The sequence below is a fragment of the Pseudomonas sp. USTB-Z genome (assembly GCF_019691255.1).
GTDB lineage: Bacteria > Pseudomonadota > Gammaproteobacteria > Pseudomonadales > Pseudomonadaceae > Aquipseudomonas > Aquipseudomonas alloputida.
The window spans coordinates 53,673-269,733 of the sequence record NZ_JAECZP010000006.1 but is presented as its reverse complement, the minus strand read 5'-3'; the positions used below and the strand labels follow the sequence as shown (position 1 = coordinate 269,733).

Below are 216,061 nucleotides of genomic sequence, written 5' to 3'. Positions count from 1 at the left end.
GGCAGAAGCCTGGCGCCACTATGCCCCCTGGCGAACCGGCGAGCCCGGTGAAATGCAGGGCAAAAAGAACTGGCAATTGCCGTTCTGGGCCGTGCTGTTTCCCTACAACCTGACCGTCGCCCTCTGTTGGTACTGTGTCTGCAAGCTTTTCAATGTCCGTGCAGCGCCACCACCGGCGGAGGCTTTCGAAGGGGGGCCTGCTAAGCCCGAATAGTCACCACCTGAAGTGGATAGGAAGAGAACGCTAAGCGCCTGGATGGCAACGCGGCAAGACAGAATGAGGATGGCGCCCAGATCAAAGGGCTGTAGGACGGCGCCTGACTTATCGCAGGCAAGCCAGCGTCCACAGGTTCGGCACAAATCTCAAGAGCGGTGCAATACCTGTGGCGCTGGCTTGCCGGCGTCCACAGGTTCGGCACAAATCTCAAGAGCGGTGCAATACCTGTGGCGCTGGCTTGCCGGCGATGATTGGGCGCAGCGCCTGTCAGGCGAACTTGGCCCGGGCCGCGTGCAGCTTCTTGTAGCTGTCGATCAGGCGCAGGTGGCGATCAAGGCCTTCGAGCTTCATGCTGGTCGGGGTCAGGCCATGGAAGCGCACACTGCCGTCCACCGAGCCCAATACCGCATCCATGCGCGCATTGCCGAACATACGGCGGAAGTTGGCTTCGTAGTCATCCATCTCCAGTTCGTCATCCAACTGCACTTCCAGCACCACGTTCAGCGCCTGGTAGAACAGGCCGCGGTCTACGGTGTTGTCGTTGAACTGCAAGAATGCCTCGACCAGTTCCTTGGCATCCTCGAAACGCTGCACCGCGAGGCAGATCAGCAGCTTCAGTTCGAGAATGGTCAGTTGGCCCCACACTGTGTTTTCGTCGAACTCCACACCGATCAGCGTGGTGATGGTGGTGTAGTCATCCACATCGCAGTTGTCCAGGCGCTTGAGCAGCAGCTTCAGCGAGCGGCTGTCGAGGCTGTGCAGGTTGAGGATGTCGGCACGGAACGACAAGGCGCGGTTGGTGTTGTCCCAGATCAGGTCCTCGACCGGGTAGATTTCCGAGTAGCCTGGCACCAGGATACGGCACGCGGTGGCACCAAGATTGTCGTACACCGCCATGTACACTTCCTTGCCCAGGTCCTCGAGGATGCCGAACAGCGTCGCGGCCTCCTGCTGGTTGGAGTCCTCGCCGTGCCCGGAGAAGTCCCACTCGACGAATTCGAAGTCGGCCTTGGCGCTGAAGAAGCGCCACGACACCACGCCGCTGGAGTCGATGAAATGCTCGACGAAGTTGTTCGGCTCGGTCAGTGCATGGCTTTCGAAGGTGGGTTGCGGCAGGTCGTTCAGGCCTTCGAAGCTGCGGCCCTGCAGCAGCTCGGTGAGGCTGCGCTCCAGCGCCACTTCCAGGCTCGGGTGGGCACCGAACGAGGCAAACACGCCACCCGTGCGCGGGTTCATCAAGGTCACGCACATGACCGGGAACTCGCCCCCCAGCGACGCATCCTTGACCAGCACCGGGAAGCCCTGCTCTTCCAGGCCCTGGATGCCGGCGACGATCGCCGGGTATTTGGCCAGCACCTCTTGCGGCACGTCCGGCAGGCACAACTCGCCCTCAAGGATTTCGCGCTTCACTGCCCGCTCGAAGATTTCCGACAGGCACTGCACCTGCGCCTCGGCCAAGGTGTTGCCCGCGCTCATGCCATTGCTGAGGAACAGGTTTTCGATCAGGTTGGACGGGAAGTACACCACCTGCTGGTCGGACTGGCGCACGAACGGCAGCGAACAGATGCCCCGCGCCGTGTTACCCGAGTTGGTGTCATACAGGTGCGAACCACGCAGCTCCCCGTCAGGGTTGTAGATCGCCAGGCAGTGCTCATCGAGGATCTCGGCCGGCAACGCGTCGCGCGGGCCCGGCTTGAACCACTGCTCGTTCGGGTAGTGCACGAACGGGGCGTTGGCCAGGTCTTCGCCCCAGAACTGGTCGTTGTAGAAGAAGTTGCAGTTGAGGCGCTCGATGAACTCGCCCAGCGCCGAGGCCAGCGCAGCCTCCTTGGTGGCGCCTTTACCGTTGGTAAAGCACATGGGTGACTGCGCATCGCGTACGTGCAGCGACCAGACGTTGGGCACAATGTTGCGCCACGAGGCGATCTCGATCTTCATCCCCAGCCCGGCGAGGATGCCCGACATGTTGGCAATGGTCTGCTCCAGCGGCAGGTCCTTGCCGGGGATATAGGTGCTGGTGTCCGACACCGGCATCAGCAGCCCCTGGGCATCGGCATCGAGGTTGTCGACCACCTCGATCACGAACTCAGGGCCGGTCTGCACCACCTTTTTTACCGTGCAGCGGTCGATGGAGCGCAGGATGCCTTGACGGTCCTTGTCGGAGATGTCCTCGGGCAGTTCGACCTGGATCTTGAAAATCTGGTTGTAGCGGTTTTCCGGGTCGACGATGTTGTTCTGCGACAGGCGGATATTTTCGGTGGGGATATCGCGGGTCTGGCAGTACAGCTTGACGAAGTAAGCCGCGCACAAGGCCGAAGACGCCAGGAAATAGTCGAACGGGCCGGGGGCCGAACCATCGCCTTTGTAGCGGATAGGTTGGTCGGCGATCACCGTGAAGTCATCGAATTTGGCTTCGAGACGGAGATTGTCGAGAAAATTGACCTTGATTTCCATGCGGGATTACCGTGATTTAAGCGTGCAAAACGAAATTGGCCGGCATTATCCGGGTTTTCGTTGCGCAAGTCCTGTTCAACGCCGACTGCAGGCTTGATTTTTCGAAGCTGGCTTGCGTATTCCGCCGGATTACTTGCCTGATCCTCTGAAGCCACCCCGCCACCAGACCAGCGGTCATCCTGCTGTGCTAGCGTTTCTGCACCGGGGGACAACGTATTCCCCATGCAGATAAAACATAGCGACAACAACCGTGACGGGCAGGTGAAACCATGGAACTACGCATCAACCAGAAGACCTATCAGGTCGAGGCGGACGCCGACACGCCCCTGCTGTGGGTAATCCGCGATGACCTGGGGCTGACCGGCACCAAGTATGGCTGCGGCTTGGCCCAGTGCGGCGCCTGTTCGGTGCTGGTGGACGGCAATGTGGTGCGCGCCTGCGTTACCCCGGTGGCCGGTGTGGTGGGGCGTGAGGTCACCACCATCGAGGCGATCGAAGCCGACCCCGTCGGCAAACGGGTGGTCGCCGCCTGGGTCGAGCACCAGGTGGCTCAATGCGGCTATTGCCAGTCTGGCCAGGTCATGGCAGCCACGGCGCTGCTCAAGCACACGCCCAAACCCAGCGATGCGCAGATCGATGCAGCCATGGTCAACCTGTGCCGCTGCGGCACCTACAACGCCATCCATGCCGCCGTGCATGACCTGGCCCAGGGGGAACAGGCCTGATGAACACGCCAGTCGATACACCCGCCGAACTGCTCAGGCTGCAGCGGGGCGAAACGGTCAACCTGTCACGTCGGCGCTTTCTTGCCGGCACCGCAGTCGGTGCCCTGGTGCTAGGTTTCGGCCTGCCCATGGGCTCGGCCCGCGTGCAGGCAGCAGCCGCCGCTGCGGCAACCGCGGAACGCGGCACCCAGGTGCCTGCATTTCTGGAGATTCGCCCGGACGGCACGGTGCGCCTGCTGAGCCCCTTCATGGAAGGCGGACAAGGCCCTTTCACCGCCATGGCGCAGATTGTGGGTGAAGAGCTGGATGTCGACCCGGCCCATTTCGTGGTCGATAGCGCACCACCGGGCGAAGCCTACGTGGTGATGGAGAACGGCATGCGCATCACCGGTGGCAGCATGTCGGTACGCATGAGCTACCCGACCATGCGCCGCCTGGGCGCGCTCGCCCGGGGCATGCTGCTGCAGGCGGGCGCCGAACACCTGGGTGTACCGGTCGATGAGCTTTCAACCACGCCGGGTAACGTAGTACATACCACGACCGGACGTTCCGTACCCTACGGTGAGCTGGCCAGTCGCGCCATGGACCTGCCGGTGCCCGACCCGGCCAGCGTCAAGCTGCGCGACCCCAGCCAGTTTCGCTGGATTGGAAAGCCCGTACGCCGCCTGGATGCCTACGACAAGTCCACCGGCAAGGCCCAGTACTGCATCGACATCAAAGTCGACGGCATGCTCCACGCGGCCGTGCAACATGCGCCGCGCCTGGGCATGACGGTTGGCAGCCTGCGCAACGAAGACCAGGTCAAGGCCATGAAAGGCGTACATTCTGTGCATCAGCTGCCAGGCGCCGTGGCCGTGGTCGCCGAGCGCTGGTGGCACGCCAAGCGTGCAGTGGAGGCGATGCAGGTGGACTGGAAAGAACCGGCCGCCGACAGCAAAGTGCGACCGATGCCGGCCGATTTTTCCAGCGACGCCTGGCGCGAACACCTCGCGACGGTGCAAGGGCCATCCCGTGATGAAGAGAACGAAGGGGATATTGCCGGCGCCTTGGCCAACGCCAAGACCCAGGTCGAGGCCAGCTACCACAACCAGTACCTGAACCATGCCCAGCTGGAGCCACCGTCCGCCCTCGCCCGCTTCAACCCGGACGGCAGCCTCGACGTCTGGCTGCCCAACCAGGCCCCGGACATGTTCCGTGACGACATTGCCAGACGCACCGGCCTGGAGCCTGCACAAATCAACCTGCACTCGCCGCTGCTGGGCGGCTTCTTTGGCCGCCACTTCCTGTACGACTCTGCCAACCCCTACCCGCAGGCCATTGCCCTGGCCAAAGCGGTTGGCCGGCCGGTGAAGCTTATCTGGAGCCGCGAGGAGGAGTTTTTGCGCGATGTCCTGCGCCCCGTCGCAGTGGTGAAGTTCCGCGCCGGGCTGGACGCAGACGGTATGCCAGTGGCGCTCGAAGCGGTAAGCGCCACCGAGGGCCCAACCGAGGCCCTTGCTGGAAAACAAGGGGAGAAGATCGACCCGACCGCGCTTGAGGGGCTGTCAGGCAAGTCCTACGCCATCGCCAACAAGCGCATCGCCCAGATCTATGTCAAAGGCCCGGCCATGCTCGGTTACTGGCGCTCGGTAGGTAACTCGCTGAACGACTTCTTCTACGAATCATTCCTGGACGAACTGGCCGACAAAGGTGGCAAGGACCCGTTTGAACTGCGCCTGCACCTGCTGCGCGACAACCCGAGACTGACCAACCTGCTGAACGCAGTGGCCGACTTGTCCGGCGGCTGGAAGCGCGGACCGTTCACCGCCGAGGACGGCAGCAAGCGCGCACGCGGCGTGGCCATGGCCTCACCGTTCGGCTCGGAGGCTGCGGTCATTGCCGAGGTTTCCATCGACAACGGCCAGGTCAGGGTGCACGACATCTGGCAAGCCATCGACCCAGGCAGCATCGTCAACCCGGCGATCATCGAGCATCAGGTCAACGGCGCCGTCGCCCTGGGCCTGTCGCAGACGCTGGTGGAAGAAGCGGTGTACGTGGATGGCAAGCCGCGCGCGCGCAATTATGACCTGTACCCGATCCTGCCGCCTTCGCGCATGGCCCGGGTGCATGTGCGCATCATCGAAAGCGGGGCGAAAATGGGCGGCATCGGCGAACCCCCGCTGCCCGCCGTGGCCCCCGCGGTGGCCAATGCGGTCGCGCAGCTTACTGGCCAGCGCGTGCGCAGTTTGCCATTGAGCCGCCACACCTTCAGCTGATCGCACAAGGGACGCCTCATGACCCATCGTTTCGCAAGAACCGCTGGCTGGCTGGCGCTGCCGTGCCTGGTCGCGGCGGGCCTGCTGGCCTGGTATGTCACCCGTGAACCCGCATCGCCGTTTGCCGACGCACAGGCCACTGCTGCCGACCCGGCGCTGGTCAGCCGCGGCGAATACGTAGCCCGGCTCAGTGATTGCGTGGCCTGCCATAGCCTGCCGGATGGCAAACCGTTCGCCGGCGGGCTGGAAATGGCCACCCCGCTGGGGGCAATCCACGCCACCAACATCACCCCCGACCGCGACAGCGGTATCGGGAACTATACCCTGGCTGACTTCGACCGCGCCGTGCGCCAGGGTGTCGCGCCGGGTGGCCGACGCCTGTACCCGGCTATGCCGTACCCGTCCTACGCCAAGCTCAGCGATGATGATGTCAAGGCGCTGTATGCATTCTTCATGCACGGCGTGCAACCGGCGCGGCAGGCCAACCTGGGCAGCGACATCCCCTGGCCGCTGAACCTGCGCTGGCCCATCGCCTTGTGGAACGGCCTGTTCGCCGCCACCACGCCTTACACCGCCCAGGCCGGGCAGGATGCACAGTGGAACCGTGGCGCCTATATCGTCCAGGGCCCCGGACACTGCGGCAGTTGCCATACGCCACGCGGCCTGGCCTTCAATGAAAAGGCGCTGGATGACAACGGCAAGCCGTTCCTGTCCGGCGCACTGCTCGACGGCTGGTATGCACCCAGCCTGCGTGCCGACCACAACACCGGGCTGGGGCGCTGGAGCGAGGCCGAGATCGCGCAGTTCCTGAAGACCGGTCGCAACCGGCATGCAGTGGTATATGGTTCGATGACCGAGGCGTTCAACAACTCCACGCAATTCATGCGTGACGACGACCTGGCCGCCATCGCCCACTACCTGAAGTCGCTGCCCGGCGACCCTCAACGTGACGGCGCGCCATGGCAATACCAGGCCGAATCGCTAGCCACACGGCTGGACAGCCCAGGAGCGCGCACCTACGTGACACGCTGTGCGTCATGCCACGGCCTGGACGGCAAGGGCCAGGCCGAATGGATGCCGCCCTTGGCCGGGGCAATCTCGGCACTGGCCAAGGAGAGCGCCTCGGCAATCAATATCACACTCAATGGTTCGCAGCGGGTGGTGGCTGCAGGGGTGCCGGACGCCTATCGCATGCCGGCTTTGCGCGAACAGCTGAGTGATCAGGAGATTGCCGACGTGCTCAGCTTTGTGCGTACGGCCTGGGGCAACCAGGGTGGTGCGGTGGATGCGCAGGCGGTAGGCAAGCTGCGTGGGCATACCGACCCGGCCAGCAGCAGCCCCATCATCTTGCATATGCGTTGAATTGGAGTGGCACATGTACCGACGCGAGGCTGCCCCCAACAAAGACCGCGCAGCACATGAGCCACTCTGTCACTGCCACCGCTCCAGATTCTGTTTCAACCACTGTTCGGGCAAGGCCCCGCCAACGATCTTCGCCATCTCCCGCGCCAGCGCCTCACGCAGCGGTGGCCGGTTGCAAGGCGACTCACGTGAGATTGCCAGGTACAACCCTTCGCTGGACACCGGTGGCTGCAACACCTGCACAGTGGCTGCGATGCCCAATGTGCGTGCCAGCGCCATGCCAGGATACTGCTCGTACACGACATAATCGCTGCGCTTGTGCATCAGCTTCTCGAACGCTTGCCTGGCACTGGGCACCGCTTCGAGGGTGAGATTGGCCTGGGCGTATTCATCGAACTGCTGGCCGTGGCTGTTGTTGACCAGAGTGCCACCCTTGCGGCCTTTGAGGTCGGCCCATTGCTGGTAGGCAAAAGCATTGTCCTGACGCACCCAGATGACGCTGGGGGTGCGCAAAAATGGCGGGGCGATGAAGTCCACATGCTGCCGGCGCGCCTCGGTCAGGAAATACCCGGCCATCAAGTCGATCCGCCCAGTGCGCACGGCTTCCTGGGCTCGCGACCACGGCCCGGCGTAAACCACCTCTATGTCCAGCCCCAACTGCTTGCCCACGTATTTGAGCAGGTCGGCATTGGCACCGATCAATCGTTGAGGGTCTAGCGGGTCGCGCCACAGGTAGGGGGGGTATTCCGGGTTACCTGTGGCGGTCAGCCGTAAGCATGCATCATCCGCCACCGCAGCCAGGGGCAGCAGTGACAGGCACACCAGGAGCAAGACGTGGCGAAAGCAACGCTCGATCATCTACGACCCTCGGCACATGAAACACCCGGCGACCCGGCGTGATAGCCAAAGGCTGCCACCCACTGTGGCCGCCTGCAGCTATCGTCTGCGCGCTGTGGACAGTCTGGACCATCAGCAACCCGCAGACGAGCCTTTCATCGTTCAGTTGAAAAATCTGCCGAAGGACAGACAGTAAGGGCCTGCACAGCAGGCGACAACGTGGGCTTTTCAGGCACCCTGCCGTCGCATCGCCAGGATCGCCGCGCCGAAACCGATAAAGGTGGTGCCCACCACCCGGTTCACCCAGCGCGACAGCGACGGCCGGGTCAGCACCCCTTTGGCCCGCGCAGCCAAGGCGGCATACGCGCTCAGCGAAGTGAGCGACAAGGCCACGAAAATCCCGGTCAAGGTCAGGAACTGCGGCAACAGCGCAGCGCCCTGGTCGATGAACTGCGGGAACAGCGCAGTAAAGAACATGGTCGCCTTGGGGTTGGTGACTGCAGTGAGGAAGGCCGATTTGAACAGTTTCAGCGGCGTGGGTCGCACCTTGGCCGCACGCTCTGCGGCCCCCTGCTCCAGCATCGGGCTCTTCTTCAGCAGTTGTCGCACGCCCAGGTAGAACAGGTAGCCCGCCCCCAGGATCTTCACGGCGTTGAACAGTACTTCAGAACTGGCCAGCAGTGCGCCTAGCCCCAACATGGCCGCAGCCGACAAACAGAACAGGCCTGTGCCATTGCCCAGCGACGACCAGATCGCGCTGCGCTGGCCATGGGCAAGGCTGTTGTTGATAGCCATCAAGGTGGCAGGGCCGGGGCTGGCGATCGCGATGGCGGCGACCAAGGTGAACGCGAACAGCGAGTGAGAATCCATTTCAGGCTCGGCAGACAATCAGGAAAGGCTGCGTGAATTGCATGCAGGTTCAGCTGGCATTCTGCCGCTTGGCCGCCTTCTTGGCGATAGCCTTCATTCGCGTCGCCGCCCGCTGCACAGTGGCCATTTTCTCGGGCCGCTTCATGCCCCGCCACTTGCGGATTTCGTCACGGGTACGGCCGCAGCTCACGCACAGTTCGCTGTTGAGCTGGCATAACGAGACGCAGGGGTTGTCGATGTCTTTGGCCATGCCACTGCTCAGCCAGGCAGCTCTGCTCGCGCACGTTCGCCTGCGCTGTGGAACACCTGGCGCACTTCCTCGGCCTTGACCTTGGTTACCGACCTGGCTGCCAGCAACTCTTCGACTACGCGCAAGCCCTGCTCGAGGGCTGTGGCCAGTTGCTCGGCGTCGGAGGCGTCAGCGATATCACCCAGATAGGGAGCAATGAGATACACGTAACGGTCCTGCAGCTTGAGCGCTTCCAGCGCGTCGAGGGCTTTCTGGAACCGATCGGCAGCGGCAGGGCTCATGCTCAATTTATCGAAATGAATCAGGCTCACACGGTCAGTGGCCATTATGACGAATCTCCGTTTCCTGGTGCGGCCAGGCCCACAAGCAGCAGCGCTTCTACGATGCTCGTATGTGCGGGCCCGGGTTATGCCCATCAGGGTACCAGAAGCCGAGGCAGAAAGGGCCACTGCTCCCAGAACTAAAAGTATTTGCCAAGTCGCGTAATGGACGCCCCAGGACGTTATGGGGACATGAGCCGCCATTTGCTGCGCAGGATAATCCCGCCAGCAATCCACCCCGCCGAGGCTGTCATCGCGCTCGGCAGCCCACACAACAACAAGCCTGCGCGCTCAGGCAGACACAATGGGGCCTCATCATACATGGCAAAGGAACACATCCCCGAAACACTCGATCTTGGCGTCACAGACCCCTCGAAAACCGCAGAAGCCCGCCAGGACCGGCATTTCGAGGGCAAGCTTGACTGGATTGTCTTTGGTTTCACCAGCCTTCTGGCCATCGCCTTCGTGCTCTGGGGCTTCCTCAACCAGGTCAGCCTGGCCAGCAGCGCCTCCAGCGCGCAATCCTGGGTCATTCTCAATTTCGGCTGGTTCTTCGTGCTCACCTCCTCCCTGTTCGTGGTGTTCGTGCTGTGGCTGGCCGCCAGCCGTTACGGGCGAGTGCCGCTGGGCCGTGATGGCGAACAGCCAGAATTTCGCACGGTGTCCTGGGTAGCAATGATGTTCAGCGCCGGTATGGGCATCGGCCTGATGTTCTTCGGCGTGGCCGAGCCGCTGTCGCACTACATTTCGCCGCCGCCCGGCTCGGCCAGCGGGCAGACCAGCGAAGCGATGCAGGTGGCAATGGCCACCACCTTGTTCCACTGGACCCTGCACCCTTGGGCCATGTACGCCATCGTCGGCCTGGTAATCGCCTACGGCACCTTCCGCCGTGGCCGCTCGCAGCTGATTTCCGCCGCCTTCCGGCCACTGATCGGCAAGCACGCAAACGGCCCTCTCGGCCGCCTGATCGACATGATGGCAATCTTCGCCACGCTGTTCGGCTCGGCCGCCTCGCTGGGCCTTGGGGCGCTGCAGATTGCCGGCGGCCTGGAGTACAACGGCTGGATCGAAAGCCCCGGTAAACTGTTCTACATCTCGATCATCACCCTGCTGACCATTGCCTTCGTAACCTCGGCGGTGTCGGGCATCGGCAAGGGTATCCAGTGGTTGTCCAACACCAACATGGTGCTGGCACTGGTGCTGGCGGTGTTCGTGTTCATGGTCGGGCCGACGCTGCTGATGCTCAACCTGCTGCCGACCTCGCTCGGCATCTACATCAAGATGCTGCCGGAAATGATGGCCCGCACCAACGCCAGCGGCGGCGAGCAGATGAACAGCTGGCTGGCCGGCTGGACCGTGTTTTACTGGGCCTGGTGGATCTCCTGGACGCCTTTCGTGGGCATGTTCATCGCCCGCATCAGCCGCGGGCGCACCATTCGCCAGTTCGTTACCGGGGTGCTGCTGGTGCCAAGCCTGGTCAGCCTGGTGTGGTTCACCATCTTCGGTGGCGCCGCCATCGAGGCCGTGCGCGAGGGCGCCTTCCAGCTGGCCAACGGGGCGGTCAACAGTAACCACGCGCTGTACCAGTTGCTGGACAGCTACCCGCTGGCCTCGGCAACCTCGGTGCTGGTGATGATCCTGGTGGGCATCTTTTTTGTTTCGGGCGCCGACGCCGCTTCGCTGGTGATGGGCACGCTGTCGGAACACGGCACCACCGCGCCATCGCGACGCACAGTGATTTTCTGGGGGACGCTGACCGGTACGGTGGCGGCGATCATGCTGGCGATCGGCGACCCAGGTAACCCTGGCGAGGCGCTGACCGGGTTGCAGAACCTGACCATCGTCGTGGCCTTGCCATTCGTGGTGGTGATGGTGCTGCTATGCTTGGCGTTGTACCGCGACCTGCGCAAGGACCCGATGATGCTGCGCCACCTGCGCGGCAACGAGCTGATCGAGAAAGCCGTACTGTATGGGGCTGTGAAGCATGGGGAGGAGTTCTACATTGTGGTGCAGGAGAAGAAGGCATCGGCCAAGACAGCGGCAGAGGCCGAAGTAACCAGCAACTGACGGCGTCACCCCGAAAACCACGGGCTGCCACGCAGCCCGTTCGCGATTCGAGGCCGCGCCTGCTGAAACACAGACCCGCTTCAACCTTTCAACGCCGCCGCTATCTTCGCCACATCGATCTTGCCCATCTGCATCATGGCCTCGAACGCACGCTTGGCCGCCGCACGGTCGGGGTGGCCGATGGCTTCGATGAGGATGCGTGGAGTGATCTGCCACGAAATCCCCCATTTGTCCTTGCACCAGCCGCAAACGCTGGCCTCGCCGTCGTTGCCGACAATGGCCTCCCACAAGCGGTCGGTCTCTGCCTGGTCCACGGTACTGACCTGGAACGAAAATGCCTCACAGTGCTTGAAGGCCGATCCACCATTGAGCCCCACGCACGGGATACCCATTACCGTGAATTCCACGGTGATCACATCGCCCTGCTTGCCTGAAGGGTAATCGGCGGGTGCCTGGTGCACAGCGACCACCCGGCTATCGGGGAAAGTTCGGGCATAGAAGTTCGCCGCCTCTTCGGCAGCGTGGTCATACCACAGGCAGACGGTGTTCTTGGCAGTCATGGTCTTGCTCCAAGATCGAAGGTGAGCCTTGAGTCTAGCCCCATAGCCCCGGCGTACCGGTAGCACCTGACCACCTGATGCAAATGCAGGTTTGATAGGCGATCAAGCCGATAAAAAAAGCGCCCCAAGCGGAGCGCCAGAAAATCCACCCAAACCAAAGGAGCAACAAGGTTGCCAAGGTGGAATCACAGAATCGACAACGGGTACTCCACGATCAGCCGCACTTCGTCCAGGTCCGACTCGAACGCCGTGGCCCGGGTAGTGGCCTGGCGAACCCGCAACGACAGGTCCTTGGCCGCGCCCGTCTGCACCACATACTTCACCTCGATGTCACGCTCCCAGCGTTTCTGGTCGGTCAGCGGGTTGCCCGCAACGTCACGGCGCATGTAGGTGGCGTTGGCATTGGAGTAGTCAGCATCGGTACCCTTGCCGTAGCGTGTCATGAACGACAACCCGGGTACGCCGTAGGCAGCCATGTTCAGGTCATAACGCAGCATCCACGAACGCTCCTTGGGCGCGTTGAAGTCGCTGTACTGGATGGAGTTGTCGAGGAAGATCGAGTCGGACTGACGCAGGTAGTCGAAGTCGTCGTCGCCGTTGTTGCGCTGGTGGGTCAGGGCCAGGGTGTGAGCACCAAAGCGCACACCCAGCTTGGCGCTCCAGATGTCGTTGTCAAAGGCGCCCAGGCGCTGCTGCCCTTCATCCACAGCCTTGTAATAGTTGAAACCGCCAATCAGCGCCAGCGCCTCGCTCAGTGGCCAGCTCAGGCTGGTGCCGGCGTAGTACTGGTTCCACGCGTCCTTGAGCCGGCTACTGAACAGGCTGACGCTGACATGCTCATTGAGCCTGTAATCCCCCCCACCATAGGCGATCCAGGGCGAATCGACCGGGCCGCCATAGAAGGTCACGAAGTTCTCCCGCAGGTCGCTGGACATCGGCTGGCTCATGGCATGCAGACGCCCGGCTTGCAGGGTAAGGTCCTTGATGCTGGTGTTCTCCAGGGTCACCCCACGGAAGCTTTCCGGCAGCAGCCGCGAGTCGCCAGCCGCCACCACCGGGTTGGCCGGGAACACATCACCCACCTTCAGTACCGTGTCGAACAGTCGTAGCTTGGCCGCGCCCCCCACCTTGGTGTATTCGTCACGCGCCTGGCCGTCGCGGTCAACCGGCAATACGTCGAAAGAACTGCGCCCGCCGTTGCGGCCGCCGCCCGTGTCGAGCTTGAGGCCAAGCATGGCAAACGCATCCAGGCCAACACCTACGGTGCCCTGGGTGAAGCCCGACTCGAATCGGGTAATCACGGCATGCCCCCAGGCCTCGGAGTAGCCGTTGTCAGGTTGTTTGCTCGGGTTGTGTGTGGGGGCCACAGAATCGCGATTATCGCGGTTGAAGTAGAAATTGCGGTTAAGCACGCTGAGGGTGCTGCCCTCCATGAAGCCATCCGCACTTTTTTCTGCAGCAACAACCTGGCTGCCAACGCCGGCCAGCGCCAGGCAAGCAGCCAATGTCAGGGGTGATCTGCACGTCATCCGATGCTCCTTGAACGTCGCATTTGTTGTTATGTCGGCGGGCCAAGATTGACGGCCGGCAGATAACGCCAAGGTGATCGGCGCATTACAATTGCGTCATCGGCAACGCAGCGCTCTGGGGCGGGCACTGCAACATTCTGCAGACATTTCCGACACCAGGCAGTGAACCTGCTGACAAAAAAACGGTCTTTCGCTGACGGTCAACTCACCGACCGGTTCATCGGCCCAGTCACCGGGCCTACTTTTTGTCCTGTTTCAGCGAAGACCCAACATGCCCGATTCCCGCCCAAATGCTTCCGCCCTCCCTGCCCTGCGCATCGGCCTGATTGCCGCCCTGGTGGGCCTTGCCGCCCCCGTGCACGCCGAAGAGCCTGCCAGCGACGCACGCTGGGTCAGTGACAGCCTGAGCACCTACGTGCGCAGCGGCCCGACCGACGGGCACCGCATTGTCGGCACGCTCAAGTCCGGGCAGAAGCTGACCCTGCTCGGCAGCCAGGGCAATTACAGCCAGGTGCGCGGGCAGAACGGCGATGTGGTGTGGATCCTCAGCAACGACCTGCAGGCAGTGCCCGGGCAGAACGAGCGCCTGCCGTTGCTCGATGCCCAGGTCACCGAACTGACCGGGCAGTTGAAGACCATCGACGACAGCTGGAAGAACCGCGTACAGGGCATGCAGGAAACGCTTGATTCGCGCAAGCAACTGATTGACGAGTTGGAGGCACGCAACAAGGCACTGAACGAGCAGCTCGATCAGAGCCAGTCGGACCTGCGCGATACCCAGGCCCGCCTGGGGGATGAGAACAAGCAGGTGATGATGCGCTACATGGTGTATGGCGGCAGCATTGCCGGTGCAGGCTTGCTGGCGGGGCTGATCCTGCCGGCACTGACCCGTGGGCGCAAAAAGAACGATCGCTGGTTCTGAGTTTGGCAAGGCGTCGGGGCTGGAACGTGCGTACCTGCTACAGGTCTTGCCGCAGCGCAATCTCCCCTACAGCAACCGTTCCAGCGCCTCCAGCACATACCCCGTAGCTCGCTCCACCTGCCCTTCCCGACAAGCAATACCCAACTGCCGCCACAACCCCGGCCGCAGCGGTCGGCGGGCAATGCGCCGGTCCAGTTCGGTCGCCTCCCCCTCCTGCGGCAACAAGGTCGCTCCATACCCGGCGCCGACCAGGCTTTTGATCGCATCGTTGTAGTTCAGCTCGATCCGCGGTTCGGGGTACAACCCCGCCGCTGCAAACCACTCGCCGGTAACCCGCGACAGCTGGGTGGTGCTGTCGTTGAGAATCAACGCCCGTTGCGCCAGCCAGGCCGGGGTGATCCTGGCCGGTGGCTGCCAGTCGGCCGGCACATACGCCAGGATCGGGTCGCGCCGCCAGGGGGTAACCGTCAGCCCTTTGCCGGCCACCTGCGGCAAGGCCACAAGGCCGATATCCAGTGTGCCCTCACGCAAGCGCGCGAGCGACGCCTGGGAGGTCAGCACCTGGACCTGCACATCGATCCCCGGGTGCTCCACACGCAGGCGCGCCAGCGCCTGCGGCAGCAAATGGGCGATGGCACCGGTGGAGGCGCCCAGCCGCACACGCCCGGTCAACCCTTCGACCTGCCGGCGCACTTCGTCCAGCGCCAAGTCAGCGTCCGCCAGCAGGCGTCGGGCACGCCCCAGCAGTGTTTCACCGATGACGGTAGGCCGCACCTGGCCGCGAGTGCGGGTGAGCAACGGGGCGCCGATACGCGCCTCCAGCTCGGCCACGTGCAAGCTGATGGTGGGCGGCGCCAGGTTAAGCTGGCGGGCGGCCTCGGCAAAGGAGCCCAGGTCGGTGATGACCACCAATGTGCGGAGGCGGTCGAGGCTGATTTCGCGCATTGTTCAGAGCCGGCCCTTTTGCGGGTAAACCCACAGGTTCACCACGCGTTTCAAAACTCATTCAGAAAAGCTGAATGTATCGATCATCATATTCAAATTTTCATTACCAACGCTACGGGCGAGCATAGGCTATCTTTCCCCAACCGGACACCGAGCATGCACACCCCTGTTGTTTTCATCGACGGCGACCAAGGCACCACAGGCCTGCAGATCCATGCCCGCCTGCAGGGCCGTAGCGATCTTCGCCTGTTGACCCTCCCCGAGGCCGAGCGCAAGGACCCGCAACGCCGCCGCGAAGCGATCAACAGCGCCGACATCGCCCTGCTGTGCCTGCCCGACGACGCCGCCCGCGAGGCCGTGACCGCAATCCACAACCCCCAGGTGCGGGTGATCGACGCCAGCTCGGCGCACCGCACCACACCAGGCTGGGTGTATGGCCTGCCGGAGCTTGACGAACAGCAAGCCGAGCGCATCGCGCAAAGCACGCGTGTCAGCAATCCCGGCTGCTATCCCACCGGTGCCATCGCGCTGCTGCACCCACTGGTCAAGGCTGGCTTGCTGCCTGCGGACTACCCCCTGAACATTCACGCCGTGTCTGGCTACTCCGGCGGTGGTCGCGCGGCGGTCGAGCGCCACGAACAGCCCGGCGCCACCAAAGCGCCGGCGCTACAGCTGTATGGCCTGGAGCTGGCGCACAAGCACGTACCGGAGATCCAGCAGCACGCGGGGTTGTCGGCGCGGCCGATGTTCATGCCCGGCTATGGCGCCTACCGCCAAGGCATCGTGCTGAGCATTCCGCTGCAGCTTCGCCTGCTGCCTGGACAGGTCAGCGCCGCGCAGCTGCAAGGCTGCCTGGAACAGCATTACCAGGGTGCCCGCCATGTTCAGGTGATGCCTCTGCATCAGGGCGGCGCTGCGGCAAACCTCGACCCCGAGGCATTGAACGGCAGCAATGACCTGCGCCTGGCGCTGTACGCCAACCCCGAGCATGGCCAGGTACTGCTCACCGCAGTGTTCGACAACCTGGGCAAAGGTGCCTCTGGTGCTGCCGTGCAAAACCTCGACCTGATGCTCGGTGCCTTACAGGCACACGGCTGATGCGGCAAAACCGGTTAGACTGTACACCCGCGCCAACACAGCGCGGGTCGTATTCTCATCCGCCGGAGCCCCCAGATGTTCATCCTGAGCCGCCTCGACAGCGTGCCACCCGAATCTTTCCAGAACCAGATCCGCGAGCTGGTCATTCACAATGTCGGCGAATTGAGCAGTGTTGCCATCGCTGTCGACAACCCGCTGTACCCGCTGTACCAGTACGGCGTCGGCATGGAAGTCCACCAGTATCTGCAAGCGCTGGACGGTGCCCGAGGTCTGGCCGTGGCACTTACCTTGGCGCTGGATGCCGAAGCACCGGACCAGTTGCTGGGCTTTGCGCTGTCGCTGCCAGCCCAGGACGATGGGCGGGCCTGTGCATTGGCCTTTCTGGCCGTGTGCGCCAGCCATCGCCGCCAGGGCATCGCCCGTGCTCTGCTGGGCGACCTGCGGTCGCGCCATGCCTGCGTGGAGCTGAACGCCTTTGCCAACCAGGTGCCGTGGTTCGAGGCGATGGGCATGCAAGTGGTGGCCGCCAATGGACCGCAGGTGCTGATGAGCAGTACCGGCCAGCCCAGTGGTGCGCTGATCGGGCGCCTGGACATTGCGCCGATTTATCAGACCGCTGAAGTGCTGCAGATTCACACCTATCTGCTTAACCAGCAGGGTGAGGATGCAATGATCGAAGCGGAGCAGATGCGCGATGAGCGGCTGGATGAGCTGACCGCTCAGGCCCAGGAATGTGTGCGCCAGCGCAAGACCGTGCATTGATCCAATGGCCTGTTCGCGGGCTTGCCCGCGCCCACAGGAATACCGTAAGGCCCAAGGCCGGTGATGTACCTGTGGGAGCGGGCGAGCCCGCGAAGAAGCCCCATTGGCCTTTCAGCCATGCACCCAGCGCCGATGCAGCCCACGCGCCAGGGCATCCAGCACAAACCCCAGCACGCCAATCAGCAGCACCATCGCCATCAGTTCGGAATACGCCAGCCGGTCGCGGGTATCAAGAATGAAATACCCAAGCCCCGCACTCACCCCAAGCATTTCGCACGGCACCAGCACAATCCACAGGATACCGATGGCCAGGCGCACGCCCGTCAGCACGTGACCGATTACCCCCGGCACGATCACCTTGCACAAGGTTTCCCAGCGCGTTGCACTCAAGCTGCGGCTAAGTTGCAGCCAGCGCGGGTCCAGTTGACGCACCCCTGCCGCCGTATTCAGCAAGATCGGCCACAACGCGGCAAACGCCAGCAGGAAGTAGATCGGCTGGTCACCCACGCCCATCAGCATCACCACCACAGGCATCCACGACAATGGCGATATCATGCGCAGAAACTGGAATGCTGGCGTGGTCGCCGCCTCCAGGTGCCGGTAGCTGCCTACCAGCAAGCCCAGCGGCACACCCATCAGCAGCGCCAGCAGCAGCCCAATCAGGATGCGCTTGAGGCTGACCCAGATATGCCCATAGACCTCGCCCTGCCCCAGCAGCTCGACCAGGCTGGCCAGGGTTGCCGCCGGCGAAAAGCGCGCCGACAGGCCGTCGGCCTGGCCGAACAGTGCTACACCGGCCCACCATAACAGCAACAAGGCCAGCAACCCGACCAGCCCAAGGCCGGCATGTACGACATGGGTGCGCATCAGACCGCAAACTCCTCGCTACGCTCGAAGTTGTCGGCAATGCCGAACACCGACGGGCCACCCACTGTCGCGATGGCATTACGCACGAAGCGATCGTCGACCAGGTCGCGGGCGGCATACGCCGGATCCAGCCCGGCAAGGAAGGCATTGTCGCCTTCGATCAGGGTGGTTTTCAGGCGCTTGACCAGCTCTTCGGTGTAACTCGGGAACGGGTATGGCTGGAAGTCGATGCGCTTTTCGTCCCACTGCTGATGGCGAATGGCACCACTGGCAATGTAGCCAGCACGGTCTTCGGCGGCGGGCGCCAGGACCTTGGTCAGCACCGCAGGCTCGTGCGGGGTGTACTTGTTGGGGCCCGCCCGGGACAGCAGTGCGGCGGCTTCGGTGCGATGGTCACGGGTCCATTGCTGGGCCTTGACGATGGCGTTGACCACTTTCTGCGACCATTCCGGGCGGTTATTCAGGTCATGCTCGTGCATGAACACCACGCAGCACGCATGGTTGCGCCATACATCGCCGGTAAAGCGCTGCACGCGGCCCACCTTGAGGTTCTCGGCCAGTGCGTTGAACGGCTCGGCAACGATGTAGCCGGCAATGCGCTTGCTGGCCAGAGCGGGTGGCATGTCGGACGGTGGCAGCACCAGCAGGTTGACCTCGTTGGCGGCCAGTTGCGCATTGGCCGGCTTCGACACTGGCGTCAGGCCATTGTCGTTGAGCAACTGTTGCAGTACCACATTGTGGATCGAGTACCAGAACGGAATGGCCACTGTCTTGCCACCGAGCTGTTTCACGTCGGATATATCCGGCGCTACAGTCAGGCCCGAACCGCCCACGTGGTTCCAGGCCACCACCTTGGCTGGCACCTTGCTGCCATAGCGCGCCCATACTGTCATCGGCGAAAGCAGGTGGATGACATTGACCTGGCCGGAAATGAAGGCCTCGATCACCTGCGCCCAGCTGCGCAGCAGCACCGGGCGCTCGGCCTTGATGCCTTCGGCCTCGAACAAGCCGTTGTTATGTGCCACCAGCAGCGGCGTGGCATCGGTGATCGGCAGGTAGCCGATGCGCACCGGCGCGTCCGGCTCGGCAGCGGCACGCGCCTGCAAGCTCGACAGCAACGGCAATGCACCGGCAGCAGTGAGCATGGCGCCGAGCTTGAGGAAGTCACGACGCGAAGAAGAAGAACAGCAGTCATCCATGCACATGGACAGCCTCCGAGGGCAAAGGGGTTGGGGTAGGTTCGACTGTGCGGCTTGCCCGCCGAAGGGTTTTGAGGATGTCTATGCGCAAGGCCCCCAGCTCTTCGACCCTCTGCGTGCGCGGTTGCGGCAGGTCGATGTGCCACTGGCCAAGGATGTGCGCTGGGTGGTTGCCCAGTAGCAGAACCCGGTCTGACAGCAGCAGGGCTTCGTCGATATCGTGAGTGATCAGCACGGCCGCGGTCTTGTGCGTGGCGATCAGTTGCAGCAGCAGCTGCTGCATGTCGGCGCGGGTCACCTCATCCAACGCACCGAAGGGTTCATCCAGCAGCAAGACTTCGGGCTGGCGTGCCAGGCAGCGGGCCAGCGCGGTGCGCTGGGCCATGCCGCCAGACAACTGCGCCGGGTACTGGCCACGCGCGTGGGCCAGGCCCACAGCCACAATCGCATGGTCGATGCGTGCACGGCGTTCGGCATCCGCCAGCTTGGGCTGACGGGCGAAGTCCAGGCCGAAGGCGACGTTTTTCTCCAGGCTCAGCCATGGCAGCAGGCTTGGGTCCTGAAAGGCCACCGCCAGACGCGGGTGCGGCCCCTGCAGCGGCTGGCCGTGCAAGCTCACGCTACCGCCGCCAGGCTGCTGCAGGCCTGCCAGCACCCGCAGCAAGCTTGACTTGCCCACACCACTGGGGCCAAGGATGCTCACGACTTCACCTGGCGCCAACTGCAGGTCGAACTGCGCCAGCACTTGTTGCCAACCCCCCTCACGCGGGTAGCCCAGGCGGATGTCACGGGCCTCCAGCAACACTGCGCTCATGCAACGCCCGCCTGGCGTTGCAGCTCGGCGCGCAATTGCACCAGGCTGGGCGTGACGATCGGCACGAAGGCCGACTCCCGCCAGCGGCGGGCAAACCCTTCGCCGTATTCGCTGAGGTATGCCTTGCCGCCACTGGCCTGCAATTCCAGTTGTACCGCGTCGGCAGCACTTTCAGCCAGGATGATGCGCAGCTTGAACAAGGCCGCCGGCTGCTGCTGGAAGCGACCTTCGAGCAAGCCCTGCTTGAGTTCGCTGACGGTGTTTTCCAGGCGTTCGTCAAGCACCTGACGGGCTTCGTCGAGGAACGAGGCTCGGCCATGCAGGTGCGCCTGAACCTCTTCCAGCGCCCGTCGCGCCAGGCCAATGGCCATGCCACATTGCAGCGCCAGGAAGGCCGGGCGTACCCGTGGCAGGAATTCGCGTGCATTTTCATGCAGCAGCCAGTCGCGTGCCAGCGATACCTGGTGAAAAGCCAGTGCTGCCGTGTTGCTCGACTGCAGGCCCATCAGTTGTAGATCATCAGAACGCTCCAGGCCTTGAGCGTCGGAAGGAATGGCCAGCACAAACGGCGCGCCGCCGGCTTCATCCTCGATGGCCGCCGCCACCACGAAGCCGCTTTTACGCAAGTTGGTCACCCAATGCAGTCGCCCTTCCAGGTGCCAGCCATCGGCTGCCGGGCGGCCACGCACCTGCAGCGCTTCGATACCGGACAGGAACTTCATGGCGTTGGACAGCCCGGTGGCACCGGCCAATTCACCGGTCAACAGGCGCGGCAGCAGGCGCTCACGCAGGGGCTGGTTGGGGCTGTGCAGCAGGTATTCGATGAAGGCACGCTGGCCCCAGCAGACGAAAGCCGCAGCCAATGAGCGGCTGGCAATGGCGGCGATGGCCTCGACCGCATCGGTCACCTGCCCGCCCGTACCGCCCAGCGCTGGGTCGACCCCCGTGCGCAACAGCTGCGATTCTGCGATCTGCGCCAGCACCTGCTGCGGTTCGCACAGGCCCCGGTCGATGGCCTCGGCATTGGCATCCAGCCAGTGTCGAAATGCACAATCTTGCATGGTCTTGCTCCTTTGATAACGCCGGGGCCGCTCTGCGGCCCGTTCGCGGCACAAGGCCGCTCCTACAACGGCCTGGTAAGGGCCATTATCACAGGTGGGCTACGCAGAAGGCTGCCAGCGGTATTTGCCAAGCTCTTCGTTGAGTGGCGTCTGGGCGAAAACATTAGCAAAGTTGCACAGGGTTGCGAGACTTACGCCCAGAATCACCTCCAAGGCGTTGCCTTCACTGAAGCCGGCCTCACAAAAGGCCTGGTAGGTGGCTTCGCTGACATTGCCACGGGTGGCGATCACTTCGCGGGCAAAGGCGGCCAGGGTTTCGTAGCGGGCGTTGGGGAGTTCGCCACGGGCACGCAGAGCATCGACCACCTCCTGCGGCAGCTTGGCCTTGTTCAGCGCGACGGCCGTATGGCCGGCCACGCAAAAGTCGCAGCCATGCTGGGTGGCCGCGATCAGTTGCACCACTTCACGCTCGGCCAGGCCAAGCTCAGACTTGCCATTGAGTGCCGATACGGTCACGTAGGTTTCAAGCGCCGCCGGGGCGTTGGCCAGCACGCCGAGCAGGTTGGGGATGAAGCCGGAATTCTTCTGCGCGTTCTCAAGGAACGGCCGTGCCGCTTCCGGGGCGCTCTGCAGCGTGTGTAAAGTGATGCGCGAGGACATGCAGTGATCTCCTTTGATGAGTGTCACTACAGTCTGTTGGTTATAAGAACTACCCTCCATATTCATCAGTCGCCTTTCCTTGTTCCTGAGTCTTTGTATTAGATGATTTCGTCCAGCCACCTTGTCGATTGGTTATTAGAGGGCCTGGAGCTCGATGCCAGCCTGTTTCATGTCGGGCGCTATTGCGGTGGCTGGCATGCCAGCACCCAGGGCATGGGCCGCGCCAGCTTTCACCTGGTGGTGCAAGGGCATTGCTGGCTGCACATTGACGGCCAGCCGCAACCGGTGCGCCTGGAGAAGGGAGATGCCGTATTCCTGTTGCGCGACCTTGCCTATCGCTTGTCCAGCGATCAGGACCCGGTCGACGCCTGTGCCCAACCGCGCCAGGCCATGCAGGCGCTGGATAGCGAAGCCAGCGACGGCGTCGGGCTGGTTTGCGGCTTCTTCCATTTCCAGTCCGGCCTGTCTTCACTGATTGTCGAAGGCCTGGCCGACTGGATCCTGCTGCGCGCCGAAGACCCCGCCGGCAGTGCGGCGCGGGCGCTGTTCGAGCTCATTCTGGAAGAATGCCGGCGGGCCGCCGGCCCGTCGCAGGCGTTGCTGGAGCGCCTGACGCACCTGTTGTTCCTGTACGTGCTGCGCCAGCAGGTCATTGCCGGGCAGTCACTGGGCGGGCTTGTCGCCCTCGCTCGCCAGCCAGCGTTTACCGGGCTGCTGGAGCAGTTGATCGAACAACCGGGGCAAGCCTGGACGCTGGAGAGCATGGCCGCCTGCACCGGCTTATCGCGGTCTGCGTTTTTCAAGCGCTTCAACGAACTGGCGGGGCAATCGCCAGGGCAGGTGCTGCTGGCACTGCGCATGCGCCATGCCAGCCAGTTGCTGCGGGCGGGTAATACCGTGGAGCAAGTGGGTGCGCAGGTGGGGTATCAGTCGGTGGCGGCGTTTACCCGGGCGTTTGCCAAGGCCATGGGGGTGCAGCCTGGGGCCTATCGGCGCCAACACGAAGGGCGCTGATCGGCGTACTTCCCTACTCGCGCAAAGGCCGGTTCGGGCAAGCCCTTCACACCTGGTCTACCGGAATATCCCCAGCCCCCTTGGCCTCCCGCCGCTCACCCATCCAGGCATCGACCTGCTGGCCAAATTCAGCCGGGGCCTTGCGCCCGAAGCGCATGGCCAGGTCCAGCACAGTCTGCTGTGCCAATGATTCTTCCATGCGCTTCTGCGCCCCCAGCATCACTGCGTGGATCGCACAGGTACCCTCGGTCGCCCAACGCGGCGGCGAGCCGTCGAACAAGGTGCAACGCTCGCGCACCTCGCGGCAATCGAAGATCTTCTTTGGTCCATCAATGGCATGGACGATATCCAGCACGCTGATCTGCGCCGCCGGCCGCGCCAGGCGGAAGCCGCCGCGCACGCCTTCGGTGGCCGCCACCAGCCCGGCACGGGCCAGCTTGGTGAAGACCTTGGCCAGGTATTCCTGCGGCACGCCTTGCAACTCGGCCAGGTCGCGCACGCTGGAATCACGAGTTTCACCGCGCTCGTCGACTAAAAACAACAGGCAATGGATACCGTATTCCACGCCAGCACTGTAAAGCGACATTCAAATCTCCGACCGATTTTGTCGTACATGTTACGCCGATGCCCCGGCACTGACAAAACAAGGTGTCAAAAGGTAGCTCCACCGCAAAGGGAAAAGCCCTTGCCGAAAAAAACTACGACCGATATAGTCGTAGTTACTCGAAGGCCATACAGCTGGCCCCCGATGCCCTCTTCGAACCTTGCGGAGCACCTTCATGAAATCCAACATCCTGATCATCGGTGCCGGCTTTGCCGGTGTCTGGAGCGCCCTGAGCGCTGCCCGCCTACTCGACCAGGCGCAACGTGCCGACCTCAGCATCAGCGTGCTGGCGCCACAGCCGGAACTGCGCATTCGTCCGCGCTTTTACGAGGCCGACGTGCATGGCATGAAGGCGCCTCTGGGTGAACTGTTCGAGGCCGTGGGCATTCACTTCTTCCCGGGCAACGCCGACAGCATCGACACCGAAGGTCGCAGCGTCAGCTATACCGACACCCACGGCCAGCCGCAGCGCATCGCCTACGACCGCCTGATCCTGGCCGCAGGCAGCCAAGTCGCCCGCCCGGCAGTACCAGGCCTGGCGGAGCATGCGTTCGATGTCGACCAGATGGAATCGGCCATGCGCCTGGAGCAGCATCTGGTCGATCTGGCCGCCCTGCCCGCTTCGCCAACTCGCAATACCGTGGTGGTGTGCGGCGGCGGCTTCACCGGCATCGAGACCGCAACCGAAATGCCTACTCGCCTGCGCTCGATCCTCGGGGCCGACGCGGCATTGCGGGTAGTGGTGGTCGACCGTGGTGCGCAAGTGGGGGCGGCATTGGGTGAAGGGATCACACCGTCGATTGTTGCCGCGTGTGAACAGGCCGGGGTCGAATGGCTGGCCGGCGCTTCGGTGGTGGCTGTCGATGCTGCGGGAGTCACCCTGGACAACGGCGAGCACATCGCCAGCAACACGGTAATCTGGACCGTTGGCGTCAAGGCCAGCCCGTTGACGGCGCACGTTGCCGGCGAGCGCGATACCTTCGGCCGGCTGAAAGTGGATGGCCATTTGAAAGTGCTGGGCCAGGAGCACGTTTATGCCACCGGCGACACCGCCTGGGCTGCGGTGGATGACCTGGGCAACCATGCCCTGATGACGTGCCAGCACGCCATCCCCATGGGCCGCCACGCCGGCAACAACGCCGCCGCCGACCTGCTCGGCCTGCAGCCGGTGCTGTATCGCCAGCCCAAATACGTCACCTGCCTGGACCTGGGCGACTGGGGCGCCGCCTTCAGCGAAGGCTGGGAGCGCGAACTGAAGCTGCACGGCCAGGAAGGCAAGGCCCTCAAGCGCCAGATCAACTCGGTATGGATTCATCCGCCAGCGGCTGACCGCGCCTTGGCGCTGGCTGCGGCGGACCCAATGATCGCCATCGTTTAACGGCATTTTTCTGACAAAACCGTCAACAATTGGCGGTTTTGTCAGTTTTGGCCGTTACATTGAATGGCTGTTCAATAATGATGGCCATATGGCATCATTGAAATCAAAAAAGTCACGAGGGTGAGACACACAAACAACTCCGCAGCGCATCAAGAGCCTGGCGCCATACCGGTGACCCGGCCATCCACCCAAGCTCCTGAGGCCTGCACGCCACCGTCAAGGAGCATTCCATGCAGTTACGGAATTTGAAGATCGGCATTCGCGCTGCAAGCGTGTTCGCCCTGTTGGGCATCCTGGTCCTGTTCATGGGCTTGATCGCACTTTACGAAACCCGGCAGATGGACAAAGCCACGGATGAAATCCGGGTGACCTGGATGCCGGCCGTAATAGCCCTCGGTGACATCAGCGCCAACCTCGGGCGTGCCCGCGCCGTCACCTTGCGTGCCGCGCTGGACGACAACCCCAGTGACCGCGAGCGCAACCTGCAGATGCTCAACGGCATCAATACCGAGCTGAATAATGCGCTGAAGGATTATGCCGACACGATCATCGCTGCCGATGACCGCGCCCTGTTCAATGCCTTCAGCGCGGCTTATCAGCACTATTTCGAATTACAGACCCGCGTGCTGCAAGACATTCAAGCTGGGCACATGGACGACGCCAAGCGGCAGATCAGCGGCCCGCTGACTCAGCACGCCGACAGCATGATGCAGGCCATGGCAGCGTTGATCGCCTATAACGGCACAGGTGCCGAACAAGCCTCGCAGCGCAGCAGCGACGTAGCGGACGAAGCGTTCACTGCGCTGGTTGCCTCACTGGTGGTGATCATGCTGGCCCTTGCAGCCATCGCTACCGTGCTCACCCGCAGTATCGTCGTGCCGCTGGCCGATGCACTGGCTGTGGCCGAGCGCGTGGCGACCGGCGACCTGACCCGGGAGATACGGGTAACCGGCCGCGATGAGCCGGCCATGCTATTGCGCGCCCTGAGCCGGATGCAGGGCAGCCTGCGCGATACCATTCGCCAGATCGCCGCGTTTTCCGACCAACTGGCCTCAGCCTCGGAAGAACTGCACACTGTCACTGAAGACACCAGCCGCGGCCTGCATCAGCAAAGTGCAGAAATCGACCAGGCCGCCACGGCGGTGAATCAGATGACTGCGGCAGTCGAGGAAGTGGCGAACAACGCGGTCAGCACTGCTGATGCATCCAAGGGCGCTGACCAGACCACCCGCGATGGCCGCGACCAGGTCAACCAGGCGTTGGCATCCATCCAGCATCTGGTAGCGGATGTGACCGGCACATCGGCCGAGATCGAACAACTGGCCAGCAACGCCAACGAGATCAGCCGGGTGCTGGACGTGATTGGTGCAATTGCCGGGCAGACCAACCTGCTGGCACTGAACGCCGCCATCGAGGCGGCACGGGCCGGAGAGGCAGGACGTGGGTTTGCCGTGGTGGCTGACGAGGTACGCGCCCTCGCCCACCGTACCCAGCAATCGACGGCAGAGATCGAGCAGATGATTGCCGGGATTCAGAACGGCACCGAGCGGGCAGTGACAGCAATGCACAGCAGCCAGGGTCGCGCCACGGGTACGCTGGAAGTGGCACAAAGCGCAGGGCAGGCGTTGGAGGTGATTGCCGAGGCCATTGCCTCGATCAACCAGCGCAACCTGGTGATTGCCAGTGCCTCGGAGGAGCAGGCGCAGGTCGCACGCGAGGTGGACCGGAACCTGGTGAATATTCGTGACCTGGCGATGCAAACGTCGGCGGGGGCGAATCAGACCAGTGCGGCGGCGCAGGAACTGTCGCGGTTGGCGGTGGACCTGAACGGGATGGTGGCGCAGTTCAAGGTTTGATCCAAAACAGCCGGGGCCGCATTGCAGCCCCGGCTACAGCAACAGCGGTCTATCAGTCGTTGACGCTTACCACCCGCCCCGCCTTCTCGACAGCCTTCCCCCGCGTCGCCAGGCAGTAGTAAAGCGGCACGGTCACCAGCAAGCCGAACAGCCACGACAGGTCAGCCCCTTCGACAATGTTCGAGTACGGCCCCACATACAGCGAAGTATTGGCAAACGGCAGCTGCACCAGGATGCCGCAGGCATAGGCAATGATCGCGTGGTGGTTGAAGCGGCCATAGATGCCGCCGTCCGCACTGAAGATCGAGGCGATGTCGTACTGGCCCTTCTTGATCAGGTAGAAATCGATCAGGTTGATCGAAGCCCACGGCACCAGCACCAGCAGCAGCGCCAGGATCAGGCCGATGAACTGGCCGATGAAGTCCGCCGAGGCATTCAGTGCCACCATCCCGCAGCCCACCAGAATGACCGAGGCCAGTATCACCCGTACCCTGATGCTCGGCGTCCACTCGGCCATGAAGGTCTGGATCGCGGTCACGATCGACAGCACGGCGCCGTAAAGGTTGAGGGCGTTGTGGCTGATGATGTTAAGCAGGAACAACACCATCAGGATCGGGCCCAGCCAGCCGGTGGCCTGCTTCACCGCATCCATTGCGTCGGTGCCTTCCGGCACGCACAGCACCGCCACCGTACCAAAGCTGAAGCACAGGATGGTGCCCAGGGTGGCGCCAAAGTAAGTGGCCCAGAACGGCTTGGCAATGCCCACCTCACGGGGCAGGTAGCGCGAGTAGTCAGAGGTGTACGGCGAGAAGCTGATCTGCCAGATCACACCCAGCGACACGGTGGCAATGAAGCCCGACAGGTTGAACGCGCCACGGCTGAAGAAGTCTGCCGGCAAGTCCTGGATGAACATCATGATGAAACCGGCCAGCAACGCCGAGCCCATCACCCAGGTACCGATGCGGTTGAGGATATGGATGAAGCGGTAGCCGATCACGCCAATGGCAGTCGCACTCAGGGCACCGATCACGATCGCGCCGGGCATCGGCACGCTCGGCGCGATGCCGTGAATGGTCTTGCCCGCCAGGACGATATTGGAAATGAAGAAGCCGACATAGATCAGCGCGGTGAAGAACACGATCAGCAAGGCACCGTAGCGGCCAAACTGGCCACGGCTCTGCACCATTTGCGGAATGCCCAGCTGCGGCCCCTGCGCAGAGGCCAGGGCGATGACCACGCCCCCGACCAGATGGCCCAGGACGATGGCTATCAACCCCCACAACAGGTTCAGGTGGAACACCTGGACCACCATGGCACCGGTGACGATGGGCAGTGGTGCAATGTTGGTACTGAACCAGAGGGTGAACAGGTCGCGCGCCTTCCCGTGGCGCTCGGCAGGTGGAACGTAATCGACCGTGTGATTCTCGACAAACTGGTGTTGCGACGACGGTTGGGACATGGTTTTCAGCTCGAAAGGTCGTTTTTATCTTTGTAAGGAAACCGCATCTAGGCGGCCTCTCAGCTGCGGACCATATTATGGTATTCCAAACTTTTGACAACACTGATCCGCATGAAAAAACGGCCACTGATCCGCTTGCGAAACCCCTGCGACAAACCGCCTCACCGCTAAAGGCCACGGTTTTCGTGGCATTGGGCCGTTCATCGCGAAAACCCAGGGTTGAAAATTCCGCTTGCAAAATAGGTATTACGGTATACCATCAGACACATCAACGATAAAAACCGCGGACCACCGCAGCCCTTCAGAGGTACTCCCGATGATCGACGCAACTGTCTACAAGAACGTTCTGGGCTCCTTCCCGTCCGGCGTTACCGTCATCACCACCCAGGACGACGACGGCTCGGTCGTCGGCCTGACCGCCAGCGCCTTCTCCTCCCTGTCGATGGACCCGCCGCTGGTGCTGTTCTGCCCCAACTACACCTCCGACTCCTACCCGGTACTGATCAAGCAGAAGCGCTTTGCCATTCATCTGCTCTCGGGTGAACAGCAGGCAGAAGCCTACGCGTTCGCCAGGAAGGGCAAGGACAAGGCCAGCGGTATCGAGTGGAGCCTGAGTGAACTGGGCAATCCGATCCTGGCCGGTGCCACCGCCGTCATCGAATGCGAACTGTGGCGTGAATACGAAGGTGGCGACCACGCCATCATGGTCGGCAAGGTGCACAACCTGATCGTCCCGGCAGAAGCACCACGGCCCATGGTGTACTGCCGCGGCAAGATGGCCAGCCTGCCGGCCTTTGCCTGAAGCCTGCAGTTGGACGCAGCCCGCTCCCACATTGAAGCCCGATTGACTGACGGGCAATAACAAGCGTTGAGGAAAAACCCATGAAATTTTCGTTGTTCGTGCACATGGAACGTTGGGATGAACAGGTCAGCCACCGCCAGCTGTTCGAAGACCTGACCGAACTGACCCTGATGGCCGAAGACGGCGGTTTCAGCACCGTGTGGATCGGTGAACACCACGCCATGGAATACACGATTTCGCCAAGCCCGATGCCGCTGCTGGCCTACCTGGCCGCGCGCACCGAGAAGATCCGCCTGGGCGCCGGCACCATCATTGCGCCATTCTGGAACCCGATCCGCGTCGCTGGCGAATGCGCCCTGCTGGACGTGATCAGCAACGGCCGCATGGAAGTGGGCCTGGCCCGCGGTGCCTACCAGTTCGAGTTCGACCGCATGGCAGGTGGCATGCCGGCCACCGACGGCGGCAAGGCGCTGCGCGAGATGGTGCCGGTGGTGCGCAAGCTGTGGGAAGGCGACTACGCCCACGACGGTGAAGTCTACAAGTTCCCGACCTCCACCAGCGTACCGAAGCCGTTCAACGCCACGCCGCCCATGTGGATCGCCGCCCGCGACCCGGACTCGCACAACTTCGCCGTTGCCAATGGTTGCAATGTCATGGTCACCCCGCTGATGAAGGGTGACGAAGAAGTGCTGGACCTGAAGAACAAGTTCCAGGCCGCCCTGGACAACAACCCGGACGTGCCGCGCCCGCAACTGATGGTGCTGCGCCACACCCACGTGCACAGCCCGTCCGACCCGGAAGGCTGGAAGGTCGGTGCCCAGGCGATCTCGCGCTTCTACCGCACCTTCGATGCCTGGTTCGGCAACAAGACGACCCCGGTGAATGGCTTCCTGGAGCCGAGCCCGGAGTCGAAGTTCGCCGAAGTGCCGGCGTTCCAGCTGGAGAACATCCGCAAGAACACCATGATCGGCACGCCGGAAGAGATCATCGCACGCATCAAGTACTACCAGGAACTGGGCGTCGACGAGTTCAGCTTCTGGTGCGACAACAGCTTGCCCCACGCCGAGAAGAAGAAGTCGCTCGAGCTGTTCATCAAGGAAGTGGTGCCGGCGTTCGCCTGAATTCCCATTGCCTGAATCATTGCGGGACGCGCCCGCTCCCGTGGGCCCCTTCGGCCTGCGTGAGCGGGCTTTTTTTTGAAACCTGTGCAGTCCCTGTGGGAGCGGGCAAGCCCGCGAAGAGGCCAGTACAGACAACAGAGAAATCAAGGCATCAGGCCACCTTTCGTCCCCCGGCAAGAGAAATTTCCTGACACCTCTTGCACAACAAATATTATGGTATACCATCAGACAACAAGAGCTGATAACCCTCACCAGGAGCCACCCATGAGTTTCGAAATCCGCAAGATCGTCACCTACTCCGAAGAGACCCGCATCGAAGGCGGCAAGGCCACTGACAAGCCGGTGACCATGGTCGGCCTGGCCGTCGTGATCAAGAACCCATGGGCCGGTCGCGGTTTCGTTGAAGATCTGAAGCCGGAAATTCGCGCCAACTGCTCGGAGCTGGGTGCCCTGATGGTCGAGCGCCTGACTGCTGCCATTGGCGGCGCCGACAAGATCGAGGCCTACGGTAAAGCCGCCGTCGTCGGCGCTGATGGCGAAATCGAGCACGCCTCGGCCGTGATCCATACCCTGCGCTTCGGCAACCACTACCGCGAGGCAGTTCAGGCCAAGAGCTACCTGAGCTTCACCAACAAGCGCGGCGGCCCAGGCACTTCGATCCAGATCCCGATGATGCAGAAGGACGACGAAGGCCTGCGTTCGCACTACATCACCCTGGAAATGCAGATCGAAGATGCCCCGCGTGCCGATGAAATCGTCGTGGTCCTGGGCGCAGCCGATGGCGGCCGCCTGCACCCGCGCATCGGCAACCGTTACATCGACCTGGAAGAACTGGCTGCCGAAAAAGCCAACGCTCAATAACAACAACCAAGACGGGCCGGGGCGTGGCGTGCTTACCCGCCGCGCCCGACCTTCAAGGAGCGCCCTCCATGATTCAGCCTGTCGCTGAACGCACACCTGCCGGCACCAGCTATCTGGATGTCGGCCAGGGCCAACCCGTGGTGCTGATCCACGGCGTAGGCCTGAACAAGGAAATGTGGGGCGGTCAGTTCGTTGGCCTGGCCAACGACTACCGCGTCATCGCCTACGACATGCTCGGCCACGGTCAAAGCCGCGTACCGGCCGCCGACACACCGCTGGAAGGCTATGCCGACCAGCTCGCCGAACTGCTTGACCACCTGCAAATTGCACAAGCCACCGTGATCGGCTTCTCCATGGGCGGCCTGGTTGCCCGTGCGTTCGCCCTCAATTACCCGCAGCGCCTGGCTGCACTGGTCGTGCTCAACAGCGTGTTCAACCGCACCCCCGAGCAAAGTGCCGGGGTGATCGCCCGCGCTGCCCAGGCGGCGGAGCTGGGCCCAGACGCCAACGTCGATGCTGCCCTGGACCGCTGGTTCAGCCGTGAATACAAGGCTGCCAACCCGGCGCAGGTCGCCGCCATTCGCCAGGTGCTGGCGAGCAACGACCCGCAGGGTTACCACACCACTTATTCGCTGTTCGCCACTCAGGACATGTACCGCGCCGACGACCTGGGCAGTATCCAGGTGCCGACGCTGATCGCCACCGGCGAACTCGACTCGGGCTCCACCCCGGCCATGACCCGCCAGCTCGCCGCCAGCATTCCTGGCGCACGCAGTGTGGTCCTCGCCGAGCAACGGCATATGATGCCAGTGGAAGCACCGCGTGAAGTCAACAAGATGCTGCTGGACTTCCTCACCCAAGCCCGCACCCTCACCGAATCCGCCAAGGGGATTGTTGCATGACCCTCGTTCGTTTCCAGATGTGCATCGACGGCCAATGGCGCGATGCCCAGAGCGGCAAGACCTTCGACAGCCTCAACCCGGCCACCGCCCAGGCCTGGGCGCAACTGCCCGACGCCGATGAAGCCGATGTGGAGCTGGCCGTTCAGGCCGCCCAGCGTGCCTTCGACAGCAAGGCGTGGCGCAGCATTACCGCCACCGCGCGCGGCAAGCTGTTGCGTCGTCTGGGTGACCTGATTGCCGAGAACAAGGAGCACCTGGCCCAGCTGGAAAGCCGTGACAACGGCAAGCTGATCCGCGAAACCCGCGGTCAGGTCGGCTATCTGCCGGAGTTCTTCCACTACACTGCGGGCCTGGCCGACAAGCTCGAAGGCGGCACCCTGCCGTTGGACAAACCCGACCTGTTCGCCTACACCGTGCACGAGCCAATCGGCGTGGTTGCCGGGATCATCCCGTGGAACAGCCCGCTGTACCTCACCGCGATCAAGCTGGCGCCGGCCTTGGCTGCCGGCAACACCATCGTGCTCAAACCGTCCGAGCACGCCTCGGCAACCATCCTCGAGCTGGCCCGACTGGCCCTTGAGGCCGGCTTCCCGGCCGGTGTGGTCAACGTGGTCACCGGCTACGGCCCCAGCACCGGCGCGGCGCTGACCCGCCACCCGCTGGTGCGCAAGATCGCCTTCACCGGCGGTGCCGCCACCGCCCGCCACGTGGTGCGCAGCAGTGCCGAAAACTTCGCCAAGCTGTCGCTGGAGCTGGGCGGCAAGTCGCCGAACATCATCTTCGCCGACGCCGACCTGGACAGCGCCATCAATGGCGCCGTGGCCGGCATCTACGCCGCGTCCGGGCAAAGCTGCGTGGCCGGTTCGCGCCTGCTGGTGCAGGATGAAATCTTCGACGTGTTCGTCGAGCGCCTGATTGCCCGCGCCAAGCGCATCCGCATCGGCAACCCGCAGGACGACGCCAGCGAAATGGGCCCGATGGCCACCGCGCAACAGCTGGCAGTCGTCGAAGGCCTGGTGGCAGCAGCCAAGGCCGAAGGCGCAAAACTGCACATGGGCGGAAAGCGTGCCGACGTTGAAGGTGACGGCTGGTTCTACGAGCCGACCCTGTTCGAGTGCGACAGCAACGCGATGACCATCATGCAGGAAGAAGTGTTCGGCCCGGTCGCCGCGGTGATCCGCTTCAAGACCGAAGAAGAAGCGCTGGCCATAGCCAACGACTCGCAATTCGGCCTGGCTGCCGGCATCTGGACGCGCGATCTGGGCCGTGCCCACCGCCTGGCCCGCGACGTGCGTTCGGGGATCATCTGGGTCAACACCTACCGTGCCGTGTCGGCCATGGCACCGATAGGTGGTTTCAAGAACAGCGGCTACGGCCGTGAGAGCGGCATCGATTCGGTGCTGGCCTATACCGAGCTGAAGACCGTGTGGATCAACTTGTCCACCGCGCCGATGCCCGACCCGTTCGTGATGCGCTAAGAGGAACACGAGATGATCGAACCCGGCATCTACAAAGACGTGATGGGCTCCTTCCCATCCGGCGTCACGGTAGTGACCACCCTGGACGCCGACGGCGGCATCGTCGGCATCACCGCCAGTGCATTCAGCGCGCTGTCGATCGACCCGGCGCTGGTGCTGTTCTGCCCCAACTACGCCTCCGACACCTACCCGATCCTGCGCGACAGCAAGCAGTTCGCCATCCACCTGCTGTCCGCCGACCAGACCGCCGAAGCCTATGCCTTCGCAGGCAAGGGCAAGGACAAGGCCAAGGGCGTGGAGTGGCACCTGAGCGAGCTGGGCAACCCCCTGCTGGCCAAGGCTACGGCGATCATCGAGTGCGAGTTGTGGCGCGAGTACGACGGCGGTGACCACGCGATCATTGTCGGCGCGGTGAAGAACCTGGTGTTGCCGGCCGAGCCGGTGACCCCGATGGTCTACCACAAAGGCAAGCTCGGCGCCCTGCCGCCGCTTGGCTGATACATCTTGAAGTCGGTGTTGGCCGCTTCGCGGGCTCGCCCGCTCCCACAGGTATCGCACAGATCCTGGAACCCGTGGGAGCGGGCAATCCCGCGAAAAAGCCAACACCGATGACCCTGTTTTCAGGGGTCGCGCTAATCGTCTCACCCTCGGTTGCGGCCCCTGTTTTATGCCGGAGTACTGCACATGAGCAATGAAAAGTACGAAAAGGGTCTGAAAATCCGCACCCAGGTGCTGGGCGAGGACTACGTCAACCGCTCGATCCAGAACGCAGATGAGTTCACCAAACCGTTGCAGGAGCTGGTCACCGAGTATTGCTGGGGTCACGTCTGGGGCCGTGAAGGCTTGTCGCTGAAAGAGCGCAGCATGATAAACTTGGCCATGATTTCCGCGCTCAACAGGCCCCACGAGCTCAAATTGCACATTCGCGGTGCCCTGCGCAATGGCCTGAGCCGTGAACAGATTCGCGAAATCCTGCTCCAGGTCGGCATTTATTGCGGCGTACCCGCGGCGGTGGACAGTTTCCGCCTGGCCCGTGAAGCCTTTGCCGAAGCCGATGCGGAGCAAACCCGTTAACAACGGGCTGTTCGAACCACTGCATGGAAAGCCTCGGTTCGAGGCATTCCGCGATGTTGGCGCAACAGCCTCATAAAGAGCGCACCTGATGAAACGCCAGCCACTCGACGACAGCTTCAAGGTCAACCGCAATCCCGTTACTCTGCGCGAAATCGTGCTCGACAAGCTGCGCGCCGCTATCATGAACTTTCACCTGCTGCCCGGCGACCGCCTGGTCGAACGCGACCTGTGCGACCGTCTCGGCGTCAGCCGCACTTCGGTACGTGAAGCGCTGCGTCACCTGGAGTCCGAAGGCCTGGTGGAGTTCGCCGACGCCAAAGGCCCACGCGTGGCCATCATCACCCTGGAAGACGCACGTGACATCTATGAGCTGCGCTGTGTGCTCGAAGGCCTGATCGTGCAACTGTTCACCCTCAACGCCAAGGCCAAGGACATCCGTGCGCTGGAACGCGCGCTGGAAGTGAACCGCGAGGCACTGGAAGAAGGTGAGCTGCAACAGGTACTGGATTCGGTACAAGGTTTCTACGATGTGCTGCTGGAAGGCTCCGGCAACCAGGTGGCGGCCCAGCAGTTGCGCCAGTTGCAAGCACGCATCAGCTACCTGCGCGCCACCTCGGTATCGCAGGAAAACCGCCGCGGCGCCAGCAACCGCGAAATGGAAAAGATCGTCGAGGCAATCAAGAGCGGTGACCCGCTGGTAGCCCACCAGGCCTCGGTCGACCACGTCCGCGCCGCCGCCAAGGTGGCCTTGGAATACCTGCGCCAGAAGCAGGATGACAACGCCAAGGTGCGCGACATTGTCGAACCCTTGGCCCTGAAGGAACCCCGCATAGGTCGCTGATCATGCCCAATGCCCCGCGCTACTGCCCGCACTGCACCACGGAACTGGCCCGGGGCGTTCCCACAGGCGATACCCACGAACGCCTGCATTGCGCCGGCTGCGGCTACATCCACTACATCAACCCAAAGATCATCGCCGGCTGCATCATCGAGCGCGATGGAAAGTACCTGCTGTGCCAGCGCGCCATTCCCCCTCGCCCCGGCACCTGGACCTTGCCTGCGGGGTTCATGGAGGCTGGCGAAACCACCGAACAGGCGGCGCTGCGCGAGGTATGGGAAGAAAGCGGCGTACGTGCAGACATCGTCTCGCCGTATTCGATCTTCAGCGTGCCAAAGATCAGCGAGGTGTACATCATCTTCCGTGCCATCGTCACCGAAGAAACCGGGCAGTACGGGCCTGAGACGCTGGCGTACAAGTTCTTCGAGCCGGATGAAATCCCCTGGGATGAGATCTACTACCCGGCCATCCGGCAAATTCTCGAACGCTACATCCTCGAGCGGCAGGCCGGGGTGTATGGCATTTACATGGGCAATGATGACACCGGCAAGGTGCACTTCATGCGCTAGCCGGTACGGCCTCTTCGCGGGTGAACCTGCACTCACCCGGATCGCGCAGTTACAGAGGCTCGTGCAGTGGCACAGCCCTCACAAAACCCTCGCCAACGGTCTATTCTCGGTGCACCCTAAGGGCCTTGAGAAAGAGGACCGGCAAAGCACATGGCTAGATGGCTAGATGGCGGCGGGCTAATGGCCGAACGCATCCGCAACCACGACTGGGCCACCACCCCACTGGGCCCGCTGGAACATTGGCCCGACGCCCTGAAAACCACGATAGCTCTGTGCCTGGCCTCGCGCTTTCCGCAAGCCGTGCTCTGGGGCCCGGACTTGATCACCCTGTACAACGATGCCTTCACCCCGATTCTCGGTCGCAAGCCCCTGGCCTTGGGCATCCCCTTTCGCGACGTGTGGCACGAAGCCTGGGATGAAATCAGCAGCATGGCAGCCCGCGCGTTGGCCGGCGAAGCGGTTTACATCGAAGACTTCCCGCTGATGATCGACCGCAACGGCGGCCTGGAGCGGGCCTATTTTACCTTCTGCTACAGCCCGATTCGCGGCCATGATGGCGAAATTCTGGGCATGCTCGACACGGTCACCGAAACCACCGCCAGTGTGCTCACCAACCAGCGCCTGAACTTTCTCGATACCCTCGGGCGAGCCGTGACCGAGGCGACCGACCCGGACCAGATCATGGCCATCACCACCCGCATGCTGGTCGAGCACCTTGGCTTGTCCAGCTGCGCCTATGCGGTGATGGACCCCGACGAGGACGGTTTCACCATTTGCGGCGATGCGGTGACACCCGGCTCACCACGCCTGGTCGGCCACTATCACCTGCATGACTTCGGCCGCCTGGCGGTCAGCCGCCTGCGCAGCGGCCTGGCTCTGGTGATCAACGACAACCTGCGCGAACTGGCCACTGACGAGGCGGCGACTTTTCAGGCCATCGGCATTACGGCCACCATTTGCATGCCACTGATCAAGGGTGGCAGGCTGACCGCGCTCATGGCGATTCACGACCGCGTATCCCGGGTATGGACTGACTACGAGCAAGCACTGATCAGCGAAGTGACCGAGCGATGCTGGGCGCACATACAGCGGGCCCAGGCCCATGCCGAAGTGCGCGAAGCGATGGCGGCCCTTGAAGCGCTCAACACGACCTTGGAACATCGCGTAGAAGAACGCACCACTCAGCTGCTGCACACCGAGGCCGTGCTGCGCCAAGCCCAGAAGCTGGAAGCCATTGGCCAGCTGACCGGCGGCGTAGCCCACGACTTCAATAACCTGCTGACCATCATCCGCTCGTCGCTGCACTTCCTGCAGCGCCCCAACCTGGCCGAAGAGCGCCGCGAGCGCTACCTCAAGACCATGTCCGACACGGTCGACCGTGGTGCCAAGCTGACCGGCCAGCTACTGGCCTTCGCCCGACGCCAGGCCCTCAGCCCACAGGTGTTCGAAGCCGGGCCACGGCTGGAAGCCATGGCCGACATGCTCGACACCGTCACTGGCGCGCGCATCCGGGTCGAGCTGCAGCTACCCCAAGCGCCCTGCCACATCCGCGCCGACCTCAGCCAGTTGGAAACTGCGGTAATCAACCTGATGCTCAACGGCCGCGATGCCATGGCTGGCGAAGGTGCCTTGCAGCTGCGCCTGCAGGCCGACCAGTGCCTGCCGGCCTTGCGCGGTCAGCCTTCACAGCCAGGCCCGTTCGCGGCGATATCGGTGAGCGACAACGGAGTCGGTATTGCCACCGAGTTGCTGGAGCGCATCTTCGACCCGTTCTTCACCACCAAGGCCCCAGGTGAAGGTACCGGGCTCGGGTTGTCGCAGGTGTTTGGTTTCGCCAAGCAATCCGGGGGCGATGTACAGGTGAACAGCATCCCCGGCCAGGGCACCACCTTTACCCTGTATCTGCCGCAGGAGGCCCCAACTGCGGCCTCGCCCGAAGACGCCTCGGCCGGCAGCCAGCCACAGGTACAGGGCGAGCGGCGACGAATACTGGTGGTAGAAGACAATCCCGACCTGGGCAGTTTCACAGCTCAGCTCCTCGAGGACCACGGCTACCAAATCAGCTATGCACGGTCGGCAGAAGAAGCGCTGGCGCAGTTGACTGGCCCGGCAGGTGATTTTGATGCGGTGTTTTCCGATGTGGTCATGCCCGGCATGGGTGGCTTGGCACTGGCCCGCGAACTTCGCCGCCAGCGCCCGCAGTTGCCGGTGATCCTGACTTCGGGCTATAGCGAGGCGATTGCCGAAGGCGGGCACCAAGGGTTCACCTTCCTGGCCAAACCCTACTCGGCAGAACAGGTGTGCCAGATACTCGGCAAAGTATTCGGCCACTGATACCTTGCATCGCAATAGGCGATCAACGGCGCCCTTCTGCCAGCATGCGCACCGCCAGCCCCGCCAGCACCGTACCCATCAACCAACGCTGAACCTGTTGCCACAGCGGCCTGCCAGCCAGGAACACGGCGATGGAACCGGCCATGATCGCAATCAGCGCGTTGACCGTAACGCTGATGGCGATCTGCGTCGAACCCAGCACCAGCGACTGCAACAGCACGCTGCCGTGGCCCGGTTCGATGAATTGCGGCATGAGCGACAGGTACATGACGGCAATCTTGGGGTTGAGCAGGCTGGTGGCAAACCCCATGGTGAATAGCCGCCGCGGGCTGTCGGCGGGCAGTTCACGGAGCTGGAACGGCGATTGGCCACCCGGCCGCAGCGCCTGCCAGGCCAGGTACAACAGGTACAGCGCGCCACCGATGCGCAGCGCGTCGTAGGCAAAGGGTACCGCCATCACCAGCGCCGTGATGCCCATTGCCGCGCAGAACATGTAGATGACGAAGCCCAGAGCCACACCGCCAAGCGAAATCAAGCCGGCTTGGCGGCCCTGGCAGATCGAGCGGGAAATCAGGTAGATCATGTTCGGCCCTGGGGTCAGGACCATGCCGAGGCAAATCAAGGCGAACGTGAGCAGTTGCGTGGTTTCGGGCACGGGGCACATCCTGGTTGTGCATTAGGTTGCAGCGAGTTTATCTGAAGTCATGCTGAACCGGTAAATTCAGGTCATTTGCCCGGCTATCAAGCCCAGGGCCACGGTAATCATCGCCATCCCCGACACCCGCCCGACCAGCTTTGCCGCACCCGGCCGAGTGCTCAGCACAGCTTTGGCGCCATAGCCGACCAGCGTGTAGATCACCAGCGAACTGCACAGGTGGACCAGCCCCAGCAACAAGATCTGCAAGGGCACAGGCCAGCTCGACTGCGGGTCGGTGAACTGCGGCAGCAGGGCCAGGAACAGCAGGAATACCTTGGGGTTCAGGCCGCTGACGCAAAAACCCTTCAACGCCCAGCGTGAGCCCGACTCCCCCGCTCCGCCCTGCCCGGCCGCCGGCAATGCCGGGCTGAGCAACAGGTTGCCGCCCAGCCACAGCAAGTAACTGCACCCCGCCAGGGTCAGCAAGGTCAGCGCCAACGGGTGACCTGCCAGCAAACTGCCGACCCCGGCCGCCACCACCAGCGTGGCCAGGAAATGCCCCGACAACATTCCCGCCACCGCTGGCATCACCCAGCGACCGCGCATGCCTGCAGAGATGGCATACGCCCAATCTGCACCCGGGGTAATCACGAACAGCATCGACACAGCCCAGAACGCCGTCAGCACACTGATAGCCACTTGAATCTTCCTTATCTACTGCATTGGGATGTCGAAAGATTACGGATTTCGCTCGGGGATATTCTTTCGTATATTTCCCCTTGGCATTCATGAATTGGAAGATTCTTCCCAATGGATAGAACTGATCGAAAGATCCTTGCCGAGCTGCAAAAAGACGGGCGCCTGTCGGTAACCGAGCTGGCCGACCGTGTGGGGCTCAGCCTGTCACCCTGTCATCGGCGCTTAAAGGCACTGGAAGAGTCCGGAGCCATTCTGGGCTATCACGCACGGCTGGCACCGAGCGCCCTTGGGCTGAACTTTGCCGCGCTGGTATTCGTGACGCTACGCGAGGTAACCCGCCAGCCGGTGGCGGACTTTGAAACGGCACTGGCGCAGATCCCGCAGATTGTCGAAGCGCAGCGGCTGTTCGGCGACCCGGATTACCTGCTGCATGTGGTAGCCAAGGACCTGCCGGCGTTTCAGAAGCTGTATGACGAGCACCTGACCAGTATTCCCAATGTGAAACGCTTGAGCTCGACCTTGGTGATGAAGGAAGTGCTTCAGGATCGGCTGCTACCCATGTAGCTGTTTCTTCGTGTGCCGGCCCCTTCGCGGGTAAACCCGCTCCTGCAAAGGTGACTTAGCCCGTTGTAGGAGCGGGTTTACCCGCGAAGAGGCCGGCCCAGGCAACCTTTCATCTGCCCTGAAAACGCGCACATCGCACCAACCCAGCCCACCGTGATCCGGTTGCCACCCCCGCCGCCCCTCTACCCTAAGGCCTTCAGCCAGCTGGCACTCTCCTTGCTACCGTCACCCGCTTAAGCTTTTGTCAGCCTTAGTTTTTTTAACGCTTATGGGCACATATTTACTAATTTCTCGTTACCCCCGCGCCCCTCATCATCGCTCCAACAAGAACGCGTCGCCCACCGCCGGCACGCCCCCGGGCAGTTCCCAATGCCCTACCTTGCCTTGGAGTCAGTCATGACCAGTGCAGCCAATTCGGCACCCCTGATAGAAAAACACACGATCGGCTACGTGCCCCCGCAAGACCGCCATGGAAAGGTAAGGGATCTGTTCACACTCTGGTTCGGCGGCAACATCGCGCCGTTGCCCATCGTCACCGGCGCGCTGGGTGTGCAGCTGTTCCACCTGAACCTGGTATGGGGCATCGTCGCCATCCTCGTCGGTCACCTGGTCGGCGGGGTGCTGATGGCCCTGCACTCGGCCCAGGGCCCGCAAATGGGCATTCCGCAGATGATCCAGAGCCGCGCCCAGTTCGGCACCCTCGGCGCGCTGCTGGTGGTGGTGATCGCCGGCGTCATGTACATCGGCTTCTTCGCATCCAACATCGTCCTTGCCGGCAAGTCACTGCATGGCGTGGTGGACGCCGTTCCGGTACCGGTGGGCATCGTCATCGGGGCGCTGGGTTCAGGCATCATCGGCATCATCGGCTACCGCTTCATCCACGTGCTCAATCGCATTGGCACCTGGGTACTGGGTATCGGTATCGTGGTCGGCTTCGGCTACATCTTCACCCATGTACAAAGCGACGATTTCCTCACCCGTGGCAGTTTCAACCTGGCCGGCTGGCTGGCCACCGTGTCGCTGGCGGCGTTGTGGCAAATCGCCTTTGCGCCCTATGTGTCGGACTACTCGCGCTACCTCCCGGCAGATGTCAAAGTCAGCTCGACCTTCTGGACCACCTACCTGGGTTCGGCCCTGGGCTCAAGCCTGTCGTTCATCTTCGGCGCCGTGGCCGTGCTGGCGATCCCGGCCGGCATGGACACCATGGACGCGGTCAAGCTGGCCACCGGCACGCTCGGCCCGATTATGCTGGTGCTGTTCCTGCTCAGTGTGATCAGCCATAACGCTCTCAACCTGTATGGCGCGGTGCTGTCGATCATCACCCTGGTGCAAACGTTCGCCTACCGCTGGATCCCCACCGCCAAAAGCCGGGCAGTGCTGTCGCTGATCGTGCTGTCGGCCTGCTGCGTGGTAGCGGTGTTCGCTTCGGCAGACTTCATCGGCCACTTCGTTGACATGGTGCTGGTACTGCTGGTGGTGCTGGTGCCGTGGACGGCGATCAACCTGATCGACTTCTACGCCATTCACAAAGGTGATTACGACATCCAGTCGATCTTCCAGGTCGATGGTGGGATCTATGGGCGCTACAACCCGCAGGCCCTGATCGCCTACGCTGTGGGTATCGTGGTGCAGATACCGTTCATGAACACCCCGCTGTACGTCGGGCCGATTTCCGAGCATATCAACGGGGCTGACCTGTCGTGGCTGGTAGGGTTGGCGATCACCTCGCCGCTGTACTGGTGGCTGGCGAGCCGTGACAGTGCCTACCGTCGTCGGCAGACCAGCGCCAAGCTGGCAGCGATGGCTTAATCGGTACTGGCCTTTCGTTGCAAAAGATGAAACGGCTGGGTGCAGGCGTCCGAACGCCTGGTGCAATTCAGGCGGAAAACAGCGAACCCTTCGATTGGGAATAAATGGCGAAAAATGGGCCGGCTTCAGAAGGCCGGCCCGTTTCGCTATTTAGAAGTTGAAGGTGTAGCGCATGATCAGGCGATTTTCATTAGCGCTGTCAGCGTAGGTCGAGCGGTTCGTGGAGTTACGCCACTGGAACGAAACACCCTTCGCCGGACCACTCTGAATAACATAAGAGATATCAGTGACCCGCTCCCATTCTTTGCCATCCTCCCCGTTGAGGCGGAGTGAAGCAGCTTGGCGGCTGGTCAGCAGATCAGGATTAACATCATCACCTTTCATGTACCGAGTGGTGAACAGCAAGCCCGGTACACCCAACGCGGCGAAATCAAAGTCGTACCTTGCGAACCACACTCGCTCCTCAGGGGCAGTGAATGTACTGACCAGCGATTCGCCGAACAGATAGGTATCCGTGCCGTTCACGAACGCAAACGAGGTGTCGCCCCAGGCCTTCTGGTAACCGCCACCGAGGGTGTGTCCCTTGATGCTGTAGGCGAAGTAGCTACTCAGCGTTCTGTTGTCCACCTCACCCAGTTTTTTGGAGCCCGTCTCGCTGGCATCGAACACGCGAACATCCGCGATCACATTGCCTTCCCACAACGGCTTGATGACTTTAATGCCGGCGAAGTAGGATTTATAAAGATCTTCAAGTTCGGCGGCGTGCAAACTGAAGGTCATGTCCTTCGCAGGCTTGAAGTCAAATGCCAGGTAGTTGTAGTGATCCGCCTCAACCGGGGCATAGCCAGTGGCTGTGAGTGATTCGAAATCGGTGGAATTACGCTGCTTCACTGCGTTGACTCTTGTAGCTGTTACCGTCAATTTATCGATATCGTTGACGGTCAGCGAACCACCGCGAAAGACCTGAGGCAGCAAGCGGCTGTTATTACTCCAGAGTAGAGGCATCAGAGGGTTTACCCCCCCTATCCTCAACTCCGTCTTACCCATCCTCGCTTTGGCGGTGGCCACGAACTTACCGTATTCATCCTCAACCTGCCTGTCGGAATCGTAGGCCAGCAGCCCTGATCCCGTTCTGTCCGGGCTGGAATCAAGCTTCACCCCCAGCAAGCCCATCGCATCAATACCGAAGCCCACTGGCCCTTCTGTAAAACCGGATTGCAGGTTCAAAATAAAACCTTGCGCCCACTCATCGCGCTTGGACTGAGTGGCGCCATCATTGCGAAAATCCCGATTATAGTAAAAGTTCCGGAGCTCAAGACTGCCTTTGAAGTCTTCCACGAACGCGGCAGAAGCATAAGGCGCGACTAGCAGTGTTGCTGAACAAGCCAACGTTTTTTTAAAAGCAATAGACATCACAGGCACCTTGTTCTTGTTGTGTGCTTGAGCATGGTCCGCCGCTAAGCGCCCCACGCAATGCCAGTTCTACAAATGGGTTAAGGCCCGCTTTAGCGGAATAATCGAAACAGCATCACCTGTCCGACGCCAAACTTGCACAGGGTGCACGCCAGTTTTTATTCTGAGTGAAAGGTAGTGAATGCACGCACGGGCTCACGGCCAGTAACCAACGTGTTCTCAATGCTGCCATCATCGGCATAACCCAAGCTCATCCCACAGACGAGCATTTGGCTCTTCGGTATTTCCAGCATTTCAGTGATGATGCTGTGATATTTAAGGAATGCTGCCTGTGGGCAGGTGTGCAAGCCTCTTCCCCGTGCGGCAATCATGAGGCTTTGCAGGAACATGCCATAATCCAGCAGGCTCCCTTCCTGAAGCACGCGGTCAATCGTGAAGAACAGGCCAACAGGCGCCCCGAAGAAGCGATAATTCCGGCCGTGTTGCTCGTGCATCCTTTGTTTATCGCTTCGACTGATGCCCAACAAGCTATAGAGCCCCCACCCTACCTCCCTGCGCCGTTCGATGTAGGGAGATGTCCACTCCCTGGGGTAATACGCGTAGGGATCAGAAAAGCGTTGGTCATCAGCCGGATGGTCATCAACCTCAGTCAGTGCTGCGGACAACCGTGCCTTCATATCGCCGGTAACAACATGCACGTTCCAGGGCTGCAGGTTGACGCCTGTTGCGCTATAGCGAGCAACGTTCAGAACCGCTTCAATTTCCTCCCGCGGAACTGGGGTTGGGAGGAACGACCTGATGCTCCGACGTGAGACGATTGCCCAGTCGATCAAACGGGCAGTTTCGTCCGAACCTACCGGTGATTTGCGCAAGCGATCAATAAGCATACCTGGCACCTTTCTCTCAGCATTATGGTCAGGTCAGCTCATGGGCAACCGTGGCCTTCTTCCTCACTACAGCCGAGTCCGAGCGAGATTGGTTGATCATGGTCACTGCAACAGCCCCTACCAGGCCGGCGAGCGCAATTGCCATGAAGTTCTGCTCCAGCGGCAACGCCATCGACACCAAGGCACCAATCAAAACAGGCGCGACAATCGCCCCGACGCGACCGACGCCCGAGGCAAAACCGACGCCAGTCGAGCGGATGGTGGAGGGATAGAAATCGCCGGCGTATGCATAGGCCAGAAGCTGGGTGCCAAGGGTCGAGGCACCCACGATGAACACGACGACAAAGAGCAGTTCGGTGGAGCGGGTATATCCCAGCAACGTGAGTGCAACCGCGCCCACGACATAGAACACCACCAAGACGTGTTTGATGCTGAATTTGTCGCTAAGCCATCCACCCAGAATTGCACCGAAGATCGAACCGAGGTTGAACACGATGACGAAATTCAGGGCTGAACCGAGGCTGAAACCCGCCATGGCCATCAACTTGGTGAGCCACGAATTGAGCGCATACACCATGAACAGCCCAGTCATGAATGCCATCCAGATCATGACCGTGCTGTATCCACGGCCTTCCAGGAAAAGGCTTCGTACTGGCTTATCTTGAGCAGAGATAATCTGAGGATTGCCGACGAGCTGCGTGTCATCCGTGATCACAAGGTCAGGACGAAGGCGACGCGCGATGATTTTCAACTCGTCTTGTCGACCCTGCTTCAACATAAAGCCGATAGAGTCGGGCATTGACTTGAGAATGAAAGGAATCAAAACCACTGGCAGGACGGCCACGTAAAACACGTATTGCCAACCGTAGCTTTCGATCAGTTGTTTACCCGTCAGGGCTACCAGAATTCCGCCCACCGAATAGCCTGCGAAAACGATGGTCACCAGCCGGGTGCGAACTTTCAAGGGCGAGAACTCACCCATCTGCGCCGTACAGATGGGCAACACACCGCCGATGCCCAAGCCGGCGATAAAGCGCATGATACTGAAGGTCAGCGGGCTGTCAGTGAACCCTGCCGCAGCGGTGAAAACGCTGAACAGCGCCACACAGATCGCGATCATTTTCGGCCGGCCAATTCGATCTGCCAATGTGCCTAGAAAAATGGCGCCCAGCATTGTCCCAAACAATGCTGAGCCAGCCATTACCCCGGCGCTGGTTGCGTCAATTTGCATATCGGCCATGATGGCCGGTAAGGCAGCCCCCACCACTGCCAAGTCGTAGCCATCGATAATCAGAATTAACACGCACCAGAACAGAATAATTCCATGAAAGCGGTTAAACTTCGACTCTTCGGTCAACGTGTAAATATTCAAAGCACTCATACCGTGTCTCCTTCAATCTTATTGTTGTGTTTTTGAAGTCCACATACGTATAGCGATCTGGCACAACTCGACCACACGCACAGGTACGCATGGTTCCGCGTGTGAGTCGGGAGAGTTGAGAGGCACCAACTAGACGGCGCCCGAGAAAAATCGTAGGCCTTATGGCAAGCGCCAACCATGCCCAATGGCATCATTCTGCTTGACCGGAACGGGCAGTTTTGGAAAACCAGATGGCTTCAATCAGCGGGTGATCGGCCCAAGCGCAGAGGACTAGTCCCCTCGAGGGCTACGCAACGAGCGTCGGTAAGCACCAGGGGTGATACCCGTCCATTTTTTGAATGCCCTGTGGAACGCACTGATTTCAATGAAGCCAACCTCTGACGCAACGCCATCCACCGTCATACCTGCCCGGCAGAGCAGACTGATGGAAATATCCCGCCTTAGATTATCTTTGAGCCGTTGGTAGGTGAAACCCTCAGCGTAGAGCCTTCGCTGTAGGGTGGAACTGGACATGCTCAAGTCGCGTGCGAGTTCATCGAGTTCAGGCCATGTGTGTGGAGAGAGCAGTTTTAGTCGCCGCCGGATCGTAATGCTCGTGCTGTCGTCGTTACGGTATTTCACAAGGAAGTTACTTGGCGTTCCCTTCAAAAACAAAGGCAGTGTGCTGAGCGTTTGGCAAACCTTGTACTCCAGAACATTCTTCTCGAAAACAGCGGAGGTTCTCTCGGCCCGCCACTCGATTTCCTCACAAAAACGCATTCGATAGTCGCTGTCGTCCTCTGGCTGAGGAGGACGCATCGATAACTTCAAAACAGGGATGCGCCTGTCGCACAGCCAACAAAGCAGACCGTGCACGAGGACCAGCCAGGCACCATAACAAAACGCCCTTCGCGACTCACCATGATCATGGATGACAATTGCAGCATACTCTCCATCGCACTCCACCGACCCATAGATGTCATCAAGGGCAGTCCTGAGAAACGCCAGAATCCGCTTGAGCGCCTGTCCAATGGTGTCGCAGCCGAGGGCCAACTGCGCCATCAGCTTGAAGCTACCTCTGCGAAGAGGGTGACTGTCTGCCGCAAAAAACTCATCGTCGAGCAAATCCGCTAACGCAATCCACAATCTGGAGAACGTACCAGCAGGTACCCTGGCATAGCGCTGGTCCAGCAGGCGTGGATCAATATGCGCGTGGCTGAGCACAGTAGCAACATCCAGGCCACGCAGTTCTGCTCCTTGAAGTGCGTCCCGCACGAGGCTGATCGACGTAGTGCCTTTGTGGGCAGAAAACTCCATCTGGGGCTCCGTTGCTAACTCGATACCAAAGGCTGCCTTGCAAAGCAGACACACCCGTAGAAGATCTACCGTACCAATATCACTGTGCCAGGTGTCAACGCCCCTTGTTTTTTATTGCAACACGTTTTGGATTACCGCCCAGAGAGGTCACAACACCTGAGGTAAGCGGGCATTGCTTCATTCTCGCCCCTGCATCCAGGATAGTCACCCCACCTGTTTAAGGCCCTTTCCATGAGTGCCAGCGAGATGTTCTGGGAGCAGTTTTCTGTCGGCCAGGCGTGGACACACCATCGAGATGAAGCGTTGGCGCAAGACGAAATCATCGCCTTCGCAAAGCAATACGATCCGCTATACATGCACACTGATCCCGTTCAGGCGCTTTCCAGCCCCCTGGGCGTACATTGTGCAAGCGGCGTGCATACCTTCGCACTGGCTCAGCGAATGCTGTGTGATGCGCTGTTTTCGGTGACGCATGTCGTGGCCGGGCACCGCATTGAAAACTTCATCATGCATCGACCTGTGAAGCCGAGAGATAGGCTCAGCCTGACGGCAAAGGTGATGAATGTCTCACAGCACGCTCGTCGAGACGATTGCGGCTGGGTCACGCTCGCGATTGCTGTGCAGGTAGCCGGCACCGGTTCGGTGTTGACCTACGACCTGACTGTGCTAATCGCACGAGCAAAATGACCCCGACGCCGATCCATTTGGCCAATCCTCATTGCTCAGAAGCCCCCAAACATCTCTCTCAAGTACCGCCGTCAGAGGGTCGCAATTGCGCGAAGCGGCTGAGCAAGCGCAGCGCGCAGGCTTTCAAATTTTGGCGGGCAGTCCAGGTACAGCGCAGTCTTCAACATCTGTGCTGTAACCTGTGGGACCGGGCACGCCCGCGAAGAGGCCAGCACAGTCAACCCACCTCTTGCATGGCAACACACAATTCAAGAAACCGCGAGGCAGCCCGCGAAGGCGTAGCCCCATGCGGCAACAGAATGGAAAAACGCCGCACCAGCGCCTGCGGCGCAACCTGCAGCCGGTGCAGCGCCCCATCTTCATGACGAATGGACATCGCCGACACAAAGCCAACCCCCATCCCGGCCCGGACCGCCTCTTTTACCCCTTCAACGCCAGCGATCTCCAGCGCCACTCGCATTGCCACGCCATCACGGGCAAACGCCCGCTCGACGATCTGCCGCACACCCGAGCCGCTTTCACGCAGTACCAAGGGGTAGGTGCCGAGCGCCGCCAGTGTCTGCTGGTCACTGCTTGCCAGGGGATGCCCACGGGGCACAATCGCCACGATCTCGTCCTCGCGCCACGGCGTCACTTGCGTACCCAACGGCAACTCCTGCCCGGGCGGCCCCTCGATCAGGGCAATATCAACACTGTCCAGGGCGGCGACGATCTCCGCCGTGTTGCCATGCGAGGTGCTGACCAGCACATCCGGATGACGCCCGTGAAAATCGGCGATCAGGTAAGGCAGCAGGTAACTGGCGGGCGTGGTACTGGCGCCGATGCGCAAGGTGCCGCGCTCCAGCCCGCGCATGGCCTCGCGCAATGCTTGGGCCTGGCGGAAGGTTTCGCGCAGGCGCTCGGCATGCGCCAGCAACTGCTGACCGGCCGCTGTCAGCCGCACGCCGCGGCCGGCACGTTGGTAAAGGGGTTCGCCAAACGCCTCTTGCAAGAGCTTGAGCTGGCCGGACACCGCCGGCTGCGACAGGTGCAGGGCTTGAGCGGCATGGCTGATGTTGCCGTGCTCGGCAACCGTGGCAAATGTTATCAGCTGTTCTGGGGTCATGATTCAAAAATATCAGCTAAACGGATATTTGCCATCCTAAATTACGATTTTTTATAAGCTTATAACCAGATTAACGTAGGCCTTGTCGAAACACCTTTTCCGGAGGACTCACATGGCCACGGTTCCGTCCAACCCTGCCTTTGCCCCTACCCTCTCCACCCGAGGGCGGCTCAATGGCATTCTTTTCGTCGCGCTGTTCGCGGTCGCAGTCACTCAACTGGCGGCCCTGCCCGCTATCGCCAACCTGGGCATCAGCCCGCTGATCGTGGGTATCGTCGCAGGTGCCTTGTATGGCAACGCGTTGCGTGACGGCGTACCGGCAAGCTGGGCGGCAGGCATCAATTTTTCCGCTCGCGGCCTGTTACGCATTGCTGTGGCATTTTTTGGCCTGCGGGTAAGCCTGCAGGAAATTGCCGAAGTCGGCTGGTCGGGGCTTATCGTGTCGGTGCTGGTAGTCACCAGTACCCTGCTGATCGGCCTGTGGTGTGGCATGAAAGTGTTCAAGCTCGACCGCGATACCGCCTTGCTCACCGCCGCCGGCAGCGCTATCTGCGGCGCTGCCGCCGTGCTGGCATTTGAATCGGCGCTGCGCAGCGCCCCCCATAAAAGCGCCATGGCAGTCGGAAGCGTGGTGCTGTTCGGTACCTTGTCGATGTTCCTTTACCCACTGGCGATCAATGCCGGCTGGCTGCATCTGGATACCATGGGCGCCGGGCTGTTGCTGGGCGGCACTGTCCACGAAGTGGCGCAGGTGGTAGGCGCGGCCAGCAATGTCAGCCCCGAAGCCACGCATGTCGCCACCATCGTCAAGATGACCCGGGTCATGCTGCTGGTGCCGGTACTGCTGGTGGTGGGCCTGTGGATCAGCCGTTCGCGCAAGGCTGGCCAGGCGCAGGGCAACGGGCGCATTGCCATGCCCTGGTTCGCTTTTGGCTTCCTGGCACTGGTACTGGTGAATTCGCTGCAAGTGCTGCCTGGCAGCGTGACCCAGGCCGTGAACAGCCTGGACACCTTTGCCTTGACCATGGCCATGACGGCGTTGGGCATGGAGACCCGCTTCAGCCAGATTCGCCAGGCCGGGCCACGGGCGCTGGCGACCGGGGCGATCCTCAACCTGTGGCTGGTTGGCGGGGGGTTGGCGATTACCCTGGGGGTGCAGAAGCTGTTGGGCTGACGGGAGACCGAGTCGGCTGCTTCGCGGGTAAACCCGCTCCGACACAGGTCCGCACCGCCATCAAGGCTTGCGCTGTACCTGTATAGGAGCGGGTTTACTCGCGAAGCAGGCCGCCCGGTCTCAAGGTTTTTCACAGCCCCCCTCGTTGCCGTCCACATTTCTCGGTATGGTGGTGTCAAAGAAGGATGTTTTACCCGCACAGGAAAGACTTAGATGCCTCAACGCCATGTCATCAATGCATCCGTCAGCCCCAAAGGCAGCCTGGAGACGCTGTCACAACGTGAAGTGCAGCAACTGAGTGAAGTCGGTACCGGTAGCCTTTACACACTGTTCCGCCAGTGCGCCCTGGCAATCCTCAACACTGGCGCCCATGTCGACAATGCCAAGACTATCCTTGAGGCCTACAAAGACTTCGAGGTGCGTATCCACCAACAGGACCGCGGCGTGCGCCTGGAGCTGCTGAACGCCCCGGCCGACGCCTTCGTCGATGGCGAAATGATCGCCAGCACCCGTGAAATGCTGTTCAGCGCCTTGCGCGACATCGTCTACACCGAAAGCGAGCTGGCCAGCCAGCGCATCGACCTGGAAAGCTCCCAGGGCATCACCGACTACGTTTTCCACCTGCTGCGCAACGCGCGTACCTTGCGCCCGGGCGTGGAGCCGAAGATGGTGGTGTGTTGGGGCGGCCACTCGATCAGCACCGAGGAATACCAGTACACCAAGAAGGTCGGCCACGAACTGGGCCTGCGCAAGCTGGATGTCTGCACCGGCTGCGGCCCGGGTGTGATGAAAGGCCCGATGAAGGGCGCCACCATCGCCCACGCCAAGCAACGCATGCATGGCAGCCGCTACCTGGGCCTGACCGAGCCTGGCATCATCGCCGCCGAGGCGCCCAACCCGATCGTCAACGAACTGGTGATCCTGCCAGACATCGAGAAGCGCCTGGAGGCCTTCGTGCGTGTCGGTCACGGCATCATCATCTTCCCGGGCGGTGCCGGCACGGCGGAGGAGTTCCTGTACCTGCTGGGCATCCTCATGCACCCGGACAACCACGACCTGCCGTTCCCGGTGGTGCTCACCGGCCCGCGCAGCGCCGAGCCTTATCTGCAACAGTTGCACGCTTTCGTCGGCGCCACGCTGGGTGAAGCGGCCCATCGCCTGTACGAAATCATCATTGATGACCCGGCGGAAGTCGCCCGGCACATGGTCGAAGGCCTCAAAGCGGTCAAGCAGTTCCGCCGCGAGCGCAACGATGCCTTCCACTTCAACTGGCTGCTGAAGATCGAGGAGAGCTTCCAGCGACCGTTCGACCCGACCCACCAGGCCATGGCCGACCTGGACTTGCGTCGCGAGCTGCCGCCCCATGAACTGGCGGCCAACCTGCGCCGGGCGTTTTCCGGGATTGTCGCAGGCAACGTCAAGGACAAAGGCATCCGCCTGATCGAGGAACATGGGCCGTATCAGATCCACGGTGACAGCGCCGTACTGGACCCGCTGGGCCGGCTGCTGCAGGCATTCGTCGACCAGCACCGGATGAAGCTGCCCGGCGGCGCGGCGTATGTACCGTGCTATCAGGTGGCAACCTGACCACGCTGCTTTACTGAGGACGGGCATGGATGCCCGTCAAACGCGGGGGCCGGGTGACGGGAGCGTCTGTACGGATCACCCACATGGGTTACATGAAAGCTCACCCATCTAGGTGACTCGCTCACTGCCGGAGTTCAACCACCGTCCGCTCGAAAAACCGAATGCTGTCGCGCCCCCCACGTTTGGACTGGTACAACGCCACATCCCCCTGCTCGATCAACGCCGCCAGGCTCGCCGGCGGCTGATCGAACACGTTGGCACCAATGCTCAAGGTAACCGCCTGGGGCGTAGGCACCGTCTTGTCGGCGTACTGCTGGAACTGCTCACGCAGCCCACTACCCAGTTCCATGACCCGTTCACTGCTGGCGCCACTGAGCAAGATGACGAATTCATCCCCGCCCAATCGCGCCGCCAGCGAGCGCTCGGGCAGCGCCGTCCGAATCATCTCGCTCAAGGCAATCAGCAAACGGTCGCCGGCGATATGCCCGTGCAGGTCGTTGACCAGTTTGAAGTTGTCGATGTCGATCAGTAGCAATGCCCCAGGTTGCGCCGGGCTCACGTCCTTGAAGAAATGCCCCGCCCGTACCTCCAGTGCACGCCGGTTGTACAGCGCAGTCAGCGGGTCACGGGCGGCCAGCCGGGCAATCCGCTCTTCACGCCGGTAACGTACGGTGCCGGTCATCGACAAGGCAATCAGCATGATCGCCATCGCGCCTTCCACCAGCGAAACCTGAATGATCAGCCCGCCAAAGGTCGCCAGGTCAATCAGCGTGCCTGGCGTGATCGCGATGGCCGCCTTGGCCACATAGAACAGCCCATGGATCAGCAACACATAGCGCAGCTGCACGGCCCCGACACTCAGGGATTTACCATGTGGCCGCAGCAGGAAACTGGCCTTGAGCGTCAGCGAGGCCACCAACAACGAGTTGACCATCAGCATCACCTTCGACCACTGCGGGCCCACGGGCAGCAGCAGCAAGGCGAACCAGACCAGCACGATCATCAACCAGGCACGTGACAAGCGCTCCTGGGTGAAGCGCAGCACGCCGATCAGGAAAAAAACGTGGGCCACCACCAGCAAGCCATTGGCGAACCAGATACCGATGAACAGCAAGCCGATCCCGCGCAACAATGCCAGAGTGCTACCAACCGTAATCGTGGCGAAACCCGCACTCCAGTAAAGCAACGAGGGTTCGCGCACACTCCGCCATTCAATCGCCAAATACAAGGCGGCCGCAGCGGCCAAAGCGACTGTAATAGTCAGCATCGTGGGTGGATCTAATGCCATATACGCATTGGCCTGTCTGGTTAACGGGAAAAGGCCCGACTGTCTGCGACCGTGATCACGTTTCAGAGGGGCCTTGCAGTGTTGCCTGCACATTGTAATCCAGCCCCTGACAAAGGGCCGTGGGCAGCAATATCATAATGACATCAATGCGCGGTGCGCACCACTCTGACCCTGTCGCTGGCTTGCTGGCGACAGGGCCCGTACAGGCGATGTCAGAGCACCCGCTTGATCAACGGTTCCAACCGGCTATAGCGCAACCGACGCAGAAACTTGCGCACTTGCTTGGGATGTTCGGCCTTCTCCCCCAGCGCCTCTGCCGAACCGATTCTCGGCGCAAAGCGCCGCAGTTCGCTCAACTCCGCTTCCCGTGGCGCCAGCCATTGCCCCTGCGGGTCGTCGATCAGCAGGCCGTTCTCAAGGTCCAGGTTGAACCCGCGCGGGTTCAGGTTGTTGCCGGTCAGCAGCGAATAACGCTGATCGATCCACACACCCTTGGCATGGAAGGTATGCCCCGGGTCGTTCCAGATGCGTACTTGCAGCTGGCCACTGGCAATCGCGGCGTGGCGGCGGCGGGCAAAGGCGCGCAGGTTGTCCTCATACAGATAGGGCAATGCACCACTGGCACTGAACGGCTCGCCAGGGGCGATGTAGAAGTCGTTGGCGGTGCGGTCACCGACAATCAGTTCCACCCCAACCCCCCGTGCCAGCGCATGGTCAAGTTCGCGCATCACGACCTGTGGCGGGTTGAAATACGGCGTACTGATGATGATCTGCGTGCGCGCCACTGCCAGCAAGGCGCACAGCGCCCGGTTCAGTGGATTGCCACGGCCCACACCCAGCAGCGGGATCACCTGCAAGCCCTGCCCCGTCATGCTGGCAGGTACCTCGTAGGCCATGCGTCGCAGCCGTGCGCGCAAACGCCGAATGTCGCCGCGCAGGCTGCGGGTGGAAGGTGGCGCCGGCAGGTCGAGGCGCGGTGTGGCGGTGTGGTGCAGCAAACGCTGCACCAGGCCGACCATGGCATCAGCCAGTGCCGGTGACTGGAACACGTGGTAGCGATCCAGGCGATAGCGGTCGAAACGATGCAGGTAGACGTTGTTCAGACTGGCGCCGGTGTAGATCACGCAATCGTCGATGATGCTGCCTTTAAGGTGCAACACCCCGAACAGTTCGCGGGTCTGCACTGGCACGCCATGGATCGCGATGTCCAGCCCGCGCAACTGACGCTGGGCCTGATACCAGGCGGCATTGCCCGGCTGACGCCCGGCCCCCAGCAGCCCGCGCCTGGCGCGGAACCAGTCGACCACGATGGTGATCTCCAGGCCTGGCCGCTCGGCCTTGGCCTGGTACAAGGCATCCAGGACTTCCTGGCCAGCCTCATCCTCCTGCAGGTACAGCGCGACAATAACGATGCGCCGAGTCGCCGTACGGATGCGCTCGAACAGGCAGGCGCGGTAAGCCCTGGCATCGGGCAGCACCTGGATCGCTTCGGGGGCCATGGCGTAGCCTGGCAAGCCCGCCAGCATGGTTTCGGGGTTCACTGACGCTCACCTTCTCTGTGCAATCACTGTCGGCCCAGCCAGCCGGCGAGGCCATTCCTGGCCGCTGCATCCGGGGTGTATGATCGACCCGGCAACGACCCATAACAACAAGAACCACGCGAGGCTCTGCTTTCTCACTGCCCCTGCCCAACCAGGCCTCAGCTTGCACAGGAACAGCGCAATGGTCCACCCCGCTTCTGCAAACCTATCGCCGTCTAGTGTAAAGAATTGTTCGGCAAAGACCTTTGGCTTCCTGATTTTGCCCAGTTTCACCACCATCGGCCTTGCGTCGGCGGTAGAGACCCTGCGCATGGCCAACCTGGCCGCGCGCAAGCCACTGTATCGCAGTGTGCTGATCGCCGCAGACGACGCGCCGGTGGTGGCCAGCAACGGCATGCGCGTACTGCCCGACTACAACATTACCAACGCCCCCGCGCTGGATGCCTTGTTGGTGGTCGGCGCCAACCCGATCGACCGAAGCCGTAGCAACCGCCCATTGATCGACTGGTTGCGCCAACTGGCCCGCCAGCGCTTGCCACTGGGCGGTATCTGCACCGGTAGCTACCTGCTGGCCAAGGCCGAATTGCTCAAGGGTTACCGCTGCACCATCCACTGGGAAGACCTGCCGACGTTGCAGGCACACTTCCCCGGTATCGTGATCTCCAGCCAGCTGTTCGAACTGGACCGCGACCGTTACACCTGCTCAGGCGGCGTGGCAGCCATGGACATGATGTTGCAACTGGTGGCCCGCGACACGGGCGGCCAGGACATCGCGGCCAAGGCCGCCGAGCTGTTGCTGTGCGACCGCGTACGCGGTGAGCGTGAGCGGCAGCGTGTGCCGCTGCGTACCCTGCTCGGCAGCGCCCAGCCCAAACTGAGCCAGGTGGTGGCGATCATGGAGGCCAATCTCGAGGAGCCGCTGGGGCTGGAGGAACTGGCCAGCCTCAACGACGTGACCGTGCGCCAATTGGAGCGGCTGTTCCACAAGTACCTGCAGCGCACGCCCAGCCAGTATTACCTGGAGCTGCGGCTATCACGGGCGCGGGAGTTACTGCTGCGCAGCGACGTGCAAGTGCGTGAGGTAGCGCTGGCCTGCGGCTTCAGTTCGCCTGCGCATTTTTCCAAGAGTTATAGCCGGTTCTTCGGGCTGTCGCCTTTAGGGGAGCGGCGGCAGGCCTCTCTCCACTGACGGGGGTCAGGTATTGGCATTGCTGGCCTCTTCGCGGGCAAGCCCGCGCCTACACGCACATCGGTGGTCCGCCACAGGCCGTTGTAGGAGCGGGCTTGCCCGCGAAGAGGTCAGTGCAGGTCAACTAATCTTCAAGGGCCGCGTGCGCCGTCTCCCGACACATCAGCATGGCCACCAGCGCCACCAGCGCTGCCGCCAGCAGGTATCCTGCCGGGGCCAGCTTGCTGCCCGTCACCTGAATCAGCCAGGTGGCAATGAACGGCGCAGTCCCGCCAAACAGCGAATTGGCCACATTGAAGCTCAGGGCAAACCCGCTGAAGCGCACCCGGGTCGGAAAGATTTCGGCCAGCAGGCACGGCAAGGTCCCATCGTTCATCGCCAGCATCGCACCGAAAAGGATCTGGATGGCCAGAATCACCAGCAGCGGCTGGCCGTCCAGCAGGCGAAACAACGGCACGGTCAACCCCAGGAACAACAACGAGGCCACCACCAGCATGGTCTTGCGACCAAACTGGTCGGACAGCCGCCCCATCAGGAAGATCAAGCCGATATAGGTGGCCAGCGACACCGTCGAGGCGATGAACGAATCCCGCTCGCTCATGCCCATTTCACTGGACAGGTAGGTCGGCATGTAACTGAGCAACAGGTAGAACGCAACCGCATTCAGGCAGGTGACACCCATGCCGATCGCCAGACTGCGCCGGTGCTGGCCCAGCAGTTCGCGCAGCGGCGTCGTGGCCATGCCGGCCTTGGTTTCCAGGCGCTGCTCCATCTCCAGGAACTTGGGCGTGTCCTGCAAGCTCATGCGGATATAGCGCCCTACCAGGCCGAACGGCGCCGCCAGCAGGAACGGCAGGCGCCAGCCCCATTCATGCAGGGCTTCACTGCTGAGCAGCTCATGCAGCACCGCAACGAACGCCGCACCGAACAACAACCCCGCCGCTGTGCTGGCCGGCACGATGCTGGTGTACAAGCCACGCCGCCCAGGCGGCGCGTACTCGGCCAGGAACGCAGCGGCCCCGGCGTACTCACCCGAGGCGGAAAACCCCTGTACCAGGCGGATCAGCAATAGCAAGGCCGGTGCCCACAGCCCGATCTGCGCATAGCCCGGCAACAAGCCGATGCAGAAGGTGGATACCGACATGATCAGGATCGACCACGACAACGCGTTGCGCCGACCGTGTCGGTCGCCGAAATGGCCCCAGACAATGCCGCCCAGCGGGCGTACCAGGAAAGACAACGCGAATACCGCGAAGGTAGCCAGCAGGCCGGTGGTCTTGTCAGTTTGCGGGAAGAAGGTGGCGGCGATGATGGTGGCCAGATAGCCGTAGGCGGCGTAGTCGAACCACTCGACGAAGTTGCCCATGAAGCTGGCCCGGGCGGCCTTGCGCAGCGCCTGGCGTTCGGCGTTGTGCGCGGGGCCGGCGATGGCGGATGGGTCTAGGGTGGTGCTGGACATGACGGGTACCCTCTGGTTCTTTTAATTGGAGGCAGGGTCTGGTGGTCATACGGGGATCTTGTTGTTGTCTGGGCCGGCCTTTTCGCGGGTGAACCCGCGCCTACGACAACGGTGAAATCTTTGTAGGAGCGGGCTTGCCCGCGAAGCAGCCGACGCCGATGCTTATTTGTGAATGATGTTGTGCTCCGGCCCATACGGGAACCTGGTGATGTTCTCGGCGCCGCTGTCGTTGACGATCAGGATGTCGTGCTCGCGATAACCGCCCGCCCCCGGCCGCCCTTCAGGCAGCATGATCATCGGCTCGATCGACACCACCATGCCCGGCTCCAGCACGGTATCGATGTCCTCGCGCAGCTCCAGCCCAGCCTCGCGGCCGTAGTAATGGCTGAGCGTGCCGAACGAATGGCCATACCCGAAGGTGCGGTACTGCAGCAGGTCGTGGCGCAGGAAGATCTCGTTCAGTTCGCGGGCGATATCGCTGCAGCGCATGCCCGGGCGCACCAGTTTCAGCCCGGCTTCGTGCACTTCGACGTTGGCCTGCCACAGGCGCAGGTACTCGTCCGGGCAGTGGTCAAGGAACAGGGTGCGCTCCAGCGCGGTGTAGTAGCCGGCGATCATGGGGAAACAGTTGAGGCTGAGGATCTCGCCCTTGCCCACACGGCGGCTGGTGACCGGATTGTGTGCGCCATCGGTGTTGAGCCCGGACTGGAACCAGGTCCAGGTGTCCATCAGCTCGGCGTCGGGGAAGCGTTTGGCAATTTCGCGCACCATCGCCTGGGTGGCATGCAGTGCCACCTCGTACTCGGGCACCTGCTCACGCAGGGCCTCGACCACTGCCGCCCCGCCGATGTCGGCCACCTGTGCACCGTGACGGATAAGTGCCTGCTCCTCGGCCGACTTGATCATGCGCATACGCATGCACGGCGCAGCGATGTCCACCAGCTCGGCCTTGGGGTAGCAGGCGGCGAGTTTGCCGTGGTTCTGCAGGTTCAGGTGGTCGTACTCCACGCCGATGCGCGAGGCCAGCGGCAACGCCTGCTGGATGGCGACGAAATAGTTGTCGCGCTGCCAGTCGGTGTAGACGATGTTGTCAGTACCGACAGTGCGCCGCCAAGGTTGCCCGCCGTCGATGTTGGCACTGATCGAGACCACCTTGTCCTGGGTGATCACCAGCGCATAGGGGCGGCCGAACGAGCAGTAGAGGAAATCGCTGTAGTAGTTGACGTTGTGGTACGAGGTGAAGATTGCCGCCTCAATGTCCTGCTCGGCCATATAGGCCCGCAGCCGGGCGTGGCGAGCAGCGTATTCCTGAGCGGAGAAGGTTGGTTGTACCTTGTCGCCATTGCGAATTTTCAGGGTCTTGGGCATTTGCATGGTCGGGGTTCCTTGTCGTTGTGAGCACGCTGTTCAGGCCGGCCGCCTGAGAAGCATTGCAACAGAACCGACGAGGACACTTTTGTATCTATCCGACCTGGAATTGGCGGGATAACCACTGGCCAAGGGGGCGCTGAGCGCGCCCCCCGCCAGGCAACGCTATTTCAAATCAAAGCGGTCCAGCTCCATGACCTTCTGCCAGGCGGCCACAAAGTCGCGGACAAACTTGTCACCCCCATCACTGCTGCCATACACCTCGCTCAACGCCCGCAACTGGGCATGCGAACCGAACACCAGATCGACCCGGCTACCGCTCCACTTCACCTGCCCGGTCTTGCGGTCGCGGCCTTCGAAGGTTTCGTTGTCCGCTGAGGTCGGTTTCCACTCCACGCTCATATCCAGCAAGTTGCGGAAGAAGTCGTTGCTCAGCGTCCCCGGCTTGTCGGTGAACACGCCGAGGTTGCTGCCACCATGGTTGGCACCGAGCACCCGCAGGCCACCGATCAGCACGGTCAGCTCCGGCGCGGTCAGGGTCAGCAACTGCGCCTTGTCCAGCAACAGTTTCTCGGCCTTGACGCTGTAGCGTGCCTTGGTGAAGTTGCGGAAGCCGTCGGCCAGCGGTTCCAGCACGGCGAACGACTCGACGTCGGTCTGCTCCTGGGACGCATCGACTCGGCCCGGGCGGAACCCTACGCTGCCGCTGTAACCCGCATCCTTGGCAGCTTTTTCGACTGCCGCGGTACCAGCCAGCACGATCAGGTCGGCCAGGGAAACCTTTTTGCCGCCGTTGTTGAACTCGCCCCGGATCTTCTCCAATGCCGCCAGCACCTTGTCCACGCCCTGGTTTGCAGCCCAGTCCTTCTGTGGCGCCAAGCGCAAACGTGCGCCGTTGGCACCACCGCGCTTGTCGGAGCCGCGGAAGGTCGACGCGGATGCCCAGGCGGTGGAGACCAGTTCGCCCACGCTCAAACCCGAGGCCAGGATCCTGGACTTGAGGGTCGCGATGTCTTGCTCGCTGATCGTGGATGGGTCAGCTTTGGGCAACGGGTCTTGCCACAGCAACTCTTCATTGGGCATTTCCGGGCCCAGATAGCGCGCCAGCGGGCCCATGTCGCGGTGGATCAGCTTGTACCATGCACGGGCAAAAGCATCCGCCAGCTGGTCAGGGTTTTCTTTGAAGCGGCGAGCGATTGGCTCGTAAATGGGGTCGAAACGCAATGCCAGGTCGGAGGTCAACATCGACGGTGCGTGCTTTTTACCGGGATCGTGTGCATCGGGCACCGTGCCTGCGCCTTTGCCGTCTTTCGGCCGCCACTGGTGCGCGCCGGCCGGGCTTTTGGTCAGCTCCCACTCAAAGTCGAACAGGTTATTCAGGTACTCGTTGCCCCACCGGGTCGGGGTGGAGGTCCAGGTCACTTCCAGGCCGCTGGTGATGGTATCCCCGCCTTTGCCGGAGCCAAACGTGTTGTGCCAGCCCAGGCCCTGCATCTCCAGGCCTGCCGCTTCCGGCTCGGGGCCGACGTTGTCGGCGGGGCCGGCACCATGGGTCTTGCCGAACGCGTGACCACCGGCGATCAAGGCCACGGTTTCTTCATCGTTCATGGCCATGCGGCCAAAGGTTTCACGGATGTCCTTGCCCGAGGCCACGGGGTCGGGGTTACCTTCCGGGCCTTCCGGGTTCACGTAGATCAGGCCCATCTGCACGGCGGCCAGCGGGTTTTCCAGGTTACGCTCGGCCGACAGGTCGCGATTCTGCTCTTCACCATGCTTGGCCGGCTCGGCCACCAGGTCACCCTGCCCCGGCGGCTGCGCCTTGACCTGTTCCTTGCCGTAACGGGTATCGCCGCCCAGCCAGACCTTTTCCGACCCCCAGTACACGTCTTCGTCCGGCTCCCACACATCGGCACGCCCGCCGGAGAAGCCGAAGGTCTTGAAGCCCATGGACTCGAGGGCAACATTACCGGTGAGTACGATCAGGTCGGCCCAGGAAATCTTGTTGCCGTACTTCTGCTTGATCGGCCACAGCAGGCGCCGAGCCTTGTCCAGGCTGACGTTGTCCGGCCAGCTGTTGAGCGGGGCGAAGCGTTGCTGGCCAGAGCCCGCACCACCGCGGCCATCACCAATGCGGTAGGTGCCCGCGCTGTGCCAGGCCATGCGGATGAACAGCGGGCCGTAGTGGCCAAAGTCGGCCGGCCACCAATCCTGCGAGTCGGTCATCAGGGCAGTCAGGTCTTTCTTCAGGGCCTGGAAGTCGAGGCTCTTGAACGCCTTGGCATAGTCGAAGTCCGGGTCGGGGCTGGACTTGGAGGAATGCTGGTGAAGAATTCTCAGGTTGAGCTGGTCAGGCCACCAGTCACGGTTGGTGGTGCCGCCACCTGCGGTTTGATGGAACGGGCATTTCGATTCGTTCGACATCTGCGGGTACCTTTGGGTCGGTTATCCAGATTTCCGGTCTATGCCAGTGTTCTTTCAGCCGAGCGGGTGGGCTCGTACTACCCCTCATCAGGTGTACACGGGGCTTGCGAAGCTGTCACGGCGGGGGGACACGGTCTTGCACGCAGGTGCTGACGCGCTGCCCTGTCGCGGAATTCGCGGGGCCACGTGAAAGACTAGCCGAGCTTGGGCAGAGTTCTAATAGAGTGGCTGTTGGAGCCTGATAGGCTGACTCTGTCAGGCGCAGGCCGGCACATCCATACAAGGCACAGGGCCCTGCACCCTGCTTCAATACACAGCCATACCCTTTGCCCAGGACGCCGAGCCCTCATGAACCGCAATGACCTGCGCCGCGTCGACATGAACCTGCTGGTACTGTTCGAAGCCCTGATGATCGAACGCAACCTGACCCGCGTGGGTGAAAAGCTGTTTATCACCCAATCCACCGTCAGCGCCGCCCTCGCCCGCCTGCGCGAGCTGTTCGACGACCCGCTGCTGATCCGCAGCGGCCGGGCCATGGAACCCACCCCACGGGCCATGCAGATCTTTGCTGAACTGGGCCCGGCCATGGACGTGATTTCCGCTGCCATCAGCCGCGCCCGCGAGTTTGACCCGGCCAACAGCTGCAACGTGTTCCGCCTGGGCCTTTCTGACGATGCTGAGTTCGGCCTGTTTCCGGCCCTGCTGCAGGCCCTGCGTGAAGAAGCCCCCGCCATTAGCGTGGTAGTGCGGCGAGCCAATTTCCTGCTGATGCCGGGCCTTCTTGCCAGCGGCGAGATCTCGGTAGGTGTGAGCTATACCACCGACCTGCCGGCCACCGCCAAACGCCGCAAGCTGCGCGACATCGGTGTACGGGTGCTGCGCGCCGACGACCGCCCGGGGCCGCTGACCCTCGACGAATACTGCGCCCGCCCGCACGTAATGGTGTCGTTTTCCGGTGACATGAGCGGCAACATCGACCTCGACCTGGCACGCATCGGTCGCTGCCGCAAGGTGGTGCTGGCGGTGCCGCAGTTCGGTAGCCTGCGCGCCCTGCTGCGCAACACCGAGCTGATCGCCACGGTGCCGGACTATGCCGCTTGTGCCCTCGCCGACGACGGCAGCCTGCGCGCCGACCCGGCGCCGTTCGACATCACCGAGGCCGAGCTGTCGATGGTCTGGAGCGGCGCCCAGGACAACGACCCCGCCGAGCGCTGGCTGCGCGACCGCATCCTGCAGTTCATGGCCACGCCGTGATGCCCGCTTCGCAGCACAACGCTGTTGCTACCGGCCGTAAAGCCTGAAGTACGCAACTGCTATTTGCTGCGCTGCATCCACGCTGCGCCAAGCCCACTGAGGCAGATCACCAAAATCCCCACCAGGCTCAGGGTATCCGGCACCTGGCTGTACACCACGAAGCCAAGCAACCCGGCAAACACGATCTGGCAATAGCTGAACGGGGCCAGCAACGCCGGCGCTGCATGGCGGAAGGCCTGGGTCAGCAGCAGGTGCGCAGTCATGCCAAAGCCGCCCAGTGCCAGCATCAACAGGGCATGGTCCCAGCGCGGCACTTCCCAGAAGAACGGCACCAGCGCACTCATTGCCAAGGTGTTGCACAGCCCCGCGTAGAAGTTGCTGGTGGTCGGGCTGTCATGCGCCGCCAGAATCCGCGTCAGCAACTGATAGAAGCAGAAGCCCAACGCCGAACCGAACGGATACAGAATGGCCGGGGTAAACATCGCCCCACCCGGGTGCACCACCACCAGCACGCCGATAAAGCCCATGACCACCGCCACCCACTGCCCCACTGTCACTCGCTCTTTGAGCAGCGGCGCCGACAGCGCGGTGACCAGCACCGGGGCAAGGAAGTTGACGGCCGTGGCCTCGGCCAGTGGCAGGTATTGCAAACCGGTCGTGAACAGCAGGCTGGTGCTCAGCAGGCTCAGGGCCCGCAGGGTCTGCAGTACCGGCCGACGTGTGCGCAATACATTGAGCCCAGACTTGGGCAGGAAGATACCGGCCATCAGCAGCGTGTGCACCACATAACGCGCCCACACCACCATGACTATCGGGTACAGGCCACCCAGGAATTTGGACAAGGCATCGTGGCTGGCAAACAGGAACGTCGCCACCACCACCAAAGCGATGCCACGCAGGGGTTGGTTGACGCCGGACAGCGGTGTGCTGGAACTCATGGCTCTCTCGATGACGGCGCGGCAACATGCCCCGCCCAAGGAAGACCGCGCAGGCATTGCCTGGCGGATGTAACAGCTGGGATTCTAGAAGAGATGCCGCAGCATAAGGAAGTTCATTTGCCGCTTGCCCCGGCCAAGTGCAATTTCTGTTCGGTGATCGACCACTTTTCACCTTGTAAGCATGGCCCGTGCACTGTCGATCGCCGACCATCGACCGACCCCTGCCCACCCTACAAGGAATTTACATGCAAAGGCTCAGCACCCGCACCGGCCTGGACCTGCCCGCCATCGGCCTGGGCACCTGGCCAATGACCGGCAGTGAATGCACCCAGGCCGTGCGCCAGGCACTGGACGTGGGTTACCGGCATATCGACACTGCCACCGCCTACGAAAACGAAGCAGCCGTTGGCCAGGCGCTGCGCGACAGCGACGTGCCACGCGAGCAGATCCACCTGACCACCAAGGTCTGGTGGGACCGCCTGGAGCCCAACGCCATGCGTCAGTCGCTGGAAGACAGCCTGCGTGCGCTGGGTACCGAACAGGTCGACCTGTTCCACATCCACTGGCCAGGCAAAGACTGGGACCTGGCCCGCAGCATCGACACCTTGGTAGCCCTGCGTGACGAAGGCAAGGCGCGCCACATTGGCGTGGCCAACTTCCCGTTGGGGTTACTGCACCAGGTGGTGGAAACCCTGGGCGCGCCGTTGTCGGCGATCCAGGTGGAATACCATGTTCTGCTCAGCCAGCAACCGCTACTCGACTTCGCTCGCCGCCATGACCTATTGCTCACCGCCTACACCCCGCTGGCGCGCGGCCAGGCAGCGGCGCAGCCAGTGATCCAGGCGATTGCCCGCAAGCATGGCGTACTGCCCAGCCAGGTCGCGCTGAAATGGCTGCTGGACCAGGACGGCGTGGCGGCGATCCCCAAAGCCAGCAGCCGCGAAAATCAGCTGGCCAACCTGGCTGCGTTGACCGTGCAGCTGGATGACGAAGACCGCGCAGCCATTGCCGGGCTGCCGAAAGACCAGCGCGTGGTTAGCCCGCCGTTTGCCCCGGACTGGAACAGCTGAGGCCGCGCCTGCCAGGGGCCGCGCAAACCATTATGCTTGCGTGATGACCTGCTTCAACCGCTCGCTCGCCGGTGCCGGCCGCCCGTAAAAGTAGCCCTGGAAGTGCGAACAGCCTTCCGCCGCGAGCCGGCGCATCTGCTCCTCCGACTCCACGCCTTCGGCCGTGGTCTTGATCATCAGGCTGTTGGACAGCTCGGTAATGGCGCGAATGATCGACATGGCCTCGCGGCTGTCGCACATGTCATGCACGAACGACTTGTCGATCTTGATCCGGTCGAACGGGAACGAACGCAGGTAACCCAACGATGAGTAGCCGGTACCAAAGTCATCCAGTGAAATGGACACGCCCAGGTCTTTCAGCGCGCGCAAGGTGCGCACGTTTTCCTCGCTGTTGCCCAGCAGTACCGACTCGGTAATTTCCAGCTCCAGCCGCTGCGGCGGCAGGCCCGAGTCGGCCAGCGCGAGGGCGACGGTATGCACCAGATCGCCGTTCTTGAACTGCACCGCCGACAGGTTGACCGACACCGTCTGCTCACTGTCCCAACTGGCCGCCTCCTGGCAAGCCAGATTCAGCGCACGGTTGCCCAGCTCGTGGATCAACCCGGTTTCTTCGGCAATGGGAATGAAGTCCATCGGCATGACCATGCCACGGGTCGGGTGTTCCCAGCGCAGCAGCGCCTCATAACCGGTAACGCTTCTGGTCTGATGATCGACTACCGGCTGGTAGTGCAGCTGCAACTGCCCCAGGTGCAGCGCTGTGCGCAGGTCGGTTTCCACCAGGCGGCGCTGGCGGGCGGCAACGTCCAGTTCGACATCAAAGCATTCATAACGATTACGGCCGTTACGCTTGGCTTGGTACAGGGCCATGTCGGCGTAACCCAACAGTTGCTCTGCCTGGTCATTGTCATCAGGCGCGATGGCGATGCCGATGCTCACCCCCACTACGAACTGATGCCCTTCGATCTGGAATGGCGGGCTGATGGCCTTGATCAGGCGCTGCGCGGTGTTACACGCGGCATCCCGCCCCTCCAGGCCCGTCAGCACCACGGCAAACTCGTCGCCCCCCAGGCGGGCCAAGGTGTCGTGCTCACGCAGTTCGCGGCGCAGACGCTTGCCCAACTCGCGTAGCAACTTGTCACCAAACGCATGGCCAAGGGAGTCGTTGATGTTCTTGAAGTTGTCCAGGTCCAGGCACAGGGCAGCCGTCAGCTTGGCGTTTTCGCTGCCGCGCAACAGGGCCTGGCGTAGCCGTTCGTGGAACAGCGTACGGTTGGGCAGCCCGGTGAGCGCGTCATGGTGCGCCATGTGATGGATCTGCGCATGGGCGGCCAGCTCTTCGGTGGCGTCTTCAGCCACGAACAACACGTAATCGGCCTGCCCCTCGCGGCTCTGGCTGAGCAGGGTACGGCTGCGCAGGGTGCGAGGGCCACGGGCGGTCTCGACGCGCGTTTCGGCGGCGTGTCCCTTGGTGCTGCGGGCACCCCGCACGAATTGCTGCTCCAGGTAGTCACCGGCAGCCGGCGCCAGGCATTCCTTGGGCAACTGGCCGATCATGCTGCGCTGCGGCCCGCCGAACAGGCGTTCGGCCTGCTGGTTGGCCAACAAGATGCGCTGGCTTTCCAGGTCCTGGACGATGACGCTCGCGGGAATGTTGGCAATCACCGAATCGAGAAACTGCGAAAGCTTGGCCATTTCCTGGCTGTACTGCTCGGCCAGCTCTTTGGCCTGCAGCAGTTCGAGCTCCTGGCGGTGGCGTTCGGAAATGTCGCGGGTGACCTTGGCGAAACCCACCAGTTGCCCGGTATCGTCGTACACCGCTTCGATGACCACATGGGCGTGGAAGACCGTCCCGTCCTTGCGCAGGCGTGCGCCCGTTTCTTCAAAGCGTCCGGTGCTGCGCGCCTGCTCCAGGTTTAGCGCCGGCAACCCGGCTACGCGCTCGGCATCGGTGTAGAACAACGAGTAATGCTGGCCGACGATTTCCTCGGCACGGTACCCCTTGGCGCGCTGGGCGCCGGGGTTCCAGTTGGCGACGATACCTTCAGGGGTGAGCAGGTAGATGGCATAATCCACCACGCTCTGGATCAACAGCCGGTACATGATGTCGGGGTTTGCTGCGAGCGACATGAACTTTACCTGAACCTTCGAAGCGCATGAAAAGGGACCCCGGCAAGCGGCGGCCGGGTCTTGGAAAGCAATGGTGGCATTATGCCGCTCGTGAGCATTTTGTGAAGCACATCACAAAAATGGCGCTATCCCTTATCCGCACCAACGAAAAGGCGCCCCCTCAATGGCGGGTGCCGGTCACCAGGAAATTGAGCAAGTCCGGCTCATCCCCCAAGGCGATAGCCTGCGCCGGCCGCGGCAGGCTCGCCAGCACGGCATTGCAGAAAGCCACGGCGGGCAGATCCTGTGCGTAGCAACGCAGCAGCCAGTCACCCTCGCCACTCAGCAACTGCAACGCCACCGCTTGGCCGATGCCCTGGCGACGGTACTTCTTCAAAATAAACAGGTCGGCAAGTTCCTGCGCATCGATGCCAGGCAGTTCGCTGCGCTCGACCAGGACGAAGCCGGCGATGAATCCGTCCACCAGCACCAGATACGCGCCCCAGCCGTCGTCCTGCCAGTAGCGTTGCAGGTGCTCCTCGTGGATGTAGAAACGGCCATCCGTCTCGACGTCTTCCTGCTCCCAGTCGGAGGACTCGTAGCAATAGAACTGGTAGAGATTGCGGATCAGCGAAGCCTGGTCGAGGGTGGTTGGCAGCAGCGCGATGGGGAGCATGGTGTGGGAGGCCTGAACAAAAAGACGATTCTAGATCACCCGCCCCTGGCGACAAAAAGCCCGGGACCTCCCCGCACGGAAAGCCCCAGGCAAAATCACAGTGACATAACCTTGAACTCAGCCCTCCTGCAACGCCCGCGGCCGATGGCTTCGCGCCTCGGCGTCAGGCGACTTGGCACCCTGTAAGCGGAAGTCGAATGACAACTCGGCAAAGCGCTCTGCTTGCACGCCGCGGTCGCGCGCCGCCGCCGCATCCTCGACAAAACGCAGTTCGCCGATCAGCCCGTCACGGGTGGCATAGGCAAAGTCGTCCCACAGGTACTTGTCGCCCGCAAAGTTGATCTGCGTAGTCAGGTGGCGGTGCCCCGGTGCCGAGATGAAGAAGTGCACGTGCGCCGGGCGCTGGCCATGGCGGCCGAGCAGGTCCAGGCATTCCTGGGTTGGCCCCTGCGGGTCGCAGCCATATCCCGACGGCACGATCGAGCGAGCGCGATAACGGCCCTCGGCATCGGTAATGATACGCCGACGCAGGTTGAACTCGGACTGTGTCGAATCGAAGTACGAATAGGTGCCCTGGGTGTTGGCGTGCCACAGGTCGACGGTGGCACCGGCCAACGGTTTGCCGTCGGCATCGAACACCCGGCCCTGAAGGAACATCACCACGCCTGGGTCAGTGCCGTCGTCCATGCGCACTTCGCCCTCTGCCAGCGGCGCCCCGGCAACGTACAACGGGCCTTCGATGGTGCGCGGGGTGCCGCCGCCAAGGCCGGCTTCGGCATCCTTGGCATCCTGCAGCAGGTCGAGGAAGTGCTCGATGCCCAGGCCAGCAGCCAGCAGGCCTGCCTCGTTACGGCCGCCCAGGCGGTTGAGGTAGTCCACGGCGTGCCAGAACTCGTCCTCGGTGATGTCCAGGTCTTCGACCAGGCGAGCGGTGTCTTGCAGCACACGCAGAATGATCTGCTTGAAGCGCGGGTTTCCTTCGGCATGGTCCAGGCCAGCCACCCGGTTGAAGAAGGCTTGAATGTCGGCAGTGTGGGAAATTTTCACGGTCATCGTGCTTACCTCGTATTGTTCTTGTCAGGCATACAGGTGCGAATCAGCGATCGTCGCTGTGAATAGACGAGGGATGCCGACACAGGCCGTCGACCTCAATGTCCATGTACGGGAACAGCGGCAGCTGCATCAGCGTGTCATGCAACGCCTCGACGCTGGGCACATCGAACACGCTGTAGTTGGCGTAATGCCCGGCAATGCGCCACAGGTGGCGCCAGGTGCCTTCGCGCTGCAGGCGCTGGGCCAGTTCCTTTTCATCGGCCTTGAGCTGGGCGGCCTTGGCCGGGTCCATGTCGACCGGTAGCTTCACGGTCATCTTCACGTGGAACAACATGGTTATCTCCTTGCTTGTCAGCGACGAGCGAAGCGCGCCAGGCGCTGTTCGTCCAATGTCAGGCCCAGGCCTGGGGTATGGGGGATGTGCAGCTGGAAGTCGCGGTATTGCGGCGGCTCGTTGACGATCTCCTCGGTCAGCAGCAGCGGCCCGAACAGCTCTGTACCCCAGGTGAGCTGGCGCAGGGTGAGGAATGCGTGGGCCGAAGCCAGGGTGCCGATCGAACCTTCGAGCATGGTGCCGCCGTACAAGGCAATGCCAGCGGCCTCGGCGATCTGTGCAGTGCGCAGCACCGCGCGCGGGCCACCATTCTTGGCGATTTTCAGGGCGAAGATGCTGGCGGCGCCGTCGGCGGCCAGGCTGAAGGCGTCCTCGACGCTTTCGATCGACTCATCGGCCATGATCGGTGCCGGGCTGCGCTGGTTCAGGCGCACCTGGCCACCGCGGTTGATGCGCGAGATCGGCTGCTCGATCAGGTCGATGCCGTTGTCGCCCAATACCTGGCAGGCGCGGAGGGCCTGGGACTCGTCCCAGTACTGATTGACGTCGACCCGCACGCTGGCGCTGTCACCCAGCTCGCGCTTGATCGCGACCACGTGCTTGAGGTCCTGCGCCACCGGGTTGGCGCCGATTTTCAGCTTGAACACGCGGTGCCGGCGAATGTCCAGCATGTGCTGGGCTTCGGCGATGTCGCGGGCGGTGTCGCCGCTGGCCAGGGTCCAGGCCACCTCCAGGCTGTCACGCACGCGGCCCCCCAGCAGTTCGCTGACCGGCAGGCCCAGGCGTTTGCCCTGGGCGTCGAGCAAGGCGCTTTCGATGCCGGACTTGGCGAAGGTGTTGCCCTTGGCCAGCTTGTCCAGCTTGAGCATGGCGGCATTGATGTTGTCTGCCGGTAGGCCGATCAGCGCCGGGGCGAGGTACGCGTCGATGTTCGCCTTGATGCCTTCGGGGCTTTCGTAGCCATACGCCAGGCCACCGATGGTGGTGGCTTCACCGATGCCTTCCACGCCATCACTGCAGCGCAGTCGCAATACCACCAGGGTCTGCTGCTGCATGGTGTGCATCGCCAGCTTGTGCGGGCGAATGGTCGGGAGATCGACGATAATTGCATCTATGTGTTCAATCAGCGCGCTTGTCATTGTTGCCAGGTCCCGTCAGGTCGGGCTTACAGTCGTAGGCCCGAGTGATGCGTTTACTTGATTGTTGAAGGATTGCGCGAGACCCTGACGACCGTCCAATATCAAATGAATCTCCCACCATACCCTGGAGGTCTGATGGAGCTGCGCCACCTGCGTTACTTCAAAGTCTTGGCCGAGACCCTGAACTTCACCCGCGCCGCCGAGCTGCTGCACATCGCCCAGCCACCCCTGAGCCGGCAGATCAGCCAGCTGGAGGACCAGCTCGGCACCCTGCTGGTGGTGCGCGAACGTCCGCTGCGGCTGACCGAGGCCGGCCGTTTCTTCTACGAACAGACCTGCACCGTGCTGCAGCAGTTGCAGAACATCAGCGACAACACCCGCCGCATCGGCCAGGGCCAGCGCCAGTGGCTGGGCATCGGTTTTGCGCCCTCTACCCTGTACACCGTGCTGCCGGAGCTGATCCGCGAACTTCGCCAGGACAGCGAGCTGGAACTGGGCCTGAACGAGATGACCACACTGCAACAGGTGGAGGCGCTGAAAAGCGGGCGTATCGACATTGGCTTCGGCCGCATTCGCATCGACGACCCGGTGATTCACCAGCAGGTGCTGTGCGAGGACCCGCTGGTGGCCGTGCTGCCCAAGGGCCACCCCCTGGCGGGCAGCCCGCTCAGTCTGGCCCAGCTGGCTGGCGAAGCGTTCATCCTCTACCCGGCCAATCCCCGGCCCAGCTATGCCGACCACGTGCTGGCGCTGTTCGCCCACCACGGCATGAGCATTCGTGTCAGCCAGTGGGCCAACGAACTGCAGACCGCCATCGGCCTGGTAGCGGTTGGCGTCGGTGTGACCCTGGTGCCAGCATCGGTACAGCAGCAGCACCGTCCCGATATCGAGTATGTCGGCCTGCTTGATAGCGGCGCCGTCAGCCCCATCATCCTCAGCCGGCGCAAGGGTGATGTAAGCCCGATCGTGAAGCGGTGCCTGGCGTTGATCGAGCAACAGGCACTCTGAACACACCATGCCCACAGGGGCTGTATAGCCCTGCCCTATTGCCTATACCTGCCCCGTATACCCATCGGTATAGGGATGTTCCCATTGAGCTGTTTCATGCTGCGACACGTGAATCGCCAGGGCTCAAGACAGTCAATCAGAAATCATCGGCAAATGATCACCGCGTAACCAGTCGATAAACCGTGCAAACAACTCCGATTGCGAGTTGATCCCGAGCTTCATGTACAGGTTCTTGCGGTGCATGCGCACGGTCTCCGGCGAGATACCCAGCTCCTGCGCAGTAGATTTCACCGAGTGCCCGCGCAGGATCATGTGCGCCACTTCCCGCTCGCGGTCGGTCAGCACCTGGCAGCCAAAGCTGTCGAACGCTGCCTGCAGGCTGCCGCGCTCGGTTGATGCAGCGCCCGGTTCCAGGTTGTGCCGGGCATAGCGCCCCAGCAGTTCGCGCACCATCGGCTCCAACGCACGCAACAGGTCGACCTGCCCGGCATTCAGGCGCGTGCCGCTGCAGCCCTGGAACAGGCTCAGCGACAGCTTGCGGCCTGCGCTGAGGTCGACGATGTAGTAGCTGTCTTCACTGCAACCTGTACCCAGGTAATAAGCCTTGTAGTAGTCGCTGTCGAAGAAGTTGTCGGGGGCGATTTCCTGCAGGTGGTAGAAGCCTTCGGCCAGGCCGCTTTGCACGGCAAGGCAGAAAGGGTCCAGCAGGTAGCCGGCGCTGAAATAGCGCTCCAGCACGGCAGCCCGGTGCAGTTCAGGAATGCCTTGCTGGTACAGCAACTGCGGTGCCCGCCCCTGGCACTCAAGGCTGATCATCATCGACTCCACCTGCACCAACTGGCCGATGGCAGCGGCCACATACTCCAGCGCCTCGGGGGTTTCGCCATGGGCCAGGGCGCGCTGCAATGCCACGTGCCACTGCTGCAGCGCGCCCATTGTGAGGGTAAGCGGGGTATCGGGGGAGGCTTGGGTCATGCCCGGCAGTCTAGCCTGCCAGGCACGCCCGCGCACAGCCCTTTGCGCCAGGTTCATCGGCCTTGGTACAGGCCAAGCGCCGTGAGTTCACGCGCGGTTTCGAGGATACACTGGCGCAGGGTCTCGACGATCTCGTCCACCTGCGCATGGGTGATGATCAACGGTGGCGACATCACGTTCAGGTGCATGATCGGGCGCACCAGCAACCCTTTTTCCTGCGCCTTGCTGTGGATGCGTTCGCCGATGTTCACCTCATCGGCGAACAGTGCCTTGCTGGCCTTGTTGGCGACGAACTCGACACAGGCCATCAGCTTCATGCAGCGCACATCCCCCACCAGCGGCAGATCGCGCAGGCTCTGCAAGCGTTGCTCAAGGTAACCCCCCACGTCGTTGACATGATCGAGCAGTTGCTCGCGCTCGATGATCTCGATGTTCTTCAGCGCCGCCGTGCAGCACACCGGGTGGCCGCTGTAGGTAAACCCGTGGGTAAAGCAACGGCCCTTGCCTGGCTCGGCAATCACTTGCCAGATGCGCTCGGAAAAAATACACGCGCCCAGCGGCAGGTACGCCGAGGTCAGGCCTTTGGCGGTGGTGATGATGTCTGGGGTGACGCCAAACAGTTCCTCGCTGGCGAAGAAGGTGCCCAGGCGCCCGAACGAGGTCACCACTTCGTCGGCGACGAACAGGATGTCGTAGGTCTGGCACAGCTGCCACATGCGCTGGAAGTAGCCCTCGGGCGGAATGATCACCCCGCCCGAGCCCATGATCGGCTCGGCGAAGAACGCCGCCACGTTGTCGGCACCCAGCGACAGGATCTTGTCCTCGAACTCGGCCACCAGGTAGTCGAGGAATTCGGCCTCGTCCATGTCGTGCGGGGCACGGTACGGGTTGGGGTTGGAGACGTGGTGGATCAGGTCGTGGTGATAGTCGAACTCCGGCACCCGGTCGGCGGCCTTGTTGCCGATCGACATGGTCAGGGTGGTGGAGCCGTGGTAGGCGTTGTAGCGGGCGATGATGTGCTTCTTGTGTGGCTTGCCGCGGCAGTTCTGGTAGTACTGGATCAGCCGGTAGGCGGTGTCGACAGCGGTCGAGCCGCCGGTAGTGAGGAACACATGGTTCAAGTCGCCCGGCGCCAGCTGCGCAAGCTTCTGGCACAGTTCGATGGCCACGTCGTTGGCCATGTCGGAGAACGGGTTGGAATACGCCAGCTGGCGCACCTGGTCTGCGATGGCCAGGGCCATTTCCTCGCGGCCCAGGCCGATGTTGGTGCACCACATGCCGCCGACGGCATCGAGGAAGCGGTTGCCGTGGGTGTCACGAATGTAGGCGCCCTCGCCGGCGACGATGTTCAGCGCGCCTTGCTCGCGGTGCTCGTCGAACACATGGTAGCCGTGCATGTAGTGGGCCTTGTCGGCCTCCACCAGCGGGTCGTGGGCGATAGCGAATGCTGTGCTTGGGGTGGCCATGGGCAGCTCCTTGGCGAGAATGTTTGGGCAGTGTTCAGAAACCGGTCTTGACCGTGCTCCAGACCCGGGTGATGGCGCGCATGTCCTTGGGGCTCTGGGTTTTCTGCGCGAACAGGCGCTCACGGGTTTGTGCGTCGGGGTAGATGGCCGGGTCCTGGCGGATGTCGTCACGCACCAGCGCGGTGGCGGCGGCGTTGCTGTTGGCGTAGTGGATGTAGTCAGTGACCTTGGCCATGGTCTGCGGCTGCAGCAGAAACTCGATGAAGCGGTGGGCGTTGGCCGCGTGCGGCGCATCCTTGGGGATGTACAGGTTGTCGAACCAGATCAGCGAACCTTCCTGGGGGATGAAGAACGACAGTTTGATGTCCTTCTTCGCTTCCACCGCGCGGGCCTGGGCGGTGGCATAGTCACCGGACCAGGTCAGCGCCAGACAGACATCACCATTGGGCAGGCTGGTGAGGTAATTCACCGAATCGAACTTGCGAATGTAGGGGCGGATGCCCAGCAGCAGTTGCTCGGCCGCCTTGAGGTCGGCAGGCGACGCGCTACGCGGGTCCTTGCCCAGGTACTGCAGGGCCAGCGGAATGACCTCGGTGGGCGCGTCCATCAGGGTGACGCCGCAGTCGGCGAAGCGCGAGACGATCTTGGGGTCGAACAGCATGGCCAGCGAACCGATCGGCGCGTCGGGCATGCGCGCGGTGATCTTGTCGACGTTGTAGGTGACCCCCGAGCTGCCCCAGGTATAGGGCGCCGAGTACTTCAGGCCAGGGTCGTAGCCCTGCAGGTTGTTGACCACCTGCTGATCGAGGTTTTGCCAGCTAGGCAATTGCTGCTTGTCCAGTGCCTGGAACACGCCGGCGCTGATCAGCGGGGGGACCAGCGAGGCGTTGAGCATGACCAGATCGTAGCCGGAACGGCCGGTGAGCAGCTTGGTCTGCACGGTTTCGTAGCCATCGAAGGTGTCGTAGATGACCTTGATGCCGGTGGCCTTCTCGAAGTCGGCCAGGGTGGTTTCACCGATGTAGTCGGTCCAGTTGTACAACCGTAACGTGTTACCACTGTCCACCTCTGCCGCCTGGGCCAGGCTGGCGCCAGACGCCAGCAGCAGACCGCCAATCACCTTCAGTACCTTGCGCATGGCAACTCCATCGTGTGAGTGCTCCGGATCGAGCCGATGGGTTCACTATCGGTGGATTCGTCCAGGGGTGACATACCCCGAATGTGTGGGTGGTCGTTTTTTGGCAGGTGGCGCTGGAAGGTTTGCAGACCATCGTATGCCGACAAAATGTTGGGGCTGCTTTGCAGCCCTTTCGCGACACAAGGCCGCTCCCACAAGGACGGCGCAGCCTTCGAAGCTGGCGGTAATCCTGTGGGAGGACAGCGCAGCCTTCGAAGCTGGCGATAATCCTGTGGGAGGACGGCGCAGCCTTCGAAGCTGGCGGTAATCCTGTGGGAGGACGGCGCAGCCTTCGAAGCTGGCGGTAATCCTGTGGGAGCGGCCTTGTGTCGCGAAAGGGCCGCAACGCGGCCCCAGTGTTCAGTACAGGAGAAAGGTCACGTCAGCGGGTACAACGCTTCATCGAACTGCGCCAGGCGCGGGAACACCAGTGGCTGGTCGTCCGAGAGCTGCTCCAGACGCTGCCGGTATTGCTGCAGAAAGTCCTGCCGCGCAGCAGCACTGATGTAAGGCACATGCCAAGCCACGAACGGCGGCAGCACTTCGAACCCGACATAGGCCAGCGTGCCCCGCAGGATCGGCCGCAGCATGTCTTCCAGCGGCCCGTGAATCGCGCCATCGCCAAACATGTGCTCGCGCCCGCCCAGGGTCACGGTCACCAGCGCCCTCTTGCCGGCCAAGCCGCCCTGGTCGTAGAAGCGCTTGCCGCCATAGCACACCCCCGACACCAGCACACGGTCGATCCAGCCCTTGAGCATGGCCGGGGCCGAGAACCAGAAGATCGGGAAGTTCAACACCAGCAGATCGGCCCACAACAGCTTGTCCAGCTCCTGCTGGATATCTGCGGCAATGGCACCGCGCTTGACGCCCTGACGCTGCTCCAGCGCATACACGAGGTACTCGGGGTTCTCGCGCTGGGTAAAGTCATCGGCACTGGCCACCGGGTTCCAGCCCATGGCGTACAAGTCACTGACCTGCACCTGATGACCTTGGGCACGGAAGGTTTCCACAGCCTGGTCACGCAGGGCTGCCGTGAACGATTGCGGTTCGGGGTGAGCGTGGACGATCAGTACATTCACAAGCATTCTCCTCACACAAAACAGGTTATCTTGCCGCAGTGGTTCAGCACTGCACCGCTTTGACCTCGACGAACTCCGCCAGGCCCTCCTCGCCCCACTCACGGCCGTTGCCCGACTGCTTGTAGCCCCCGAACGGTGCCTGGTAGTTGAACGCGCCACCGTTGATGAAGCACTGCCCGGCCCGTATCTCCCGCGCCAGAGCCAGGCCCTGCTCGCGGCTGCCGGCCCACACTGCACTGGACAAGCCGAATGGCGAGTCATTGGCCAGGGCCAGTGCCTGGGCTTCATCGGCATACGGGATCAGGCACAGGACCGGGCCAAAGATTTCCTCCTGAGCGATGCGCATGCGGTTGTCGACGTCGGCGAACAATGTCGGCGCCACGTAGAACCCGCGCTCGATGCCGCCGTGATCACCGCCGCACAACAACCGCGCGCCTTCCTCCTGGCCCAGGCGGATATAGTCATGCACCGTGCGCCGCTGGCCTGCAGAACACATCGGCCCAAGGAAGCTGGCCGGGTCACGCGGGTCGCCCATGACCAATGCACGGGTCTCGGCCTGGGCAATGTCCAGCGCCTCGGCATAGCGGCTGGCCGGCAGCAGCATGCGGGTCAGCGCCGTGCAGGTCTGCCCCGAGTTGATCATCACGTCCTGCACGCCATGGCGCACCGCAGCCTGCAGGTCAGCGTCGGCGGTAATCAGCAGCGGCGACTTGCCGCCCAGTTCCAGGCATACCCGCTTTACCGTCGGTGCTGCTGCCTGCGACACCCTGACCCCGGCGCCGGTGGAGCCGGTAAACGACACCATGTCCACCTGCGGGTGCCGGGCCAGCGCCTCGCCGACCTTGGCCCCCGGGCCGCTGACCAGGTTGAACACACCCGCCGGCAGGCCAATGGCCTCGATCATATCGGCCAGCAGGAACGCGTGCAGCGGTGTTTCCTGGCTGGGCTTGACCACCACCGTACAACCCGCGGCCAGGGCTGGCCCCAGCTTGCCGATCATCTGGTGCAGCGGGTAGTTCCACGGGTTGATGAATGCGCACACGCCAACAGCATCGCGGTACACCAACGAGTTGCCGACTTCGCGCACCTCGTCCATCAGCCCGGCCAGTTCGGCGTATTGCTCCAACCCGGCAATCGGGCCTTCGACTTGCACCGCCTGGCACCACTGCACCGGCATGCCCAACTCGTCGGTGATGACCGCTGCCATTTCCGCCACACGGTTTTTCAGCTGCGTGGCCAATGCCCGGATGTACCCTGCGCGTACGCTGGAAGGTGCGCGCGACCAGCTATGAAAGGCCCTGCGCGCCGCCATCACCGCCCGTTCGACATCGGCCTCGTCCCCCAGCGGCACACGGCCGATGACCTGCTCGCTGGCGGGGTCGATCACCTCGGCCATGCCCTGCCCGCTCGGCACCTGCCAGGCCCCGTCGATGTACAGCCGTGCATACTCACGCATCGGTCTGCCCCTGCATCAGCTCGCCGGCGCAGCGGGCGATGCGCTGGCAGGCATCGGCCAGCGCCTCATTGCCCAGCACCAGGCCCAGGCGGATATGCCCGGCAGCGCTCGGGCCGAATGCCTCGCCGGCGAGCACCGACACGCCTTGGCTGTCCAACAGGTAGTCGGCGAAAGCCTGGGCGCTAAGGCCGGTTTCACGGATGTCGACCATCACGAACATGCCACCATCGGGCTTCAATGCCTTGAGGCCCGGGCAGCCGGCCAACTGCTCGCACACCAGATCGCGCCGCTCGCGGTAGGCTTCGCGCATGGCGTCCAGCTCTGGCAACGGTTGCTCCAGCGCCACCACGGCGGCATCCTGGACGAAGTCCGGCAAGCCGTAGAGCATGCACAGGGCGAGGTTTTCCAGATGCGTGGCCAGTGCTGTCGAGCTGACCACCCACCCCATGCGCCAGCCGGTCATGGCATGCGACTTGGACAGGCTGTTCAACGTTGCAGTGCGCTCGGCCATGCCCGGCAGGCTGCCGGGGCTGACATGCTCGCCTTCATACAGCAGCTCGCTGTAGACCTCGTCAGAGATCAGCCACAGATCATGGGCAATGCACAGTTCGGCCAGCGCCTCCCAGGTGGCGCGCGGCAGGCTCGCCCCCGAAGGGTTGTGCGGGCTGTTCAGCGCCAAAGCGCGGGTGCGCGGGGTAATGCGCTCGGCGACGTCACGCGGGCACACGCGAAAGCCATTCTCGGGCTTGACCGGTACCGGCACCACCTTGGCGCCACAGGCGCCGAACACGGCCTCGTAAGTGACATACATCGGTTCGGCAACGATCACCTCATCGCCTGGGTCGAGTATGCACTGGGCCACGCAGAACAGCGCGCACTGGGCACCCGCCAGCACGGTCACCTGGTCGACGCTCACCGCCTGGCCACTGCGCTGCCGGTGACGGTTGGCGATGGCCTGGCGCAGCGCCAGCTTGCCGCGTACATCGGCGTAATGGGTATGGCCAGCGCGCAGGCTGTCGATGGCCGCCTCGACGATAGGCGCGGGGGTGTCGAAGTCCGGGTCACCCACCGACAGCAGCAGGATGTCCTTGCCCTCGGCCTGCAGCGCCAGGGCGCGGTAGTGGATGTCCCAGGCCGCAGCCCCGTCGCCGGCGATGCGTTGGGTAAGCTTGGCGTAGCGCATGGCAATCTCCCTTCTTTGGCGGTTTCAGTCGACGAGGATCTTCGGGTTGGAACTGCCCCACACGGTGTACAGGTCGGCCAGCAACGCGCCGTTGATTTCTTCCATCTCGGCCTGGGTGATTTCGCCCCCGGCCTGCTTGCCGAACAGCACCACTTCGTTGCCCCCCTTCACGTCCGGGAAGTCGGTGACATCGACCATCAGCGTGTTCATCGACACCTTGCCCACGACCGGCACACGGTGGCCGTTGATCAGCACATGGCCCTTGTTGGTGAATACCCGGCGGTAGCCATCGGAGTACCCGACCGTAATGTTGGCCAGCCGCGAATCACGGGCCAGGGTGAAGGTGCGGTCATAGCCCACGGTGTTGCCAGCCGGATAGCTGTGCACCGCAGCCACGTGCGATTTGAACTGCATCGCACGCTTGTACTCGGTGCGCGCCGGCACGGTGTCACCGAACAGCGCGCCCCCTGTTCGTACCATGTCCAGGCGCGCTTCCGGCACCTCCAGCGTAGCGAACGAGTTGGCGGCGTGCAGGGTGAGCTTGCTGCGGTCGAGCTTCGCGTGCTTGATCAACCAGTCAGTCTGCTCGTTGAAGGCCGCCAGGCCCTTGCGGACATCGTCCTTGTCTTCCACGGCGAAGTGGGTCATCAGCGCGACCAGCTTGAGGTGCTTCTGGTCGGTAATCTGCAGCGCTTCGCCACGGCCGGACCAGGTGGCCATCTCCACCCCGTTGCGGCTCATGCCGCTGGAGTTGAGCGCCATGTGAATGCGCAAGGTCTTGCCATGGCGCGCGGCGATGGCATCGGCCTGGCGGGCAAATTCCGCGCTGCCCACCAGCTCTTCCATGTCGTACTGCAAGCCATCTTCCAGCTCGCTGAGGCTGGCCAGGCGAACCCGCACCAGTTGCCCGGTGAAGCCACTGGCGCGAACCACGCGGGCCTCCTCGTTGCTGGCCACCGCCACGCAGGGCACGCCCTGGGCGATGATCGATGGCATTACCAGGCCGATACCGTGGCCATAGGCATCGGCCTTGAGCACGGCGCACAGCTTGGACTTGCCGGCCAGCTCGGCCTGCAGCGTGCGGATGTTGTGCTGCAGGGCGCTGGCGCTGACTTCGACCCAGGCATTGCTGTTTTGCACGGTCAGGGCATTGGTACCGTTGTCCATCGACAGCGGGGGGGCGGCATACAGTGGGGCTTGGCCGGTGATCAGCAGGGCCAGGGATGCGGCCAGAAGTGTACGGCGAAATGGCATGTGGGTTTCTCTTGTTCTTTTGGTTGTTCGCGGCTTAACAGACGCAGGTGTGTTTGAGTTCGATGAAGGTCACGCCGGGTGTGGCGAAACCGCTGGCCAGGTCGGCCTGCAGCGCGTCCAGATCACGCGGCTGGCGCACCGCGCAACCAAAGGCACGGGCCAGGCCGATGAAGTCCGGATTACGCGGCAGCACGCCGACCGGCTCGATGTTCAGGCCGAGCATGTCATCGCGGATCTGCCCGAGGGCGTCGTTGTTCCACAGCAGCACCACCAACGGCCGGTCCAGTTCCTCTACAGCCGTGGCCAGCTCCTGGGCGGTATAAAGGAAACCGCCGTCGCCCACCAGCACCAGGCCTGGGCGATGGTCGGTGGCAAGCATGCCGCCAATACCGGCCGGCAGGCCGTAGCCGAGTGTGCCGTAGCCGGTAGGATGCAGCCAGCTGCGCGGCGCCCGGCTGGCGAAGGCGTAGTTGCCGGTGTAGGCCAGTTGGGTCATGTCGCTGCTGATGAACGCATCGTCGGGCAGCACGGCGGCAATGCGGTCAAGAATCGCCTGATGGGTGGCCTGCAACGGTGCATGCCCATGACGAATGGCCTGGCGCAGGTCGCTCACCGCTTCGCTGGCCTGAGCAGGGTCTCGGTCGAGTGCTGGCAGGTGTTCGAGCAAGCCGGCCAGGGTTTGCCGGGCATCACCTTGCAAGGCAATGGCACAGGGGTAGAAGTCGTTGAACTTGCGCGGGTCGATGTCCACGCGCAGCAGCTCACCAGTGATCGGCAGGCGCTCGCGCCAGAAGTCGGTGTCGGCCATTTCGGTGCCCACGGCAAGCACCACATCAGCCTGGCTGATCAGCTGCCAGCCGGGTTCCACGCACAGGCTGGAACCGGCATTCAGGGGCGCCTGCGGCGGCAGCAGGCCCTTGCCGGCCACGCTGGTGAATACCGGTGCCGCCAGCCGGGCGCTCAACTGCGCAAGTTGTTCGGCCGCATGCAGCGCACCACCACCCGCGATGATCATCGGCCGCTCGGCCGCTGCCAGCTTCAGGGCAGCCTGGTCGAGGCTTTCGCGGCACGGCTGGCCACGCTCGGGGCGGCGCACCACCTCATCGCTCCAGTCACGGCTGACGGGTGCGGCCAGCACGTCCAGCGGCACCGAAATGTGCACCGGGCGCGGCCGTTCGCTGTCGAACACGGCCCAGGCGCGGGCGATCAGCTCGGGCAGGTCATCGCCACGCAACGCCACGGCCGAGAACGCGGTGATCGGCGCAGTCATGGCGCGCTGGTCCTGGGTTTCATGCAGGCAGCCCCAGCCCTTGCCCAGGCTGGCGGTGTTGTTGACGCTGGAAATCACCAGCATCGGCACCGAGTCGGCATAGGCTTGGCCGATGGGGGTGGCGACGTTGGTCACGCCTGGGCCGGTAATGACGAAGCACACCCCCGGCTTGCCACTGACCCGCGCATAGCCGTCGGCCATGAAGCCGGCGCCCTGCTCGTGGCGGGTCAGTACATGGCGAATGCCACTGCCCGGCAGGCCGCGGTAGAGCTCCAGGGTGTGTACCCCAGGGATGCCGAACACGGTCTCCACGCCGTAGTTGGCCAACAACCGCACCAGCGCCTGGCCGGCCGTCAGGGTAAGGTCATTCATGTCGTTCTCCTTGCACCTGGCCGAGGCGGATCAGCGCGTCGACCGCGGTGGTGCCATGGGCACCGACCATCAATGGGTTCACATCCAGCTCCAACAGCTGCCCGGCGTTTTCGCAGGCGTAGTCGGCCACCGCACGGATAGCTGCGACCAAGGCGTCGAGGTCGGCAGCCGGGCGGCCACGGAAGCCTTGAAACAGGCTGGCACTGCGCAGGTTCAGCAGTGCGGCGCGGATGGCGCTGTCGGTGGTGGGCAACAACAGGCTGACACTGTCCTTGAGCAGTTCGACCAGCACGCCGCCGGCACCGATCACCAAGGCCAGGGCAAAGTCGTGTTCACGTTTGATGCCCACTATCAGCTCGGTCAGCGGCGGCTCGGCCATGGGTTCGAGCAGTACCTGGTCGAACGCGACGTGCGGGGCGTAGGCAGCGATGCGCTGGCGCATCTGCAACAGTGCAGCTTCCAGGGCGGCGGCATCACGCAGGTTCAGCGCCACCGCACCGGCTTCGGTCTTGTGCGGCAGCTGTGCGCTGACCGCCTTCAGTACCAGCGGGTATCCCACGCGGGCGGCGTCTGCCACAGCGCGCTCGGGCGTACTCAGCACACCTGCCGGCACCGGCAGACCGAAGGCGCGCAGGGCCTGCTTGGATTGCCATTCGTCCAACAGTCGGCTTTCGCCCGTGAGGGCCTGGAGGCACAGCGGTACCCGCGCAGCCTCGCCCTGGTCCAGTAACCGCTGGCGGTTCCTTTGGTAAGCGACGATGCGCCCCCAGGCCGCCAGGCCGTCTTCCACGCCCTGCAGGGCAGCGATGCCCCGCGCATGCAGGCGCTCACGCGCACTGGCAGGCAACAGTTCCGGGAAAGCCGAAGTGACGAAGCCGATCTTGCCGTGGCGTTCAACGGCATCGCAGTATAGCCCCAGCAGCAGGTCACATTCCTTGCGCTCGCCGGTGAACGCCGCCGGGTAGTCCAGCACCAGCATCGCCGCGCCCGCGGCGCCGCTCAGGGTACTGTCGAGCATGCGTTGCAGGGCGGCCTCATCGCCCCAGATGGCAGTGGTGAAGTCCAGTGGGTTGACCAGGTTGGCATAGCCCGGCAACACCTCGGCCAGTGCCGCCACCTGCCCTTGCTCGAGCTTCGGCAGTTGCAGATGGTGGCGTTCGGCATAGTCGGCAATCAGGCCGGCATCGCCGCCTGAGCAGGCCAGCGCAATCAGCTCGCCATCTGCCGGCAAGCGTCCGCAGGCTGCGGCCTTGAGCGTTTCGACAAAGCTCACCGGGCCGCTGACGCGGATCACGCCCAGGCGCTGGAACAGGCTGTCGTACAACGCATCGGAGCCGGACAACGAGCTGGTGTGGCTGAGCGCCAGTTCAGCGCCGATCTGCGAAACGCCCGTCTTCAGGGCAATGATCGGCGTACCCTGCTGCAATGCCTTGTAGGCGGCGCGTGCAAAGCCCGGCACGTTCTTCAAGCCTTCCAGGTGCAACCCGATGGCGGTTACCCGTGGGTCGTCGAGCAGCACATCCATCAGCTCGGCCACACCCAGTTGCGCCTGGTTGCCGACCGAGGCCATGTAGGCCACCGGCAGCGAGCGGTCGCTCATGGACAGGTTGTAGGCAAAGTTGCCGCTCTGGGTGAGGATCGCCACGCCCTTCTCCACCTGCTGGCCGCCATGGGCCACCGGCCAAAGGGCTGCACCGTGCAGGTAGTCGAGCAGGCCATAGCAGTTGGGGCCGAGCAGGGCCATGTTGCCGGCCGCAGCGAGCAGGCGCTGCTGCAACTGGCAGCCCTCTTCGCCGCTTTCGGCAAAGCCGGAGGCATAGCAGATGGCACCCCCGGCGCCACGCGCGGCCAGCTCGGCAACGCACTGCAACGTCAGCTCACGGTTGGTGGCGATGAACACCGCGTCCGGGGCGTAAGGCAAGTCGGCCACGCGGGCCACGCAAGGGATGCCTTCCAGGCTTTCATGCTGCGGGTTGACCAGCCACAGCTCACCGCCAAAGCCGCCTTCGGCGCAGCGCTTGAGCGCCCGCGCCATGCTGCGCCCGCCAACGAAGGCCAGGTGCCGGGGCGCCAGCAGGCGCTTGAGGTTGTCACGAATCGATTGCGACATGGGTGTTCTCCTGGCGCTCAGCGCAGCAGCGGGCGCAGCAGTTCGCGGGCGATGATGTGCCGCTGGATTTCCGAAGTACCCTCCCAGATGCGCTCGATACGCGCGTTGCGCCAAATGCGCTCAACCGGCCCTTCATCCATCAGGCCCATGCCACCGAAGATCTGCACGGCTTCGTCGGCGACCTTGCCCAGCACTTCGCTGGCAAACAGCTTGGCCATGCCGGCTTCACCGTCGGTCATGTTGCCCTGGTCCATCTTCCAGGCGGTGTGCAGGGTGAGCATCTCCGCGGCGCGGATCTGCGTGGCCATATCGGCCAGCTTGAACGACACCCCCTGGTAGCTGCCGATGGCCTGGCCGAACTGCTTACGGTCGGCGGCCCATTGCAGTGACAGGTCGAGGGCGCGCTGGGCCTGGCCCACGCAGTTGGCGGCGACCATCACCCGGCCGGCGGTAAGCCAGGCATTGGCCACTTCCCAACCTTTGCCCACTTCGCCCAGCACCTTGCTGGCCGGCACCCGGCAGTCGTCGAAGAACAGCTCGTAGGTGTGATAACCACGGTTGCTCACGCACTTGGGACCACGGCGGATGGTCATGCCCGGCGTACCCCGGTCGACCAGCAAGGCGGTGACCGCATTGCGCTTGCGCCCGTTGTGCTCGTAGGTGTCGGTGACCGCGAAGACGATGGCAAAATCGGCGTGGCCGGCGTGGCTGATGAAGTGCTTGCTGCCGTTGATGACAAAGTCATCGCCCTGGCGCACGGCGCGGGTCTTGATGGCGTTGGCATCGGAACCGGCACCCGGTTCGGTGAGGGCGAAGCAGTCGATCTTCTCGCCCTGCACGCACGGCAGCAGGTAGTCGTTGATTTGCTCGTCCTTGCAGGCCATGAGGATTTTCGACGGCCGTGCAACGAAGACATGCAGCGCCCAGGACACCTTGGACAGCTCACGTTCGATCAGCGCCTGGGACAGGTAGTCCAGGCCACCACCGCCGACTTCTTCGGGCATGTTGAAGGCATAGAAGCCGGCAGCGATGGCTTTGCCACGGATCTGCGCGGCCAGTTCGGGTGACACAGCGTCGGCGCGGTCCACCGCTTCCTCATGGGGCAGCAGCTCCTTGGCAACAAAGCTGCGTACCGCTTCCACCAACATTTCTTGTTCTTGGGTCAGTTGGAAATTCATCTGCGAAGGTCCTGATGAGGGTCGGGTATCGGATTACTGGCCGGTAAAACGGGGGGCGCGACGTTCCACCGAGGCTTGCAGGGCCTCGGCGCCATCCTGGCTGCGGCCACACAACAGGCCGGCGTGGCGCTCGGCCTCCAGCTGCTCGGCGAGGGTGCGCCGGGCGCCGTCGCGGATCAGCTGCTTGGTCTGCGCATAGGCGAACGTCGGGCCATTGGCCAGGCGCCCGGCCAACTCGGCCACCACGGCGGGCAGTTGCTCGTCGGCGCAGACTTCGCTGACCAGCCCAGCCGCCAGGGCACGCTCGGCGCCCCACAGTTCATCGAGGAACAACAAGCGCTTGGCCTGCTCGCTGCCGATCAGCCGTGGCAGGTGCCAGCTGGCGCCGGCATCGGGGCTGTAGCCCATGCTGGTGTAGCCGGCCTTGAAGCGCGCCGAGGCGGCGGCGATGCGCAGGTCGCAGCACAGGCTAAGGTCCATGCCACCGCCCACGGCGGTGCCGTTGATGGCGGCGATGGTGGGTTTGTCGAGGCTGTGCAGGCGCAACATCAGGGCATGGGCAGTTTCGGTCCAGCCATAGCTTTCCAGGGTGCCGGCAGCTTCGGCGGCAGCCCATTCGGCCAGGTCGGCGCCAGCGCAGAAGCTGCGGCCGCTGCCGGTCAGCACCACCACGCGTACGGCGGGGTCGTCGGCATGGCTGTCGAGCAAGGCGTGCAGTTGCTTGAGGGTAGGAATGTCCAGCGCGTTGCGCTGCTCGGGGCGGTTGAGGGTGATCCAGGCAACGCCAGCTTCGACCTTGCTCAACAGTGACGACGACGGGGTAGTCATGGGGGCCTCGGTGTTGTTGTGATGGTTTTGGAGGGCTTGACGAGGAAGATACTAAACGAGTGTTCAACAAGACGGGATGGGCTGTTACAACTTCGCACAACTCGGTGTTTGGCGTTACACAAGGGCGTTCGTCGTGAGGTCTTCATGGGCTGTGAGATCGCACGCCGCGCGGGCGGTGCTCGATCTCACAGGTGCTGAACATGCAGCGATTGACACCCGCCGGCGACGAGCTGCGGCGTCAAACCCCTGGTGCGCTGGGTGCGAAGGCCCCCTGCCGGCGGCGGTTGACGAAGAAGTACGCCGCATAGCACAGGGCAATGAAGCCAAAGCCCCAGTACAGCGACGGTCGTTGGGTTTCATCCAGCGCCAGGAACACGAACAGCGAGCTGCACAGGGTGATGCACAGCAGCGGCACCAGCGGGTACAGCGGCGCCTTGTACTTCAGGTCCTGCAGTTGCCCGCCGTCGCGCAGCCAGGCCTTGCGGAAGCGGTACTGCGCCAGGGCGATGACGATCCAGGTCACGGTGCCGGACATACCGCTTACCGCCATCAGCACCATGAACAGCGTGTCAGCCGCAACGAAGCTGGTCATCAGCGAAATCAGCGCAAAGCACAGGGTGATGCTCAGCGCCCGCAGCGGCACGCCACGCTTGCTCAGCGGCGACAGGCTTTTCGGTGCCATGCCAGTCTTGGACATGGCCCAGAGGATGCGCGTGGAGGCATACAACCCAGAGTTACCCACCGAGAGGATGGCCGTAAGGATGACGAAGTTCATCAAGTCGGCGGCGTAAGGGATGCCGACCATGTCGAACACCTGCACGAACGGGCTTTCCATCAGCCCGGCCTGCTCGTGCGGCACAATGGCCGACAGCACGGCAATCGCCAGCACATAGAAGATCAGCACGCGGAACACCACATTGCGCACCGCCCGCGGGATGCTTTTTTCCGGGTGCTCGGTCTCACCAGCCGCCACCCCCATGATTTCGCAACCCTGGAAGGCATAGACCACGGTCATCATCACCGCGAACACTGCCGACAGGCCGTGGGGGAACAGCGACTCGCCCACCAGGTTGTTCAGCATCGGTGCGGGTGCCCCGCTGCTCAGGGGGATGGCACCGAAGATCACCAGCAGGCCAATGACGATGAAGCCGAGGATGGTTGCCACCTTGATGCCCGAGAACCAGTACTCGGCCTCGCCAAAGGCGCGCGTGGCCAGGGCGTTGAGGCCGAACAGCACCACCACGAACAGCGCCGACCAGTACCAGATCGGCACCTCCGGGAACCAGCGGGTCATCAACATGCCGGCAGCGGTGAACTCCAGGCCTACGGTGGTGGCCCAGCTCATCCAGTACACCCAGCCGATCATGAACCCGGTGGCCGGGCCAATGTACTTGGTGGCGTGGGCCTGGAACGAACCGGACACCGGCATCTGCACCGACAGCTCGCCCAGGCAGACCATCACCAGGTACATCAGCAAGCCCGCGACCAGGTAAGCCAGGATCGCGCCCACCGGCCCACCCTGATTGATGGTTACGCCCGAGCCCATGAACAGGCCGGTTCCAATAACCCCACCCAGCGACAGCATGAAGATGTGTCGGCTTTTCAGGGCGCGGGTGAGCTGGATCTTTTCAACGTTGTCAGTCATGGCGCACCTCACCATTGCGGCAGGTACGTTTGGCGATGCGAACGAGGGGCTGAGCGCTACGGCATGTCATTATTCTTGTCTCCAATAAGCCTCATGGACCGTGTGCAACACGGTTGCCATGGATTATTGGAAACGGATGTAAGGCGCCGTTGTACGAACGGATCGAAGATGTAAAAAGTCGTAAGCTTTTTGTACGTCAGCTCTGGATCAGCTGTTCCAGGGTCGCACGGGCCTGGCCGAGCTGGCTTGCCAGTGGCTCGGCCAGTGCGTTCAGCGCCTGCCCATCATGCTGGCGGGCTGCGTCTTCCAGGCGTCGCAACAGCGCAGCCAGGCCAGAAAAACCCAGGGAGTCGCAACTGCCGGCCAGGCGATGGGCCAGGTGCAGCACCTCGGTAAAGTCCTGGGCCGGCAGCGCCTCGGCCAACGCCGTGGCGTGCTGCTCCAGTGACTGGCGCAACACATTCAGCAGGCCCTGCAGCTTCTGCTCGCCCAGCAGCGAGCGGTGGGTGGCCAGCAGCGACCAGTCCATGTTCGCGTCAATACCGGCCTCTTCGGTCGGCGTTGCGTCGGCCAGCGCCTGGCGCAGGTTGGCCAGTCGCAGGGGCTTGGCCAGCACACCTTGCATGCCGGCTTCCAGGTAATCCGACAGTTGCCCCGGTTGCACGCCAGCGGTCAGCGCCACTATCCGGCTGTGGTGGTTAGGCCCGGGGGTGGCGCGAAGCTGCCGGCACAGTTCCACCCCGCTCATGCCGGGCAGGTGAACGTCCAGCAGGATCAGGTCGAAGCGCCGCTGTGCGCACAACTGCAGGGCCTGCCCGGCATCCTCGGCAAAGCTCACCCGGTGGCCATCGCGCACCAGCAGGCCGCTCGCCACCTCACGGTTCAGCGCGACGTCCTCGACCACCAGGATATCCAGGCTGGCGCTGACCGACTGGGCCGGGGTATTGGCCGCAACCGGCTGCCCAAGGGCGATGTCGAGTTCGAACCAGAAGCAGCTGCCCTGCCCTTGTACACTGTCCAGGCCAATGCAGCCCCCCAGCTTTTCCACCAGGTGCTTGCAGATCGCCAGTCCCAGACCGGTGCCGCCGTAGCGGCGTGCCACGGCCTCGCTGGCCTGGACGAAGCGGTCGAAGATTTTTGCCTGTACGGCCGGCTCGATGCCGATGCCATTGTCACTGACCGACACCCGCAGGCGCTGCGTGGTCGCCTCGCTGACCAGCACCTGCACCTTGAGCCGCACCTGGCCGTGCTCGGTGAATTTGATGGCATTGGCCAGCAGGTTGCTGAGCACCTGACGCAGGTACTGCTCGGCGCCGTGCTGGTAACCGGCTAATTGCTCATCAATCTCCAGATGCAGTGTGTCGCCGTTGTCCGCGGCCATGGGTTCGAGCAGCGCCAGCACTTCCTGGCACAACTGGCGCAGCGAAAAGCCGACCAGCTCGGCGCGGCTCTCACCTTCTTCGAGCCGGGCGAAATACAGCACTTCGTTGAGAATCGCCAACAGCCCCTCGCCGGCCTTGTACAAGGCTTCCAGGCGCTGACGGTCGGCCGCTTCCAGCCGGCCACCGCGTAGCAGCTCGGCCATGCCCAGGATACCGTTGAGCGGGGTGCGCAGTTCGTGGCTCATGGTCGCCAGGAAGCGTGACTTGGCCAGGTTGGCGGCCTCGGCGTCATCCTTGGCCCGGGCCAGGCTGGCGGTACGTCGTTCGACCATGGCCTGCAGTTCGTCGCGCTTGTCTTGCAACGCCAGGCGGTCGCGCTCGCGGCGTTCAATGTCGCTGAGGATGGCGCGGCGCATATCGTCCAGGGCATTGGCCACCGTGTCGATCTCGTCAGGGCGCGATGAACGGCGGCGCCCCAGGCGCAACGGTTCCTGCCATTGGCCGGCGCCAATACGCCGGGCGAACTCGGCCATCACTTGCAGATGGCGGGTGACCAGGCGATAGAACAGCCCCGACAGCGCCACTGCCAGGCCACACAGGAACACGCCCATCCACAGCAGGCTGGCAAGGCCGGTGGCATACAACCGATGGTGCACCGCACCCAAGTCGATACTCACTTCAAGCTCACCCAGGTGCCTGGCGGGGCCCGAGGGGGGCTGATAATCCAGGGGGAAGCGCTCGATGCGCAGCGGCCCCTTGGGTTCGGCCTCTCCTCGCAGCAGTTGAAAATCATCGCTAACCAAGCGCACCCGGGCCACGTCGGAAAAATCCACCAGGCCGCGCAATTGCGTATCCAGCTGCGCCTCGTCCAAGTCCCACAGGCTGCGCTCCAGGCTGGCGAGGTAGCCTGCGCGGATCAACGCCATGCGCGCCTCGATGTCGCGCATCTCGCGGCGGTATTCGAAATACAGCTGCACGCTACTGGCCAGTACGGTAAAGCACAGGCTGAACAACAGGATGAACCGCAGCAGGCGGCGCAGCAGGCCATCGGTGTGCAGGCGAATCATCGGGCATCTGCCGGCAGGTTGATCATGTCGCGGTAGGTGACCTCGCTCTGCTCCAGCCAGCGCGCGATCTCGCCAGCCTGGTTCATGCGCCGCAACTGCGCGTCGATTTCGTCCATGTGCTGGCTCAGGGGTGATTGCCGCGATACGGCTACCCGCAGGTAGTCCACGCTCAGCGCGCTGGGCAATACGCGGATGTCCTGCGCGCCGGGCAGGTGCTCGATGAACAGTTGGCCGGTGCGCCGCTCCTGGATTACGTAGTCGATGCGCCCGCGGATCAGCTTGCCGAAATTCTGCTGACTGGACGATACCCGCTCGATGTTCTGGTGGCGGGCGACGAAGCGGTCGAATTCGGCGCCGTAGCTTTCGCCGTACAACAGGCCGCCACGGTAACCCGCCAGGTCCTCCAGCTGCTGGAACTGCACCGGTCGCTTGCGGTTGTAGAACACGGCCACTTCCTCGCGCACCACCGGCTCCGTGGAAAAACGCATGCGCTGGTCACGCTGGTCGCTGTTGTAGGCCAGGACCACGTCCACCCGCCCGGCGGCGGCGTCCATCAGGCAGCGCTTCCAGTTGCCCAGCACCACGGTTTGCACCTCGTAGCCCATGCGCGCGAACAGTTCGCGCACCACGGTTGGGGCCAGGCCGCGCACCTGGTGGCCGTCGCTCCAGGAAATGGGCGGGTACACGGGGTAGTCACAGTAACGCACGGGTTCACCGGCACTGGCGTGCAGGGTGGGCCACGTCAAGGCCAGCGCCAATCGCCAGGCGCGAGGAATCATGCTGCCACGCTGGCGGTGAACAGGTAGCCGGTGCCGTGAATAGTGATGATCAACTGCGGTTCGGCCGGGTCGTCATGCAACTTGCGCCGCAGGCGGCCGACCAGCACGTCGATGGAGCGGTCGTTGGGCACCCACTCGCGGTTGCGAATCTGGTCCATCAACTGGTCGCGGCTGAGGGTGTGGCCGCTGTTGCGCAGGAACACGCTGAGCAACTGGAACTCGCCGTGGGTCAGCAGGGTTTGCCCGCCACGGGCGTCGATCAGCCGCCGGCGGTCGGTATCCAGCGCCCAGTCGGCGAACTGCTTCAGCGATTGCGCGCAGGCCGGGGCGGGGTGCGCCTCACGGGCATGGCGTACGCGGCGGATCAGGTTTTTCGCCCGGGACACCAGCTCGCGGGGGTTGAGTGGTTTGATCACGTAGTCATCTGCACCGCATTCCAGGCCAACGATGCGGTCTATGTCGTCATTGCGCCCGGTGACGAGGATGATGCCAACCTCCGAGCGCACCCGCAGTTCGCGGGTCAGGGTGAGGCCGTCCTTGCCGGGCAGGCGGATGTCCAGCAGCACCAGGTCGACATCCTGGCTGGCGAGCAGGGCTTCGGCCCTTTCCGCGGTGTCGGCGCAGTGTACGTCGTAGCCCTCCTGGGACAGGTAGGCCTGCAGCAAGTCACGAATAAGCGGATCGTCATCGACGATCAATACCCGAGGCGTCATTGCGTGTTGTCTCTTTTTTATTGGTGTTGTTCTACACACTCGCGACAGCAGCGTACTCGTTACTGAACAGGTGATCAACAGCCCTCGGGCAGGCTGAAGCGCCTCCGGCCGCCGGCCTGCAGGCCGTCGACCCAGGCCTCGCAGATGATCACGCCCTGCTCGGGGGTGAAGGTGCCGGGGTTCAGGCCCGACTCCAGCCACAGGCCGTCGAGCAAGGCGCTCAGGCTGATGGCCGCCAGGTCGGCATCGAAGCCCTGCCAGCCCTCCTCCTCGGCCAGTCTGGCCAGTAGCCGGCCAAGTTCGTTGCGGTACTCGCCGTAGGAGTGGTCGTGCACCTGGTTGATCGCGTCGGCGGTCTTCACCGCGCCCCAGAAGGCCAGCCAGGCATCGAGCAATTGCGGGTCGAGCAGCTCGGCGCAGAACGAGGCACGGAAGAACGCCGACAACCGCTCGCGGGCATTGGGCGCAGCTTGGGCCATGGCCTCGCGCAACAAACCCATCACCCGACCGGTGACGGCCATGTAAGCCTCTGCCACCAGTTCGTCCTTGCCCGCGTAATGGTGGCTGATCAGCCCGACCGAGACCCCGGCCTCGGCCGAGATCTTGCGGATTGAAGCCCCCTGGAAACCATGGCGTTTGAGGCACACCAGGGTCGCCTCGACCAGGTTGGCTTTGCGCAGTTCCGGCAGCATGCGGTGGTAGCGGGCTTCCTGAGTCATCGGTGGGTCTCTGGTTAGGGGCTGGACTGAACGACTGTACAACAAGCCGGACTGCGTGATAAACCCTAAGCGCCACTGCCCGGCAGGGCCCCCTCACAACAACAAAAGCGGCTGCCATGAACGACCTGATCACACGCGAGCTGGACCAAGGCCTGCTGACCCTGGCCTTCAACCGCCCCGACAAGCTCAATGCCCTGAACACTGCCATGTACCAGCTGCTGGGCGACCTGTTGCTGGCGGCAGGTGAAGACCCCGCTGTCGATGCCATCATCATAACCGGTGGGCCGCACTGCTTCAGCGCTGGCAACGACCTTCGCGACTTCCTCGACAACCCGCCCAGCGACCTGGACAGCCCGGTGTTCCGCCTGATGCGGGTGGTCATGGGCCTGGACAAGCCGCTGATCGCAGCGGTCAGTGGTGCGGCGATCGGCATCGGGGCCACCCTGTTGCTGCACTGCGACCAGGTGCTGGTCAGCCGCTCGACCAAGCTGCGCATGCCTTTCGCGCCGCTGGGTGTGTGCCCGGAGTTTGGTTCCAGCCTGCTGTTGCCGCGTGTGCTTGGCCAGGCCCGGGCGGCACGCTTGCTGCTGACCAATGCATTGCTGGATGGCGAACAGATGCTGGCCTGGGGGCTGGCCAATGAGCTGCATGAAAACGGCGAACAGTGCCTGGACGCTGCCCGCACGCTGGCGCGGCAGCTGCAAGGCTACCCGCAGGCTGCACTGCGGATCAGCAAGCGGCTGCTCAAGGACAGCCAGCGGGCGGAGCTGGAGGCCACGGTGGCGCGGGAAAGCCGACTGTTCATCGAGTGCTTGCGTACTGAAGAAGCGCGGGCAGTGCTGCGAGGGCTGATCAAGGGTTGAAGGGGCTGGCGCGATCTTCATGGGCGCAACTGTCTTGCGCAAACGTTGTTGCACTAGTACCCGGTCATCTCCAGATACCCGCGCCCGCCCGCACTCCCGTTCAAGCGTACCGGCCCTTCCCAATACGGGAACCGTGTCTGCATCCACGCCTGCGGCTCAACGGCATCGACCTGCACATCCACCCCATGCTCCGGCACTTGCACCCGCCAGCGCGTCGGTACCTGCTTGCCGTTTTTCTGCGCAGACCAGGCCAGCGCCTGCAGGCGGATCTGTGCGGCGTCCAGCGCCACCACCTCCCCCTGTGGCCCTACCCAGGTCCCGGCGCGATACGGTTCCCCGTGGGCCTCCCGTACCTGGAACAGCATCAGCTTGGCGCCACTGTCCAGGTGCAGGGAAAACCAGTCCCAGCCGGTCTGCCCGGGCGCCAGCGGCTGACTGCTCCATTCCCGGTCCAGCCAGGCCTGCCCGGTAACCGCGATGCACAGGCTGCCACGCTGGACCTGCCCCTGGACCTGGTAGAACGGCTGGCTGTAATAGTACGAAGCCTGGCCCTTGCCTGATTTTTCGCTGTAGCCCTGCTCACCATGCAGCACCAAGGGAAGATCGCTGTGCAACTGCAAGTCATAGCGAAAACCGTCGCCACTTGCGACCATCTGCAGGTGTTCAATGCCGCCCTGGCCCTGTAACACCCAGTCATTAATCCATGCACGAAACGGCTGGGCCTGCACGCCGGCCTGGCCGATACCCCCTCGCGCCAGGGTTTCAGCCGCCTGATGGCCACCCGGCCCGGTCAGTGCTGCATGCCCCATCCACAGGTTCGGGCTGTTCCAGCCGGTGGTCTCCGGGCCGGGGCGCAGGGCCGAGCGGAACAGTGTCCACTGGGCGCCCCAATCTCGGCCCTGGGCGTCCTTGAGATTGGCGGTGACATACCACCACTCGATACGAAAGCCGTCGTGGGGACCGTGGTCATGCGGGAAGACCAGACGATGATCGCGGGTCACCTGGCTGAATTCGCCAGCCTGCTGCCCGAGCCCGGCATAGCTTTGCGGTGCTGGCTGATCACAGCCGCACAACAACAACCCGCTCAGCAACAGCCACGCATTAAGCTTCATCGGCCAACGGCCTCAACAGTTCGCGCGGCTGGCGGCGCGCCAGCTGCCACAGCGGCCAGGCGCAGGCCAGCAGGCTGGTGAGCATGCCCAGCACGGTCAGCTGCAGCAGTTGCATGGGGAACACATACAGCGGTAAACGCCAGCCGAATGCCTGCACGTTCACCACCGCGACCAGGCACCAGGCCAGCAGCAACCCAAGCGGGATTGCCAGCAGCACGGTGAAGCTGCTTAGCATGAGTGTCTGCCCCAGGCTCAGCCAGACCAGTTGCATGCGCCGCACCCCCAGCGCCCACAGCGGTGCCAACTGGCCCAGCCGGGCCTGGCCCAGGGTCAGCAGGTTGATGAACAACGCCACACCAGCCACGCCAAGGGTAAGGCTGTTGAGGGCTGCGGTGGCGGCAAAGGTGCGGTTGAAGACGTCGGTTGACCAGCGTTTCAGGCGCGCCTGCTCGACCACCCGGCTGTCATCCAGGGCAAAGTGCTGTTGCAGCGCGGCCTTGAGCACCGGCACCCGTTCAGCGCTCAGGTCGACACTCAAGCCGGTCAGGGTTGCCTGTGGCCAGTGGGCGCGCAACCAGCCAGCATTGACCAGTACATGCCCCTTGGGGTTGCCGTAATCGGCGTAGATCCCGACCACGGGCAAGGCTGGCGTGTCTGCGGGCAGCTGCAGGCTGTCGCCCAGTTGCAGGTTCAGGCGCCTGGCCAACTGCTCACTGAGCATCACGGCTTGTCCACTGGCCAGTTGCTGCCAGGCGCGCGAATGCTGTTCCAGTAATGGCCAGCGCGCTCCATAGGCGGGGTGATCGACAATGCCCTGCACTTGCACCGGCCAACCTTGCAGCTGCATGTCTGCGCGCCAGCCAGGCAGGACCACGCTGGCCACAGGTTGCTGCTTGAGCCACTCGACTATCTGCAAGCCTTGGGCCGTATCACGTGGGGTGACATACAGGTCGGCGGAGAGGCGCAGGTCAAGCCAACCGACAAACGTCTTGCGAAAACCCTCGGTCATGCTGCCCACACCAACACTGGCAGCCAGCGCCAGCAAAAGGGCGACCAACGCCAGGCTCAAGGCTGGCAGCTGCTGGCGGCTGTCAGCCACGAACCATTGCGCCAATGGCCGGTGGCAACGACGCGCCAGCCAGGCCAGTACCCGATCGAGCAAGGACGGCAACAGCAGCGCCGCCGCCAGCAACAACCCTGCCAGCATGCCGAACGCGCTAAGCAGGCCAGCCCCGAAGACACCACAGCCCAAGGCCAGCAACAGCAGCAGGCCCGCTAGCAAAGCCTGCCGTTGCAACCATGGCCCCTGCGCCAGTCGCCAGGCCTGGGGTTGCGCCAGCGCCAGCAAAGGCAACCGGGCAGCACGCATTACACTCTCCAGCCCGGCCAGCAATGCCCCGAGTACACTTACCAGCACACCCAGCAGCCACCACCCCGCCGGCAGGCTCAACGTGCCGGCGACCTGGGCGCCATACAGACCACGCAGGCTGGCGGCCACGTCGGGCAACAGCCACGCGGCCAATGCGTAACCACTGGCCACCCCGGCCAGCCCACCCACTGCCGCGAACAGGCCCAGCTCCAGCACCAGGGCACCCAGCAGGGTCTTCAGGCTGATGCCGCACGCGCGCAGGTTGCGGATCAGCCCACGGCGCTGCTCCAGCGCCAGACCGATCGCGGCGTGGGCGATGAACAAGCCGACAACGAACGCCAGCAGGCCGAGGGCGGTCAGGTTGAGGTGGAAACTGTCGGTGAGGCGCTGCAAGCCGCCATCGTCCTGCCGCGGCTGCAGTTCAAGGTGGCGGGCAATATCCGCAGGCAACGGCCCGGGCGTATCAGCCAGCAGCAGACGAGACAACTGCCCCGGTGCGTTCAGCAACGCCTGCGCGTAGCCGATGTCCACCACGATGACCCCGGGTGCCAACGCAGGCTGCAAAACCATAGGCGGCAGCAACTGCCCTTCACTGTCGCGGGTCGGCTGCCCGGGGCTTGTGTTCAGTTGACGCAAGGTGTCTGGCCCAACCCAGGCTTGCCCGGGCGAGCCGATGAACGCTTGCAGGTCGAATGCCTGCACCTGCACCCCGGCAATGCTGCTGGCAGGCGGCAGGCTCAACGGCTCGATGCCGATCAGTCGCACACTGCGTGCGGGCTCGCCCGGCAAGCGCAAGCGCCCTTCCAGCACCGGCGAAACAGCCCAGCCCTGCCTGCGCAGTTGCACGTACAACGCATGATCGAAGCGCTCGCCATTGCGCGCGATCAGTTGCGCCTGCAGCGGCCCGGTCAATACCGCGCTGGCCCGGGCATAGTCGCTGCGTGCCTGGCTGTTCAATGCCTGCACACCGGTCCACAGCGCCGTGGCCAGCCACAGGCCAGTGAAGATGCTGAAGCACTGCACACGATGGCGCCGCCAGTGGCTGAGCAGCGCCAACAGGGCCAGCGACAAAAGCTTCATCAGCCCTGCTCGGGCCGCACACGGCCGGCCTGCAGGTAGCAACGGTGCTGCAAACGTGCCGCCAGCCGCGGACTGTGGGTCACCATCAGTACCCCGCTGCCGGCTTCAGCGACCAACTGCAGCAACAAACTCAGCACCTCGTCACTGCTGGCTTCATCGAGGCTGCCGGTCGGTTCGTCAGCCAACAGCCAGGCCGGGCGCCCGGCAAGCGCACGGCCGATGGCGACCCGCTGCTGCTGGCCGCCAGACAGTTGTTCCGGGTAACGCCCGAGCAGGTCCGCCAGGCCCAGGCGCTGCGCCAGGTAAGCCGCCCACTGCGGGTCATGCCGCCCGGCGAGACGGGCCTGGAACGTAAGGTTCAGGCCCACGTCCAGGCTGCTGATCAGGTTGTACTGCTGAAACACCAGGCCAATCCCCTCCCGCCGCCACTGCGCCAGCGACGCTTCCGAACGGCCATCGAGCGGCACATCGTCGATCAGAATACGGCCGCTGTCCGCTCGGTCCAGGCCAGCCACCAGGTGCAGCAAAGTGCTCTTGCCGCTGCCCGACTCGCCCATCAGCGCCAGGCTGCTGCCCCGCGCCAGGCGCATGTCCACCCCCTGCAATATGGGGAGCGGGCCTTGGGGGGTGGGGAATGATTTGTAGAGTTGTTCGATGGCTAGCATCGAGTGGCCTTGATGGGTGGGGTGTCCCTTTAGGCATAGCAGGTTCGGCCAAGCCTGCTCCTGCACTGGCCGCTTTGATCGATCTCGCCGGTGCCTTCCTGTTCAGACGACGTGCTGCTGCAGACGCCCCCTCGAATCGCAGGGGCGCCCCTTTTATGGATCCACTAAAAACCGATAATCGCACAGAATCCGCATTAACAAAGCAAAATCCATTGACCATGCCCGCCAGTCGCAGCCTTAATGGATCCATTAAATAAAAACAAAACCCCGGAGAGCCTCCCATGTACCCTAAAAACACCTGGTACGTCGCCTGCACCCCCGACGAAATCGCCACCAAACCCCTGGGCCGGCAGATCTGCGGGGAAAAAATCGTGTTCTACCGCGCCCGAGAGAACCAAGTCGCCGCCGTCGAGGACTTCTGCCCGCACCGCGGCGCACCGTTGTCGTTGGGCTATGTCGAGGACGGCAACCTGGTGTGCGGCTACCACGGCCTGGTGATGGGTTGCGACGGCAAGACCGTGTCGATGCCGGGCCAACGGGTGCGTGGCTTCCCCTGCAACAAGACCTTTGCGGCCGTCGAGCGCTATGGCTTCATCTGGGTCTGGCCCGGTGACCAGGCGCAGGCCGACCCGGCGCTGATTCCGCATCTGGAATGGGCGGTGAATGATGAGTGGGCCTACGGCGGCGGGCTGTTCCACATCGGTTGCGACTACCGCCTGATGATCGACAACCTCATGGACCTCACCCATGAAACCTATGTGCACGCGTCCAGCATCGGCCAGAAGGAGATCGACGAGGCGCCGCCGGTCACCACCGTCACCGGCGACGAAGTGGTCACCGCCCGGCACATGGAAAACATCATGGCGCCGCCGTTCTGGCGCATGGCCTTGCGTGGCAACGGCCTGGCCGACGATGTACCGGTGGACCGCTGGCAGATCTGCCGTTTCACCCCACCTAGCCATGTGCTGATCGAAGTGGGTGTAGCGCATGCCGGCAAGGGCGGCTACCACGCCGAGGCACAGCACAAGGCATCGAGCATCGTGGTCGACTTCATCACTCCGGAAAGCGATACCTCTATCTGGTACTTCTGGGGCATGGCGCGCAATTTCGCTGCGCACGACCAGACCCTGACCGACAACATTCGTGAGGGCCAGGGCAAGATTTTCAGCGAAGACCTGGAAATGCTCGAACGTCAGCAGCAAAACCTGCTGGCCTACCCCGAGCGCAACTTGCTGAAGCTGAACATCGATGCCGGCGGCGTGCAGTCACGCAAAGTGCTGGAGCGGATCATCGCCAAAGAGCGGGCGCCGCAGCCGCAACTGATCGCCACCAGCGCCACCCCTGCCTGAGGAACAGCCGACATGATCGATGCCGTAGTGGTATCCCGTAACGATGAAGCTCAGGGTATCTGCAGCTTCGAGCTGGCAGCGGCAGATGGCAGCCTGCTGCCGGCGTTCAGCGCCGGCGCCCATATCGACGTGCACCTGCCCGACGGGCTGGTGCGCCAGTATTCGCTGTGCAACCACCCCGAAGAACGCCATCGCTATCTGATAGGCGTGCTCAACGACCCTGCTTCGCGGGGCGGCTCACGTAGCCTGCACGAGCAGGTGCAGGCCGGTGCCCGGCTGCGTATCAGTGCGCCGCGCAACCTGTTCCCGCTGGCCGAGGGGGCGCAGCGCAGTGTGCTGTTTGCCGGCGGCATCGGCATTACCCCAATCCTGTGCATGGCCGAGCAGCTGTCCCACAGCGGCCAGGCCTTCGAGCTGCACTACTGTGCCCGCTCCAGCGAACGTGCGGCGTTTGTCGAGCGGATTCGCAGCGCGCCGTTCGCTGATCGGCTGTTCGTGCATTTTGACGAGCAGCCGGAAACGGCGCTGGACATCGCCCAGGTGCTGGGCAACCCGCAAGCTGATGTGCACCTGTATGTATGCGGGCCCGGCGGGTTCATGCAGCATGTGCTGGACAGCGCGAAGGGGTTGGGCTGGCAGGAGGCCAACCTGCACCGCGAGTACTTCGCCGCAGCACCGGTGGATGCCAGCAACGATGGCAGTTTCTCGGTGCAGGTGGGCAGCACGGGCCAGGTGTTCGAGGTGCCAGCCGACCGGACCGTGGTGCAGGTGCTGGAAGAGAACGGTATCGAGATCGCCCTGTCGTGCGAGCAGGGTATTTGCGGCACCTGCCTGACACGCGTGCTGCAGGGCACACCGGACCATCGCGATCTGTTTCTCACCGAAGAGGAACAGGCCCTGAACGATCAGTTCACGCCCTGCTGCTCACGCTCGAAGACGCCGCTGCTGGTGCTGGACATCTGACCCGGCTTACGACGAGGGCAGGATGACTTTCATGCCCGCGTCCGCCGCTGCCCCACCAAAGGTTTCGGCATAGCGCAAGGTGGCATTGGCGTGCTCGCGCATGATCGCTTCGGCGCGGGCACCCTGGCGGTTGACCAGGGCGTCGAACACGGCGTGGTGCTGCATGTGGGCGAAGTTGAAGCGCCGGTACTCGCGAGCCAGGTCATGGCGGTCCACCGCCAGTGCGGTGACCGAGGCGAATGGCAGGTGATCGTTGCGCGCCAAGGCAACGGCAATGGCCGGGTTGTGGCTGGCGTCGATGATCACCTGATGAAAGCGCATGTTCAGGTCGTGATAGACCTGCAAGTCGTCTTCGCTCACAAAGCCCTTGTCGAACAGTTGATCGCCGTCGACCAGGCACTGTTGCAGCGCAGCGCGTGCTTGCACCGACAAGCCACGTTCTGCAGCCTGACGCGCCGCCAACCCCTCCAGCACACCGCGCACCTCGACCGCACCCGCGATGTCATCGGCGCTGACCGAACGCACCTGAAACCCCCGGCCACCAAAGCGCACCAGCAGGCCTTCCTGTTCGAGGGTGCGAAATGCCATGCGCACCGGCATGCGTGAAACGCCGAACAGTTCAGCGGTTGGGACTTCCATCAAGCGCTCGCCGGCCGCCAGCTCGCCCGAAGCGATCATCTTGCGCAACGCAACCAGCACCATTTGACCGGGTTTGCTCATCCAGGCGACTTCCAAAGACATGAGCGGGCATCTTAGCGCAAGCCGTGGGGTTGCTGCTGACCTGTTGTAGGAGCGGGTTTACCCGCGAAGCAGGCGACGCGAGGCATGGCACCGGCGTTGCCGGTGTTCGCGGGTGAACCCGCTCCTACGGGCAGAGCGCGCGCCAAGAAACCAACCTGTCTCAAGATATGCGCCGTAAATGTAGGAGCGGGTTTACCCGCGAAGCAGGCAACGCGGAACATGGCACCGGTGTTGCCGGTGTTCGCGGGTGAACCCGCTCCTACGGGGGCGCGCGCCAAGAAAACAACCGGGCGCAAGACATGCGCCGTAGATGTAGGAGCGGGTTTACCCGCGAAGCAGGCAACACGGAACATGGCACCGGCTGCGCCGGTGTTCGCGGCTGAACCCGTTCCTACAAGGTCAGCGGGTAGCTGACGATCAGTCGCGTCTGGTCGAAATCGCTGTTGAAGCTGCGCCGGTTGGTCGCGTTGTTCAGCCGGATGTTGAGGTTCTTCAAAAACCCGCTCTGGAAGGTGTAGTTCACCTCGGTATCGCGCTCCCACTCCTTGCCATTGCTGCCCGCCGCCGTGGTGGCGTTCTCGCCATGCCCGTACCGCACCATGGCCAGCAGCCCTGGCACACCGAGCGCGGCAAAGTTGTAGTCATAACGCACTTGCCACGAACGCTCGTCAGCATTGCTGAAGTTGCCGTTGAACATGTCGTTGCCCAGGGTTCGCCCACTGCTGCCGTACACCGACATCCACTGGCTGTCACCACTGACCTTCTGCAACCCCAGGTACAGCGTGTGCCCACTGTACGAAGCTGACAGCAAGGCGTAGCCGGTGCGGCTCTGGATGTCGCCGATGCGCGCCTGTCCGTCATCCCGGTCGATGAAGTAGCCAAGGTTAGCCCCCAACGTCCACTCCCCTACCCGCTGACTGTGCAGCAGGTTGAAGTAGCTTTGCTGGTAGATGTCCTCCAATTGCGAGTGCCAGGCGCCGATCAGTGTTCGCTGCTGGTTGAAGCGGTACTCGGCGCCGGCGTAGTTGAAGCCGTCCGAGGTGACCCCGGGCGCGGCCCAGGCAGACAGGTCCTGCATGTCCGAAGAGTGGCGCAAGCTCACGTCGCGGTACTGGCCGGCCTGCAGGCTCAGGCCTTCGATTTCCCGCGAGTCGAGCATGGCACCACGGAAGGTCTGCGGCAGCAGGCGGCCATCGTCGTAACGCAGCAGTGGAATATCCGGCAACAACTCCCCCACCTTCAGCTCGGTCGCGGACATACGCAGCTTCGCCGCCAGCCCGGCCCGACCGTAGTCGTCGGCCGCCCGCCCGTCATCGTGCACCGGCAACAGTTCTGAGCCGCTGGTACCGCCGCCGCTGTCCAGCTTCACGCCGAACAGGGCGATACCGTCCAGGCCAAAACCGATCAGCCCCGGGGTGTAGCCCGAGCTGAACTTGAAGATGAAACCCTGGGCCCACTCTTCAACCTTGCCCTTGGCGGCCCCCGGGTCGCGGAAATCGCGGTTGAAGTAGTAGTTGCGCAGTGTCAGCCCACCCTTGGCATCTTCAAAGAAGCCCCCCTCTTGCGCCCAGGCCGGCAAACCAAGGCCAAACGCCAACGAAACTGCCAGGGCCGAACGGGCCAGCGTGCAAGTTGTGTCCATCATTATTATTGTTCTCCACGTTCAATAGGCGCAGCAGACCGCCCCAAGCCAGCATGACCCGGAGCAGCAAGTTGCATTCAGATACCCGGCCAGGCCGGGTTGCACTCAGTGGCTCAGTGCATCAGCAGACAAGGCAGACGCAGGCTTGGCCGTTGGGCGCAACAGCAGCAGGCAACCCGCGGCAAGCACGAACACGCTGGCGAACACGCCATACAGATGCAGGGGTTGCCAGCCACCATCGAGCAGCACGCCAGCCACGGTCGGCGACAGGATTGCGCCCATGCGGCCGATGCCGATCCCCCAACCCACGCCGGTGGCGCGTACCGATGCGTCATAGACCACCGGCGACAAGGCATACAGCCCAGCCACGCAGCCGTTGGAAAACAGCCCGATCAGCAGGCCCAACGCCAGCGCCGCAGTGACCGAGGCGCCATTGGCCACGAACAGCACCAGCAGCGCGGCGGTAATGAGCATGAACAACGCCAGCACGCGCGTCAGTGGCCAGCGCGAAGCCAGGCCGCCGATCAGCGCCGCGCCAAGGATGCCGCCCACGCTCAACAGCACCCCGCCGGTGATGCCTTGCTGGGCCGACAAGCCGGCGGCCACCAACAGTTTCGGCGTCCAGCTCATGACGAAGTAGAAGCCGAACATGACCAGGAAGAACAGCAACCAGATCACCAGCGTGGTGCGGCGCATGGCCGGCGCCAGCAGCTGCTTGAAACCGCTGCTGGCACCTTCTGCCCGTGCGGCAACAGCCGGCAGTTGCGCCAATGCCGGTTGGCCGAGGCGCACGGCCAGGCGGTTGACCCGGGCCAGCGCATTGGCCGGCCGGCGTGCCAGCAGAAAGTCCAGCGACTCTGGCAACCACAGCAGTACCAGCGGGATTACCAGTACGGTGACGATGCCGCCAAACAGAAATACCGAGCGCCAGCCCCAATGCCCCAGCAGCCATACCGCCAGCAAACCGCCCAGGGTCGCACCCAGCGCATAGCCAGTGGACTGCAGGCTCACCGCCAAGCCGCGCCAGCGTTTGCTGGCATATTCACTGGCAATCACATTGCTGCTGGCCAGGATGCCACCGATGCCCAGCCCGGTCAGGCCACGCAGCAGCGCCAGTTGCAGCGGGCTCTGGCTCAGTGCCGAGAGCAGCATGCCGATACCGGACAGCGCCAGGCACAGCAGGATCAGCGGGCGTCGGCCAAAGCGGTCAGCCCACGGCGCGATGAACAATGACCCGGCCGCCATACCGAACAAACCGGCACTGAGCAGGAGCCCGACCTGCGCCCCATTCAGGCCCCACTCGGCAGACACCGAGGCGGCGGTGAAGGCCATGACCAGCACGTCGAAGCCATCGATCATGTTGAGGATGATGCAAATACCAATGGCCAGGCACTGAAAGCGCCCCATCGGGTCGTTGTCCAGACGTTGCTTGAGATCGGTATTCATGGGGTCACCTGCCGGCCAGGCTTGGCCACAGGCGAGAGGAACGATGCGCACGCGCAGGCGCAACGGGAGGAACCCTGACGGTTCAGTGCCGCTGGATAGCCATTCATGACTGGACCCTTTTTGTAATTGTTATCGCATACGGCAGGAGGGCTCCGGCCGTTGTCAGGCGCTAATCAACCAGATAATGGATCCACAGACAACGTTACGAAAGCACTGCCTATCAATCAGGCGCGACCAACCTCAGCTCATCGTTAGGCAAAATCATATTTTTTATTTTTAAATTCAATAGTTTATAAATTTACAACCAAAGAAACTTGATGTTCGATTAACGAACACAATCGAATTATGGATCCACAAACCATCAAAAACCACCCTTTGACTCACCACCATGACTACGCAATGAACAAATCTTCATGTTCCCCCTCAGCGCCCTGATCATGGGGCGCACAGCCGATGCCAGCCAGCCGGCAGCCGGGACTCGCCTTGAGGGTGCGGTACGGGTTGCGTAGCATCCGCGGCCCGATCGCGCGCGTATTGCCACCCCTCAGGATCGATTCACAGATGCCGCAACCCATCCCGCTAAAGGACCACGAAAAGGAAAAACACTTGGTCAACCGTCGGCTTCTGGCCTGCGCTGCCATGGTGTTCAGCCTGTGTGCTGTCCTGGTGGGCCGGCTCTATGTGCTGCAAGTGCTGCAGCACGACCAACAAACGGCCGTGTCGGAAAACAACCGCGTGCACGTGCTGCCCATCGCCCCCGAACGCGGGCTGATCTATGACCGCAACGGCGTGGTACTGGCCGACAACAAGCCCAGCTTCGACCTGACCATGACCCGCGAGCGATCAGGCGGCGACTCGGCCAAGGTGCTCGACACCCTGACGCAGGTGCTGGGCCTGACCGAAGACGACCGTAAGCAGTTCGACAAGGACCTGCGCCGTGGCCGCAAACCGTTCGAGCCCGTGACCCTTATGGTGGGCTTGAGCGAGGAGCAGATCGCCCTGGTAGCGGTGAACCAGTTCCGCCTGCCGGGCCTGGAGGTGGAGCCGCAGTTCATCCGTGAGTACCCACTGGCCGGGCATTTCGCGCATTCAGTGGGCTATGTGGGGCGCATCAACGAGAAAGAAGCCAAGACGCTCGACAGCACTGAGTACCGCGGCACCCAATCGATTGGCAAGACCGGCATCGAGCGCTTCTACGAAAGCCAGCTGCATGGCCACGTGGGCTACGAAGAGGTCGAGACCAACGCTCAGGGGCGGGTGATGCGCGTGCTCAACCACAAGGACCCGACCCCTGGGCAGGATATAGTCCTCACCCTGGACGCCCATTTGCAGATAGCCGCAGAAAAAGCGCTGGGTGACCGCCGTGGCTCGGTGGTGGTATTGGACCCGGCCAATGGTGACGTACTGGCGATGGTCAGCAACCCCAGCTTCGACCCCAACCTGTTCGTCAAGGGTATCAGCTTCAAGCAGTATGCCGCGCTGCGCGACTCCATCGACCGCCCACTGTTCAACCGCGTCCTGCGCGGCCTGTATGCGCCTGGCTCGACCGTGAAGCCTGAAGTGGCCATCGCTGGCCTCGACAGCGGGGTGATCACCCCTGGCAGCCGGGTGTTCGACCCGGGCTACTACGAACTGCCCAACTATGACCACAAGTACCGCAACTGGAACCGCAGCGGCGACGGCTGGGTGGACATGTACACCGCCATCATGCGCTCCAACGACACCTACTTTTACGACCTGGCGCACAAGCTGGGCATCGACCGCCTGCACGACTACATGGCCGAGTTCGGCCTGGGCCAGAAGGTGTCGCTGGACATGTTCGAGGAAGCCTCCGGGCTGATGCCCTCGGCCGAGTGGAAGCGCGCCACACGACGCCAGGCCTGGTTCCCGGGCGAGACGCTGATCCTTGGCATTGGCCAGGGTTACATGCAGGTCACCCCCCTGCAGCTGGCCCAGGCCACCAGCCTGCTGGCAAGCAAGGGCGTGTGGCACCGTCCGCACCTGGCCATGACCGTGGGTGGCGATACGCCGATCGACCCAAACCCCATGCCCGACATCGTGCTGCACGACAAGCATGCCTGGGACCAGGTCAGCCAGGGCATGCAGATGGTCATGCACGACCCGCGCGGCATTGCCCGCGCCGCAGCGGCAGGCGCGCAGTATCGGATCGCCGGCAAGAGTGGTACCGCGCAGGTGGTGGCGATCAAGCAGGGTGAGCGTTACAACCGCAACAAGACCCTGGAGCGCCACCGCGACAACGCCCTGTTTGTCGGCTTTGCTCCGGCTGAGCACCCCAGTGTGGTGGTGGCGGTCATGATCGAGAACGGTGAGGCTGGAGGCCGGGTCGCAGGGCCGGTGGTGCGGGAAGTGATGGATGCTTATCTGCTGGATGAGCAAGGGCACCTGAAGCCGGAGTATGCGGGCGGCGCACCCACTCGGGGTGTGCCACACACATGATTTGGCGTAGCCGCTGTGCAGGCGGCTTTAGTCGCGAATGAGTCAGGATGCCGTGCGCGGCATCAGCTCATACGGGTGTTTCCACCCCGGCAGCGCCTGGATACGGGCTTTCCAGGCCTCGATGTGCGTGAACGCTGCCAACAGGATACCGGTGTCTTCTGGCATGAACACATACCCCGCCAACGACAGGTCGGCGATGGTCAACCGACCACCAACCATGAATGGCGTCTTCGCCAGGTGCGCGTCGACAATACGGTAAGCCGCCGTGGCACGCTCGCGCAGGAACCGCGTGACATCGGTTTCGCCGGTGTTCTTCAGGCAGAACAGAAAGCGCAGCGCAGCGTAATAGCTGGTGAACTTATGGTTGTCGAACAGCATCCACCGCCAGATCTCACGCTTTTCATCTTCATCGCGAGGCCCGAACTGGCCGGTCTGTTCGGCAAGGTATTCGAGGATCAGCGCAGACTGGGTGAAGCGCTTGCCAGCGTGTTCCATCACCGGCACCTCGCCCTGCTCATTCACCTCATCGCGCCAGGTCTGCTCACGCGTCTGGCCATGGAAGAAGTCGACGAACACCGGCTGCCAGTTCTGGCCGGTGAGTTCAAGCATGAGCGCAGCCTTGTAGGCGTTGCCGGATTCGGCGAAGCAATGCAGCCTGTAGTCGGACATGGGCGAACCTTCAGTTTCCTTTGAATGATCGGCAGGGCGCTCTGCGGGTTTGCCCGCGAAGCCCTCCACCCAAGCAAATCACGCGCGTCCCGACGCGGTCAATCCACGACGCGCTCCGTCGACACCTTGAAACCGTGCGTTCAGCCACATCATCAGCGGCAGGTGCACCTTCATCCCCGCCACGCTCCTGCCAGCAGAAGGGAACTACCCGAACGCCTCAACCGTCTTAGACACTGAGTGGTTTATTTCCCTGTGCTTCACGTTACTGGAGAACACGACATGCGCCACCTACTGCTCGCCCCTGCGCTGCTGCTCCTGGTGCCTGCCGGTGCTGCCCTGGCCCGCGTCGATGCGGGCGACGTCGCCACCTCGGCCGGTATTTCCGCTTCGCTGTATTCGACCTTCAAGGATGACAAACGGATCATCCCGGCCCGTGACGAACTTTCAGCGTTCGTCGCCAGCGGCGGTGCCATCCGCGGCGCCTATGTGGAGTCGGCGCTTGAACAGGCCCGCAAGGACCATCCTGGGTTGCAGGCCAACGATGAAGAGCTGGCCCGGGCCATCCTGTCGCAAGATGACCCTGTGGCTGACCATTGAGTAAACCTGTACCGGCCCTTTCGCGGCGGTTCGACGCGAGAGGGCCGATACAAGGCCGCTTCACGCCCAGCCATCCATACGCATGGTCGCCCTGACCAGGCGCTGCTCTTCCTGCTCGATCTCCCGCAAACTGTCGCGTATGCCGTTGATATGCTCACGCGCCGCCCGCTGCGCCTGCTCGGGCAGTTGCTCCATGACTGCGCGGTACAACCGCGCATGCTGCCGATCAATCTGGCGTTTCTGCGCTGGCCGGCAGTACAAGTTGTTGACCGACGCAAACACCGTGCTCAACGTCAGGTCACTGAGCGATTGCAGGGTATGCACCAGCACCGGGTTATGCGACGCCTCACTGATCGCCCGGTGAAAGGCATGGTCACGGCGGGCATGCTCACGGGCATCGAGCGCCTGCGCAGCCTCGTGCGCAGCCAGCATTTCTTCGTAGCGCCGGCGGATCAGCAGGCGGTCGACGTCGGTAGCCCGCAACGCCGCCAGCCGCGCCGACTCAGCCTCCAGCAACGCCCTGACCTCCAGCAGGTCGAACAGCGTGCGCGGTTGCGAACTGAACAGGTGCATCAAAGGCGTAGCACCCACCTGCCCGGTGAGATCGGCGACGAACGAACCCCGCCCCTGTTCAGTGTCGATGATGCCGCGCCCACGCAGAACGCGCAGGCCCTCACGCAAGGCCGAACGTGAACAGCCAAGTTTTTCCACCAGCCGCCGCTCCGATGGCAGCGCCTGGCCCACCTTGAGCACGCCTTCGACGATAAGCCGCTCGACCCGTTCGGCCACCTGGTCGGCAACCTTGGCCTTGCCTTCAGTACCCACTGCGCACCCCCTGCTGGTAGGACCACTTTGACTTATAGCGCCAATCTAGCCAGACAGAACCGTGAATAAACAGTACTGCCCGAAGAAACTGGTAGGACCAGTCAACATCTCACTCGACCCCAAACGCTAGCACGCGCACGCTGCATCGGTGACCGCTTCGCCAACAACAACAAAAACCGTTGCGAGTGAGCCAATGAATATCCTGTACGACGAACGCGTCGATGGCGCGCTGCCCAACGTGGACCTGGCCGCCCTGTTGCAGGCGCTGCGCGATGCCCTGCCGGATCTTGAAATCCTGCACCGCGACGAAGACCTCAAACCGTACGAATGCGACGGCCTGTCGGCCTACCGCACCGTGCCACTGCTGGTGGCGCTGCCCGAGCGCCTGGAGCAGGTGCAGACGCTGTTGAAGCTTTGCCACCAGCGCGGCGTACCGGTGGTTGCGCGTGGCGCCGGTACCGGCCTGTCTGGTGGTGCCCTGCCGCTGGCCAAGGGCATCCTGCTGGTGATGGCGCGCTTCAACCGTATCCTCGAGGTCAACCCGCAGGGGCGTTACGCCCGCGTGCAACCGGGCGTACGCAACCTGGCCATCTCCCAGGCCGCCGCACCCCATGGTATGTACTACGCACCCGACCCTTCCTCGCAAATTGCCTGCTCAATCGGTGGCAACGTCGCCGAAAACGCCGGTGGCGTGCACTGCCTCAAGTACGGCCTGACCGTACACAATGTGCTCAAGGTGGACATCCTTACGGTCGAGGGCGAACGCCTGAGCCTCGGCAGCGATGCCTTGGACAGCCCCGGCTTCGACCTGCTGGCATTGTTCACCGGCTCCGAAGGCATGCTCGGTATCGTCACCGAAGTCACTGTCAAGCTGCTGCCCAAGCCCCAGGTGGCGCGTGTGATACTGGCCAGTTTCGACAGCGTCGAGGACGCCGGCCGGGCAGTCGCCGACATCATCGCTGCCGGCATCATTCCCGGCGGCCTGGAGATGATGGACAACCTGGCGATCCGCGCCGCTGAAGACTTCATCCATGCCGGCTACCCGGTGGACGCGGCGGCGATCCTGCTGTGCGAACTGGATGGCGTGGAAGCCGATGTTCACGACGACTGCGCGCGCGTCGCCGCCGTGCTGACCCAAGCCGGGGCCCGCGAGGTGCGCCTGGCCTGCGACGAAGCCGAGCGCGTTCGCTTCTGGGCCGGGCGCAAGAACGCCTTCCCGGCCGTGGGGCGCATCTCCCCAGACTACTACTGCATGGACGGCACCATCCCGCGCCGCGAGTTGCCACGGGTGCTCAAGGGCATCAGCGACCTGTCCGCGGAGTATGGCCTGCGGGTCGCCAATGTGTTCCATGCCGGCGACGGCAACATGCACCCTTTGATCCTGTTCGATGCCAACCTGCCCGGCGAGCTGGCGCGTGCCGAAGCGATCGGCGGCAAGATTCTGGAACTGTGTGTGAAGGTGGGCGGCAGCATCACCGGTGAACACGGCGTAGGGCGCGAAAAGATCAACCAGATGTGCGCGCAGTTCAACAGCGACGAAATTACCCTGTTCCACGCGGTGAAGGCCGCCTTCGACCCCCAGGGCCTGCTCAACCCCGGCAAGAACATTCCCACCCTGCACCGCTGCGCCGAATTCGGCGCCCTGCACGTGCACCAGGGGCAACTGCCCTTCCCCGAGCTGGAGCGCTTCTGATGAGCATGGAGCGCGACATGAGCCAGACGCTGTTGGAGCAGGTCAACCAGGCGCTGAACGAAGGTACGCCGCTGCGTATCCAGGGCAGCAACAGCAAAGCGATGCTCGGCAACCCGGTGGCCGGCGAAGTACTCGACACCCGCAACCACCGCGGCATTGTCAGCTACGACCCCACCGAGCTGGTACTCACGGCCCGCGCCGGTACCCCCCTGCGCGAGATCGAGGCCGCCCTGCACGAGGCCGGCCAGATGCTGCCCTGCGAACCACCCCACCTGGGCCCCGAGGCCACCTTGGGCGGCATGGTCGCGGCCGGGTTGTCTGGCCCGCGACGGCCGTGGGCCGGGTCGGTGCGCGACTTTGTACTGGGTACACGGGTGATCACCGGCCACGGCAAGCTGCTGCGCTTTGGTGGCGAGGTGATGAAGAACGTCGCCGGCTACGATGTGTCACGCCTGATGGCGGGCAGCTTCGGATGCCTGGGGCTGCTGACCGAGGTTTCTTTGAAAGTGCTGCCACGGCCGCGCCTGTGCCTGAGCCTGCGCCTGCCGATGGGCCGCAATGAAGCGCTGGCCGAGCTGGCCGAATGGGGCCAGCAACCGCTCCCGATCAGCGCCGCCTGCCATGACAGCGAAACGCTGTACCTGCGCCTGGAAGGCGGCGAAGGGTCGGTGCAATCGGCACGCCAGCGGTTGGGGGGCGAAACGCTCGATAACCGCTTCTGGAGCGACCTGCGCGAGCAGCGCCTGGCGTTCTTTGCCGACGCCGCCCCCCTGTGGCGCCTGTCCGTACCCACCGTCACCGGCGAGCTGGACCTGCCCGGCCAGCAACTGATCGACTGGGGGGGTGCCCAGCGCTGGCTCAAGACCTGCGCACCGGCGCAGGCCATTCGCGACCAGGTCGCCAGGGTGGGCGGCCACGCCACCTGCTACGCCCCCGGTGCAGCCAGCAGCCCGCCGCTGCCGGTTGCACTGATGCGCTATCACCGCGCCCTCAAGCAGCAGCTCGATCCCCAGGGGGTGTTCAACCCTGGTCGCCTGTACCCGGACCTGTGAGGCCAGCCCATGCAAACCAACCTTAGCGAAACCTCGCGCCGCCTGGCCCGCGCCGACGAAGCCGAGCGCATCCTGCGCACCTGCGTACATTGCGGTTTCTGCACCGCCACCTGCCCCACTTACCAGTTGCTGGGCGACGAACTGGACGGCCCGCGCGGGCGCATCTACCTGATCAAGCAGATGCTCGAAGGCGAGCCGGTCACCGCCAGCACCCAATTGCACCTGGACCGCTGCCTGACCTGCCGCAACTGCGAAACCACCTGCCCATCGGGGGTGAAGTACCACGACCTGCTGGACATCGGCCGCGCAGTGGTCGAGCAGCAGGTGCCACGCCCACTCGGCCAGCGCCTGTTGCGCCTGGGCCTGCGTGCGGTGGTGCCGCGCCCGGCACTGTTCAAGGCCCTGACCCGCAGCGGCCAGGCGTTGCGCCCGCTGCTACCGGCCTCACTCAAACGCAAGTTGCCGGTGCAGGTAACGACACCCGGCCCGCGTCCGGCAGTGCGCCATGCGCGCCGGGTACTGATGCTGGAAGGTTGCGTGCAGCCAGCCCTGTCACCCAATACCAATGCCGCGGCTGCGCGGCTGCTCGACCGCCTGGGCATCAGTGTGCAACCCATCCTGCAGGCCGGATGCTGTGGCGCGGTGGACTATCACCTGAATGCTCAGGAGCAAGGCCGGCAGCGGGCACGGCGCAATATCGACGCCTGGTGGCCCGCCATCGAAGCGGGTGCCGAGGCGATCGTGCAGACCGCCAGCGGCTGCGGCGCGTTTGTCCGCGACTATGGCCATCTGCTGGAGAAAGACCCCCATTACGCTGCCAAGGCGGCACGGGTCAGTGCACTTTCCCGCGATCTGGTGGAAATCCTGCGCGATGAGCCGATCGAACAATTGGCCCTGTGCGCCGAACAGCGCCTGGCCTTCCACTGCCCATGCACCCTGCAGCACGCACTGAAGCTGGGCGGCGCGGTAGAGGCGTTGCTGACACGGCTTGGCTTTACCCTGACCTCGGTGCCCGATGGCCACCTGTGCTGCGGCTCGGCAGGGACCTATTCGCTGACCCAACCTGAACTGTCACTGCAACTTCGCGACAATCGTCTGAATGCGCTGGAAAGCGGTAAACCGCACATCATTGCCACGGCCAACATAGGCTGCCAGGCCCACCTCGATGGGGCTGGACGCACACCCGTGCGCCACTGGATCGAAATCGTCGAAGCCGCCTTGAACCCGGAGCCCGCCCATGCTTAGCAAGTTCGCTATCGGCCAGACCGAAATCGCCCGCGTACTGACCGCCGCCCGCCAGGAAGCCCAGGCCCGACAATGGAGCGTGACCATCGTCGTGGTCGACGACGGCGGCCACCCACTGGCCCTGGAACGCCTGGACGGCTGCGCACCGGCCAGTGCCTACATCGCGATGGAAAAGGCCCGCACCGCCGCACTGGGGCGCAAAGAGACGCGGGATTATGAAGACATGGTCAATGGCGGCCGCACGGCCTTCGTGACCGCTCCCCTGCTGACCAGCCTTGAAGGTGGCGTGCCGCTGCGGGTGGCAGGCCAGGTGGTGGGCGCCATTGGTGTATCCGGCGTCAAATCCGAACAGGATGCCCAGGTGGCCAAGGCGGGGGCTGCTGCCTTGTAGACCCTGGGGTTCGACCACCGCCCAGCATCTTAAGACGTTTCCTACGCCGCCCTCAGAAGCGCCCTACTTGCTGCCTCTGCCCACAGAAAACATGATCGGCACTGGAGGACGCAAGGTCGCGATCCAGAGGAGGCTCCGCATGCACCCGTACGCCCGCCCCATCGCCGAACTGCGCAGCAGCCTGCGCGAAATGCTGGCCCATGACATGACCAACCCCGACAACGACCCGCACTTGTCGGGGGTCATGTTCTTCTGCGCCACCGATGAACATTCCCGGCAATTGATCGAACGCATCGAGTTGCTGGCCAGCGAGGTGTTCTTCGACGCGAACGGGCGGGCCATTTCAGAGCATATGAAAGCTTCGGCGGTTGAAGGCGTGCGCATCAAGCGCAACCGCAACGCGCCGGAGGATGAAACCGTGATACGCATTGCCCTGGCAGAAAAAGGCTATATCACCGTCAGCACCGCTCGGCTCTGAGCGGTTGGCTCGGCCTCTTCGTAGCCTGTGACAAGCACCTGAGTCGCAGCCGATCCGCTATCCTGAGCAATCCTCCGCTCCGGACCCGCCCATGGAACTGCACATTCGCCTGGAGGGCCGCAAAGGCCTGGCCGACCAGCTTTACCAGCAACTGCGCGACGGTATCGACAGCGGCCACCTGGCCGCCGGTACCCAACTGCCGCCCACCCGTCTGCTGGCTGAACAACTGGGCGTATCGCGCAAGACAGTGGCCGAGGCCTATTCGCGGCTGACCTACGATAACCTGCTCAGCGGCGTGGTCGGCCGTGGCACGTTCGTCACCCCACGCCATCCGCTGCGCAGTAACGAATCAGCCACCATACCCCTGGCCGGCGCCGCCTCCCTCGAGCGCTGGCAGCAGCGCGCCACCGTGCTCAGCCAACGCCAGGTGCAGGCGCCATCGCGCTATGACTTCGTCGGTGGTGCTTCGAGCAAGGCACAGTTCCCCTTCGACCAGTGGCGCAGTTGCCTGAACTACGCACTGCGCCGCAGCCAGCGCCACCCCGAGCGCCAATTCCCGGCCCAGGGCTTGCCGGAACTGCGCGAAGCCATTGCCCACCACATCGCCTACTCGCGCGGGGTGCACTGCAGCGCAGCCGATCTGCTGGTGTGCAACGGCGCCCAGCAGGCGCTGGACCTGATCGCCCGGGTGCTGGTCGAACCGGGCTGCCAGGTGGCCATGGAAGATCCTGGCTACCCGCCGGCACGGCAATTGTTCCTGGCCCTGGGGGCACGCCTGCAATCGGTGCCGGTGGACGATGAGGGCCTGTGCGTGGAACAGATCGCCGACGGCACCCGGCTGATCTACGTCACCCCCTCGCACCAGTTCCCGCTGGGCATGCCGATGAGCGAGCCACGCCGGCATGCCCTGCTTGCGCGCGCCGCCGAGCTGGGTGCACTGATCATCGAAGACGACTACGACTGTGAGTTCCGCTACCACGGGCCAGCCTCGGACGCGCTGCAGCGTCTGGACCGGCATGGGCTGGTCGCCTATGTCGGGACCTTCTCCAAGACTTTGCTGCCCGAGCTGCGCCTGGGCTATGCCGTATTACCACCTGCCGTACTGCAGGCCGCTTGCGTGGCCAAGCACCTTAGCGATTGGCACAGCCCGACCCTGCTGCAGTGGGCGCTGGCGCGCTTCCTTGGCGATACTCTATAGTTAACAGCGAAAACCTTGTACTCTAGAGCTGCATGTGTACAGCCAGAAGATAGATATCTAAAAGTGGCTTAGCATCAAATAGCTCGCCAAAACCTGACCAGGGCATGACTCAAATTCCAGCAACTTGGTTAGCTCAAGTGATTCATTAACCGAGAGAAATTAAACACTGGGTGCGGACATCACGAACTGTGAGACTTCTGACTGTATAAGGCAGCCCTACTGGAGTAACGTTTGAGTACTCAAGGCACGGGGCTTTGGGCGGAAACCTCAAATTGCAGAGGCGTTTCTGAATAAAGCGACCTAATATGCAATCGACGAGCATATAGTTTTTGTTGCTATCGAAATTTTGATTTAATAAAAGTCAGGTGCGGCATAAATCATAACTATTCGCTAGATCACTACTACACTCTCAAAGCGCTCTTGGCAAATTCTCAACTTTGGTTATTTTTTTGGAAATTTAACAATTCGCAGCCCCTCAAGCCGATCAATTTATTTTTCAAGTTTTGCAACATGCCGTAACAACATGATTTCACGAGCAAGAATTTGGTCTGACAGTGCTTTGAAACTTTCGGCCCTTTCGCGCTCTGCCTTAATTTTCCTTTTAAGCTCAGCCTTGCTAACTGGGACGCCCGCAGAGCGGGCATCGTTGACCTTCTTCGCTGCTCGCTCTATCGCATCTCGAATATTTGCATGTTGCGGGCGGCTTGCCTTCAGAGATCCTCGACTTCGCCCAGCCTCTAAAGCTACTGTATCGTAGTTAATCTCTGCATCAGGGGAAACAATCAATGGGATACCCTCTTCCATACGGCTCAACGCATCCCAGTAAACCTTTAGACCATCGTCCATCACCCGGCCATCCTCATGGTTTTGGAAAACTCTTTAAGCTCGAATAAAGTTTGGTTTTCCGCGTTAAATTCCGGACTATTAGGCTCACAAGTAGAAACCAGAGCCTCTTGAACCTCGATGAGCTTTAGGACTTTTGAGGGTTTGATGGCAGCAGACTTACAGCCATCACACCCAAGAAAGTTTACAGAAATTCGCTTGTGACAAACCTCAGTAGAAATGCACCCCCCAACAACTGTCGGCTGGTAAAATAACTCACCTTTTTTCATTCGCGCGAGAGTCTGCTCCAAAGCTTCCGCGTATTTAATTGGTTCGCAAAGCGCCTTAGCCTTCCCACGCAGCCAAACACCATGCGGCCCGCGGAGCACTTCATCCGAAAATATAAACTCATTCGTATATTGCCAAGCTCTAACTTGCAACTCAGCGCTCTGATAAACGTTCACGAAAGCATCCTTATCATTGCCTGCTTCTTTAAGCACATCAGGAGCAAAACTAGAACCGCGAGCGTAATAAATAGACATTTCAATAGTAATATGTTGCAGCATCACTTTTAGAGCCGGAAGACTTACCAAGCCACTACGTATGGCGTACACAGCAGTTGAACGCCTAATCTGGTGAATTGACAAAGGCCATTTTTTCCCAATGGAATATTCCTTCTCACCCCGCCACATGCGAGTGGGTGTAATGCTTTCCAACACACAGATGTCAGCTTCACTAATCAACGGGGGATTCAGCATTGGCGTGTTAAGATTTAGATCCCTGATGCTGATCAGCAAGCAGATAGTTGGCAGAACGGCAACCTCATCCACGTCACCGATCCAAACGGCGCCTATGTGCAACAGCCTTAATCATATAAACCAGTGGCTATAAAAAGCCGCCCAAGCCAATAGCCGTGTGCAGCGGCTTCATAGAGATGGGGCGGCTGTCGTGAATAGTACCTGATGCTGCCAGCTTATAGCACTGTTGAGCTCTCACCCTTAAGTCTGACCCCATCCATGGGTTCTTTCTGCAAGTTTAGCTTCTTGGGTCGATTTCAGGAGATAACCATAACAGGTCAGTTACTCCTGCTGACTACCTTGCAGTTAACTTCTACGGTCACATCATCTCGCTTAGCGCCTTAACCCCCAACCTCAGATAATTTCGTGTAGACTCGTCCACAAGACGTCCATTGGATAACTTGCTGTGTACTGAACCGATCACTATCTGCGGATAACGAGTCAGCTCGGCAGAGACGGCCCATAGGGTTTCGTTCAACTGTTGCTGAGCTCGTACCCCACCAGTAAATGCTGGGGAAGCGGTAAATGTGAGTACCGGCTTTGCTGTAAGCACTGACTTTCCATGAGGCCTAGATAGCCAATCGAGAGCATTTTTCAACACTCCTGACATGCCGTGATTGTATTCAGGGCACCCGATGACAATGCCGCTCGCAGCCAAGACAGCCTGCCTTAACTCAAGCACAGCGTCTGGAACGGATGGCCCATCATGATCCTCGTTATAGGGCGGTAGATTGTGAAGTCTGTAAAGCGTTAAGCTTGAATCCGAGGGCAATAGTTCCTCCGCTATGGTGTTCAGGATCTGCTCATGCGCGGAATGCTTTCTAAGGCTTCCGCAAAGCCCAATGAACTGGTAACGCTTCATGCCCACTGCCTCTTAAACGACTTGGGATATCCAGCACATCATTCACGCTATTGGATGTAATCCCAGCATGAAGAACAGTGCTCTGGCCGGCCTTGATGAGCGATTTCGCCAAGCGTGACGTGTACCTTGTTGGATGATTACGTCGCCCACCTGCAAGAGCCTCTGCTCACCGTTATCTAACTCGAGCCACAACTCTCCCTCTAGCAAAACGCCGTAATCAAGTGTCGGCGTGCAATGCATAGCTGGATCTTCTTTCTCGAACGACTCTATAAGTCCCGGCAGAAAATCGAGCATTTCAGCAAGCGCCCGCTCGGGTTGTATAGGTGCCGCCATCACCGTGTCTGGTGGCAAACTGACCATCAAAAGCGATGTACCACCCGGCCCAGGTATCAGCGAAGCGTTTGCCGCAGTGAGATCCGAATCAGACCTGCCGTCCGTTGCCGTAGCCCACAACTGGGCTATGCCGTAGCCCGGCATATCCTGGAAGCTTTTAGAGCGCGGTGCCACGTCATCAATAACAAACACTGAGTGGCCATGCGCATCGTGCCCAGTAACAACTCTTCGTACTTGCATTCAAACTCTCCAACATCCAGCGCAGAAAAGTCTGGATGGTGCTATGCCACACACCATCCAGCAGGATGGTTCAAGGACAGATGACGTAGTTGCCAAACCCACCGTTGCGGTTTTCGATTCCGCTGATGGCATCATTCACCTGGTCAAGTGCGAACACGCTGTGCTCGAAGAAGGACAAGTCAAGTGCACCAGACTCCACCATATCCGCCATGGCCTGGCCCTGTCCCGTGGTGAACCAGGCAGACCCGCTGACCTGAATGTCGTTGTCCATGATCCAGTGCAAGTCCAACGGCACAGGGCCTGCTACCGCACCGATGTTGACTAGGTGGCCACCGCGGTGAAGACCGTTGAGTGCGTCAATGAGGCTCTCTGCAGGAGCACCAGGGCCAAGGGCATCGATCACCACATCCAATCCTTCCCCGTGAGTCACCTCATTTACCCACTTCGCAGTACTGCCTTTACCCAGCGTATGAATCTGGATCCGCCCTGGGGCAGCGAGGTCTTTCACGCGCTGGAATAGAGACTCGTTACGCGCCGTACCCAAAATACGCCGCACCCCCATGGCTAGCGCCAACGCTACTGCGCCAAGGCCAAGCGTGCCGCTGATTCCATTGATAAGAATGGTACTGCTCGGCCCCGCATTGGCTTTGAGCAAGGCCCGATAGGCTGTCCCCAGATATCCAAGTCGAGCCGCTGTTTCGAATGCCATGTTGTCGGGAATTTTGACCAGGCTGTATTGCGGTGCGGGCATGAACTCACACAACCCGCCGTAGGGGTAGTCCTCGAACATCCTCGGACTACGTGCAGTGAAACCAAAGTAACCGTTGAAGGTATACGCGGTGCACCCCGTGGTGTTGCCCGCACGACAGGCACGGCACGATCCACAGTAGCGAGCTGGGTTCACATAGACACGATCACCAGGTTTGAAATCGTAGACCTGCTCACCCACCGTCTCAACGATACCTGTCGGATCCAGACCGAAAATAGCCGGCAACTGTGGCAGGGGCAGATGAGGAAACCACGTTTTCCAGTTGGTCAGGATGTTATGCAGGTTTGGCACGATGCCGCAGGCCCTGACTCGCACCAGTACCTCAGTCGGACGGATGGTGGGAACCGGAACTTGCTCGATCTGCATCGGTTTGCCGCCCTCATACATACGTGCGGCGCGCATCATTTTTGTCGTCATCTTGTACTCCAGCTCTTGTTATTGTTTTTGCAGCTAGCCCGCACCGGTATGCGGACGAAGAATACTTGCGATCAGCGAAGTCCGTCTTCGCCTCTTACATCAGCAGCCGCCAATCCGCCCAAGCGGGCATGAATGCGCCCTCCCGTGGCCATTGCCAAGCTGAACGCGATTTCATTGCGACGCGGGCCATCCCAGAGGGTGACCTCAGCAACACCGAAATGGCTACGCACATAAGCAGCATGAATGTGACCTAGAGGCATCATGAGCCTGCAACCCGGCCCTCCGATGGTTTTTGCAGCAGGAACGATGGCCTTGGGCTCACCCAGCAATGCCCGCATGGCCCAGCCTCCTGCCTCATGCCAGACCGCACCGTGCTCGAGCTCACCATCCTCTCCCACGATGGCGGCTTTGCCGTACGCTTGAACCTTGTCTGCGCCGCCCAATGCCTCGACCAGACGTTTCGAAAGCTCTGTACCCAACACACGCAGTTCTGCCATGAAAGGCAACAGATCCTCCTCGTAGCGCCCAGCGTAAGGGTTTTCGATGACCGCAGTGGCCACTGCGACTCTCAAAGGCTCAACCGCCACTGGGCCTCGCTCATGGAGGACATCTTCGATATCCAGCTTGATCTTGCGGACTTTCACCAATGCCATTGCTCGCTCTCCTACTGGACGCCGGAAATATTTTTGTTGGCGTGTTTGCATTATGCACCTTGCGCTTTATTGTGCAAGAAATTATGTTTTATGCACAAAACAACAGAGAGGTCACACCATGAAGCTCGTTTCCTTCCACCTAAACAACCGGCCCGGGTACGGCGCTGTCGTCGGTGATCGAGTCGTAGACCTGAGCAGCTACCTAGCCGATGTCCCGGATTTGGCCAGCCTGATCGCTTCGCCTGACAAGCTTGCGCAGGCCAAAAAGCTGGCCGCAGCTTCAGAAGGTGAGCTTGTGCTTGCAGATCTGAAATTGAGTCCAGTCATCCCTGCTCCAGGCAAGATCATCTGCGTCGGCATCAACTACGTTGCTCATGCAGAAGAAGCAGGACGTAAGGTCGGGCAGCACCCCGTGATATTCCAACGCTTTGCCGAGACCCTGCAGGCACATGACGCACCTCTTGTGCGTCCAAAGGTGTCGGAGGAGTTCGACTTTGAAGCAGAACTGGCAGTGGTCATTGGCAAGGGGGGATCTCACATCGCACCGGAAAACGCGATGGAGCATGTCGCGGGGTACACCTGCTTCAACGACGCGAGCGTGCGTGATTGGCAGTTCCACACCCACCAATACGGCATGGGTAAGACTTTCCGCTTAACCGGCGCACTCGGCCCATGGCTGGTAACCGCAGATGAAATTGCAGATTACCGCGACTTGCAGATTCGCGGCATTCTCAACGGGGAGCAGATGCAAGAAGGCAACCTGTCCGAGCTGGCTTTTGACATTCCACATCTCATTTCCTACGTCTCCCAGGCCCTGGACTGGAACCCGGGCGACATTTTGGCTACAGGGACACCGAGCGGCATTGGTTTCAAGCGAAACCCGCCGATTTTCCTGAAGCCAGGGGATATCTTTGAAGTGACGATCAGCCAGATCGGCACCCTGCGTAATCCAGTGATCGACGAAGCCTGAGCAATCCATCCTCAAACAAGCACAACATCAGGAATAACGCCCATGGCCACCCTGCCCCGCATCAACTTCACCCACACTGGTACGTTCTGCAGCGATCTGGACAATATGGTTGAGTTCTATTGCAGCAAACTGGGATTCGTCGTCAGTGACAAAGGTGTGGCCTCCACCGGCCACCGCTTGTTTTTCATGACCCAGAATCCAGAGGTGCATCATCAGTTGGTGCTCTTCGATGGCAAGCCAACCAACCTGCCGTTCAACCCGATCAACCAGCTGTCCTTCCTTCTGGATACGCTGGATGACCTCAAGGCGTTCTACGTTTTTGCAAAAGAGAATGATCTGGGCCCGATCGACCAAGTCGACCACGGCAACGCCTGGTCGATGTATTTCAAAGATCCGGAAGGTAACCCCATCGAGATGTATGTGGACGCTCCCTTCTACACCAATCAGCCCTGCCGCGAGCCGCTGGATCTGGAGCAAAGTACCGAGCAAATTCTTGCCACGACTGAGGCCATGTGCAGAAGACGTCCAGGTTTCCAGACCCGTGAGGAATGGATGGAGTCAACCCGCCAACGTATCGCTCAGCAACGCGTGAGTTGGTGAACCACGATCGTGCGACCCGAAGCGGTCGCACGCCCTTTTGGTTAGATGCACATTCAGAAAAACCACGTTGATGGTCTCTGATGCGGGATTCAGACAGTAGCTGGAGAACCTGAACCTTCTGTATTGGCAGACAGGGTGATATTTCACACGTAAGGAAATACACAGGTCTGAAGCCACAGCTTGGTCACACAACAAGAAAGATGGAGAACATCTATGGAATATGACCTGATTATTGTCGGGTTAGGCCCGGTAGGCGTCACTGCTGCTAACCTTGCTGGTCAATGGGGACTACGGACACTGGTTCTCGACAAAAGTGACACCGTGTATCAAAACCCACGCGCCATGGGGCTGGATCACGAAGCCATGCGCACCTTCGACAACATTGGTCTTGCTGAGTCGATAGCTGCGCATGTGATGCCTTACCGCCCCTCCCATTACCTGAACGCCGACGCAAAACTGATCAAGCACATCAACGCCCCCCAGCCTCCGTTCTTACTAGGATGGGCGCCCAACTACGTGTTTTCACAACCGCCGCTGGAACGCGCGCTGCGTAGAAATCTCCACTCACAGAGCCACGTTGATGTCCTTCTTGGCCGGGAGGTATTCAATGTCGAATCTACAGACGCAGGTGTCACTGTTAGCTACCGCGACTCTGCAGGGGCAGTAAGTCGTGTAACTGCCAGTTACCTCCTGGCCTGCGATGGGGGCACCAGTCCTATACGCATGAATCTCCAGCTGAACATGGAGGATCTGGCCTTCGACGAACCTTGGCTGGTTGTGGACGTAATCCTGAATGAAGGCGCAGGTAACTCCCTTCCTGAAACCAACGTTCAATACTGCGAGACTGAACGCCCCAGCACCTTCGTGGTAGGCCCAGGACGGCATCGGCGCTGGGAGTTCATGATCAACGAAGATGAGTCACCTGCCGAGATCATAAGCCCGGAGTCCATCCAGCGCCTGATTTCACGCTGGCTACCTGCAGAGGATTATCAGATCTGGCGAGCTTCCACCTACCGGTTCCATGCACTCATCCTTGAGCGCTGGAGAGTCGGTAACATCTTTTTCCTCGGCGACGCTGCCCACATGACTCCCCCCTTCCTTGCACAGGGTATGTGCCAAGGTTTGCGCGATGCCATGAACCTGATCTGGAAATTGGCATTCGTAAAGCGCGGAATCGCATCGACCAAACTGCTGGACACGTACCAGAGCGAACGCGCTCCACACGTAAAACGTACAACCGAAGTCGCCAAGGAATTTGGACAGACGATCTGCGAGCGCGATCCGGCTAGAGCTTCTGAACGAGATGCCCGATTGCTTGCTGCGGTTCAAAAATCCCCAGGGGGTACTATACGCCAGTCTCTGATACCAGGGCTTGAGAATGGTTTTATCGGCTCGCAGAAACCCGCTGGGGGGCTTTTCCCTCAACCGAGAGTAACAACCTTCGATCAACAGGAAGACCTGCTGGATCGCTTTACCGGGCAAAGCATACGGTTGGTGATTGCCGAAGGATTCAAGGCAACAGAGGCATTGCTTGCGGCGTTTGATGATGCGCTACGCGGGGTACAACTACCTACGAGCATCGTGCAGTTGAGCACTGCCCCGACGGCACACTATCAATATCGAGAGCATGATGGCGTGCTTGCGGCCTGGCTGCAGCGAAACGGATGCAACGTTGTTTTAGTACGTCCCGATCACTACGTATACGGTGGTGCTTCAACGCTCGAGGAAGCCGTACACCTCATCCAGGACTGTTTCGGCAAACTGCATAGTTGAATGGGGATCAGGTGGTCGGCGCGCAGACCACCTCGCAGGCCTGAACAGGTAGGACTAAATCTGAGGCTCCCCACCATTGCAACGTAGGGAGCCCTTAGTGCTACTGGAGCGTCGAATGCTGCTGACGCAGCACGTCGGTGACATACTTGAGTGTTCCACCAATGTGATTACCGAGTAGCTCAACAGAAGCGCTGATATCGCGAGACAGAACAGCATCAATCAGTTGCTGATGCTCATCGCCCTTGTGGCGCTCCACACTTCGATGCAAGGCTGAGAAACGACGGTAACGTTCGGCCTGGTCGAACAACGAGTCGATCAACCGCAGCATCATATCCGAAGGACAAGCCGAAAAAAGAGCAAAGTGAAATGCCTTGTGACGCTCAGACCAATCATCATCAAGGGCCACTGAAACCCTTCCAAGGCGCTTTTCTACGACCTTAAGCCGATGGAAAGCTCCAAGAACATCAGCTTCCCAAGCATCATCACCATGGCGAATAGCCTCGGCAAGCGCCTCACACTCCAGTAAACGACGCAACTGGGTAATTTGCTGAAAATCGTCAACAGACAAACGCGCAACGCGAAATCCTTTGTTCTCGCTTGCCTCGACGATGCCTTCCTGAGCCAGACGATTCAGCGCCTCTCGAATTGGGGAACTGCTCAGTCCATAGCTCAGGGACAGCTCTGCTACCTTGAGCTTTTCACCAGGAGCCAACTCACAGCAGATGATCGACTTTTTCATCTGCTGCAGGGCGACCTCAATAAGGGATCCGCCTTGTTGATTTTGCATTTCACGGTTTCCATGGATGTTGCATGCTTTCATATTTTATGCACAAAGTATGATTTGTGCAATTTCTCCCACCTATTTCAGGGTGAAGAATGACAGACCTTCGCGCAATTGCCCGGCCAGGTCTTCCAATTCCCGGGAGGCAACGCGTAAGCGATGCGTGCGGTTTTGACTCGCCAGTGCCGATGCCCGTACCTCCAGCATACACAGCCCCACCTCACTTACCATTTCACTCTGAGCCTGCGTAGCTCCTGCAATATTGCGGTTCATCTGATGGATGGTCGAGACCTCAGTCGTCACACCTCGCAGCGCCAACCCCGCTCTGAACGAAAAATCTCGAACACGGGCAGACTCTTCGCCAACTCGCTCCACCCGACTGAGCAAGCTCTTGCTGTCAAATTGCAACGTCTTGATCATTCCGGCGATTTCCGCGGCTGCACTTTGGGTTCGTGCAGCCAGGCATCGCACCTCCTCCGCTACGACAGAGAAACCACGCCCCATCTCTCCCGCCCTGGCGGCCTCGATTGCAGCGTTCAAGGCAAGTAAATTGGTCTGCTCCGCTAGCGACTGCACTACCTCGAGCACTCGCCCAATACTCACAGCACGAGCGTCCAGCGATCGCATTTCCTGCCCAGTTGCGTGAACGAGTTTGTCTAGCTGGTCGATCTGACCAACTGCTGCCTCAACCTCCTCCCCGCCAACCTCGCTGCCTTTGCTGGCCAACTCCGCAGCAGATGACGCATCCCCCGTCAGGCCGACGACACGGGTCAGGCTAACGCCCATCACTTCCATCGCATTGAATGCACGATTTGTGTCTTGCACCTGCTGCTCGGCACTACTAGCAACTTCACGTGTCATCTGATCCAGTTCAGCGCAAACCCTTCCAAGTCCACTAGCGCCCTCCTCAATCCGACTGACGACACCATTGAGGCTTTCGCCCATCTGCCGCATGGCGTGTAGAACGACGGCAAGCTCATCACCGCAATCATCATGGATGGAAGCATCCAATCTACCGGCGGCAAAATGCTCAACCTGCTCAGCAGTAGCGCGTAGGGAGAGGATGATTCGCCTGCGTATACCCCAGGCTGTTGCAATGCCGAGCACCAACACTAACGCAGCCATCTGAATGAGCTTGGTGTAGGCATTTTGCTTAAGTGCCTGCTGACGGTCGGAAACCTGGCGTCGCACTTCGTCAGACACAGCCAGCATCTGCTCAGCAATTCGATCCATCTCCAGTTCGGACTCGAGGTGGGCGAGGTAACTGGTGTGATACGCCTCAAAAGCAACACGATATCGTTCCAAGGAGCCAAGCGCTAAATCCAATGCGGTTCGCTGCTGTGTAGCAGCTCCACCAGCTAGGGCCTGGGCAGCAGATCGAAGATCACTGAGTAACAGTATCCATTGCTCATAGTCCGCCGCTGTCAAAGACTCGCTGTAAGACCATTCAGCGATGCGCAGAGATAGCAGCTTACGCATGAGCGCCGTGGCATTCTCCGCGAGCACCAAGGCTGCCAACATCTCGCTACTTTCCTGCATCAAAGCCTCAGTCAAATCTTGCTCGACGGTTTCAAACGCTATGCGCACCTCACCGGCCTCAACCCCCATGGCTTTCTGCGCTTGTTCCAACCGACCACGCGCCGCGACCAAGCGCTCGAACTGCGTCAGATATTGTTTGCTCGCCGCTAGAAGGGGCTGCTCAAGCTGCTCCAACGTCGCCGCCTGCTGAGGAATCTCGCTGATCAAGCGATGCACCTTGTCGACGGCACCTCCTGTGGCCTCTAACCGATAGCTCTTCTCCAGGATTCGAATGTCCAGAATCCCTGCATGCACTCCAGCAATGCTCTCCAGCTGATCCTCCCCTTTGAAGACATCCCGCAGGCTTGAAAATGCAAAGCCTGCCAGCAGCACGCTCAAGCCACACAACAGGCCAAAGCCCAGTGCCAGCAGGGCTCCTATCGAGAAGCGACGAGGTGAAAGAGACACAGATTTCATCTTGTTTTTCTTCCTATGCCGTTCGAGGGACTTGCCATTGAAGAGGAGCTGTCGTTTTTTCCTTGACTCCTCGTGGTCGGCAACCTATTTTTGTGCACAAAGCGTCACATAAAGCAAAATAACAAAAATAATGCACAAACACAGAGGCTAAATATGCATAGCCGAAAAACCCTCGATCCCGACGAAATCAGCACGTTGCTGAATGCGGCGATTGCAGAAGCGGCCCGACATGAATGGAAGGTATCTGTTGCGATTGTCGATGACGGCGGACACTTGTTGGCCTTCCGCAGGATGGCCGGCGCGAGTGTTTCATCAGCTCAAATCGCCATTGATAAGGCCCGCAGTGCTGCGATTACCCAGCGCCCTACCCGTTTCTTCGCCGAGATGTTGAGCAGTGGTTTGTACGGTACTGCCTCACTGGCCGGAGTCATCCCAATGATTGGCGGACTACCGCTTTTGCAGGGCGATCAATGCCTTGGTGGGATAGCTGCCAGCGGCGTGAAGGCCCAGTTCGATGAACAGATTGCAGCAGCCGGCAGTGAGGCAGTTGGCTGTTCAGCGCCTCCCCAGCACCAGATCTAAGGAGAGCCAATAGCGCTGCCAAGCACAGCATCCGTCTCTACGGATGGAGCCCCCTGTAATAACAACAAGAATGCAGAAGAGGTATCCATGAACACCAAGCAACGCCGTCCTACTACAACGCTTCTTGCACGCCAAGGCGCCAAGGCCAGCACACTCAGCATCGCCTTGGCATTGTGTTCGGCAGAGGTCATGGCTTTCCAGTTCGACACCGGAGTCGAGGGCCTCAAAACCAGCTGGGACAACACCATCAAGTACAGCAATGCTTGGCGCCTGAACGAGCGCGCCGACAACGTAATGGCGTCCTCACCGAACCCGAACAAGGATGACGGTGACCGCAACTTCAGCACCGGGCTGATATCCAACCGTTTCGACTTACTCTCCGAGCTGGACATCAAGTACGGCGATATCGGAGCCCGCCTAAGCGGTGCAGCCTGGTATGACACGGTCTACAACGAGAAGAACGATAACAACTCGCCAGGAACCGCCAACCCGGTGAGCGTTGACTACAACGAATTCACAGACAAGACCCGCGACCTGCATGGGCGAGACGCCGAGATTCTCGATGCCTTTGTGTATGGTGCACGGGAAATCGGCTCGACACGCCTATCGGCACGCTTGGGGCAGTTCAACCAGATTTATGGTGAAAGCCTCTTCTTCGGCGCCAACGGTATCGCCAACGCACAGAGCACTGTTGACCTCGTGAAGTTGCAATCGGTGCCAGGCTCGCAGTTCAAGGAAATTCTCCTTCCCACCGAGCAGTTCTCCTTCAACTGGCAGCTCACCGACACCGTTAGCGTGGGTGCTTACTATCAGTTCGAATGGAACAAAACGCGTCTTCCTGGTTCTGGGAGCTACTTCAGCGCAGGCGATTTTGTAGGTGAAGGTGCCGAACGTGTGTTCTTTGCAGGAGGGCCCCTGCTACACGGTCATGACATCGATGCCAAGGACTCTGGCCAGTTCGGTGCGCAGATCCGCTTTGCCCTCGACGATTGGGAGTTCGGCCTTTATGCGGCGCGCTATCACGACAAAACGCCTGTCTGGTATTTCCGTCCCACATTCCTGGGCGGTGACGGCACCTTCGTGAATGTCTACCCCGAAGACATCAAGGTGTATGGCGCAAGCTTCAGTACCCTCGTGGGGGAAGCCAACGTCGCGGGTGAAATCTCCATGCGTGTGGACACCCCTCTTGCCCCGAATGGCGGAGTGGTAGTCACCGGTGACATGACCGCAGATAACAACAGCAATCCGCTCTACCCGGTCGGCGACTCACTCCATGCTCAACTGTCGATGGTCAACGTATATGGAGGCTCGGCGCTATGGGACGGCGCTTCTCTGGTAGGTGAGGTTGCTTTCAATCGTCGCCTCAAGGTGAAGAAGAACGCTCAGAACCTCGATCCGAATACCACTCGCGACGCCTACTCACTGCGTTTCACCTTTGAGCCTCAGTACTTCCAGGTGATGCCTGGCGTTGATGTACAGATGCCGATCACCGTTGGGTACACGCCGTATGGTCGCTCCTCGGTCACCCCGCAAGCGTTCTCTCCGGAACATGGCGGAGACATCACGCTCGCCCTTAAAGCCGACTACCAGAAGCAATGGTATGCATCCCTAAGCTACACCAATTTCTTCGGCGATGGCGGCCCCATTATCGGCCCAGACAACAACTACACCTTCGAACAAACCCTGAAGGACAGGGACTTCATTGCTTTCTCGATCCAGCGCACCTTCTGATTTCCGGAGAACAATAAAATGAAAAGACAGGTTCTGTTGATGACCGCTCTTGCGGCAAGCCTTGCGGTCAGCCACGTAATCGCTGCTGTCTCGCCCCAAGAAGCGGAAACGCTGAAAAGCTCGCTCACTCCACTGGGGGCAGAACGAGCGGGCAATGCCGATGGAAGCATCCCAGCCTGGGGCGGCGGCCTCACCAAAGAAATATCAGGCGCGAAATTCGGTGATGTACCAGCTGATCCGTTCCCGGGTGAAAAGCCTGTGCTGCGAATCACTGCAGCCAATGCAGGGCAGTACGCCAACAAGCTCAGTGAAGGCACCCAGGCTTTGCTGAAGAAGTATCCGAATAGCTTCTTCCTAGATATCTACCCGACGCACCGCACTGCCGCAGCCCCACAGTGGGTCTATGACAACACCCAGGCCAACGCCACGCGGTGCCAGCTGACAGAGAACGGCCTTTCGGTGAAAGGCTGCTACGGAGGCATCCCGTTCCCGATTCCAAAATCCGGCAGCGAGCTGATCTGGAACTTCCTCCTGCGTGTCGAGGCCGAGTCCATCGAGATGGGCTACCGCAACACCATCGGCAACGCCGACGGCTCTCGCACGATGGCCAGTCGAGGGGTGGAGAACTGGCAATACCCCTACTACTACAAGGATGGGAATGCTGATAAATGGTCAGGGCAATATGTGCTGCTGCGCTTCCTTACCAATGAGCCACCCTTTAAAGCCGGTGAATCACTGGTCACTCACGACAGCATCAACGCCGCAAGCCCACGGGACGCCTGGCAATATCTGGTCGGCCAGCGCCGCGTTCGGCGTGCACCAACGGTAGGTTACGACACGCCAGACTTCGTGGCATCCGGTGCCAACTACTTTGACGAGGTGCATGGCTTCATCGGTCATCCAGATCGCTACGATTGGAAGTTGATCGGCAAGAAAGAAATGTACATCCCTTACAACCTCAACAATTTCCACTCGCTCAAGCCTGAAGAGGTCAACACCAAGGATGTCCTCAATCCAGAGAAAATGCGTTGGGAACTGCACCGCGTATGGGAAGTTGAGGCAACCGTCGCGCCCGGTAAGCGTCATGCTGTACCGAAGCGTCGCTTCTACATCGATGAGGACAGCTGGACTATTGCCTTGGCTGATGGCTATGACGCTCAAGGTAAGCTATGGCGCGTCAATCAAGCACTGCCTTTCGTGGTGCCATCGATCCCCGCCGTCGTGGTGAAACCGGTCGTGATTTACAACCTGCAAGCGGGCACGTACAGCGTGGTGCAAGGGCTCAATGGGGAGCGTTACTCGGTTGTGCCGCGCAAGGCGGAAAACTTCTTCACCGGTAACGCGGTTGCCTCTGACTCCGCACGCTGAACCAGGCCTTCAGGGCGGGTATGCCATACCCGCCCTCCTTCGAGGTATCCAACGATGCAACGAATACTAATTGGCAGGCTTGCACTTGCCCTTAGCTTGGGCGTGACGGGTGCCAGCGTGGCAGATGAGGCCGTGCCGACTGAGCCGCTACAACAATCTGCACCGCACAGCGGTTTGGCCCAACACTCGCTGATGCTCGATGTATCACGAGCGGGGAATGCACTGGTAGCTGTCGGCGAGCGTGGCTTTATCCTTCGCTCTGAAGATGACGGCCAGTCCTGGAACCAGGTCGACGCACCGTTAAGCGTCACGCTAACTCGTGTTGTTTTCCCGACACCCGATCAAGGTTGGGCCGTTGGCCATGCCGGCGTTGTGCTTCATAGCAGTGACGGTGGTCGGAGTTGGAAGCTGCAATTGGATGGTCGCCAAGCGGCCCAGACGGTACTTGAGGCTGCCCAGAAGCGGTTTGAGCAAGAGCCAAATGCACTAAATGAAAAGCGCGTCTCTAGCGCGCACAGCCTGCTCGAAGATGGCCCAGACAAACCGTTCCTTGGCGTACATTTCCTTGATGCGACACGCGGTATTGTGGTGGGCGCCTACGGCTTGGCGTTTTCCACCAATGATGGAGGGAATACCTGGTACACCATCGAAGAACGCTTGGATAACCCTGCCGCCATGCACCTGTATGGCATCCAGCAGATTGATGACAAGCTGTTCATTTTTGGCGAACAGGGTCTTCTACTCCGCTCGAATGATCGAGGTACCACGTTTGAGAAACTCACCTCTCCTGCCACTGGAACCCTCTTTGGCTTAGTCCCAACGAGCCAGCACGGCCTGCTTGCTTTTGGCCTGCGTGGCAAGAGCTATTTCTCCGATGACGCGGGGGATAGCTGGCAACCTGTAGTTAACCCAAGCCCGATAACCATCACCGCCGGGACGCTACTCAGCGATGGCCGCACGTTACTGGTCGACGAGTCTGGCCGACTGCTGACGAGCAAAGAGCCGCAGCACGGCTTCACCGCACTCACGCTTGAAGAACCTAGCTACCTCACAGGTTTGATTGAAGTAGGTACCGGCAAGCTGGTGCTGAGCAGTGCTCGTGGAGTAACGCGCGTGAACCTAGATGAGCTGAATCGGAGCACCACTCGTGAACAGTAAAGTAACAGCCCAACAGCCCGGTGCAGGAAACGCGATCGCCCTTTTCGATGCCCGTTCAGGAAGCCTGCCTGAGCGATTGATTTTCCGGTACCGCCGATTCATCGTTTTGCTCTGCCTGCTGGTCAGCGCCACCCTTGCCTGGCAAGCGCAACACCTGCGGTTGAGCGCCGCATTCGAGAGCATGATTCCGATCGACCATCCGTACATCCAAAACTATTTCCAGTTCCGTGGACAGCTTGGCGAAGGCGGCAATACGCTACGAATCGCCGTCAAAAGTAACGACGGCTCCATCTACAACGCCGCTTACCTGGAAACACTGAAGCAACTCAACGATGATCTTTTCCTGTTGACGGGGGTGGATCGCCCCTACATGAAATCACTGTGGACACCGGCCACGCGGTGGATTGGAGTCACTGAAGAGGGATTCGACGGTGGCCCCGTGATTCCGGAGGACTATGATGGGTCGCCAGCCAGCATTGAACAGGTACGACAAAACGTTGAGCGCTCGGGTGAAATCGGCAGACTGGTAGCACCAAACCTGCAATCGAGCGTCATCATCCTCCCATTGCAGGATGCGGCCACTGCAGGCCCTGATGGCGCCTTAGACTATCGCGTCCTCTCCAAACAGCTCGATGAACTGCGCGAGAAATACAGCAATAATCACACGAGTATCGCCATCACTGGCTTTGCCAAAGTAGTGGGTGACCTGATGGACGGCCTGGCACTGATGCAGCTGTTCTTCGCTGGCACTCTAATAATCTGTGCCCTGGTGCTCTATTGGTACACCCGTTGCCTGCGCAGCACCTTGCTGGTACTGCTGTGCTCGGTGGTCGCCGTGGTGTGGTTGCTCGGCCTGTTAGCATCAATGGGTTACAACCTTGACCCCTACTCGATTTTGGTGCCCTTCCTGATCTTTGCTATCGGCCTGTCCCATGGCGCACAGAAGATGAACGGCATCATGCAGGACATCGGTCGTGGCGCAGACAAACTCATTGCAGCGCGCCTCACTTTCCGAAGGCTGTTCCTGACCGGTGCAATGGCGTTGCTTGCTGACGCGGTGGGTTTTGCCGTGTTGATGATCATCAACATCCCGGTCATCCAAGATCTGGCGGTTACTGCCACCATTGGCGTACTTGTGCTGGTTCTGACAAACCTTGTACTGCTACCCGTGCTGCTCTCCTACACAGGTGTCAGTAAAACTGCTGCGCGGCGCGAAGCAGAGTCTGAACAAAAGGCGCACGATCAAACGGAGGCCCGACATTCGCTGTGGAGCTTTTTGGATCGTTTCACCATTCCAGGTCGCTGGAGCAATGGCGCGTTAATCATTGCAGGTGCAATGGCTGCTGCGGGATTTGCGATCAGCTTGCACCTCAAGGTCGGCGATCTCGATCCAGGTGCACCTGAGTTGCGTGCTGAGTCTCGTTACAATCAGGACAACGCCTTCATGGTTAGTAACTATGCGGCGAGCAGCGACAAGTACGTTGTCATGGTCAAGACACCGCAGTACTACTGCGCTAATTACGAAACCTTGGTCAAAGTCGATGCCCTGGAGGCCAGGCTACAGCAACTCCCGGGTGTCGTCTCGACCACCTCCCTCGCTGCGTTGAGCAAGCAGGCTGCTGCAGGAATGAATGAGGGTAGCCTCACCTGGTACGAAATTCCTCGAAACCAAGGCCTGCTCAACGCCATCATTACGCGCGCCCCAAGAGAACTGTTCAATCAGAACTGTGATCTGCTAACCATCAATGTCTTCCTCGCTGACCACAAAGCAGACACCCTCACCCGCGTGGTGAATACAGTTGAGACTTTCGCAGCAGCGAACAACAGCGAAACCCTTCAGTTCATGTCCGCAGCAGGTAATGCCGGGATTGAGGCCGCAACCAACATCGTCGTGAAGAAGGCAAATGTGCAGATGTTGATGATGGTGTATGCGGCGGTGACGATCCTGTGCTTCATCACCTTCCGCTCATGGCGTGCGGTGATCTGCACGGTATTGCCGCTCATGCTCACCTCCATTTTATGTGAGGCTCTCATGGTTGGCTTGGGTATTGGTCTGAAGGTCGCCACCCTTCCTGTGATCGCTTTGGGTGTTGGTATCGGCGTCGACTACTCGCTATACATTCTCAGCGTCACGCTCGCAAACCTGCGCAATGGTGAGACGCTATCGCGCGCCTATTATCATGCCTTGTTGTCGACTGGAAAGGTCGTGATCCTGACCGGCGTCACGCTGGGAATTGCGGTGGCTACCTGGGCATTCTCGCCCATCAAATTTCAAGCGGACATGGGCATACTGCTGGCCTTCATGTTCATCTGGAACATGCTGGGCGCTCTTATCCTGACTCCAGCTTTGGCAAGGCTATTCCTAACAAATCACCACGTTGGTGCTCATTCAAAAACTGGACAGGCGCTGCTTTGATCACCTCCGACCCGTGTCACAGCGGGTCGGCAATCTCAAGCCCCACAACGTATCGCTGACTTGCTCGACGACCGGTAGCCACCTGTCAAATCAGCCTGCCGCGATTGAGAATGGAATTACTTTATTTACCATTTGCCTCTGACTGAGATATCGGGTGCAGCTTACCCGTAGGAAGGATGCAAAATTCACTACCTCTCCGCGATAGTCCATGACTTCCTCGTACAGCTTTGCGATGAGCTGGTTGGTGCTGACACCGTCCGTTGCAGCAATCTCAGTCAGGATGTCCCAGAACTGGTTTTCCAGACGCAAGGTGGTGACTACGCCCCGAATACGCAAGGAGCGCGAGCGCGACTCATAAAGAATCGGGTCTGCCTTCACATACAGCTCACACATAACGCCTCCGCTGGATCTACCTGGTTAAGTCGCGTCGATGGTATAGGCCCAAGCTTGAAGGTACCTGACCCAAGCAGCACGCGGGTAATACACCACTATTACACGTACCCATTTCGCTGCCGAGGCGCACGTAATAGCCACTTATTACCCGCCAGATTTTCATGCTGCCATCCTGAGTGCATAACAACACCACAGGAAAGCCTGATAATGCCAAAATTCCTCCACACCATGATCCGTGTAGGTGACCTGGAAGCCTCCATGCGTTTCTACGGACAAGCATTCGACCTGCAGGAATCCCATCGTCTTGAATTCGACGACTTCTCCCTGGTCTATCTCCGCGACCTGCAAAGCGGCGTCGAAATCGAACTGACCTGGAACAAGGGGCAGGACGCCTACACCCATGGCAGCGGGTATGGCCATGTGGCCTTCGCGGTAGAAGACCTCGATCAGCATCACGATCGGTTGAGCGAACGCGGATTTTCCCCTGCCCCCATCAAGGAATTCAAGCGCGGTGAAGAAATGCTAGCCCGTTTCTTTTTCATTCAAGACCCCGATGGCTACAAGATCGAAGTCCTGCAGAGCGCCGGCCACTACCAATAACGCACTCTCAAGCCTCTGACGTTCAACCGTAATCGATTTACACAGCCTAGAAAAACTCAATTGCCCTCAAAGCAGCACCCGTGATGTCAGGCTCCTAATAACAACAAAAAGGAGAACCGCATGACCGATCTACAAGCCAGCCGTCGTGTCTTTCTCAAAGGCAGCGGCGGAATTCTTTTAGGCACACTGCTTTTCACCTCCGGCCCCATAGCTCTGCTTGCCCCCAGTACAACCTGGGCGCTCGAAATGAAGATGCTCAACAACAACCTGGCAGCACGGCTGATGGTCATGGTGCGCCGGATATACCCTCACGATCAGATGGAAGACGCTGTGTACGCGTTTGCGATCAAAGCGTTGGATGATCGCGCAGTCGCTGATCCCTCCATCCTTCCCCTGCTTGAACAGGGCCTGAACGAGCTCGACACATCAGCAGGTGGCGCGTGGCTGAATCTGGATGAGGAGCGCCAATTGGCCGCGCTTGAGTCTGTCCAGAGCACCCCTTTTTTCACGTTGGTCAGATCAGTGTCGGTCAACGCTCTTTACAGCAACGAACTCGCCTACCAGCACTTTGGCTACGAGGGCGCCTCCTTCCCTAAAGGCGGCTATTTGATGCGCGGTTTCAACGACCTGAAATGGCTGCCTGCAGCCCCCACCGAAGCCAGCCCCCCCGCCTTTTCCTGAGGATGCGTACGTGACCACATTCAACTTTGACGACGACTCGGTAGTGGTGATCATCGGTTCTGGTGCGGGTGGCGGGACTCTGGCCAATGAGCTGTGTCAGAAGGGTATCCCTGTAGTTCTATTGGAAGCCGGCCAGCGACAATCGTCAGCCACCTTCATCAACGACGAATGGCCTTCGTTCGAGCAATTGTCCTGGGGCGATACCCGGACGACTTCGGGGTCGTGGCAGATCGCCAAGGACTTCCCGAACCTACCAGCTTGGATCTGCAAAACCGTGGGCGGAACGACTACCCACTGGGCAGGTGCCAGCCTGAGATTCCAAGAGCACGAGTTTCGGGCGCGCCAGACCTATGGCGATATCAAAGACGCGAACCTGCTTGATTGGCCATTGACGCTGGCAGAACTGGAACCCTTCTATGCAAGGGCAGAAGACAAGATGGGCGTGACGCGCACCAACGACATTCCAGGCCTGCCGGGAAACAACAATTTTCAGGTGATGTACAACGGTGCTCGCAAGCTTGGCTACAAGAAATGCAGTACCGGCCACATGGCGATCAACAGCCGCGCCCGTGCAGGACGCGCCCAATGCATGCAACTGGGCTTCTGCTTCCAGGGCTGCAAGATGGGGGCAAAATGGTCAACGCTGTACACCGAGATTCCAGCAGCTGAAGCCACTGGCAAGCTTGAACTTCGCACACAGGCTCACGCGGTGAAAATCGAACACGATGCCAAGGGACGTGCAACCGGTGTGGTCTACGCAGACGCGCAAGGACGACTGCAACGCCAGAAAGCGCGTCTTGTGGCAGTCGCAGGTAATGCTATCGAAACGCCTCGACTGCTGCTCAATTCGACCAGCACCTTGTTCCCTCATGGCATTGGCAACGGCTCCGGGATGGTCGGTAAACACTACATGCGCCACACCACCGGCTCAGTATTTGCGGAGTTCAAGGATCCGGTGCATTTCTACCGGGGCACCATCATGGCCGGCCTGATCGGAGACGAGGTGCACTTCAATCCCGACAGAGGCTTTGTCGGTGGTTACGAAATGGAAACCATCTCGCTCGGCCCATCCTTCATGGCTGCCTTCTTCAATCCAGGTGCCTGGGGACGTGACTTTACCCGCGTCATGGACAACTACACGCACTTGGCAGGCATGTGGCTGGTGGGTGAAGACATGCCCCGGGAAAGCAACCGTATCACCCTGAGCGATACCGTCAAAGACCGCTTCGGCATTCCTGTGGCCAACGTGCACTACGACGACCACCCCAATGATATTGCGATGCGAGAGCACGCGTATCAGCAAGGTAGCGCCGTCTATGAAGCTGTCGGCGCACTGAAGACTCACCGCGTCCCCCCCTACCCCTCAACTCATAATATGGGTACTTGTCGCATGAGCCACAAGGAAACCGATGGCGTCTGCAACAAGTACGGGCAGAGCCATGAAGTCCCCAATCTGTTCATTTCAGATGGCAGTCAGTTCACTACCAGCGCAGCCGAAAATCCTACCCTGACGATCGTGAGCCTGGCGATTCGTCAGGCTGAGTTCATCGCTGATGCTTTGAGGACGAATGCGGCATGACGAACACTGCCGAAAACCGCCTGGAGATTAGCGCAATCCCAGCGTTCATCGACAACTACATCTGGCTTCTGGCCGATTACTCAAACCAGGCCTGTGCAGTTGTAGATCCAGGTGATGCCGAGCCAGTTCAAGCTTGGCTGGCAGAGCATCCCGGCTGGATGCTCACCGATGTGCTAATCACTCACCATCACAGTGACCACGTAGCCGGTGTCGAGAAGCTCAAGTCTGAATTCAATCCCCTCGTGTATGGCCCTGCAAACGAATCAATCCCTGCTAGGGATCGGCCACTCACAGATGGTGATTTGATCCAGGTACTAGGACGAACCATTAATGTCATCGCCGTGCCTGGCCATACTTCAGGGCATCTGGCCTACCACTTGGTTGATGAGGATGTGCTGTTTAGTGGAGACACGCTATTTAGCGCCGGCTGTGGCCGCTTGTTTGAGGGTACGCCGCGACAAATGCTGACATCCCTCGAATGCCTCGCAGCGCTGCCAGGGCAGACGCAGGTGTACTGCGCACATGAGTACACCCTGCCCAACCTACGTTTTGCTTTGGCAGTCGATCCAGACAATCAACAAATAGCCAAGCGCTTGACTGAGGTCTGTGAAATCCGCAATCGCGGGCAGTGCACCTTACCCACCCGCATTAGCGTTGAACGGGCTTATAACCCGTTCCTCCGAGTGCGGGAGGCGAAGATCGTTGAAGCTGTCCAGCGTCACACGAGACTATCCATCACCTCAGCCGAAGCATGCTTCGCAGCTATGCGTATGTGGAAAGACAATTTCTGAACAACAAGAAGAAGCTCACCTATGAGAAGAACACTGCTGATTAGCCTGACAGCCTTCATGATTGCTACTGCCCAAGCGGCTCAAGAGCCTGAGGCCGTATACACAAAAACGTGCGCCATGTGCCACAACGGGCAACTCCCAAACGCGCCAAAAAAAGGCGATACCGCTGCTTGGAAACCTCGCCTGGCTCAAGGGCAAGAAATATTGCTCAAAAACGTAGTGAATGGCTTGAGCGTCATGCCCCCACGCGGTCTTTGCAGTGACTGCAGCGACGAAGACCTCTTGGCAACGATAGGATGGATGTCTCGCTGAAAAGTGAAAAGTCTGACCACCAAAAACTGACAAGACAAACTGCCAAAAAATCTTCAATAATAAAAATGCCTAGGAAAACCCTGATTTCCCTAAGCACGGGTTAAGGTCTATAGCGCCCTGCACTGTGATAGACCTTATCTCGCTAATTAGCGCCTAGGTAAAGCCTCCAGAGCCCATGAGACAGGATCAATTGATCGTTCAAGCCAGCACGCACCACACAGTGCGTATTTCTTACGGAGGATAGTGTGCACACGCTACAAAGCGGGCAAAAAATTGCCCGCTTTGTACAACCAATCAGCTCAAATTTATAACCAAACCAGCTAGAACGACTTGCTAACCCCAGCGATAACTGTCGCCGAGCAGACATCATCAAAACCGTTAAAGTTGAGACATTCCACCTTGGATAGATTGCTATCTGCGTAGCTGAGAGACCATTTGAGCCCCAGTAACTCCTTGTTCACTTCAATCTGCCACTCGTTATACTTGCTTCGTGTGCTGCCGCTTCCGGAAATGAAAACTTGATCTTTATAGTCAACCTGGCCGTAGCGCGTTTTCAAACCGATGTCTCCCGGCAAGGTAGTTTCATAGCCCACGAAGCTGTAGAGCATGCTTTCATTTTTCCACAGGTCATCGGAGTAATAACCGCCAACAATGAATCCATGGGCGTTCAGTTTCGCATAGTATTCACTGTAATTGAGATCCGCTTGCTTGGGGTACTCGTACTCCAGATACGTCAACTCCAAGCTTACGTCATCGGCCAGTTGCATGGAGTAACCCAGGTAATAATCGATTTCCTGACGTGTCTTGCTGCCATGACCGAAGTCAACATTCGAGCTCCATACGCCTGCGAACAAGCCACTGGAATGTACTAAGGTGGCGGAGCCCTGAAGGGCTGGATCGCCTTGGGTTTGTGACATCCCGCGAGACCAATACTGACTGTACAACCCTGCATCGAGCGCGAGCGTAAAGTCCTTACTCAACTCAATTGCATTGCTTTCCGACCATGGCGCAACTACCGCCAGAAAAATAGCCGCCAGTTTAAAAGAATGCTTCATACATACCCCCAGCTATAATTTTTTTAGTTTTCAGATAGCAATTGCCACTGCGGCAGCTACAACGCAAGCAGACACATCAACAAGAAAATATCAGTTGATCCATCAGCACTGGCCTTGGGTAGCTAATCAGTGAATCGCTGAATGAGAGGCAGAAGACTCAGAAAATTCTATTTTTTTAGACCAAGCCTACAATTGGGAATTGAGGTCTGGCGTGATTAGCGCCATCACTGCTTGGCTCTGATGTTCTAGAGCTAAGCCGATGGATCTGCTTACCGAACCGATAGACTATCCTCACGCAGACGACGCAACTGTGCCAAACTGAGACAGCAGCCTGACCAAGGCTTGAAACATGACCAGATGATCAGATTTTGTCTCGACGCGTTACCAAAATTAGCAACGAATCCAAAAAAGTAAGAAGGCCAATGATGATTGGGATGACTTCTGGCCGCCATTTACAGCCCTTCACTTTCGCAATCCTCGTACATCTAGGAGGCCTCACTCCCAGAAAACAAGTGCCTGGTGTGGATAAGAATTCCGCTGATAACCTTTAGCTTTCAGTGCTCATAAAAAAAAACGATTCGCTCGTCAAAGCGCTCGCTGCCACTCTAATTCCGCCATCTTCAAATCAACAAATTTAAATACAGAGATAGCGATATGCTCAGAGTAGGTATTCTAGGCTGCGGTCGAATCGGAAATGTTCACGCTGCAAGCCTAATGCAGATTCCAACCGCCATGCTTGTAGCGGTAGCTGACGCCATACCCGCAGCAGCTGACACATGTGCCAGTCGCTTCAATGTTGAAGCGAGGACAATCGAAGGAATCATTCGGGCAGAAGACATACATGCGGTAGTGATTGCGACGCCCTCTCCAACTCACTTCGACCTTATCCATGCCTTGGCAGATGCAGGAAAGCCGATTTTCTGTGAAAAGCCTATCGACATGTCCTCAGATCGGGTTCGTCAATGCATAGCAAAGGTCTCAAGCGCCGGCGTACCGTTTATGACCGCGTTCAATCAACGGTTCGATCCGCATTTTGGTGCATTGCAGAAACGACTAGCTGCGGGTGAAATCGGGCAACTGGAAACTGTCACAATCACGTCCCGAGACCCTGCTCCACCTCCGGTCGAGTACCTGAAAGGCTCTGGTGGCATCTTCAGGGACATGATGATCCATGATTTTGACTTGGCACGATTCTTACTGAATGAAAACCCTACTCGGGTGTTTGCAACGGGGTCAGCGCTGATAGACCCGGCAGTTAAAGACGTAGGGGACGTTGACACCGCCATAGCACTGCTTATGACCAACTCTGGAAAAATATGTCAAATTTCCAACTCACGGCGCGCTAGTTATGGCTATGACCAAAGACTCGAGGTACATGGCTCCAAAGGAATGCTGAGAGTTACAAACATCCATGAAAGCCAAGTTGAAAGTGCGACAAGTTCAGGATTTACGATGCCTGTCGCCAAGCCATTTTTCCTAGAGAGATTTGGCCCTGCATACCTCGCAGAAATGGAGCAATTTGTTCACTGCATTTCCACTGGCACACCACCTACTCCGGACGCTGCAGATGGGTTGTTTGCTCAACTGATCGCGGATGCTGCCGCTGAGTCTTTAGCATCCGGCCAACCTGTCGACATAAAGTATTGAGAATTTCACATGAAAATTGGCATTATTGGGCTAGGCAACGTTGCAGAATTGCATGTAACTGCGCTTAATGAAATTGACCCCACCGCTTACGTCGGCGGATGGGGTAGAACCCCAGGTAAAGCAGCTGCGTTTAAAGAGCGATTTGGTGGGGTAGTATATCCGACTCCGGAAGCCTTACTTGATGATCCCAGCATCGACGCGGTTGTGATCTGTACCAACGCAGAGACGCACTTCCACTTTGCTAAAGAAGCTCTATTCGCAAGAAAGCATGTACTGATAGAAAAGCCAATTTGCACGAGCGCAGATAAAATCCGAGAACTGGAGATACTTTCGCGCGGTGTCAACCGATTGTGCGTACCGTCTCACAACTATGTGTATGCAGAAACAATGCAACGTGTTCGCGCACACATTGACGCCGGGCACCTCGGAGAGATCGTAAACTTCTGGGCAATCTATAACAAGCGTCACCCTGCCGAAATTGGCGTACCTGATCTAACCATGAGCGAGCTTATGGTTCATCACATATATTGTATGCTGTATTTCTTGGGTCGGCCGGAACGAGTATTTGCTACAGGCTCTAATGTCCATTTCGAAGATCCGCAAGCCCACGATCAGCTAATGATCATCGCAGAATATCCAAACGGTAACCTCGCGAATCTTTGGGGAAGCTTTTCAGCCGATGATTGTAGCCGTGACCCCTGGTCTGTGTACTTCAAAATTATCGGCAAGAATGGTTCATCAGTGGTGCCTTGGGATACGACAAAGTTTGGCGAGGCGAGACTTCCGTTCTGGGACGACGGCACATATTGGGATAGCTTTTACCAAATTCAAAAGTTTTTCATTGAAGAATGCCTCACTAGAAAGCGTGCCCCACTTTCGTCCCTGAGCGACGCTTATGACGCCGCTGTAATCATGGATGCTGCCCGAAAATCCATTAGTGAAAGAAGATCTATCGATCTCGATTTCAGCTGAGGATTATACGAAGCCCCTAGCGACTGATCGTTGGAAAGTTTGCTGCAGCAGCAATCATACTACTGCAGCAACTCCATAAGCTATACGTTACTTACACGCAGACTTCAATCAATCTATAAATTAGTGCAGCTTTAGCCTTGGTCGAATCTTACGCTGCAACAACTCAGAAAATGCCTTTAACAGCATCCTCGTAGCGCCAAAAAGTGCTACCTGGTGAAGCCGATAAAGTGACATATACAATGTCCTTGCAAAAATACCTTCGGTCACCTTTTTCCGGCCCAGCAGTCCAGTCAGCGTTCCTACTGCATTGAAAGACGCCATTGAGATCAATGTCCCTCGGTCTTCATAACTGAATTTCAGCACCGGCTTGCCCGAGATGCGGCGAGCGAGGCTTCTGCTCAGCATCTCGGCTTGTTGATGGGCAGCCTGTGCTCGAGGAGGGACAGTACCTGCTCCCTCATCGGCTAACGGACAGGACGCACAATCACCTATGGCGAAAATTGAGTCATCGAGCGTCGTTTGGAGCGTACGGCGTACAAGAAGCTGGTTGATACGATTCGTCTCCAGACCGCTTAGCCCTTTCAAAAATGTAGGTGCTTTGATACCGGCAGCCCAGATCGTGAAGTCGGAAGCAACAGCACCACCGTCGGCCAGTACTACGCCTTCAGCCTTCACCTCCTTCACCGCCGTATTTACACGGACGTCAATCCCTAGGTTAGCCAAGCCTGAGTGAACAGTCTCGCTCACGTCTTGATTCAAGACAGGGAGAATCCTAGGGCCAGCCTCTAGCAAGGTCACTTGTAGGACGTCCGGAGACGCATGCCGAAGCCCATATCCCTCAATAACACGGACGGCATACTGCAGTTCTGCGCACAGCTCAACCCCGGTTGCTCCGGCTCCAACAATAGCGATTCGGAGTGGGTTAGATGCATCCTCTGCATGCGCTCGCATGTAACGTGCGAGAAGCTGCTTTTGAAGCTTCTCTGCCTGAGTACGACTGTCTAAGAATTGGCAATGATCTTGAACACCCACGATGCCAAAATCATTGCACTGACTACCAACAGCCAGGACAAGCGTATCGTAGGGTACCTCCCGCGCATCCCCGCCGGTCGATGCTAGCAGCACCACTTTTCGTTCACGATCCAGATCTATCATGCGACCATACTGAAATGAAAAATGGTTCCACTTCGCCTGCGCGAAGTAATTCAGCTCATCAATACTGGGATCCAGCGAGCCAGCTGCAACTTCGTGCAGAAGAGGCTTCCATATGTGCGTTAAACTTGCATCCGCTAGTATAACTTCGGCACTCCTGCTCTTTCCGAGCGTCTTACCTAGCCTAGTAGCCAACTCAAGCCCGCCTGCACCACCACCAACAATCAAAACCCTATGCTTCATTACCACACCCCAGACTTAATATAAGCAGCACGCACACGAGAGCGGACTATCGCAATCGAGCAAAAAGGCAGGCAATATTAAACCAAAGAAAAGTCTAATTTTTATGTATTTCCACCCCAACCCTACACTCAGCCACAGGGTTATCAAGCAATCTTGAAGCAATGAGCTTGACCAAAAAAAATCATTTACCTAAATCAAAAATACCGAATCATAAGTCGAGCCCCACCTTCACATTCATATATAGCTTGCTGCCTACCTAAGGGACTACTTCTATGTCAATGGCCCTACTAAATTCCAGCAAGCATGACGGATTAATCTCAGGGCGCCGTCCATTAGCGCGCAACATCAATCGGATCTCGCAGCAGAAAACTTGGCTGTCCCCTAACAAATTTATCGAACAGCCAATCGCTTGCACCTGAATATTTCAGGCATCCCGGAAACCTTAAGGCATCACCAATAATCCTAAGACGGCTAACAAGCGCATTTCTGTCCTATTTTGGTACACGCGTATATTTTTACCACAAAATTAAATACCGGACTGTCCAATTCCGATGTCGATTCTTAACCCTGTAGACACTCTCAAAAGCCCGTTTCTCTTTACAAATCAACGAATTGGCGCGCCACGCGAGGTGGATAAAATGAGCCTCTCATGCGAGAGGCTCATTTTACTAGGCATTACTTCAAACGATCAAAGACGAGCTCTGTATTGGCAGCCGTTACCCCGTCATCAACGTCCCAGAGGATGCCACTTGGAACAAACTAGCCATCCGGCGCCCCTCTTCACCATCAGCTACCTCTGCGCCAAACGCCGCAGTTCCCATAGGCGACACTGTGCATAATTGCATGAAGTACATCGTCTTGATATCTTAAACAATGCTGGATACAGCTCGCCCTGACAGAACCTGAGACTCCTGCTTGACCGCTTGCAGGAACGCGTGATTCCCTTCTGCACAGCCGGTGCATATAGCCTTTTGCTCGGCAGAAGGATCACTGTCCATTTCAATCGCCGTGTAGGCCCTCTCACAAATATGGCATTTGATATGCTGACTCCATACGTCCGTCACTTCATTTCTAGGTTCTCTAACACGGAGAATTGGCCGTCTACGAACAGATTTGGTTATTAACCAGTAGCTCAAAGCTGCGATACCCGAAATGATGATGGGGGCATAGTCAACGTACCACTCCCCTTTCGCACCAAACTCAATGATATAAATTCCCACCGCCGTGGAGAACAAAATTGCCCACGCTCCCGGCATCATTCCTTTGACTCTACCTGGACGGAACTCGGAATGCTGAGTGTCCGGATAAAGCGCATAGTGAGTCATCAGAATCGCGACCCATGAAGTAACGGCTACACCCTGCCAAGCTAGTGCTTTCAGCAAATAGCTAAATACATTGGTAAGCATGAGAGAGTAAACACAGGCTCCAACAAAGAGAACCCATACAGCCCTAGGCAATCGCAAGCCAAAACCTCTGGCTGCGAAACCAGCCATGTTCAGCGAAGCCATATAGTAGTTTGCAGTATTTATACGTGTTTGGCTAACGATAATAAATAACAGGCCGATCATACCTGACGATTTTAGAACTGCTTCCGCAATACCCTGCTCACTGGCCTTCAGGCCAGGAAAAACGGTTTCCATGATAAAGATACCCGCTACACCATTGACAATGTATAGGGCAAAATAGAACAGTGGCCCAAAGGTAACTATTCCATGGAATTTAGCGTCCTGTGGTTTACCAAAGCGCGAGAACTCAGCAGTCACCATCATGTTGACGCAAATTCCCATATAGACAATAAACGCCCACAACCAGCCTGGCATGGTGGTTTCAAGGGATGGCTGAATAGACAAGAATCCGGTAGAAAATCCAAACCGATTTCCGGCCATCAGCACAATCACCAATAGGCCTGCGACATACAGAGGCAACAACGCCCCATTCAGCTTATCCATCCATGCTTGAATACCTCCTACAACAAGCGGCATCGCATAAAGGACTACCAACAAGTACCACCATCGGATGTCACTCTCAGGCGAAAAATACTGCTGAAGGGCGACGGCTATAATAGAACCCTCAAACACTGCGTAGTAGGTAGCGGTAACAGCAAAAAGCAAGGAGGAAATAACCGCACCCACGTTACCAAAAATTCCTCTAGATAGTAACGCTACGGAGAGACCGCTTTTGATGGATCTCTGACTAATAATATAATTAATCACCCCATAGAATATTACTGACAAGCCAATGCCGATGAGCGCACTGCATGAGCCCACCGCCTGCGCTACAGCTACGCTGATGTAGAGATAAAATAGTGCGCTCAGCACCGACCAAGAAGCCATGGCCAAGCTCCACCGACCGGTACGGGCGGCCAATGGAACGACATGTCTCGAATAATCCTCGGCAGACTGCTCCTGCAAAACCCGGGGATCATCATCATCACTGATAGTTAAACGATCTTGCTGGGACATATAACCCTCTCGCTTTAAGTATTTAGCCTGGAAGCGCCGCTAGCTTACAGTTACTCCCACCCGTACTCAAATTGGACGCCAAAGTTTGATCCATGAAGAGCATTACCAAAAGCCCCTGAATCCGAGAGCGCTGACCCGGCTGCAAACTCATTGGCCGCTCGTTGTGCAGCAGCATTCCAACGTGCATAAGTATAATAAAGCCGGATCTCAGGCCGATCGTTGAATCCAGGGCCAGTTGGCGACCATGTTGGCGCGACAGTGAGCTTTGTGAGTTTTCGAGTCCCGCCAGGTGCCGTGACCTGATCTCGCCCAAGCTCAACGGCAAGCTTGAACTGCTCGGTGAACCCATAGACTGGACGAACACCGACAGATAGCCAGTTCTGGTTTGCGTCCTCTTGTCGCTTATCTTTCTGGAAAACAACATTTAATTGCCCTCCAAAGTTCCGGGTTGACTGCCAGTCGAAGATTTCTACTACTCGCCAGCTCCGATTACTCTTGTCGAGTTTTGGATCACCTGTATAACCTAACGCCGTTCCTGGGCCTTCGCCATACTGCAACGCAAGCCTGTTTTGACCGCCGAGGAAGCTAGCCTGTTTGTGCTGAACAGCTGTTGACCAACCGTCATGGGTATTATTACCGCTTGGAGCCCGGAGAAGGCTGACCCCTACCTCAATCTGGCCACCGGGGTTGACCTTAAAGCCTTCAACGTTGATATCTTGTCGGGTAATTTTCACTTTCTGGAAGACGCTGTCCTTGCGTGAGAATACGTAGCTGTACTTATAGTCACCTATTGCTACCCGATCCAAGCCAAAACCGGTCGCGCTCTGGTTCCAATAGAAGAAGTCTGAGATGTTGATGTCATTACGCCTATAGAATCGACGCCCGGCCCAAAGTGCCCCTCCTCCCAATGAAGGCATCTTGCTCCATTCAACATAAGCTTGGTTCATTCGGGTGAAGCTGTTATCACCTGAAAGCGCTGGCGTGTGGCCATAATCTGTTTGTGTTTGAGCCATCCCATCCAGACTGATAACCGAACCATCATCGAGAATGGCTACATCTTGCCTCCCCTCAACCTCAATGTACTGCTCACATTCGTTGCCGAGACGGTACTTCGACTGGGCGCCGGGAAGCATGAAACAGCTTTGCTTACCCCCTGATTTCGAGCCACCAGCGCCGCTTCGTACGTAACCGTTGAATTCAATTGCAGGAGCTTCTGTTGGTAACAAGAGCGCAGCCGAAAACGCGCCCCCCAAAGAGCTCAACCTCAAAGTTCTCATTCATCACTCCGTTATTATTATTAAGTAGACACTGAAAATGCATGAACAAAGGCATACATGGTCAACTAACAGAGCCCATGAAAAATCATAGGTTCACAGCCTTTGACCATGACAACAAATTTTGAATAACAGATACAAAAAGGCTAGGAACCGATTAATATCGACCCCTAGCAAATGTGGCACAGCGACGAAAATTCAGGGTATTACTTTGAGAAGTACTTTAGCAGTTCATTAGTCAACTGCTCCGGTTGCTCTTCCGGAATATAGTGACCACTCTGAACCAGCGTTCCGGTGACATTCGCCGCGACAGCTTTCAACTCAGTGACCAGGTCAGGCATCGAACCCTGATCTGCATGAACAGCCAGAATAGGCACTTGTAGCTTGCCCTTCTTCGCCAGTTCACGGTTCTGATCAGCCGATTTGGCCATTGCACGATAGTAGGCCAAGCCACCTTTCAGGCCGTTGAGTTTGAAGACTCGCAGGTACTCCTCAAAGTCATCTTGAGTGAAGATCTGAGGGATAGCAGCTTTGCGCTGGAGGTACCACTGCAGATAAATATGCTCGCGCCCTTCCAAGAGAGCCTCAGGCAGATCGACGAGATTGTGGAACCCGCAGTGCCAAGTACGCCAAGCGACATTTCCAGCCCATGGAAGGTTGTCTGGCAGGCTGATACCAGGAATGCCGCAATCCAGAATGGCCCACCCGGTGACCTGATCGCCATAGTTCGCACAATACGGGTAGCTAACCCATGCGCCGAGATCATGAGAAATGAGGGAATGCTTGCCCACACCGATCTTGTCCAGCATGCCACGCAGCAAGCGAGCGATGTTGGACGTATCACAATCTGCAGGGCGATCAGAATCCCCTTGACCTGGCAAATCAGGCGCAATTACCCGAAAGTGCTTGCCCAAGATTGGGAGGACTTTTCGCCATGCATACCAGCTTTGCGGAAAGCCACAGACCAGCACCATCACTTCACCGTCTTCACGGCCACCACTCACGTAGTGCATCCGCGTGCCTTCAACGGTTACAAATCCACGCTGAAATCCTTCTACGCCGCTATCCGGCCATTCACGCTTGCTAAACATCGTGTTCACCTATGCTGAAAATGCTTCCAGACACCAGATCTATCAGAATGGATCTCGGGCAGCGGCCAGCCAGCCACCATCCATTACGTATTCACTACCGTGAACGAAGTCCGCCTCATCACCGCCTAGGAACGCGGCAAGCTTGGCGATTTCACTCGGCTGGCACCAGCGCCGGGCAGGGAACTTCTCAAGGGCAGCCAGCATGTCAGGCGAGTGAGCAGTCACAGGATCGGCCATAGCAAGTGGGGTAGCAGTTGCCCCTGGGCAAATTGTGTTGACGCGGATACCGCTTGCTCCGTACTCGAAAGTCAGCTGTCGAGTAAGGCCAATGACGCCATGTTTAGAGGCAGTATAAGCGGTACCGCCACCCGCGGCACTGAAGCCGGAAGTGGAGGAGGTGTTGATAATTGCGCCTTTTTTCTGCTTGAGCATTTGTGGGATGACCGCACGTGCCATCAGGAAAGGCCCGGTCAGGTTGACCGCAATGACACGGTTCCACTCTTCAATGGATACCTCGTGCGCGGTGGAATGCCCATCAAGGATGCCGGCGTTATTACAGAGCAGGTCAATACGTCCCCACTTGGCGATGACAGCTTCCACCGCTTCGCTCACGCTAGCAGGGTCGCTTACATCGACACGATAAGCGAAACCGGCCTCAGGATTTGCAATTTTGGAAATTGATTCGTCGGCGGCTTTCAGGTTGATATCAAGTGCTACCACTGATGCTTGTCGGGCGGCGAATTCTTCAACCATTGCCCGTCCCATGCCAGAGCCTGCACCGGTGATAATGACTACGCGACCATTGTAATTATTCATATAGCACTCTTTGTCAGATAGTTAATTGCGCATTGATATCTAGCGCCGCCAGACACCTTCGATGATCAGCGAAGGATCTGAACGCGTCCAATCGCCATTTACGATGCTTTTAGATCACATTTCCTTATCAGCCGTTTCATGCCACAGCCTTGACCATGTCCTCGATGGTCTTTTTGGCATCGCCAAAGACCATCATCGTCTTCTCCATGTAGAAGAGCTCGTTATCCAATCCGGCATAGCCACTCGCCATGGAGCGCTTGTTAACAATGATGGTCTTAGCCTTGTACGCTTCAAGAATTGGCATGCCGGCGATCGGCGATTGCGGATCGTTCTTTGCCGCCGGGTTGACCACATCATTGGCACCCAGCACCAGCACCACGTCAGCCTGTCCAAATTCGGAGTTGATGTCCTCCATTTCGAACACCTGATCGTACGGTACCTCAGCTTCAGCCAAGAGCACGTTCATATGCCCTGGCATGCGGCCAGCCACCGGATGGATCGCGTACTTCACGGTAACGCCGTTGTGAATCAGCTTTTCAGTCAGTTCCTTCAGCGCATGCTGGGCACGAGCCACGGCCAGACCGTAACCAGGAACAATAATCACTGTGTCGGCGTTGGTTAGCAGGAAGGTGGCGTCATCAGCAGAACCAGACTTTACTGGCCGCTGCTCTTTCGATCCTTGATCTGCACTGACATCGGCATCACTACCGAAACCTCCCAGGATCACACTGAAGAATGAGCGATTCATCGCCTTGCACATGATGTACGAGAGGATTGCACCACTGGAGCCAACCAAGGAGCCGGCGATAATCAGCATTGAATTGTTCAGCGAGAACCCGATGCCCGCCGCTGCCCAGCCTGAGTAGCTGTTCAGCATGGAAACCACCACTGGCATGTCTGCGCCGCCAATGGGGATGATCAACAGTACGCCGAGCACGAAGGCAAGCAGCAGCATCAGAATGAAGGCGTCAAACAAGCCTGTGGTGCTGTAAATGATGCCTAGGCCAATGGTCGTGAACAGAACCAGGAGATTGGTTCTGAATTGGCCACGAAAGACAAATGGTGCTCCTTGGAAAAGGCGGAATTTGTATTTGCCAGAAAGCTTGCCGAAAGCGATCACAGAGCCTGAGAAGGTGATGGCCCCGATCGCCGCACCGAGGAAGAGCTCAAGACGGTTGCCGCCCGGAATGGGGTCGTTGATCGAGGCCACGATACCGAGTGACTGGGGCTCAATAACACCTGTAATGGCGATGAACACCGCTGCGAGGCCGATCATGCTATGCATGAAGGCAACGAGCTCTGGCATCTTGGTCATCTCTACGCGCTTGGCCATTACCGAACCGGCTGTTCCGCCGACCAACAATCCGAAGATGACATACCCCATCCCTGCGGTAGCGATCCCGGAACCCAACTTATAGATGAGCCCAACGGTCGTGAGGATGGCGATCCCCATGCCAATCATGCCGAACAAGTTGCCCCGTCTCGAGGTTGTCGGATGAGACAGACCTTTCAGCGCCTGGATGAAGCACACCGAAGCGACAAGGTAGAGTAGCGTTATCAAATTCATACTCATGTTACTTCTGCCCTTCGCTTTTGGTTTTCTTCTTGAACATTTCCAGCATGCGCCGGGTAACCAGGAAACCGCCGAATACGTTCACTGCAGCTAAGGCGACGGCCAAGGTGCCCATGATTTTTCCGGCAGGTGTGACAGTGAGTGCGGCAGCCAGCATGGCACCAATAATCACGATCGCCGAAATGGCGTTTGTGACGGCCATCAGCGGCGTATGCAGAGCTGGAGTGACATTCCAAACCACGTGGTATCCCACGTAGATGGCCAGCACGAAGATGATCAGGTTGTAGATGCCATGGGAAATCAGCAGGTCTTCCATTGTCGTGCTCCTCAGCTGTTCTTGCGCACGACCTGGCCATCGCGGCACATCAGGCACGCGGCAACAATGTCGTCTTCCAGGTTGATGTCTAGCGCACCGTCCTTGTCGAACAGCAGCTTCATGAAGTCCAGCAGGTTGCGGGAGTAGAGCGCGGACGCGTCGGCGCCTACCTGCGCCGGCAGGTTGGTCGGGCCGACGATAGTCACTCCATTCTCAACAACTACTTGATCGGCAACGGTCAGGGGACAGTTGCCCCCCTGGGCAGCGGCTAGGTCAATGACAACGGATCCGGGTTTCATCTGCGCCACAGTGCCAATATTCAGGAGAGTTGGCGCTTTGCGTCCCGGGATCAGGGCGGTGGTGATGACAATGTCAGCTTGCTTTGCGCGGTCATGCACAGCTTGAGCTTGTCGCAGCATCCAGCTTTCCGGCATTGGGCGAGCATAGCCAGCCACCCCTTCGGCGCACGCTCGCTCCTCCTCCGTCTCGTATGGCACGTCGATGAACTTAGCGCCCAGAGACTCGATTTGCTCCTTCACGGCGGGGCGGACATCGGACGCTTCAATCACTGCGCCCATGCGCTTAGCTGTAGCAATGGCCTGAAGGCCGGCAACACCCGCTCCCAAGATAAGCACGCGTGCCGCTTTAACGGTACCCGCAGCGGTCATGAGCATCGGCATGAACCGTGGGTAGTACTGAGCCGCAAGCAGCACGGCCTTGTAGCCCGCGATGTTGGCCTGCGACGACAATACATCCAGACTTTGCGCACGAGAGGTACGTGGCGCAGCCTCCAGTGCGAACGCGGTGATCCCGCGACCGGCCATCTTGACGATCAGCTCGCTGTTGAACGGGTTGAGCATGCCAATTAGCACGCTGCCCGAGTTGATGAGCTTGAGCTCTTGGTCATTAGGGGCAACTACTTTCAGGACAATTTCCGCACCAAAAGCATCGCTCGCCTCACCGACCGTGGCGCCAACGGCCTCAAACGCGCTGTCGGTAATGCAAGAGAGCAGCCCGCAGCCTCTTTGGACGACAACTTGATGCCCAGAAGCGACCAGTCGCTTTACTGTGTCTGGGGTGACCGCAACGCGCGTTTCGCCGCAAGCGGTCTCCGACGGTACTCCGATATACAAGGAACTTCTCCGTTTATTATTCTTAAATCGAGGATCCTTCATGGAATGAAGAATGCTGGTCAGGCAACCGCCCGTTTAATCGTCCTAAGAGTTGCTTCTGATGGCCGAGCTCTGGCTTTCTTAGACATCAACGACTGCGGCAAACCGGAGGCAGCAGCGCGCTCGATGGCAAAAAGAATTTCCAGGTCTGCGAGCCCCTCCCCACCACAAGGCTGTGGTGCTATACCTTGCTCAATACAATCCGAGAAGTATGAAATTTGCCCTGCAAAGTGATCGTAGTGCGGGAAGTGAATGTATTCGTTCTCATCCCGGCTTTTCAGTGACATGGCCATGGAATGCTCAAACCGGAAGCCAGGATCCATGTTCAAAACGCCCTCAGTGCCGACTATCTGGTAGGTGTCGACAGGGTAAGCTCCGAAGCTGCAATAGAACTGCGCTAATCGATCACCAGGGAATCTGAGGGTCACTGCGATCGAGTCATCCACGTTGGCGAATCGGGGATCACCGACGCGGCGGGTGCTCATTGCAGACACTGCGATGGGATCAGATTCAAAAACGTGGCGAGCGGCGTTGATGCAGTAGATGCCAATGTCTTGCAGTGGGCCGCCCCAATGCTCCACATCCAATCGGTGGTTACCAACATTGCTTTGGAAACTGAACGTCGCGGACATAAAGACTGGCTGACCGATTCGACCGTCACGAACAGCCTGCAACGCCGCGATGGTTCCGACGTCATGGTGCAACCTGTAACTGGTCATCAGCGACACCCCTGCAGCGTGAGCTGTCGCGATCATCGCGTCAGCATCAGGCAGGGAAGTGGCAATTGGCTTTTCCACTAGCACATGCTTGCCCGCCTTTGCTGCCTGGATGGCATAGGTAGCATGAAGGGGGTTGGGTACGGCTACATAAACGGCGTCAATCAGATCACTCGTCAGCAGTTCATCAAAATCCTCGTACGGATAAACATGTTCAATGCCATGCTTGTTCGCAAGCTGCCGAGCACGCTCCGGTTTTCCAGAAACAATTGCGGTAACAACGGAGTTCTCTAAAAGAGAAACAGCAGGGATGAATGCGGTCTGGGATATCCAGCCAGCTCCCACTACGGCATATCTAATCACGTTTAGATCCTCGAAGAACTGCGCCATACCGAGCGGTCTATCCGTTTAGTAAGGGCGCAACTTAGATAATCATGTTTATCGGTACAACAACGGACGAGCTGGCAGATCAAGTACGATTGTTTGATCAGTGTCTATTCGTTTAACCAATTGCTCGGCAATCAGAGTCGTGATGTAACCATCCCATGCTGTAGCTCCATGGTTCGGAACACCAGAAACAATGCTTTGAATCCAGCGGCAGGTTTGGGCCTGGTAGGCCGCGGTGAATCGAGGTATCCAGTTCGGAGGAACATGCGATGCACGACGACCCGATGTGCTTATCACGGGAGCTGAAAACTCAGGTAAGGCGATAGTACCATCGGCGCCTACTAACTCCGCATGAACCTGATAGCCGAATTTACAGTTCATAAAGAGTTCAGTAGACGAAATCGCACCGTTCGCTAGCCGCGTCACGATCATCATCGGATCACCTTTTTCTGCAATAGTGATCCTGACTGCTTCGAGCTCGGTATTCATCAGCCAACGCATGACATCAATCTCATGAACAAAGGCGTTCGTGATGAGCATGTCACCAGTCATCCAATCTGGTGCAACTGGATTACGATGAACGTTGTGAAGAATCTGGGGGTTACCAACAGCATTCGCGTCGAAAAGCCTTTTGAGCTCTTCATACCCTGGGTCGAATCTGCGCATGTATCCGACTTGAACGGTGGAGCGCCCTATAGCGCACTCAGCGTCGACGACCAAGCGCGCCTGTTCAGCGGTCATGGCCAATGGTTTTTCACAAAGCACTGGTTTTTCTGCAGCTATGCAAGCTTGCACCAGATCAGCATGGGTAGAATCCGGTGATGCAATCAAAACTGCATCAATTTCCCTAGAAGCAATCAGATCTAACGGATCTAAAAAAACTGGTGCATTGCAAGCTATAGATCGGGCTTTCTCTGAATCGAAATCGCAGACCCCTGCCAAGTGAGCGTTTGGGGTATGCATGGACAGAATACGACCGTGCTCCTTGCCCATGACACCAGCACCAATCAGTCCAACCGCGATACTCATTAAGAGTCTCCTGCAATGTCAAACGTTACGGTGGTACAGGTAGGCGTGACCGAGATCACGCCTACCCTAGGCTAGTGTTCAGCTATCAAGCAGGCTGCTCGATTTTCTCCCACTCGCCACTGACACCCGAGGTCAGGATGGCGTCTGCAATGCGCTCGATCTGCAGGCCGTCATCGAAGTTCGGGGATGCCTTGCCATTCTCGGCAATAGCCTTCAGGAAGTTGTACCATTCGATCGATTTGATATCGATGTAGCCTTGGCCCATGCCCGCGACTGGCCACAGCTTGTCACCGAACGGCTGGTGAGGGCCCGAGTAAATGGTACGGAAGCCGAAAGCATCCTTAGGATCATCTGCGAAAGCAACGCGCAGTTCGTTAAGGCGCTGGTAGTCGAAAGCGATGGAGCCTTTGGTACCGTAGATTTCGAAGCCGAGCTGGTTGTGGTGACCCCACGCATTTCGAGTCACCTCGATGGTGCCGTATACACCGTTAGCGAATTTGATCATGGTGAGTGCAGCATCATCCACATCAACCTTGCCACGCTCGCTCGAAGCCTGACCAGCAGGGCCGAAGAATCGACCAGCCGGCAGAGGTCGCTCTGGAACGAAGGTCTTGACTATCGAATTAACCGAAGCGAACTCACCCACCAACAAGCGAGCAGCGTCAATAACGTGCGTACCGATGTCGCCCAGGGTGCCGGAACCTGCTTTCGCTTTGTTGAAGCGCCAGGACAGAGGCAGCTCAGGATCGGCGCCCCAGTCTTGCAGGTAGTAACCACGGAAGTTCAGAATGTCACCGATGCGACCTTCGTCAATCAGCCGCTTGGCCATTTGAACCGCTGGAGTGTGGCGATAGTTATAGGAAACCATGGTCACCACACCCGTTTCCCGGGCTGCTTCCTGCATACGCTGAGCTTCTTCAACAGTCATCGACATTGGCTTTTCGCACATGACGTGCTTACCAGCCAATGCAGCTGCAATTGCGATCTCTGCGTGAGTATCGTTTGGGGTGCAGATATCGATGATGTCGATATCTGGGCGCTTCACAACGTCACGCCAATCAGTAGCGTACTCGGTAAACCCGTACTGTTTAGCAGCGTTCTGAGCCAATTCTTCATCGATATCGACAACCACCTTACGTTCGATTTCGACTGGGGCACCGAACAGGATTGGAACAACTGCAGTGGCGATCGAATGGGCCTTACCCATGAAGCCAGTGCCGATCAGTGCGACATTGTATTTTTTCACGATCCTTACTCCTTTAGGGCTGACTGTTTGTCTCACCCTGCTTCTGTTAAATCAACCCCAACAATCTTTTTTAGATGTTGGACACTACCTTAATGAGTGCCGGCTTACACGACCCTACTCAACCCGACCAACCGGCGTAATAGTTAGCCAATTGTCGCTAATTCTTCACCGAGCGTAACAGTAGATCCGGCGCCCACCAGAATATTGATTCTCCCGTTTAGCTTGGCAAGCACTTGAGTTTCCATTTTCATCGCTTCGACTAGAGCAATGGTTTCGCCCTCATTAACAACCGCCCCATCTTCAACAAGCCACTGCTGCAGAGTGCCTGGAATAGGAGAGCTTACCGAATTAGTATTTTCCGATTTCGTCGCCACGGGAGATTCAGTACTTGCTTTACTAAATGAGAACAGTGCCGATGGAACCCCGAGATGGTGCATTTTTCCATCAATCTCAATTACGCATCGAACCAATTTTTCTTCCGCGTAATCTACACGGTCTGCCGGAGGCAAACCTTGGAACTCCGTCTCAATCCAGTTGGTGTAGACGCCGAACGAATCAGCGCCATTGAACTTCGGTTCCTCCATGACAGCCCGATGGAAAGGAAGAACAGAAGCCAAACCTTCGATTTGGAATTCTGCCAGCGCCCGGCGAGCTCGGTTTACCGCTTGCTCACGGTTCTCACCGAATACGATGAGTTTGGCCATCATAGAATCGTAAAGCCCGGGGATGGAGGATCCACTTTCCACGCCCGTGTCGAGACGAACGCCAGGGCCCGATGGAGCACGAAACTTTTCAATACGACCTGGTGTGGGCAAGAAGCCACGCCCAGGATCCTCGGCATTGATACGAAACTCGAACGCATGCCCACGGGACACCGGAGTCTCCAGAACCGAAAGTGGAAGTCCGTCAGCGATACGCAACTGCTCAACAACGATATCGATGCCGGTGGTGACTTCAGTAACAGGGTGCTCAACCTGAAGCCGGGTGTTCACTTCCAGGAACGAAATCGTCCCGTTACGGGAAAGCAAAAATTCAACAGTACCCGCACCAACGTAGCCCGCTCGGCTGCAGATGTCCCGGGCAGCCTTATGAATAGCTTCACGCTGCTCTTCAGAGATGAACGGCGCCGGCGCCTCTTCCACCAGTTTCTGATTGCGGCGTTGCAGTGAACAGTCGCGAGTACCAAGCACCACGGTGTTGCCATGGGTATCGGCAATTACCTGCGCTTCGATGTGACGAGGTTGTTCCAGGAATTGCTCGGCGTAGCACTCCCCACGTCCGAACGCCTCAGTCGCTTCACGCACCGCCGAATCGAAAAGCTGCCCCACGTCCTCCAGCTTATGCGCAACCTTCATACCGCGACCGCCGCCACCGAACGCCGCCTTGATAGCAAGCGGCAAACCAGCTTCTTTGGCAAATGCAACCGCTTCACGGGCATTCGCAAGCGGGCCTGGAGTACCTTTTACCAAAGGTGCTCCAACAGCTTGCGCGATATGTCGAGCTTCGACCTTATCACCCAACGCCCGGATTACCTCTGGAGAAGGGCCCACCCACGCCAAGCCGGCATCCAGCACCGCCTGCGCGAACTCTGCCCGCTCCGAGAGGAAACCATAGCCAGGGTGAACCGCATCCGCCCCAGCACGTTTGGCGAGCTCAACAATTTTCTGGATATTGAGATAAGTGTCGACTGGTCGACCTGGGCCGAGACCGTAGGCTTCGTCAGCCAGCTCCACATGAAGGGATGATGCGTCGACGTCCGAATAGATGGCAACGGAAGTCACACCATAATCCCTCGCAGCTCGGATAATCCGGATTGCGATTTCGCCTCGGTTAGCGATGAGTAACTTCTTCATCGATCGATTTCCTTTACTTGCGGATCAAAGCCAGCGATAGCGTTAAAGCGGATGCGTGCACCAATCGGGATCTGCGCCGCCAATGAGAGGTGATGCTCGGCTACTACGGCAATGACCGGGTAGCCGCCAGTAAGTGGGTGATCTGCGAGAAACAGCACAGGCTGACCATTGCGTGGTACTTGAATCGACCCCCGAGAAGTGCCTTCCGAGGGAAGCTCGTCAGCACACTCACGAGACAGCGCACTTGCGCCATTGAGCCGAACACCCACACGGTTCGACTCTGGTGTTACTGCCCAAGATTGCTCAGTGAATGTGCGAATCGCTTCAGGGGTAAACCAATCAGTGCGCGGCCCCATCACCACGTCGAGCACCACAATGTCGCTACTCGCAGGCAAATTGGGGGCCTGCGACGCGTATGCAGAAACGGAGCCACGCAGATCATTCGATGGCTGCAGGCTCACGCCAGCAGTGATCGGGCCTGGCCCAACTTTCGCGAGTGTATCGGTCGACGCTGACCCCAATACTTTCGGAGCAGCAAAGCCACCACGCAGAGCAACATAGCTTCGAACACCTTGCGTTGGCACACTCAGGGCCAAGGTGTCACCAGCATCCAATGCAATCGGAGCATGAGGGGGAAGTGTTCTGGTACGCCCATCCGCGGTAGTGAGCGTGAGACCCGCTGGAGCTCCACTTATGGCCATAGTCACAGGAATCTCAGCCTTGAAAACGGCACCACCATAGGTTACCTCGAGCGCCACTGCTGCTTCGCGGTTGCCGACCAAAGAGTTGGCGTCACGCAGCGCCTGCAGATCAGCTGCGCCCGATTGAGAGACACCCTGGTGAGCGTTCCCTGCCCGGCCTAAATCTTGGAACAACAATGGCCTATCAGTGCTAACGACCTTTAAGCCTTTAGCGATCTGAGTTGGGCTTGAAGTCGACTCGGCCTTGGCAGACGGAACTGGCAATTGCTCGGTGACGGCCTCGACGAAGCGAACCCGGTCGCCGGGCTTCAATAGCGCCGCCTGCTCACGATCTACATCCCACATCGGGATCGTTGTAGCGCCCAACAGCTGCCAGCCACCAGGTGTATCAGTGGGATAAATACCGCAGAAACGCCCAGCGAGGGCAACAGAGCCCGCAGGGATCCGCACACGTGGGCTATCTCTACGAGGGACATCCAACTCAGGATCGTCAGATGTCATGTAAGCGAATCCAGGGGCGAATCCCGTGAATGCAACAGTGAAAGTTGCTGCACGGTGACGGCGAATCAGCTCAGGTATCGACCACCCCAGATAACCGGCAACAAATGCGAGATCTTCACCGTCATATATCATCGGTATCTCAATGAGATCGCCCGAACGACGGCAACCAACCTGGGGCCGCAGTGAGGAAATTTGCGCATAGAGTTCTTGCGCTGAGGTCGCAAGCGGGTCGAACGACACATGAAGTGTCACAGCGCCTGGTATGACCTCGACCACGCCCTCGATGCAAGCCGCCTTGAGCGCGTCACCGAGAGCGATGGTCGATTCAAGATCATCAAGCTCAACGATGAAGCGATTTGAGCCCGCTGGAAGAAACTGCAATGTCTTAGACATGCGATCAACCCTCGCTCACGCCTGCAAAACTGCGTAGATGAACGTTGTTCATTTCGAAAGCATCGCGAAGAGCTTTAGCAGTCTGAACCGCTGCGGGATTGTCGCCGTGGACACAGATCGAATCCGCCTGTAATGGCACGATACTACCGTCGACGGCCTCAACGACACCCTCTCGAACCAATCTCAGCATCCGTTTGGTAATCAGCTCTGGATCATGGATTACGGCACCTGCTATGCGGCGGTTAACAAGCGATCCATCACTGTTGTAGGCTCGGTCAGCAAAAGCCTCACACACAACCTTTAAGCCCGCTTCGCGAGCTTGTTCGACGATGGGGGCTCCTGCCAGGACAAGCAAAGCAAGCGAGGGATTCACCGCCTTGATTGCAGCAATCACATCTGCGCCTTGCCTGCGATCCTTGGCGATGGTGTTGTACAGTGCACCATGAGGTTTTACATAGCTGATAGTGGTTCCTGCCGCCCTGGCTAAGCCTTCTAAAGCGCCAATCTGATAGATCACATCACCTATCAACTCTGAACTAGAAGGCTCCATCACCCGCCGACCGAAACCAACCAGGTCTCGGTAACCAACGTGAGCTCCAATAACGACATCACGCGCAACGGCTTCTTTCAGCACTGAAAGGATGCCAGCGGGGTCACCCGCGTGAAAACCACACGCGATGTTCGCACTGGTGACGATGTCCAACATGGACGTATCGTCTCCCATTGCCCATGGGCCAAAGCTTTCGCCGAGGTCGCTATTGAGGTCAATTTTTACCATATCCCTGCTCACCTACTGAAGATCACGTTGGCGGATCAAGCAATTACAGCAACTGATATTTGCTCAGCGAAGACGACTTGACCAAGTGACCGTACTTTTCACCGAAAGCTTTCATATTGTCAGTACTGGAATGCAGATCCAGCGACTTTTGATCGTCCCAGATCTCGTAGAACAGGAATTCACCTGGATTTTCTTCCGAAACGTGAAGGTCATATTTCACAAACCCTGGCTCGGTTTTAGCGTAAGCGACCAGCTCCAGCAGTGCCTTTTGAAGCTCGGCCTCTTTGCCTGGCTGAGAGTGGGTCACAGCAACAACATACAGTTTACCCATCATCTTTACTCCTAGCTTGTTAAGTATTAAGCAATCTCGACTTTGACAACGGTCTTAATCGAATTAGCGATGAAGCACCCTTTATGAGCCCGGTGATGCAAACGTTCCAAAGCCGTCCGATCAGGCTGCTTCTCCGAACTGAACTCAACCTGTGGACTCAGCGTGATCTCAGAGACCCAAAATCCGCCTTCCTCACGGTTAGCAACAACCCCTTTAGCATTATCAATATACTTCGAAACAACGTACCCCTGTCCTTCGCAGATAGCCAGGAAGTACAGCATATGACAACTCGCGAGTGCGCTTACCAGCAACTGCTCAGGATCAGCCTTATCAGGAGAGCCCAAGTAATCAGCCGCTGCGGAAGCCGACACTTTTACTTGGCTACTAAATTCAACTTCCAGGTCACGACTGTAGGTGCCGGACTTATCTTTGTGCTCAGCCGCCGCCCAGATAACTTTTGCAAAATGCTCAGACATCACAAATACCTCTTTAGTTGACACTAAGCCACAGACAGATCTGGCGAATCGGCAGGAAGGTCAGTCACTAGCATGTAACCTGGCTCATGCGTGATAGCAATATCAACGCCTGCTTGCTTGATGGCCATCTGCGGAGTGACACCACAAGCCCAGAAGCCTAGGATATCTCCATCACGATAAACAGGCGCATCACCGAAGTCAGGGCGATCAATGTCCTTGATCCCGATGAGCGATGGGTCACCAATGTGAACCGGAGCGCCATGAGCGAGCGGGAAACGCTCGGACAGGACAATGGCCTTGATCGTGTCTTTCGGGCGGAAAGCTCGCATGGACACTACCATCGACCCTTTAAACGGCCCGTACCCTTCTGTAGGGAGGTTGGTGATGTACATGGGTACATTTCGATTAGCGCTAATGTGCTGGATCTCGATGCCCGCATTGAGAATTGCGTTCTCGAAAGAAAACGAACAGCCCAAGGCGAACGTCACGAAATCGTCCCGCCACAGGTCAACCAGCGAATCAACGGTTTCGGTATGAACGCCGTTCCTATAGACGCGATAACGCGCGACGTCCGTACGGATATCTATCTCACCAGCCAGCGGAAGAGTCGGGTCACCTGGCTTCCCCATAGCGACCAGCGGGCAGCTCTTAGGGTTCAGATCGCAGAAGACCTTGAAATCATCCGCAAACCGCTTTGGCAGAATCATCAAATTGGCTTGCATAAATCCATCAGCGAAACCGCTCGTTGGAACCCGCAGGTCACCAGCACGGATCATCTGCCTTACTTCAGCGGCAGACTTCGCTTGCATTGTTTTAATTGGTTCCATTCTGGCACCTAAGTGAACGACTCAAACCGCTTACTGGGCTTGCAGGACGTCGACCATTGCTTTCGCGATCTCAACGTCAGCTGCTTCCGGCCCACCGGATACGCCGACACCACCCACAACCACACCGTTGATGGTTACTGGCAGACCACCACCGAACACCACGAATGGACGTGCGCAGGAGCGCTCAAGCCCATAAAGCTCCTGCCCTGGCTGCGTAATCGCCATCCAGGCATCTGTCGGATTGCGCAGCGCTGCGGCGGTGTATGCCTTGTTAGTCGCCACCTCGATCGTACCGAAGGCAGCATCATCGACACGGATGAAGCCAACAAGATGACCGCCTGCATCAACGATCGACAGACAAGAGCGCTGATCGAGTTCTTTGGCCCGCTTGATACCAGCCTGCAGAGCGGCCATGGCAAGTTCGTGTTTAATCAACATTGTGAACTCTCCTACTGACCTAGTTGTACACACCGCCACAAACATTAATTGCCTGGGCTGTAATGTAAGAGGACTCGTCCGAAGCCAAGAATACGAACAACGGTGCAACCTCATCAGCGGTCGCTTGACGACCAAGCGGAATCAGCGACTTAACCAGCGCTTCTTGCTTCTCTCTACCGCCGATGAAGTCGATTACCGGCGCATTGAATGGAGTGTCTATCCAACCAGGACAAACAGCATTGACACGCACACCATCCTTGGCCAACTCGATCGCCATAGTCGTTGCCATACCAATCACTGCAGCCTTAGAAGACGAGTAGCATGTCAGGCCAGGTGCGCCGCGCTTACCAGCCAACGAAGACATCATGACAACGGACGATTTCTTAGCTTTCCGCAAGTGAGTCAAGGCCTCCTGCACGAAGATAAAGCTAGAGCGCACATTGATGTCATAGACCTTGTCCCAGGCCTCAGTGGAAAAATCAGAAACATTGCCGGAGAGCTGAATACCTGCATTCAAGCATAGAGTATTGATACCTCCCAACCAATCTGCAGCCTTACCTACCACCGACCGGACATCAGTCTCACTACTAAGGTCAGCACGGAAAAACTTTACAACGCCTGGGAAGCGCTTCTCAACTTTTGAACCACGCTCCGCATCGATATCTACAACTGCTACTTTCGCGCCTTCTTGAACAAAGGACTCCAAAATAGCGAGCCCGATATTAGCTACGCCGCCTGTAAGAAGGACGAGCTTACCCGCCAAACGATCGGTCATATTAACCTCGCTCAAATATTTTATTTGAAGTACGCCATCGCTTTATTAGCAATGGCGTTATGCATCACTTCGCTCGGGAAATGTTCTCCAGAACGAGCGAGTTAACTTCCGATGCAGCTTCCATCTGCGGCATATGACCTGCGCCACTGATGATGCTCAGCTTGGCCTGAGACGGAATCTGTGTATCACCCGGCAGAGGTACGATCTGATCCTTATGGCCCCAGATAAGCGCTACGGGGCCATTGAAGTCAGCGATCGTCCCTGCGATCCAGTGACGCTGCTGACCTTCGGCATCAACGATAGTGTCGCGTATCGCCGACAGGGCCTCAGGAACCCCTTCAAGCCTCTTGAAGCGCAGAGTACCTTCGATCATGTCGTTGCTGATTTTCGACGGATCGGCAAGCAGACGCTCCAAGACATCCTTCAGCGGCCTGCGACGCTCAGCCGAGATGAAGTCGTCCAGGAACGACTTGTTGATCTGCTTGCTTAGACCTACCGGAGCAATGAGTGACAGAGAAGCGATCCGATCGGGTTGCCGAGCAGCAAGAGCTGCAGCGACAGCGCCGCCGAAGGAGTGAGCAACGATATGCATCTTGCCAGGCGCAACCGATTCGAGCGCACGCTCTACCGCATTGACCAGATCGTCGAAAACTCTGTCGCCCTGAATCGGGGTGGAAGCGCCATGACCTGGAAGATCCACTGCAACCACACGGTGCCCTTGAGCGAAGGCATCCTGGTTGAACAACCAAGTGGATAGGTCACCACCAAAACCGTGCACCAGGACAACAGTGTCATCGCCATCGCCCCCCATGGTCAGCACATTCACAACTCGACCGTCACCAACATCAACTTCCTTAACGCTCGGTGCGTTCAAATCTTCTTCTGCAGCGGCACCAGTGCCATCAGCGAACGATGCAATAAATGCTTCGATTTCTTCATCGCTCACCGAGGCATCAGCGATGACGCCGACCAGAGCGCCAACCGGTGCAGTGACACCGACCTGAACGACGATACGACGCAGAATGCCGCTGGCAGCTGATTCCACCGCATTGGTGGTTTTGGTCGACTCTACTTCAATGATTTCCTGACCCCGGGTAACCTCGTCGCCTTCGGCTACCAGCCATTCGGCGACAAGACCCTCAGTCATTGTCATGCCCCATTTGGGGATTGTGACTGCTTCAATCGACATACTGCTTACCTCTCAACAATCGACTTGACCGCTTTGATGATCGCATCGGCATTCGGTACATATGCGTCCTCAAGATTGGGCGCATAAGGAACCGGCGTGTGCGGGGCGGTAACCATCTTGATCGGTGCGCGAAGCGAGTCGAAACACTTGTCGGCGAGCATTGCCGAAATATCTGCAGCCATGCCACAACGCGGGTTTGCTTCATCCACAATGACGACACGACCGATTTCGTCGGCGAAGTCCATCAGCGTTTCTTCGTCGAGCGGCGAAGTGGTTCGCGGATCGATAATGCACGCAGAAATGCCTTCAGACTGGAGCTTGCGAGCAGCCTCTTCCGCAATATGAACCATACGACCGATGGCCACGATCATCACGTCCTTACCATCGCGCACTACGCGGGCCTCACCAAATGGCACGGTGTAAGCGCCATCGGGGACTTCACCCATGGTGTCGTACAGCATTTTGTTCTCCAGGAAGATGACAGGGTCATCATCCCGAATGGCTTGAAGCAGCAGCCCCTTGGCGTCGTAGGGATTCGATGGAATCACTACCTTAAGGCCGGGCACATGAGTGAAGATCGGGTAAAAGGCTTGGGTGTGCTGAGCCGCAGAACGTGTGCCTGCACCGTAGGTGGCTCGGATTACCAACGGCGTACGAGCGTGACCACCAAACATGTAGCGGAATTTGGCGATCTGGTTAACGATCTGATCGAGGCACACCCCAGCGAAGTCGACGAACATCAGCTCAGCGATCGGTCGCATACCGGTCAGAGCAGCACCCGCTGCAGCACCAATGAACGCGGTTTCGCTGATCGGAGTGTCGCGAACACGCTCTGGGCCAAACTCACCGAGCAAGCCGCGGGTGACGCCGAACGCACCACCCCAAGCATCCTTGACACCGTTTGCACCAGCGCCACCAGTAAGGTCTTCGCCCATCATGATCACGCGCGGATCACGCTGCATCTCCAGGTGCAATGCATCGTTCAGCGCCTGACGGAAAGAAATTTTAGCCATGATGCGCTCCTTACTGGTACTTCACGTAGACGTCGGTGGTGAGAGCAGAAACTGGAGGGAATTCAGAAGCGCGTGCGAATGCAACAGATTCGTTCACAGCAACCGTAACCTCTTCGTCAATAGCGTCCAGAGCAGCCACATCTGCGAGGGACTCTTTCGTCACTTTGCTGCGGAATTTGATCAGGCAGTCTTGTTCTTGACGCATGATCTTCTTCTCTTCCGGGGTACGATAGGTATCCGGATCGCCACTGTAGTGCCCGTAGTAACGCGGCACATGAATATGCAGAAGGGATGGGCCACCACCTGAGCGGGCACGGGCAATCGCCTCACCAGCAATGGTGTAGACCTTGAAAACATCCGTGCCATCAATTTCGGTAGAAGGGATGTCATAGCCTTCGGCACGACGTACGAAGCTGCCCGCAGAAACGAATTCGTTAGCGGTCGCTTCGCCGAAGCCGTTGTCTTCAATCACAAAGATGATTGGCAGCATCCAGATTTTGGCCAGGTTGAGACTCTCGGCCATTGCGCCTTCGTTCATGGCGCCATCGCCTGCAAAGGCAATCGCAACTCGATCCGTATTCTGCAGTTTCGCACTCAGTGCGGCACCGCAGGTGATGGGAGCGCCCCCGGCCACGATGCCGTTAGCACCCAACATACCCTTGCGCAGATCGGCAATGTGCTGAGATCCACCTTTACCCCCACAAGTACCAGTGACTCGGCCGAACAGCTCGGCCATCATCGCGTTGATATCGCAACCTTTAGCGATGCAGTGGCCATGGCCACGGTGCGTCGACGAAATGTAATCCTCATCGGTGAGGTGCATGCATACGCCGACCGCGCTTGCCTCCTGGCCGGCGTAGAGGTGGGTACTCCCCGGGATGTCACCGGTACCCATCTCGTTAATCACACGCTCTTCGAAACAGCGAATCGTTTGCATAGTGCGATAGGCTTCCAGCAGCCGTTCGCGGGGCAAATGCGGCGAGAACATTCCACTTCTCCTCATTTGAGTATTGCAACTTGTTTTGTCGTTATTGTGCGTCACAGTCCAACGCTCTCTTTCGCCGAGGGCACCCTAGTGGTCATCCGATTCCTGGGTGACAGTGATCGCCTCGTGACCCAATCGTCTCGCGATACCCTGATAACGTCCAATTGCGATTGCGGATTGTCAGAGATAACGTGTTCTTATCGGTAAGGGCTGGCCTGCCCCGCAAAAAAAGCCGTCCCACCTAAGCCATTTTCTTGTTTTCTGCGGTAACGTATCAGCCGGCTCGGCAGCGGCGAGCCCTCTAGGGCAAGCCCCACACCGCGCCACACAATTAGATAAAGAGGCGCAGCATGATCGATCTCCGAAGCCTTCAAACCTTCTATGCGGTTGCGCAGCTGGGCGGATTTCACAAAGCAGCAGACAAGCTTCATACCTCGCAGCCAGCCGTGTCTGCGCGTATCGCGCAGCTTGAAAGACAGCTCAATGGGCGGTTATTCGAGAGAGATAAGCGCGGGTGTTTTCTGACAGCTCAAGGACGGGAGCTGCTGACCTATGCCGAGCGCATGATCGCGCTTGAGAGCGAAATGGTTGAGGCTGTTGCAGGCCGTAAAGGCCTGAGTGGCACCGTCAGCCTGGGCGCGTCTGACACCATCGTGCACACTTGGCTCTCAGACCTTTTGAAACAGCTAAGCCAGGAATATCCCGAAATCACTTTAGATGTCGTGGTCGACAGCACCGCAAACATGACCACCGGACTCGCAGATTGCACACTGGACGTGGCCTTGCTGATGGGCCCGGTGAACATCGGTAACGCGGAGAATCTTCCCCTGTGCAGCTACCCGATGAGCTGGATCAAATCGCCCAAGCTAGAACTGGGCGATAAGCCGCTGACGCTCGAAGAGATCGCAGCCCACCCCGTGATCACGTATGCCAGGAATACGCGCCCGTACTGGCAGCTCAAAGACATGTTTGATCGCAAAGGGCTTCACAAGGTAAGGCTTTTCTCAAACTCCTCGCTGTCCTCGATCGTACGCATGACAATGGATGGGATTGGCATAGCAGCCATACCCGAGCACGCCGTGTTTGATGAACTGGCCAGCGGCAAGCTCCACACCGTCTCCTCCACCCATGAAATGCCAGTCATGTCGTTCACTGCCAGCTTCATCGAGCGCGCAGACATGCCCCTGAACAGGATGGTTGCTCAGCTTGCCCAAAAGGTCGCAGCCGAATATTGGCGGGTGTAAAAAAACGGAGCCGAGGCTCCGTTTTTTATTGTCAGGCTGCAGGGTTTCTCCCCAGTCGCTCATAGACTTCGGGGCGCACGGCCTTGAAGTATTGAGCCAGCCCCATACCGGCAATCAGTACACCGATCAAGCAGAGCAGCATCCAGGTACGTTCACCAGGCTCACCACCTACCAGCAGGTCGAAGTGGTAGGCAACCAGGGTAACCAATCCGACGAAGAAGATGCCCGAAATGATTGGAGCCAGGAAAGCTTTTGCAAAGCTGACCCCACCGTGACGCCCCTTGCGCACATACCAAGTCAGAGCAGACAGGTTGACCACTGCCATCAGGATGATCACCCCCGAAGTACCTACGCCGGAAAGCTGGCCGTACAGAAGCTCGGGTTTTGCGCCGATCACAATGAACGGCATGAGTACGCAGAGTACCATCGTTGATACAGACATCGAAGCAGCGAATGGAGACGAGTGCTTCACATGAATGTTGCTGAGGAATTTTGGAAGGGCCCGATCCGTACCCAGATTGAAGAGGTAACGCGAAAGGACGTTGTGAGTAGAAAGGGCCGATGCAAAGGCCGAAGTGAGCACCAGGATGGTAACGATCACCTGGAAGCGACCATCGATGTACTTGCTGAAAGCAAGGGAGAACATGGTGGCAGGGGAATCAGTGGCAATCTGCTGCACATTCTCACCATAAGCGGTGACCAACGCATAAGCACATACGGTGTACATCGCGCCGATGAAGATGATCGACCCGTACGTAGCGCGGCGGATAGTCTTGTCGGGGTCTCGCACTTCATCACGGTACAGCGCGGTAGCTTCGAAGCCCATGAAGAACGATACAGCGAACAGCATCGCGAAAGGAATGTTCACACCTTCCTTGGAAAGCTCACTTGGCGAGAAGGGTGCAGACGCCGCCATACCCGTATCACCACCGATGCTCAACACCCCGAAAGCGAAGCCCAGGCACACAACGATCTCCGACAACATGACCCACAGCAGCACCTTTGCCGAGAGCTCAACGTGAAGGTAACCAAGAATACCCACGATGACCCAGCAAGTCAGAGAGTAGAAATACCAAGGGAAAGCTGAGCCTGTAAGTCCTCGGTGGAAATCAGAACACGCGACACCGAAGTAGGAAGTGATGCCTGCGAGAAGTACGAAATAGGAAACTGCAGCTGTGAGCCCTGCTCCAAGACCTGCTGATTTCCCCAAGCCATAAGTGATGAACGAGTAGAAGTCACCGGATCGACGAACCATGTTATTGAGCGTTATGTAACCAATACCGAACAACAACATGACCGAGGCGACGACAACGAACAGAAGCGGGCTCGCCACGCCTCCAAACATTAAAGAAACCGGAATGTATCCCGCAACTGTGGTAAGCGGTGCAGAGAAGGCCAGTACCGTCATAGCCAAACTCAGGGCCCCCATATTGCCCGACAACTTTTTCTGACTGACTGCGGCGTCTCCGACGCTTTCGGAAGCCTCAATACTCATAGCCATTTCTTCCTTTCTCCTCGACTCGTAAGCGCAACTTTAGTAAACGGCAGTAGTGATTACCCAAGTGAAGCGCTACATTTTTTGTTATGATGGATACTCGGCTTAGTGCACACAGATGCTAATGATTCACTCGGAGTCAATCGAGCGCTCCATCCAACATTTCAACATCGTGTTGAGCGTGCTCATCGCGCTGTGGATCATCCTCGCGCCGCCCTTCGATAACGTCAAATTTTCATTACCTATTGTCTGTGATAATGGCCGGTTATCAGTAGGCGGTGTGCGCCCTATCACAACACCGCGAGACCTTAAGATGAAAGCCATGAATTCAGACTCACTCGTGACAACCCTCCTGCTCCAGGGCCACCTGTGAAACCAGTTCGGCCACCCCCAAGGTGGGCGAACCCGCATTGGTCAGATGCCACCGATGAATGACCATGGGAGGTGGAGCAGTCACTGGCAAGATCTCAAGCTCGCCACTGGCCAGATGCTCCTGCACCAGGACGGCAGGCAGAACACCGATACCAATGCCATTTCTAATCAGCGTGATCAGCGCCGATATCGAAGGTGAGCTGGACAGCTGAATGGTCGTGGGGCTGATGCCATATTTGAAGGCCAGCTTCTGTACCGTCCGGGCAGCATCATCGGACGGCGTAGTGTTGCTCATCGGCGTGAGTATTTGGTGGGAGAAAATGAAAGACTCATCAGCCAGGTTATCGACCAAACCAGGCTTGCCAATCCACTTGGTCGAGAGGGTGAGCAGTTTTTCAGAGACGGCATAAGGACTCTGAGGCTGCTTATCAAGCGACAATACCAAGTCAAGCTCCCCCTTATTCAGCTGCTCAACAAGATCCGCAGTCAACCCCACAACCCAAGTTACACTAACATTTGGCAGCTCAGTTTTGGTGCGTTTCACCAGCTCAGGAAGCAGCGTATACACAGCGGTTTCAATCAAGCCAATCCGCACAACACCACCAATGCCTGACAGCTGCGTCGCGGCACTCAGGAAATCGTCGAGGGAAGAGATTGCTGCCTCTGCGTAAGGTAATAACCGTCTACCCTCCTCAGTCAGTGAAAGCATTTTATTATCAGAGGTGAAAAGTTCTACCCCTAGCTGCTCTTCAAGATTTTTCATTCTCATGGAGAGCGCGGAAGGCGTGGCATGCAGCCGCTCTGCCAATTTTCTCAAATGCGGCGTGTGAGCTAGCTCTACAAACGTCTCAAGAAGCTTTGTATTCATCAGTCCCTCCAGACATCTGTTCAACTTTTCTTAACGGACATGGTCATTTTTATTTAATTTACAGCTTTTGAACCACATCCATACACTCTCTTTCAGCGTGAGGGCGAGCGCTTTTTTCCAAAAATATGAAGGTGTTGATATGTCCAGCATTGAAAAGGGTGACCGACCGCTTCCTCCTACACTGAAGGACATCGAGGATGCAGCAGTCAGAATTCAAGGTTACGCAGCGCGAACGCATCTGCTGGAGAACCCAGAGCTAAATGAGCTCGTAGGCGGTCGGTTGTTGTTCAAGCCAGAGGTACTGCAACGTACTGCTTCATTCAAATTCCGTGGAGCGTGCAACCGTTTGCTTCAGTTGTCCGCAAAGCAACAGCGCGCAGGGGTGGTTGCCTTCTCTTCAGGTAACCACGCTCTTGCGACGTCGGCGGTTGCTCGCATCCTGGGCATCCCCGCCACGATCATCATGCCGTCTGATGCTCCACAAGCCAAGATCAAAGGTGCCCGAGCCAATGGCGCAACTGTCATTCTCTATGATCGCCAGAAGGACGACCGAGAAGCCATCGGGGCTGAAATTGCTAACCGCACCGGCGCAACCATGGTTCCTCCCTACAACGACCCATTCATCATCGCCGGCCAGGGCACTGTGGGTCTGGAGATCATGCAAGACCTCGAAGAGATGGGCATCGAGGCAGATAGCGTTCTCGCCGCATGCAGCGGGGGCGGCCTGATCGCAGGCGTGGCTACCGCTGTTCGTACCAAAAACGAGCGCACCCAGGTCTACGCAGTTGAACCGTCAGGGTTCGATGAGCTGGCTCGCTCGCTGGCAAGCGGCAAGCGCGAAAGCAACGCGCCAGGTGCGAAATCCATCTGCGATGCCCTGCAGGTGGTAACCCCAGGTGACCTCACGTTCGATATTAACCAACGCCTGCTTGCCAGCAGCTTGGTCGTCACCGATGACGAAGTCCGTAAAGCGATGCGGGTTGCATATGACAAGTTGAAGCTCGTCTTGGAGCCAGGCGGAGCCGTAGGTCTGGCCGCCGTTCTTGAAGGGCGTATCGAGACCCGCAACCGTACAACCGTAGTCGTGCTGAGCGGCGGCAACGTTGACCCCGAGCTTTACGCAGAAATCATCACTGTCGACTAAAGCATTCATTTAAAAATCGAAAGGAGCTCTTATGCTCAAGCCTGATAGCGCCCAATATCAACGGGTCGCGCAGACCATCGACGACTTCATGAAGATCGACTACACCGGCGTCGGTCTCATCTCCAAACTGTACGAAGCCCTACAAATAAATCAGCCTGGATTCTGCTGCATGGGCGCCGCTGAGCGCCTGGTTGAAGCGGCCAAATCGCACCCGGATCGCCCCATTGCGATCGCAACCGGATTCCCTGAAGGTGGTGGTGTTCCAGAGACCGATGGCCCTATCGGCGCGGCCTTGCTCGCCCGCGCTATTTTCCTGGGTCTGGGCGTGATGACCGTCATCGTTATCGATGAAGATTGGGTCGAGATGATGATGGCGACCTGTCGCGGCACCGGGCTGGCCCCTCGCCTGCTGCCTGAGTCCGGTAAAGCCGATTACATCGAGTACCTGCGTCCGGTGTATATCAAACCGGTCTCCAAGGAGAAGAAGGCTTGCCATCAAGCCAGCGATGACCTTCTGAGCATCACTCAGCCTTCGCTCCTGCTTTCTATCGAGCGCCCAGGTTGCAACGTGAATGGTCTGTATCACGGCCTGGGTGGCCGCCCTTTGGATGGCATGGTCGGAGACCTAGATTACCTGTTCAACTCGGCCAAAAAGCAAGGGCTCATGACCCTGGCTATCGGAGATGGCGGTAACGAACTGGGAATGGGTGTAATCAAGAAGGAGCTGCCTACCTTCTCACCTAAAGCAGCGGACTGCGGCATTCCAGGTCGTGGCGGCGTAGGTGCCGTTACAGCTGCAGAGTGGCTGGTGATCTCCAACATCTCTAACTGGGGCGCAACCGGAGTCGTCGCGGCCCTTTCTGCTCTGCTGGAAAATCCGGTGGTCTTCCACGAGCCAGAAATCGAAACCCGCAGCACTGAACTCTGCATCGCACACGGCGGTGTGGATGGCATGTTCATGGGGCCAGAGCCGGCGCATGACGGTATCGCGATGCGTGAATACGAAGGGATGGTCAGAGCACTGCGCGGCAGCGTGATGCGCGCGATGGGCCATTCGATCAACTGGAAAGGCGACCAAGGCGACTGGAGACAAATCAAGTGACCTATAAAACCTTTACCGAGGCTCTGCGTGAATTCAACTTGGAGCTCCCTCCAGTAAATCCGCCGCGTGGTAGCTACGTCCCTGCCATCAAAGCCGGCGACTTCCTCTTCGTCGCCGGTCAGGCTCCACGCTTGAACGGCGAGCTGAAATACTCTGGTCGAGTAGGCCGAGACATCTCCATCGAGGAAGGTCGAGAGGCAGCCAAGTTATGCGCCCTCAACATCATCAGCCATTTGGCAAATGCCACAGGCGATGACCCATCAAAGGTGGTATCCGCCGTGCGCCTGGCGGGCGTGGTGAACTGCGCAGAAGATTTCACCGCACATTCGCAGGTGCTGGATGCAGCCTCTGACCTGATTGCCAAAGTGCTTGGTGTAGCCGGCCAACACGCGCGTATCGCGACGGGCGCATCTTCACTGCCATCGGGCATGGCGGTCGAGATTGAGGCTGCGTTCCTGCTGAAGAATTAATGTGTGCGGGGGCGGATCTGATCCGCCCCCTTTTCACCGCCAGTAATCCGGCTCCTGATAGACCATTTTCAGGTAATCAATGAAGTGGCGCACCTTGGCAGGAAGGAAACGTTGCTGCGGATAGACGGCTTGAATGTCATAGTCAGGCAACGCAAATTCGTCCAGCACCGTCACAAGCTCCCCGCTTTCCAATTCGCGATGTATTTCCCATGTAGATCGCCATCCTATCCCCAGCCCCTGCCTCATCCATGAGAAGAGCAGCTCGCCATCATTGCAAGCCATGCTCCCGCTTACCCTCATTGCTACCTGCTTTCCATCTCGCTGGAATGTCCAGCCGCGTGGCTGCCCACCTTGGGAGGTGAACGCCAAGCAGTTGTGATCAACCAGTTGCTCCAGCCTCGTAGGCTTGCCGTATTTTTCGAAATACTCCGGCGTACCGCAAACCACCCTACGGTTCGAGTAGAGCTTCACGGCTACGTAGTTTGGATCTGTGACCCAGCCGATCCGAATGCTCAAGTCGTACCCTTCTCCAACCAGGTCGACCAGGCTATCGGTCAGATTGAATGACAGTTTCAGGTTTGGGAATTTCTGATGGAACCCAAGCGCATGAGGCGCGACATGAAGCCTGCCGAAGGCAGCAGGTGCTGACACTAGCAGGTTCCCCGTCACCAGTTTGGCACTGTTGCTAATGCTCGCCTCCATCTCATCGAATTCACGCACTAGATCCTTGGCACGCTCCAAAAGCTGCTCACCTAGCTCTGTGAGATGGAGTCCGCGTGTGGAGCGATGCATCAGCTTCACCCCCAATCGTTTCTCCAACGAATCCAGCCGCCTGCCAAGCATGGCCGGCGTCACGCCCTCACTTAACGCCGCAGCGGCAAAGCTTCCCTTCTGCGCAATTTGGATGAAGCTCTGCAACTCAGTAAACCGTGCCATTCGATACCTTTTATATCGACAGAAACTCATTTTGGGATCTTCAACCCATGATCCCGCTCCTCCAGACTAGAGCTAACCACAAAAAGATATCGATTTCCTGGAGGAATGAGTATGTCCAAAATGAGAGCAATCGACGCCGCCGTCCTGGTGATGCGTCGTGAAGGCGTCGATACCGCTTTCGGTATCCCGGGCGCTGCCATCAACCCACTGTACTCGGCACTTCAGAAAGTCGGTGGCATCGATCATGTCCTCGCACGTCACGTGGAGGGCGCCTCGCACATGGCGGAAGGCTACACCCGTGCCAACCCCGGCAACATTGGTGTGTGCATCGGCACCTCCGGCCCTGCAGGTACCGACATGGTGACTGGCCTGTATAGCGCTTCTGCAGACTCGATACCAATTCTCTGCATCACCGGCCAAGCGCCACGTGCACGCCTGCACAAAGAAGACTTCCAAGCTATCGATATCACCAACATCGTCAAGCCGGTGACCAAATGGGCGACCACCGTACTTGAGCCCGGGCAGGTGCCTTATGCGTTTCAAAAGGCGTTCTACGAGATGCGTACAGGCCGCCCTGGCCCTGTGCTGATCGACCTGCCGTTCGACGTTCAGATGGCCGAGATCGAGTTCGACATCGCTGCCTATGAACCGCTGCCGGTGCACAAGCCGAGCGCGACCCGCATTCAGGCTGAAAAAGCGCTGACGTTGCTCAATGAAGCCGAGCGTCCGCTGATCGTGTCTGGTGGAGGCGTCATCAACGCAGACGCCAGTGATAAGCTGGTTGAGTTTGCCGAGCTCACCGGCGTGCCGGTCATCCCTACCCTGATGGGCTGGGGCAGCATCCCTGACGACCATGCCCAAATGGTCGGGATGGTTGGTCTGCAGACTTCACACCGTTACGGCAACGCGACATTGCTGGAATCGGATCTCGTGTTCGGTATTGGCAACCGCTGGGCTAACCGTCATACCGGTTCGGTTGACGTTTACACGAAAGGCCGCAAGTTCGTGCATGTCGACATTGAGCCGACCCAGATCGGTCGCGTTTTCACGCCCGACCTCGGCATCGTATCCGACGCCGGCAAAGCACTGGACATGTTCCTTGAAGTCGCTCGCGAGTGGAAAGCCGCTGGCAAGCTGAAATCACGCCAGGCATGGCTGGAAAGCTGCCAGCAGCGCAAAGCCACACTGCAGCGTAAGACGCATTTCGACAACGTACCGGTCAAGCCGCAGCGCGTGTACGAAGAGATGAATCAGGTTTTTGGCAAAGATACCTGCTACATCAGCACCATTGGCCTTTCGCAGATCGCCGGTGCGCAATTCCTGCATGTGTACAAGCCGCGTCACTGGATCAACTGTGGTCAAGCGGGCCCGCTGGGCTGGACTATTCCGGCAGCGATGGGGGTGGTGAAAGCTGACCCAAGCCGCCAAGTCGTCGCTCTGTCTGGTGACTACGACTTCCAGTTCATGATCGAGGAATTGGCAGTAGGCGCGCAGTTCAACCTGCCGTACGTCCACGTTCTGGTAAACAACTCGTACCTGGGGCTGATTCGTCAAGCACAGCGCGGCTTCGAGATGGACTATTGCGTTCAGCTGGCGTTCGAGAACATCAACGCACCAGAGCTCAATGGCTATGGCGTGGATCATGTCGCTGTAGTTGAGGGCCTGGGCTGTAAAGCGATTCGCGTGTTCGAGCCGTTTGAGATTGCCCCTGCTCTGAGAGAGGCACAACGCATGGCTCAAGAGCACCGCGTGCCGGTTGTGGTTGAAGTGATCCTGGAGCGAGTCACCAACATTTCCATGGGCACAGAAATCGATGCAGTCAACGAGTTCGAAGAGCTGGCGGTATTCGCAAGCGACGCGCCGACTTCGATCATGCCGCTGAGCAATTCCTGAGTTTTTGGAGGACAGCCAAATGCCACGTTTAGCAGCCAACCTTTCTATGCTGTTCACCGAGCATGATTTCCTTGCCCGCTTCGGTGCTGCAGCCAACGCCGGCTTCGCCGGCGTTGAATACCTGTTCCCATACGACTTCCCAGCAGAGCAAATCTGGCAGCAGCTGGAAAAGCACGGGCTCACGCAGGTGCTCTTTAATCTGCCAGCAGGCGATTGGGCCAACGGTGAGCGAGGCATTGCTTGCCATCCTGATCGTGTCGACGAGTTCCGCGCTGGTGTGGATAAAGCCCTCGCGTACGCCAAGGTTCTCGGCAACCGCCAAATCAACTGCTTGGCGGGAATCGCGCCACAGGGTGTGGACGCTGAGTTGCTGGAAATGACGTTCATCAACAACCTGAAGTATGCCGCTGACAAGCTGAAGGCAGCTGGCATCCGCCTGGTAATGGAGATGATCAATACCCGAGACATTCCGGGCTTCTATCTCAACACCACCAGGCAAGCGCTCGACATCCGTAACAAAGTGAGCAGCGACAACCTATACCTGCAATACGACATCTATCACATGCAAATCATGGAAGGTGATCTAGCCCGCACAATGGAAGCCAACCTGAGCGTGATCAATCACATTCAACTGGCCGACAATCCAGGTCGCAATGAGCCCGGCACTGGCGAGATCAATTATCGCTTCCTGTTCGAACACTTGGATCGAATCGGCTATCAGGGTTGGGTAGGTGCGGAGTACAAGCCGCTGACCACGACCGAGGCGGGACTAGGTTGGCTGAAAAGCCATAACGTGATTTGAGCAATTCACTTTCGATTGAGCGATAGGCTCCAGCCATCGCTCTTGAAATGCAGAACTGCGTAAATGTAAGGAATGAATCATGGCTAAGATCGGCTTCATTGGCACCGGCATCATGGGTCGCCCCATGGCTTTGAACCTGCAAAAAGCAGGTCACCAGATTTACGTATCGACGCATCACGGCTCCGCACCGGATGACCTCATTAGCGCCGGCGCAGTTAGGCTGGCGAACCCTAAAGAGGTTGCCCAGGAAGCAGAGTTCATCATCGTGATGGTTCCCGACACGCCCCAGGTCGAAAGCGTCCTGTTCGGCGAGAACGGTGTTGCAGAAGGGATCAGCCCTAATAAGCTCGTGATCGACATGAGCTCGATCTCTCCAACTGCCACCAAAGTATTCGCTGAGAAGATCAACGCCACAGGTGCAAGCTATCTCGACGCACCAGTATCGGGCGGTGAAGTCGGCGCCAAAGCCGGCACTCTGAGCATCATGGTCGGTGGCCCTCAAGCAGCATTCGATCGGGCGTATCCGCTCTTTGAAGTGATGGGCAAAAACATCAATCGCGTCGGCGGCAACGGCGATGGCCAAACCGCTAAAGTGGCCAACCAGATCATCGTCGCGCTCAACATTCAGGCTGTCAGCGAAGCTTTGCTGTTTGCGTCCAAAAATGGCGCAGATCCAGCCAAGGTTCGCGAGGCGCTCATGGGCGGCTTCGCCTCATCGAAGATCTTGGAGGTTCATGCCGAGCGCATGATCAAAGGGACGTTCGACCCTGGTTTCCGCATCAACCTGCATCAAAAAGACCTCAACCTGGCTCTGCAAGGTGCCAAGGAGCTGGGTCTGAATCTTCCTAACACCTCGAACGCACAGCAGGTCTTCAGCACCTGTGTTGCTTTGGGCGGTGGCGAGTGGGATCACTCAGCGTTGATCAAAGGCTTGGAGCATATGGCGAATTTCTCAATTCGCGATAAGCGCTAAGGGACAGCTTGGCTGGGGAGTAGTCCGCACTACTGCTCAGCCAAGCGACCTAAAAATCCGCTCTCTTAAACCACCCTACCGCGCCAGACGATGCCAGGCACGCCAATTCAGTGCCATCCCTCCAGGCGCATCGTCGAGCGCACTAACCTCTGCTCTTCTTCCTCGATTTCACGCAGGCTGTCCCTAATGCTGTGGATATGGTCGCGTGCGGCCCGCAGAGCCTGCTCCGGAAGCTGTTCAATTACCGCGTGATAAAGCCGAGAATGCTGCCTGTCGATCTGCCGCTTTTGCGGAGGCCGGCAATAGAGGTTATTCACGGACGCGAAAACAGTGTTGAGGGTCAAGTCACTCAGCCCCTGGAGCGTGTGGACGAGCACCGGGTTATGAGAGGCTTCACTGATTGCTCGATGGAAAGCATGGTCGAGCTTAGCCTGCTGTTTCGGATCATGCTGTTGAGGGTCGGAATGAGCAGCTAGCATTTCTTCGTACCGCTTACGAATTAGCAAGCGATCCACGTCCGTTGCTCGCAATGCGGCGAGCCGTGCGGACTCACCTTCGAGTAACGCCCTTACCTCCAAGAGGTCATACAGCGTTCGACGCTGAGAGCTGAAGAGGTACATCATCGGCGGCGTCGTTTCAGTATTGGAAAGATCTGCGACGAATGAGCCGCGCCCATGCTCAGTGTCGATTATGCCGCGCCCACGCAATACCCTAAGCCCCTCTCGAAGCGCGGAACGAGAGCAACCCATTTTGGCCATGAGCCTACGCTCGGAAGGCAGGGCCTGCCCTACTTTGATCACTCCATCCACGATCAAACGCTCAATGCGTTCGGCGACCTGGTCTGCCACTTGGGTTTTTTCTTGTTTGCCCGAGTGCGAGTTTTCCATCGTGACCCCTGATTAACTGGTACTACCAGCCTGAAGTTGCAGGAAGACGTGCCTCAGTCTATCCCCGCGAAGGCTTGAGCCAAAGGGACTTCGGACAGTTGCCTACAAAAACTGGTCGTACCAGATCGCCACCTGGTCGACATGTTGGACGCACACGCGCAGTGTCGACCTAACTCCTGTTTTTGCCTGATGCACTTCCTACGAACAGGGGCCGAAATCACACAAGAACAAAAGCCGAACGCGAGTGCGCGATGAACATTCTCCATGATGAGCGTGTCGATGGTGCGTTACCCAGCATCGACAAAATACAGGTGCTCGACCAGCTGTCCAGAGCCCTGCCTGACCTCGAAATACTCTCCTCAACCGAGGAGCTCACACCTTATGAATGCGACGGCCTATCGGCCTATCGAGTCATGCCTTTGCTGGTCGTGATCCCCACCAGGATTGATCAGGTGCAAACCATCCTGAAAACCTGCTTTCAGCTCCGTGTCCCTATAGTGGCTCGCGGAGCTGGTACAGGACTGTCGGGTGGCGCCTTGCCGCACGAGCGAGGCATTCTTCTCGTGATGGCAAGATTCAACCAGATCATTGAGGTGAATCCGCATGGTCGGTTTGCCAAGGTTCAGCCAGGTGTTCGCAACCTAGCTATCTCTCAAGCTGCGGCACCTTTTGATCTGTATTACGCGCCTGACCCCTCTTCACAAATTGCGTGCTCCATCGGCGGTAACGTAGCTGAAAACGCGGGCGGTGTGCATTGCTTGAAATACGGGCTGACCGTTAACAACATCCTGAAGGTCAACATCCTCACTATCGAGGGCGAGGCACTTACGTTTGGTAGCGATGCGCTAGATAGCCCTGGTCTTGACCTGCTAGCTCTCTTCACAGGATCTGAAGGGATGCTCGGCGTCATCACGGAAGTGACGGTCAAACTTCTTCCGAAACCCCAGGTTGCGCGAGTGCTGCTTGCGAGCTTCGACTCAGTAAAAAAAGCAGGGGTAGCAGTTGCTGACATCATTGCCGCCGGCATCATTCCCGGGGGACTGGAGATGATGGACAACCTCTCTATACGGGCCAGCGAGGACTTCATCCATGCTGGCTATCCAGTCGAAGCGGCAGCCATGTTGCTGTGCGAGCTGGACGGCGCTGAAGCAGATGTGCAGGAAGACTGCGACCGCGTCAAAACCATTCTGGAATCAGCCGGCGCAACCGAAGTCCGGATCGCTCGCGATGAAGCAGAAAGAACACGTTTCTGGGCCGGCAGGAAGAACGCCTTCCCTGCCGTAGGCAGGATCTCTCCTGACTACTACTGCATGGATGGAACCATTCCACGTCGACAGCTTCCTCGCGTTCTCAATGGAATCGAGGAGCTTTCCAATGAGTACGGTTTGCGAGTAGCTAACGTATTCCACGCGGGCGACGGAAATATGCACCCCCTGATCCTCTTCGATGCCAACCAAGAAGGCGAACTGGAACGCGCTGAAGCGCTCGGAGGAAAAATCCTTGAGCTGTGTGTTGAAGTGGGCGGGAGCATCACAGGCGAGCACGGCGTAGGACGAGAAAAGATCAACCAAATGTGCGCTCAGTTCAACGGTGACGAGATCACCCTAATGCACGCAGTGAAAAACGCCTTCGACCGACACAATTTGCTCAATCCAGGAAAGAACATTCCAACGCTGAATCGATGTGCTGAGTTCGGCTCAATGCATATCCACCACGGCAATCTGCCCTTTCCTGAGTTGGAGCGCTTCTGATGCAATACGATCACGACAACAGCGCTGATCTTCTCGAACAGGTCAATTACGCCCTTAACGAAGACATCCCACTTCGCATCCAAGGCAGCAACAGCAAACGTATGCTTGGCGGCCACGTCTCTGGCGAAGTGCTGGACACGCGCATTCATCGCGGCATTGTCAATTACGATCCAACCGAGCTCGTAATCACAGCTCGTGCCGGTACGTCGTTGTGGGAGATCGAAGCGGCATTGGATCATGCCGGTCAGATGCTTCCCTTCGAGCCACCGCATTTCGGGCCAGATGCAACCGTCGGCGGAATGGTTGCCTCCGGGCTATCTGGCCCACGCCGTCCTTGGGCAGGAGCAGTGAGGGACTATGTACTCGGTGTCCAAGTGATCATCGGGAACGGCAAGCTACTACGCTTCGGCGGTGAGGTGATGAAGAACGTTGCAGGTTACGACCTCTCACGACTGATGGCGGGAAGTTTTGGCACCCTCGGCGTCATCGCTGAAGTCTCCCTAAAAGTGCTGCCTAAGCCTCGTGCTTCTGCGAGCTTGTCCCTCAATATGGATCCCGCTCAGGCTCTCGCCAACCTTGCTCGCTGGGGGCAGCAGCCAATTCCTATCAGCGCCGCATGCCATGACGGCTCGCTGCTCCACTTGCGTATCGAGGGCGGGGATGGTTCTGTCAAATCTGCGTTGAGCATGCTCGGAGGTGAACCTCTCGATAACGGCTTCTGGAGAGATTTGCGCGAACACGAGACAGACTTTTTCAAAAGCTCAGAACCTTTGTGGCGCCTTTCGCTGCCAAGCAATGTCTCCCCGTACATTGTTCCAGGGAAGCAGATCTTGGACTGGGGAGGATCCCAACGATGGCTGAAAACGAATGAAAGCGCCGATGCAATCCGTGAGGTTGTGGAGCATCTAGGGGGGCACGCGACGCTTTATGCCCAAGGTGACTCATCACTGCACCCGATCTCCAAGGCGCTGATGAAATACCAGAAAAACTTAAAGAATCAGTTCGACCCTCAGAACATTTTTAACCCTGGCCGCGTCGGTTCGGAGGCGTAGGACATCACATGCAGACCGTACTTAGTCAAGAAGCCAAAAATCTGCCAAGAGCAGAAGAAGCTGAAAAAATCCTCCGTTCCTGTGTGCACTGCGGCTTTTGCACAGCAACATGCCCAACCTACCAGTTATTAGGTGATGAACTCGATGGGCCGCGAGGCCGCATATATCTCATCAAACAGGTACTTGAAGGCAACGAAGTAACTGCTAAAACCCAAAAGCACCTAGATCGATGCTTGTCATGCCGAAACTGTGAAACAACCTGCCCTTCAGGTGTGCAATATCATAATCTCCTGGATATCGGTCGGAGCGTTGTCGAGGCAGAAGTTCCAAGGCCGCTCCTCGAGAGGGCATTACGTGCTGGCATCCGAGCAGTCATTCCACGCCCTGCACTGTTCAAGGCCTTATGCTCAACAGGGATGGTTCTCAGGCCGTTACTACCAGAGAGCTTGAAACGCAAATTGCCATCCTTGCCCACCGCACCAAAGCCAAGGCCTCGTGCACATCAAGATCGCAAGGTCTTGATGCTGGAAGGTTGTGTTCAACCAACCTTATCACCGAACACGAATGCGGCTGCCGCCAGGGTGCTTGATAGACTGGGAATTTCGGTGATTAACGCACCAGAAGCCGGATGCTGCGGGGCTGTTGATTACCACCTGAACGCACAAGCCAGGGGTTTAGAGCGAGCCAAAAGAAACATTGATGCATGGTGGCCAGCAATACAGAAAGGGGTCGAGGCAATTGTCCAAACAGCAAGCGGTTGCGGCGCATTCGTTCGTGATTACGGCCATTTGCTGGAAGAAGATGCACTCTATGCAGAAAAAGCAAGGGTCGTCAGCTCTATAGCTAAGGATCTTGCTGAAGTGATTCGAGCTGAGCCAATCGAAAACTTGAAAATTAGCGCAACCCAGCGCATCGCTTTCCACTGTCCCTGCACCCTTCAACACGCACAAAATTTAGGGGGAGCGGTCGAAAACATTCTCAGCCGCTTTGGTTTCACAATGACAAATGTTCCAGACGGCCACTTGTGCTGCGGCTCAGCAGGCACTTACTCAATTACGCAGCCTGAACTATCAACTAAATTACGTGAAAACAAGCTTAAGGCATTAGAAAGTGGAAAGCCCGACCAAATCGTCACGGCCAATATTGGTTGCCAAACCCACTTAAGTGGCGCCAGAAAACGACCCGTAAAGCATTGGATTGAAATAGTAGAAGAAGGACTGCATCCAGCAACCACCGCACAAGAACCTAACCCAGAAGAAATGTTCCCGCCTTTTAGCTAAAACATTGACAGTTAATGCAAGCCAGGAGTTCGAAACCCGCATCTGCAGCACTACTCTTGGCATGCCTCAGAAGCTTCGCAAACGAATGATAAAATAAAATTATCAGCCGTGAACACCAATGAGTTTCAGCACAACGTCTCGCTCCCCTTCAAGAGCCTGCGCCCGTATGTTAACTTGCGCCCGAGTCAAGGTCACTGGCACAAAATACACAAAAGCCTTGAACACGCTTATCTTGTTTTAGCCAGCTTTGAGCGCTGGGCGCACCGAGCGCCTAAAAAACCGTACTTGTACAGTTCTGCCTCTACTGTGCGGCTTTGCTCGTTACCTTGTGAGGTATGTGCTTTGTCGATCTTCAGAAATCAAAAGGCCCTTGTAGAGCTCGCCCTGATTCTTGGCGTGTTTTCGCTATGTACTGGCGAATTTGCGGTAATGGGATTGCTCTCTAACCTGTCCGCCGCCTTTGCTAGGCCAGAAACAACCGTTGCACACCTAATCAGCGCTTACGCGCTGGGCGTAGTCATCGGCGCACCTATTATGGTGTTTGTTGGCGTCTACCTTAAGAAACGGAATCTGATCCTGTTCCTACTCGGGATCTACACCGTTTCTAACGCACTCAGCCTGCTCGCTCCGAACTATGAAACACTTTTGCTCTCACGCCTGATAGCAGGCTTCCCTCATGCGGCATACTTTGGCGTTGCCGCGACGATTGCCGCTTCGATGGCACCGTTTAACAAACGAGGAAAAGCGGTCAGTCGTATTTTGCTCGGCGTCACTGCAGCCATTTTGTTTGGAGCACCAGGGGCGACATATCTGGGCCAGGCGCTCGGCTGGCGATGGGTATTTGGCAGCATCACCGTCTTGAGCGTTCTGAGCCTGATCTTGCTCTACCGCCACGCCCCTAACGTGGAGAATGAAGCTCGGATGGATTTCAAGGCGGAGATCGCATCGTTCAAGAGCACCCAGGTATGGCTGGCTCTGGCTATTGGGGCCATCGGCTTCTCGGGCATGTTCGGGGTCTACAGCTACCTTGCACCAACCGTACTGCATGTCACCGGACTCGGCGAAAACTGGATTGCGCCGATGCTTGCGGTCTTTGGTATCGGAACCATGATCGGCAACCTTGCCGGTGGCTGGCTATATGATAAATACAAATTCCTCGCTGTAAACCAAGTGATGATCTTCAGTGTTGTCGCACTTTTTGCATTCCCTTTGCTATCGAGGTCGATGACAGGGATCACGTTTGGCGCGCTAATGTTGGGCTGCATGGTGGCACTCACTCCCGCCCTTCAAATGAGGCTCATGGATGTCAGCAAACACGGCCAATCGTTGGTTGCTGCTTCGAACCATGCCGCCCTCAACTTTGCAAACGCGCTTGGCCCATGGATCTGTGGGCTCGCCATCAACGCCGGCTGGGGTTGGACTTCGACAGGCTACGTTGGTGCAGCAATGGCACTTGCAGGATGTCTTGTTTACGGGGTCGCCAGGATACTTGAGAAAAGGTCAACTGAAGCAGGGAAATACCCTGAGGATCGCGAGTCATGACATGAGGTGCAAGTCGACCAAGGCCGAGATCTCATCGGCCTTGCAGCATCCCAAATCATGATCACCTCCAGGCAGGATATGCAGCTCTGACACAGGTATTAAAGAGGCGAGCTTGCGTCCAACTGCCACCGGGCTGTATGGGTCTTGGTCACCCCAGAGCAGTAAGGTTCGAGCACGAAGGCGACTAATTTCCTCACTGAGGTCAGATGAGAAACGCGTAAACCAGTCAGGGGAATAATACTGCCCCGCGAAGTCAGCCCGCCAGTCTCGAGCACTAAAAGCACTCATGTCAAGCCCCCCCGATGTCACTGCTAATACCAAGTGAGAGACCAGGTCTGGCCGTGCATTGGCGGCTTGTACTGCCACAACACCACCCATGGATTGAGCTATCAGTGCAGTGGGTTTATCGATCAGTGATACAACCCTTTCGACGACATCAGAGAGCCCCTTAATTCCTGGGGCATCGGGCACGCCTCCAAATCCCGGATACCCGAAAAAAATCTCCTCTCCGGAATACTCCAACGCGTCAGCCAAAGGCTGCCAGAACTCAATTCGCCCCGATGCACCAGGCAAAAAAATCAGCTGCTCAATTCGCGGTATTTTCATCTTTCCACCACTCCATGTTGTGGGCCGCCTGTCCACACGCTAAACGCATGCAGCGAACAGCAAATATTGAATGCCCTATCGTAGCCTAAAATATTGGATCACATAAAAGAAACCAGGGATTGGAATTTCCGCCCCCTGGCAAAATGTGAGTAAAGCGCAGTGTCTGCCTCACGCATGGCCATAACATCCGTGACCCAGTGCATGAAGCACATTAAGAGTAAACGAAGAAACTGAGAGCGAATGTATCAATTTTAACCGATTACCAAAAACCAAGCAGCCCCAAACCGGACAACCAAGCACTACTTGAAACAACGCCCTCGGCAATCACAACAGATAAAAAAGCATAGCAATTCTCCGCCGACCAATTAACAGAGAGCTTGCTATGCAAAGAGGGTGAAAATATAAGCAGAGGTTTAGTACGCCCCAAGTTGACGATGGAACTCATGCCAACCTCCGCTTATCTGATTCTATTCGGGCTTCAATATGCCCAAACTCTCCAGCAAAACACATTGACGAGAAAATGAGGCACTGCGCTCAAACTCAAGGCCATAACTCATTATGCGCGCCTTTGAGTTCCGATCTGCCCCAACATGGGCGAGACTCAACCATATTGATGACAAAGAAAATATGATAGACATGGAAATTCCATGCCTTTGACTTACCAGAAGTGAACATCAGCTCTGGGAACCAAGACCTATGTTACGTCAGACCTAGTAATGAAAGTCGCCTTCACGAAGGCGCGATGAGCTAACAACGCGCCTCCCCCAGAGAATCAGCTGACAACGTCGGGAAGCTGCTTGCCGGTCAGGGCACGACGAGCCCGGTCAATTGCGCCATCTTGAAGCGCACCGATCGAGGTAGTGGATCTCCAAGCGATGTGCGGAGTGATGATAAGGTTCGGTGCGCCACGCAGAGGGTTATCTTGTGGCAGCGGTTCTTTCGCAAACACATCCAAAGCGGCACCAGCGATCTCACCTGTGCGCAGAGCATGGGCCAAAGCTGCCTCATCAATCAGACCGCCGCGCGACACGTTCACGATCACGGCGTTGTTACGCATACGTTTCAACACATCAGCGCTGATCATGTCGCGCGTGTCAGCATTCAGGGGTAAATGCAGCGAGACAACATCAGACTGTTCAAGAATGTCCTGCAGCGATGCCTGAGGGTAATCGTCGAACTTAGCGAAAGGATCGTAGGCTTTGACTTTTACGCCCAAGGCGGCCCACCATTTGGCAGTCAGGCGCCCGATCCGACCCATACCGACAATGCCCACTTCCAGGTTGGCGAACTTTGGGGTGTCGTAAGCAATCGTTCCTGCCCAGCCGTTGTTCTCGATCGAAGCCTGGCCATGTGGCAAACGGCGAGCCAAAGCTACACCCATCGCCAGCGCATGGGCTGCAACCTCTTCTGAAGAAGCGTCAGGGACGATTGAGACTGGCACACCAACCTTTGCAGCAGCTTTGACATCGATGTTGTCGTACCCGATGCCATATCGAACTACGGCTTTGCATCGCGTCATCTGTGCGAACTCAGCCTCGGTCACCTTGCCGTAAGGTGTGACCATGACGACTTCAGCGTCCGCCATTCCAGCAGTAAAAGCTTGTTGATCAGCAGCAGCCACAAGCTTCATGCCAAACTCTTCAGCGAGTTTGTGCTCACGCTCAAGATGAGGAAATTGATGAGGAGCGATCAAAAGAGTGCCACGGGCAGACATAATATGCACCTGTTATCAGAGGACAAAACAAGGTAAATCTCCCTGAGCCAATTCTCAGGGAGCTGGAAATTTTAATCAGTCGACTCGACGACCAATTCGCTCGTAGACGGGGGAACCACGAACTTTAAGCACAAAAGCAAGGACAACACCCAAACCGATTGAGGCATAGGTCATCGCGACCAGCGACCAAAGTACCGCAGGGGGAGCATCAATCAGAAGCTCAATATTACGAGTGGCTGTTACGAGGACAGCACCAATGCCAATGGCGGCGACCAGAGGAGCAACAAAAGTCTTCCAGAAGCCGCCAGCCTGATCCTTCCTTCGGAAAAAGATCAACACTGCCACAGATGTCAAGAAAAGCAACTGGAGCATTCCATAAAACGCAATACCACCAGCAGCCCCGTAAAGCGCAGTTTCCTTGGTTCCTGTAAGTACCAAAATAAGAATTGCGGCCAGGATCACAGCACCGACAACCACAGCGGATACATACGGCGAACCATGCTTTGGGTGCACTGTTGCTAGTGCCCGCGGGAATATTCCGTCTACACTCAAGGAGTGTGTATATCGTGACAAAATATTCTGGAGAGAAAGAGAACCCGCAAACATACTGGTCAGCAAAAGCACACTCACAATCTGGTTAGCCATCGCGCCAAAATACTTAAGTATCGCATCTGGCATCATGCCAGCGGGGTTAGCTTGAGCATTCGCGACTGCGTTTGAAACTCCTGCGGAAATGATCAGGCTATATGAAGAAATTGCATAGAATATACCGAGGAACAAAATAGCAAGATACGTTGCTCGCGGAATGGTATTGACCGGATCACGCACTTCATCTCTATAGATCGCGGTAGCTTCAAAGCCATTGAACAAGCCTACACAGAACAACAGCAGCAACCCAACTTTTGGTTCAATTAAGCTCGTTGGCGTCCAAGGTATAAAAGTATGCCCTTCGGGGCCACCATTAAACAACACAACCGTGTCAAATATAATGATTGCAATGATTTCTAGCACCAGCAGCCGAGAAAGAAGTTTTGCTGAGAATTCGACATTGAAGTAACTCATGACCCATACGGCCGTGAGCATCAAGATCGACCACACCCACCATGGGGTTCCGCTGTCAATGGAGAAGCTTGCAAGAAAATTATTTACTGCCACCCCAGCCAGGACAATAGCTGAAACGATATTGAAGCTATAGGTGATAAGTGCAAGGAACGAGGCGCCCAACCCGATTTTCTTGCCAAGACCTTCTGTGATGTAAGTATAGAATGCACCTGGACGTGGCACTCGACGCGTCATATTAGTAAAGCCGAGTGCGAATAGCATCATAAGCACGGTAGCGCCGAGAAACGCAATCGGCACGCCAATACCGAAGCTAATATTATACGACAAAAAACCGAACACCACGCCCAATGGGGCGCTGAATGCCAGCACCGTAAAGAGCAAATCAAAGGTACCCATATTACCCTTGAGCTTGAAATCAGTTTTAGGTGCATCCGTCACCAGTTCAGACAACTCCCCTGTCTGTTGTGAATGGTTCAGCACTGAGCTCATCTTCATTTACCTGTGAGAGTTTTTTGTCACTTCGCCTTCAGACGAAGCATTTATGGCAGGAAAACTATTCAGGGAGGCCTATCTCGCACGCAGGCCTATGACTTATTTTTTTTCATCCTGAAGGCCTCACGAGAGCGGCATTCTCGCCAGCCTTGAAACTCTCTCGATCGCAACAAAGAGAGAGTGAGCTAGTTTCAGCCCGGGTGGAAGCCCTCCTTTCACCCGGGGTTATGGTTACTCGCCGAGCAGCGACTCCAGCGCCGCTACGGTTTTACGGCTTTGCTGACGAGCAAACTGCTGGACATACCACTTGCCGAGGGCCTGCCTGCCAGTGGAACCACTCGCTTTCCAGCCACCGAAGGCTTGTGGGCCCGGCCACCAGCCGGTGGTCGCGTGACCAGGAACGTTCACGTTCACACAACCAGCTTCGATCTCACGCAAGAAGGTGCGTGCTTCTTCGATGTCGCCGGTGTAGATACCAGCAGTCAGGCCCATCGAAGTTGCGTTCGCAGCAGCCAATGCGGACGCAAAGTCTGGAACCACGCTGATCGATACCAGCGGCAGGAAGTACTCGGTGACAGCGAGCTCATGATCGACTGGAACGCCCGATATCACCGTAGCGTCAACGAAATAACCATCGAGATTCAGAACGTCACCGCCGTCAATGCGGAAACCACCCTTCTTCGCCTGCGCCACGACGTTCTCGAAACGCTGCACGGCCCGGCGCTCAACAACGGGGCCACCGAAGCTACCCTCTACGACAGGGTCAGCAATCTTCAGCTTCGCGCGACGTTCTGCTACCAACTCAACCAGTCGGTCGTAGGCTTTCGGAGTAACGATTACGCGAGACAAAGCACTGCACTTTTGACCTACCAGATCGAACGCTGAGAACACGATACCGTCAGCCGCCATTTCAAGGTCTGCAGTGTCAGTCACGATGACCGGGTTCTTACCCCCCATCTCAGCAATGACAGGACGCGGGTAAGCACCGTTGCTGAACTGACGAATGATTTCCTGACCAACCGACACCGAACCAGTGAAGGACATGCCATCAACGTTGCTCGCTACCAACGCGCGACCAGGCTCATCTGCACCATGGATGATGTTTACCAGCCCGACAGGAAGATCCATCGCTGCGCACATTTCGTAGACAGCATGGCAAGACCAAGGGCCATGGTGACTGGATTTGATCACCATGCCATTGCCGGCAATGATCGCAGCAATCGTTGGGCCTGCAGCTTGCACGATGGGATAGTTGAACGGCGTGATGAAACCGAACACACCATAGGGGCGAAGCATCGATGCGTTAACCAGACCGGATGGATCTTCCTCGCGCTCATCCTCGAAAGCGCCTGGCTGGCTCGCGTACTGAACGTAGTACTTGAGCATTTCCAGGACTTCCAAGGGCTCTGCACGTGCACCGGACTGCGTCTTGCCGATTTCAACTGCTACTCGGACAGTCCAGTCGTCAACCTTGCTTTTAACGTAGTCGTAGGCCTTGGCTACACGAGCAAGACGTTCGTGCAAAGGCACTTTGACCCATTCGCGCTGAGCTTCACGGCTCTTTTGAACAGCGAGATTTACAAGATCGGCTGGAGCATCGTGGCAACCAGACACGATGATCGAAGGCTGGGCTGGATCTTCCCGCTGAATGAGATCGCCATGGTAGTACTCTTTACCAGCAATCACGTGCGGCACGATCACCGGCCGTCGTTGACGTTGAGCCAATACGGCTTCAGCAAAATCTTTATGGTTAGCAGTAGACATCATATTCCTCGTACCAGTCAGGTGACACTCGGTCGAGTGCTCGCTTCGTGGACTAGGCTAACCTCGGACACTTATTGCAACTGTGCCAACCTGATACACGCCCTCAAGTCCTTGTTATTGCTTAGGCATTTCAGCTCAACCCTCTCTAGCACGCAGAAAAAGAAGCGCCCTTCCTCGCTCCCGGCATCTTACTAGAAAGCGATTCCACGCCCTCTCCTCTCTTGTCCCAAGTCGGCACAGTTTGCCCTCCAATCCCAGGGATAGGCTAAGCCCACGATGTCGACCCAACAGGTCATTCTTCCCGGAGACAGGCGCAACATGGCGATCGAAAACGAAAGCGACCAAGCTCGCAAAGTGAATGAGGATCCAAACATCCGTCGGGGGGCGAAGGGCCTTCCTCTCCTTCCTGGTGGCTTTGGCCGATCCACCTACTACACTGGCGCTCCCACGCCTTACGCCGTGCGCGGCGAAGGCTACAAGGTATGGGATGATCGGGGTCGTGAGTTGATCGACGCCAACAATAACTTCACCACCTTGATCCACGGTAATGCACACCCGCAGCTGGTTGAAGCGGCCACCCGTGCGATCAAATCCGGTAGTTGCTGGGGCATTCCGAACACCCACGAATGGGATCACGCGGAGCTGCTGCTCGCCCGCCTGCCTGGCCTTGATCAAGTACGCTACAGCAACTCTGGTACCGAAGCAGTCATGACCGCTGTGCGTGTTGCTCGTGGCGCCACTGGGCGTGACGGTGTGATCATGATGAAGAATGGGTACCACGGGTCTTCCGACCTGGCACTCAGCACCGGTGGCCCACAGTACCGTCGCGGTATTCCTGAAGGCGTCACCAAAGATGTAACCCTCATCGGTTTGAACGATCTGGCGGCCCTTGAGGAAGCTTTATCCTCGAGACCTAACTACTACGCAGCCATCATCATTGATGTGCTGCCGAACCGCGCAGGGCTGATCGCTGCTGAGCAGCAGTTCGTCCATGGTGCTCGCGACCTTGCGACGCGTTACGGCATCGCTCTGATCATCGACGAAGTCATCAGCTTCCGCTTGGGTTACAACGGGGCATGCGCCGAATACGGCGTGGTTCCCGACCTGCTAACTACCGGCAAGTTGATTGGTGGTGGCTTCCCGGTTGGCGCTTTCGCTGGTCGCGAAGAACTGATGCGCCACCTTGATCCTCTCGGGCCGAACCCATTGCCACAAGCAGGCACCTTCTCGGGTAATCCCGTCAGTATGGCTGCAGGTGCGGAATCTCTGCGCCTCCTCACTCCACAAGTCATCAGCACGATGAACAACTTGGGCAACAACGCTCGCTTGTCGATCGCTGAGCGCGTTGCATCAGTGGGTTGGGAAGTTCGAGGAAAAGGTTCGCTTCTGCGTCCATTCCCAAAAGCAGCCGGCGCATACACCACAGAGATGCAGCACAAACTTTGGTGGGCCGCTTATGAGCGAGGCGTATTGCTCTCCCCTGCCAATTTGGTTGCCCTTTCGTCACCAATGACGAAACAGGTTGTAGCGGATATGGCCGAACGACTGACAGATGCAATTATCGCCGTCGCCAGCGTCGATTAATAACATTCGCAAATCTCGCCTTTCACTGGGCCGAATACGGCGAGTTGCAATTTCACTGCATCGCCAAGTTGCATTGCAACCCGCCGCTTTTAAAACACAAATACAACTTTGTTGGAGGTTCTCATGGATATCGGTATGTTTTTGGTGCCATTCCGTCTGCCACAGACCAGCCTGAAAGATGGCTATGACTGGGATATGCAAGTTATCCGCTGGGCTGATGAATTTGGTCTTTCGGAAGTTTGGGTCGCAGAACACAGCACCATGCGTTGGGAGCCTGTGTGCAGCCCTGAGCTCTATCTGGCCGCCGCGCTCGCCCAAACCAAGCAGATCAAGCTGTGCACCGGCGCTAACGTCCCAGCCCACCATAACCCGGTCGCTCTTGCTCACCGCCTGATGCAGCTCGATCACATGTGCCAAGGCCGTCTGATCGTCGGCCTGGGTGCCGGCGCCTATCCGTCCGACCATAAAATTCACGGGAACTCCAATCCGCCTGAAAAGATGGCTGAAGCCGTGGACATTATGCGTAAGATTTGGGAAACCAAGGGGCCCTTCAAGTACGAAGGGAAATACTGGCAGTTCGAAATTCCTGAGTACGACCCAGTACAACAGGGCCCGTTCTTCGAACCGTTCCAACAGCCTGGCCCACCTCTGGCCATGGCGGGCCTTAGCCCTGCCTCCCGTACCCTCACTGAAGCCGGTCGCAACGGCTACCTGCCAATGAGCTTCAACGTGGGTCGTGAATACCTGGCCGGCCACTGGTACCGCTACATGCAGGGTGCCGAAGCCGCAGGCCATCAGGCCGACCGCAACCAATGGCGCGTAGCGCACAACATTCTGGTTGCCGACACCGATGAAGAAGCAATTGACCTTGCCGTCAATGGCGCCATGGGCCAAACCTACCGCGAGTGGCTGCTGCCTGGCTACGAGCGAGGCGGCTTCCTGCCAGTAATGGTGCCTGAGCTGGGCAAAGTCACCGCAGCTGATATCGACATCGAATACCTGGCTCGTGAGAAATGGCTGGTCGGTTCTCCTGACACCGTTATCAAGAAGCTGCAGCGCGATCTCGATGCCTCGGGCGGCTTCGGCACGCTGATCCACTTCGCGTTTGACTACCTTGATCAACGTGAACAGTACCGCCGTCACTTCGAACTGCTGGGTACTGAAGTGATCCCGCGCATCAAAGGTCTTAAGCATAAAACCGAGACCCTGGCCGAGCTCAAGCGCCCTGCCGACGTTAAAGACTAAACACTGAGGCTAACCGGATGATTGGATCGATCATCCGGAAAGGCTTGATCCGTGGCTAAGCGATATCGCGGGCGCTGCGTAGGAATCGACACCAATAGAGACCAGCGCTCTCGAGACCGTGGACGTGTGATTTAGGCCACCACAGCAATCTATTCGATAGGCAGAAAAATGAAACTCGTCAGCTACGAAAATCAAGGCAATCTGCAACCTGGCCTCCTCATCAACGATCAGGTATTTGATACCGCAAAACTGCTTTCCGCCATTGGCGAGAAAGATGTGACCGATCTGACCAACCGCAAGCTTCTGGAAAGCTGGCAGGGCAGACTTTCGAATCTGGAAGACTCCCTCGTCAGCGCTGCCAAAGCTCGTCCTGATACCTCGGTTGGCACCCTTGCGCAGGTGCGCCTGGGGCCACCTCTGCATGATTCCCACAAAGTGCTGTGTGTCGGCCTCAACTACCGTGACCACGTAGCAGAAACTGGTCGTAAGCTGCCAACCGCACCCGACATCTTCTGTAAGTTCAACACCTCGCTCATTGGCCCTGCAGACGACATTGCCTGCTCGAAGCTGACCCCTAACCTGGACTTCGAAGGAGAACTTGCCATCGTCATCGGCAAGTCATGCCGCAACGTGTCGGCTGAGGATGCTCTGAACTACGTCGCTGGCCTGACCGTGTTCAACGACACCTCCGCTCGTGACCTGCAACTGCGAGGTACTCAGTGGACGCCAGGTAAAGCCATCGATAGCTCAACCCCATGCGGCCCGGCTTTGGTAACTCTGAACGAAATCAGCAATCCGCAGAATCTGGACATTCAGACTCGCGTCAATGGCAACGTGATGCAGTCGTCGAACACCAGCTATCAGATCTTCACCATTGCTGACGTTGTCGCCTTCATCTCTAGCTTTTTGGAGCTTTCTCCTGGCGACATCATCGCTACCGGCACCCCAGAAGGTATCGGCAGCAAGCGTACTCCACCGGTTTGGCTGCAGCCTGGCGATGTAGTCGAGATTGAGATCAGTGAAGTTGGCAAACTGCGCAACGTAGTTCGATAACTCGCTTACGCTCAATGAGAGCCCAAGCTTAAGCTTGGGCTTTTTGCTATGAAGCCAAAAAAACTGGCAGCCGTTAATGGCAAAAATTTGGAGGCATATGCCCCCAAATTTACTGAACTCCCGCTGGCGTTGCTCACCGGTACAGCTATCTCCTCATTTTTTTACGTAGTTATAGACGCTGCGCGCGATATTAGAAAATTGAGAACTTTTCTCTAACAACTCCATAAAGAACGTCTGATCAAATGGTTCCTCAGGATAGAGTGCTACCCGTGGATCCTCGTATTCACGTACGTACCCTACACTGGCCCCACCCATTTCATATCCGATCAAACGCTGCAAGTCTGCAGGAAACGTCTTTGCCACTTCCAGCGGAATGGAGAGATATTGATTTTCCTCCTGCCGCACCCAGCCCACGCAATAATCAATATTGAGTGCACGACGACTGGCTTGCGACTTGTTCTCACCACCACCATGAATCGTTTTTCCCGTATACACCAAAACAGATCCTTTTTTCATTTCTGCTGCAAGGGAGTCGGCCTGGGTGAAACTGAGAGGAAGCAGATTATGTTTGTGACTACCAGGAATAACACGAGTGGCGCCGTTTTCCTCCGTGAAGTCATCCAAAGCCCAAATGGTGCTGACTTCAATATGGAAATTCACTGGAAAGTGGTCGTACCAATCCCAGGCTCCTTCGTCTCTATGAAGGAATTGGGCTTTTTGGCCAGGGTCAATGCAAATCACCTGCGTTAGATTCAACTGCACTGCTGAAGCGTTCCGCCCCAGGAATTGCCTTGTCGCACCGAGCACGGTTGGATGCATCACCATGGCGTGAGACGCCCACGCTCGGGCAGGTACAGCCCCACAACGGCGTGTGAGTGTGCCAACCGCATTGTTCTCGCCTTCCGGGGTACGCTCCAGATAGGGCTGAATTTGGTCATTTACAGCATCAATGACCTCATCACTGACTGCATTATCAATGATGCAGTATCCATCTGAGTCAAGGCAAGCAATGACCTCTTCGATGGAACAGTTGCTTGGGAGATGAATCAAGGACATATACCCTCCAGAAAGAACAAAAGCACTGACTTTCATAATGAAAGCTCTCAGTCACGCTAACGAATTATGAATGCGGGCACATCAATCTTAAGGATGATGCTGAACAAACGTTTCGAGGTAAGTGGCATGCATTGTGCTAAGGGCTTGGGGAGCGCTCAATTGCTAATACAGCAGCTTGAGCTGCACCATAAAATGGCGAGAATGGCAACCACGCTATATTTTTGTGCACCGGAACACGAGGCGCAACTATGCCCACCACAGAACTAAGTAGTAAATGTCATGACTATGCAAGGAACACTACCCTTTTCCTGAAGAACACGACGGGATGTTCGGCAGTGGTGTTCACTTGGTATCAAGAAAACTCAAGCCAGCCACCACATTTTCAGCTGGGTGCAGATGAGCGCATGATTGCCGAGTATTACGATATCTACTACGATGCCGACCCGCTCCGCGCAGACCGTCTTATTCAGAGCGAGACCTATTACGAGACGCTATCAAATGCGCGAAAGATGCATGATCATAACTTACTGGAGAGATACCATCCCTTCCTTCGAAAATACCAAATCCAAGAGGAACTCGACTTATTATTTTGCGCGGGCGGAACCCCTGTTGCGTCAGCCGCGCTACTTATGCAAGATGGAAAAACAGAAAGCCTACAAAAGGGTGACCTGCAAGAAGTTCACAGATACTTGCAGTATGCCTTCTCAATATTGCCAGCGGTCAGGCTAATTGAGCTTGACGCCGAGCTAGAGAGCCGTTACAAACTTACCCCAAAAGAACGTGCAGTCGCTGAACTCTTAGTCGCGGGCGAGTCGAACAAGTCCATTGCAGCACAACTGGGTATGGAGCTACCAACGGCCAAAACCCACGTATTGCACATTTTCGACAAACTACAAGTCGAAAGCAGGGCAAAAATGATATCCCTTCTGACGGGCGTGTGCTAGGCGTCCTCCCATGTGCCCTAGCAGGAACCTACTCCCAACCACCTCTAATCCCTTTGGTTGATGTGCATCGATGGTAGATCGGTGATAGTCGTGAAACGGCATGGTGAGGCGCTAAAAAACCATTATAAGTAAGCAACCCTCCTCACATGCGGAAACTGCCGCCCGACGTCTATTACCTACGGTGATGCAATGAAAAATTTAGACGAGGCAGTAAAGCCTTCGCGCACCTCCAGCAGTGGTTGTTCTAACTTTGCTCTAGGCACCCAGGCTCTGAAGGGAAAAATGAGCGGATGGGAGCTTCTTTGCTCAGTACTTGCATTTGCAGCTCCTGTCACCTCAGTAAGTAGCTTAATACCTTTCGTGATTCAAGGCGGGGGGATTGGAGCCCCACTATTGATCCTAGCAGCCACCATTTTGATGCTAGCCTTCAGCATCGGCTTCGTTACCATGTCAAAACATGTAACGAAACCCGGGGCATTTTATGCCTATGTCGCCGAAGCGTGCGGCATTAAAATTGGACGAGGAGCAGCATTCGTTGCCGTCTTCTCTTATTTTACGCTTGGCTTTTGCACCATCGCGTTAGTCGGCCCTGTTTTCTCGAACTTCCTATCTGATGTTTTCAGGTTCAGTAATGTACCGTGGTACGTAGGGAGCTTTATTGCTTTTGGCATTACCGGCACGCTAGCCTACCTGCGTATCGACCTCTCTGCCAAAGTACTGACCATCGTCATGTTCGCAGAGATAGGTATCGTACTACTATTTAATTTGGTAGTGCCTGTATCGACTGACAGCCAGCACATATCCTCCGAGCCGCTATCACCCACGCATTTTTTTGACGGCAACTTCACCATAGCATTCCTTTACAGCATCATAATATTCATCGGCTTCGAATCCACGGCCGTTTATCGGGACGAAGTAAAAAACCCCGAAATAACTATACCTATCGTTACTTACTGCGCTGTGCTCTTCATCGGGATTTTCTACGCCTTCAGCGCCTGGATTACAATCACAGCTTACGGCATCGATGATGTCATGACCGCAGCCGAAAAGGACGCTGCCAGTCTATTCCTTAATGCCATGCCTAATTACTTGGGAAAAACCAGCGTCGACATCACTCGCGGAATACTGATAATTTCCGCCATCGCTTGCCTGCTTTCGGCGCACAATGCCCTCGCACGGTACATACATTCGCTCAGTCGCAACGGTGCGATTCCTCCGATATTTTCGAAAGTCCATCCAAAACATAAGTCGCCATACATTGCCAGCTTTACGTGCACCCTTGGCTGGGCCGTGGCCACTCTAGCTTTCCTCAATTCAGATCCCAACTTACTCTATGCCAGAGTTGGCGGCGTGGGTACTTATGCAATGCTTATATTAATGTCACTGACCGCCATTGCAGTATTGTATTTCTTCATTCGACGAAAACAGTTTGGCTTTAAAGTCACGATTTGCCCTCTGGTCGCCGTAACTGGGATCGTCAGCTTTACCGTGCTTACCACAATAAATTTCCACTACCTCACGGGTGGTGAACCCGGCTCAGGAATATGGCTACAGCTGATTATCGTCGCTATGTTTGGCTATGGTTACCTGTCAGCATCGCTGAAGCCACAACCAGGCCTGATGATGACTTCTGACTAACCGACGAACTCATGTTGCACGTTTAGCTGAGAACGAACGCCTCGACCGCCCATGACATGCGTTTGAGGCGTTACTACTCAGCGTGCCTGCTCTATCCAACAAGCAACCACATCCCATCCACATTCCAGGGAATAGACGCTGCGATTGATCTTCTGTTCAATTCTACTGAATCAGCCCAATAAAAAGGCCACCCTACTGGGCGGCCCTATAGGTGCATGAGGCTAAATTCAGCATTTTACGTTGATATCAAAGCCTCGACTGGTATAGGAGTCAATCTTCCTATAGAGAGTCGATCGACCAATCCTAAGGATCTCAGCGGCTCTCAGGCGGTTGCCCCCGGCTTCAACCAAGGCTTCACGGATCTGATCCAGCTCAGCCTTCTGCAGTCGGCTCAGTCGGCTTCTCGCCAAGGCGCGACGATGCAACTCGGTCAAGTCTTCGACTTTGACCTCACCGCCAGAAGCTTTGAGAGCCGCAGACTCCACCACCTCTTTCAATTGACGGACATTTCCAGGCCACTCAGCACCAACCAGGAGCTCCATCAGACGCGCGCCGGCGCGCCGCTTCTGTGGCAGCAGGCCTAGGAAGTGCTCGACAAGAAGAGGGATGTCCTCGCGACGAGTCCTCAACGGAGGCATTTGAATCTCAATGCCCTGCATGCTTGAGATCAATGGCAGAAGCTCATCGGTGACCTTCTTCGCAGTCATGACAAGTCGAGGCTGAGCCTTGGAAGAGATCAGCTCTGCAAGCTGATCCCGGAAGATTGCGGGCAGGCTTTCCACCTCATGCAGAATCAGCGCTAGGCCCTGATTCAGCTCTTCATCAACCCTTTGAAGATCCAACGGATTGTCTATGCTTACTGCACCACATTCGTAGGTCGAAATATTGTTGGACAATTGGCCTGCCAGCGCCTCAGCCAGCAACCTCTTCCCGGTACCAGCCTCACCCACAATGTATGCAGGAATTTCGCGGTTAGCAGCGGTTGCGGCACATTCGACAGAACGCTTGAAGGTGGAACTGCTCCCAACGATATGCTCGAAATGTTCCTTGCTAATGGTAGCCCGAGGTACCACCACGCGTGTGCGAGACTCAACCTTGCGCAACCGAATGACCGATCCGGCTTCACTGTCGCCGGTAGTTACAGGACGCACCTGGAGATGAAGGGTTCTGTCTGGGCCGCAGCAGATTTCGCGCTCCATTGGTCGGTCTGAAGCCTGTACTTCCTGCGCGTAACCTGCCAGAACTGCGTAGTCGCTCTGATCGAGCAACTGCATGGCACCACGACTTGCAATGGTCGTACGACCATCCATTGCCACTACCGCTTCAGAACCGCGCTTGCGCACTTCACGTAGATACTCCGCGAGCAAGGACTGCTCTTTGGCAGCCATACGAGCAGCGAGTGCGCTTGTAATTTCAGAGGCAGCGCCTTGTAGAATCAGCATGATCGAGCGAGGATCCATGCCGACGACTAGGCGCTCTGGGAAAGCAAGGCTCAGCACACCTCTGATTGAACGTCGCAACGGGTCTCGGATTGGCACCGAGGTGCAATACATGTCCTGCAGTGCATCGTTGAAATGCTCAGCCCCCCAGACCTGTACAGCACCACCTTCCTCGATCGCAGTGCCTTCAGAATTGGTGCCGACCTGGTCTTCCGACATACAGCCCCCCAAGATTGGGAAGCATTTTTCTGCACGCCGAACCATCTGGGGATCGCCACGGAAATCTGCGATTGTTCCTATTGAGTCGGAAAGTGTAACGATGCCCTGAGAGTCTATGCACAGACGCTCAAGCTCAGTAAGGATGGGGCTAGCGGAACGTAAAATTTGCTCGTCGATCTGAGGCTTGGCAATGAGCTCCATCGCTTTTTGTGCCGGACTCACCTGGCAGAGAACACTGCGTTGCCATGAGCGGGCAATCACGGGTCTCAATGCGGACAGATCGGTATTGCGAGGGTCATCGAGAAACTGTTCTCGGAGTGAGATGATGGCAGATTTGCTTAGTGAACCTGCAGCAATTTCATGCTGTCTAGTTGTATTCGTTTGGTTCATGTCGATCCTCCACCCGGACAGGGTAGTAAGGCATAGCGGGCACATCGCACGCATGATCTGGCGCTGACAGCGAGCAACGCTACGCAGCAGAGCAACAGTGACGGAATATCCGTTCTGCGACTTTACGTCAATTAGCAGAGCGTGCAGTCCGTCCGATGACCCTCCACGCAAGGAGGCTCATCGAGATTTGAAGCGTCAACCTTTAGCCGAGGCGAGCCCTGAAGGGCCCGCGCAACAAGCTGTTTGCAAATTACTGAGCAGTGTAACCACCATCGATGTAGAGCTCAGTGCCAGTGACATAGCTGGACTCGTCACAGGCCAGGAACAGTACGCCGTAGCTGACTTCTTCAGAGCGAGCAGCACGCTTCATAGGCGTAGCGGCCACAAACGCTTTGACCGACTCTTCGCCTTCTTCTTCAGCCATAGGCGTGAGTACTTGGCCAGGGCAGACGGCGTTCACACGGATGTTGTCCACGACATACTCCATGGCTGCGGCCTTCGTCATCATGCGCACCGCCCCCTTGGAAGCCTGGTAAGAGAACGCGCCCGGGCCCGCGACGGCAGCATTGATAGAGCTGATGTTCACAATCGAGCCTCCGCCTGCACGGCGCATCGCGGGGATGGTGTGTTTAATGCCAAGGAAGACACCCTGCTGGTTGATGGAAATCAGCTTGTTCCAGGCACTCAAATCCTCTTGGTCAGCGGGCTTCATGGTGCCGACAATGCCTGCGTTGTTGACCAGAATATCGACTCGTCCCCAGCGACGCTCAGCTTCCGCAACTGCAGTGACCCAATCGGCTTCAGAGGTGACATCCATATGTACGTAGTGGACATCATGGCCAGCATCACGCAGCTGTTGAGCTACCGCCGTACCAGCGGCATCAAGAACGTCAGTCATGAGGACTTTTGCACCTTCCGCTGCGAACAGACGGGTATGGGCTTCACCCTGACCACGTGCTGCACCAGTGATGATGGTGACTTTACCCAATACTCGATTCATTGCTTAACCTCTTCATTTTTGTTGGCTGGTGCCGTTTGAACCTACGGGGCCACATTAGCGTTGTGCAGCTCGCTTTACTGTGCCATTTAGGCACAGCACTGACCTGGTGCGAAATCACACCGACACGCACCAAAACAATACCGTTCAACCCAATCCAAAACGGCAAAAATATCACTTTACTCATAAATTTCGGTAGGTTACGAATCGCCTTCGATGTCAAACCCTAAAGTGATCCATGAGCCGCATCTGCTCCACAGTGAGTGCGTTCAACTGTCCTGTCATTTGAGCCGATTGAGTAGCTTGGTTGGTCAGCGATTCGGTTACCGTCCTGATATTGGCTACGTTGCGGTTCACCTCCTCCGCCACGGCGCCCTGCTCCTCCGCTGCGCTTGCGATCTGCAAATTCATGCTCGTAATGACCGAAACCGCCTGCCCAATACGATCCAACGCCTTGAGTGCATCCTGAATGCTACGCGCATTGTCCTGCGCCTTACCCTGACTGTTGTGCATCAACGTAACGACGCTACGCGTGTGGCTTTGGATCTGCTCTACAACGTGGCGGATCTCCTCGACGGAATCTTGAGTCCTGCGCGCCAGAGCCCTGACTTCATCTGCAACAACAGCAAATCCTCGGCCACTTTCTCCTGCTCTGGCAGCTTCGATGGCAGCATTCAATGCCAGAAGATTGGTTTGCTCTGCGATACCCCGTATAACATCGAGAACCGATCCGATCTGCTCGCTGCTGACGGCAAGCTCCTCAACCTGGATTACAGCTCGACTGACCTCCTCGCATAGGTTGGCGATCTCTTCAGTACTCTGCTGAATGATAGTCATACCGTCCTGTGCAGCCTCATCAGCACCTTGGGCAGCCGTAGCGGCACTTGAAGCGTTGCTTGCGACATCCTGGGCTGTCGCACTCATTTCATTCGAAGCAGTGGCAACCTGGTCGATCTCTCGAAACTGGATTTGCATTCCCTCACTGGTGTCGCGAGCAATTGTCGATGATCGATCAGCCATCTCCCGTGTCTCGATAATGCTCTGCTTGATTCGAGCAACAGTAGGTTGAAGCCTGTCCAAGAATCGGTTGAACCATCCCGCCAGCTCACCTAGTTCATCATGCTTCGAATAGCCCAACCTACGCGTCAGATCCCCATCCCCTGTAGCGATATCTTTGAGCATCTCCGCCACTGCATTGATCGGGCGAATCACGCCTGACGCAGTCAGCCATATCATCACCAAGCCAACGAGCGCAGCGGCAAATCCAACCAGAAGTGTGTCCCTCACACCTTTTGACTGGGCGTCGTCTAACTGACGCTGCATCGCCAAGGAGTCTTCCAGAAGCGCATGGCGGGGCACACCCAAAATGACATACCAAGGCTCTGTAGCGTCGGTCAGACGGACTGGGAAGATGGCTTGCACCTCGTCCCCGACCTCCTCAACACTTGGTGAGCTATGCGAAGTGCTGCTGTGCGCTTTTCCTGTCTGCTCTAACCCAATGGCAGAAGGGTTCACACTGTCCGCTGCCACAACCCCGTCATTGGAAGTGATGACGATATAGCTTCGGCCTTTGAAAAGCTCAGAAGCGCTTTTTTGAACGCCAGCCTGCAGTGCGGCCAAGGACAGATCCACCCCCACCACCGCAACGACAGCACCATTGACCACGACCGGCATAGATATGGATGTCAACAACGCGGTCTCGCCATTAACGGTGTCTTTGAACGGAGGTTGGAGACATATGGATCGGGTTGTCTTGGGGCACAGATACCAATTGTTGTACGGAACACCACTGGCATTTAAGTCACCTCGCCCGAAGTCGGCCTCAGGAATTACCGAATTGACCGAGGCTCCTCCGTACCGACTCCACTGAGAAGTGAAGCGCCCTTTATCGTTTCCACTGTGTTTCTGATCATTCCTAAAGGACGCATCTTGTCCATCCAGGCTATTGGGCTCAAAAACAATCCAGAGCCCCTGTAAACCTAAGGATGCATTACGCTCATACAGCTTTTTCAAGGTTTGGTTGAGAAGCTCACGTTGTGCAGCTGCGTCACCCCCGTGCTGTCCCCATCCCTCTCGTTGGGCCGTCACCTGATCCGCGATAGAAGTGAGCAACATCAAGCTCTGCCCAAAGTGGCCATCCAGAGACACAGCCTGCTCGCTGGCCTCAGACAGGAGCAAACTCTTTGCACTCGCGATCATCATCTGCTCGCTTGACTGCGCAATCAGTAAGTTATTTCTCCCTGACATGTGGATATTCATGGACACCACTGCACCGACGATACCCAACAGGCAGAGACCGGCAAGGGCAACAATTTTTACGCGAATAGAAATAGTTTTAATGGACATATCAGACCTAGTGACAGCAAGCGAAATGAACGATTCAATCACAGTCGCGCCATAATCAAATAGGCCAGAGCCTTGCAAGAACGTCTTTCAGTGCAAAAACGGAAGACTTCAACTTCGAAATTTCAAGAGCCGTACTTGCTGCCTCCAAACCTCTTAAAAAGAACGCCTCAGCATCAAGGGGACGATGATTACTGCCAGAGCGATTCGTCGACTCAAAGATCAACGGAACTATTAACACTTCGGTATCTACACTTACTCTCGCTAGACCCTCAAAAATACTTTTCACAAGGTGATCCTGGTGCCAAGCCACCTGGTCATTAACCAGAGCACAAGTAACAATGGCTTCATAGCTACCTGTTTTTGCAAGCATCATTGCGACATGAGGAATAGTAAATACATCCGAGATAACAAAGGCATCGACATGGTCTCTCGGAATCATTTCACAAAAGCCCTCATAGGACTCTTGTGTCAATTCCTTATTAGCTCCAGCCCTTAAAAAGGCATATCCGCGATTTCTCACGAGACCAGCTCCTATTTATTTTTATGTGGGAATTCAAGTAGCCGGAAGCCCCAAGTGATTCGCTATTCGGCAATCCTGCTCGCTACTCGCATTCCGTAACCAAAGGTCTACGACAGGGGCCAGTCTTGCTCACGCGTACAGCGCCGAACTGTCCCAGCTTGGGTCACTTTTTCGCGCGGTAGACACTCGGGGGAGCTACTGAGGGCGTCGCACCTACTAACGGGGCGTTCCCACTCTCCTCCACACGCTCAAACCCGCTGATCACTGGCCTTTCGATGGGTTGGCTCAACTTGGGACAGTTCGCATGCACGCTAGTGAGAGAACCTGAGATCAGAGACAAGCCGCTCTCAAGCGCAGCTATCTCAGAATGACGAATGCTTCGGCGGGACATTGCTCCCTCCACCGAGCCGGTTAACTGCCATAGGGCAGCAAGAAAACTCAAAGAAGAATGTGATTTCAGGCGGATTGATCGCGCTACGGCTGCGGAGCAAATCAAACCAGCCAAGTCTGCGGAGGTGAAAAATGTCTGTTGTAGAAAAAATTACCCAAGTGAGTGACGTGGTCGACAAGAATCTGTTCTTGCAAGCAATGTCGATCCTCCCCGGTGCCGTTTCCTTGGTAACCACGGGGCAAGGTGAGAAGCGAATGGGGCTCACCGTTTCGGCACTCTGCAGCCTGTCTGCAGAACCGCCTTCGCTCATCGTCTGCGTAAACAAGAACGCAAGCGCACATGACGAGCTGATCGCTCAAGGAGCTTTTGGTGTCAACGTGCTCAAGCCAAACCAGACTGAATTTGCCACGCTGTTCACCCAGCGCGGTGTAGACCGCTTCGCGAGTTCCGACTGGGTGGAGCGCGTCACCGGAGCTCCATTGCTGAGCAGCGCCCTTATCGCCTTTGATTGCAAACTGGAACGCGCCATTGACGGTTTCTCCCACACGATCCTGATCGGCACGATCGCCGACATCGTGATGACTCCGGAAGATCCGTCAGAGTGCCTCGTTTGGCATCAACGTCGTTACCGCACCTCCGCTGAAATCGCCTGATTGCTTTAAACCCTTAACACCCCCTCCTCCAATGCCAATCAAAACGAGTACGGGAGGAGGACTGGGCTAAACGCCGACGGAGCTTCATGAAAGGAGCCTCCACCAGCAACTGAATGTACAAGCCCTCGGCAGCCCTTATCCGAGGAGATAAACAAGAATTGATGAGGTAGACAAAAATGGCCGCCAATCGTTACGCATTCATCAAAGCTGGCTGGCACAGCGATATCGTTGATCGCGCATTGGAAGGTTTTTGCGAGGTGATCTCCGCCGAGCACGTAGATGTCGTGGATGTTCCAGGAGCTTTTGAACTTCCGCTCATGGCGCAGGAGCTCGCTCTGACTGGTCGATACGCCGCAATTGCGGCTGCAGCATTGGTTGTCGACGGCGGCATCTACCGCCATGACTTCGTAGCACAAGCTGTAGTGGACGGCTTGATGACAGTCGGGTTGGATACTAAGGTACCAGTGCTCTCCGTATCTCTGACTCCTCACCACTTCCAAGAGACCGATCACCACCGTGAGATCTTCAGCAACCACTTCGTTGAGAAAGGACGCGAGGCGGCTCGCGCTGCTGTGAAAATCACTTCAACACGAGCTAAAGTGCTCGGTAAACCACAGCGCAAATTGCAATCTGCCAGCTGAATGCCTTCTAGGCCTCATGGAAACACTCGTGCGGCCTAGAATTAATTATTTAACTTGTAAAACCACTAAATCTCGATGACACGTTGAGACAACCTCAAGCTGTATGCAATCGCCTGATTCAAATTTTCCTCGCTGCCATCCCAAGACCACCACGAATTGATGCAGTCAATGAGCTTTCGCAAAGCTCTAGCCTCTAACATTGTGCATGAGGCACCTAAATCTTGAGCGATTGAAAAATACATGTAGTCGCAAAAATCCTCCCAATCCTCGACTTCCTTTCGCAAGTCCTCTGGCAAAGTTTTCGCGATACGATCTGTTGCAATGAGAGCATCCCAAATATCGTTCTCAGGGCGTTGCAATTGCTGTCTAACGTGAAAGCTAATGAGAGTCGACCAGTAGCTATCAGGAGTCCGACACTCTGCGAGAGCAGTTTTGAGCGCGTGGGCAAAACTGTTGTAATGCCAACGCATCGCGGCAGCGACAATTTGCTCACGCCCATCAGGGAAATGAAAATACATAGTCGGGGGTTTCACGCCGGCCGCAGCGGCTAGGCTACGCATCGAAACATTGGCGATCCCCTCTCGAGTCGCTACAAGCAAAAACGACTCTAAAATCACCTGCTTGCCACGAGTCAAACCACTCCAATCAAAAGTATCTAAATACTGCTCAAGGCGCACCAACATTGCCGTAGCGTTTTCGGATCCAGGCATACTCTCGCGCCCCCATCTAGAGCTCAAAATACGACTCATCTAGCATATCACCCAGGCGCAGTTCAACACTAATTTTTTCTTGCATAAAATGGGTGGGCAATACCCACCCAACGCCGAGTGATGAGATCAGCTATGACTTCTACCAAGCTTCTCAAAAACATGTGGCTTAGCCACCCGATAGTAGCAGGCTAACCCCATACCCACTATTTGCACGACAGCAAGACTGTATAACATCCAGGTTCTCTGCCCTGGCTCCCCGCCCACAAGTAATTCGAAATTCTTGGCAACCAGCACTACAAGGGCAATGAAGAATACGGAAGAAACAGCTGGAGCTAATAGCGATTTAGTCCAACTCGCCCCATCAAACCTCCCCTTAGTAAAATACCAAACCAAGGCGGAGAAGTTGACAAAGGTCAGCAGAAATATGACGCCTGATGTACCTACACCTGAAAGCTGACCATAGAGTAGTTCAGGCTGAACCCCCAGCAAAATAAAAGGCATAAGCACAGCAAGAACTAAAATCGACACGGTAATAGATGCTTTGTAAGGAGATGCGTGTCTCGGATGTACCTGCCTAAGAAGCTCTGGCAGCGCTCCATCAGTTCCCAGATTGTAGAGATATCGGGAAAGCACGTTGTGAATCGAAAGAATACATGCAAATGCAGAGACCAGAATAAGACCTGATACCAAAATTCGATAACGACCGCCTACAAATTTCTCGAAAGCAGATGAAAACATAGCTGCCGGATTAGCAGACGCAACATCTTGAACACTCGAACCATAGGACATGATTAAGGCATAAGCGCAGACAGTATAAATCAGACCTATAAAGACAATGGCGCCGTAAGTGGCCATTGGAATGGTTCGATCTGGCAGCCTAACCTCATCCCGAAACAACGCCGTGGCTTCAAAGCCCATGAAGAACGACACAACGAATAGCATTGCAAATGGTAAATTTACATTCGGCTTCGATAGTTCGCCAGGGGTGAACGGAACACCAGCCCCCAAAGAGAATCCTCCCCCACCGTCAAAAACACCAAACACAAAAACCAGACAAACTACTATTTCAGCAACCATTACCCAAGTCAGGACTTTTGCTGAAAGCTCAACATTCAAATAACCAAGAACACATACCGCCAGCCAGCAGCCCAATGAGTACCAGTACCAAGGTAAAGCGTGCCCAGATATTTCCTTATGGAAATCAGCACATGAAACTCCAAAATAGGCCGCTACGCCAGTCAAAATAACGAAGTAGGACACTGCCGCCATCAAGCCCGACCCTAAGCCAGCCTCCTTCCCGAGCCCATAACTTATAAAAGAGTAAAAATCACCCGGACGTTTGACAGCAGCATTTAATGTCACATAGCCAACCCCAAAAATCAGGATCATTACCGTGACAAGTATAAAGGCTAGCGGGCTAGAAACTCCACCGAAGGACAAAGCCACTGGAATATAACCAGAGACCGTAGTAAGAGGTGCTGAGAATGCGAGCACAGTAAGTGCCAGACTAAATGCCCCCATTTGACCAGTTAGCTTTGCATGCCCCGAGGACGAAGCGTGCCCCAAGACCTTGGCCTCCGCAGTAATCGTCATACTTATTCTCCTATTGAGAATTTTGGTTAATCTAATTCGGCAGAGATTATCACTAGGAACTATTGTTTATTCGCGCAGCTTTGGGTGGATTTCATTCGCCAAGATCAGAAATGCCCGCTGTCAATATTCTGCGATGAGTTCCCTTCCCTGACGAAAAATGCTTGATAAATTATTCATGTCACCCTCTACCATCCAATCAAACACCACGGATCGCTAGCCAGAGCGACCTCAATGCGCAAGGAAAAGCCAACATCGCAGTTAAGTTTTTAGCTATTTCTTAAAAATTAAGGGAAGTGTTAGATAGTTTCGAATCCGATCATCATGCAGCGTGACCGGGTCTTCAGCTAATTCAAAACTGGTGAAACTTTCGGCAATGACATTCAGAGAGGCTTCAATCTCTGCTCTACTGATAACCTGCCCTGCGCACGCATGGACGCCGATACCGAACGACACATGCTGACTGGCCTCTTGAGGACGCTTGTGATCGAATTGGTTGGGCCGTTTGAACACCGCCTCATCACGATTGACTGCGGCAGTCATAAATCGGATGCAAGAGCCAGCAGGAATCTTTACTCCCCGAATTTCCACTTCTTCGGTAGGGTAACGCGTGAATGACTGCTCTGGCGGGTTTAATCTAATGAACTCGTTAATCATCGCCTGCCGAGATTCTGGTTCATTCCGATAGAGGGCGAACAAATGCGGCTCTCTTGCAAAGTGCTCCAGAATCGATGCTAGGACATATGCCGGATTTGGTGCGCCCGAGAAATAGAATAACACTAGGGTTTGAATTACCTCTTCCGGAGTCATATCTCCTGAGGCTTCGAGAGCCAACATCGCATCCAACAAACCATCCCCTGGACTCTTTCTCTTCTCTTCAATCATGCCTTTGCATTTAGAGAACAACCAATCAAAACCTTCACGCGCTCGATCTTTATCCGCTTGGGTGGCAGCCGGAGTCTGCATCCCTACAATCTTTAAGGAGTTGAGAGTTGCGATCTCGATATCATCTTCAGCAACCCCCAAAACTCGGCACATCGTGATATGGGTCGGCACAACACAGATATGGTGGTGTGCTTCGATGTATCCGTCAGCCTCAATAAAACTAAGGGCCTCTCGAGTCACATCAGTAGTATGTTTAACCCATTCCCTCACCAGCTTGGGTGTAAACCACTTATTTGTATGCCTACGCAGGGCGGTATGTTTAGGCGGATCGTAAAAAAGCACAGTATCCAAGAACACATGCCAATAATGAGATTTAACCCAATCGGGCTCTACCATGCTCATGGCAGGATGTTTCACATACTCGATGTAATCTTCGTATCGCGAGACAATATAAGTGTGCTCATTTTCTTTGTAAATTGGATATTCGCGCTGCAATCGTGCGTACCAAGGGTAAGGGTTCCGGCGAAAATCAGGATTTGCCCAAGGCAACACTTCATGAGTAATGTTCATGTTTCTTTCCAACCACTGTCAGTTAAAGACTTTGTCGACCCAGGCTTGCGCTACGGATGTGACCGATTTTCCACTCGCCGCGTCATGCCGCCCCGTCTCACCTACTTGACTGGCTCCCAGGTCGATTAGCTTTGCAGCCACGATATCAATCGCATTATTAAACTTGGAGTAGGTGCTATCACCCAAACCAAACGCATAGATCGCAACATCGCTCAAATCAGGCTGTACCTCTACTAGATCCGCATAAAAAGGTGCTGTCGTTTCAGGAAGCTCTCCTTCACCGTAGGTGGAGGTCACAACTACCAATTTTTCCACTGTGAGCAGATCATCCGGTGAAATGTCCTCCATGGATTTAACAACGGCTAACGCACCACGCGAATTAAGAGACGACGCAATATCATCTGCCGCCAATTCGGCATTGCCACTTTCAGTACCGAAAGCAATTAAAATATTTGACATATTTTTACCTCTCAGAATCAAACTTAATCAGCCATTTAACTCTTCTGACGCAGCGATGACTTTAATGTCATCCCCACCCTGGGAAATTTTTAGCATTGCTCTAATCTCGGTGACTTTCTCGCGACACCTTTTTGGCTTAGCATAGGCCCGTTCATGCCGATCTATGCGTAGCCATCCTTGATGATTAACCACACCAATAGGCAATTCATGAACGATAGAAATCAACCCAAGTTTTCTAGCTTGCACAATGCCAGCCTCATAATCAGAAACAATCTGATCTGATACGGCTTTAGCATCTTTGCGGTTTTCAGCGACGGTACCTTTAGGGCCTCGTCTAAGCCAACCCACACGATAAACTCCGTCGCCTGCTAGTTCTTCAGATGGGACAGTATCCAGACGTGAACTCTCATTATTAAAACCAATGGCTGTCACCACTGTGTCAAACATAATTTCGGCTCGAAGTCCGGTCAGTCGATCGACAAGCGAGATTTTTGCTAAACCACTTTCCTCATCGATTTCCACAGGAGCCGCATTGAATATGAAGTTTATAGACAAACGAGAAGAGCCTAGGCCTACTTCCTTCCCAGAAGCCAACTTAAGTAGCTGTGCTATCGCCCCATGATCTTCCTCACTAATCCCCTGAGCACGAATGGCAACCCCTGGCAAGCTGAGCAATTCGGCCATCATTGATTCATCACATTTAGCGCCGGAAGCACTTGACCTGCTGATGAGTGTTAAGCAGTTAACTTCTTCCGTACCCAGAGCATTCCTAATTTCATCGGCGATATCTGAACCCACGAGCTCGACATCCGATTTTGCGACCATCCGAAGAACATCAATTGCAACGTTCCCACTTCCAATAACTGCGACATTCCTTCCAAGCTTCCGAATGGTGCCGTCAACTAACTTAGGTAGGCTAGCTCTTGGATGCCCGTTTAGAGCCTTGAGCACGCTTCCCGCACCTACAACTGGCGCCTGGGGATGCACTGGAATATCCAAGGTTGCGTCGTTATTCAGGCCGGTTGCCAAGACGACGATATCGAATGACTCGGTCAGCTTCGCATAGGAAATGTCCCGCCCGATGCTCACATTTCCCCTGAACTCGACACCACCCTTCTCGAACATACGCTCAAACTGCTGAATGACCGCTTTAGATCCCTGGTGATCAGCAGCCACCCCATAGCGAATGAGTCCGTAAGGAACTGGTAGGGCCTCAAAAATAGTGACCTGTGCTCCTGCCCATTTTTTTTGAAGAAATTGGGCCACGTAGCAGCCTGAGGGCCCACTTCCTACGATGGCTACGGTTGGGAAACACGCTGTCATCTACCTTCTCCCCTTAAACCTCGAGCCTCATTAGGGCTCCGATTTCGTTGAACCTGACCTACTGAAACCGCACGAACATTCGTTCGGTTTTTTAGCTCAAGCAAGGGATATGCCAAGCTGCATTCACAGCACAGGAGTTAACATTTCGTAGGGAAGATGACGCTTATTGCCCTCATTCCGAGCATACGGGGTAGTCGATGTGAGCTTTCGGTGCATTACAGGCAATCACCCGCCCACGCGTAGACAAGCTGACCTGGTGACTACTGGATGAAGCTGTCGGCTCGGGGGGCAACACGTCACCTTCTATTGAGAAGATCCATGCAACGGGCCATTGCCCCCTCGCTGCTCATCTATCGACGGTGGAATGATGGTGACCAGAGGCCCTAGAGTGTGAGCACCCGCTGAACTTACGTAATTCAGGGCGGCATCCACTGGCGCCTAGCAACTGCTCGATCCAAATGGCTCGCTGTCTCGGAAATCGCGTCAGCACATCCTTAAATAGGCATGCGGATCGTGCCTATTCACGAGCCTCGATCGGATCAAACTCATATTTGCCGATTGTCGTTTGCCACTGAATCGCGATCAGAGAAACAACCAGTGCAAGCGTCCGAGTACCTACGCACGTATCTACCTCAGTGGCGATGTCGGCGAGGATCGGTTTTCAACCGATTTAGCGCCGACAGAGATTTCCATCGCACGCAAGGCGACCCATAACGCCACAACCCCTTCGGTGTCATCCAAAGATCGCCCGGTGATCTCTTCAACCCGCCGTATGCGGTAGATCAATGTCTGCTTGTGTACGTTCAGCATCTGCGATGACTTTTGCCATGAGCGATTTTGCTCTAGAAATACCCGCAACGTCTGGATGAGTTGGCTGCCGTTCTGCGCATCGTAATCCGCCAGACTGCCAATGACTCGGCGGTACATTCTATTGGCTTGCTCCAGATCACTCGGCAGCCAGAATGCTTCGTCCAGCGCATTGGCGTAATCGACTATTTTGCGAGTTGTCGTGGAGTGTGCAAGTGCAAGGCGAGCCTCCCGCAGAGCCTCAGGCACCCTAAGCCCTGCGCCCAAAACAGCACTGACGCCCAAGCAACATCCCAGCGCCGCTTGAAGCAATTCGCAGGTTGACGGGTCGGCCACCAAGAAAACCACCTCATCCGCGGCTTGTCTGGACACCATTTTCATATTTTGCCGGTTCAGCTCCAGCTGCCAATTATTCGGAGCGGCATCATCTAACCGAGCGAGTACTAGGTACGAAGAGCCAGGCGGACACCCCATTTGCTCCAAACGCTCCACCGCTGCTCGTTCGGTAAGCCTCACGTTCAGAAGATCATCTACCAGCTCAGAGCCCAGTCGTAGCATCCGCTCGTGCTCGCTCTGAACACGTTCCAGTTCGATTGCCAGAACTGAGGCAATGTGGTGCAGAATTCCGTAATCCAGTAACTGGCCGCCTGTTGCGAGGATCGCACACTCAGGCAGCGCTGGGAGCGCCATGACCAATGCTTCACTGCCACCGTCATGGCAGCGTGTCAGATCATAGGTGAGCCGTGCACGTGAACTGAGCACTTCGCGCCACCGCGCTGGCAAGGACTCCAGCCCCTCTTGCCAAGGGCACAAGCTGCGCGTATCGAACAGGTAGAGCTCAGCTGAAACGTCTGCAGAAAGCCTCACCAACAACCCATTCAAGCCAAGATGACGCAACCCGATCCTGGCGCTCTCGTAGAGCCGAACAACCGCACGGCGACGTTGATCTTCGGTTTGCTGCCTAGCATCGAGAATGGCTTTCGTAACGGCGGAAAAGGGCACGGAGTAATGGGTGATCAACACCGGAAAACCCAAAAGGGATGCCTGATCCCGCAGGCCTGAGATATCCTCCGGCGCCTGCATGTTCTCCCCGATCATCATGCCTGCTACTTTGGCGTCGGATAGTCGCGTCACGTATGCCCTTTGCTGTTCACCATCACGTGGTATACCAATGCCCGTTGTCATCAGCAAATCACCCTCACCCAACCATTCGCTTGGGTCTGCCAGCTCACACACATGGGCCCAGCGCAGGGTTCGCTGCGTACCCTCAATGCCAGTCAGCAACCGGGTGCGCAGCGATATGTTATCGATGATGTCCTGAATGCTGAAAGACATGGTCATGCTCTGCCAGGCTGAAGGTGCAGAAACGCCCACCGAGGTTGGTGACAAGTTGCCACCAACCCCGCCGGACTCAGATCCCACCCTAGCAGCGACGCCTATTGGGCGTCGAGCCAGAACTGTGCTTGGAGCGTTCAATCAAGTTGCCATGCTCAACGACGCTGACTGTTGGAGGGAACGACCTTTGGTTTCCGGTGCCCAGGCCAAGCAAACGAAGAACGCCAACAACGTAATTCCAGCACCAATCATCAATGTCGCTTGCAGACCAATAGACTCGATGCCAATTGGCGTCAGGTATGTACCTGTCGCGGCACCGATCCGACTGAAACCTACAGCCACACCGACCGCAGTGGCCCGGACGGATGTCGGGAACAGCTCATTGGGGTAGATCCACTCCAGGATGCTCGGCCCGCCCGAAACGAAGGCATAAAACGCAAATGCGCCGATGATGAACCAGGCAGGCGCATCCGCCCACATTCCCAGGGCGAAGAGCGGAATGGCCATCAACGCAAACGGTACGAGCACCATAGGGCGGCGCCCCCAGGTTTCCACGAGTTTAAGCGCCGGTATCACACCAATGGCAAACAGCGTGGCGATCAGAAGCTCTCCCAAAGTCGACGCGTTTACTCCTTTGATACCGGCGGAGATCAGGATCATGCCGCCGAAGGTGTAGAGTACGTATTGAGGGGTAATCTGAGCGAAGTAGAGTACGCCGCACATGATGGTGCGCTTCAGGTAACCGCCCGAAGAGATCATTTTCAGGTCGGCCAGCATGGAGCGTGGTCGCCCGCCGTCAGTGAGCTGATCAATGTCGTGCTGGGTGATCTTCACCGACTTGCCGTAGACCTGACGAATGACCTCTTCCGCTTCCTGCACACGCCCCTTACTGGCCAGCCAGCGCGGCGACTCAGGAATGCCACGGCGCATAATCACGACGATCAGACCGACCACAGCACCACTGAATAGCATCCAGCGCCACAAAGAGTGATCGCCACTGAACTTCACAACGAGGTAGCCCACCACGAAGGCCGTCATCGCACCCACCGACCAAGCAAGGCCGGAGAGCCCGATCATGAAGCCACGACGCTTCGAGGGCGTGAACTCGGTGAGCAGCGAGGTGGCGATCGGATAGTCAGCACCAACTGCCAGACCGATAACGAAGCGCAGCATGATGAGCTGCCAAGCGTCAGTCACGAAGGCACTCAGACCGCAGGCCACGATAAGTACCGTCAAGTCGAGTGCGTACATGGTTTCTCGACCAATCCTGTCGGTGACCGCTCCGAACACCGTGGCGCCGAAGAAAATGCCCAACAACGAAGCGGCACCGATGAGACCAGTCTCTACTGGCGATGCCGGAATGTCGTGGGCGAAACCGATAAGGGCAATGCCAATGAGACTGAGGATGTACCCGTCCAGAAATGGGCCACCGCAGCAAGCAAGAAGTAGTTTGCGGTGAAACTTGGAGACGGGCGAATTCTCGATGATGTCGAACACGCTCATATAACGACCTTTCTTATTGAAATTATGGGAAGCGCGAGGGCCGATCAGCCGACGATGAAGTAGTGCTTGGTTACGGTTTCCTCGATCACCCAGACACCGGTGGTGTTCGGGGCGAAGTACACGGCGTCACCCGCTTGGAAGGTAATGGTCTCGCGATCATCAGGCGTGAAGCTTCCCTTGCCGCTGATGAAGTAGCTGTATTCAGCCTGGAGAACCTGACGCCTCCAGGTACCCGGTGTGCATTCCCAAACACCCAGCGAAAAGCGTGGGTCTTCAACAACCTCATCAAGGGCAAGACGGGTTTGGGAAACCAAATCATCCAGTGGTTGGGCGACTGGGGTGGAGGCCGAGAACGTGGTATCGGCAGCAAGGCGTTTTACGATTGGGGTCATGTCGTTGACTCCTGTATGGTCAGGCTTTGTCTTCAAGTCCAGCAGGGGCAAGCCCTGCCAGCATTCGGTCAATTGTCGAAGGTCGAGCGCCGCTCATTTCTGCGTGCTCTTTGCGAATTACGGCGTTTCTGACGAGGCTGCCGCCCCAGTAGCGGAATGGCTCTGGAGGAAATGTCCTGCAACTGCGCCCCACTAGAGGACAGGTGCTCCATTCGTCCTTGATCCCAAGCGCCAAGCTGGCCAGGATGCGGCCACCGAGCCGGCTGGGGCCCACGCCGTTGCCGCTCCAACCGATTCCGTAATGGATGTTCTGGCTGCCAGCCAAGGTGCCAAACACCGGCAAGCTGTCGTAGGTACGATCGATTGGCCCTGACCAGGTATTCGTGAGTGGGGTCGAAGCAAGACTCGGATACGTGCGGCGGAAGTCAGCTTCCGTCAGCTCGATGCTCTCCGCGTGCTTGCAGAAGGTGTCGTCGATTTGAGAGCCATAAGCCAACGCACCGGTACCTTTGCCGAAGGCGATACGTCCATCACGGGTAGTGCGGTAGTAGTCCACCATCAACTGCGAGTCAGTAATCGACTGCTGCCCTGTCCAGCCAATTTGCTCCAGCTTGTCTGAAATCGGCTCGGTCACAACGATGGAGCTGTTCACTGGGACGATCAGCTTGGCCAGTTCAGGGATCGATGCGGCCCAGGCATTGCTGGCAAGCACCACAGAACTAGCGTTCACATGGCCCTTGGTGGAAATCAGGCGCACCGTTCTGCCCGGCTCGATGCTATCGACAGGTGTTTGTTCGAAAATACGAACACCGGCCTTCTTGGCGACTGCGCGCATGCCTCGAACCAAAGCGCCAGGTTGAACCGTGGCATTACTGCGCTCAAAAACCCCGGCCAGGTGCACTCCTGAGCCCGCCATCTGAGCGACGACGTCACCTGAAAGCCGCTCGAAAGGCGCGACGCCAAGTCGAGCGCAGGTCTCGAGCGTGCTATTCCAACTGTCGATATGGGCCGGCGTGGTCGCCGTCCAAAGCCAGCCCTTACGGACATAATGCGCATCGATCTGGTGCTGCTCACAGAACTCGCCCAGTTCGGTGATGGCGTGCTCAGCAGCATGCGCCAGGAACAATGCTTGCTCCTTGGTACAGAAGCTCAGCAGCGAACCGATCTTGGGCCACCAGGACATGACAAATCCGCCGTTGCGCCCGGAAGCCCCGCCACCACAAATATCCTGCTCCAGTACCACCACGTTGATATTAGGGGCGCGCTCTTTGAGGGTGAGCGCCGTCCACAACCCCACGAATCCGCCACCGACGATAGCGACGTCAACATTGCATTCACCCTGCAAGGACGAAGTGGGTTGTAGGTTTTCCTCCAGACTCTGCAGCCAGTAGCTGCGCGTCAGAGGGCGAGAAGAGGCCAGGCGCATTGGATGGGTTCCACTGTGTTGTTTTTCACAGTTTCTCCTCGCTGCTGGCAGCGCCGCCATTGCACGTTAATAAGAAGATGAAACAAGGCCTTCATAACATCGGATGAAGCCATGCCGTCTATTACAAGGGGCTATATGCACTCTGGCCGCAATGATTCCGTGATGAGGTAACTGCCGAAAATAGGTACAACTACGATTGGACTCCCTGAACGATGCAGCGCCACACCAGTGCGCAAGCGTGTTTCTAAATAATCATGAGCATGGGTGCGCCTATGGGAGCTCCTTGGCTTTCGACAGCAAGCTAGCAGGAAGCTCTGGATGCCCCGCGCTAAAGTGCTTCACACGCCCGAAATCCGACCTGTCCATTTCCTCCGTCAGCCATACGGACAAGCTTCCATGAACCAAAAGCCCGGTTTTACTGGGCCAGGCCGTTGTCCGTACTCACTCTATATATAGAGTACAAACTAGGCCACCTGAACAAGCACATCCGCCGCTGCCACGAGGTCTACAGTGCACGCCGCGAGCGCATCCTGGCGCGCCTTGGCGGCGATCTGGCACCGTGGTTCAGCGCCATCCCCGCCAGCGCAGGCTTCCACCTCAGTGCCTTGGCTACCCCCGCAGTGGATGTGGAACTGTTGGCCAACCTCGCGCGCAAGGTAGAGGTCGGCCTGTATTCACTGGCCCCCTTCTTCAGCGAGGCGCCGGTCCGCCCGGGGCTATTGATGGGCTTCGGCGCCATCGAACTGCTGGACATCGACCCGGCGCTGGACCGGGTACGCGATACCCTGCAACGCCTCAGTTGACCGGTGCGGCCTTGCCGGTTGCGGCCGGCCGGGCGATAGCCGCCGCATAGCCGCGCGGGTTGAAGCACGCGGTCACCAGCAGCATTGCCATCACGGTCACGGTCAACAGCGTCCACGAAGCCTGGAAGTCGCCACTGACATCCCGCAGCCAACCCGTGATATACGGCACGATGCCGGTGATGATAAAGCCGATACCCTGTACGAACGCCGCCAGGCTGCCGGCCTCGGCAGGCGTTTTCAGGTGTTCCAGGGTCAACGTCAGGCACTGGCTGAAGCAGGCACCCAAGCCAAAGCCGATCATGGCGACCCAAAGCCCGGAAGCCGCCGCAGGTGCCAGCAAAAGCCCCAGAAAGCCCGCCAGCTGGATCGCCAGCGCCAGCCACAAACCCGGGCGCCTGTCGGCCCAACGTCGCAGCAGCAGCGGCAAGCCAAGCGCACCGAGCACCTGAAAGACGGTCATCAGGCCCACCAGGTCGGCACCGCCCTGAGCGCTGCCGCCGTGCTCGATGTGGTAAGCCGGCAACCAGGCCACCATGCTGGTGTAGCCGCCGTTGATCAGGCCGAAGTACAGGGCCAGCAACCACGCCCGGCGGGTGCCGAACCAGTGCCCGCCTGCGGCCCCAGACAGCTTTGGCGCCTCCTGCCTCGGCCGCAGCACGGCCCAGGCCAGCACCGCCAGCACGGCCGGGATCGCCCAAACGCCCAGGCCCGCCTGCCAGTAACCGAAATGGCCGCTGATGTGTGGACCGAGTACTGCCGCCAAGCCGCCGCCGCTCATCAGCGCCGCCGAGTACAGCCCCATCGCCCCGGCCAGACGGCCAGGGAACCAGCGGTTGACCAGCCCCGGCATCATGCCCTGCACCACCGCCACGCCCAGGCCGGCGACCAGCGCACTGGCGATCAGCGCCCAGGCACTGTCCAGTTGCAGGCGCCACAGGCAGGCCAAGGCAATGGCGGTCAGGCCCCCAAGCATGCCGCCGTGCTCGCTGACCCAGCGTCGCAGCCACGGTTGCAACAGGGGCACCAGGCCCATGCACAGCACCGGTAGCGCCGTCAGCAAGGCGGCCTGCTGATAACCCAGGCCGGTGCTGGCGCGCATGGGTTCGAGTAAGGGGCCGATACTGGTCAGGATCGGCCGCAGGTTCAACGCCAGCAGGATCACCAGCAGCAGGTTCAGTACAGCGCTCATTGTGAGTCGGTTCTCTTGTAGCAGGAACTGGCCATTATCCCGGCTCGGCTGGCTTGGCAGAAATGAAGAGATTGGATGCAGGTCAGTGGCCACCTGAATGGACGATTGGCCTCCCGCTTATGCGCAAAATTGGCTATCGGGGTGGCCAATGAGCGGCGCTACAGTAGCGCCATATCCACCCCACACGCCTGGAGACTGACATGCACAACCGTATCGAATGGGCCAAACACGCGCCGCAAGCCTACAGAGCCATGGTCGGCCTGGAGCAGGCGCTGGCTAACAGCGGCCTTGAAAACTCGCTGCTGGAGCTGATACGCCTGCGCGCTTCGCAGATCAACGGCTGCGCCTACTGCGTCAACCTGCATGCCAACGATGCGCGCAAGGCCGGTGAGACCGAAGCACGCCTGCAGACCTTGTGCGTGTGGCAGGAAACCAGCTACTTCACGCCGCGTGAACGCGCTGCGCTGGCCTGGGTCGAGAGCCTGACCCGCTTGCCAGAACAGGGTGCGCCGCAGGGGCAATATGAAGCCCTGCAGGAACACTTCGAGCCGGCCGAGGTGGCCAACCTGACCTTGGCGATTGCCACCATCAATGCCTGGAACCGGTTCGGCGTCGGCTTTGCCATGGTGCCGGCCTGATCCTTTCGGGTGGCCTGTGCAGGCCTATTCGCGGGCAAGCCCGCTCCTACAATTCTGCGCCCTGTAGGAGCGGGTTTACCCGCGAACACCGGCAGAGCCGGTGCCATCCACCGCGTTGGTTTCTTCGCGGGCATGCCCGCTCCCACAGTTCTGTGCGTGCCCTGTAGGAGCGGGTTTACCCGCGAACACCGGCAGTGCCGGTGCCATCCACCGCGTTGGTTTCTTCGCGGGCATGCCCGCTCCCACAGGTAGAACGCAGGCCGGCCAGCCGCGCCCGGTAGCTTCCTGGGCTCTGCCCGGTCCACTTCTTGAACGCCCGGTGGAAGGCACTCGGTTCCTGAAACCCCGCCTGCTCGGCAATTTCGGCAATGCTCAACGCGCCTTCGCGCAGCCGCTCGAAGGCCATGGCCCGGCGCACTTCATCCTTGATCTGCTGGTACGAACGCCCCTCCCGCTCCAACTGCCGGCGAAAGGTACTGGCACTGACTCCCTGCTGCTGCGCCAGCGCGGCCAATGTCGGCCACTGTCCATAGCGCAATGCCCGCAGGTGCCGATACACCTCAGCCACCAGCCCGTTCTGATTGCGAAAGCGGATCACCAGGCCCTGTGGCGCACTGCGCAGGAAGGTCTGCAAAGCCGCCCGGTCCTGCACCACCGGCAGGCGCAGGTAAGCGCTGTCGAACTCTACCTCGGTGCGTCCGCTGCCCAGGCGCAGGTCCGGCCCCCACAGCAGCAAGTCGTCCTCCTGGGCCGGGCGCGACACCGCGAGCTCCGTGCGGTCGATGGCAATCCGCCGCCCGGCCAGCCAGCACAGCATGCCGATCATCAGCACCAGGTAGGTTTCCTCGGCATAGACCCGGGTCAATGGGTCGGCAATGTTCGACTGCACGCTGATCAGCGCCCGCCCGCCACGTACCGTCAGGCTGCCACGCAGGTCACGCAGGAACAGGCCGAAGCCCCCCATGCACTGGCGCAAGGCCTTTTCCAGGTTCGGCTCGAGGATCAAACCCCGGCAGATCAGGGCAAAACTGCCCAGCGGCATGCCGTGGCTGTCGAGGCCAAAGAACTCATCGTCCAGGCGCTGGATCAACGCCAGCCACAGCTGGGCGAACGCCTTGGCCGGCACCCGCGCCTGAGGCTGATCCAGCAGCTGCGGGGCAATGCCCACCGCACGCAGCTGGGCATCACGCTCGGCGG

General features: G+C 58.6%; 187 protein-coding genes and 4 pseudogenes (1 of these 191 running past the window's edge). 76 read left to right on the top strand and 115 right to left on the bottom strand.

The features are described from left to right. Nucleotides 1–214 (top strand): hypothetical protein (locus I8746_RS10055; protein WP_221100579.1); only part of this gene is annotated, 214 nt, incomplete at its 5' end. 270 nt (nt 215–484) lie between these two features. On the opposite strand, the gene I8746_RS10050 is transcribed toward I8746_RS10055, so the two are convergent. Continuing rightward, nucleotides 485–2,671 carry an OsmC domain/YcaO domain-containing protein gene (locus tag I8746_RS10050; RefSeq protein WP_012052024.1) on the bottom strand — a complete coding sequence of 729 codons (2,187 nt, stop codon included), beginning with the start codon at nt 2,669–2,671 and terminating at the stop codon, nt 485–487. Nucleotides 2,672–2,940: 269 nt separating this feature from the next. Between I8746_RS10050 and I8746_RS10045 the strand changes: the two genes are divergently transcribed. Genes I8746_RS10045 through I8746_RS10035 form a run of 3 tightly spaced genes read left to right on the top strand, consistent with a single transcriptional unit; the run spans nt 2,941 to nt 7,013 of the window. Continuing rightward, on the top strand, nt 2,941–3,396 hold the full coding sequence (locus I8746_RS10045) for a (2Fe-2S)-binding protein (RefSeq protein WP_003256023.1): 456 nt from the start codon (nt 2,941–2,943) through the stop codon (nt 3,394–3,396). After that, nucleotides 3,396–5,651, top strand: a complete 2,256-nt coding sequence (locus I8746_RS10040) for a molybdopterin cofactor-binding domain-containing protein (protein WP_221100578.1) — start codon at nt 3,396–3,398, stop codon at nt 5,649–5,651. The genes I8746_RS10045 and I8746_RS10040 overlap by 1 nt, the downstream gene beginning before the upstream one ends. A gap of 18 nt (nt 5,652–5,669) precedes the next feature. Further along, nucleotides 5,670–7,013 carry a cytochrome c gene (locus I8746_RS10035; protein WP_221100577.1) on the top strand — a complete coding sequence of 448 codons (1,344 nt, stop codon included), beginning with the start codon at nt 5,670–5,672 and terminating at the stop codon, nt 7,011–7,013. A 69-nt stretch (nt 7,014–7,082) separates the two neighbouring features. On the opposite strand, the gene I8746_RS10030 is transcribed toward I8746_RS10035, so the two are convergent. The 4 genes from I8746_RS10030 to I8746_RS10015 all read right to left on the bottom strand — a co-directional run bounded on the left by I8746_RS10030 (nt 7,083) and on the right by I8746_RS10015 (nt 9,296). Beyond that, entirely contained in the window at nt 7,083–7,871 is a 789-nt protein-coding gene (locus I8746_RS10030; protein WP_221100576.1) for an ABC transporter substrate-binding protein, read from the bottom strand. 207 nt (nt 7,872–8,078) lie between these two features. Beyond that, complete coding sequence (locus I8746_RS10025; RefSeq protein WP_221100575.1) at nt 8,079–8,720, bottom strand: LysE family translocator; 642 nt, start codon at nt 8,718–8,720, stop codon at nt 8,079–8,081. 49 nt (nt 8,721–8,769) lie between these two features. Then, nucleotides 8,770–8,970 (bottom strand): DUF1289 domain-containing protein, encoded by a 201-nt coding sequence (locus I8746_RS10020; RefSeq protein ID WP_003256032.1) that lies wholly within the window; start codon nt 8,968–8,970, stop codon nt 8,770–8,772. 8 nt (nt 8,971–8,978) lie between these two features. Beyond that, nucleotides 8,979–9,296, bottom strand: coding sequence for a hypothetical protein (locus tag I8746_RS10015; RefSeq protein ID WP_003256033.1), 318 nt, complete (start codon nt 9,294–9,296; stop codon nt 8,979–8,981). A gap of 315 nt (nt 9,297–9,611) precedes the next feature. On the opposite strand from I8746_RS10015, the gene I8746_RS10010 reads away from it, so the two are divergent. Next, nucleotides 9,612–11,357, top strand: a complete 1,746-nt coding sequence (locus I8746_RS10010; RefSeq protein WP_003256034.1) for a BCCT family transporter — start codon at nt 9,612–9,614, stop codon at nt 11,355–11,357. Nucleotides 11,358–11,437: 80 nt separating this feature from the next. Here the strand turns inward: I8746_RS10010 and I8746_RS10005 are convergent, their stop codons facing one another. Then, on the bottom strand, nt 11,438–11,917 hold the full coding sequence (locus tag I8746_RS10005; protein ID WP_003256035.1) for a VOC family protein: 480 nt from the start codon (nt 11,915–11,917) through the stop codon (nt 11,438–11,440). 185 nt (nt 11,918–12,102) lie between these two features. Further along, on the bottom strand, nt 12,103–13,446 hold the full coding sequence (locus I8746_RS10000; RefSeq protein WP_004577481.1) for an OprD family porin: 1,344 nt from the start codon (nt 13,444–13,446) through the stop codon (nt 12,103–12,105). A gap of 271 nt (nt 13,447–13,717) precedes the next feature. Here I8746_RS10000 and I8746_RS09995 point away from each other — a divergent pair, with 271 nt between their 5' ends. After that, complete coding sequence (locus I8746_RS09995) at nt 13,718–14,368, top strand: TIGR04211 family SH3 domain-containing protein (protein WP_010954473.1); 651 nt, start codon at nt 13,718–13,720, stop codon at nt 14,366–14,368. Nucleotides 14,369–14,434: 66 nt separating this feature from the next. Here I8746_RS09995 and I8746_RS09990 read toward each other — a convergent pair whose 3' ends face one another. Beyond that, nucleotides 14,435–15,313: a LysR family transcriptional regulator gene (locus tag I8746_RS09990; RefSeq protein WP_003256039.1), complete on the bottom strand. Its 879-nt coding sequence runs from the start codon at nt 15,311–15,313 to the stop codon at nt 14,435–14,437. A gap of 156 nt (nt 15,314–15,469) precedes the next feature. On the opposite strand from I8746_RS09990, the gene argC reads away from it, so the two are divergent. Both argC and I8746_RS09980 read left to right on the top strand, forming a co-directional pair. Then, complete coding sequence (argC, locus tag I8746_RS09985; RefSeq protein WP_221100574.1) at nt 15,470–16,411, top strand: N-acetyl-gamma-glutamyl-phosphate reductase; 942 nt, start codon at nt 15,470–15,472, stop codon at nt 16,409–16,411. Nucleotides 16,412–16,486: 75 nt separating this feature from the next. Beyond that, the gene (locus I8746_RS09980) at nt 16,487–17,173 is read left to right on the top strand and encodes a GNAT family N-acetyltransferase (RefSeq protein ID WP_003256043.1); all 687 of its coding nucleotides are present in this window, start codon (nt 16,487–16,489) and stop codon (nt 17,171–17,173) included. Nucleotides 17,174–17,284: 111 nt separating this feature from the next. On the opposite strand, the gene I8746_RS09975 is transcribed toward I8746_RS09980, so the two are convergent. The 5 genes from I8746_RS09975 to I8746_RS09955 form a co-directional block, all read right to left on the bottom strand. Then, nucleotides 17,285–18,040 carry an ABC transporter permease gene (locus tag I8746_RS09975; protein ID WP_003256045.1) on the bottom strand — a complete coding sequence of 252 codons (756 nt, stop codon included), beginning with the start codon at nt 18,038–18,040 and terminating at the stop codon, nt 17,285–17,287. Further along, nucleotides 18,040–19,245, bottom strand: a complete 1,206-nt coding sequence (locus I8746_RS09970; protein ID WP_129932039.1) for an ABC transporter substrate-binding protein — start codon at nt 19,243–19,245, stop codon at nt 18,040–18,042. Before I8746_RS09970 ends, I8746_RS09975 begins: the two co-directional genes overlap by 1 nt. Then, nucleotides 19,232–20,053, bottom strand: coding sequence for an ABC transporter ATP-binding protein (locus I8746_RS09965; protein ID WP_221100573.1), 822 nt, complete (start codon nt 20,051–20,053; stop codon nt 19,232–19,234). The genes I8746_RS09970 and I8746_RS09965 overlap by 14 nt, the downstream gene beginning before the upstream one ends. Beyond that, nucleotides 20,050–21,114, bottom strand: coding sequence for an acyl-CoA dehydrogenase family protein (locus I8746_RS09960; protein ID WP_014756282.1), 1,065 nt, complete (start codon nt 21,112–21,114; stop codon nt 20,050–20,052). Before I8746_RS09960 ends, I8746_RS09965 begins: the two co-directional genes overlap by 4 nt. 99 nt (nt 21,115–21,213) lie before the next feature. Then, on the bottom strand, nt 21,214–21,774 hold the full coding sequence (locus tag I8746_RS09955; protein ID WP_221100572.1) for a carboxymuconolactone decarboxylase family protein: 561 nt from the start codon (nt 21,772–21,774) through the stop codon (nt 21,214–21,216). 102 nt (nt 21,775–21,876) lie between these two features. Here I8746_RS09955 and I8746_RS09950 point away from each other — a divergent pair, with 102 nt between their 5' ends. After that, nucleotides 21,877–22,788, top strand: coding sequence for an AraC family transcriptional regulator (locus tag I8746_RS09950; protein WP_047603034.1), 912 nt, complete (start codon nt 21,877–21,879; stop codon nt 22,786–22,788). Between the two features lie 46 nt (nt 22,789–22,834). Here the strand turns inward: I8746_RS09950 and I8746_RS09945 are convergent, their stop codons facing one another. After that, nucleotides 22,835–23,374: an Rrf2 family transcriptional regulator gene (locus tag I8746_RS09945; RefSeq protein ID WP_011805352.1), complete on the bottom strand. Its 540-nt coding sequence runs from the start codon at nt 23,372–23,374 to the stop codon at nt 22,835–22,837. Between the two features lie 193 nt (nt 23,375–23,567). Between I8746_RS09945 and I8746_RS09940 the strand changes: the two genes are divergently transcribed. Both I8746_RS09940 and I8746_RS09935 read left to right on the top strand, forming a co-directional pair. Then, complete coding sequence (locus I8746_RS09940; RefSeq protein ID WP_221100571.1) at nt 23,568–24,770, top strand: NAD(P)/FAD-dependent oxidoreductase; 1,203 nt, start codon at nt 23,568–23,570, stop codon at nt 24,768–24,770. Nucleotides 24,771–25,000: 230 nt separating this feature from the next. Then, nucleotides 25,001–26,626: a methyl-accepting chemotaxis protein gene (locus I8746_RS09935; protein ID WP_221100570.1), complete on the top strand. Its 1,626-nt coding sequence runs from the start codon at nt 25,001–25,003 to the stop codon at nt 26,624–26,626. 52 nt (nt 26,627–26,678) lie between these two features. On the opposite strand, the gene I8746_RS09930 is transcribed toward I8746_RS09935, so the two are convergent. Continuing rightward, nucleotides 26,679–28,085 (bottom strand): cytosine permease, encoded by a 1,407-nt coding sequence (locus I8746_RS09930; protein WP_014590645.1) that lies wholly within the window; start codon nt 28,083–28,085, stop codon nt 26,679–26,681. Between the two features lie 316 nt (nt 28,086–28,401). Between I8746_RS09930 and I8746_RS09925 the strand changes: the two genes are divergently transcribed. From I8746_RS09925 to I8746_RS09880, 10 genes are all read left to right on the top strand, one after another. Continuing rightward, a complete protein-coding gene (locus tag I8746_RS09925; protein WP_014756273.1) occupies nt 28,402–28,887 on the top strand; it encodes a flavin reductase family protein in 486 nt (161 codons plus the stop codon). Between the two features lie 80 nt (nt 28,888–28,967). Further along, on the top strand, nt 28,968–30,008 hold the full coding sequence (locus I8746_RS09920) for an LLM class flavin-dependent oxidoreductase (protein ID WP_010954486.1): 1,041 nt from the start codon (nt 28,968–28,970) through the stop codon (nt 30,006–30,008). A gap of 264 nt (nt 30,009–30,272) precedes the next feature. Then, the gene (locus I8746_RS09915) at nt 30,273–30,869 is read left to right on the top strand and encodes an amino acid synthesis family protein (RefSeq protein ID WP_003256068.1); all 597 of its coding nucleotides are present in this window, start codon (nt 30,273–30,275) and stop codon (nt 30,867–30,869) included. 68 nt (nt 30,870–30,937) lie between these two features. After that, nucleotides 30,938–31,771, top strand: a complete 834-nt coding sequence (locus tag I8746_RS09910; protein WP_003256070.1) for an alpha/beta fold hydrolase — start codon at nt 30,938–30,940, stop codon at nt 31,769–31,771. Next, nucleotides 31,768–33,249, top strand: coding sequence for an aldehyde dehydrogenase (locus tag I8746_RS09905; RefSeq protein WP_003256071.1), 1,482 nt, complete (start codon nt 31,768–31,770; stop codon nt 33,247–33,249). Before I8746_RS09910 ends, I8746_RS09905 begins: the two co-directional genes overlap by 4 nt. 12 nt (nt 33,250–33,261) lie before the next feature. Beyond that, nucleotides 33,262–33,747, top strand: coding sequence for a flavin reductase family protein (locus I8746_RS09900; protein ID WP_003256072.1), 486 nt, complete (start codon nt 33,262–33,264; stop codon nt 33,745–33,747). A 186-nt stretch (nt 33,748–33,933) separates the two neighbouring features. Continuing rightward, nucleotides 33,934–34,323: a carboxymuconolactone decarboxylase family protein gene (locus tag I8746_RS09895; protein ID WP_012052006.1), complete on the top strand. Its 390-nt coding sequence runs from the start codon at nt 33,934–33,936 to the stop codon at nt 34,321–34,323. Between the two features lie 88 nt (nt 34,324–34,411). Then, nucleotides 34,412–35,164 carry a GntR family transcriptional regulator gene (locus I8746_RS09890; RefSeq protein ID WP_014756270.1) on the top strand — a complete coding sequence of 251 codons (753 nt, stop codon included), beginning with the start codon at nt 34,412–34,414 and terminating at the stop codon, nt 35,162–35,164. 2 nt (nt 35,165–35,166) lie between these two features. Continuing rightward, nucleotides 35,167–35,730, top strand: a complete 564-nt coding sequence (locus tag I8746_RS09885) for an NUDIX hydrolase (RefSeq protein ID WP_003256075.1) — start codon at nt 35,167–35,169, stop codon at nt 35,728–35,730. A gap of 150 nt (nt 35,731–35,880) precedes the next feature. Next, nucleotides 35,881–38,064: an ATP-binding protein gene (locus tag I8746_RS09880; protein WP_221100569.1), complete on the top strand. Its 2,184-nt coding sequence runs from the start codon at nt 35,881–35,883 to the stop codon at nt 38,062–38,064. 22 nt (nt 38,065–38,086) lie between these two features. Here the strand turns inward: I8746_RS09880 and I8746_RS09875 are convergent, their stop codons facing one another. Next, a complete protein-coding gene (locus tag I8746_RS09875) occupies nt 38,087–38,719 on the bottom strand; it encodes a LysE family translocator (protein ID WP_003256077.1) in 633 nt (210 codons plus the stop codon). Nucleotides 38,720–38,785: 66 nt separating this feature from the next. Beyond that, entirely contained in the window at nt 38,786–39,400 is a 615-nt protein-coding gene (locus I8746_RS09870) for a LysE family translocator (protein WP_003256078.1), read from the bottom strand. Between the two features lie 111 nt (nt 39,401–39,511). On the opposite strand from I8746_RS09870, the gene I8746_RS09865 reads away from it, so the two are divergent. Together I8746_RS09865 and I8746_RS09860 are read left to right on the top strand one after the other, a co-directional pair. Beyond that, on the top strand, nt 39,512–39,964 hold the full coding sequence (locus tag I8746_RS09865) for an Lrp/AsnC family transcriptional regulator (protein WP_064493009.1): 453 nt from the start codon (nt 39,512–39,514) through the stop codon (nt 39,962–39,964). Nucleotides 39,965–40,360: 396 nt separating this feature from the next. Then, a complete protein-coding gene (locus I8746_RS09860; RefSeq protein WP_198748082.1) occupies nt 40,361–41,773 on the top strand; it encodes a cytosine permease in 1,413 nt (470 codons plus the stop codon). A 150-nt stretch (nt 41,774–41,923) separates the two neighbouring features. On the opposite strand, the gene I8746_RS09855 is transcribed toward I8746_RS09860, so the two are convergent. The 4 genes from I8746_RS09855 to I8746_RS09840 all read right to left on the bottom strand — a co-directional run bounded on the left by I8746_RS09855 (nt 41,924) and on the right by I8746_RS09840 (nt 46,750). Beyond that, a complete protein-coding gene (locus I8746_RS09855) occupies nt 41,924–43,186 on the bottom strand; it encodes an OprD family porin (RefSeq protein ID WP_221100568.1) in 1,263 nt (420 codons plus the stop codon). A gap of 158 nt (nt 43,187–43,344) precedes the next feature. Next, on the bottom strand, nt 43,345–44,073 hold the full coding sequence (locus tag I8746_RS09850) for a nitroreductase (RefSeq protein WP_221100567.1): 729 nt from the start codon (nt 44,071–44,073) through the stop codon (nt 43,345–43,347). Nucleotides 44,074–44,101: 28 nt separating this feature from the next. Beyond that, nucleotides 44,102–45,454, bottom strand: coding sequence for an aromatic acid/H+ symport family MFS transporter (locus I8746_RS09845; protein WP_014756263.1), 1,353 nt, complete (start codon nt 45,452–45,454; stop codon nt 44,102–44,104). 270 nt (nt 45,455–45,724) lie between these two features. Beyond that, nucleotides 45,725–46,750 (bottom strand): AraC family transcriptional regulator, encoded by a 1,026-nt coding sequence (locus I8746_RS09840; protein WP_221100566.1) that lies wholly within the window; start codon nt 46,748–46,750, stop codon nt 45,725–45,727. 231 nt (nt 46,751–46,981) lie between these two features. Here I8746_RS09840 and I8746_RS09835 point away from each other — a divergent pair, with 231 nt between their 5' ends. Beyond that, nucleotides 46,982–47,437, top strand: coding sequence for a MaoC family dehydratase (locus tag I8746_RS09835; RefSeq protein ID WP_004577493.1), 456 nt, complete (start codon nt 46,982–46,984; stop codon nt 47,435–47,437). 217 nt (nt 47,438–47,654) lie between these two features. Here the strand turns inward: I8746_RS09835 and I8746_RS09830 are convergent, their stop codons facing one another. Then, on the bottom strand, nt 47,655–48,542 hold the full coding sequence (locus tag I8746_RS09830; protein WP_221100565.1) for a LysR family transcriptional regulator: 888 nt from the start codon (nt 48,540–48,542) through the stop codon (nt 47,655–47,657). Nucleotides 48,543–48,654: 112 nt separating this feature from the next. Here I8746_RS09830 and I8746_RS09825 point away from each other — a divergent pair, with 112 nt between their 5' ends. Beyond that, nucleotides 48,655–49,716, top strand: coding sequence for a YeiH family protein (locus I8746_RS09825; protein ID WP_014590578.1), 1,062 nt, complete (start codon nt 48,655–48,657; stop codon nt 49,714–49,716). A 213-nt stretch (nt 49,717–49,929) separates the two neighbouring features. Further along, nucleotides 49,930–51,303 carry a nucleotide 5'-monophosphate nucleosidase PpnN gene (gene ppnN, locus I8746_RS09820; RefSeq protein WP_003256095.1) on the top strand — a complete coding sequence of 458 codons (1,374 nt, stop codon included), beginning with the start codon at nt 49,930–49,932 and terminating at the stop codon, nt 51,301–51,303. A gap of 121 nt (nt 51,304–51,424) precedes the next feature. On the opposite strand, the gene I8746_RS09815 is transcribed toward ppnN, so the two are convergent. Then, nucleotides 51,425–52,570, bottom strand: a complete 1,146-nt coding sequence (locus I8746_RS09815; protein WP_014756257.1) for a GGDEF domain-containing protein — start codon at nt 52,568–52,570, stop codon at nt 51,425–51,427. A gap of 233 nt (nt 52,571–52,803) precedes the next feature. Beyond that, nucleotides 52,804–54,132: a CDP-diacylglycerol--serine O-phosphatidyltransferase gene (gene pssA / locus I8746_RS09810; protein WP_003256098.1), complete on the bottom strand. Its 1,329-nt coding sequence runs from the start codon at nt 54,130–54,132 to the stop codon at nt 52,804–52,806. A gap of 181 nt (nt 54,133–54,313) precedes the next feature. Between pssA and I8746_RS09805 the strand changes: the two genes are divergently transcribed. Continuing rightward, on the top strand, nt 54,314–55,321 hold the full coding sequence (locus I8746_RS09805) for a GlxA family transcriptional regulator (protein WP_012051992.1): 1,008 nt from the start codon (nt 54,314–54,316) through the stop codon (nt 55,319–55,321). Nucleotides 55,322–55,445: 124 nt separating this feature from the next. Here the strand turns inward: I8746_RS09805 and I8746_RS09800 are convergent, their stop codons facing one another. From I8746_RS09800 to katG, 3 genes are all read right to left on the bottom strand, one after another. Further along, nucleotides 55,446–56,780: an MFS transporter gene (locus I8746_RS09800; RefSeq protein WP_012051991.1), complete on the bottom strand. Its 1,335-nt coding sequence runs from the start codon at nt 56,778–56,780 to the stop codon at nt 55,446–55,448. Between the two features lie 162 nt (nt 56,781–56,942). Next, a complete protein-coding gene (locus tag I8746_RS09795) occupies nt 56,943–58,154 on the bottom strand; it encodes a M24 family metallopeptidase (RefSeq protein WP_014756254.1) in 1,212 nt (403 codons plus the stop codon). A 159-nt stretch (nt 58,155–58,313) separates the two neighbouring features. Further along, a complete protein-coding gene (gene katG, locus I8746_RS09790; RefSeq protein ID WP_221100564.1) occupies nt 58,314–60,569 on the bottom strand; it encodes a catalase/peroxidase HPI in 2,256 nt (751 codons plus the stop codon). Nucleotides 60,570–60,917: 348 nt separating this feature from the next. Here katG and I8746_RS09785 point away from each other — a divergent pair, with 348 nt between their 5' ends. Continuing rightward, complete coding sequence (locus tag I8746_RS09785) at nt 60,918–61,823, top strand: LysR family transcriptional regulator (RefSeq protein ID WP_012051988.1); 906 nt, start codon at nt 60,918–60,920, stop codon at nt 61,821–61,823. Between the two features lie 59 nt (nt 61,824–61,882). Here the strand turns inward: I8746_RS09785 and I8746_RS09780 are convergent, their stop codons facing one another. Then, nucleotides 61,883–62,761: a DMT family transporter gene (locus I8746_RS09780; RefSeq protein ID WP_003256106.1), complete on the bottom strand. Its 879-nt coding sequence runs from the start codon at nt 62,759–62,761 to the stop codon at nt 61,883–61,885. A gap of 245 nt (nt 62,762–63,006) precedes the next feature. Between I8746_RS09780 and I8746_RS09775 the strand changes: the two genes are divergently transcribed. After that, the gene (locus I8746_RS09775) at nt 63,007–63,831 is read left to right on the top strand and encodes an aldo/keto reductase (protein ID WP_088512324.1); all 825 of its coding nucleotides are present in this window, start codon (nt 63,007–63,009) and stop codon (nt 63,829–63,831) included. Between the two features lie 30 nt (nt 63,832–63,861). Here I8746_RS09775 and I8746_RS09770 read toward each other — a convergent pair whose 3' ends face one another. From I8746_RS09770 to I8746_RS09750, 5 genes are all read right to left on the bottom strand, one after another. Further along, nucleotides 63,862–65,958: a bifunctional diguanylate cyclase/phosphodiesterase gene (locus I8746_RS09770; RefSeq protein WP_014756249.1), complete on the bottom strand. Its 2,097-nt coding sequence runs from the start codon at nt 65,956–65,958 to the stop codon at nt 63,862–63,864. A gap of 160 nt (nt 65,959–66,118) precedes the next feature. Continuing rightward, nucleotides 66,119–66,613 carry a GNAT family N-acetyltransferase gene (locus I8746_RS09765; protein ID WP_014756248.1) on the bottom strand — a complete coding sequence of 165 codons (495 nt, stop codon included), beginning with the start codon at nt 66,611–66,613 and terminating at the stop codon, nt 66,119–66,121. 117 nt (nt 66,614–66,730) lie between these two features. Continuing rightward, nucleotides 66,731–67,666 carry a catechol 1,2-dioxygenase gene (catA, locus tag I8746_RS09760; protein WP_014756247.1) on the bottom strand — a complete coding sequence of 312 codons (936 nt, stop codon included), beginning with the start codon at nt 67,664–67,666 and terminating at the stop codon, nt 66,731–66,733. Between the two features lie 43 nt (nt 67,667–67,709). Further along, nucleotides 67,710–68,000, bottom strand: a complete 291-nt coding sequence (gene catC, locus I8746_RS09755; RefSeq protein ID WP_003256111.1) for a muconolactone Delta-isomerase — start codon at nt 67,998–68,000, stop codon at nt 67,710–67,712. Nucleotides 68,001–68,017: 17 nt separating this feature from the next. Beyond that, nucleotides 68,018–69,139 (bottom strand): muconate cycloisomerase family protein, encoded by a 1,122-nt coding sequence (locus I8746_RS09750; protein WP_003256112.1) that lies wholly within the window; start codon nt 69,137–69,139, stop codon nt 68,018–68,020. Nucleotides 69,140–69,274: 135 nt separating this feature from the next. Here I8746_RS09750 and catR point away from each other — a divergent pair, with 135 nt between their 5' ends. After that, on the top strand, nt 69,275–70,147 hold the full coding sequence (catR, locus tag I8746_RS09745) for an HTH-type transcriptional regulator CatR (RefSeq protein ID WP_014860020.1): 873 nt from the start codon (nt 69,275–69,277) through the stop codon (nt 70,145–70,147). A gap of 132 nt (nt 70,148–70,279) precedes the next feature. Here catR and I8746_RS09740 read toward each other — a convergent pair whose 3' ends face one another. The 16 genes from I8746_RS09740 to I8746_RS09665 all read right to left on the bottom strand — a co-directional run bounded on the left by I8746_RS09740 (nt 70,280) and on the right by I8746_RS09665 (nt 90,800). After that, nucleotides 70,280–71,122, bottom strand: coding sequence for a helix-turn-helix transcriptional regulator (locus tag I8746_RS09740; RefSeq protein ID WP_003256114.1), 843 nt, complete (start codon nt 71,120–71,122; stop codon nt 70,280–70,282). Nucleotides 71,123–71,175: 53 nt separating this feature from the next. Next, nucleotides 71,176–72,588 carry an aminotransferase gene (locus I8746_RS09735; RefSeq protein WP_012051980.1) on the bottom strand — a complete coding sequence of 471 codons (1,413 nt, stop codon included), beginning with the start codon at nt 72,586–72,588 and terminating at the stop codon, nt 71,176–71,178. 34 nt (nt 72,589–72,622) lie between these two features. Continuing rightward, nucleotides 72,623–73,726 carry a polyamine ABC transporter substrate-binding protein gene (locus I8746_RS09730; RefSeq protein ID WP_003256117.1) on the bottom strand — a complete coding sequence of 368 codons (1,104 nt, stop codon included), beginning with the start codon at nt 73,724–73,726 and terminating at the stop codon, nt 72,623–72,625. Between the two features lie 416 nt (nt 73,727–74,142). Beyond that, entirely contained in the window at nt 74,143–74,844 is a 702-nt protein-coding gene (locus I8746_RS09725; protein ID WP_017148265.1) for an NAD(P)H-dependent oxidoreductase, read from the bottom strand. 43 nt (nt 74,845–74,887) lie between these two features. Beyond that, the gene (locus tag I8746_RS09720; RefSeq protein ID WP_221100563.1) at nt 74,888–76,300 is read right to left on the bottom strand and encodes an aldehyde dehydrogenase family protein; all 1,413 of its coding nucleotides are present in this window, start codon (nt 76,298–76,300) and stop codon (nt 74,888–74,890) included. Beyond that, the gene (locus tag I8746_RS09715) at nt 76,293–77,483 is read right to left on the bottom strand and encodes a pyridoxal phosphate-dependent aminotransferase (RefSeq protein WP_014756241.1); all 1,191 of its coding nucleotides are present in this window, start codon (nt 77,481–77,483) and stop codon (nt 76,293–76,295) included. Before I8746_RS09715 ends, I8746_RS09720 begins: the two co-directional genes overlap by 8 nt. Before the next feature lie 24 nt (nt 77,484–77,507). Further along, nucleotides 77,508–78,737: an alanine racemase gene (gene alr, locus I8746_RS09710; RefSeq protein WP_012051976.1), complete on the bottom strand. Its 1,230-nt coding sequence runs from the start codon at nt 78,735–78,737 to the stop codon at nt 77,508–77,510. 34 nt (nt 78,738–78,771) lie between these two features. Beyond that, the gene (locus I8746_RS09705; protein ID WP_221100562.1) at nt 78,772–80,379 is read right to left on the bottom strand and encodes a 5-guanidino-2-oxopentanoate decarboxylase; all 1,608 of its coding nucleotides are present in this window, start codon (nt 80,377–80,379) and stop codon (nt 78,772–78,774) included. Further along, nucleotides 80,372–82,489, bottom strand: coding sequence for an acetate--CoA ligase family protein (locus tag I8746_RS09700; protein WP_221100561.1), 2,118 nt, complete (start codon nt 82,487–82,489; stop codon nt 80,372–80,374). The genes I8746_RS09705 and I8746_RS09700 overlap by 8 nt, the downstream gene beginning before the upstream one ends. Nucleotides 82,490–82,506: 17 nt before the next feature. Further along, on the bottom strand, nt 82,507–83,667 hold the full coding sequence (locus I8746_RS09695) for an acyl-CoA dehydrogenase family protein (RefSeq protein WP_021782064.1): 1,161 nt from the start codon (nt 83,665–83,667) through the stop codon (nt 82,507–82,509). Nucleotides 83,668–83,700: 33 nt separating this feature from the next. Continuing rightward, on the bottom strand, nt 83,701–84,495 hold the full coding sequence (locus I8746_RS09690) for an enoyl-CoA hydratase/isomerase family protein (RefSeq protein ID WP_221100560.1): 795 nt from the start codon (nt 84,493–84,495) through the stop codon (nt 83,701–83,703). A gap of 238 nt (nt 84,496–84,733) precedes the next feature. Further along, complete coding sequence (locus I8746_RS09685; RefSeq protein WP_003256132.1) at nt 84,734–86,140, bottom strand: amino acid permease; 1,407 nt, start codon at nt 86,138–86,140, stop codon at nt 84,734–84,736. Nucleotides 86,141–86,336: 196 nt separating this feature from the next. Then, a complete protein-coding gene (locus tag I8746_RS09680) occupies nt 86,337–88,589 on the bottom strand; it encodes a hybrid sensor histidine kinase/response regulator (protein ID WP_003256133.1) in 2,253 nt (750 codons plus the stop codon). Next, complete coding sequence (locus tag I8746_RS09675) at nt 88,586–89,368, bottom strand: ABC transporter substrate-binding protein (protein WP_017148262.1); 783 nt, start codon at nt 89,366–89,368, stop codon at nt 88,586–88,588. The genes I8746_RS09680 and I8746_RS09675 overlap by 4 nt, the downstream gene beginning before the upstream one ends. Further along, nucleotides 89,365–90,081, bottom strand: coding sequence for a response regulator (locus tag I8746_RS09670; RefSeq protein WP_003256139.1), 717 nt, complete (start codon nt 90,079–90,081; stop codon nt 89,365–89,367). Before I8746_RS09670 ends, I8746_RS09675 begins: the two co-directional genes overlap by 4 nt. 74 nt (nt 90,082–90,155) lie before the next feature. Next, nucleotides 90,156–90,800 (bottom strand): TetR family transcriptional regulator C-terminal domain-containing protein, encoded by a 645-nt coding sequence (locus tag I8746_RS09665; protein WP_221100559.1) that lies wholly within the window; start codon nt 90,798–90,800, stop codon nt 90,156–90,158. A gap of 116 nt (nt 90,801–90,916) precedes the next feature. Here I8746_RS09665 and I8746_RS09660 point away from each other — a divergent pair, with 116 nt between their 5' ends. Then, nucleotides 90,917–91,663 (top strand): enoyl-CoA hydratase-related protein, encoded by a 747-nt coding sequence (locus I8746_RS09660; RefSeq protein WP_003256141.1) that lies wholly within the window; start codon nt 90,917–90,919, stop codon nt 91,661–91,663. Between the two features lie 53 nt (nt 91,664–91,716). Here the strand turns inward: I8746_RS09660 and I8746_RS09655 are convergent, their stop codons facing one another. From I8746_RS09655 to I8746_RS09645, 3 genes are read right to left on the bottom strand one after another with little or no spacing between them, the layout of a single operon-like run. Further along, complete coding sequence (locus tag I8746_RS09655; protein ID WP_221100558.1) at nt 91,717–92,775, bottom strand: lipocalin-like domain-containing protein; 1,059 nt, start codon at nt 92,773–92,775, stop codon at nt 91,717–91,719. Further along, the gene (locus I8746_RS09650) at nt 92,765–95,224 is read right to left on the bottom strand and encodes an ABC transporter permease (RefSeq protein WP_221100557.1); all 2,460 of its coding nucleotides are present in this window, start codon (nt 95,222–95,224) and stop codon (nt 92,765–92,767) included. The genes I8746_RS09655 and I8746_RS09650 overlap by 11 nt, the downstream gene beginning before the upstream one ends. Beyond that, the gene (locus I8746_RS09645) at nt 95,224–95,889 is read right to left on the bottom strand and encodes an ABC transporter ATP-binding protein (protein WP_221100556.1); all 666 of its coding nucleotides are present in this window, start codon (nt 95,887–95,889) and stop codon (nt 95,224–95,226) included. Before I8746_RS09645 ends, I8746_RS09650 begins: the two co-directional genes overlap by 1 nt. Before the next feature lie 281 nt (nt 95,890–96,170). Here I8746_RS09645 and I8746_RS09640 point away from each other — a divergent pair, with 281 nt between their 5' ends. After that, complete coding sequence (locus I8746_RS09640) at nt 96,171–97,238, top strand: aromatic ring-hydroxylating dioxygenase subunit alpha (RefSeq protein WP_012051966.1); 1,068 nt, start codon at nt 96,171–96,173, stop codon at nt 97,236–97,238. 12 nt (nt 97,239–97,250) lie between these two features. After that, nucleotides 97,251–98,201: a PDR/VanB family oxidoreductase gene (locus tag I8746_RS09635; RefSeq protein ID WP_012051965.1), complete on the top strand. Its 951-nt coding sequence runs from the start codon at nt 97,251–97,253 to the stop codon at nt 98,199–98,201. A 6-nt stretch (nt 98,202–98,207) separates the two neighbouring features. On the opposite strand, the gene I8746_RS09630 is transcribed toward I8746_RS09635, so the two are convergent. The 3 genes from I8746_RS09630 to I8746_RS09620 all read right to left on the bottom strand — a co-directional run bounded on the left by I8746_RS09630 (nt 98,208) and on the right by I8746_RS09620 (nt 102,030). Beyond that, complete coding sequence (locus I8746_RS09630) at nt 98,208–98,921, bottom strand: GntR family transcriptional regulator (RefSeq protein WP_003256147.1); 714 nt, start codon at nt 98,919–98,921, stop codon at nt 98,208–98,210. Nucleotides 98,922–99,333: 412 nt separating this feature from the next. Then, nucleotides 99,334–100,587, bottom strand: a complete 1,254-nt coding sequence (locus I8746_RS09625) for an OprD family porin (protein ID WP_221100555.1) — start codon at nt 100,585–100,587, stop codon at nt 99,334–99,336. 102 nt (nt 100,588–100,689) lie between these two features. Continuing rightward, nucleotides 100,690–102,030 carry an MFS transporter gene (locus tag I8746_RS09620; RefSeq protein WP_012051962.1) on the bottom strand — a complete coding sequence of 447 codons (1,341 nt, stop codon included), beginning with the start codon at nt 102,028–102,030 and terminating at the stop codon, nt 100,690–100,692. Nucleotides 102,031–102,591: 561 nt separating this feature from the next. Between I8746_RS09620 and mrdA the strand changes: the two genes are divergently transcribed. Continuing rightward, nucleotides 102,592–104,487: a penicillin-binding protein 2 gene (mrdA, locus tag I8746_RS09615; RefSeq protein WP_003256152.1), complete on the top strand. Its 1,896-nt coding sequence runs from the start codon at nt 102,592–102,594 to the stop codon at nt 104,485–104,487. A gap of 42 nt (nt 104,488–104,529) precedes the next feature. On the opposite strand, the gene I8746_RS09610 is transcribed toward mrdA, so the two are convergent. Further along, nucleotides 104,530–105,156 (bottom strand): glutathione S-transferase family protein, encoded by a 627-nt coding sequence (locus tag I8746_RS09610; protein ID WP_221100554.1) that lies wholly within the window; start codon nt 105,154–105,156, stop codon nt 104,530–104,532. A gap of 279 nt (nt 105,157–105,435) precedes the next feature. Here I8746_RS09610 and I8746_RS09605 point away from each other — a divergent pair, with 279 nt between their 5' ends. Then, nucleotides 105,436–105,753 (top strand): DUF2388 domain-containing protein, encoded by a 318-nt coding sequence (locus tag I8746_RS09605; protein ID WP_017148260.1) that lies wholly within the window; start codon nt 105,436–105,438, stop codon nt 105,751–105,753. A gap of 60 nt (nt 105,754–105,813) precedes the next feature. Here the strand turns inward: I8746_RS09605 and glcC (I8746_RS09600) are convergent, their stop codons facing one another. Beyond that, nucleotides 105,814–106,578 (bottom strand): transcriptional regulator GlcC, encoded by a 765-nt coding sequence (glcC, locus tag I8746_RS09600; RefSeq protein WP_221100553.1) that lies wholly within the window; start codon nt 106,576–106,578, stop codon nt 105,814–105,816. Between the two features lie 193 nt (nt 106,579–106,771). Here glcC (I8746_RS09600) and glcD (I8746_RS09595) point away from each other — a divergent pair, with 193 nt between their 5' ends. From glcD (I8746_RS09595) to I8746_RS09570, 6 genes and pseudogenes are all read left to right on the top strand, one after another. Beyond that, a complete protein-coding gene (glcD, locus tag I8746_RS09595; protein WP_003256158.1) occupies nt 106,772–108,271 on the top strand; it encodes a glycolate oxidase subunit GlcD in 1,500 nt (499 codons plus the stop codon). Then, nucleotides 108,271–109,323 (top strand): glycolate oxidase subunit GlcE, encoded by a 1,053-nt coding sequence (gene glcE / locus I8746_RS09590; protein ID WP_047603078.1) that lies wholly within the window; start codon nt 108,271–108,273, stop codon nt 109,321–109,323. Before glcD (I8746_RS09595) ends, glcE (I8746_RS09590) begins: the two co-directional genes overlap by 1 nt. A 9-nt stretch (nt 109,324–109,332) precedes the next feature. Continuing rightward, nucleotides 109,333–110,568 carry a glycolate oxidase subunit GlcF gene (gene glcF, locus I8746_RS09585; protein WP_221100552.1) on the top strand — a complete coding sequence of 412 codons (1,236 nt, stop codon included), beginning with the start codon at nt 109,333–109,335 and terminating at the stop codon, nt 110,566–110,568. Beyond that, entirely contained in the window at nt 110,561–110,959 is a 399-nt protein-coding gene (locus tag I8746_RS09580) for a heme-binding protein (RefSeq protein ID WP_221100551.1), read from the top strand. Before glcF (I8746_RS09585) ends, I8746_RS09580 begins: the two co-directional genes overlap by 8 nt. Nucleotides 110,960–111,098: 139 nt before the next feature. Continuing rightward, nucleotides 111,099–111,437, top strand: coding sequence for a hypothetical protein (locus I8746_RS09575; protein ID WP_004576022.1), 339 nt, complete (start codon nt 111,099–111,101; stop codon nt 111,435–111,437). Nucleotides 111,438–111,528: 91 nt separating this feature from the next. Then, nucleotides 111,529–112,626, top strand: a pseudogene (locus tag I8746_RS09570) (PLP-dependent aminotransferase family protein); the annotation flags it as partial. A 498-nt stretch (nt 112,627–113,124) separates the two neighbouring features. Here I8746_RS09570 and I8746_RS09565 read toward each other — a convergent pair. The 6 genes from I8746_RS09565 to I8746_RS09540 form a co-directional block, all read right to left on the bottom strand. Beyond that, the gene (locus I8746_RS09565; RefSeq protein WP_221100550.1) at nt 113,125–113,481 is read right to left on the bottom strand and encodes a hypothetical protein; all 357 of its coding nucleotides are present in this window, start codon (nt 113,479–113,481) and stop codon (nt 113,125–113,127) included. Beyond that, the gene (locus I8746_RS09560; RefSeq protein ID WP_221100549.1) at nt 113,481–114,287 is read right to left on the bottom strand and encodes an integrase; all 807 of its coding nucleotides are present in this window, start codon (nt 114,285–114,287) and stop codon (nt 113,481–113,483) included. The genes I8746_RS09565 and I8746_RS09560 overlap by 1 nt, the downstream gene beginning before the upstream one ends. Nucleotides 114,288–114,573: 286 nt before the next feature. Next, nucleotides 114,574–115,116 (bottom strand): NADPH-dependent FMN reductase, encoded by a 543-nt coding sequence (locus tag I8746_RS09555; RefSeq protein WP_221100548.1) that lies wholly within the window; start codon nt 115,114–115,116, stop codon nt 114,574–114,576. Between the two features lie 42 nt (nt 115,117–115,158). Further along, nucleotides 115,159–115,689 carry a cupin domain-containing protein gene (locus I8746_RS09550; protein ID WP_221100547.1) on the bottom strand — a complete coding sequence of 177 codons (531 nt, stop codon included), beginning with the start codon at nt 115,687–115,689 and terminating at the stop codon, nt 115,159–115,161. Between the two features lie 70 nt (nt 115,690–115,759). Continuing rightward, nucleotides 115,760–116,875 (bottom strand): alcohol dehydrogenase catalytic domain-containing protein, encoded by a 1,116-nt coding sequence (locus I8746_RS09545; RefSeq protein WP_221100546.1) that lies wholly within the window; start codon nt 116,873–116,875, stop codon nt 115,760–115,762. Nucleotides 116,876–116,946: 71 nt separating this feature from the next. Beyond that, entirely contained in the window at nt 116,947–117,528 is a 582-nt protein-coding gene (locus I8746_RS09540; RefSeq protein ID WP_221100545.1) for an amino acid synthesis family protein, read from the bottom strand. Nucleotides 117,529–117,646: 118 nt separating this feature from the next. Between I8746_RS09540 and I8746_RS09535 the strand changes: the two genes are divergently transcribed. The 3 genes from I8746_RS09535 (at nt 117,647) to I8746_RS09525 (ending at nt 120,871) form a co-directional block, all read left to right on the top strand. Beyond that, nucleotides 117,647–118,498, top strand: coding sequence for a fumarylacetoacetate hydrolase family protein (locus tag I8746_RS09535; RefSeq protein ID WP_221100544.1), 852 nt, complete (start codon nt 117,647–117,649; stop codon nt 118,496–118,498). Nucleotides 118,499–118,540: 42 nt separating this feature from the next. Continuing rightward, nucleotides 118,541–119,098 carry a VOC family protein gene (locus I8746_RS09530; protein ID WP_121161470.1) on the top strand — a complete coding sequence of 186 codons (558 nt, stop codon included), beginning with the start codon at nt 118,541–118,543 and terminating at the stop codon, nt 119,096–119,098. A gap of 213 nt (nt 119,099–119,311) precedes the next feature. Next, nucleotides 119,312–120,871, top strand: a complete 1,560-nt coding sequence (locus I8746_RS09525; RefSeq protein ID WP_221100543.1) for a bifunctional 3-(3-hydroxy-phenyl)propionate/3-hydroxycinnamic acid hydroxylase — start codon at nt 119,312–119,314, stop codon at nt 120,869–120,871. Between the two features lie 100 nt (nt 120,872–120,971). On the opposite strand, the gene I8746_RS09520 is transcribed toward I8746_RS09525, so the two are convergent. Both I8746_RS09520 and I8746_RS27525 read right to left on the bottom strand, forming a co-directional pair. Then, entirely contained in the window at nt 120,972–121,658 is a 687-nt protein-coding gene (locus I8746_RS09520; RefSeq protein WP_221100542.1) for a GntR family transcriptional regulator, read from the bottom strand. Nucleotides 121,659–121,730: 72 nt separating this feature from the next. Next, nucleotides 121,731–122,438 (bottom strand): methyl-accepting chemotaxis protein, encoded by a 708-nt coding sequence (locus I8746_RS27525; RefSeq protein ID WP_409078006.1) that lies wholly within the window; start codon nt 122,436–122,438, stop codon nt 121,731–121,733. A gap of 1,362 nt (nt 122,439–123,800) precedes the next feature. Here I8746_RS27525 and I8746_RS09510 point away from each other — a divergent pair. The 5 genes from I8746_RS09510 (at nt 123,801) to I8746_RS09490 (ending at nt 130,902) form a co-directional block, all read left to right on the top strand. Next, nucleotides 123,801–124,229: a heme-binding protein gene (locus tag I8746_RS09510; RefSeq protein WP_221100541.1), complete on the top strand. Its 429-nt coding sequence runs from the start codon at nt 123,801–123,803 to the stop codon at nt 124,227–124,229. A gap of 87 nt (nt 124,230–124,316) precedes the next feature. Beyond that, complete coding sequence (locus tag I8746_RS09505; RefSeq protein WP_221100540.1) at nt 124,317–125,960, top strand: DUF1302 domain-containing protein; 1,644 nt, start codon at nt 124,317–124,319, stop codon at nt 125,958–125,960. Between the two features lie 18 nt (nt 125,961–125,978). Continuing rightward, the gene (locus tag I8746_RS09500) at nt 125,979–127,328 is read left to right on the top strand and encodes a DUF1329 domain-containing protein (RefSeq protein WP_221100539.1); all 1,350 of its coding nucleotides are present in this window, start codon (nt 125,979–125,981) and stop codon (nt 127,326–127,328) included. Between the two features lie 54 nt (nt 127,329–127,382). Further along, nucleotides 127,383–128,486, top strand: coding sequence for a YCF48-related protein (locus tag I8746_RS09495; RefSeq protein ID WP_259674107.1), 1,104 nt, complete (start codon nt 127,383–127,385; stop codon nt 128,484–128,486). Further along, complete coding sequence (locus I8746_RS09490) at nt 128,476–130,902, top strand: MMPL family transporter (protein ID WP_221100538.1); 2,427 nt, start codon at nt 128,476–128,478, stop codon at nt 130,900–130,902. Before I8746_RS09495 ends, I8746_RS09490 begins: the two co-directional genes overlap by 11 nt. Before the next feature lie 90 nt (nt 130,903–130,992). Here the strand turns inward: I8746_RS09490 and I8746_RS09485 are convergent, their stop codons facing one another. Continuing rightward, nucleotides 130,993–131,295, bottom strand: a complete 303-nt coding sequence (locus tag I8746_RS09485) for a ribbon-helix-helix domain-containing protein (protein WP_221100537.1) — start codon at nt 131,293–131,295, stop codon at nt 130,993–130,995. 207 nt (nt 131,296–131,502) lie between these two features. Here I8746_RS09485 and I8746_RS09480 point away from each other — a divergent pair, with 207 nt between their 5' ends. From I8746_RS09480 to I8746_RS09460, 5 genes are all read left to right on the top strand, one after another. After that, nucleotides 131,503–131,895, top strand: coding sequence for a VOC family protein (locus I8746_RS09480; protein ID WP_221100536.1), 393 nt, complete (start codon nt 131,503–131,505; stop codon nt 131,893–131,895). Nucleotides 131,896–132,015: 120 nt separating this feature from the next. Continuing rightward, nucleotides 132,016–132,576, top strand: a complete 561-nt coding sequence (locus tag I8746_RS09475) for a tat (twin-arginine translocation) pathway signal sequence (RefSeq protein ID WP_221100535.1) — start codon at nt 132,016–132,018, stop codon at nt 132,574–132,576. A 10-nt stretch (nt 132,577–132,586) separates the two neighbouring features. Further along, entirely contained in the window at nt 132,587–134,155 is a 1,569-nt protein-coding gene (locus I8746_RS09470) for a GMC family oxidoreductase (RefSeq protein ID WP_221100534.1), read from the top strand. Beyond that, nucleotides 134,152–134,946, top strand: a complete 795-nt coding sequence (gene gloB, locus I8746_RS09465; protein ID WP_221100533.1) for a hydroxyacylglutathione hydrolase — start codon at nt 134,152–134,154, stop codon at nt 134,944–134,946. The genes I8746_RS09470 and gloB overlap by 4 nt, the downstream gene beginning before the upstream one ends. 21 nt (nt 134,947–134,967) lie before the next feature. Next, complete coding sequence (locus I8746_RS09460) at nt 134,968–135,258, top strand: cytochrome c5 family protein (protein WP_221100532.1); 291 nt, start codon at nt 134,968–134,970, stop codon at nt 135,256–135,258. 320 nt (nt 135,259–135,578) lie between these two features. Here the strand turns inward: I8746_RS09460 and I8746_RS09455 are convergent, their stop codons facing one another. Continuing rightward, nucleotides 135,579–136,313 (bottom strand): TorF family putative porin, encoded by a 735-nt coding sequence (locus tag I8746_RS09455; protein ID WP_221100531.1) that lies wholly within the window; start codon nt 136,311–136,313, stop codon nt 135,579–135,581. Between the two features lie 654 nt (nt 136,314–136,967). Here I8746_RS09455 and iolG point away from each other — a divergent pair. Together iolG and I8746_RS09445 are read left to right on the top strand one after the other, a co-directional pair. Continuing rightward, on the top strand, nt 136,968–137,960 hold the full coding sequence (iolG, locus tag I8746_RS09450; protein WP_221100530.1) for an inositol 2-dehydrogenase: 993 nt from the start codon (nt 136,968–136,970) through the stop codon (nt 137,958–137,960). A gap of 9 nt (nt 137,961–137,969) precedes the next feature. After that, the gene (locus I8746_RS09445) at nt 137,970–138,932 is read left to right on the top strand and encodes a Gfo/Idh/MocA family protein (protein ID WP_221100529.1); all 963 of its coding nucleotides are present in this window, start codon (nt 137,970–137,972) and stop codon (nt 138,930–138,932) included. Nucleotides 138,933–139,052: 120 nt separating this feature from the next. Here I8746_RS09445 and I8746_RS09440 read toward each other — a convergent pair whose 3' ends face one another. The 22 genes from I8746_RS09440 to I8746_RS09335 all read right to left on the bottom strand — a co-directional run bounded on the left by I8746_RS09440 (nt 139,053) and on the right by I8746_RS09335 (nt 162,672). After that, nucleotides 139,053–140,327, bottom strand: a complete 1,275-nt coding sequence (locus I8746_RS09440; RefSeq protein ID WP_221100528.1) for an NAD(P)/FAD-dependent oxidoreductase — start codon at nt 140,325–140,327, stop codon at nt 139,053–139,055. A gap of 866 nt (nt 140,328–141,193) precedes the next feature. Then, nucleotides 141,194–142,789, bottom strand: coding sequence for a cytosine permease (locus I8746_RS09435; RefSeq protein ID WP_221100527.1), 1,596 nt, complete (start codon nt 142,787–142,789; stop codon nt 141,194–141,196). A 50-nt stretch (nt 142,790–142,839) separates the two neighbouring features. After that, nucleotides 142,840–144,066 (bottom strand): carbohydrate porin, encoded by a 1,227-nt coding sequence (locus tag I8746_RS09430; RefSeq protein ID WP_221100526.1) that lies wholly within the window; start codon nt 144,064–144,066, stop codon nt 142,840–142,842. Nucleotides 144,067–144,269: 203 nt separating this feature from the next. Further along, nucleotides 144,270–145,154 carry an alpha/beta fold hydrolase gene (locus I8746_RS09425; RefSeq protein WP_221100525.1) on the bottom strand — a complete coding sequence of 295 codons (885 nt, stop codon included), beginning with the start codon at nt 145,152–145,154 and terminating at the stop codon, nt 144,270–144,272. A 42-nt stretch (nt 145,155–145,196) separates the two neighbouring features. Beyond that, nucleotides 145,197–145,970 carry an SDR family NAD(P)-dependent oxidoreductase gene (locus I8746_RS09420; RefSeq protein ID WP_221100524.1) on the bottom strand — a complete coding sequence of 258 codons (774 nt, stop codon included), beginning with the start codon at nt 145,968–145,970 and terminating at the stop codon, nt 145,197–145,199. 136 nt (nt 145,971–146,106) lie between these two features. Beyond that, nucleotides 146,107–147,543, bottom strand: coding sequence for an NAD(P)(+) transhydrogenase (Re/Si-specific) subunit beta (locus tag I8746_RS09415; protein WP_221100523.1), 1,437 nt, complete (start codon nt 147,541–147,543; stop codon nt 146,107–146,109). Nucleotide 147,544: 1 nt separating this feature from the next. Then, complete coding sequence (locus tag I8746_RS09410; protein WP_121161423.1) at nt 147,545–147,859, bottom strand: NAD(P) transhydrogenase subunit alpha; 315 nt, start codon at nt 147,857–147,859, stop codon at nt 147,545–147,547. Between the two features lie 11 nt (nt 147,860–147,870). After that, complete coding sequence (locus tag I8746_RS09405; RefSeq protein ID WP_221100522.1) at nt 147,871–148,992, bottom strand: Re/Si-specific NAD(P)(+) transhydrogenase subunit alpha; 1,122 nt, start codon at nt 148,990–148,992, stop codon at nt 147,871–147,873. 59 nt (nt 148,993–149,051) lie between these two features. Then, the gene (locus tag I8746_RS09400; RefSeq protein WP_221100521.1) at nt 149,052–150,137 is read right to left on the bottom strand and encodes a Gfo/Idh/MocA family protein; all 1,086 of its coding nucleotides are present in this window, start codon (nt 150,135–150,137) and stop codon (nt 149,052–149,054) included. Nucleotides 150,138–150,185: 48 nt separating this feature from the next. Then, nucleotides 150,186–151,163, bottom strand: a complete 978-nt coding sequence (locus tag I8746_RS09395; protein WP_221100520.1) for a Gfo/Idh/MocA family oxidoreductase — start codon at nt 151,161–151,163, stop codon at nt 150,186–150,188. An 85-nt stretch (nt 151,164–151,248) separates the two neighbouring features. Beyond that, nucleotides 151,249–152,409: a Gfo/Idh/MocA family protein gene (locus tag I8746_RS09390; RefSeq protein WP_221100519.1), complete on the bottom strand. Its 1,161-nt coding sequence runs from the start codon at nt 152,407–152,409 to the stop codon at nt 151,249–151,251. A gap of 143 nt (nt 152,410–152,552) precedes the next feature. Continuing rightward, entirely contained in the window at nt 152,553–154,262 is a 1,710-nt protein-coding gene (locus I8746_RS09385) for a biotin carboxylase N-terminal domain-containing protein (protein ID WP_221100518.1), read from the bottom strand. Next, nucleotides 154,259–155,845 (bottom strand): urea amidolyase family protein, encoded by a 1,587-nt coding sequence (locus tag I8746_RS09380; protein ID WP_221100584.1) that lies wholly within the window; start codon nt 155,843–155,845, stop codon nt 154,259–154,261. Before I8746_RS09380 ends, I8746_RS09385 begins: the two co-directional genes overlap by 4 nt. 16 nt (nt 155,846–155,861) lie before the next feature. Then, a complete protein-coding gene (locus I8746_RS09375) occupies nt 155,862–156,635 on the bottom strand; it encodes a LamB/YcsF family protein (protein WP_221100517.1) in 774 nt (257 codons plus the stop codon). Between the two features lie 43 nt (nt 156,636–156,678). Beyond that, the gene (locus I8746_RS09370; protein ID WP_221100516.1) at nt 156,679–156,969 is read right to left on the bottom strand and encodes a putative quinol monooxygenase; all 291 of its coding nucleotides are present in this window, start codon (nt 156,967–156,969) and stop codon (nt 156,679–156,681) included. Between the two features lie 23 nt (nt 156,970–156,992). Continuing rightward, nucleotides 156,993–157,442 carry an OsmC family protein gene (locus I8746_RS09365; protein ID WP_221100515.1) on the bottom strand — a complete coding sequence of 150 codons (450 nt, stop codon included), beginning with the start codon at nt 157,440–157,442 and terminating at the stop codon, nt 156,993–156,995. A 23-nt stretch (nt 157,443–157,465) separates the two neighbouring features. Continuing rightward, entirely contained in the window at nt 157,466–158,269 is an 804-nt protein-coding gene (locus I8746_RS09360; RefSeq protein ID WP_259674106.1) for a putative hydro-lyase, read from the bottom strand. A 30-nt stretch (nt 158,270–158,299) separates the two neighbouring features. Next, the gene (locus I8746_RS09355) at nt 158,300–158,707 is read right to left on the bottom strand and encodes a heme-binding protein (protein ID WP_221100514.1); all 408 of its coding nucleotides are present in this window, start codon (nt 158,705–158,707) and stop codon (nt 158,300–158,302) included. A gap of 19 nt (nt 158,708–158,726) precedes the next feature. Next, a complete protein-coding gene (locus tag I8746_RS09350; RefSeq protein ID WP_221100513.1) occupies nt 158,727–159,482 on the bottom strand; it encodes an SDR family NAD(P)-dependent oxidoreductase in 756 nt (251 codons plus the stop codon). A gap of 64 nt (nt 159,483–159,546) precedes the next feature. Next, entirely contained in the window at nt 159,547–160,671 is a 1,125-nt protein-coding gene (locus I8746_RS09345; protein WP_221100512.1) for an acetoin dehydrogenase dihydrolipoyllysine-residue acetyltransferase subunit, read from the bottom strand. Between the two features lie 5 nt (nt 160,672–160,676). After that, nucleotides 160,677–161,687: an alpha-ketoacid dehydrogenase subunit beta gene (locus I8746_RS09340; RefSeq protein ID WP_311044812.1), complete on the bottom strand. Its 1,011-nt coding sequence runs from the start codon at nt 161,685–161,687 to the stop codon at nt 160,677–160,679. A 7-nt stretch (nt 161,688–161,694) separates the two neighbouring features. Beyond that, entirely contained in the window at nt 161,695–162,672 is a 978-nt protein-coding gene (locus I8746_RS09335; RefSeq protein ID WP_259674105.1) for a thiamine pyrophosphate-dependent dehydrogenase E1 component subunit alpha, read from the bottom strand. Between the two features lie 347 nt (nt 162,673–163,019). Here I8746_RS09335 and I8746_RS09330 point away from each other — a divergent pair, with 347 nt between their 5' ends. Next, nucleotides 163,020–163,913, top strand: coding sequence for a LysR family transcriptional regulator (locus I8746_RS09330; RefSeq protein WP_221100510.1), 894 nt, complete (start codon nt 163,020–163,022; stop codon nt 163,911–163,913). Nucleotides 163,914–163,944: 31 nt separating this feature from the next. Here the strand turns inward: I8746_RS09330 and I8746_RS09325 are convergent, their stop codons facing one another. Together I8746_RS09325 and I8746_RS09320 are read right to left on the bottom strand one after the other, a co-directional pair. Then, a complete protein-coding gene (locus I8746_RS09325; RefSeq protein ID WP_221100509.1) occupies nt 163,945–165,408 on the bottom strand; it encodes an APC family permease in 1,464 nt (487 codons plus the stop codon). 334 nt (nt 165,409–165,742) lie between these two features. Further along, entirely contained in the window at nt 165,743–166,648 is a 906-nt protein-coding gene (locus I8746_RS09320) for a LysR family transcriptional regulator (RefSeq protein WP_221100508.1), read from the bottom strand. Nucleotides 166,649–166,787: 139 nt separating this feature from the next. On the opposite strand from I8746_RS09320, the gene I8746_RS09315 reads away from it, so the two are divergent. From I8746_RS09315 to I8746_RS09305, 3 genes are read left to right on the top strand one after another with little or no spacing between them, the layout of a single operon-like run. Then, entirely contained in the window at nt 166,788–167,792 is a 1,005-nt protein-coding gene (locus I8746_RS09315; RefSeq protein ID WP_221100507.1) for a threonine/serine dehydratase, read from the top strand. A 31-nt stretch (nt 167,793–167,823) separates the two neighbouring features. Next, the gene (locus I8746_RS09310; protein WP_221100506.1) at nt 167,824–168,894 is read left to right on the top strand and encodes a DUF4392 domain-containing protein; all 1,071 of its coding nucleotides are present in this window, start codon (nt 167,824–167,826) and stop codon (nt 168,892–168,894) included. Next, nucleotides 168,891–169,364, top strand: a complete 474-nt coding sequence (locus I8746_RS09305; RefSeq protein WP_221100505.1) for a RidA family protein — start codon at nt 168,891–168,893, stop codon at nt 169,362–169,364. The genes I8746_RS09310 and I8746_RS09305 overlap by 4 nt, the downstream gene beginning before the upstream one ends. 33 nt (nt 169,365–169,397) lie before the next feature. On the opposite strand, the gene I8746_RS09300 is transcribed toward I8746_RS09305, so the two are convergent. Continuing rightward, nucleotides 169,398–170,300, bottom strand: coding sequence for a LysR family transcriptional regulator (locus tag I8746_RS09300; protein WP_221100504.1), 903 nt, complete (start codon nt 170,298–170,300; stop codon nt 169,398–169,400). Between the two features lie 111 nt (nt 170,301–170,411). Between I8746_RS09300 and gcl the strand changes: the two genes are divergently transcribed. The 3 genes from gcl to I8746_RS09285 all read left to right on the top strand — a co-directional run bounded on the left by gcl (nt 170,412) and on the right by I8746_RS09285 (nt 173,968). Next, a complete protein-coding gene (gene gcl, locus I8746_RS09295) occupies nt 170,412–172,193 on the top strand; it encodes a glyoxylate carboligase (RefSeq protein ID WP_221100503.1) in 1,782 nt (593 codons plus the stop codon). A gap of 19 nt (nt 172,194–172,212) precedes the next feature. Further along, nucleotides 172,213–172,995, top strand: a complete 783-nt coding sequence (gene hyi, locus I8746_RS09290) for a hydroxypyruvate isomerase (protein ID WP_221100502.1) — start codon at nt 172,213–172,215, stop codon at nt 172,993–172,995. Between the two features lie 79 nt (nt 172,996–173,074). Next, complete coding sequence (locus I8746_RS09285; protein WP_221100501.1) at nt 173,075–173,968, top strand: 2-hydroxy-3-oxopropionate reductase; 894 nt, start codon at nt 173,075–173,077, stop codon at nt 173,966–173,968. 107 nt (nt 173,969–174,075) lie between these two features. Here the strand turns inward: I8746_RS09285 and glcC (I8746_RS09280) are convergent, their stop codons facing one another. Further along, nucleotides 174,076–174,855 carry a transcriptional regulator GlcC gene (gene glcC / locus I8746_RS09280; protein ID WP_221100500.1) on the bottom strand — a complete coding sequence of 260 codons (780 nt, stop codon included), beginning with the start codon at nt 174,853–174,855 and terminating at the stop codon, nt 174,076–174,078. Between the two features lie 251 nt (nt 174,856–175,106). Here glcC (I8746_RS09280) and glcD (I8746_RS09275) point away from each other — a divergent pair, with 251 nt between their 5' ends. The 4 genes from glcD (I8746_RS09275) (at nt 175,107) to I8746_RS09260 (ending at nt 180,480) form a co-directional block, all read left to right on the top strand. Beyond that, entirely contained in the window at nt 175,107–176,606 is a 1,500-nt protein-coding gene (gene glcD, locus I8746_RS09275; RefSeq protein ID WP_221100499.1) for a glycolate oxidase subunit GlcD, read from the top strand. After that, a complete protein-coding gene (gene glcE, locus I8746_RS09270; RefSeq protein ID WP_221100498.1) occupies nt 176,606–177,658 on the top strand; it encodes a glycolate oxidase subunit GlcE in 1,053 nt (350 codons plus the stop codon). The genes glcD (I8746_RS09275) and glcE (I8746_RS09270) overlap by 1 nt, the downstream gene beginning before the upstream one ends. 8 nt (nt 177,659–177,666) lie before the next feature. Beyond that, nucleotides 177,667–178,938 (top strand): glycolate oxidase subunit GlcF, encoded by a 1,272-nt coding sequence (gene glcF / locus I8746_RS09265; protein ID WP_221100497.1) that lies wholly within the window; start codon nt 177,667–177,669, stop codon nt 178,936–178,938. Nucleotides 178,939–179,046: 108 nt separating this feature from the next. Beyond that, nucleotides 179,047–180,480 (top strand): MFS transporter, encoded by a 1,434-nt coding sequence (locus I8746_RS09260; RefSeq protein ID WP_311044811.1) that lies wholly within the window; start codon nt 179,047–179,049, stop codon nt 180,478–180,480. Here I8746_RS09260 and I8746_RS09255 read toward each other — a convergent pair. The 5 genes from I8746_RS09255 to I8746_RS09235 all read right to left on the bottom strand — a co-directional run bounded on the left by I8746_RS09255 (nt 180,475) and on the right by I8746_RS09235 (nt 186,118). Continuing rightward, nucleotides 180,475–181,086 carry an alpha/beta fold hydrolase gene (locus I8746_RS09255; RefSeq protein ID WP_221100496.1) on the bottom strand — a complete coding sequence of 204 codons (612 nt, stop codon included), beginning with the start codon at nt 181,084–181,086 and terminating at the stop codon, nt 180,475–180,477. The two genes, I8746_RS09260 and I8746_RS09255, sit on opposite strands and share 6 nt — an antisense overlap. A gap of 259 nt (nt 181,087–181,345) precedes the next feature. Then, nucleotides 181,346–181,531, bottom strand: a complete 186-nt coding sequence (locus I8746_RS09250; RefSeq protein ID WP_221100495.1) for a hypothetical protein — start codon at nt 181,529–181,531, stop codon at nt 181,346–181,348. A gap of 327 nt (nt 181,532–181,858) precedes the next feature. After that, the gene (locus I8746_RS09245) at nt 181,859–182,800 is read right to left on the bottom strand and encodes a C-terminal binding protein (RefSeq protein WP_221100494.1); all 942 of its coding nucleotides are present in this window, start codon (nt 182,798–182,800) and stop codon (nt 181,859–181,861) included. Between the two features lie 75 nt (nt 182,801–182,875). Then, nucleotides 182,876–184,351 carry an APC family permease gene (locus tag I8746_RS09240; RefSeq protein WP_221100493.1) on the bottom strand — a complete coding sequence of 492 codons (1,476 nt, stop codon included), beginning with the start codon at nt 184,349–184,351 and terminating at the stop codon, nt 182,876–182,878. Nucleotides 184,352–184,585: 234 nt separating this feature from the next. Beyond that, a complete protein-coding gene (locus I8746_RS09235; RefSeq protein WP_221100492.1) occupies nt 184,586–186,118 on the bottom strand; it encodes an aldehyde dehydrogenase family protein in 1,533 nt (510 codons plus the stop codon). 318 nt (nt 186,119–186,436) lie between these two features. Here I8746_RS09235 and I8746_RS09230 point away from each other — a divergent pair, with 318 nt between their 5' ends. The 3 genes from I8746_RS09230 (at nt 186,437) to I8746_RS09220 (ending at nt 190,000) form a co-directional block, all read left to right on the top strand. Continuing rightward, nucleotides 186,437–187,702, top strand: coding sequence for an aspartate aminotransferase family protein (locus I8746_RS09230; RefSeq protein WP_221100491.1), 1,266 nt, complete (start codon nt 186,437–186,439; stop codon nt 187,700–187,702). Nucleotides 187,703–187,825: 123 nt separating this feature from the next. Next, nucleotides 187,826–188,947, top strand: coding sequence for an LLM class flavin-dependent oxidoreductase (locus tag I8746_RS09225; protein WP_119688848.1), 1,122 nt, complete (start codon nt 187,826–187,828; stop codon nt 188,945–188,947). A 168-nt stretch (nt 188,948–189,115) separates the two neighbouring features. Continuing rightward, nucleotides 189,116–190,000, top strand: a complete 885-nt coding sequence (locus tag I8746_RS09220) for a fumarylacetoacetate hydrolase family protein (RefSeq protein WP_221100490.1) — start codon at nt 189,116–189,118, stop codon at nt 189,998–190,000. A 153-nt stretch (nt 190,001–190,153) separates the two neighbouring features. On the opposite strand, the gene I8746_RS09215 is transcribed toward I8746_RS09220, so the two are convergent. Then, nucleotides 190,154–191,056: a phytanoyl-CoA dioxygenase family protein gene (locus tag I8746_RS09215; RefSeq protein ID WP_221100489.1), complete on the bottom strand. Its 903-nt coding sequence runs from the start codon at nt 191,054–191,056 to the stop codon at nt 190,154–190,156. A gap of 248 nt (nt 191,057–191,304) precedes the next feature. On the opposite strand from I8746_RS09215, the gene I8746_RS09210 reads away from it, so the two are divergent. Beyond that, a complete protein-coding gene (locus tag I8746_RS09210; RefSeq protein ID WP_221100488.1) occupies nt 191,305–192,000 on the top strand; it encodes a helix-turn-helix transcriptional regulator in 696 nt (231 codons plus the stop codon). A 189-nt stretch (nt 192,001–192,189) separates the two neighbouring features. After that, nucleotides 192,190–193,638, top strand: a complete 1,449-nt coding sequence (locus tag I8746_RS09205) for an APC family permease (RefSeq protein ID WP_221100487.1) — start codon at nt 192,190–192,192, stop codon at nt 193,636–193,638. Between the two features lie 227 nt (nt 193,639–193,865). On the opposite strand, the gene I8746_RS09200 is transcribed toward I8746_RS09205, so the two are convergent. The 5 genes and pseudogenes from I8746_RS09200 to I8746_RS09185 form a co-directional block, all read right to left on the bottom strand. Beyond that, nucleotides 193,866–195,686 carry a sigma-54-dependent Fis family transcriptional regulator gene (locus I8746_RS09200; RefSeq protein ID WP_221100486.1) on the bottom strand — a complete coding sequence of 607 codons (1,821 nt, stop codon included), beginning with the start codon at nt 195,684–195,686 and terminating at the stop codon, nt 193,866–193,868. Between the two features lie 250 nt (nt 195,687–195,936). After that, nucleotides 195,937–196,686, bottom strand: a complete 750-nt coding sequence (locus I8746_RS09195) for a glucose 1-dehydrogenase (protein WP_221100485.1) — start codon at nt 196,684–196,686, stop codon at nt 195,937–195,939. A 216-nt stretch (nt 196,687–196,902) separates the two neighbouring features. After that, a pseudogene (locus I8746_RS27520) lies at nt 196,903–197,448 on the bottom strand (methyl-accepting chemotaxis protein); the annotation flags it as partial. A 312-nt stretch (nt 197,449–197,760) separates the two neighbouring features. After that, nucleotides 197,761–198,798: pseudogene (locus I8746_RS27515) on the bottom strand (HAMP domain-containing protein); the annotation flags it as partial. 286 nt (nt 198,799–199,084) lie between these two features. Next, nucleotides 199,085–199,549 carry a 6,7-dimethyl-8-ribityllumazine synthase gene (locus tag I8746_RS09185; protein WP_221100484.1) on the bottom strand — a complete coding sequence of 155 codons (465 nt, stop codon included), beginning with the start codon at nt 199,547–199,549 and terminating at the stop codon, nt 199,085–199,087. 522 nt (nt 199,550–200,071) lie between these two features. Between I8746_RS09185 and I8746_RS09180 the strand changes: the two genes are divergently transcribed. Together I8746_RS09180 and I8746_RS09175 are read left to right on the top strand one after the other, a co-directional pair. Continuing rightward, nucleotides 200,072–200,593, top strand: a complete 522-nt coding sequence (locus I8746_RS09180; RefSeq protein WP_221100483.1) for a flavin reductase family protein — start codon at nt 200,072–200,074, stop codon at nt 200,591–200,593. 176 nt (nt 200,594–200,769) lie between these two features. Continuing rightward, nucleotides 200,770–201,234: a 6,7-dimethyl-8-ribityllumazine synthase gene (locus tag I8746_RS09175; RefSeq protein WP_221100482.1), complete on the top strand. Its 465-nt coding sequence runs from the start codon at nt 200,770–200,772 to the stop codon at nt 201,232–201,234. 65 nt (nt 201,235–201,299) lie between these two features. Here the strand turns inward: I8746_RS09175 and I8746_RS09170 are convergent, their stop codons facing one another. The 9 genes from I8746_RS09170 to I8746_RS09130 all read right to left on the bottom strand — a co-directional run bounded on the left by I8746_RS09170 (nt 201,300) and on the right by I8746_RS09130 (nt 212,234). After that, nucleotides 201,300–201,944, bottom strand: coding sequence for a TetR/AcrR family transcriptional regulator (locus tag I8746_RS09170; protein WP_221100481.1), 645 nt, complete (start codon nt 201,942–201,944; stop codon nt 201,300–201,302). 126 nt (nt 201,945–202,070) lie between these two features. Next, nucleotides 202,071–203,537, bottom strand: a complete 1,467-nt coding sequence (locus I8746_RS09165) for an APC family permease (protein WP_221100480.1) — start codon at nt 203,535–203,537, stop codon at nt 202,071–202,073. 270 nt (nt 203,538–203,807) lie between these two features. Then, entirely contained in the window at nt 203,808–204,989 is a 1,182-nt protein-coding gene (locus tag I8746_RS09160; protein ID WP_221100479.1) for a cytochrome P450, read from the bottom strand. 18 nt (nt 204,990–205,007) lie between these two features. Then, a complete protein-coding gene (locus I8746_RS09155; RefSeq protein WP_221100478.1) occupies nt 205,008–205,448 on the bottom strand; it encodes a flavodoxin family protein in 441 nt (146 codons plus the stop codon). 27 nt (nt 205,449–205,475) lie between these two features. Continuing rightward, the gene (locus tag I8746_RS09150; RefSeq protein ID WP_259674104.1) at nt 205,476–206,771 is read right to left on the bottom strand and encodes an FAD-dependent oxidoreductase; all 1,296 of its coding nucleotides are present in this window, start codon (nt 206,769–206,771) and stop codon (nt 205,476–205,478) included. A gap of 627 nt (nt 206,772–207,398) precedes the next feature. Then, nucleotides 207,399–208,913 carry a PucR family transcriptional regulator gene (locus tag I8746_RS09145; protein ID WP_221100476.1) on the bottom strand — a complete coding sequence of 505 codons (1,515 nt, stop codon included), beginning with the start codon at nt 208,911–208,913 and terminating at the stop codon, nt 207,399–207,401. 141 nt (nt 208,914–209,054) lie between these two features. Beyond that, nucleotides 209,055–210,416: an MFS transporter gene (locus tag I8746_RS09140; RefSeq protein WP_221100475.1), complete on the bottom strand. Its 1,362-nt coding sequence runs from the start codon at nt 210,414–210,416 to the stop codon at nt 209,055–209,057. 44 nt (nt 210,417–210,460) lie between these two features. Continuing rightward, on the bottom strand, nt 210,461–210,808 hold the full coding sequence (locus tag I8746_RS09135) for a cupin domain-containing protein (protein ID WP_221100474.1): 348 nt from the start codon (nt 210,806–210,808) through the stop codon (nt 210,461–210,463). A 19-nt stretch (nt 210,809–210,827) separates the two neighbouring features. After that, nucleotides 210,828–212,234 (bottom strand): FAD-binding oxidoreductase, encoded by a 1,407-nt coding sequence (locus I8746_RS09130; RefSeq protein WP_221100473.1) that lies wholly within the window; start codon nt 212,232–212,234, stop codon nt 210,828–210,830. Nucleotides 212,235–212,701: 467 nt separating this feature from the next. On the opposite strand from I8746_RS09130, the pseudogene I8746_RS09125 reads away from it, so the two are divergent. Further along, nucleotides 212,702–213,037 (top strand): annotated as a pseudogene (locus tag I8746_RS09125) (PLP-dependent aminotransferase family protein); the annotation flags it as partial. On the opposite strand, the gene I8746_RS09120 reads toward I8746_RS09125, so the two are convergent. Beyond that, the gene (locus tag I8746_RS09120; protein WP_003256168.1) at nt 213,030–214,226 is read right to left on the bottom strand and encodes a CynX/NimT family MFS transporter; all 1,197 of its coding nucleotides are present in this window, start codon (nt 214,224–214,226) and stop codon (nt 213,030–213,032) included. The pseudogene I8746_RS09125 and the gene I8746_RS09120 sit on opposite strands and share 8 nt — an antisense overlap. Before the next feature lie 200 nt (nt 214,227–214,426). Here I8746_RS09120 and I8746_RS09115 point away from each other — a divergent pair, with 200 nt between their 5' ends. Continuing rightward, nucleotides 214,427–214,864 (top strand): carboxymuconolactone decarboxylase family protein, encoded by a 438-nt coding sequence (locus I8746_RS09115; RefSeq protein WP_012051952.1) that lies wholly within the window; start codon nt 214,427–214,429, stop codon nt 214,862–214,864. Between the two features lie 175 nt (nt 214,865–215,039). On the opposite strand, the gene I8746_RS09110 is transcribed toward I8746_RS09115, so the two are convergent. Further along, a protein-coding gene (locus tag I8746_RS09110; protein ID WP_047603083.1) for an AraC family transcriptional regulator crosses the window boundary here: on the bottom strand, nt 215,040–216,061 show its 3' portion. Its footprint extends 67 nt past the window's final position; the window shows 1,022 of its 1,089 coding nt (coding positions 68–1,089); the start codon falls outside the window, past its right edge; the stop codon is at nt 215,040–215,042.

Excerpts from the sequence above, each read along its gene's own strand:
- I8746_RS09200 (WP_221100486.1), bottom strand. The coding sequence starts at position 195,686 with ATGAACCAAACGAATACAACTAGACAGCATGAAATTGCTGCAGGTTCA.
- I8746_RS09895 (WP_012052006.1), top strand. The coding sequence starts at position 33,934 with ATGAGCAATGAAAAGTACGAAAAGGGTCTGAAAATCCGCACCCAGGTG.
- I8746_RS09960 (WP_014756282.1), bottom strand. The coding sequence starts at position 21,114 with ATGCAAGATTGTGCATTTCGACACTGGCTGGATGCCAATGCCGAGGCC.
- I8746_RS09480 (WP_221100536.1), top strand. The coding sequence starts at position 131,503 with ATGCCAAAATTCCTCCACACCATGATCCGTGTAGGTGACCTGGAAGCC.
- I8746_RS09840 (WP_221100566.1), bottom strand. The coding sequence starts at position 46,750 with ATGGAGTTTTCTGCCCACAAAGGCACTACGTCGATCAGCCTCGTGCGG.
- I8746_RS09310 (WP_221100506.1), top strand. The coding sequence starts at position 167,824 with ATGCTCAAGCCTGATAGCGCCCAATATCAACGGGTCGCGCAGACCATC.
- I8746_RS09165 (WP_221100480.1), bottom strand. The coding sequence starts at position 203,537 with ATGACGATTACTGCGGAGGCCAAGGTCTTGGGGCACGCTTCGTCCTCG.
- I8746_RS09680 (WP_003256133.1), bottom strand. The coding sequence starts at position 88,589 with ATGATTCGCCTGCACACCGATGGCCTGCTGCGCCGCCTGCTGCGGTTC.
- I8746_RS09550 (WP_221100547.1), bottom strand. The coding sequence starts at position 115,689 with ATGCAAGTACGAAGAGTTGTTACTGGGCACGATGCGCATGGCCACTCA.
- I8746_RS09130 (WP_221100473.1), bottom strand. The coding sequence starts at position 212,234 with ATGCGCCTGGCCTCTTCTCGCCCTCTGACGCGCAGCTACTGGCTGCAG.
- I8746_RS09565 (WP_221100550.1), bottom strand. The coding sequence starts at position 113,481 with ATGGACGATGGTCTAAAGGTTTACTGGGATGCGTTGAGCCGTATGGAA.
- I8746_RS09520 (WP_221100542.1), bottom strand. The coding sequence starts at position 121,658 with ATGCAAAATCAACAAGGCGGATCCCTTATTGAGGTCGCCCTGCAGCAG.
- catR (WP_014860020.1), top strand. The coding sequence starts at position 69,275 with ATGGAGCTGCGCCACCTGCGTTACTTCAAAGTCTTGGCCGAGACCCTG.
- I8746_RS09640 (WP_012051966.1), top strand. The coding sequence starts at position 96,171 with ATGTACCCTAAAAACACCTGGTACGTCGCCTGCACCCCCGACGAAATC.
- I8746_RS09935 (WP_221100570.1), top strand. The coding sequence starts at position 25,001 with ATGCAGTTACGGAATTTGAAGATCGGCATTCGCGCTGCAAGCGTGTTC.
- I8746_RS09675 (WP_017148262.1), bottom strand. The coding sequence starts at position 89,368 with ATGATTCCTCGCGCCTGGCGATTGGCGCTGGCCTTGACGTGGCCCACC.
- I8746_RS09385 (WP_221100518.1), bottom strand. The coding sequence starts at position 154,262 with ATGAAGAAGTTACTCATCGCTAACCGAGGCGAAATCGCAATCCGGATT.
- I8746_RS09885 (WP_003256075.1), top strand. The coding sequence starts at position 35,167 with ATGCCCAATGCCCCGCGCTACTGCCCGCACTGCACCACGGAACTGGCC.
- I8746_RS09180 (WP_221100483.1), top strand. The coding sequence starts at position 200,072 with ATGTCTGTTGTAGAAAAAATTACCCAAGTGAGTGACGTGGTCGACAAG.
- I8746_RS09660 (WP_003256141.1), top strand. The coding sequence starts at position 90,917 with ATGAACGACCTGATCACACGCGAGCTGGACCAAGGCCTGCTGACCCTG.
- I8746_RS09970 (WP_129932039.1), bottom strand. The coding sequence starts at position 19,245 with ATGTGCATGGATGACTGCTGTTCTTCTTCTTCGCGTCGTGACTTCCTC.
- I8746_RS09850 (WP_221100567.1), bottom strand. The coding sequence starts at position 44,073 with ATGCTTATTGATCGCTTGCGCAAATCACCGGTAGGTTCGGACGAAACT.
- I8746_RS09535 (WP_221100544.1), top strand. The coding sequence starts at position 117,647 with ATGAAGCTCGTTTCCTTCCACCTAAACAACCGGCCCGGGTACGGCGCT.
- I8746_RS09605 (WP_017148260.1), top strand. The coding sequence starts at position 105,436 with ATGCGCCACCTACTGCTCGCCCCTGCGCTGCTGCTCCTGGTGCCTGCC.
- I8746_RS09625 (WP_221100555.1), bottom strand. The coding sequence starts at position 100,587 with ATGATGGACACAACTTGCACGCTGGCCCGTTCGGCCCTGGCAGTTTCG.
- I8746_RS09825 (WP_014590578.1), top strand. The coding sequence starts at position 48,655 with ATGGCCACGGTTCCGTCCAACCCTGCCTTTGCCCCTACCCTCTCCACC.
- I8746_RS09240 (WP_221100493.1), bottom strand. The coding sequence starts at position 184,351 with ATGAGCTCAGTGCTGAACCATTCACAACAGACAGGGGAGTTGTCTGAA.
- I8746_RS09980 (WP_003256043.1), top strand. The coding sequence starts at position 16,487 with ATGTTCATCCTGAGCCGCCTCGACAGCGTGCCACCCGAATCTTTCCAG.
- I8746_RS09395 (WP_221100520.1), bottom strand. The coding sequence starts at position 151,163 with ATGAGTATCGCGGTTGGACTGATTGGTGCTGGTGTCATGGGCAAGGAG.
- I8746_RS09245 (WP_221100494.1), bottom strand. The coding sequence starts at position 182,800 with ATGTCTGCCCGTGGCACTCTTTTGATCGCTCCTCATCAATTTCCTCAT.
- katG (WP_221100564.1), bottom strand. The coding sequence starts at position 60,569 with ATGTCGAACGAATCGAAATGCCCGTTCCATCAAACCGCAGGTGGCGGC.
- I8746_RS09735 (WP_012051980.1), bottom strand. The coding sequence starts at position 72,588 with ATGGCCACCCCAAGCACAGCATTCGCTATCGCCCACGACCCGCTGGTG.
- I8746_RS09255 (WP_221100496.1), bottom strand. The coding sequence starts at position 181,086 with ATGAAAATACCGCGAATTGAGCAGCTGATTTTTTTGCCTGGTGCATCG.
- I8746_RS09715 (WP_014756241.1), bottom strand. The coding sequence starts at position 77,483 with ATGCGCTACGCCAAGCTTACCCAACGCATCGCCGGCGACGGGGCTGCG.
- I8746_RS09250 (WP_221100495.1), bottom strand. The coding sequence starts at position 181,531 with ATGAGTTCCATCGTCAACTTGGGGCGTACTAAACCTCTGCTTATATTT.
- I8746_RS09135 (WP_221100474.1), bottom strand. The coding sequence starts at position 210,808 with ATGACCCCAATCGTAAAACGCCTTGCTGCCGATACCACGTTCTCGGCC.
- I8746_RS09575 (WP_004576022.1), top strand. The coding sequence starts at position 111,099 with ATGCACCCGTACGCCCGCCCCATCGCCGAACTGCGCAGCAGCCTGCGC.
- I8746_RS09720 (WP_221100563.1), bottom strand. The coding sequence starts at position 76,300 with ATGCGTGAGTATGCACGGCTGTACATCGACGGGGCCTGGCAGGTGCCG.
- I8746_RS10000 (WP_004577481.1), bottom strand. The coding sequence starts at position 13,446 with ATGACGTGCAGATCACCCCTGACATTGGCTGCTTGCCTGGCGCTGGCC.
- I8746_RS09620 (WP_012051962.1), bottom strand. The coding sequence starts at position 102,030 with ATGAATACCGATCTCAAGCAACGTCTGGACAACGACCCGATGGGGCGC.
- I8746_RS09500 (WP_221100539.1), top strand. The coding sequence starts at position 125,979 with ATGAAAAGACAGGTTCTGTTGATGACCGCTCTTGCGGCAAGCCTTGCG.
- glcE (WP_047603078.1), top strand. The coding sequence starts at position 108,271 with ATGAGCATGGAGCGCGACATGAGCCAGACGCTGTTGGAGCAGGTCAAC.
- I8746_RS09115 (WP_012051952.1), top strand. The coding sequence starts at position 214,427 with ATGCACAACCGTATCGAATGGGCCAAACACGCGCCGCAAGCCTACAGA.
- glcF (WP_221100497.1), top strand. The coding sequence starts at position 177,667 with ATGCAGACCGTACTTAGTCAAGAAGCCAAAAATCTGCCAAGAGCAGAA.
- iolG (WP_221100530.1), top strand. The coding sequence starts at position 136,968 with ATGCTCAGAGTAGGTATTCTAGGCTGCGGTCGAATCGGAAATGTTCAC.
- I8746_RS09855 (WP_221100568.1), bottom strand. The coding sequence starts at position 43,186 with ATGTCTATTGCTTTTAAAAAAACGTTGGCTTGTTCAGCAACACTGCTA.
- alr (WP_012051976.1), bottom strand. The coding sequence starts at position 78,737 with ATGCCATTTCGCCGTACACTTCTGGCCGCATCCCTGGCCCTGCTGATC.
- I8746_RS09930 (WP_014590645.1), bottom strand. The coding sequence starts at position 28,085 with ATGTCCCAACCGTCGTCGCAACACCAGTTTGTCGAGAATCACACGGTC.
- I8746_RS09455 (WP_221100531.1), bottom strand. The coding sequence starts at position 136,313 with ATGAAGCATTCTTTTAAACTGGCGGCTATTTTTCTGGCGGTAGTTGCG.
- I8746_RS09860 (WP_198748082.1), top strand. The coding sequence starts at position 40,361 with ATGACCAGTGCAGCCAATTCGGCACCCCTGATAGAAAAACACACGATC.
- gcl (WP_221100503.1), top strand. The coding sequence starts at position 170,412 with ATGTCCAAAATGAGAGCAATCGACGCCGCCGTCCTGGTGATGCGTCGT.
- I8746_RS10025 (WP_221100575.1), bottom strand. The coding sequence starts at position 8,720 with ATGGATTCTCACTCGCTGTTCGCGTTCACCTTGGTCGCCGCCATCGCG.
- I8746_RS09945 (WP_011805352.1), bottom strand. The coding sequence starts at position 23,374 with ATGTCGCTTTACAGTGCTGGCGTGGAATACGGTATCCATTGCCTGTTG.
- I8746_RS09320 (WP_221100508.1), bottom strand. The coding sequence starts at position 166,648 with ATGAATACAAAGCTTCTTGAGACGTTTGTAGAGCTAGCTCACACGCCG.
- I8746_RS09805 (WP_012051992.1), top strand. The coding sequence starts at position 54,314 with ATGGTCCACCCCGCTTCTGCAAACCTATCGCCGTCTAGTGTAAAGAAT.
- I8746_RS09155 (WP_221100478.1), bottom strand. The coding sequence starts at position 205,448 with ATGTCAAATATTTTAATTGCTTTCGGTACTGAAAGTGGCAATGCCGAA.
- I8746_RS09330 (WP_221100510.1), top strand. The coding sequence starts at position 163,020 with ATGATCGATCTCCGAAGCCTTCAAACCTTCTATGCGGTTGCGCAGCTG.
- I8746_RS27525 (WP_409078006.1), bottom strand. The coding sequence starts at position 122,438 with ATGGGCGTTAGCCTGACCCGTGTCGTCGGCCTGACGGGGGATGCGTCA.
- I8746_RS09225 (WP_119688848.1), top strand. The coding sequence starts at position 187,826 with ATGGATATCGGTATGTTTTTGGTGCCATTCCGTCTGCCACAGACCAGC.
- I8746_RS09665 (WP_221100559.1), bottom strand. The coding sequence starts at position 90,800 with ATGACTCAGGAAGCCCGCTACCACCGCATGCTGCCGGAACTGCGCAAA.
- I8746_RS09645 (WP_221100556.1), bottom strand. The coding sequence starts at position 95,889 with ATGCTAGCCATCGAACAACTCTACAAATCATTCCCCACCCCCCAAGGC.
- I8746_RS09995 (WP_010954473.1), top strand. The coding sequence starts at position 13,718 with ATGCCCGATTCCCGCCCAAATGCTTCCGCCCTCCCTGCCCTGCGCATC.
- I8746_RS09475 (WP_221100535.1), top strand. The coding sequence starts at position 132,016 with ATGACCGATCTACAAGCCAGCCGTCGTGTCTTTCTCAAAGGCAGCGGC.
- I8746_RS09205 (WP_221100487.1), top strand. The coding sequence starts at position 192,190 with ATGAAAAATTTAGACGAGGCAGTAAAGCCTTCGCGCACCTCCAGCAGT.
- I8746_RS09525 (WP_221100543.1), top strand. The coding sequence starts at position 119,312 with ATGGAATATGACCTGATTATTGTCGGGTTAGGCCCGGTAGGCGTCACT.
- I8746_RS09940 (WP_221100571.1), top strand. The coding sequence starts at position 23,568 with ATGAAATCCAACATCCTGATCATCGGTGCCGGCTTTGCCGGTGTCTGG.
- I8746_RS09445 (WP_221100529.1), top strand. The coding sequence starts at position 137,970 with ATGAAAATTGGCATTATTGGGCTAGGCAACGTTGCAGAATTGCATGTA.
- I8746_RS09700 (WP_221100561.1), bottom strand. The coding sequence starts at position 82,489 with ATGTCGCAATCGATTCGTGACAACCTCAAGCGCCTGCTGGCGCCCCGG.
- I8746_RS09905 (WP_003256071.1), top strand. The coding sequence starts at position 31,768 with ATGACCCTCGTTCGTTTCCAGATGTGCATCGACGGCCAATGGCGCGAT.
- I8746_RS09730 (WP_003256117.1), bottom strand. The coding sequence starts at position 73,726 with ATGCGCAAGGTACTGAAGGTGATTGGCGGTCTGCTGCTGGCGTCTGGC.
- I8746_RS09785 (WP_012051988.1), top strand. The coding sequence starts at position 60,918 with ATGAACCGCAATGACCTGCGCCGCGTCGACATGAACCTGCTGGTACTG.
- I8746_RS09690 (WP_221100560.1), bottom strand. The coding sequence starts at position 84,495 with ATGACTACCCCGTCGTCGTCACTGTTGAGCAAGGTCGAAGCTGGCGTT.
- I8746_RS09900 (WP_003256072.1), top strand. The coding sequence starts at position 33,262 with ATGATCGAACCCGGCATCTACAAAGACGTGATGGGCTCCTTCCCATCC.
- I8746_RS09955 (WP_221100572.1), bottom strand. The coding sequence starts at position 21,774 with ATGTCCTCGCGCATCACTTTACACACGCTGCAGAGCGCCCCGGAAGCG.
- catC (WP_003256111.1), bottom strand. The coding sequence starts at position 68,000 with ATGTTGTTCCACGTGAAGATGACCGTGAAGCTACCGGTCGACATGGAC.
- I8746_RS09360 (WP_259674106.1), bottom strand. The coding sequence starts at position 158,269 with ATGGAACCAATTAAAACAATGCAAGCGAAGTCTGCCGCTGAAGTAAGG.
- mrdA (WP_003256152.1), top strand. The coding sequence starts at position 102,592 with ATGCCGCAACCCATCCCGCTAAAGGACCACGAAAAGGAAAAACACTTG.
- I8746_RS10035 (WP_221100577.1), top strand. The coding sequence starts at position 5,670 with ATGACCCATCGTTTCGCAAGAACCGCTGGCTGGCTGGCGCTGCCGTGC.
- I8746_RS09440 (WP_221100528.1), bottom strand. The coding sequence starts at position 140,327 with ATGAAGCATAGGGTTTTGATTGTTGGTGGTGGTGCAGGCGGGCTTGAG.
- I8746_RS09650 (WP_221100557.1), bottom strand. The coding sequence starts at position 95,224 with ATGAAGCTTTTGTCGCTGGCCCTGTTGGCGCTGCTCAGCCACTGGCGG.
- I8746_RS09285 (WP_221100501.1), top strand. The coding sequence starts at position 173,075 with ATGGCTAAGATCGGCTTCATTGGCACCGGCATCATGGGTCGCCCCATG.
- I8746_RS09835 (WP_004577493.1), top strand. The coding sequence starts at position 46,982 with ATGAGTGCCAGCGAGATGTTCTGGGAGCAGTTTTCTGTCGGCCAGGCG.
- I8746_RS09655 (WP_221100558.1), bottom strand. The coding sequence starts at position 92,775 with ATGAAGCTTAATGCGTGGCTGTTGCTGAGCGGGTTGTTGTTGTGCGGC.
- I8746_RS09795 (WP_014756254.1), bottom strand. The coding sequence starts at position 58,154 with ATGCAAATGCCCAAGACCCTGAAAATTCGCAATGGCGACAAGGTACAA.
- I8746_RS09780 (WP_003256106.1), bottom strand. The coding sequence starts at position 62,761 with ATGAGTTCCAGCACACCGCTGTCCGGCGTCAACCAACCCCTGCGTGGC.
- I8746_RS09120 (WP_003256168.1), bottom strand. The coding sequence starts at position 214,226 with ATGAGCGCTGTACTGAACCTGCTGCTGGTGATCCTGCTGGCGTTGAAC.
- I8746_RS09160 (WP_221100479.1), bottom strand. The coding sequence starts at position 204,989 with ATGAACATTACTCATGAAGTGTTGCCTTGGGCAAATCCTGATTTTCGC.
- I8746_RS09705 (WP_221100562.1), bottom strand. The coding sequence starts at position 80,379 with ATGAATGACCTTACCCTGACGGCCGGCCAGGCGCTGGTGCGGTTGTTG.
- I8746_RS09770 (WP_014756249.1), bottom strand. The coding sequence starts at position 65,958 with ATGTCGCTCGCAGCAAACCCCGACATCATGTACCGGCTGTTGATCCAG.
- I8746_RS10010 (WP_003256034.1), top strand. The coding sequence starts at position 9,612 with ATGGCAAAGGAACACATCCCCGAAACACTCGATCTTGGCGTCACAGAC.
- I8746_RS09355 (WP_221100514.1), bottom strand. The coding sequence starts at position 158,707 with ATGTTGATTAAACACGAACTTGCCATGGCCGCTCTGCAGGCTGGTATC.
- I8746_RS09230 (WP_221100491.1), top strand. The coding sequence starts at position 186,437 with ATGGCGATCGAAAACGAAAGCGACCAAGCTCGCAAAGTGAATGAGGAT.
- I8746_RS09350 (WP_221100513.1), bottom strand. The coding sequence starts at position 159,482 with ATGACCGATCGTTTGGCGGGTAAGCTCGTCCTTCTTACAGGCGGCGTA.
- glcE (WP_221100498.1), top strand. The coding sequence starts at position 176,606 with ATGCAATACGATCACGACAACAGCGCTGATCTTCTCGAACAGGTCAAT.
- I8746_RS09630 (WP_003256147.1), bottom strand. The coding sequence starts at position 98,921 with ATGAGCAAACCCGGTCAAATGGTGCTGGTTGCGTTGCGCAAGATGATC.
- glcD (WP_003256158.1), top strand. The coding sequence starts at position 106,772 with ATGAATATCCTGTACGACGAACGCGTCGATGGCGCGCTGCCCAACGTG.
- I8746_RS09845 (WP_014756263.1), bottom strand. The coding sequence starts at position 45,454 with ATGAGTGCTTTGAATATTTACACGTTGACCGAAGAGTCGAAGTTTAAC.
- I8746_RS09610 (WP_221100554.1), bottom strand. The coding sequence starts at position 105,156 with ATGTCCGACTACAGGCTGCATTGCTTCGCCGAATCCGGCAACGCCTAC.
- I8746_RS09430 (WP_221100526.1), bottom strand. The coding sequence starts at position 144,066 with ATGAGAACTTTGAGGTTGAGCTCTTTGGGGGGCGCGTTTTCGGCTGCG.
- I8746_RS09300 (WP_221100504.1), bottom strand. The coding sequence starts at position 170,300 with ATGGCACGGTTTACTGAGTTGCAGAGCTTCATCCAAATTGCGCAGAAG.
- I8746_RS10020 (WP_003256032.1), bottom strand. The coding sequence starts at position 8,970 with ATGGCCAAAGACATCGACAACCCCTGCGTCTCGTTATGCCAGCTCAAC.
- I8746_RS09965 (WP_221100573.1), bottom strand. The coding sequence starts at position 20,053 with ATGAGCGCAGTGTTGCTGGAGGCCCGTGACATCCGCCTGGGCTACCCG.
- I8746_RS09150 (WP_259674104.1), bottom strand. The coding sequence starts at position 206,771 with ATGACAGCGTGTTTCCCAACCGTAGCCATCGTAGGAAGTGGGCCCTCA.
- I8746_RS09915 (WP_003256068.1), top strand. The coding sequence starts at position 30,273 with ATGAGTTTCGAAATCCGCAAGATCGTCACCTACTCCGAAGAGACCCGC.
- I8746_RS10050 (WP_012052024.1), bottom strand. The coding sequence starts at position 2,671 with ATGGAAATCAAGGTCAATTTTCTCGACAATCTCCGTCTCGAAGCCAAA.
- I8746_RS09145 (WP_221100476.1), bottom strand. The coding sequence starts at position 208,913 with ATGTCTTTCAGCATTCAGGACATCATCGATAACATATCGCTGCGCACC.
- I8746_RS09765 (WP_014756248.1), bottom strand. The coding sequence starts at position 66,613 with ATGCTCCCCATCGCGCTGCTGCCAACCACCCTCGACCAGGCTTCGCTG.
- I8746_RS09415 (WP_221100523.1), bottom strand. The coding sequence starts at position 147,543 with ATGAGTATGAATTTGATAACGCTACTCTACCTTGTCGCTTCGGTGTGC.
- I8746_RS09325 (WP_221100509.1), bottom strand. The coding sequence starts at position 165,408 with ATGAGTATTGAGGCTTCCGAAAGCGTCGGAGACGCCGCAGTCAGTCAG.
- ppnN (WP_003256095.1), top strand. The coding sequence starts at position 49,930 with ATGCCTCAACGCCATGTCATCAATGCATCCGTCAGCCCCAAAGGCAGC.
- gloB (WP_221100533.1), top strand. The coding sequence starts at position 134,152 with ATGACGAACACTGCCGAAAACCGCCTGGAGATTAGCGCAATCCCAGCG.
- argC (WP_221100574.1), top strand. The coding sequence starts at position 15,470 with ATGCACACCCCTGTTGTTTTCATCGACGGCGACCAAGGCACCACAGGC.
- I8746_RS09990 (WP_003256039.1), bottom strand. The coding sequence starts at position 15,313 with ATGCGCGAAATCAGCCTCGACCGCCTCCGCACATTGGTGGTCATCACC.
- I8746_RS09215 (WP_221100489.1), bottom strand. The coding sequence starts at position 191,056 with ATGTCCTTGATTCATCTCCCAAGCAACTGTTCCATCGAAGAGGTCATT.
- hyi (WP_221100502.1), top strand. The coding sequence starts at position 172,213 with ATGCCACGTTTAGCAGCCAACCTTTCTATGCTGTTCACCGAGCATGAT.
- I8746_RS09750 (WP_003256112.1), bottom strand. The coding sequence starts at position 69,139 with ATGACAAGCGCGCTGATTGAACACATAGATGCAATTATCGTCGATCTC.
- I8746_RS09335 (WP_259674105.1), bottom strand. The coding sequence starts at position 162,672 with ATGTTCTCGCCGCATTTGCCCCGCGAACGGCTGCTGGAAGCCTATCGC.
- I8746_RS09775 (WP_088512324.1), top strand. The coding sequence starts at position 63,007 with ATGCAAAGGCTCAGCACCCGCACCGGCCTGGACCTGCCCGCCATCGGC.
- I8746_RS09975 (WP_003256045.1), bottom strand. The coding sequence starts at position 18,040 with ATGCGCACCCATGTCGTACATGCCGGCCTTGGGCTGGTCGGGTTGCTG.
- I8746_RS09420 (WP_221100524.1), bottom strand. The coding sequence starts at position 145,970 with ATGAATAATTACAATGGTCGCGTAGTCATTATCACCGGTGCAGGCTCT.
- I8746_RS09485 (WP_221100537.1), bottom strand. The coding sequence starts at position 131,295 with ATGTGTGAGCTGTATGTGAAGGCAGACCCGATTCTTTATGAGTCGCGC.
- I8746_RS09495 (WP_259674107.1), top strand. The coding sequence starts at position 127,383 with ATGCAACGAATACTAATTGGCAGGCTTGCACTTGCCCTTAGCTTGGGC.
- I8746_RS09435 (WP_221100527.1), bottom strand. The coding sequence starts at position 142,789 with ATGTCCCAGCAAGATCGTTTAACTATCAGTGATGATGATGATCCCCGG.
- I8746_RS09685 (WP_003256132.1), bottom strand. The coding sequence starts at position 86,140 with ATGACTGACAACGTTGAAAAGATCCAGCTCACCCGCGCCCTGAAAAGC.
- I8746_RS09510 (WP_221100541.1), top strand. The coding sequence starts at position 123,801 with ATGCATAGCCGAAAAACCCTCGATCCCGACGAAATCAGCACGTTGCTG.
- I8746_RS09925 (WP_014756273.1), top strand. The coding sequence starts at position 28,402 with ATGATCGACGCAACTGTCTACAAGAACGTTCTGGGCTCCTTCCCGTCC.
- I8746_RS09140 (WP_221100475.1), bottom strand. The coding sequence starts at position 210,416 with ATGAGCGTGTTCGACATCATCGAGAATTCGCCCGTCTCCAAGTTTCAC.
- I8746_RS09695 (WP_021782064.1), bottom strand. The coding sequence starts at position 83,667 with ATGAATTTCCAACTGACCCAAGAACAAGAAATGTTGGTGGAAGCGGTA.
- I8746_RS09400 (WP_221100521.1), bottom strand. The coding sequence starts at position 150,137 with ATGGCGCAGTTCTTCGAGGATCTAAACGTGATTAGATATGCCGTAGTG.
- I8746_RS09345 (WP_221100512.1), bottom strand. The coding sequence starts at position 160,671 with ATGTCGATTGAAGCAGTCACAATCCCCAAATGGGGCATGACAATGACT.
- catA (WP_014756247.1), bottom strand. The coding sequence starts at position 67,666 with ATGACCGTGAAAATTTCCCACACTGCCGACATTCAAGCCTTCTTCAAC.
- I8746_RS10015 (WP_003256033.1), bottom strand. The coding sequence starts at position 9,296 with ATGGCCACTGACCGTGTGAGCCTGATTCATTTCGATAAATTGAGCATG.
- I8746_RS09920 (WP_010954486.1), top strand. The coding sequence starts at position 28,968 with ATGAAATTTTCGTTGTTCGTGCACATGGAACGTTGGGATGAACAGGTC.
- I8746_RS09555 (WP_221100548.1), bottom strand. The coding sequence starts at position 115,116 with ATGAAGCGTTACCAGTTCATTGGGCTTTGCGGAAGCCTTAGAAAGCAT.
- I8746_RS09425 (WP_221100525.1), bottom strand. The coding sequence starts at position 145,154 with ATGTTTAGCAAGCGTGAATGGCCGGATAGCGGCGTAGAAGGATTTCAG.
- I8746_RS09195 (WP_221100485.1), bottom strand. The coding sequence starts at position 196,686 with ATGAATCGAGTATTGGGTAAAGTCACCATCATCACTGGTGCAGCACGT.
- I8746_RS10005 (WP_003256035.1), bottom strand. The coding sequence starts at position 11,917 with ATGACTGCCAAGAACACCGTCTGCCTGTGGTATGACCACGCTGCCGAA.
- I8746_RS09815 (WP_014756257.1), bottom strand. The coding sequence starts at position 52,570 with ATGCTGACTATTACAGTCGCTTTGGCCGCTGCGGCCGCCTTGTATTTG.
- I8746_RS09410 (WP_121161423.1), bottom strand. The coding sequence starts at position 147,859 with ATGGAAGACCTGCTGATTTCCCATGGCATCTACAACCTGATCATCTTC.
- I8746_RS09950 (WP_047603034.1), top strand. The coding sequence starts at position 21,877 with ATGATTTCGTCCAGCCACCTTGTCGATTGGTTATTAGAGGGCCTGGAG.
- I8746_RS09890 (WP_014756270.1), top strand. The coding sequence starts at position 34,412 with ATGAAACGCCAGCCACTCGACGACAGCTTCAAGGTCAACCGCAATCCC.
- glcC (WP_221100500.1), bottom strand. The coding sequence starts at position 174,855 with ATGGAAAACTCGCACTCGGGCAAACAAGAAAAAACCCAAGTGGCAGAC.
- I8746_RS09540 (WP_221100545.1), bottom strand. The coding sequence starts at position 117,528 with ATGGCATTGGTGAAAGTCCGCAAGATCAAGCTGGATATCGAAGATGTC.
- glcD (WP_221100499.1), top strand. The coding sequence starts at position 175,107 with ATGAACATTCTCCATGATGAGCGTGTCGATGGTGCGTTACCCAGCATC.
- I8746_RS09460 (WP_221100532.1), top strand. The coding sequence starts at position 134,968 with ATGAGAAGAACACTGCTGATTAGCCTGACAGCCTTCATGATTGCTACT.
- I8746_RS09530 (WP_121161470.1), top strand. The coding sequence starts at position 118,541 with ATGGCCACCCTGCCCCGCATCAACTTCACCCACACTGGTACGTTCTGC.
- I8746_RS10040 (WP_221100578.1), top strand. The coding sequence starts at position 3,396 with ATGAACACGCCAGTCGATACACCCGCCGAACTGCTCAGGCTGCAGCGG.
- I8746_RS10030 (WP_221100576.1), bottom strand. The coding sequence starts at position 7,871 with ATGATCGAGCGTTGCTTTCGCCACGTCTTGCTCCTGGTGTGCCTGTCA.
- I8746_RS09830 (WP_221100565.1), bottom strand. The coding sequence starts at position 48,542 with ATGACCCCAGAACAGCTGATAACATTTGCCACGGTTGCCGAGCACGGC.
- I8746_RS09635 (WP_012051965.1), top strand. The coding sequence starts at position 97,251 with ATGATCGATGCCGTAGTGGTATCCCGTAACGATGAAGCTCAGGGTATC.
- I8746_RS09220 (WP_221100490.1), top strand. The coding sequence starts at position 189,116 with ATGAAACTCGTCAGCTACGAAAATCAAGGCAATCTGCAACCTGGCCTC.
- I8746_RS09235 (WP_221100492.1), bottom strand. The coding sequence starts at position 186,118 with ATGTCTACTGCTAACCATAAAGATTTTGCTGAAGCCGTATTGGCTCAA.
- I8746_RS09545 (WP_221100546.1), bottom strand. The coding sequence starts at position 116,875 with ATGACGACAAAAATGATGCGCGCCGCACGTATGTATGAGGGCGGCAAA.
- I8746_RS09740 (WP_003256114.1), bottom strand. The coding sequence starts at position 71,122 with ATGACCCAAGCCTCCCCCGATACCCCGCTTACCCTCACAATGGGCGCG.
- I8746_RS09505 (WP_221100540.1), top strand. The coding sequence starts at position 124,317 with ATGAACACCAAGCAACGCCGTCCTACTACAACGCTTCTTGCACGCCAA.
- I8746_RS09365 (WP_221100515.1), bottom strand. The coding sequence starts at position 157,442 with ATGTCTGAGCATTTTGCAAAAGTTATCTGGGCGGCGGCTGAGCACAAA.
- I8746_RS09865 (WP_064493009.1), top strand. The coding sequence starts at position 39,512 with ATGGATAGAACTGATCGAAAGATCCTTGCCGAGCTGCAAAAAGACGGG.
- I8746_RS10045 (WP_003256023.1), top strand. The coding sequence starts at position 2,941 with ATGGAACTACGCATCAACCAGAAGACCTATCAGGTCGAGGCGGACGCC.
- I8746_RS09375 (WP_221100517.1), bottom strand. The coding sequence starts at position 156,635 with ATGGTAAAAATTGACCTCAATAGCGACCTCGGCGAAAGCTTTGGCCCA.
- I8746_RS09315 (WP_221100507.1), top strand. The coding sequence starts at position 166,788 with ATGTCCAGCATTGAAAAGGGTGACCGACCGCTTCCTCCTACACTGAAG.
- I8746_RS09370 (WP_221100516.1), bottom strand. The coding sequence starts at position 156,969 with ATGATGGGTAAACTGTATGTTGTTGCTGTGACCCACTCTCAGCCAGGC.
- I8746_RS09580 (WP_221100551.1), top strand. The coding sequence starts at position 110,561 with ATGCTTAGCAAGTTCGCTATCGGCCAGACCGAAATCGCCCGCGTACTG.
- I8746_RS09170 (WP_221100481.1), bottom strand. The coding sequence starts at position 201,944 with ATGCCTGGATCCGAAAACGCTACGGCAATGTTGGTGCGCCTTGAGCAG.
- I8746_RS09910 (WP_003256070.1), top strand. The coding sequence starts at position 30,938 with ATGATTCAGCCTGTCGCTGAACGCACACCTGCCGGCACCAGCTATCTG.
- glcF (WP_221100552.1), top strand. The coding sequence starts at position 109,333 with ATGCAAACCAACCTTAGCGAAACCTCGCGCCGCCTGGCCCGCGCCGAC.
- I8746_RS09670 (WP_003256139.1), bottom strand. The coding sequence starts at position 90,081 with ATGACGCCTCGGGTATTGATCGTCGATGACGATCCGCTTATTCGTGAC.
- I8746_RS09175 (WP_221100482.1), top strand. The coding sequence starts at position 200,770 with ATGGCCGCCAATCGTTACGCATTCATCAAAGCTGGCTGGCACAGCGAT.
- I8746_RS09210 (WP_221100488.1), top strand. The coding sequence starts at position 191,305 with ATGCCCACCACAGAACTAAGTAGTAAATGTCATGACTATGCAAGGAAC.
- I8746_RS09880 (WP_221100569.1), top strand. The coding sequence starts at position 35,881 with ATGGCTAGATGGCTAGATGGCGGCGGGCTAATGGCCGAACGCATCCGC.
- I8746_RS09800 (WP_012051991.1), bottom strand. The coding sequence starts at position 56,780 with ATGTCCAGCACCACCCTAGACCCATCCGCCATCGCCGGCCCCGCGCAC.